This window comes from Xanthomonas sp. NCPPB 901 (genome assembly GCF_056725085.1).
The window spans coordinates 515,001-745,686 of the sequence record NZ_CM161511.1 but is presented as its reverse complement, the minus strand read 5'-3'; the positions used below and the strand labels follow the sequence as shown (position 1 = coordinate 745,686).

Genomic DNA, 230,686 nt, shown 5'->3' with positions numbered 1-230,686 from the left:
ATGGTCTGCATGCACTGACCCTGGATCGCGCCGCCCCCCCAAAAAAAACGGCCCATGCGGGCCGTTTTTTTGTCTCCCGGCACGATCGTCCGGGCGCTTGCGGGGAACGGGCATCACGCCACGAACAACGCCTTCATCTTCTTCAGCGCATTGGCCTCGATCTGGCGGATGCGCTCGGCCGAGACGCCGTACTCGTCGGCCAGCTCCTGCAGGGTGATCTTGCTGTCGGCATCCAGCCAGCGGCGCTTGATGATGTCGCGCGAGCGCGCATCCAGTTCCGCCAGGCCTTCGCGCAGCAGCTGCAGCTGGTTGTCCTCGCTGTCGGCGCGCTCGTAGGCCTGCGAGGGATCTTCCTCGTTGGCCATCAGATACGCGGCCGGCGACGGCGGCGCGTGGTCGTCGTCCTCGTCGGACGGCGCGTCGAAGCCGATGTCGCGGCCGGACAGGCGCGACTCCATCTCCAGCACCTCGCGCTCGGACACGTTGAGGTCCTTGGCCACCGCGGTGACCTCGGCCGCGTTCATCCAGCCCAGGCGGGTCTTGGACTTGCGCAGGTTGAAGAACAGCTTGCGCTGCGCCTTGGTCGTGGCGACCTTGACGATGCGCCAGTTCTTCAGGATGTACTCGTGCATCTCGGCACGGATCCAGTGCACCGCGAAGCTGACCAGGCGCACGCCCATGTCCGGGTCGAAGCGCTTGACCGCCTTCATCAGGCCGATGTTGCCTTCCTGGATCAGGTCGCCCAGCGGCAGGCCGTAGCCGTTGTAGCCGCGGGCCACGTGCACCACGAAGCGCAGGTGGGAATGGACCAGTTCGCGTGCCGCGTCCAGGTCTGCCTGGTCGCGATACCGCACCGCCAGTGCGTGTTCCTCGTCGGACGTCAGCACCGGGATCTGGTGCACGGCGCCGATGTAGGCATCCAGCGAACCGAGCGGACTGGGGATCGGGAGGTTGTTGGCAACCAATGCGTTGGAAGTGAGAGTCTGGCTCATAGGGCTCATCTTAGCAGTCTACTAATTGGACTGCTGGGTACAGTAAAAAGTTCCTGTGTTCTGTTTATGCAACATTCGAATCAGGAATGACACTGCATCACAAGCCATCGGAACAATCAGGATCCGCAGCGATCCCGAGATTTGACCCCCAACATAGCACCCGGTTCGCCAAAATGGCGTCCATGCCGGGTGACACCGCCGCCCGTCCAACCGGCGTTCAGGCGCCGCGCAGCGCCGCCTCCAGCTCCGCGCGCGGCGGCAGGCTCCAGTCGATCGGGGTGGCGCCGCGCCGCCGCAGGTACTCGTTGGCCGCGGAGAAATGCTTGCAGCCGAGGAAACCGCGGTGCGCCGACAGCGGCGAGGGGTGCGGGGCCTTGAGCACGCGGTGGCGGCGGGTGTCGATGACCTTGCCCTTGGCCTGGGCGTAGCTGCCCCAGAGCAGGAACACCAGGCCCTCGCGCTCGCGGTTGAGGGTCTCCACGACGTGGTCGGTGAAGCCCTCCCAGCCCTTGCCCTGGTGCGCGCCGGCGCGGCCTTCCTCCACCGTCAGCACCGCGTTGAGCAGCAGCACCCCGCGCTGCGCCCACGGCAGCAGGCAGCCGTGGTCGGGACGGCGGATGCCCAGGTCGTCCTCGATCTCCTTGTAGATGTTTAGCAGCGACGGCGGCACCGGCACCCCGGGCAGCACCGAGAAGCACAGCCCGTGCGCCTGGCCGTAGCCGTGGTACGGGTCCTGGCCGAGGATCACCACCTCCACCCGTTCGAACGGGGTGGCATCGAAGGCGGCGAAGATCTGTCGCCCGGGCGGGAACACGCGGGCGCCGGCGGCCTTGCGCTGGCGCAGGAACGCCGCCAGCTCGCGCATCTCCGGGCGCAGCAGCCAGTCGCCGACCCGCGCCTTCCACGACGGTTCCAGCTGGATCCGGTTCTCTTCTTCGTTGTTGCTCATTGCGTCCAGGCTCGGTGCATCGGGTTCAGAAGGTCACGGCGATCTCGTCGAGCCGGGCCAGGCGCAACTGGAACAGCACCTTGGTGACCAGCAGGCGCTCTTCGATCGGTTTCTGCACCAGATCGTTGGCGCCGGCGCGCAGCAGCTCGGACTGGGTGTGCGGGTTGCTGTCGCCGGTCATCACCAGCACCGGCATGCGCCGCTTGCCGTAGGCGAAGTCCACGCGGATGCGCTGGACCACGTCGCGGCCGTTGAGTTCGCCCTTGAGGGTGACGTCGGTCAGCACCAGGTCGATGCGGCGGGTGGTGCGGCCCAGCGACTCGGCGGTGAGCAGCGCGAACGCGTCCTCGGCGCTGAGCACGTGCACCACGTGCAGCTGCTGGCGTTCGAGCATGCGCTTGGTCGCCTCGGCCACCACCCGGCTGTCCTCGACATAGAGGACGGTGGCGCCGGCCACCGGCTGCGGCTGCACGTAGCCGCGGATGAACGTGGCCAGCGCCTCGTGGCCGAGCGCCTTGTCGAAGTAGTCGGTGACGTACTCGGTGAAACGGCGCTCGACCAGGTGCTGCTGGGCGTCGCCGGAAACCACGATCACCGGCACATAGACCTGGCCAACGGCGTCGCGCACGCTGCGCGCCAGGGTCAGGCCGTCGCCGTCGGGCAGCCCCAGCGAGGTGGTGACCAGGTCGACCGGGCCGGCCTCCAGCGCGGCGCGCGCCTCGGCGATGCTGGCACAGCCAACCACGGTCACGTCGGGCAGTTCGCGGTGCAGCACGTCGGCGATCAGCTTGCGCACCAGCTTGGAGCCATCGACCACCATCACCCGCGGGGCGGCGCTGATCAGATGCTTGAGCTCGTGCCCGGCCATGCGCGCCTCAGGTGTCGGTGGGCCGCGTCTGGCGCAGGAAGTGGCCGGTCACCAGCCAGGCGCCGAGCCAGCCCAGCAGCAGGGTGCCGAGCAGCACCAGCCCGGCGTGCAGCGCGTCCAGCCCGTGCAGCACGAAATGGCTGCCGTAGCTGTCGGCCAGCGCCGCCAGCGGCTGGCCCAGGGCCATCCCGGAGGCGGCGAGCAGGCCCAGCGCCAGCACCCCGGCGCCGAAGCCGTACCAGGCGCCCAGGTACAGGAACGGGCGGCGGATGAAGCCGTCGCTGGCGCCGAGCAGTTGCAGCACGCCGATCTCCTCGCGCCGCGACTGGATGTCCAGGCGCACGGTGTTGCCGACCACCAGCACCGCACCGGCGCCGAGCAGCAGCGACAGCACCTGCACCAGGCGTTCGCCGAAATGCAGCCAGCCGTCCAGGCGCTTGCGCCACAGCGCGTCGTGCTGGACCAGGTCGGCCTGCGGCAGCGCGGTCAGCGCGATCGCCAGCGGGGTGTCGTCGGCCGCGGCCGGGGTGACGATCAGCAGCGTCGGCAGCGGATTGTCCTGCAGCGCATCCAGCGCCTCGCCTAGGCCGGCGCTGTCGCGCAGCTCGGCCATGCCCTCGGCGGGCGTGCGCAGCGTCACCGCGGCCACGTCGCCACGGCCGCGCAGGGTCTGCGCCAGCGCCTGCGCCGCGGCGGCGTCGACGTCGGCCTTCAGGAACACGTTGATGTCGCGCGACTGCTGCACGCTGCCGGCGAACTGCTTGAGGTTGTCCAGGGCGATCGACAGGCCCAGCGGCAGGGTCAGCGCCAGCGCCATCACCGCCATGGTCAGCAGCGTCGCCCACGGCTTGCGCATGGCGCGGCCGAGGCTGTAGACGATGCTGTGCAGGTGGTGGTCCCACCACACGCCCAGCCGCGAGGGCGCCGCGGCGCCGGCATTGCGCGCGCTCATTCGGCCAGGTCCTGCGGCGAGATGTCGTCGACCAGGCGGCCGTGGTCCAGGATCAGCACGCGCTTGCGCATCTGCTTGAGCAACGCCAGGTCGTGGCTGACCACCAGCACGCTGGTGCCGCGCGCCGGCAGTTCGGCGAACAGTTGCATGATCTCGGCGGCCAGGGTCGGGTCGAGGTTGCCGGTGGGTTCGTCGGCGACCAGCAGCCGCGGCTCGCCGACCATCGCCCGGGCGATGCCGACGCGCTGCTGCTCGCCGGCCGACAGCTGCGAGGGCAATGCCTTCTCGCGGTGGCCCAGGCCCATGCGCTCGAGCACCGAGCGCACGCGCTTGCCGATCTCGGCACGGCGGGTGCCGCGCAGGATCAGCGGCAACGCCACGTTCTCGGCGATGCTGCGGTCGGTGAGCAGGCGGTGGTCCTGGTAGACCACGCCGACCTCGCGCCGGTGCAGCGGCACGCGGCGGCCGCGCACCTTCAGCAGGTTGCGCTCGCCGAACAGCACGGCGCCGCGCGAGGGCCGCTCGCTCAGGTGGATCAGCTTGAGCAGGGTGCTCTTGCCGGCACCGGAGTGGCCGGTGACGAACAGCATCTCGCCCTCCTCGACCTCGAAGCTGACGTCCACCAGCGCCGCGTGGCCACCGGCGTACTGTTTGCTGACATTGTCGAACCGCAGAACGCTCATCCGGCGATTATGCCGGAGCGGCCCGGGTATTCGTCCACCGCGCGCGTCGCACGCGGCGGACGGCCGGCCCGGATCAGGAGCTGGAGACCAGCGAGCGCAGCTTGCGGCCCAGGCGGGTCAGGAACGAATCGTTGGTCGCCGCCGCACCGCGCTCGGCCTGGCGCGCGGCCTTGACCGGGGTGGCCACGACCTGCACCGGCCGGGCCGGGGCCGCGGTCGCCGGCGCGGCGCTGCCGTTGCCGGCCTGCACGCCCTCGGCGCCTTCCAGCGGACGCCCGCCGCGACGGCGGCGGCGCTTGCGCGGCGCACGCTCGCCCTCGACCGCAGGCGCGGCGCCCTCGGCCGGCGCAGCACGCGGCGGCTTGGGGGCCGGCGCTGGCGCAGCGGCGGCCGGCGCGGTGCCGTCCGCGGCAACAGCCGCGGCGTCGGCCGGGCGCGGCGTGCGCGGACGCCGCGGCTTGCCGTCGGCGCTGCGCGACTCGCCACGGCCGCCCGGGCCGCTGCGGCCGCCGCCGGGCTTGCCGCGGCCACCGCCGCGACGCTGCTCGTCGGCCTCGCGCTGGGCGCGGGCCTCGCGGAAGATCTCGCCGATGCTCTCCTCGCCGTCGGCCTCGGCGGCCTCGCCCTCCACCGCCGCGCGCGGGGTGCGCGGCAACGCCACCAGCAATTCGGCGGTGACCGGCTCGACCGGGATCTTCTGTTCGATGTAGGCCTCGATGTCCGGCAGGCTCATCGCGTAGCGCTCGCAGGCGAAGCTGATCGCGTCGCCCTCCTCGCCCAGCCGCGCGGTGCGGCCGATGCGGTGCACGTAGTCCTCGGCGTCGAACGGCAGGTCGTAGTTGTAGACGTACTTGACCCCGTCGATGTGCAGGCCGCGCGCGGCCACGTCGGTGGCCACCAGGATCTCCAGCTGGCCCTTCTGGAAGCGGTTGAGCAGGGTCTCGCGCTTCTTCTGCGGCACGTCGCCGGACAGCACGCCGACCCGGTAGCCGTTGCGCTCCAGCGCCCGCGCCACCCGCTCGACGAATGCCTTGGTGTTGACGAACACCATGGTGCGCGCGCCCTCGCTGCGCGAGAGCAGGCCCAGCAGCAGGGTCAGCTTCTCCTCGTCGGAGGGGAAGTAGATGCGCTGGCGCACGCGCGCGGCGGTGATGCTCTCGGTCTCGACCACGAGCTTTTCCGGCTCGTTCATGTGCTCGTAGGCCAGCTCCAGCACGCGGTGGCTGAGGGTGGCCGAGAACAGCAGGGTCTGCCGGGTGCCGCGCTCGGGCATGCGCCGCAGCAGGAAGCGGATGTCCTTGATGAAGCCCAGGTCGAACATGCGGTCGGCTTCGTCGAGCACGCAGATCTCGCAGGCGTGCAACGACACCACCTTGTGCTGCTTGACGTAGTCGATCAGGCGACCGGGGGTGGCGATGATCACGTCCACGCCCTGCTGCAGCAGTTCGCGCTGCTTGTCGTAGTCCACGCCGCCGTAGACCAGGGCGAAGCGCAGGCCCAGCTCGGAGCCGAACTTGACCGCGTCCTTATGGATCTGGATCGCCAGTTCGCGGGTCGGCGCCAGGATCAGCGCGCGCGGATCCTCCGGCTTGCGGTCGGCCAGCGCCGGGCGGCTGAGCAGGCGGTTCATCACCGCCACCAGGAACGCCAGGGTCTTGCCGGTGCCGGTCTGGGCCTGGCCGGCCACGTCGCGGCCCGGCAGGGCCACCGGCAGGGTCAGCGCCTGGATCGGGGTGCAGCGGGTGAAGCCGGCGCCCTCGAGCCCTGCGAGCAGCGCAGGATGCAGGTCGAACGCGGAAAAAGTCACATCGGTCAGCGGTTTGTCGCTCATCATTCCATCTTCGTGAGGCCACCCCGCCCGAAGCGTAAGGTCGCGGCTTGCATCGGTCCCGGCAGCGTCGCACACTGGCGTCTTCCATACCGGGTCGCGCGACAGGGGGAATCCCTTGAGTTCGCCGCGCAATGCCCCAGTTTACCGCAATGCGGCGGCCACCCGGTCCGGTCGGTCGCATTGGCCCAGGAGAACCCCCAAAGTGAGCGACAAGGTGCTTTACGTCGGCGACGCCGATTTCGATGCCACGGTGCTGCAGTCCGACGAGCCGGTCCTGGTGGACTTCTGGGCCGAGTGGTGCGGCCCGTGCAAGATGATCGCGCCGGTGCTGGACGACCTCGCCGACACCTACGACGGCCGCCTCAAGGTCGCCAAGGTCAACGTGGACGAGAACCGCGCCACCGCGATCAAGTACCACGTGCGCTCGATCCCGATGCTGCTGCTGTTCAAGAACGGCAAGATCCAGGCCACCCAGATCGGCGCGGTCGGCAAGGGCCAGCTGACCCAGATGATCGACAAGACCCTGGGCGGCAGCGCCGCCTGACGTCCGCTGCCGGCGCCCGCTCCGCAACCGGAGCGGCGCCGCGGCATCCCGGCCGGGCTTGCGCCGCCGCCGGCTGAATCGCCCGCAAACGCCCGCTTGCCGTGCTTGCGTGGCGGTGATAGTGTCGATGCATCCGGTGGCATTCGCGCACCGCACCCCCTCTGGAAGATTCTCTCCCAGACCTCCTCCCAACCCCGTATGCCCCCACGCTGGGCGCTCGCACTCTTAGCGAGGAACACCACTTGTCCGATCACACCATGTCCGAACCCGGGAGCGCCGACGCCCCCGCCGAGAAGCGCGTGCGCAAGCCGCGCGTCAGCAAGGCCGCGAGCGGCGCGGAGGGCGCCGCCGAGCACGGCGCGCCGGCGCAGCCGACCCTGCCGCTGAATCCCGCGCCCGTCCAGGCCGAGGCGCCCCGCGCCGCGGCGCCGGACGCGCCCCCGGCCCCGGCCGCGAACGGCGGCCAGAGCCACGGCGGCGGCGACGCGCCGGCCCATCAGGGCGGCGGCGGCCAGGCGTCCGACGGCGGCGAGCCGCGCGAAGGCCGCGAGCCGCGCGACGGCGGCAACCGCTTCAACAACCAGAATCAGAACCAGAACAACCAGAACAACCAGCAGGGCAACCGCCGCGATCGCTTCCGCAATCGCCGCGACCGCGACCGCAACCAGCGCGGCGGCGACCGCTTCCAGGACAGCGGCCTGCCCAGCGACAACGGCGGCAACGAGCCGTTCGTGCCGCGCCCGCACGCCAGCGTGCCGGAAGGCTTCCCGATCTACTCGCTGAGCGACCTGAAGAAGATGCCGGCGCAGAAGCTGCTGGACATCGCCGAGCAGCTCAACATCCAGGACGGCGTGGCCCGCGCGCGCAAGCAGGACGTGATCTTCGCCCTGCTGAAGGTGCTGACCCGCCACGGCGAAGGCGTCGCCGCCGACGGCGTGCTGGAAATCCTGCCGGACGGCTTCGGCTTCCTGCGCGCGGCCGAGGCCAGCTACCTGGCCGGCCCGGACGACACCTACATCTCGCCCAGCCAGATCCGCCGCTTCAACCTGCGCACCGGCGACCACCTGTCCGGGCGCATCCGCTTCCCGAAGGACGGCGAGCGCTACTTCGCGCTGTCGATCGTCGACACCATCAACGGCGAGCCGCTGGAAGCGAGCAAGAACAAGGTCCTGTTCGAGAACCTGACCGCGCTGTTCCCGCGCAAGCGCTTCACCCTGGAGCGCGGCAACGGTTCCTCGGAAGACATCTCCGGCCGCATCCTCGACCTGATGGCGCCGCAGGGCAAGGGCCAGCGCGCGCTGATCGTGTCCCCGCCCAAGGCCGGCAAGACCATGCTGATGCAGCAGGTGGCCACGGCGATCACCACCAACCACCCGGACGTGCACCTGATCGTGCTGCTGATCGACGAGCGCCCGGAAGAAGTGACCGAAATGCAGCGCACCGTGCGCGGCGAGGTCATCTCCTCGACCTTCGACGAGCCGGCCGCGCGCCACGTGCAGGTCGCCGAGATGGTGATCGAGCGCGCCAAGCGCCTGGTCGAACACAAGAAGGACGTGGTGATCCTGCTCGACTCGATCACCCGCCTGGCCCGCGCCTACAACAACGTGGTGCCGTCCTCCGGCAAGGTGCTCAGCGGCGGCGTCGACGCCAACGCCCTGCACCGCCCGAAGCGCTTCTTCGGCGCGGCGCGCAACGTCGAGGAAGGCGGCTCGCTGACCATCATCGCCACCGCGCTGGTGGAGACCGGCAGCAAGATGGACGAGGTGATCTACGAAGAGTTCAAGGGCACCGGCAACAGCGAAGTGCACCTGAACCGCCGTATCGCCGAGAAGCGCGTGTACCCGGCGATCGACATCAACCGCTCCGGCACCCGCCGCGAGGACCTGCTGATCGAGCCGGAACTGCTGCAGAAGATCTGGATCCTGCGCAAGCTGCTGCACCCGATGGACGAGATCGCGGCGATGGAGTTCCTGCTGGACAAGATGAAGAACACCAAGTCCAACGACGAGTTCTTCGGTTCGATGAAGCGCTGAGTCCATCGGAAATAGCTTGAAAACAGGGCCTTCGGACAACCGGAGGCCCTGTTCGTATCGGGATAGTGATGAGCCGGGATTGGCGGTCTTACCACCGGGCTTGACCACCAACCTAGACCACCAGACAGCTCAAGAACCCCTTGACCGCGAGAACAGGGGATTGAACAAGAGACATTACCTACAGCAGCCAGGCCAGTCTTGGTACATCCGTATCAAGGTACCTGCCGCGCTACGTGGCAGGGTCGGGAACACACACATCCGAAGCGCCCTGTATCCGCGCGACCTTGACGAAGCGAACCGACGAAAGTGGCTGGCCCTCGCTCAAGTCCGCGCCTACCTCGATTCGCTTGAGAGCGGGACACCAGCCTCTCTCTCCCTTCCTATGCCAAGCGGGATTCGTGGAGTGTCCGCCATAGTTCCACAGACGGCGGCACACTTCGGCCTGAGGCCAACTACTAGCCCAGATGCTCTGTCCGAGGACTGGGCCATAACCAGTCCCCTCAAGACTGTCCAGTTCCAGCGCGGGCAAACCTACCAGGAACTGAGCAGCTATCTTGGCGGAGACCTCGACCCAAACAGCGTCACAGCTGCTGTGGCGGTTGCCTACGTCGACGAGCGGCCACTTACGTCCACTGATAGACCAAGTACCCGGAGGCGGAAGCTGAGTGCTCTAGGCGCGTTCTGGGACTGGATGGCTTTACGCTGCTACACACCAAAGGGGGATGAATCCTTGAAAGGGATTTCGTCTAGGCAGGAACGCCAAGGAGAAGGGTGTCAAGTTTAGTCGCCGTAAGCGCTCAACAGCGAGCGGGAAGCCCGCATCGTCCGGACGCATAGGGAGGATGGCCTCAGCTCGCAGAATGCTTTGCAATCAGCCGTAGCAGCGTCTATCGGGCGTTGAAGACTTCCGTCAGCGACGTAGACGGCTAATTTCTTGTTCTGCTAGGAACACCCTCGAACCGCTCCTTTCGCAATTCCCTTGGGCAGTGGGATTCGAGCACCGAGAGATGATCTCAGTGCCCTTGTACGCTACTCCTAAGACCCTAGGGCGCTATGAGTTGGCTTCTACCTCATCACTCATAGCTAGGTGCTGAAGTACGACAATCTCAGGATAAGTATCGGCAAGATAGCTGATCATCCTTGTTTGCCATTGATCCCGCTCTGCCCCGTAGTGAGCCATCCGATGATCATTCGGGCAGATGGCAACGATGTTCCAAACCACATCAGGACCAGACTCAGACAAGGGGACAACGTGGTGTGTCTCCAAGTAGATCTGCCCTGCTGCAGTTTTGAACCCCAACTGCCCACAGGCTTCGCAGACACCTGACGCACGTGTAAGCACTTCCTGCCTGACCAGACTAGATCTAACGAACTGTTGCCCACTGACCTCACGTGTCTCAGGCACGTCTAGTGCATCAAACTGATCGATATACTTCTTGGAGGAATGCTTCTGCTCTTGGGCCTGCTCTTGGGCCTGCTCTTGGCCTTGATTTGTCATGTCCTGCTGAGTAACGACCTGCCTAGAATTGAGTCCACGAACAAGGACAAAATCACCTGACATCTTGTCGTATGACTCGAAGTCCCATACTTCTGAGTCAAGCAGCCGGTACTCAACCGATGAGGTATCGCGCCCCAGTGTGTCGCGGTCTGCACGCTCTCCCTTCAGAAGAACTACCCGGATAGGCAGATCCCCATTGGTGGCTTGCTGGCAGCGGTAATCGAAGAGTCGAGCACGACGCGCCTGACTCTTCGCCCTTGAGCGATCTTTAGGTAACTCACGACGGCCTGTCGCACGATCCTCTAGCCGGAGAGCAAGCTGACGAAGGTTGTCCTGATAGATGATCCTCCCGTATTCCAGCTTCAGTGACTCATGCCAGATACAGAGGACCACAGGTTCGTCGACACCATCTCCAAACGCCCATTCGTAGCAAAAGGCTGGATTGGCAGACGGATTGGTTACAGGTTCACCACCTTGCTTGTAAGCCCAAGGCGATACATCCACTCCCGCTTGTTCTACGAGATCCATCACACGTGACCGTTGTTGCGGCTCCAAGCTCTTCAGATCCTGATCCATGCTCTATCGATCCACAGTGGCAATGTCTTTCCGTCACTGTATCGAAACTACCTCCCACTGTGCTTGGTCACAAAAACCGTTCTGATCGGTCTTTCATCGCTCTCAAGCCAGTCCGCCTGATCGTAGGTGGACCGTGCCAAGACCCCCACTCCACAAGGGTTTTGGACTGTCAGATGAAGATCGGCATCCTCCTTTAAGCTCAAGGCTGCACCCGATCGCTGTAGGCGTTTATGGCGCATGCTGGACAAGATGAAGAACACCAAGTCCAACGACGAGTTCTTCGGCTCGATGAAGCGCTGAGGTCCGGCGCCGGTTCGACCGCAACGCCCCGCTTCGGCGGGGCGTTCGCGTTTGTGGCCATCTGTCATGCCCGGCGACGTGCCGGTACGGGGTCCGACGGTCTTTCGACGTGGGCGCAGGCGAGATGTGCGGCATTCGCCCCGCCGCGTCCACCGCCATGCCCGCCTCCACCAACACCGCCGTCAGCAAGGTCGCCCCGGTCACCCTCGGCTTCTGGGTGATGAAGATCTGCGCCACCACCCTGGGCGAGACCGGCGGCGACCTGCTGTCGATGACCCTGGACGTAGGCTATGCGCTGAGCAGCGTGCTGCTGCTCGCGGTGTTCCTGGTCTCGCTGGGGGCGCAACTGCGCGCACGCCGGTTCCAGCCGTGGCGGTACTGGTGGGTGATCCTGACCACCAGCACCGCCGGCACCACGCTGTCGGACTACATGGACCGCAGCCTGGGCCTGGGCTATGCGCAAGGCGCGCTGCTGCTGGTCAGCCTGCTGGCCGCGGTGCTGGCCACGTGGTGGCTGTGCGAACGCAGCCTGTCGGTCGAACGGATCGGCAGCGGCCGCGCCGAGGTCTTCTACTGGCTGGCGATCCTGGTCTCCAACACGCTGGGCACCGCGCTGGGCGATTACCTGGCCGACAGTTCAGGGCTGGGCTTCGCTGGCGGCGCGCTGCTGATCGCGGCGTTGCTGGCGGCGATCGCCCTGGCCTATGCGTTCACCCGCGTCTCGCGAACGGCGCTGTTCTGGGCGGCGTTCGTGCTGACCCGCCCGTTCGGCGCCACCCTTGGCGATCTGCTGAGCAAGCCGGCCGGCAAGGGTGGCCTGGACCTGGGTACGGTCGGCGCGTCGCTGCTGCTGGCCGCGCTGTTGCTGGCGGTGCTGGTCGTCTCGACGCGACGCCGCGACGACGAGCGCCGCGCGGCGCGCTAGCGGCGGCGCGTCGCCCCGGCGAACCGCTCGACCCCGCAAGGCCAGGCGAACACCATTGCCGCTCAGCCGCCCCGCAGCGGCGTCAGCAGGCGAGGGCCGGCGCCATCGGCCATGTACACGCCGCCGGCCGGCAGCAGGTCCGGCGAGAAGCCGGTCGCGTCTTCGCCGGTGATCCACGGCGCGCGCTGGCGCGGGCCGGGGATGTAGCTCGTCCAGCGGCCATAGGAGGACGGCGCGCCCTGGGGAATGTCGTCGCGCAGCGCGTAGTCGACCGGCACGCGCACGGTCCAGTAAGGCGCCTCCACGTCCTTGCCTTCGCTCGGCGGGCGGAAGGTCCATTTGCGCGCCGCGCCCACCGCGCTCTTGCCCAGCACGTCGCGCAGTTGCTGCATCTGCCGCTCGGACGCCACCACGCGCAGGTTGACCTGCTCCACCGCGGCATCGGCGACGTGGCCATCGCGGCCCACCTTGAGCACCAGGTACGCCGACCCCGCGGCACCGACGCTGTAGGCCGCTTCCGGATAGGCCGGCGGCTTCATCTGGATCGCGGTCACCACGCTGCGGTCGTTGGGATCGTAGTGGCTGAAATCGGCGCCGCGGATCTCGACCTGGTAGTCGTCGCCCTGCTGGCGCTTGGCGACCAGGCGCAGGGTCATCGGCGCACGCGCCGGCACGGGTTTGCCATCGCGCATGCCCGGCGCGAACGTCCACTGCATCACGCTGTTGCGGACGAAGTCGACCACGCCCTTGGGCAGGCGCTCCTGCTGGTCCAGCGCCAGCGCCGACACCTTGCCGCTGGGTTCGATGTCGATGGTGCCGCTCACCAGCATGCTGCTTTCGATCTGCTTGCGCACCGCGCCGGGGCCGACCCCGTCGGCAGCCGCGGCGACGGCAGCGAAGGCCAGCAGCAGCGACACCACGGCGCTCCAGCGCCACCACGAACGGACGGATCGACGGTGCATCGCGCATTCCTTTGCCTGAGATGAGGCGCCGATTACACCGCAGTGGCGCCTGGCCGGCAACTCAGGCCAGGCGCAGCGCGTCCGGATAGGGCGGCGCGTCCGGGTAGTCGTCCTCGCGCAGCCGCGCCTGCAGGTCGCGCCACCACTGCGGGTCGAACAGTTCGCCGTGCGCATGCCGCACCGCTTCCAGCGAGGCGGCGGGCAGGCCCATGAACAGCGCGAAGCGCTCCGGGAACACGTCGCGCGGGGCGACGTGGAACCACGGCTCGGCGGCCATCGCCTCTTCCTCGTTGCGCGGCTGCGGCCAGTCGCGGAAGTTGCAGTCGGTGACCAGGCACAGTTCGTCGTAGTCGTAGAACACCGCCCGGCCCTGCCGCGACACGCCGAAGTTCTTCAGCAGCATGTCGCCGGGGAAGATGTTGTTGCGGGCCATGTCCTTGATCGCCTGCGCATAGTCCAGCGCGGCCTCGCGCGCGGCCTCGGCGCCCTGCTCGCGCAGGTACAGGTTCAACGGGCGCAGGCGCCGCTGCACGTAGCACAGTTCGACGATCAGGTCGTCGCCATCCTCGCGCAGGCTGCGCGCACAGCCCTCCATCAACTCTTTCAGCAGCCCCGGCGCGAAGCGCGCGCGCGGGAAACGCAGCGAGCGGTACGGCTGCGCGTCGAGCAGGCGGCCGACGCGATCGAGGTTGAACACCAGTGCGTACTTCTCTTCCACTTCCTCGCGGCTCATCGTCTTCGGATAGGCGAAGCGGTCGCGGATCAGCTTGAACACCAGCGGGTAGCTGGGCAGGGTGAACACCGCCATGACCATGCCCGGCGTGCCCTCGGCATGCACCAGTTGTTCGTTGGGATGCGCCTGGAAATGCCGGAAGAAGGTGCGGAAGCGCTCGGTCTTGCCCTGCTTGGCGCGGCCGAGCATGGTGTACAGCTCGTCGATCGGCTTGTGCGGCAGCAGGCTGCGCAGGAACACCACCGCATCGCCGACGGTGGGCAGGTCGGCCTGGAAGTAGCTGCGCGAGATGCCGAACAGCTGCGCCACGTCGTTGCGCTTGGTCAGCACCGCCTCGGCGCGCAGGCCCTGTTCGTCGTTGACCAGGGCGATCACGCACGGCGAGAAACGGTGTTCGCCGAACACGCGGCCGACCAGGTAGGCGCGGCGCTCGCGGTAGAACACCGTCTCCAGCAGCTCGATGCCGCGCACCGGGTTCTCGCCCCAGTGCGCCAGATCGTCCTGCAGCCGCACCGCGATGGCCGCCGCGCAGCGCGTGCGGTGCGCGTACGGCACGTCGAACGGATAGTCGCCGAGCACGCGCACGAACGCGTCCACCGGCCGCGTCTCGGACACCACGTAGTTGTGCCGCGCCACCGGATGGGTGATGGCATCGGTGGGTTCGATGTCCAGCGCCACGAATTCGATCTGCGCATCCACGCCCTGGGTGCGGAAGAAGCGCCGGGTCAGGGTGTTGTAGAAGGTCTTGTACAGCTCCTGGTCGATCAGCGCGGCGATCAACTCGGCGTAGTGGTCGCGCGCGCGGATCCACAAGGCGCGGTCGTGCGCCTGGCCGAGCAGCACCGCGCGCAGGCGCAGCATGCACTCGGCGATGCACTGGTCGTACAGGGCGATGCGTTCGATCGCGTCCTCGCGCGCGGCGCTCCAGTCGCGCGCCTCGAAGCGCTGGCGCGCGCGCGCGGAGATCTGCGCGAAGCGCGCGTGGTAGTCCTCGAACGCCTCGAAGACGATACGGCCGATGACCTGGGCACGGCGTTCGGACGGCAGCGGCAGCGGCGTGGAGGGCATGCCCGCAGTGTAGAGCGTGCGATGCGGGTTGAGGCGGTGCGACGCCCCGATATACCCGCTACGCCCTAGCCCTGCGCGCGGCGGCGCTTGAGGGCGGCCGGCGCGGCCATGGGCTGCAGGTGCTCGTCGGCCTGCCTGCGCAGCCAGTCGCGGAACGCCAGGAACCCGCCGTGGGCGGCCGAGCGCGGCGGATACACCAGGTAGTGCGACCAGCTCGCCTTGACCCGGTGCGGCGACAGCGGCACCAACTGGCCGGCGTCGAGCAGCAGCCGCGTGCGGGTCACACGGCCCAGGGCGACGCCGACACCGTCGAGCGCGGCGCGGTGCTGCGACTCGGAATCGTCGAACACCGCCACGTAGCGCGCCGGCGCTTCTTCGCCGGCGGCCGCGAACCAGCGGTCCCATTCTCCGTCCGGGTCGCCGATCAGCGGCCACTGCGCCAGCGGCGCTGGTCGCGCGCCCATCCGCGCGATCAGCGCCGGGCTGGCCATCGGCACCAGCCATTCGTCGAACAGCATCTCGACCGCCAGGCCCGGCCACTGTCCATTGCCAATGCGCAACCCGGCATCGACCTGCGGCTGACGCTCGAAGTCGACCAGATGCTTGTCGGACAGCAGATTGATCTCGATCTGCGGGTGCCGTGCGAGGAAATCGCCCAGGCGCGGCACCAGCCAGGCCGAGGCCATCGACGGGGTCAGGCTGATCGTGAGCACATGGTCGCGGCGCGCGGCGAACGGCTGCAGCGCTTCGCCGATCGCATCCAGGTGCGGGCCGATGCGCTCGAGCAGGCGCCGCCCGTCCGCGGTCAGGGTCACGCCGCGCGGGTGCCGGTCGAACAAGCGATGGCCCAGGCGCTCTTCCAGCGCGTGCATCTGGTGACTCAGCGCGCTGACGGTGAGATGCATCGCGGCCGCCGCACGCGACAGGTTGCCGAGTCGGGCGACGCTGACGAAGCCCTGCAAGGCATGCAGCGGCGGACGCGCCATATTGAATCCTATTCAAGTCTGTCTTGCGGAATGCGAGATTTTTCCAGTTCCAGCTTGCGCCTATTGTGGATTCCACTCAAGCCAGGAGCACGACGATGGGCATCTACAGCGATCTGTTGTTCCACCACGGGCATATCGCCAACGTCGCGCTGGCGCAGTCGCTGGCCGCCCCCGGGAAGGCGCCGCCAGCATCGGCCGATGCGCGACCCGAGGCACCTGAGGCCACGGCGCCACGCACGGGCAGCGGACAGCGACCGTCCCCCGCCTGCGCCGCGGTGCCCCTCGAGAACGCCTATCGCCCTTCCGCTGAGGCGCCGGCCGGGACACGCGCATAAAAAACCCGGCCAGCGCATGCGCGCCGGCCGGGTTCGGTTGCGAGCACCGCGGCAGCGGACTACTGCGCGTTCAACGTCGCCAGGGCGTCGTTGAGCGTCTTGCTCGGCCGCATCGCCTTGCCGACCAGCTCCAGGTTCGGACGGTAGTAGCCCTGGATGTCGACCGGCTGGCCCTGCACGCCGTTGAGCTCGGCGACGATGGTCGCTTCCTGCTCGGCCAGCTGCTTGGCCAGCGGGGCGAAGCGCGCCTTCAGCGCGGCGTCCTCGTCCTGCGCGGCCAGCGCCTGCGCCCAGTACAGGGCCAGGTAGAAGTGGCTACCGCGGTTGTCCAGACCGCCGACCTTGCGCGAGGGCGACTTGTCGTTGTCCAGGAACTGGCCGTTGGCCTGGTCCAGGGTGCGCGCCAGCACGCCGATGGCGGCATCGTGGTGGCGCTGGCCCAGGTGCTCCAGCGACGCGGCCAGGGCCAGGAACTCGCCCAGCGAATCCCAGCGCAGGTAGTTCTCCTCGACGAACTGCTGCACGTGCTTGGGCGCCGAACCGCCGGCGCCGGTCTCGAACAGGCCGCCGCCGGCCATCAGCGGCACGATCGACAGCATCTTGGCGCTGGTGCCCAGCTCCATGATCGGGAACAGGTCGGTGAGGTAGTCGCGCAGCACGTTGCCGGTGACCGAGATGGTGTCCTCGCCCTTGCGGATGCGCTGCAGCGAGAACGCCGTGGCCTCCACCGGCGGCAGGATGCGGATGTCCAGGCCGTTGAGATCGTGGTCCTGCAGGTAGCGCTCCACCTTCTGGATCATCAGCGCGTCGTGTGCGCGCTGCGGATCCAGCCAGAACACCGCCGGGGTGGCGCTCAGGCGCGCGCGCTCGACCGCCAGCTTGACCCAGTCCTGGATCGGCGCGTCCTTGGTCTGGCACATGCGCCAGATGTCGCCGGCCTCCACCGCGTGCTCCAGCAGCACCGCGCCGCCGGCGTCGGTGACGCGCACCGTGCCGTCGACCGGGACCTGGAAGGTCTTGTCGTGGGAACCGTATTCCTCGGCCTTCTGCGCCATCAGGCCGACGTTGGGCACGCTGCCCATGGTCGCCGGGTCGAACGCGCCGTGCCGCTTGCAGTCCTCGATCACCGCCTGGTACACGCCGGCGTAACAGCGGTCCGGGATCACCGCCTTGGTATCCTGCAGCTTGCCTTCGGCGTTCCACATCTTGCCGGAGTCGCGGATCATCGCCGGCATCGACGCATCGACGATCACGTCGCTGGGCACGTGCAGGTTGGTGATGCCCTTGTCGGAGTTGACCATCGCCAGGGCCGGACGCTGCGCGTACAGCGCCTGCAGATCGGCCTCGATCGGCGCGCGCTGCGCCTCCGGCAGGCTGGCGATGCGCGCGTACAGGTCGCCGATGCCGTTGTTGGGGTCGAAGCCCACCTGCTTGAGGGTGGCGGCGTGCTTGTCCAGCACGTCGCGATAGAACGCCTCGACCACCACGCCGAACATGATCGGGTCGGAGACCTTCATCATCGTCGCCTTCAGGTGCAGCGAGAACAGCACGCCCTGCTGCTTGGCATCGGCGATCTGCGCCTGCACGAAGGCGGCCAGCGCGCGCTTGCTCATCACCGCCGCGTCGATCAGCTCGCCGGCCTGCACCGCGGTCTTTTCCTTCAGCACCGTCACCGCGCCGTCCTGGCCGACCAGCTCGATCTTGACGCTACCGGCCTGCGCGATCAGCGCCGAGCGCTCGCTGCCGTAGAAATCGCCGGCGTCCATGTGCGCCACGTGCGACTTGGAATCGGCGCTCCACGCGCCCATGCGGTGCGGGTGCTTGCGTGCGTAGTTCTTCACCGACGCCGGCGCGCGGCGGTCGGAATTGCCCTCGCGCAACACCGGATTGACCGCGCTGCCCTTGACCTTGTCGTAGCGCGCCTTGGCGTCCTTCTCTTTTTCGTCCTTCGGCTCGTCCACGTAGTCCGGCAGCGCATAGCCCTGCTGCTGCAGTTCCTTGATCGCGGCCTTGAGCTGCGGCACCGAGGCGCTGATGTTGGGCAGCTTGATGATGTTGGCTTCCGGCGTGGTCGCCAGCTGGCCCAGCTCGGCCAGGTCGTCGGCGATGCGCTGGTCCTCGCGCAGGTACTCGGGGAACTGCGAGATCAGGCGGCCGGCCAGCGAAATGTCGCGGGTCTCCACGGCGATGCCGGCGGTGCCGGCGAACGCGGCGACGATCGGAAGCAGCGACTGCGTCGCCAGGTACGGGGCTTCATCGGTGAGCGTGTACAGGATCTTGGGCGTATTCGACATGACGCGACGGATGACCTCTGGCAGGGGAAATAAAGCAGCACCGACAGTACGGCGGCGTATGTTTTCTTGTAGGTTTCGCGATGCCGCCAACTGCCGGACATCGGCCGTCCATTGTCGCGTGTCTGCCGGCTGGGGGCAAAGCGCGGGGTGCCGCATGCGATTGAGCGTCTGCGCCGCAGCGCAGACGCGACCTGCGAAGCGCGACGGGTTCGGCGCACATCACCGCGGCAGGCGCTGCCGTCACCCGCTCGCCACACCGCAAGCGCCAAGCCTCGCGGCCCATGCCGGCATCTCTTTGGCACGCGCGAGGACGAGCCCCTGTGTGCCTGGATTGAAACGATGCCCAAGCGCGCCGCGGCGTACATCTCGCTGCACCCTCACGGATGCGTGGATTGAAACGGGCTCGCTATCGCACAGGATGACCAGTTCCACGTCGTCGCGGCGCAGCAGCTCGGTCAGCAGCACCTGGCCGCGCATGCTGGTGCCGATCATGGCCAGCACAGGGTGCGCTCTCGCGCCCAGGCCGGTGCCTGCGGCAGCAAGCTGCTAGCGGCGATGGCGGCGCCGGCGTCGAGGAAGTCGCGTCGTTCCACGCCATGCGTTCCCCGGTCGCATGCGCGCCGGCAACTGCCGGCGCGCATGCTGCCGCGGAGCGATCACTTGAACCGGTAGCCGATGGTCACGCTGTAGCCGCGGCCGAAGATGGTGGCGTAGTCGCTGGAATCGCCCAGGAAGCTGTTGGGGTCGTAGAACGGCAGGCGGTCGAACAGGTTCTTGACGGTGAAGCCCAGGTTCCAGGCATCGTCCGGACGCCAGGTGACGCTGAGGTTGGCGGTCCACCACGACGGCGCGCCGTCGCACTTGCTCGGCTGCAGCTTGAGGTAGCCGGCGGTGCAGGTCTGCTTGTTGTTGTCCTCGGCGTCGATCCGGTCGGTGGCCCACTTGGTGCCGCCGACATAGTTGACGAACAGGCTGGTGGTGACCTGCCGGTAGGTCCAGTCGGCGTTGAGCGTGGCGCGCAGGCGCGGGTTGTTGTAGTAGCCGACCACGTCGCCGTAGTACCAGCCGCTGTCCTGGTCCATGTAGAAGCGGTTGCGGTTGGCGATGGTCGCGGCCAGGCCGATGTTCAGCCCGCCCCACTGGCCGAGCGAGAAGCGGCTGCGCGCGTCGATGTCGAAGCCGTCGACCAGGGTCTTGCCGCGGTTGCGGTACTGGCCGACCACGCTGGCGACATTGCCGACGCTGTAGCCGGGCAACGTGCCCGGGCAGGCCACGCCGCTGGCGGGGTCGGCACACATCGCGGCGAGTTGGGCGAGGTTGGCGCGGTCGCTGTCGGTGATCGGCGAACGGGTCATGGCGGTGATGTCGCCGGCGCGGCGGTAGTCGGGGGCGACGATCTCGTTGTCGCGGTAGATGAACCAGTAGTCGGCCGACACCGACAGCCAGTTGGCCGGCTCGTAGACGAAGCCGAGCGTGGCGATCTTGGCCTTCTCCGGCTTCAGGTCCGGGTTCGGCTGGGTCATGCGCGCCACGGTACGGCTGCAGTCGGCATTGAGCAGGCTCTTGCCCAGGTCCACGTCGCCGCTGCGGCGCGACTGCAGCAGCAGGTTGGCGATGGCGTTGGTCTCGGCGCAGCGCACTTCGTCGCGGTAGCCGCCCAGCTGCGCGTAGACGCCGCCGCTGCCGGACTCGGCCAGGCTCGGCGCACGGAAGCCGGTGGAATAGGTGCCGCGCAGCAGCAGTTGCTCGAAGGCCTGGTATTTGAAGCCGACCTTGGGCGCCAGGTTGGTGCTGAAGTTCGGGTACTTGTCGGCACGCAGCGCGGCATCGAGTTCCAGCGTGTCGGTGATCGGCGCGACGGTCTCGGCGAACAGCGCATAGGTGTTGCGCTTGCCGTCGAACCAGGAGCCGCCCTGCTGGGTGATCAGACCGTTGGCCGCGTCCGGGTTGCCGGGGGTGTAGAAGGTCTCGCGGCTGGCGTTGAAGCCGAAGGCGGCGCGCATTTCGCCGGCCGGCAGTTGCAACAGCGGACCTTCGATCTTGCCGTCGAGGGTGTGCAGGCGCGTCCACGATTCGATGTCGAAGGTCGGGAACGCCTCGCGGATCAGCGCGGCGTTGGCGGCGCTGATCTCGCCGAACCTGTACGCGGGGTGGTCGGAGATGATCACCCGGCCGGTGCCCGGGTCGATGGTGAACGGACCGAACGCCTTCTCGAAGCCCTTCACGTTGACGTTGACGGTCTGGTAGGTGACCGAGTGGGTGCCGGCGGTGGCGAAGGCGGTTTCCCAGTTCCAGTCGCCGAGGCTGCCGCGCGCGCCGCCGAGCACGCGGTAGCTCTTGTCGGTGTTGCGCTGGCCGAAGTAGTCGGGACCGGCGTCCTGCAGCAGGTACTGCAGGCCGACCACGCCGCCCATCATCGCCCTCAGCTGCGGACTGGCGTGGTTGTACTCGTTGTTCGGCCCGAGGAACGGATACAGGAACTGGTTGACGGTGTTGCCGGTGTTGCGCGAGAACCAGCTGGTCGGATTGCCGGTGGTGGTGTTGAACGCGCGCGGGGTGCCGCCGTTGGCGCGCAGGTCGATGTCGGTGTAGGTGGCCTCGGCGAACAGTTCGGTGCTGGCGCCGACCAGGAACGTGCCGTTGAGGTAGGCGGTGTTGCGTTCGGATTTGGCGCCGGCGTCGATCTCGTTGTTCAGCCACGTCTCCCACACGCAGCGCGGGCCGGCGGCTTCGCTGGTCAGCACGTTCTGGCAGCCCGGCGCGGCTTCCTGCACGCGGCGCCCGGTGGCCGGGTCGAAGGCGAAGTAGCTGCCCGGATTGAACTGGCCCGGCTTGCTGCCCACGCCCAGGCGCAGGTTGCTCAGGTAGCTCGGGTTGTTGACGTAGTACTGCGCCGGCCGCTTGTCGTAGAAGTCGCGCAGCGGGATCGCGTCGCGGCGGTACACGTTGACCGCGCCGTAGACGTTGAAGCGGTTCTCGGCGAGGTCGCCGAAGCCGGCGGTGATGCTGGCCTGGTGTTCGCCGTAGGCGTCGATGCGGGTGGAGGTGTCGTTGCTGAAGTTGATCTCCGCGCCCTGGAAGTTGCGCTTGGTGATCACGTTGATGACGCCGGCCACGGCGTCGGTGCCGTACACCGCCGAGGCGCCGTCGGTCAGCACTTCCATGCGCTCGATCGCCGCGGCCGGGATCGCGTCGATGTTGACGAACTGGGTCTGGAAGCCGGCCGGCGCGCCGTAGTACGACAGGCGGCGGCCGTTCAGCAGCACCAGCGTGCCCTGCGCGCCGAGGCCGCGCAGATTGGCCTGCGAGGCGCCATCGGAGCCGGTGAACAGCGAGCGCGCGTCCTGTTGCGCCGGCCGCGCCGCCGGCAGGTTGTCGAGCACCTGCAGCAGGGTACGCGCGCCCATCGCCTGAATGTCCTGCTTGCTGATCACCTGCACCGGCGAGGCGGTCTCCACGTCGGTGCGGCGGATGTTGGAGCCGGTGACTTCGACCCGGGCCAGGTCGGTGGCGGCGGCCTGGCTGTCCTGGGCGGCGGCGGGTTGCAGGGCGGCGAGCAGGACACCGGCGATGGCCAGGGTCAGCGGAGCGAGCGGGCGACAGCGGGGATGGCGGTGACGGGCGGGCAACATCGGGGGTCTCTCCTGGCAGGGGGCGGCGCGAACGCGGAATCGGCGGGCAAAACGCTCCCGGGCCGCGGCCAGGCGGCCGCAGTCGGGAAAGGCGGGGAAAGCGCGGTGTTACGGGGCGGTCATGGGGCGACGAAGCTGGCGGTGTCGCCCTCCTGGCCGATCAGCACGGGGTTGGCCCAGTTGGCGCAGACCTGGGCGGGATGCGGGCCCTGCGCGCCCAGCGTGCGCAGGCTCAAGGTGGACAGGCCGCGGATGTCCAGCTCCGGCTTGACCACAGCCGGCGCGCTGACCAGGCCGCTGTCGTAGAGCAGGCGGCCGTCGCCCCAGACCTGGAACTGCAGGCCGCCGGCGCTGCGGCAGGCATCGTCGATGCCCAGGTCGGCGCGCAGCAGGCGCCAGTCGCCGTGCAAGCGCAGGTCGAGGCGGCTGTCGGCGCCCACGCCCAGGCCGCGGCGGAACTGCAGGCCGTTCATGCGCATGCCGGCATCGCCGCGGAAGGCACGGTCGGCGCGCACGCGGCCGTCCAGCGCGGCGGGCAGCGCCAGTTCGGACAGGACGCGCTGCTGCGGCGGCCGCTCCGGCGCCGGGTGCTCGAGGATGTGGAAGGTGGACAGCGCGATCGGGCCGACGTCGCGCGGCTGCAGCGCGTCGAAGGCGCGCGGCCGGCGCTGCGCGGCGATGACCATCGGGTCGTTGCTGTCGGCGCCGTCGCCGTCGGGGTTCTGCACGCTCAGCACGCGGAAGCGCAGCAGGCGGCCGGCGTGCGCCGGGAAGTCGATGCGCTGCACGCCCTCCTGCAGGCGCAGCTGGCCGCGCGCCACCGGCGCGCCCCACTCGCCGTTGCTGTCGCCCAGGTAGACCTCGTAGTCGCGCACCTGGCCGTGCTTCCAGTTCTTGTCGTTGCGCGGCGCCAGCTCGATGCCGTCGATCATCTTGCGCTCGCCGAAGCCGATCACCCATTCGTGCGCGCCGGTGCGCACGGCCTGGTTGCGCACGCTGCGGAACCAGGTGGTCGGGTCGTCGTCGAAGGCGTTCTCCAGCGGGTGCCCCGGCTCCTCGGCCGGGCGGTTGACCACCAGCAGGCTGTCGGCCGGCAGCGCGCGGCCCAGCACCGGTGCGGCCGGATAGGCGTCGTCGGCCGCGGCGGCGGCCACCGCGAAGTCCAGTTGCAGGTGCAGCGGCTGGCGGATGTCCTGCACGGCGGTGCGCACGTGCAGGGTGCCGCGGCGCTCCTTGGCGTCGAAGTACCAGCCTTCGCCGGCGCTGGCGAAGGCGGTGGCGTCGGCCAGCACCGGCAGCGCGCGGTCGCCTGCCTGCACCGACCGCGGCGCCTGCCGCGCGAGCACGCGCAGCGCGTAGCGGCGCTGCGGCAACTGTCCTTCGTAGCGGCCCTGCACCGGGTCGATCCACACCTGCACCGGGCCGCTGCCCTGCGCCGGCGCCTGCACGCGCACCACCTGCGTGCTGGACTCGCCCTGCTGGTAGCGGCGGGTGTTGCCGTCGTCCTCGTACAGCGTGTACTGCGAGACGCCCTGCGGATACAGGTCGAAGGTGACCTCGTCCAGCGGCTTCTCGCCGTCGAACAGCATCGCCGGGTACATCGGCAGGATCGCGCCGGCGCGCACGAACACCGGCAGCGTGGCCAGGTCGACCTGGCGGTCGAGTTGCCGGCCCTGCGCACCGGCCTGCACGCGGCGGCCGTCCCAGTAGTCGATCCAGCCGCCGGCCGGCAGGTGGATGTCGCGGCGCCAGCCGCGGCTGGCGGCCTGGCTGCGGTACACCGGCGCCACCAGCAGGTCGCGGCCGAGCAGGAATTGGGTCTTGTAGGTCTCGTCCTGCGCGTGCGGATCCTGCGGGTCTTCCCACATCAATCCGCGCACCGGCGGCGCGCCGGTCTGCGCGGCGTCGTGCACCAGGCCGTACATGTACGGGGTCAGGCGCATCTTCAACTTCAGGTAGTCGCGGTTGATGCTGCGGTACGGCTCGTCGTACCACCACGGATGCTTGCGCGCGTTCGACGACCAGCCGCTCATGCCCATCAGCACCGGGGTGAAGGCCTTCCACTGCAGGTCGCGGGTGAAGGTCTCGGCGCTGCCGCCGAAGATCGCATCGACGTCGCCGGCGGCATAGGCCATGCCCGACAGGCCGGAGCCGATCAGGGTCGGCACATGCCAGCGGATGTAGTCCCAGCTGCTGCTCTGGTCGCCGGTCCAGGCCACCGCGTAGCGCTGGATGCCGGCCCAGCCCATCACCGTCCACAGGAACGGGCGCGCATCGGAATTGTCGAGGATGCCGTCGTAGGCCTGGTGGTTGGCGTCCATCGCGAACTGGTAGCCCTTGCCGGTCCAGGCCACGTCCAGCTTCTGCACGCGGCTGCCGGCCTTGCCGACTTCCCAGGCGATCTTGTCCACGCCGTCCTCGGTCCACAGGCCGGTGCGGAAACCGTACCGGGCCAGGCCCTGCACGGTCTCCGGCAAGCGCGTGTAGCCGCAGCCGTAGCCGTCGTTGGGCAGGATCCAGCCGCCGGGCATGTCGTAGGCGCGGTACTGCCTGGCCACGCTGTCGACCACGTCCGGGGTGGTCCCGGTAGGGCCGTCGTGCCAGCCCTCGGGCACGGTGCCGGGCTTCTTCGCGTTGTCGCCGTCGTTGTAGCAATCGGCATCGCCGTAGGACAGCGACCAGCGCGCCAGCATGGTCGGACGGCCGGTCAGCCGGGTGTAGCGCTCGATCAGCGCCGGCAGGTCGGCGCCGACGAAGTAGTAGGCGTCGAAGCGGTCTTCGCGATGCAGCAGCGTGGCCTGGTCGGGCTGGCGCAGGTCGTAGCTGCCGTCGCTCCAGGTGTTGCGCAGCATGCCCCAGCCGCGGCTGCTGAGCAGCATCGGTGCCGGGCTCGGGCGATCGCCCTCTTCCCAGCCCCCGGAATACGACACCTCCAGCTCGCGGCCCTTGAACTGGTAGCGGCCGTTCTGCTGGCCGCCGCCGTAATAGGCTTCGTCGGCCTGCGAGGACAGCACCTGCACGCTCTGCGCGGCATCCAGGTCCAGCGGCTGCAGTTCCTGCCACAGCGCGATCGCGCGGCCCTGCTCCACGCGCTCCAGGCGCAGCCGCAGCGGCTGCCGTTGCACGTGCAGCAGCAGCGCGTCGGTGCGCACGCGCAGTTCCTGCGCGTCCTCTTCCAACTGCGCCTGCACCTGGGCCTTGGGCTGCGGCAGCACGATCGGGGTGGCCTTGTCGCCGGCGCCGGTCAGCGTGCCGCGCCGGCCCGCCTGCACGCGGACGATGTCGGCCGCCGGCAGTTCGATGCGCAGGCGCGCGCCGGTGTCGGTCTGCAGGTCCCAGCCGCGCACGCCGTCGCGGCTGTCGCTGGCGGCGACCGCGCGCAGGTTGCCGATCGGCTCGGCAGCGGCAGTGACGGCCGCCAGCAGCAAGGCCGGCAGGGCGGCCGCCGGCAGCAGCGGCGAGCGACGAACGCGATGCTCCACACGACCCCCAAACCCGTTTCCCCGGGCGTTTCGAAAGCGTTGCACCGACTCTAGGCCAGGGATTTGAAAGATGTCAATAAATTGAAAGCAAAAAACAAGATTTATTTTATAGAAACGAAAGATATGGCATCGTATCGCTTTGGTTTTCGCTTCCAAGGCCAGCGAATTCCGCTTGCGACAGCTTGCTCTCGCCGCATCTTTCGTTTCGTTCGCGCCATCAGCGGGAAACGGACACCCGGATAATTTCTTTCTTTTTTCTTTCGATGTTTGACATTTCGAAAGAAAAGCCGGATGGTGCGCTGGCCCAACAGGAACCACCGCATGGACCTCCTTCCGCTTTCTGCTGCATCCGCCTGGCAACGCCTGGGCGGCGCCGACACCGCCCGCGAGATCGCCCAGCAGCCGATGCTGTGGCAGACCCTGGCGCAGGACCTGGCACGGGCCGGCGAGCGCCTGCAGGCCTTCCTCGGCGACCGCCTCGACGATCCGAACCAGCGCGTGCTGTTCACCGGCGCCGGCAGTTCCGGCTTCATCGCCGAGATGGTGGCCGATGCGATCAATGCGCAGTGGCCGGCCGAGGCGCGCGCGGTGCATACCACCAGCCTGCTGACCCACCCGGCGCTGTACCTGCAGCGCACGCGGCCGACCCTGCTGGTGTCGTTCGGGCGCAGCGGCTCCAGCCCGGAAAGCGTGGCCGCGGTGGAACGCGTGCGCAGCGACGTGGACCAGGCGCGCTTCCTCGACATCACCTGCAACGCCGACGGCGAACTGGCCCGCCGCGGCGCCGGCCGCGCCGACACCTGCACCCTGCTGATGCCGGCGGCCAGCTGCGACCGCGCCTTCGCCATGACCAGCAGCCTGACCTGCATGCTGCTGGCGGCGCTGAGCGTGTTCGACCGCGCGCCATGGGAAGCGCGCAGCGCGCGTTTGCAGCGGCTGGCCGAGCTGGCCGGCCGCGGCCTGGCGCAGTGGGACGCACCGGTGGCGGCGCTGGCGCAGCGGCCGTTCGCGCGGGTGATCTATCTCGGCAGCGGCCCGTTGGAAGCGCTGGCGCGCGAGGCCGCGCTGAAGGTGCTGGAACTCACCGCCGGCCGCGTGCTGGCGCTGGCCAATACGCCGCTGGGCTTCCGCCACGGCCCCAAGTCCACGCTCGACCGCAGCACCCTGGTGGTGATGCTGCGCAGCGTGCAGCCGCTGGCGCGCCGCTACGAACAGGACCTGCTGGACGAACTGCGCCGCGACGGCGTGGCCGGGCAGGTGCTGGCGATCGGCCCGCATGCGGACATCGGCGCCGGCGACGACCACACCCTCGCCGTCGCCGGCCTGGACGATCCGTGGCTGGCGCCGCTGTGGCTGGGCTTTGCGCAGTTGTTCGCGCTGCAGCGTTCGGCCGCGCTCGGCCTGACGCCGGACAATCCATTCCCCGACGGCACCGTCAACCGCGTGGTCCAGGGCGTCACCATCCACCATGGCTGAGCCGGGCGCGCCCACCTGCTACGGCCTCGACGTCGGCGGCACCAAGATCGAACTGGTGGCCTGCGACGCCGCGCTGCAGGTGGTGTGGCGGCGCCGCGTGGCCACGCCGCAGGGCGACTACGCCGGTTTCCTGCAGGCGGTGGTGGCGCTGGTGGCCGAGGCCGATGCCGCGCTCGGCCGCCGCGACAGCGCCCTCGGCATCGCCCTGCCCGGGGTGCGCGACCGCCGCAGCGGCCGCCAGCTGAGCGCGAACGTGCCGGCGCTGACCGGCCAGTGCGTGGCGCAGGACCTGCAGGCGCGGCTGTCGCGCCCGCTGCATATCGGCAACGACCTGCAATGCTTCGCGCTGTCCGAAGCGCACGGCGGCGCCGCCGACGGCTATCCCAGCATGTTCGGCGCCATCCTCGGCACCGGTGCCGGCGGCGGCTTCTGCGTGCACGGCCGCCTGCTCGCCGGCTGCAACGGCATCGCCGGCGAATGGGGCCACTGGAGCGTGCCCGGGCACCTGCTGCAGCGCCATCGCCTGCCGCTGCTGGACTGCGGCTGTGGCATGCAGGGTTGCGTGGAGCGCTACGTGTCCGGCAGCGGCGTGGCGGCGATCGCGCGCCATCTCGGCAGCGACGCCGCCGACGCCAGCGCGGTGATCGCCCAGGCCGAAGCCGGCGACGCGCGCGCGCGGCAGGCGCTGGACATCCACCGCGACCTGCTCGGCCACAGCCTGGCCGCAGTGGTGCTGGCGCTGGACCCGCACGTGATCGTGCTCGGCGGCGGGCTGTCGCAATACCGGCCGCTGTACCGGCAGCTGCCCGACGCCGTCGCCGCGCACCTGTTCGCCGGCGTGCAGGTGCCGCCGATCGTGCCGCCGCGCTTCGGCGATGCCGGTGGCGCCCGCGGCGCCGCGCTGCTGGCCTGCCATCCCGCCTATTCCTGAGCCGTCGGAGTTCCCATGTCGCCCTTGCAGACCCTGCTCGCCTCCCACCGCGCCGGCGCCAACGTCGGCCTGTACAGCGTCTGCTGCAGCAACGCGCAGGTGCTGCGCGCGGCGATGCAGGTGGCGCTGGCCCACGACACGCTGCTGCTGGTGGAAGCCACCTCCAACCAGGTCGACCAGTTCGGCGGCTACACCGGCATGACCCCGGCGCAGTACCGCGACTACGTCGGCGCCCTGGCCGAGGCCGAAGGCGTTCCGCGCGCGCGGCTGATCCTGGGCGGCGACCACCTCGGCCCCAATGCCTGGCAGAAGGGGCCGGCCGCCGAGGCCATGGCGCATGCGCGCGTGCTGATCGCGGACTACGTCGCCGCGGGGTTCCACAAGATCCACCTGGACTGCAGCATGGCCTGCGCCGACGACCCGGTGCCGCTGCCCGATGCCATCGTCGCCGCGCGCTCGGCCGAGCTGGCCGAGATCGCCGAGCGCACCGCCGCCGCACACGGCCTGCCGCCGCCGGTGTACGTGATCGGCACCGAAGTGCCGGTGCCCGGCGGCGAAGCCTCGCTGGCCGGTGGCCTGCAGGTGACCACGCCGGCCGCGGCCGCGCAGACCCTGGCGATCCACCGGCAGGCGTTCGACACGCCGGCGTTGCGGGCGGCCTGGCAGCGGGTGATCGCGCTGGTGGTGCAGCCGGGCGTGGATTTCGACCACAGCGCCGTGCACGACTACGACCCGGCCGCCGCCGCCGCGCTGGCCGATTTCCTCGAGCGGCAGCCGCGCATCGTGTTCGAGGCGCACTCCACCGACTACCAGCGCGAGGACGCGCTGCACGCGCTGGTGCGCGACCACTTCGCGATCCTCAAGGTCGGCCCGGCCGCCACCTTCGCCTACCGCGAGGCGCTGTGCGCACTGGCGGCGATCGAGGCCGAACTGCTGCCGGCCGCGCAGTGCTCGTGGCTGCCGCAGGCGCTGGACGCGGCGATGCTGGCGCAACCGGGGGCATGGCAACCCTACTATCAGGGCGACGCGAGCGAGCAGCGCCTGCTGCGCCGCTACTCCTTCAGCGACCGCTGCCGCTACTACTGGGGTGAGCCGGCGGTGCGCGAGGCGGTGGACAGCTTGTTCGCCAACCTGGAACGGCACCCGCCGCCGCTGGTGCTGCTCAGCCAGTTCCTGCCCGAGCAGTACCGTGCGGTGCGCGCCGGCCGCCTCGCCAACACCCCGGCCGCGCTGGTCCAGCACCGCATCGGCCAGTGCCTGGGCGAATACGCCCGCGCCTGCAGCGCCAACCGCGCCGGCGCGCGCCGGCCGCATACGGATGCGGCTGCCGGCGTCGCGGCGAACGGCTAATCTTCCCGGTCGCCCGCGAATCCGAGAATGGCCATGCGCAACACCCGCTCCCGCCGCCAGCAGATCCTGCAGTCGCTGCTCGAACACGGCGCGGTGCAGGTCGCCGACCTGGTCGAACGCTTCGGCGTGTCGGCGGTGACCATCCGCGCCGACCTCAACCAGTTCGAGGCGCAGGGCCTGGCCACGCGCACCCACGGCGGCGCCACGTTGATGCGCACGCCGCCGCAGGAACAGGACATCCACGAGAAGGACGCGCTGAACCTGCCGCTGAAGGACTCCATCGGCGCCTGCGCCGCGCGCATGGTGCAGCCCGGCGCCAACATCATCATCGACTCCGGCTCGACCACGATGACGCTGGCCCGGCACCTGCGCGGGCACCGCGACGTCACGGTGATGACCAACGGCCTCAACATCGCCTGGGAACTGGCCAACGCGCCGGGCATCAACGTGCTGCTCACCGGCGGCCAGCTGCGCCAGCAATCGCTGTCGCTGCAGGGCAGCCAGGCCGAGGCCAGCCTCAACGCCTACGGGTTCGACACGCTGTTCCTGGGCGTGGACGGGCTGGACCTGCAGTTCGGCCTGACCACCCACGACGAGGCCGAGGCGCGCCTCAACCACCGCATGGTCGAGCGCGCGCGGCGCATCGTGGTACTGACCGACGCCTCCAAGTTCGGCCGGGTCAGCCTGCACCGCATCGCCCGCCTGGACCAGATCCACGCCATCATCACCGACGCCGGCATCGACGAGGCCACCCGCGAGGGGCTGCAGCGGCTGGGCATCGAGGTGATCATCGCCGAGCCATCGCCATGACCGATACCCGCTCCCTGCACGGGCGCCTGCTGACCCCGCTGGGCTGGCGTCGCGGCCACGTCCACTTCGACAGCCACGTGCGCCGACTGCAGGTGGACGACCACAGCGGCGGCGACGATCCGCAGCTGCCGCTGATCCTGCCCGGCTTCGTCGACCTGCACGTGCACGGCGCCGCCGGCGTGGACCTGATGCAGGGCGGCGAGGCGGCGCGGCGCATCGCCCGCGCCCACCTGCGCTTCGGCACCACCACCCTGCTGGCGACCACCATGACCGCCGGCGTCGACGAGATCGCGCACGCGCTGCGCGGCGTCGCCGCGACCATGGCCGCGCCCGATGCCGACGCGGCCAGCATCGCCGGCGTGCACCTGGAAGGGCCCTTCATCAGCCCGCAGCGGCTCGGCGCGCAGCCCGACCGCACGGTCGAGGCCAGCCTTGCCCTGGTCCAGCAGTGGCACGCGCTGGCGCCGATCCGGGTGCTGACCCTGGCCCCGGAGATCGGCGCACACACCGCGCTGATTCCGGCACTGACCGCGCTGGGCATCCGCGTGCAGCTCGGCCACAGCGCCGGCAGCTACGAGGACGGGGTGGCCGCGCTGCAGGCCGGCGCGGCCGGCTTCACCCACCTGTTCAACGGCATGACCGGCGTGGACCACTACCGCCCCGGCATCGCCGCCGCGGCGCTGGCGCATGCGCAGTACGCCGAACTCATTCCCGACCTGCAGCACGTCCACCCCGGGGTGATCCGCCTGGCCGCGCGCGCGATTCCGCGCCTGTACGCGGTGACCGACGCCACCGCCGCCACCGGCATGCCCGACGGCGAGTACGCGCTGGGCGAGCAGCGCGTGCACAAGTGCGGCGGCTGCGTGCGCCTGGCCAGCGGCTCGCTGGCCGGCAGCGCGCTGACCATGGACCAGGCGCTGCGCAACCTGGTGCAGGCCGGCCTGGACCTGGCCGATGCCGCGCAGCGCGTGTCCACCTTCCCGGCCGACTACCTGGGCCTGGGCGACCGCGGCCGCATCGCGCCCGAGGCCCGCGCCGACCTGGTGGTGCTGGACAGCGCCCTGCGCCTGCAGCAGGTGGTGATGGGTGGGCGCGTGTTGGATCTGCACGCGCCGCACTGATCGCCGGGCGCTATCTGCCATGCGCAGCAGCGCGCAGGCGTCGCTGGCCGACGGGGTTGCGCGCGGACCGTGCTGCGGACCAGTGCGTGGCAGGCGTCTTCCAGGAAGTGCGCCGGGACGGAAGGGCACCTGCAATCGCCTGCCTTCGCCGCAATCAAGCCGGATGCAGCGTGCACCGCCGCAGGTCGCAGGTCGTAGGAACGGCTTCAGCCGCGACGGGGCATTCCCGGTAACGCCCGTCGCGGCTGAAGCCGCTCCTACAGGAGGCGTTGCGTCGTAGTGGAGGCGCCCTGAACGCCGTCGTGAGCGACCACGCCGGGCATGCTGCCGACGCCATCGGATCGCGCATAAAAAAGGCGCAGCCTCGCGGCTGCGCCAGCGTTCCGCCCCTGCCGGGAGAGAGACGGCAGGGGCGGCCCGTGATCGGGCGACGTGCGCCCCGGATCACTTCACCTCGAACTCCTGCGGCGTACCCGCCGGCTGCCCATTGACGGTGACTTCGGCCTTGTACTTGCCGACCGGCCAGCCCTTGGGATTGGTGAACTGGAAATTGGTGGTCTCGGCGCCACTGGTGTTCAGCGCCTGGCTGAGATCGCCGGCGGTCTGTCCGTCCTGGAACAGCAGCTTGGCGCCGACATTGGCGTTGGTGGCCGAGCCCTCGGTCTTCACCGACACGATGATCGTGTCCTTGCTGCCCAGCGTGGTCAGCGGCGCGACCGACTTGTCGGCGGCGGCGGTGTTGCCGACCGCGATCGCGGCGACGGTCACCACCGTGGCGGCCGGCGCCGACGGCTCGGGGGCGGTCGCGGCCGGGCCCGGCATCTGCTCGGTGGGCGCGGACGAGGTGGGATCGGGCGAGACCTGCTGTTCCTGGTCCTGCTTCTTGCAGCCGGCTAGCGCCAGGGTGCCGACCATGGCGATCAGCAACGGCGAAAACGGGGACATCGAACGGGTTTTCATTGGAACGGGACTCCTGTCGGGGTGGCGAAGGAAACGCAGGGTGGACGGGCGTCAGGTGCCGGCGGGCAGCTTGAGCGTCTGTCCCGGATAGATCTTGTCGGGGTCGGCGAGGACATCGCGGTTGGCCTCGAAGATGCGGGTCCAGGCATTGCCGTCGCCGTAGTGCAGCTTGGCGATCTTGGACAACGAATCGCCGGGCTTGACCACGTAAACCTGCTGCACCTGCTCGGCGGTGCTGTCGACCGTGCCCTGCACGGCGGAGAAGTCCGCCTTCTGCACGACGTCGGCGGTGGTGTCCACCTTGGCGGTGACCGCCGAGAAATCGGCGCGCTTGTCACTGTTCATCGCGTAGCTCCATGCGGGATGGGACGGTGCCACGGTGTCACAGCGTTTGTTAAAAAAGGATCGCGCGGCCGTGAATCGCAGGGACGCGGTTCAGGCGTGGCGCGACGTCGCGGACGTCGTCGCGCCTGGGCTTTGTCCGCTACAGCGCGATAGCGGCCGACCGCACGCCTGCAGCGGCGCGTGGCTCTGACATGTTGGCATCGGCGCACCGCGCGCGCCGCGGCAACGGCTACTGGCGCAGATCGCGCAGGAAGCTCAGCGGCTCGGCCACGTCCGCGGTGGCCCGCCAGGGATTGATGTCCAGGCCGCCGCGGCGGGTATAGCGTGCCTCCACCTGCAGCGACTGCGGGCGGCAGCGCGTCATCAGGTCGTGGAAGATGCGCTCCACGCACTGCTCGTGGAAGCCGGCATGCTCGCGGAAGCTGATCAGGTAGCGCAGCAGCCCTTCGCGGTCGATGCGTCCGCCGCGGTAGCGCACATGCAGCGAAGCCCAGTCCGGCTGGCCGGTGACCGGGCAGTTGGACTTGAGCAATTCGCTGGTCAGGGTTTCCTCGACCACGTCGCCCTCGGCGGCGGAGAGGAAGTCCGGGCGAGGCGGGCCGTAGCAGTCGATGGCGATGTCCAGCACGTCCAGCGATTCGCCCTCGCCCAGCGTGTCGATCGGCGGCAGGCCGAACTCCATCGCCACGTCGGCGCCGGCGCGCGTGGACAGATCGGTGACGATGCAACTGCGCAGCGCCTCGGCGCTGTTGAAGCGCATCGCGTTGAGCGAGTTGAGATAGAGCTTGAGCGACTTGGATTCGATCAGGTTCGGCGAGGCGCACGGCACCTGCAGGGTCGCGGTGGCGACGCAGGGCTTGCCCTGCGCATCGAGCCAGCTCAGTTCGTAGGCGTGCCAGCGATCCACGCCGAAGAACGGCAACGCTCCCGCATCGAGGCCGATCTCGGTCCGCGCAGCAGCGCGCGGGATGGGAAACAGCAGTGCCGGATCGTACTGCGACGGGTAAGCGACCTCGCGACCGAGGCTGGAATCCTGGGGGGTGTTCATGCGGGGCAGTGTAGCGGGCGCGTTCTGGCTGGCAGGTGTATGGGTGGGGATTCGGGAGGGGGGATTCGGGATTGGCAAAAGCGAAGCGGCGCGCGCTTGCGTCGAGGTGCTTGCGTCGCGTCGAGGCGTCATGCGTCGCGACTGAAGTCGCTCCCACAAGAGGCGATCGAGTGCCGCTGTGCAGGAGCGGCTCGGCCGCGACAGCCTTCCCGGTAATGCCCGCCGCGGCTGAAGCCGCTCCTACGGATCCACTCGCGCCACGCTCACGGCACTGCAGCACCGCCGCTTCTACGAATCCCCACCCCCGACTCCCCAATCCCGGCCCATCAGGCCTGCGGCTTCGCCCCCAGATAATCCAACGACACCTGCAGCAAGGCACGCAGACCCACGTCCAGGGCGGTTTCGTCGAGCAGGAACTGCGGCGAGTGGTTGCTGGGCGCGGTCGCCGGGTCGATGCCGGGGCCGGTGGCGCCGACGAAGAAGAACATCGCCGGCGCCTGCTGCGCGTAGTACGAGAAATCCTCCGCGCCCATCTGCAGCGGCGGTTCGTAGACGTTGCCGGCGCCGACCACGGCCTGCAGGCTGGGCAGCATGCGCGCGGTCAGCGCCGGGTCGTTGACCGTGGCCGGGTTGCCGTCCTGGTCGGGCACGTGCGCCTCGGCCTTGGCGCCGTGCGCGGCGGCGGTGTGCTCGGCCACGGTTTTGAGGTCGGCGAAGATCTGCTGGCGCATGCCCTCGTCGAAGGTGCGGATGGTGCCGACCATCTCCACGTCGTCGGGAATGATGTTGTAGCGGATGCCGCCCTTGATCGCGCCGAAGCTGAGCACCGCCGGCTGCTTGGACAGGTTGGCGCGGCGGCTGATCACGCTCTGCGCGGCGCCGATCAGGTCGGCGCTGGCGACGATCGGGTCGATGCCGTTCCACGGCGCCGAGCCGTGGGTCTGGCGGCCGATCACCTTGATGCTGAAGCGGTCCGACGCGGCCATCAGCGGGCCGCCGCGCACGGCGATCTTGCCGGCCTGGACGCTGGAGAACACGTGCAGTCCGAACACCGCCTGCGGCTTGAAGTCGCGGAACAGGCCTTCCTTGAGCATCAGCGAAGCGCCGCCCTCCTCGTTGCCGGGCGCGCCCTCCTCCGACGGCTGGAACACCAGCATGACCTCGCCCGGCAACTGCGCGCGCATCGCCACCAGGGCCTCGGCCACGCCGAGCAGGATGGCGGTGTGGGCGTCGTGGCCGCAGGCGTGCATCACCCCCACGGTCTCGCCGCGGTACTCGCCGGTGGCCTTGGAGGCGAACGGCAGGCCGGTCTGCTCGGTCACCGGCAGCGCGTCCATGTCCGCGCGCAGGGCGATCCTCGGCCCCGGCAGCGCGCCTTTGACGATCGCCACCACGCCGTGGTGGGCGATGCCGGTCTGCGGTTTCAGGCCCAGCGCGCGCAGCCGCTCGGCGACCTTGGCGGCGGTGCGCTCCTCGCGGTTGGACAGCTCCGGGTGCTGGTGGAAGTCGCGCCGCCACTCCACCACCTTGGCCTGCAACTTGGCCGCGGCGGCCGTCACCTCCGGGCGCTCGGCGCTCTGCGCACAGGCCAGGGCGGGGACGGCGAACAGCATCGCGGACAGCAGGCGGGACAGGCGCGGCATGACAGGACTCCAGGTGGGGACGGAACGGGCGTTCAGTCAATGTAGTGCATCGGCGGCCGGCCCGGGGCGGCCGTGGATCCCGCTGCGGGGAAAAAACCCTTGCGAATCCGTGTCAACCGATGCGCCACGGGTGCGTTGCCAGAGCGGACGACCGGCCCTGCCCGCCCGCGGGGTCTGCCCCTTCAGTCATGGTCCAATCGCAACGCGCCGGCGATATGCTTCCTCGCTCGTCACCAGCCACTGCGGGAGGGCCCTCCACCCCGCCTCGCCACAGGAGTTTCCCCGGATGTCGCGTTTCTGGAAGATTGCACTGCTGATCCTCGCAGCGGTGGCCGTGGTGGTGGTGGGGATGCGCGTCATGCGCGGCGGCGGCCACAGGGGCGCCGGCACGGGCGAGGACGGCGATGCCACCCCGGTCCCGGTGACGGTGGTGGCCGCGAGCAGCCAGACCGTGCCGATCTACGCCACCGCCACCGGCACGGCGACCGCGCTGAACACCGTCACCGTCAGCCCGCAGGTCGGCGGCCAGCTGATGAGCCTGAACTTCCGCGAGGGCCAGGAAGTCAAGAAGGGCGAGCTGCTGGCGCAGATCGATCCGCGTTCGCTGCAGGCCAGCTACGACCAGGCCGCGGCGAGCAAGCGCCAGAACCAGGCGCTGCTGGCCACCGCGCGCTCCACCTTCCAGCGCTCCGACTCGCCGGCCTACCGCCAGTACGTGGCCAAGACCGACCTGGATACCCAGCGCAACCAGGTGGCGCAGTACGAAGCGGCGGTCGCCGCCAACGACGCGCAGATGCGCGCGGCGCAGGTGCAGCTGCAGTACACCCGCATCCTCGCCCCCAACGACGGCATCGCCGGCATCCGCGGGGTGGACGTGGGCAACATCGTCAGCACCAGCACCACCATCGTCACCATCACCCAGGTGCACCCGATCTACGTGACCTTCAACCTGCCCGAGATCCAGCTGCAGGACGTGCGCCAGGCGCAGGCGGCGGCGCCGCTGCCGGTGGCGGCGCTGGACCGCACCGATGCGCATCCGATCGCCAGCGACGGCCAGGTCGACGTGATCGACAATCAGATCAGCGCCGACTCCGGCACCTTCAAGGTCCGCGCGGTGTTCCCGAACGGCGACCGGGCGCTGTGGCCGGGCCAGTTCGTCAACGTGCGCCTGACCCTGCGCACCGTGCCCGACGGGGTGGTGGTGCCGACCCAGGCGGTGCAGCGCGGCCCCGATGGCGACTACGTGTACGTGGTGCAGGCCGACAATACGGTCAAGATGCAGACGGTGAAGCAGGGCGCGGAAGTGGGCGACAGCCATGTGCAACTGACCGAGGGCCTGAAGGCCGGCGAGCGGGTGGTCACCGAAGGCCAGTTCCGGCTCAAGCCCGGCATCAAGGTGACCCCGCTGAAGCCGGGCGAGGCGCCGCCGGAGCCGACCGAGGCCGAGCTGAAGGCGGCCGAGGGCAAGCAGCAGCGCGGCGGCGGACGCCGCGGCGGCGGCGGGCCGCGCTGAGCGCGCCGCGCACGCCGGCGACGGCCGTGCCGCGCACGCGCGGCCGGCACGCGCCGGGTCGCCCGCAAGCGACGTTCCCGTCCGGCGCCGCGATCGCGGCGCCGGGCCACGACCGCCGCTGATTCCGCCGTAACTCCCGGCGCCGGCGCGGCCGCGCCGGACTCTCACCAGCAAGGATCCTCCCCGTGGGCTTTTCGACGATCTTCATCCGCCGCCCGATCGCCACCACCTTGCTGATGGCAGGCGTGCTGCTGCTCGGCATCCTCGGCTACCGGCAGTTGCCGGTGTCGGCGCTGCCGGAAATCGACGCGCCCAGCCTGGTGGTGACCACGCAGTACCCCGGCGCCAACGCCAGCACCATGGCCTCGCTGGTGACCACGCCGCTGGAACGCCAGCTCGGGCAGATCTCCGGGCTGCAGATGATGACCTCCGACTCGTCGGCCGGCCTGTCCACGATCGTGCTGCAGTTCGCGATGGACCGCGACATCGACATCGCCGCGCAGGACGTGCAGGCGGCGATCCGCCAGTCCACCCTGCCCTCCTCGCTGCCCTACCAGCCGGTCTACAACCGGGTGAACCCGGCCGACGCGGCGATCCTCACCCTCAAGCTCAGCTCCGACACGCTGCCGCTGCGCGAGGTCAACAACTACGCCGACTCGATCCTGGCCCAGCGCCTGTCGCAGGTGCCGGGCGTGGGCCTGGTGTCGATCGCCGGCAACGTGCGCCCGGCGGTGCGCATCCAGGTCAATCCGGCGCAGCTGTCGAACATGGGCCTGACCCTGGAGGCGCTGCGCAGCGCGCTGACCCAGACCAACGTCAACGCGCCGAAGGGCTCGCTGAACGGCAAGACCCAGTCCTACAGCATCGGCACCAACGACCAACTGTCCAGCGCCGCCGAGTACCGCGACACCGTCATCAGCTACAGAAACGGCGCGCCGGTGCGGCTGTCGGACGTGGCCAAGGTGGTGGACGGGGTGGAGAACGACCAGCTCGCCGCCTGGGCCGACGGCAAGCCGGCGGTGCTGCTGGAAGTGCGCCGCCAGCCCGGCGCCAACATCGTGCAGACCGTGGAGCAGATCCGCGCGATCCTGCCGCAGCTGCAAGGGGTGCTGCCGGCCGGCGTGCACCTGGACGTGTTCTCCGACCGCACCGAGACCATCCGCGCCTCGGTGCACGAGGTCAAGTTCACCCTGATCCTGACCATCGGCCTGGTGGTGGCGGTGATCTTCGTGTTCCTGCGCCGGCTGTGGGCCACGGTGATCCCGTCGGTGGCGGTGCCGCTGTCGCTGGCCGGCACCTTCGCGGTGATGGCCTTCGCCGGCATGTCGCTGGACAACCTGTCGCTGATGGCGCTGGTGGTGGCCACCGGCTTCGTGGTCGACGATGCGATCGTGATGATCGAGAACATCGTGCGCTACATCGAACAGGGCAAGAGCGGCCGCGAGGCCGCGGAGATCGGCGCGCGCCAGATCGGCTTCACCGTGCTGTCGCTGACCGTGTCGCTGGTGGCGGTGTTCCTGCCGCTGATCCTGATGCCCGGCGTCACCGGCCGCCTGTTCCACGAGTTCGCCTGGGTGCTGAGCATCGCGGTGGTGATCTCGATGCTGGTGTCGCTGACGCTCACGCCGATGATGTGCGCCTACCTGCTCAAGCCCGACGCCCTGCCCGAGGGCGAGGACGCGCACGAGCGCGCGGCGGCGGCCGGCAAGACCACGCTGTGGTCGCGCACCGTGGGGCTGTACGAGCGCAGCCTGGACTGGGTGCTGGGGCACCAGAAGCTGACCTTGCTGGTGGCGCTGGCGACCATGGTGCTGACCGTGCTGCTGTACGTGGTGATCCCCAAGGGCCTGCTGCCCGAGCAGGACACCGGGCTGATCACCGGCGTGGTCCAGGCCGACCAGAATGTGGCGTTCCCGCAGATGGAGCAGCGCACCCAGGCGGTGGCCGAAGCGCTGCGGCGCGACCCGGCGGTGACCGGCGTGGCCGCCTTCATCGGCGCCGGCTCGATGAACCCGACGCTCAACCAGGGCCAGCTCAGCATCGTGCTGAAGCCGCGCAGCGACCGCGACAGCCTGGAAGACCTGCTGCCGCGGCTGCAGAAGGCGGTGGCCGGGCTGCCCGGCGTGGCGCTGTACCTGAAGCCGGTGCAGGACGTGACCCTGGACACCCGCGTGGCCGCCACCGAGTACCAGTACTCGCTGTCGGACGTGGACAGCACCGAACTGGCGACCCAGGCCACGCGCCTGACCGAGGCGCTGCGCAAGCGCCCGGAGCTGGCCGACGTGGACAACAACCTGGCCAACCAGGGCCGCGCGCTGGAACTGCACGTGGACCGCGACAAGGCCAGCACCCTGGGCGTGCCGATGCAGACCATCGACGACACCCTGTACGACGCCTTCGGCCAGCGCCAGATCTCCACCATCTTCACCCAGCTCAACCAGTACCGCGTGGTGCTGGAAGTGGCGCCGGAGTTCCGCACCAGCACCGCGCTGCTGAACCAGCTGGCGGTGGCCAGCAACGGCAGCGGCGCGCTGACCGCCAGCAACGCCACCAGCTTCGGCCAGACCACCTCCAGCAACTCCTCCACCGCCACCGGCATCGGCGCGCAGAACACCGGCATCACCGTCGGCAGCGGCGGCACCGTGCCGCTGGCGGCGGTGGCCGAGGCCAAGCAGTCGACCACGCCGCTGGTGGTCAGCCACCAGCAGCAGCTGCCGGCGGTGACCGTCTCGTTCAACCTGGCGCCGGGCTACTCGCTGTCGCAGGCGGTGGCGGCGATCGAACAGACCCGCGCGCAGCTGCAGCTGCCGCCGCAGCTGCATGCCGAGTTCATCGGCAAGGCCGCCGAGTTCACCGGCAGCCAGACCGACGTGGTGTGGCTGCTGCTGGCCTCGGTGGTGCTGATCTACATCGTGCTGGGCGTGCTCTACGAGAGCTACATCCACCCGCTGACGATCATCTCCACGCTGCCGCCGGCCGGCGTCGGCGCGCTGCTGGCGCTGATGCTGTGCGGGCTGAGCCTGTCGGTGGACGGCATCGTCGGCATCGTGCTGCTGATCGGCATCGTCAAGAAGAACGCGATCATGATGATCGACTTCGCGATCGACGCGCGCCGCGAGGGCGCCAGTGCCCACGATGCGATCCGCCGCGCCTGCCTGCTGCGCTTCCGCCCGATCATGATGACCACCGCCGCGGCGATGCTCGGCGCGCTGCCGCTGGCGCTGGGCGACGGCATCGGTTCGGAACTGCGCCGGCCGCTGGGCATCGCCATCGTCGGCGGCCTGCTGCTGTCGCAGCTGGTCACCCTGTACACCACGCCGGTGATCTACCTGTACATGGAACGCGTCTCCGAGCGCGTGCGCGCCTGGCGCGAGCGCCACGCGGCGCGGCATGCGACGGCGGCGGAGGGGCGGGCGTGAGGCGCCGGGAATGGGGAGTCGGGAATCGGGAATCGGAAAGCGGCGTGTCCGCGCGCTGCCGGCTCGTTCACTCCCTGCCGGATCCTCGGAAGACTGACGCCGGGCGCGTGCTGCGATTCCCGATTCCCCATTCCCCATTCCCGGCCCCATGAACATCTCCGCGCCCTTCATCCGCCGCCCCATCGGCACCGCGCTGCTGGCCATCGGCCTGTTCGTGATCGGCATGATGTGCTACCTGCGCCTGGGCGTGGCGGCGCTGCCGAACATCTCGATCCCGGTGATCTTCGTGCAGGCCAGCCAGGCCGGCGCCGACGCCGCGACCATGGCCGCTACGGTCACCGCGCCGCTGGAACGGCACCTGGGCCAGGTGCCCGGCATCGACACCATGCGGTCCTCCAGTTCGGAGGGGAACAGCCAGGTGTTCATGGTGTTCCAGAGCAACCGCAACATCGACTCGGCGGCGCAGGACGTGGAGAGCGCGATCAATGCCGCGCAGGCCGACCTGCCCTCCGGCCTGGCCACGCCGCGCTACCAGAAGGCCAATCCCAACGACGACCCGGTCATCGCCATCGCCCTGACCTCGGACACGCAGTCGGCCGACGAGCTGTACAACGTCGCCGATTCGCTGCTGGCGCAGCGCCTGCGCCAGATCAGCGGCGTGTCCTCGGTGGACATCGGCGGCGCCTCCACGCCGGCGGTGCGGGTGGACGTGAACCTGCGCGCGCTCAACGCCATGGGCCTGACCCCGGACGACCTGCGCAACGCGGTGCGCGCGGCCAACGTCACCTCGCCCACCGGCTTCCTCAGCGACGGCGCCACCACCACCGCCATCGTCGCCAACGACGCGGTGGCCAAGGCCGCCGACTTCGGCCAGGTGGTGATCAGCCAGCAGCAGGGCCGCGCGGTGCGCCTGCGCGACATCGCCAACGTCTACGACGGCCAGCAGGACGCCTACCAGGCGGCCTGGTTCGACGGCAAGCCGGCGGTGGTGATGTACGTGTTCACCCGCGCCGGCGCCAACATCGTGGAGACGGTGGACCGGGTCAAGGCCGAGATCCCGATGCTGCGCACCTACCTGCAGCCGGGCACCAAGATGACGGCGTACTTCGACCGCACCCCGACCATCCGCGCCTCGCTCAACGAGGTGCAGGCCACGCTGATGATCAGCCTGGCGATGGTGGTGCTGACCATGGCGCTGTTCCTGCGCCGCCTGGCGCCGACCCTGATCGCCGCGGCCACCGTGCCGCTGTCGCTGGCCGGCGCGGCGCTGGCGATGTACGTCATGGGCTTCACCCTCAACAACCTGAGCCTGCTGGCGCTGGTGATCGCGATCGGCTTCGTGGTCGACGATGCGATCGTGGTGATCGAGAACATCATGCGCCACCTCGACGAGGGCATGTCGCGGCTGGAGGCGGCGCTGGCCGGCGCGCGCGAGATCGGTTTCACCATCGTCTCGATCACCGCCTCGCTGGTGGCGGTGTTCATCCCGATCCTGTTCGCCAGCGGCATGATCGGGGTGTTCTTCCGCGAGTTCACCGTCACCCTGGTCGCGGCGATCTGCGTCTCGGCGGTGGTGTCGCTGACGCTCACCCCGGCGCTGTGCAGCCGCTTCCTGTCCGCGCACGCCGAGCCGGAACAGCCCGGCCGCGTCGGCGCCTGGCTGGAACGCATGCACGAACGCATGCTGCGCGTGTACACCGTGGCCCTGGACTTCGCGCTGCGCCACGCGCTGTTGCTGGCGCTGACCCCACTGCTGCTGATCGTGGCCACGGTATTCCTGGCCGGTGCGGTCAAGAAGGGTTCGTTCCCGGCGCAGGACACCGGCCTGATCTGGGGCCGCGCCACCTCCAGCGCCACCGTGTCCTTCGCCGACATGGTCAACCGCCAGCGCCGCATCACCGACATGCTGATGTCCGACCCGGCGGTGAAGATCGTCGGCGCGCGCCTGGGCAGCAGCCGGCAGGGCTCCAGCGCCAGCTTCAACATCGAACTCAAGCGCCGCGACGAAGGCCGTACCGAGACCACCGCCGAGGTGCTGGCGCGGCTCAGCGCCAAGGCCGACCGCTACCCGGACCTGCAGCTGCGCCTGCGCGCGATCCAGGACCTGCCCAGCGACGGCGGCGGCGGCACCAGCCAGGGCGCGCAGTACCGCGTCTCGCTGCAGGGCAACGACAACGCCCAGTTGCAGGAGTGGTTGCCCAAGCTGCAGGCCGCGCTGAAGAAGAACCCCAAGCTGCGCGATGTCGGCACCGACGTGGACAACGCCGGCCTGCGCCAGAACATCGTCATCGACCGTGCCCTGGCCGCGCGCCTGGGCGTGTCGATCGGCGCCATCGACGGCGCGCTGTACGGCGCGTTCGGCCAGCGCCAGATCTCCACCATCTACTCCGACCTCAACCAGTACAGCGTGGTGGTCAACGCGCTGCCGGACCAGACCGCCACGCCGGCGGCACTGAACCGCATCTACGTGCCCACCCGCAACGGCACGATGATCCCGCTGACCGCGGTGGCGCACCAGGTACCCGGCCTGGCGCCGTCGCAGATCACCCACATGAACCAGTACACGACCATGGACCTGAGCTACAACCTGGCCCCAGGCGTGAGCACCGGCGAGGGCGATGCGATCATCGCCGCCACCGTGGCCGGGCTGCGCATGCCCGGCGACATCCGCATCGCCGACGGCGGCGGCTTCGGCGTGCAACTGCAGCCGAACTCGATGCTGGTGCTGGTGCTGGCCGCGATCGTGGTGGTCTACATCGTGCTGGGCATGCTCTACGAGAGCCTGGTGCACCCGGTGACCATCCTCTCCACCCTGCCGGCCGCCGGCATGGGCGCGCTGCTGGCGCTGTGGGCGACCGGCACCGAGCTGTCGGTGATCTCGATGATCGCGCTGGTGCTGCTGATCGGCATCGTCAAGAAGAACGCGATCATGATGATCGACTTCGCCCTGGTCGCCGAGCGCGAGCACGGCAAGACTCCGCTGGAGGCCGCGCGCGAGGCCTGCATCGTGCGCTTCCGCCCGATCATGATGACCACGATGGTGGCGATCCTGGCCGCGGTGCCGCTGGCGGTGGGCCTGGGCGAAGGCTCGGAACTGCGCCGCCCGCTCGGCATCGCGATGATCGGCGGCCTGCTGATCTCGCAGAGCCTGACCCTGCTCAGCACCCCGGCGCTGTATGTGATCTTCTCCTGCCTGCGCGAACGCTGGTACGCGCGCCGTGCGCGGCGGCGCGAGCGCCGCCAGCTTGCGGCCGGGATTCGGAATTAGGGATTGGGGAGATGAGTCGGGATTAGAGAGTCGGGATTGGGGATTCGTAAAAGCGGGAGGCAGGCAGCGTTATGGCTGATGTAAGCCCATGTCTTTCAGCCGCTCGGTAAAGCCGCTTTTACGAATCCCCATTCCCGATTCCCTAATCCCGGCCCCTCAGCCACAACCCTCCACATAATCCACCTGCGGCGGCAGGCCCACGCGCCAGGCGACGGCCTTGCCGGCCGCGTCGGTCTCGAACACCAGCACCCCACGCTGGCCGGCATCGCCGCGCACGCGCAGCACCTTGGCGCCTTCGACGTACTTGTGCGGCTGCTCTTCCAGGCGGCCGGCGTACAGCGCGCGCAGCTGCGCCAGGTCCATGCCGACCTTGCCGCCGCCCGGCGCGGTTTCCTTGGCGGTGCGCACGTCGTAGCGCACCAGCGTGTCGTCTTCGACCATCAGGCCGAACTGGTGGTTGCCCTTGGCCCAGCGCGGACGCAGCACGTAGCAACTGCTGCCGGCGCTGGGTTGGCCGTCGAGTTCGCCGCCCCAGGCCGCGCGCGCCTGCGCCGCCGGCATGCCCAGGCGCAGGTCGCCATAGCCGTCGATACGCGCCAGTTGCCGGTCGCCCGCGGCCAGCTCCGGCGGCAGCGCCGAGGCCGGGGCCTGTGCCGGCGGCACGTCGCCGTCGGGCTGGTCGATCTCCGGCGGCGGCAAGGCGCCGTCGTCGGTCGCGGTGGGTGCGGGAGCCGGCGCGGACGGTGCTGGAGGCGCGGGGGGCGGCGCTGGCGGCTGCCGGTCGCAGGCGGCGAGCGCGAGCAGCAAAACCGCCACGCCTGGTTGAATCGGCTTCATCGCAGTTCCTCGCTGGACCAGCGTATAGGCTAGCGTGCATGCCCTCGCCCTGCACGGCACGGCGGCGACACGCTGCCGAACAAGCGCGGCGGCGCACAGCGCCCCGGACCAGGGGGTCGACCATGCCGATGGCAGTGTGGCTGCCGACACCGACACGCCAGCGCATCGCACCTGTCATCGGCATTTCACCGCGCTGCGCCACGCTGCGCGCCTACCGACGCCGCCGCCATGCATCCGCGCAAGACCGCCCTCGCCCTTGCGGCACTGCAATCGCACGATGCGCCGCTGGACATGCGCCAGCGACGCGTGCTGATCCTGGCCGACGGCCAGCGCAGCGTCGAGGAACTGACCACGCTGGGCGGCCGCGGCGCCGAGGCGATCGTGCAGGGACTGCTGCAGCAGGGCTACCTGGACGACGGCCGCACCAGCACCGCCGCGGCGACGGTGGCGGCCGCACCTGCACCGGCGGACCCGCGGCGTGCGCTGCTCAATGCACGCATGTATCTGCTGGACCTGCTGCAACTGCAGCGGCATCCCGCTTCGCCGGCGCTGCAGCAGCAGTTGCGCGCCGCGCGCGAGGAACAGGACACCCTGCGCGCGATCGCGCTGGCGCTGCGCGCGATGCCGGAGATGACCTCCGAGCGCTACGCGCAGCGCATCCGCGAGCGCGTGCTGGAAGTGCTGCCGGCGCCGCTGCACGCCGCCCTGGCGGCCGCGGCGGAGGCCGCCTGAACCCAGCGACCGCATCCGCGGCAGCGGCAGCCTCGGCGGTGGCCTGAGCAGCGCGGCCGCGCCTGCGCGCGCTCAGGGCGCGCGGAAGTGCCGGCGCAGGCCCTGCCAGCACTGCTGGTAGTCGCGCTGGCGATGCGCGGCGTCCAGCGCCTGTGCGGTCGGGCGCAGCACCGCGCGGGTCTCGAACATGAAGGCCATGGTGTCGGCGACGACGTCCGGCCGCGACAGATCGGCCTGCGAGGCCTTGTCGAAGGTGGCCGCGTCCGGGCCGTGCCCGCTCATGCAGTTGTGCAGCGATGCCCCGCCCGGGGCGAAGCCGTCGGCCTTGGCATCGTAGACGCCATGCACCAGGCCCATGAACTCGCTGGCCACGTTGCGGTGGAACCACGGCGGCCGGAAGGTGTGCTGCGCCACCAGCCAGCGCGGCGGGAAGATCGCCAAATCCATGTTGGCGGTGCCGGGCGTGTCGCTGGGCGCGGTCAGCACGGTGAAGATGCTCGGGTCCGGATGGTCGAAGCTGATCGAGCCGATGGTGTTGAAGCGGCGCAGGTCGTACTTGTACGGGGCGTAGTTGCCGTGCCAGGCGACCACGTCCAGCGGCGAATGCCCGATCGGCGCGCGCCACAGATGGCCCTGGAACTTGGCGATCAGCTCGAACGCGCCCTCGTCCTCCTCGTAGGCGGCCACCGGGGTGAGGAAGTCGCGCGGATTGGCCAGGCCGTTGGCGCCGATCGGCCCCAGGTCCGGCAGCCGCAGCAGGCCGCCGAAGTTCTCGCACACGTAGCCGCGCGCGGGGCCGTCGGGCAGCTCCACGCGGAAGCGCACGCCGCGCGGGATCACCGCGATCTCCTGCGGCGCCAGCTCCAGCGTGCCCAGCTCGGTACACAGGCGCAGCCGGCCGAGCTGCGGCACGATCAGCAACTCCGCGTCCGCATCGTAGAAATAGCGGCCCTGCATCGAGGCGTTGGCCGCGTACAGATGCACCGCCACGCCATGCTGGGCCTCGGCCGAGCCGTTGCCGGCCATCGTGTACAGGCCATCGACGAAGTCCACCGGCGTTTCCGGCAGCGGCAACGGGCTCCAGCGCAATTGGTCCGGCGGCACCGGGCCGCGCTGGAAGTCGTTGTGGAACGCCGCGGCACCGGCGTAGGCGGCGAAGCCGCCATGCAGTACCGCCGGGCGGATGCGATAGAGCCAGCTGCGCCGGTTGACGCCGCGCGGGGCGGTGAACGCGGTGCCGGACAATTGCTCGGCATACAGGCCATGGGCCACGCGCTGCGGCGAGTTCTGCCCGACCGGCAAGGCGCCGGGGACTGCCTCGGTGGCGAACTCGTTGCCGAAGCCGGACATGTAGCGATGATGGTCATGCATATGCTTGAGCCTTGGGTATCAAGCCCCTCTCCCGCCAGGAGAGGGGTTGGGGTGAGGGGACGGCGCCTCAGTCGCGTCGCAGATCGCCTGGATCATGGCGTCGCTCGCAATCAGCACGTCGTTGTTCCAGAAGCGAACGATCCGCCAGCCCTGCGATTCGAGCCAGCGTGTCCTTGCCGCGTCGCCCGACGCACTGTGTTGCGCGCCATCGATTTCGACAATCAGCTTTGCCGCCACACAGCAGAAATCTGCGGCATACGGCGGGATCGGGTACTGGCGCCGGAACTTGAAACCTTGCAACTGGCCGCTTCTCAGGTAGCTCCATAGTGTGCGCTCGGCGTCGGTCATGGTGCGACGTAGCTGACGTGCGTGCGCCAGCGTGGTGGTGGGTAAGGGCGGCTTGATCGTCATGATCCCACCGTACCCTCCCCCCCTCTCCCGGTGGGAGAGGGACTACACCGGCGGTCGGAACTCTCCGCGATGGGCTGTCAGCGTCCGCTGGTTGTGGGCGTGCGCTGGCTGTCAGCCTGCGCACGCCGCCCGCGCGCCGCCGTCAGAGCACGCCGCGCTTCATCTGGTCGCGCTCGATGCTCTCGAACAGCGCCTGGAAGTTGCCTTCGCCGAAGCCCTCGTTGCCCTTGCGCTGGATGATCTCGAAGAAGATCGGGCCGATGCAGTTCTGGGTGAAGATCTGCAGCAGCTTGCGCTGCTTGGTCTCCGGGTCGGCGTCGATCAGGATCTTGTTGCGCGCCAGCCGCGCCACGTCCTCGCCGTGGTTGGGAATGCGCCGGTCGATCACCTCGAAATAGGTCTCCGGCGTGTCCAGGAACGCGACGCCGGCCGCGCGCATGCGCTCGACCGTTTCGTAGATGTCGTCGGTGAAGCAGGCGATGTGCTGGATGCCTTCGCCGCGATACGCGTCCAGGTACTCGTTGATCTGGCTCTTCGGGTCCGACGACTCGTTGAGCGGGATACGCACCACGCCGTCCGGCGCGGTCATCGCCTTGGACACCAGCCCGGTCTTGGCGCCCTTGATGTCGAAGTAACGGATCTCGCGGAAGTTGAACAGGCGCTCGTAGTAATCAGACCAGCGCTGCATGTTGCCGAAGTACAGGTTGTGGGTCAGGTGGTCGATGAAGGTCAGGCCGAAGCCGGCCGGCTGCTGGTCGGCGCCGGGCACCGGCTCGAACTCGGTGTACACCGAGCCCTTCTCGCCGTACTGGTCGACCAGGTACAGCATGCAGTCGCCGATACCCTTGACCACCGGCGCCGGCACCGCGCGGGTATCGGCCTTGTCGGCGATGGCTTCGCCGCCGTTCTCCAGCACCTTGGCGAAGACCTCGTCGGCCGGGTGCCGGAAGCGGATCGCGAAGCCGCAGGCGCTGGGGCCGTGCGCGGCGGCGAAATCGGCGGCGAAGGAATCCGGTTCCTCGTTGACCAGGAAGTTGACCCCGCCCTGGCGGTACACGGTGATGGCGCGCTGGCGATGGCGCAGCACCGCGGTGAAGCCCATGCTGCGGAAGTACGCGTGCAACTGCTCGCCCTGCCCGGCCGGCGCGGCGAATTCCACGAACTCGAAACCGTCGATGCCCATCGGGTTCTCGAAGGTGGTGACCTGCATGCCGAGGTTGGCCGGCTGCGACGGATGTTGCGGTTGTGCACTCATGACGCGTCTCCTGGAGGACGGGGTCGCGGCGGCCGGGCCGAAATTTCGGGTGCGGACGGACGCCAGACTCGCGAGAATGGCCGTAGTATCCTCCGTTGTAGTTACAAGTGAAACCACCAGCAAGGTGCAATGCAGCATGACGATCGCCACGCCCGCCCCGACGCCCGACCCGCCCTCCCTGGATCTGGAACGGTTCCTGCCGTACCGGATCAGCGTGCTGTCCAACCGGATCAGCAGCAACATCGCCCGCGTCTACGGCGAGCGCTACGGCATGGCGGTGACCGAGTGGCGGGTGATGGCGGTGCTGGCGCTGTATCCGGGGCTGTCGGCCGGCGAGGTGTCCGAGCGCACCGCGATGGACAAGGTGGCGGTGAGCCGGGCGGTGGCGCGGCTGCTGGAGCGCGGCTTCATCCAGCGCGAGACCCATGGCGACGACCGCCGCCGCTCGGTGCTGCACCTGACCCCGGCCGGGGTGGAGGTGTACCAGGTGGTGGCGCCGATGGTGCTGGAGTGCGAACGGCGCCTGCTGGCCCCGTTCAGCAAGGACGAGCAGCGGCTGCTGAACCGGCTGATCGACCGCCTGGCGGCCGAAGGCCTGCCGAGCATGACCGGGCGCTGAGGCGCCGGCGCCCGCGAGGCGGGCGTTAAATGAGCTGGGGCCTCAAATACCGTAGGAGCGGCTTCAGCCGCTCCTACGAAAACCGGGCGTCGCCGCCGCTCAGGCCTTCGGCGGCGCCCACTCCTTGAGGAAGTCCGAGAACTTCCTGCGGTCGTAACCCTTGCCCTTCTGCAGGTCGCCGACCACCTGCGAGTGCAGCAGCTTGCCGTCGGCGTCGAGCACCAGCAGGTGCGGGAAGTCGACGAGCTTCGGGTACTGCGCCAGGAACGCCTCGTTCTTGTTGGCGTCGCTGACGTTGACCTTGACCCAGACGAAGTTGGCGTCGCGGAAGCTGCGCAGTTCCGCATCGCCTTCGATGAAGGTGTCCAGGGTGTGGCACCAGTCGCAGGCCTCGTTGCCCACGTCGAGCAGGATGCGCTTGCCGCCGCGCTTGGCCTCGACCATGGCGGTGTCCAGGTCGTCGGCCGGATTGCGCTGGGGATCGAACTGCGCGCCCAGCGCCTTGGCCGCGGCGACGTCGGCGGCCGCCGGGGTATTGCCCGAGGCCACCGGCTGGTTGGGGTCGGCCACCGGCGGCTTCTGCACCGAGGTGTCCAACGGCTTGGCCGGGGCCTGCTGTTCGGGCGGCGCCGTCTGGCTGCAGCCGCCCAGGGCCAGCACCGCCGCCAGGGCGGCGCAGATCGTCTTGTTCATCGCCATTGCTTGGTCCTCACGTTACTTCACACCGTGCATCAGCTTGCTGATCAGCGGTGCGATCAGGAACAGCACCACGCCGGCGCCCAGCAATGCCCAGAAGCCGAAGGTATACCCGCCCAGCGCGGACGACACGGTCATGCCGCCTTCGCCGCTGACATGGCTGGCGAAGATGCCCGACAGGTTGTTGCCGATGCCGGTGGACAGGAACCAGCCGCCCATGCCGAAGCCGACCAACCGCACCGGCGCCAGCTTGGTCACCATCGACAGGCCGATCGGCGACAGGCACAGCTCGCCCACCGACTGGATGACGTAGACCATGAACAGGGTCCAGAACGGGATCTTGCCGGCGTCGTTGACCAGGCTCGACAGCGCGAACATCAGCAGCAGGAAGGCCAGGCCGTTGAACACCAGGCCGAGCGCGAACTTGCGCGAGATCGATGGGTTGAAGCGTCCGGCCTTGACCCAGATCCAGGCGATGACCGGCGCCAGGGTGATGATCGCCAGCGAGTTGACCGACTGGAACCACGCGGTCGGGAAGGTCCAGTCGCCGAACTGGCGGTTGACGATCTCGTCGGCGAGGAAGGTGAAGGAGCTGCCGGCCTGCTCGAAGAACATCCAGAACAGCACGTTGAAGGCGAAGATGATCAGCATCGCGATGACCTTGTCGCGCGCCACCTTGCCGTTGCGGATGCCTTCCACCAGCAGCATGATCGCCAGCGCCACGAACATGGTGCTGAGAATCCACTGCAGCACCTCGGCGCCGGCGGCCAGCGCCAGGTACACCGCCGGGACCGCCACCAGCATGCCCAGCAGCACGTAGACCACGCGCATGCCGCCGGCACCGCCCGGCAACGGCGCGCCGATGCCCTTGAGCTGGCGACGGCCGAACCAGAACCACACCAGGCTGATCAGCATGCCGATGCCCGAGGCGATGAACACCATCTTGTAGGACGGCATCGTCTCGGTGCCGAACACCTTCTCGGCCAACTGCTGGGTCAGCCACGGGGCGATCATCGCGCCCAGGTTGATGCCCATGTAGAAGATGGTGAACCCGCTGTCGCGGCGCGGGTCGGCGGCGCCGTACAGCTTGCCGACCATGGTCGAGATGTTCGGCTTGAACAGGCCGTTGCCGACCACCACGGTGGCCAGGCCCAGTTCGAAGACCTGCGGGTTGGGAACGGAGATCAGGAACAGGCCGGTGGCCATGACCGCGGCGCCGACCAGGATCGAGCGCTGGTAGCCGAGCACCCGGTCGGCGATGTAGCCGCCGAAGATCGCCGCCGCGTACACCAGCGCCAGATAGGCGCCGTAGGTGGCGCTGGCCGGCGCCTGGCCTGTTCCCTGGCCATCATAGAACTGCGCCACGATGTACAGCACCAGCGCCCAGCGAATGCCGTAGAACGCGAAGCGCTCCCAGAACTCGGTCATGAACAGCATCCACAGGGGACGCGGATGCCCCAGCAGGGTTTTGAATTCGGGCGGTTGCGCTGACGGCGGTTGCGGTGAGGCGGGGTGGTTCGACGCGACGACGTCAACGCTCATGCGGTGTTCCCTTGCGTATTCAGAATGGGCTGGGCGAAGCATCCGGCCAGGCCGGGCAACGGGCGAGGATCACCGAGGGACGGCGTGGCGTCAAATGTAGCGGAAGCGCCGGGACCCGGGACCGGGGGAGCGGGACCCGGAAAAGACCGGAACGGCCAGCCGCCTGGATTCCAGACGAGGGACTGGGAAAGCCGGCGCGCCCGCATCGCTGATCTCGGCACGCCCGGCCACGAAACGTGGCGCGGCAGCGCGCCCGCAGCACTCGACCGCCACCGTCGGCACGACGTGCCGCACGCGCATGGCACCGCCAAGCGGCGCCACCCCCGCGCGCCCGGCTACTGCTCCGGCGACGCCCCGCCCGCGTCCCGGGCCCCAAGTCCCGGGTCCCGGCCTTCCAACCCCACCGACGTCCGCACCTCGAACAGTTCCGGGAAGAAGGTCAGCGCCAGCGCCTGCTGCAGGAAGCCGACGCCGCTGGAGCCGCCGGTGCCGCGCTTGAAGCCGATCACCCGCATCACCGTGCGCATGTGGCGGAAGCGCCACAGCTGGAACTGGGTCTCCAGGTCCACCAGGTCCTCGCACAGCGCGTACTCGCGCCAGTAGCGGTCGGTGTTCTCGTAGATGCGCTCGAACACCGGGCGCAGCAGCGGGTCGCTGACGTGCGGCTGGCGCCAGTCGCGGGCGTGGTACGGCGCCGGCACCGCATGGCCGAAGCGGGCCAGGTAGCGCAGGAACTCCTCGTACAGGCTGGGCGCCTCCAGCACCGCCTGCAGCGCCGCCTGGCCCTGCGGGTCGTGGTCGAACACCGGCAGCATCTGCGCGTTCTTGTTGCCGAGCATGAACTCGATGGTGCGGTACTGCAGCGACTGGAAGCCGGAGGACGGGCCGAGCACGTCGCGAAAGCCCATGTACTCGGACGGGGTCAGGGTCTCCAGCACCGACCACTGCTCGGTCAGCAGGCGCAGCACCTGCTTGCTGCGCGCCAGCACCTTGCGGCACTGCCACACCGCGTCGCGCTGCAGGTGCGCGATCGCCGCGCCCAGTTCGTGCGCCAGCAGCTTCAGCCACAGCTCGGAGGTCTGGTGCTGGACGATGAACAGCAGTTCGTCGTGGTGCGGCGGGTTCGACAGCGGCTGCTGCGCCGACAGCAGCCGGTCCAGGCGCAGGTAGCCGCCGTAGGTCAGGCGGCCTTCCAGGTCGGTATGGATGCCGGCTTCGAGCGGGCGCTGGTTCTGTTCGACGGGCATGGGCGGCAGGGGCGTTCCGGGCTGGCAAGGGTACCGCAGCGATGGATGTCACACATTGGTCAGCACGCGCTGACAAACTCCGGCACAATCGTCGGCGGCGCCGGGGGGCGCCGTCGGTTCATCTGCGTTAGTCCACGTCTTCAAGGATTGGGGAGATCTTGTTCATGCGAACCATGCTGCTTCGAGCTGCAGTGTTGTCGTGCGCGCTGGGCGGTGCCGGGTACGCCCAGGCCCAGGTGGTCATCAGCCAGGTCTATGGCGGTGGCGGCAACAGCGGCGCCACCTACAAGAGCGATTTCGTCGAATTGCACAACAACGGCAGCGAGGCGGTGAGCCTGGCCGGCTGGTCGGTGCAGTACGCCTCGGCCGCCGGCAGCAGCTGGCAGGTCACCCCGCTGAGCGGCAGCATCGCGCCGGGCGGCTACTACCTGGTCAAGCAGGCCGACGGCAACGGCGGCAGCACCGCGCTACCTACGCCCGACGCCACCGGCACCATCGCCATGAGCGGCAGCGCCGGCAAGATCGCGCTGAGCAAGGCCAGCGCCGCGCTGAGCGGCGCCTGCCCGGCCGGCAACGCCGACTTCGTCGGCTACGGCAGCAGCGCCAGCTGCGCCGAAGGCAGCGCCCCGACCGCCGCGCCCAGCAACACCCTGGCGGTGCTGCGCGGCAACGGCGGCTGCACCGACAGCGACAACAACAACGCCGACTTCGCCACCGGCGCACCGACCCCGCGCAACAGCGCCGCGCCGGTCAGCCTGTGCGGCGGCGGCAACCTGCCGGTGGCCAGCGTGGCCAACGTCAGCCGCGCCGAGGGCGACAGCGGCAGCAGCGCGTTCGTGTTCACGGTGACGCTGAGCCAGCCGGCCGGCAGCGCCGGCGTCAGCTTCACCGTCGCCACCCGCGACGGCACCGCCAGCGCCGGCAGCGACTACCAGGCGCTGGCCGCGACCCAGGTGACCATCCCGGCCGGCGAAAGCAGCGCCGAGGTGCGCGTGCTGGTCAACGGCGACACCAGCAACGAACCCGACGAGACCTTCTACCTGGACATCAGCGGGGTCAGCGGCGCGTTGCCGTCCACGCTGACCGCCAGCGGCGTGATCCTCAACGACGACTTCAACCTGGTGCCGATCCACAGCATCCAGGGCAGCGGCGCGCGCTCGCCGCTGGTCGGCCAGGTGGTCGCCACCAGCGGCATCGTCACCGCGCGGCGCAGCGCCGGCTTCTTCCTGCAGACGCCCGACGCCCAGGCCGATGCCGACCCGCTCACCTCCGAGGGCATCTACGTCTACACCGGCAGCGCGCCGCCGGCCGAGGCCGCGGTGGGCAATGCGGTGCGGGTGCAGGCCACGGTGGTCGAATACGTGCCCAGCACCGACCCCAGCCAGCCGCCGCTGACCGAACTGACCTCGCCGACGGTACTGCTGCAGTCCACCGGCAATGCGCTGCCGGCGGCGGTCGAGCTGACCACCCGCTTCCCCGACCCGAACGGCGCCTACGACCAGCTCGAGCGCCTGGAAGGCATGCGCGTCACCGTGCCCAGCCTGACCGTCAACACCCCGACCCTGGGCAACGTCAACGAGACCAACGCCAGCGCGACCAGCAACGGCGTGTTCCATGCCGTGGTCACCGGCCTGCCGCGCGCCTGGCGCACGGCCGGCGTGCAGCAGCCCGACGCGCTGCCGGCCGGTTCCCCGGCCGACGTGCCGCGCTGGAACACCAGCCCGCAGGTGATCGCGGTCGGCAGCGCCGGCCTCGGCGGCCAGCGCATCGACGTGGCCGCCGGCTGCACCGTGCTCGGGGTCAGCGGCCCGCTGGACTACAGCTTCCGCCGCTACACGATCTACCCGGAAAGCGCGCCCAGCGTGCAGTGCGACGGCGCCGACCAGCCCAAGCCGGCCCCGGCGCCGCAGGCCGACGACGTCAACATCGCCACCTACAACATGGAGCGCTTCTTCGACGACCAGAACGATCCGGCGATCGGCGAACCGGTGCTGACCGCGGCCGCCTACCAGGCGCGCCTCAACAAGGCCTCGCTGGCGATCCGCAACTACCTCAACACCCCCGACATCCTCGGCACGGTGGAGATCGAGAACCTGAGCGTGCTGCAGACCCTGGCCGACCGCGTCAACCGCGACGCGGTGGCCGCCGGCCAGCCCGATCCGCAGTACGTGGCCTACCTGCAGGAAGGCAACGACGTCGGCGGCATCGATGTCGGCTTCCTGGTCAAGACCGCGCAGGTCGGGGCCGGCATCGCCCGCGTCGAGGTGGTCTCGGTGAGCCAGGAAGGCAAGGCCGCCACCTGGACCGAGCCCAGCGGCACCGTCAGCCTGCTCAACGACCGCCCGCCGCTATTGCTGAAGGCGGTGGTGCATTTCGCCGACGGCCGTGCGCTGCCGCTGACCGTGGTCGAGGTGCACCAGCGTTCGCTCAACGGCGCCGAGACCGACGACGCCAGCGGCCAGCGCATCCGCGCCAAGCGCCAGGCACAGGCCGAGTTCCTGGCCAACCTGCTGCAGGCGCGCCAGGTCGCCGATCCCACCGAGCAGCTGCTGGTGATGGGCGACTTCAACGCCTTCGAGTTCAACGACGGCTACGTCGATGCGATGGGCACCATCACCGGCCTGCCGGCGCCCGACGCGCAGACCGTGGTCGCCGGCGACGGCGCCACCCTGGTCGATCCGGCGCTGTACAACCTGACCCTGCTGTCGACGCCGGACCAGAGCTACTCCTACGCCTACGACGGCAACATACAGTCGCTGGATCACATCCTGGCCAACCGCGCGCTGATGCGCTCGGCGCAGATCGCCGGGCTCAGCGAAGCGCATGCGCGGCTCAACGCCGACTTCCCGGCCGTGGCCCGCAACGACGCCAACTCGCCGGCGCGGCTGTCCGACCACGACCCGGCGGTGGTGCTGATCAAGCTCAAGCCGCTGGAGCGCGCCGACCTGAGCCTGCGCGTGAGCGCCGCCAACGCGTCGGTCTATGCCGGCGACACCATCCGCTACAGCGTGGAACTGGCCAATGCCGGTCCGGATGCGGCGCGCGCGGCCGCGGTCGCCTTCGCCCTGGACGCGGCGGTGGCCCCGAGCGTGACCGCCGCCCCCGGCTGGGACTGCGCCGCGCCGGAGGTCGCCGCACAGACCGTGGTCACCTGCAGCACGGCGCAGTTCGCCGCCGGCGCCACGCCGCGCTTCGAACTGGCGGTGCCGGCCGGCGCCGCCCTGGTCGGGCGCAGCCTGACCCTGGCCGCGTCGGTGGCCTCGCAGACCGAGGAAACCAACCCCGGCGACAACGGCGGCAGCGCCACGGTGGCGGTGCAGGCGCGTCCGGCCGGCGACCTGGCAGTGTCGATCGACGGCCCGGCCACCCTGCCGTTCCTGGCCTTCTTCGCCGACTACCGCATCGACGTGCGCAACCACGGCAATGCGCCGGTGCAGGGCGCCAGCCTGGAGATCGACGGCAGCACCCTGTCGGCGCTGACCGCGCTGGTGCCGCAGCGTGGCTGGCAGTGCGTGCGGCAGAGCCACGGCCTGCGCAGCGCGCGCTTCCAGTGCCGCAGCGGCGCCGACCTGGCGCCGGGCGCCAGCGCCGCATTCGGCCTGCGCCTGGCGACGCGGCCGCTGCCGGCCGACCGCCAGATCGTGATCGGCGCCAGCGCCGCATCCACCTCGGCCGATGCCGACCCCAGCGACAACAGCGCGCGCTTGAGCACGCGTGTGGAGGGGCTGCGCCTGTTCGGCCGCTGATCGCGGCGACCGGCGCAACCGGAAGGGCGTGGCCGCGAGGCCACGCCCTTTTTGCTTGGGGCATGCCAGCCCAGCACTGATCGCTGGCCCTTGCCGAGGCTCAGCCGCCCCGTTGCCCTCGCGTGGGAGCGGCTTCAGCCGCGACCGGCCCAGCCTGGAAAGCTCGCCGCAGCCACAGGGCACCGCTGCTACTCCGGGAGGTGTCCTGCGGGAGGGGCTTCAGCCGCGACGGGCGTTATCGGGAATGCCCTGTCGCGGCGGAAGCCGCTCCTACGGACAGCGTCCATGCGGCTCGATGGTGGCGTCGCAGGAAACGCCCTCGCGCCGCCCCTGCACGTGCGCGCCCTCCGTCCTTGTCCGAGGCTCCCGCCCTCCGACACGCGCACCGCACCGCCGGCATCGGCCGCCGTCACCGGTGGACACCCACGCGCACATGAACAGCCGGCATCGCGGTGCAACATCGCTGGCACCCAACGCCATCAATCCGCAACGCCGGGCGACCAGGCTTTTCTTGTGCGGTACGGCATCGGCACGTGCTGCGGTGCAGGACGGCTTTTGTACACGGCTTCCTTAACATGCCGACTCATATCATTTGAAACTTGTTGTCGAGAGTGCCGCCGCCATGAGCATCGCCGCCCAGTTTGAAATTGAGTTCCTGCAGTACCTCGACGCGGGCGGCCAGCCGGTCCGCGACGCGCTTCCGGCCGATTCGGCCAACCCACAGACGCTGCTGGCGCTGTTCAAGCAGATGCTGTACGTGCGCACCTTCGACAGCAAGGCGGTGGCGCTGCAGCGCACTGGCAAGCTGGGCACCTATGCGTCCTGCCTGGGCCACGAGGCCACCCACATCGGCATCGGCGCGTCGATGCGCCGCGGCGACGTGCTGGCGCCCAGCTACCGCGAGTATGGCGCCATGTTCATGCGCGGCGTGCGCCCGCGCGAGGTGCTGCTGTACTGGGGCGGCGACGAGCGCGGCAGCGATTTCCAGCGCGATTCCGACGCCGCCCGCGACTTCCCGATCTGCGTGCCGATCTCCACCCAGTGCCTGCACGCCGCCGGCGCCGCGCTGGCGTTCAAGCTGCGCGGCGAACCCCAGGTGGCGGTGGCCACCTGCGGCGACGGCGGCTCGTCCAAGACCGACTTCTACGCCGCGCTCAACTCCGCCGGCGCCTACCAGCTGCCGCTGATCCTGTGCGTGATCAACAACGGCTGGGCGATCTCGGTGCCGCGCAACGCCCAGACCGGCGCGCAGACCCTGGCGCAGAAAGGCCTGGCCGGCGGCCTGCACTGCCTGCAGGTGGACGGCAACGACCTGATCGCAGTGCTGGAGGCGATGCGCCAGGCGCGCGAGCGCGCGCTGGCCGGCCACGGCGGCACGGTGATCGAGTTCATGACCTACCGCCTGTCCGACCACACCACCGCCGACGACGCGCGCCGCTACCGCGACGACGCCGAGGTCAAGCAGGCCTGGGAGCGCGAGCCGCTGCTGCGCCTGCGCGCCTGGCTGAGCGCGCAGGGGCTGTGGAGCGAGGACGAGGAAGCGGCGTGGAAGCAGGAATGCGCACGCCTGGCCGACATCGAACTCAACGCCTACCTGGAGACCCCGGTGCAGCCGGTGGAAGCCATGTTCGATTACCTGTACGCCGACCCGCCGCCGGACCTGCTCGCGCAGCGTGCCGAGGCCATCGCCCTGGAGCAGCGCCATGGATGAGCTCAGCCCTCGCCTCGCCGACCACGCGGCCGCCTCTGCGGCCGGCACCGCCCACAGCGCGGCGACGTCGCGCGGAGACAGCCCGATGACCAGCACGCCCATTACCCTGATCGAAGCGGTGACCCAGGCGCTGGCCTGGGAACTGCAGCACGACCCTTCGGTGCTGGTGCTGGGCGAAGACGTGGGCGTCAACGGCGGCGTGTTCCGCGCCACCGCCGGCCTGCAGCAGCGCTTCGGCGCGCAGCGCGTGCTCGACACCCCGCTGGACGAGACCACCATCGCCGGGCTCAGCGTCGGCCTCGCCGCGCAGGGCATGAAACCGGTGGCCGAGGCGCAGTTCGACGGCTTCGTTTACCCGATGGTCGACCACCTGATCTGCCACGCCGCGCGCCTGCGCACCCGCACCCGCGGCCGCCTGCACTGCCCGATGGTGCTGCGGGTGCCGTGGGGCGGCGGCATCCGCGCGCCGGAGCACCACAGCGAAGCCAACGAGGCGATCTTCACCAACGTGCCGGGCCTGCGCGTGGTGCTGCCGTCCTCGCCGCAGCGCGCCTACGGCCTGCTGCTGGCGGCGATCCGCGAGCCGGATCCGGTGATCTACATGGAGCCCAAGCGCATCTACCGCCAGTACAAGGAAGTAGTGGCCGACGACGGCGAGGCGCTGCCGCTGGACGTGTGCTTCGTGCTGCGCGACGGCACCGACGTGACCCTGGTCGCCTGGGGCGCGCAGGTCAAGGAAGCGCTGGAGGCCGCCGACCGGCTCGCCGCCGACGGCATCAGCGCCGAGGTCATCGACGTAGCCACGCTGCGCCCGCTGGACTTCGCCACCATCGCCGAATCGGTGGCGCGCACCGGCCGCTGCGTGATCGTGCAGGAGGCCCCGCGCAGCGCCGGCTTCGGCGCCGAGATCGCCGCGCGCCTGGCCGAGCAATCGATGTACGACCTGGTCGCACCGGTGCAGCGCGTGACCGGCTACGACACCCACATCCCGCTGTTCCGGCTGGAGATGAAATACCTGCCGAGCACCGACAAGATCGTCGCGGCGGCCAAGCGGGCGATGGCCGCGGGTTGACATGCACGCACGTCTGATCAGCGACTACCGCGCCGCCTATCCGCATCCGATCCGCATCGCCACCGGCGAGCGGGTCGTGCTGGGCGTGCGCGACGAGGAGTGGCCGGCATTCGTCTGGATCACCGGCGCCGCCGGCAGCGCCGGCTGGGCGCCGCTGACGTGGCTGCAGCCGACCGGCGACGGCCATGCCGTGGCGCTGCGCGACTACGATGCGCGCGAACTCGATGCCGCGCAGGGCGACACTGTCATCCTGCATCACGAATACGGCGACTGGTGGTGGGCCGAGCGCGCCGACGGCACGCAGGGCTGGCTGCCGGCGCGCGACCTGGAACTGCTGGAAGAGACCACATGAGCGAAACCAAGAGCTTCAACCTGCCCGACCTGGGCGAAGGCCTGCCCGACGCCACCATCGTCGAGTGGTTCGTCAAGGAAGGCGACACCATCCGGCTGGACGAGCCGCTGGTGGCGATGGAGACCGCCAAGGCGGTGGTCGAAGTGCCCTCGCCGGTATCCGGCAAGGTGCTGAAGCTGGCCGGCGCACCGGGCGACATCGTCGTCACCGGCAGCATGCTGGCGCAGTTCTCGCCCGACCCCAATCTGCCGCAGCGCGCCGAAGGCCAGGACACCGGCCATCACCACGGCGGCGCGGCCCCGGCCGCGTCCGGCACAGGCGCCGGCAGCGACACCACGGCGGCCGACGACGGCGGCGCACGGCACGACGCCGACAACGCGCAGGCCGCGGGCGAACGCGACGATGCCGGCACCGTGGTCGGCGCGATGCAGAGCTCCAACACCGTGCACAGCGAGCGAGCCGTGTCGGTCGGCGGCGTGCGCGCGATGCCGGCGGTGCGCGCCCTGGCCAGGAAGTTGGGCGTGGACCTCAGCCGCGTGCGCGCCAGCGGCGCCGATGGCGCGGTGACCCTGGCCGACGTCAAGCAGGCCGCGGCCGATGGCTCGGCGAAGGCGGGCACGACTGCAGGAGCGGCTGCAGCCGCGCCCCCACGCAGTCCCGCCGTCGCGGCTGAAGCCGCGCCTACGAGCCCCCCCACGCCACCTGCCACGTCCGCGCGCACCCCGCTCTCCGCCGCCGGCAAGCCGATGCGCACGCAGCCGCCGGGCGTGGTCGTGCAGGGCCAGCCCGAGCCGCTGAAGGGCGTGCGCCGCAACATGGCGCGGGTGATGGCCGAGGCGCAGCGCCAGGTGGTGCTGACCACGCTCAACGACGATGCCGACCTGCACGCGTGGACGCCGGGCAACGACACCACCGGGCGCCTGGTGCGCGCGATCGTCGCCGCCTGCCAGGCGGTGCCGGCGCTCAATGCCTGGTTCGACGGCGAGGCGCTGACCCGCACCCTGCACGCGCACGTGGACATCGGCATCGCCGTGGACACCGACGACGGCCTGTTCGTGCCCGCGCTGCGCAATGCCGACATGCTCGATGCGCGCGGCGTGCGCGAGGGCATCAACCGCCTGCGCCAGCAGGTGGAGGCGCGCAGCATTCCGGCCTCGGAACTGAGCGGCTACACCATTTCGCTGTCCAACTTCGGCATGTTCGCCGGCCGCTACGCCACCCCGATCGTGGTGCCGCCCTGCGTGGCCATCGTCGCCGCCGGCCGCGCCCGCCACCAGCTGGTGCCGGTGATGGGCGGCGTGGAAACGCACAAGGTCCTGCCGCTGTCGCTGAGCTTCGACCACCGCGCCTGCACCGGCGGCGAGGCGGCGCGCTTCCTGCGCGCGATGATCGACGACCTGGCACTGCCGGCCTGAGTGCCGGCCGCCTTGCGTAGCCGCCGACCTGCCTGACACCAGGCGGTGCGTCTGTGTGCATCGGCTGCGCCCGACGCAGCCGATGCACCGCCATTGTGGGAGGGACTTCAGTCCCGACGCGACGCACAAAAAGCGTCGGGACTTACGCCCTTTTGCAGCGGATGCCTCGGAGGCGACGTAGAGGCACGCGTGTTTTCTGCGGTCTTCTCCACATCGCGGGATGATCGCCGAGCAAGTCCGGCACAGCGCGTCGGGGCTGAAGCCCCTCCCACAGTGCAGCGACCAGACGCTACGGAGCGTCCTTGGATTAACGCTGCCGATCGCATCGGCGTGCATCCGTTGCACCTCAGCCAACCTGCCTGACACCAGGCGCTACATCTGCTGCGCCCGACGCAGCAGATGCACCGCCACTGTGGGAGGGACTTCAGTCCCGACGCGACGAACAAAACGGCGTCGGGACTCACACCCTTCCGCAGCGGATGCCTCGGAGGCGACGTAGAGGCGCGTGTGTTTTCTGCGGTCTTCTCCACCTCGCGGGATGCCCGCCGAGCAAGTCCGGCACAGCGCGTCGGGGCTGAAGCCCCTCCCACAGTGCAGCGACCAGACGCTACAGGGCGTTCTCGGATCGGTGCTGCCGATCTGCCGATCGCATCGGCGTGCGGTCGTTGCACATACCACCCGACCTGCGTGACACCAGACGGTGCATCTGCTGCGCCCGACGCAGCCGATGCACCGCCACTGTGGGAGGGACTTCAGTCCCGACGCGACGAACAAAACGGCGTCGGGACTCACGCCCTTCTGCAGCGGATGCCTCTGAGGCGACGTAAAGGCGCGTGTGTTTTCTGCGGTCTTCTCCACCTCGCGGGATGATCCCCAAGCAAGTCCGGCACAGCGCGTCGGGGCTGAAGCCCCTCCCACAGTGCAGCGACCAGACGCTACGGGGCGTTCTTGGATCGGTGCTGCCGATCTGCCGATCGCATCGGTGTGCGGTCGTTGCACATATCGCCCGACCTGCGTGACACCAGACGGTACATCTGCTGCGCCCGACGCAGCAGATGCACCGCCACTGTGGGAGGGACTTCAGTCCCGACGCGACGAACAAAACGGCGTCGGGACTCACGCCCTTCTGCGGCGGATGCCTCGGAGATGACGTAGAGGCACGCGTGTGTTCTGCGGTCTTCCGCACGACTGCCCGGCGCTGCACGCATCGCGCTGCAGACGTCGCGTGTCGGTCTTGCACGTCACACCGCGATGGCGCGCCAACCCGCCTCGACCGTACATCCCACATCGCGGTACTGGCGCACGTCGTCTCCGCACGACGCAAATTTCTGAACAAAACCTGTCTACCACGCGGCGCGGCGGCGCCGTTATGGTCGCTGCACAGGGGGAGGCAGCGCGCCCGATCGGCCGCACTGCCGCAGACGTCATGCCACGCACCGCGCCACGGCCGCTTCGCTGCCGCGCCGGCGCGTCCTTTCTTCCCACGTTCGAGGATTCCATCCATGCTCCTGCCGCTTCGTCATCGCCCGTTGGCGCTGCTCCCGTCCCTGCTGCTCGCGCTCGCCGCCACCTCCGCCAGCGCCGCGCAACGCGTGGACCTGCATGCCAAGAACCCGGACACGCTCGGCACCCAGTACCGCAGCGCCGCCGCCCGCGTCGGCGGCATTCCGGCCGCGGCCGCGGTGCGCCATGCCGAACTGATCGGGCTGGACGCAGAATCCGCGCTCACCCTGCTCGGCAGCAGCGAGGATCCCGACGGCACCGTACACCGCCGCTACCAGCAGACCTTCCGCGGCATTCCGGTGTGGGGCGAACAGGTGATCGTCAGCGAACGCGCCGACGGCAGCGTGCGCAGCCTGTTCGGCCGCTCGGTGGCCGGGCTGGCCAGCGAACTGCCGGCCACCGCCGCCAATGCCGCCAGCGCATCGCTGTCGGCCGATGCCGCACTGACGCTGGCCCGCCGCGCCGCGCTCGGCGCCACGCTGGCCAACCGCCGCCTCGAACGCGCACAGGCACCGCAGATGATCTATCTGGACGACAGCGACCGCGCGCACCTGGCCTACGTGGTGTCGTTCTTCGCCGATGCGCCGCAGGGCGGTGAGCCGAGCCGGCCGTTCGTGATCGTGGACGCGCGCAGCGGCGCCATCCTGAAGCAGTGGGACGGCCTGACCACGCGCGACGCCACCGGCCCCGGCGGCAACGCCAAGACCGGCCAGTACGAGTACGGCAGCGACAGCATCCACGGCTTCCTGGACGTGGACAACAACTGCCGCATGCAGAACACCAACGTCAAGTCGGTGAACCTCAACGGCGGCAGCTCCGGCACCACCGCCTTCCAGTTCACCTGCTCGCGCAACACCTACAAGGCCATCAACGGCGCCTACTCGCCGATCAACGACGCGCACTACTTCGGCGGCGTCATCGAGAAGATGTACCGCAGCTACGTCGGCGTGGCGCCGCTGACCTTCCAGCTGGTGATGCGCGTGCATTACGGGACGCGCTACGAGAACGCGTTCTGGGACGGCTCGACGATGAGCTTCGGCGACGGCAACACCCGCTTCTATCCGCTGGTCAGCGCCGACGTCGCCGGCCACGAGGTCTCGCACGGCTTCACCGAGCAGCATTCCAACCTCACCTACTCCAACCAGTCCGGCGGCATCAACGAGGCATTCTCGGACATGGCCGGCGAGGCCACCGAGTACTACCTCAAGGGCACGAACGACTTCAAGGTCGGCACCGAGATCTTCAAGTCCAACGGCGCGCTGCGCTACATGGCCAACCCGACGCAGGACGGCAGCTCGATCGACAACGCCGCCAACTACCGCAGCGGCATGGACGTGCATTACTCCTCGGGCGTCTACAACAAGGCGTTCTACACCCTGGCCACCACGTCCGGCTGGAATACGCGCAGCGCCTTCGAAGTGTTCGCCCGCGCCAACCAGCTGTACTGGACGCCCAGCACCACCTTCAACAGCGGTGCCTGCGGCGTGCAGACCGCCGCCAGCGACCTCAATCGCTCGGTGACCGCGGTGCGCAACGCCTTCGCCGCCGTCGGCGTGAGCTGCACGCAGTAACGTCCGGCGCAGCGCGCACGGCCATCGGCGATGGATGGCCGTGCGTTGCAGTTCGGGAATGGGGAATGGGGAATGGGGAGTGGGGAACAGACGATCTCGCTGTTCCCTCGTAGGAGCGGCTTCAGCCGCGACAGGCATTGCCGATAACGCCCGTCGCGGCTGAAGCCGCTCCCGCAGCGCGACCTGCACCCTGGTAGAGAACGCGTTGGGCAGCGTCCTTCGGCCGCGCCACCGTTGGCGGCGCCACGTCGCAACGGACGCCGCGTTTCCATCGGGTCGGCGATACTGTGCGGTCTCTCCCGCGCCCTGCCCGCCCCCCGATGCCGTTCGCCTCCCTCGGGCTGTCGCCCGCGCTGTATCCCGCCTTCGCCGCCGCGCTCGCGCGTGCCGGCTGGCAGACGCCCACGCCGATCCAGCAGCAGGCGGTGCCGCTGATCGTCGCCGGCCACGACCTGCTGGCCATGGCGCAGACCGGTTCCGGCAAGACCGCGGCATTCGCGCTGCCGCTGCTGCAGGCCTGCGCGCAGGCCGCCAGACCAGCGCGTTCCGCCCGCGTGCTGGTGCTAGTGCCGACCCGCGAGTTGGCGGTGCAGGTCGCCGACACCTTCGTCGCGCTGGGCCTGGAGCTGCCGCGGCGGCCACGGGTGGTGGTGGCGGTCGGTGGCGTCTCGATCAATCCGCAGATGCTGGCGCTGCGCGGCGGCGCCGACGTGGTGGTGGCCACGCCCGGTCGCCTGCTCGACCTGCTGGAGCAGCGCGCGCTGCAACTGGACGCGGTGGCGCACCTGGTGCTCGACGAGGCCGACCGCCTGCTCGACCTGGGCTTCGGCGCCGAACTGGAGCGGCTGCTGCGCCTGCTGCCGCCGATGCGGCAGACCCTGCTGTTCTCGGCCACCATGCCGGCACCGATCGCGGCGCTGGCTGCGCGCCTGCTGCGCGCGCCGCGGCGGATCGGCGACGCCGCCGACGCCGCGCCGATTCCGGCGACGCTGCGCCAGCGCGCGATCGAGGTCGACAGCGGACGGCGTCTGGCGCTGTTGCAGCATCTGCTGGAACACGAGGCCTGGCCGCGGGCGCTGGTGTTCGTGGCCAGCCGGCGCAGCGCCGAGCAGGTCGCCGCCGCCCTGGCCAAGGCCGGCATCGCCGCGCAGCCGCTGCATGGCGAACTGGCCCAGGGCCGGCGCCAGCGCACCCTGGACGCGTTCCGCCAACAGCAGCTGCGGGTGCTGGTGACCACCGACCTGGCCGCACGCGGCATCGACATCGCCGCGCTGCCGGTGGTGGTGAACTACGATCTGCCGCGCTCCACCGCCGACTACACCCACCGCATCGGCCGCAGCGCGCGCGCCGGCGCCGATGGCCAGGCGCTGAGCTTCGTCGACGCGGCCAGCGCGGCGCATCTGCGCCTGATCGAGAAACGCCAGGGCGTGCGCGTGCCGCGGGAACGCATTCCCGGTTTCGAGCCGGTGCCGGCACCGGCCGCAGCGCCGGCCACGGAAGCGGCCCCCTCCACCGGCGGCATCAAGGGCAAGCGGCCGAGCAAGAAGGACAGGCTGCGCGCGGCGCGTGCGCAGGGCGGCGAGCCACCGACAGACGGCTGAACGGCACCGCGTCGGCCTTGCCGCGGATCAGCGCGGATCCGTCGCCACGCCAACGCGTGCCGCGCCGGGAAAAGTTTCCGGCCAGACACATCCGGGCGCCTTGCGTCATCGCACGAACGCGACCGTTTCCGGCAAGAGACGTCTCAAGGAAACCCCAAGTCACCTGCTTTCGCCACACGCAAGTCGAATCCAGGCTGTCCTGTAGGAGCGGCTTCAGCCGCGACGGGCGTTACCGGGAACGCCCCCGTCGCGGTTGAAGCCGCTCCTACACATACGTCCCGTGATTGTCAGCATCCCGCGACCGCGCAACGCGGGCTGCGGCAACGCCACAGGGGCGATGGGCGGTGGGACCGCAGGCCGCGGCACGGCGCCGACGCGGCCTGCGCGCCGGATCGGGCTCAGTCCTCGAAAGGATCGTGCTCGCGCTCGTCCTGGCCGCCCTTGGCCCGCGGCGGCCGCGTGCAGGCCCGGCTGCGGATCTCCACGTAGAACTGATCGCCGCCGGCGGCGACCAGCGCGTCGACCGCACGCAGCAGCTCGGCCGGCGGCAGCACCGCGGCGGTGGCCTCCTCGGTGCCGAACAGCGTGTCGAAGTCCCAGTAGTCGGCGCCGGCGGGCAGGGTCTTGCGGCGCTCGCGGCGGATGTATTTGCGGATGTCGTGCTTGGCGGCGTCGAGCAGGCGGTCGGGATGCTTGCCTTCGATGCGGAGCCGGTAGGTCTTCTTCACTGCGGGAAATCCTGGAAAGGGGATGCGGCGGCCATCGCACCGCGGCGGGCGCACCGGCACGCGGCGCGTGCGACGGGCCGCCATGGTGCCAGAAGCGGCCACGCGCTGCGGAATGCGCGGATAATCGACGCACGCCCCACGGCCACGCAGGAGGAACCACCGATGACCGATCCGTCCGCCTTCGCGGGATACCGCGTGCTCGTCGCCGGCGCCAGCCGCGGGATTGGCCTGGCCATCGCCGACGCCTTCGCCGGCCACGGCGCGGCGGTGGCGATCTGCGCGCGCAGCCCCGCGCCGCTGGCCGACGCCGCCACGCAACTGCAGCGCCACGGCCACCCGGTCGTGTCGCAGTGCTGCGACCTGGGCGACGCCGCCCAGATCGAAGCCTGGGTGGCGCAGGCCGCAGACGCGTTGGGCGGCATCGATGTGATGATCAACAACGCCTCCGGCTACGGCCATGGCGACGACGATGCGAGCTGGCAGGCCGGCTTCGACATCGACCTGATGGCCGCGGTGCGCTGCAATCGCGCCGCGCTGCCGCGGCTGCGCGCCAGCGGCCGCGGCTGCATCCTCAACATCAGCTCGATCAACGGCCTGCGGCCGACACCGCGGGTACCGGCGTACTCGGCGGCGAAGGCGGCGCTGAACTACTACACGACCACGCTGGCGACGCAGCTGGCGCGCGAGCGGATCCGGGTCAACGCGATCGCGCCCGGCTCCATCGAGTTCCCCGGCGGCCTGTGGGAGCAGCGCCGCCAGCAGCAGCCGGAGCTGTACCGGCAGATCCGCGCCAGCATCCCGTTCGGTGCCTTCGGCGCGCTGGACGACATCGCCAACGCGGCGCTGTTCCTGGCTTCGCCGCAGGCGCGCTGGATCACCGGCCAGGTGCTGGCGGTCGACGGCGGCCAGTCGCTGGGCGCCTGAGGCTGGTCGTGCGCACGCGCACGGCTGGAGCGTGTTATTGCACGGTGAGGCGAGCACGAAGCGGACTGTGCCGCGTTGAGACACGGCGTGCGCCGCGGCCCAAGCCGGTCGCCTCGGTGGGCGCGCAACGCCGTGTCAGCTGCAGCTTGCCTGCGCCTTGGCTGGCGGCAGCGCGCAGCTTCGACTTTCCCGGCGCAGTGGCGGTGTCGCCTGACGTCGCGCCGCAAGGAGGCGATCCACGGCGAAGCGTCTCAACATGCATCAACACACGTAGTGCTACCGACTCGCGAATCCCCTCCAATCCCGAATCCCCACTCCCCAATCCCAGCCCCTAGACCAACTGCGCCGCGTCGATCACCTGCACACCCGGACGCGGCTGTAGCGCGCCCGCGACCAGCGCCGCGGCGATGCGTTCGGCCGGATTGATCCGGTAGCGTCGCGGCAGCAGCGGCCCGAGCGCCCGCAGCACCACGCTGGCGGCATGTTCGCCGGGACGGCGTTGCGCGCGCTCGCCGCCGATCAGGCCCGGCCGCACCAGGGTCAGCGACGGGTAGGCCAGCGCGCGCAGGTCGTTCTCCAGATCGCCCTTGACCCGGTTGTAGAACGCCCACGAATGCGGATCCGCCCCCAGCGCGGAGTTGAGCGCGAATGCCTCGGCGCCGTGCTGGCGCAGCAGGCGCGCGATCGCCAGCGGATAGGCGTGATCGACCCGACGGAACGCCTCGCGCGAGCCGGCCTGGCGCATCGTGGTGCCGAGTGCGCAGATCCCCGCATCCACCTGCCACCACGGCGCCTGCACCGGCAACGCATCGAAGTCGAGTAGTGGGTTGTGCAGCTTGGGATGGGCCAGGCCCAGCGCGCGCCGGGTCGGCGCGATCACCGCGCTGCAGGCCGGCTCGGCCAGCAACTGGGTCAGCACGTGGCCACCGACCAGGCCGGTGGCGCCGGCGAGCAGGATCTTCATGGGGATGTCCTTGGAGACTGGCGAGGAGCGGCGACTATCGCAGGGGCGGCGGAAAGGCGCCGTGGGTGGTCTGTTTGCAGCGGGTGCCAGTCCATGAGGCGCTACGCGCCCCGACCCTCACCCCAACCCCTCTCCCGGGGAGAGAGGGGCTAGGCATGCGCGGCCCCTCCCTTCTCCCCTCGGGGGAAGGTGCCCCGAAGGGGCGGATGAGGGTACGGCCGCCAGCCAGGCATCCGTCCTGCACGCCAGCGTGCAACCAAGCCCACTAGCACGCTGCCGGACGACTGGCGCCCGGCATCCATGAGGCGCTGCGCGCCCCGACCCTCACCCCAACCCCTCTCCCGGGGGGGAGAGGGGCTAGGCATGCGCGGCCCCTCCCTTCTCCCCTCGGGGGAAGGTGCCCCGCAGGGGCGGATGAGGGTACGGCCGCCAGCCAGGCGTCCCTCCTACACCCCCCTGCCCACGACACCCCACCCGGTCGCCGCGCCGCAGCAGGTACGCCACAATAGCCGCCCCATCGCGCCGGCCGGCGCGCTGCAATCTGACGAGGAGCGGTTCGATGTTCGTGGTGTGCGGAGAGGCCTTGTACGACATCTTCATCGACGGCTACGCCGGCACCTCGGTCGGGATGACCGCGCGCCAGGGCGGTTCGCCGTTCAACGTGGCCATCGGCCTGGCCCGCCTGGGCGCGCCGTCGGCGCTGTTCACCGGCCTGTCCACCGATCCGCTGGGCCGCCAGCTGCGCGCCACCCTCGAAGGCGAAGGCGTGGCCCTGGACTACTGCATCGACAAGCGCGAGGCGACCACCCTGGTGATGGTCGCGCTCGACGCCGGCGGCGTGCCCAACTACGCCTTCTACGGCACCGGCTGCGCCGACCGCGCGCTGACCGAGGCCGACCTGCCGGTGCTGGACGCGCGCGTCGGCGGCCTGCATTTCGGCTCCTACACCCTGGTCGCCGAGACCACCGCCAGCACCTTCCAGGCCCTGGCCGAACGCGAGCGCGGGCAGCGGCTGATCTCGCTGGACCCGAACGTGCGGCCGACCGTGGAGCCGGACATGGCGGTGTGGCGCGCGCGGCTGGCGCGCTGGATCGCGCTGGCGCATGTGGTCAAGGTCAGCCAGGAGGACATCGAGCTGCTGTATCCGCAGCAGGATCCGTTCGCGGTCGCCCGCAGCTGGCTGCAGCAGGGGCCGTCGCTGGTGGTGATGACCCTGGGCGGCGACGGCGCGGTGGCCTGGCGCGGCGACAGCGAAGCGCGCGTGCCCGGCCGGGTGGTGCAGGTGGCCGATACGGTCGGCGCCGGCGACAGCTTCCAGGCGGCGCTGCTGCAACAGTTGCCCGACCCCGCCGCGCTGGCGGCGCTGGGCAGCGAGCCGGCCGCGCTGGAGCGCCTGCTGCAGTTCTGCGTGGCCGCCGCGGCGATCAACTGCACCCGCGCCGGCGCCAATCCGCCCAGCCTGGACGAGGTCCGCGCCGCGCTCTGAGGCCGGCCGACGGCCTGCACGGAACGCCCGCCGCCGGTTTCCCTATGATGGGCCGGCCGCCCACGGCGCGACATCCACCGGGAGACCTGCCTTGATCGACCTGTCCGACATCGCCGTGCGCCTGGGCATCGCCGCCCTCGCCGGTGCGGCGATCGGGTTGAACCGCGACCTGCACGGCAAGCCGATCGGGATCCGCACGCTGGGGCTGGTGGGCCTGGCCACCGCGATGGTGGTGCTGCTGGCCGACCCGCTCGGCAGGGGCGGTTTCACCGACGCCGGCAGCCGCGTCATCCAGGGCATCCTCACCGGCATCGGCTTCCTCGGCGCCGGCGTTATCTATCACACCCGGAAGCATGTGCGGGTGCACGGCCTGACCAGCGCCGCCTGCGTCTGGCTCACCGCCTGCATCGGGATCCTGTGCGGCGCCGGCCAGTGGCAGATCGTGGCGGTGTCCCTGGGCATCGCATTCGTCATCCTGCTGTTCGGCGGCCGCGTCGAACGCGCCCTGCACACGGCGCTGGGCGGCAAGCCGGCGCGTGCCCCGACGCCCGATCAATCGTCGGACGACGGCCCGCACCAGCCCGGCAGGTAGCTCGCGTCCCGGCTCTTGGCGAGCGCGAGCGCCATCTCCACCGCGCGGGAAAAGTCCTCCTTGATGTCGCGGCGCCGCAGCCGGCGGCGGAACAGGTCGGCCCACAGGAATTCGCTGAACGGCGTGGTGTCCTTGGCGTAGCCACCCGCGCGCCGGACCTCGCCGGCGAGGCTGCGATAGGGATCGTCCTTCATGTCCGCGATCGACGTCGGCATGTCCTTGAAGGCGCGGCGCTCGCCCTTGGCGTCGTAGGGATAGGCCCAGCGGCGATGATCCAGCACGCGCCACAGCGCGTCCTTGTCGACGACGCTGAGGTCGGCGATCACCGTGACCAGGATGTCCTTCACCCCTTCGTCGTGCAGCGCCCGCGCCAGGTGGTGGTGGTCGACCACGTAGTAGCGCCCGTCCGGCCCCAGCACCACCGGAATCGTGTGCGTGCCGAGCAACTCGGCCTGCTTGTGCCTGGACGCCTGCGCGCGCCAGCGCTTGCGCTTCTCCTTCACCTCGCGCATGCCCACGGTCATCTGCGTCGGGCGCAAGGACAGGATCGGCACGGGATGCAGCAGCGGTTCGCGGGGATCGGCCATGCTCAGTCTCCGTGGCGGTGGGGGGCGCGGCACGGCCGGCGCCGCGGCAGGCCTGCCGCCAGAGTGCCAGCGTCGTGCGCGTCGTGCACAGCGCCAGGACACGCCCGATTTTCTCGGTGCTCCCCTCTCCTCCCGGGAGAGGGGCCGGGGGTGAGGGTGCGACGGCCAGGAAGCCATCTTTCCAGACGCCGCAATAGCGCCCCCGACCCTCATCCGCCCCTTCGGGGCACCTTCTCCCGGAGGGAGAAGGAAACGGGCGGCCGCTCCGTCGAATTCCGCCGCCTGCCCGCGGTGCTCCCCTCTCCCCCCCGGAAGAGGGGCCGGGGGTGAGGGTGCGACGGCAATGGAGTGCGCTTCACAGACACGCCGCCCGCCGGCTCAAGCGCGCGGCGCCAGCGCCGATATCCAGGTCCTGAGCGCCACCATCGGCGGCGCATTGACCTGGGAGGAACCGGCTGGCATGGCCGACCAACGCGACGAGCCGCCGATCAGCGGACTGCGCAAGCTGCTGTCGCCGCGCCGGCGCGATCCGGCGCCGACGCCGGCTGCGGCGCTGCCGGCGCGCGCGCATGGGCACGGCCATGGGCACAAGCACGCCCCTGCGGCAACGCCTGCGCTGGCCGCCACCGACCCGGCCGCCGCCACCGCCGCGCTGATCCGCCTGTTCCAGCAGGCGCACGCGCCGCTGGACCTGCTCGGCGCCTTCGCCGACGGCATGGCCACGCTGCACGGCGAGCTGGGCGACATGGGCCGGCGCCTGCAATCGGCGGCCAGCAGCGGCGACTGGCCCAGCTACGGCCGCGCGCTGCGCCAGCTGATCGACAAGTACATCCGCACCATCGACGTCGAAGACCCGCTGGCCGGCCCCAGCGACAGCGAGCGCCTGCGCGACCTGCTGCGGCAGACCGTGGCCGGCGCGCTGGCGGCGCTGCTGCACACCCTGCCCGAACTCGCCAACGAGGCCGAGGCCAGCGGCGAGGCGCTGCGCCAGTGGCGTCCCGGGCAACCGCTGGACCCGGTGGCGCAGCAGGTCCGCGAGCTGTGCCACCAGATCGCGCTGCGCGCCAGCGACGGCCAGGAGCAGCAGGCCCTGTTGCTGAGCCTGTTCGACCTGCTGCTGGAGAACGTCGGCGAACTGCTCGACGACACCAGCTGGCTGCAGGGCCAGATCGCGGTGGTGCGCGACCTGATCGCCGGGCCGCTGGACCGCTACTCGATCGAGGAGGCGCGCGGCAGCCTGCGCGAGGTGATCTACAAGCAAGGCCTGCTCAAGCAGGGCATCGCCGAATCCAAGCAGGCGATGAAGGAGCTGATGCTGACCTTCGTCGAGGACCTGGACGGCATGGCGGTCAGCACCGGCGAATTCCACGACCGCATCGCCGACTACTCGCAGACCATCCGCGACGCGCGCAGCATCGCCGACCTCAACCGCCTGCTGCAGGAAGTGCTGCAGGACACCGGCCACGTGCAGGAGCAGGCGCTGCGCGCGCGCGACCACCTGATCACCGCACGCCAGGAGGTGGAGGCGGCCGAACAACGCATCCTGCGCCTGGAACAGGAACTGCAGGACGTCAGCGGCCTGGTCCGGGTCGACCAGCTGACCGGCGCGCTCAACCGCCGCGGCCTGGACGACCTGTTCGCGCGCGAACTGGTGCGCACCGAGCGCAGCGCGCAACCGCTGTGCGTGGCGATGCTGGACCTGGACGATTTCCGCCAGCTCAACGCCACCTACGGCCATCCCGGCGGCGACAGCGCGCTGCGCCACCTGGTGGAGGTGGCGCGCACCACCTTGCGCGCCAGCGATGCCATCGCCCGCTTCGGCGGCGAGGAATTCGTGCTGCTGATGCCGGACTGCACGATCTTCGAGGCCAGCGCGGCGGTGACCCGGGTGCAGCGCGCCCTGGCCCAGCGCGCAGTGGTACACGAGGACCAGCGCGTGTTCGTCAGCTTCAGCGCCGGCGTGGCCCTGCGCCAGCCCGGCGAAGCGCAGGACGCGCTGATCCGCCGCGCCGACCTCGCCCTGTACGAGGCGAAGAAGGCGGGCAAGAACCGGGTGATTTCAGCGGAGTAGCTGGGAATCGGGAATGGTGTCTGAGCACACCCGCTGTCAAGCGATCTGCCGGGAAAAGTTCCGATCCCTCCGAAGAAGGTACGCACGTACATGGACGGCAAATCGCGATCTGCCGTAGGAGCGGCTTCAGCCGCGACGGGCGGTCCCGGATACCCGATCGCGGCTGAAGCCGCTCCTAGCAATCAAAGCAAGAAATCCAGGAAGGCGGCGCCCCCGCAAAACATCCCGCCGGTGTCCAGCCGTTACGATTCGCGACTGCCGCGCAGCTTCTGGAACGCCAACACGGCGCCCAGCACCAGGGCCCCGGCCACGATACCCACCACCGCATTGCCCGCCGCCAGCACCAGGCTGCCCAGGCCGCCGGTCGGGGCGAGGCCGGCGATGGCGTGGTGCAGCGGGCCGATGCTGTGCACCAGGATGCCGCCGCCGACCAGGAACATCGCCGCGGTGCCGGCGATCGACAGGGTGCGCATCAGCCACGGCGCCAGCCACAGGATGCCGCGGCCGATCGAAGCGGCGGCGGCGCCCTTGCGGCTCAAGTACAGGCCCAGGTCGTCGAGCTTGACGATGCCGGCGACCAGGCCGTAGACGCCGGCGGTCATCGCCAGCGCGATCGCCACCAGCACCGCAAGCTGCTGCACGAACGGCACGCCGGCGACCACGCCCAGCGACAGCACGATGATCTCCGCCGAGAGGATGAAGTCGGTGCGGATCGCACCCTTGACCTTGTCCTTCTCCAGCGCCACCACGTCCATCTGCTGGTCGGCCAGCGCCTGCACCTGCTGCGCGCGCCGCTGCGCGTCCTCTTCCTGCGAATGCAGGAAACGGTGCGCCAGCTTCTCCACCCCTTCGAAGCACAGGAAGGCACCGCCGATCATCATCAGCGGGGTGATCGCCCACGGCAGCCAGGCACTGATCGCCAGCGCCGCCGGTACCAGGATCGCCTTGTTGAGCAGCGAGCCCTTGGCCACCGCCCACACCACCGGCAGTTCGCGGTCGGCGTTCACCCCGGTCACCTGCTGCGCGTTCAGCGCCAGGTCGTCGCCGAGCACGCCGGCGGTCTTCTTGGCCGCGACCTTGGTCAGGATCGACACGTCGTCGAGCAGGGTGGCGATGTCGTCGAGCAGGGTGAACAGGCTGGCGCCGGCCATGCGGGGATTCCATTCGGGATGAGCGACGATTCTCGCCGATTCCGCCGCGCGGTGGGCTGCCGCCCGCACAAACGCTTGCCGCCGCGTGTTTCCCCATCGCCGTGCGCGGGCGCTGCACGGTCGGCGTGACGCGACGTGATGCCCCCTTCGGACGGGGGGCGGGAAAAGAGGCGCGTGCCCCGCGTCGATCGCCGACGCCGCGCCGACCACCAGCACCGCGTGCGCCGGCACCCGGCGCGCGGCCTCGTCCAAGGCGGACGCCAGCACACCGGGCAAGGTGAACAGGCCGGGACGGGCCATGTGGGTGCCCGTCGGCGAGGTCGGCGAGGTCGGCGCGATTCTCGCCGAGACCGTTCGCCGCGGCCGCGCGCCGCCGCCTCACCCGCACTCGGCTACGCTGCGGCGCAGTCCCGCCACGCACCGCCAAGGAGATGCCATGGACCAGTTCCTCACCGCCCCCCGCGCCATCGTCGACGACGTGCTCGCGGCCGCGGCCATGCTGCAACCGCTGCTGCTCTCCGAGGCCGGCAGCGGCACCCGCATCGTGCTGCAGGCTGCGCGCGATCCGCGCCAGGTCGCGGTGCTGTCCGGCGGCGGCGCCGGGCACGAACCGGCGCATGCCGGCTTCGTCGGCCCGGGCATGCTCAGCGGCGCCATCGCCGGCGACCTGTTCGCCTCGCCCGGCGTGGAGGCGGTGCTGGCGGCGATCCGCGCCTGCGCCGACGCCCCCGGCGTGCTGCTGGTGATCAAGAACTACACCGGCGACCGGCTCAACTTCGGCCTGGCCGCCGAGCGCGCCCGCGCCGAGGGCATCGACGTGGCCAGCGTGCTGGTCGCCGACGACATCGCCCTGCCCGACGCCGTGCAGCCGCGCGGCATCGCCGGCACGGTGCTGGTGCACAAGTACCTGGGCCACCTGGCGCGCGAAGGCGTGGCGCTGGCCGAACTGGCGCAGCGCGGCCAGGCCTTCGCCGACCGCCTGCTGTCGCTGGGCATGGCGCTGTCCAGTTGCAGCGTGCCTGGCCAGCACGTCGGCCGCCGCGCGCCGGAACTGGGCCTGGGCATCCACAACGAGCCGGGCGCGCGCCCGGTGCAGCCGGCCTCGGTGGAGGAGGCGCTGGCGCTGGTGCTGGATCCGTTGCTGGCGCAGGCCGATGCCCGCTTCGGCACCGACGCGCCGCTGGTGCTGATGCTCAACGACCTCGGCGGCTGCTCCACGCAGGAACTGGGCGTGCTGACGCGGCTGGCGCTGCAGCGCATCGGCGTCGAGCGGGTGGCACTGATGCCGTTGCCGGCGGCGCTGATGACCTCGATGGACATGCACGGGTTCTCGATCACCCTCGCGCCGGCCGATGCCGACGTGCTCGCCGCGCTGCAGGCGCCGGTGCAGACCCTGGGCTGGCCGGGCGTGCGCGTGCCGCATGCACCGCAGTGCTTCGCACCGGCGCTGCGGCGCGACACCGGCCATCGCGAGGGCGCGCGCGATGCGCAGTGCGCGGCGGCGCTGGCGCGGGTGGCACAGGCGCTGATCGCCGCACAGGCGGAACTGGACGCGCTGGACGCACGCAGCGGCGACGGCGATGCCGGCAGCACCTTCGCCGCCGGCGCGCGCGCCCTGCAGCAGGCGCTGGACGACGACGCACTGGCCACCGGCGACGCCACCGCGCTGGCGCGCGGCCTGGCGGCGACGATCGAGCACAGCATGGGCGGCTCCAGCGGCGTGCTGCTGTCGATCCTGTTCACCACCGCCGCCGCCGCATTGGCCGACGGACACGACTGGATGCAGGCGCTGCAGGCGGGCGTGGCGCGGATGCAGCATTACGGTGGCGCGCAACGCGGCGACCGCACCCTGCTCGATGCGCTGCTGCCGGCGCTGGAGGCGCTGGCGCAGGGCGCCGGCGTGGACGCCGCCGCGCACGCCGCCCGCACTGGCGCCGATGCCACCGCACGGCTCACCCGCGCCGGTGCCGGCCGCGCCGCCGCGGTGCCGGCGGAGGCGCTACGCGGCGTGATCGACCCCGGCGCCGAAGCGGTGGCGCGGGCGTTCGCAGCGTGGCGGTGAATCGGCCGCTCAGGTCGGCAAACGCGGCGCACGGCAGGCGTGGGGCCGGCGTTCTCGGGAACGTCTGTCGCGGCCGAAGCCGCTCCTACCGATACGTGTCCGTGCCCAGAGGTTTCCGGAGGCCGCCCCACCGGGCCTGCCATGCGCTGGCCGCGTGCCCTGTGGGAGGGACTTCAGTCCCGACTGCTGCCCGGTCGGATCGCGCCACAGCCCGCTACTCCGCCGACGCGGCCTCCAGCACCTGCGCCACCGCCTGCAGCGAGCCGCGCGCCGAGCCGGGCTGCAGCGCCAACGCCTGGGTCTTGCCGCGCACCACCACCTCCATGCGCTGCGGCACGCCGTGCGCATCGCCGACGATGCGGTAGGTGGTGTCGCCACGCGCGAAGCGGAGCACGTGCCGGTCGGCGGCGTAGTCCATCGCCTCGCCCTGCGCGTCCGGATACAGCAGGTCCACCCGCTGCTGCGCGCCGAGCGCCGCATAGAACGGCTGGCTGCTGGCGCCGTCGCCGACATTGGCGAACACCACGATGCGCTTGCCGGCGGGCGCCAGGCGGAACTCGAGCAGGATCCTGCGCTCGCCTGTGGTGGTGCCGCCCTGCTCGTCCCACAGGTAGTGCGTGTCGGCCACGCGCTTGCCGGCACGGTCGCGGTACACCGTCTCCTGCGCCAGGCCCGGCCCCTCGCTGCGCGCATCCTCCACCACTTCGCGCTCCAGCAGCGGCGCGTCACCGCGGACCGAATAGGTCGCGTACTGGTGCCAGCAGCAGCTGTCCTTGGTCATGGTGTGGAGCTTGCGCGCCTGCGCATCCACCTCGAACAGGCCGCAGTTGCTCTGCGCCAGTTCGGTGAAGCCGGGACTGGCCTCGAAGCCGTCGGCGGTGCCCAGGTACACCTGGTAGGACGGGCCGTGATAGCAGCTGTTCTGCCCGTCCATCACCGCCAGGTCCTTGATCCCGTCGAAATTGAAATCGTCGTAGATCAGCACGCTCTGCTCGCCGTACGGCAGCTCGTGCACGTTGGCCTTGACCTTGCCGCTCTTGCCATCGGTGTCCAGCACCAGCTCCGAGGAGGCCACCTCGAGCAGCGGCGTGGCGTTGCCGCGGGCGAACACGCGCACGATCCCGGGCCGGAACACCCCGTCGCTGTCCTCGATTTCCAGCGTCGCGCGGTAGCGCTCGGAAAAGTCCTGCAGGTCGTAGCTGCGACGCTTGCCGGCGGCGAAGGCCTTGGCGTCGAAATCCTCGCCGACAGAGCGCTGGGTCGCGGTCGCGGCGGTCGCAGTCGCCGACAGCAGCACCGCCAGCAACGCGCACGCGAAAACGAGGGCGGCACGGCGGACGGCAGGCGAAACGACGACGGACATGGCGGCGCATCCTGGCAGGCGACAGCGGATGCCCAGGGTAAGCCCGGTCGCGGCATCGGAACAGGGGCTGCCGACCGCCGGCGCGTCAGAACAGCGCACGTGCGAAGGCGCGTAGGGCGCTGCGCACCTCGGTGGCGATGCCGGCGCCGGCGTCGCCCAGCCAGGCCATGAGCAGCAGCGCCAGGACCGCCACCGCCGCCAGCAACGTGAGCCGGCGCCTGCTCATCGGGCGACAGCCGCGCCGACAGCGCGTGCCTGTGCGCGCATCGCGCCGTCCGATGGCGCGCTCTCTGGTGCAGCGCGCCGAGGGCCGCGCCACGAGGAATGGCGCTGATGCCCCCCGATCGACATCGCCCGTTCGCTCCGCCGCACTCCGCACCTTCCGCACGCGCCATCGCAACGCGGCAGGATACGCCGCCCGACCATGCCGAGGACGCCATCGCCAGCGCCCCCGGGGGGGCGCGCCGATAACGGCGGACCACCTGCACGGCGACCGGCGCGGGATCGCGCCTGTCGCATGGGCAACGCCCATCGGCCCTCCCGCCCCGTCAGCGACGAACAGGCGAAGCACGACGCGGGATTCACCGCGCGACGACCCGGCCGTCGCCACACTCGTGGCTGCCTTTCGCCTGCCCGGAGCCCACCTTGAGCGCGACGCCCGACGCTGCGGACGCACCGCACGTGATCGGCGGCCTCAGCCGCCGCACCCAGATCCTGCGCCTGCTGCTGCGCTACCGCAGCTCCGGGGTGTTTTCCGGCATGGACATGGAGACCGCCCAGGGCGAGCACGCGCTGCCGCCGGAAGGCACGCCGGAACAGTTCGTCACCGACCTGGAGGCGCTGGGCCCGACCTTCGTCAAGCTCGGGCAGATGCTGTCCACGCGCCCGGACGTGGTGCCGCCGGAGTTCGCCACCGCGCTGGAGCGGATGCAGGAGAACACCGCGCCGATTCCGAGCGAGCGCATCCGCGAGATCGTCGAGGCCGAGCTGGGCGTCGGCATCAACAAGGCCTTCTCCGCCTTCGACGACACCCCGCTGGGCAGCGCCTCGCTGGCGCAGGTGCACCGCGCCGCGCTGCGCGACGGCACGCCGGTGGCGATCAAGGTGCAAAAGCCCGAGGTCGCCGCGCAGGTGCGCTCGGACCTGGAGGTGCTGCGCAGCTTCGCCAGCGCCGCCGACAAGCTGACCGGGCTGGGCCGGCGCATCCGCTTCGCCGACTGGCTGGCCGAGTTCGGCAAGGCGCTGCTGGCCGAACTGAACTACGAGGCCGAGGCCGAGAACCTGGCGCGCTTCGGCGAGCACCTGCGCCCGTTCCCGCAGCTGTGGGTGCCGCAGCCGGTGTGGGACCTGTGCAGCCGCCGGGTGCTGACCATGCAGTTGGCCGAAGGCGTGCGCGTTGACAAGATTTCCGGACTGCGCCGCACCGAGCAGCCGATGGACGAGCTGGCCGCGGCGCTGGTGCGCGGCTACCTGGACCAGATGTTCGTGCACGGCGAGATCCACGCCGACCCGCATCCGGGCAACCTGCGCGTGCTCGCCGACGGGCGCCTGGCGATCTTCGACCTGGGCATGGTCGCGCACGTGCCGCCGAAACTGCGCGAGCGCCTGCTCAAGCTGCTGTTCGCGGCGGTGGACGGCCGCGGCGAGGAAGTGGCCGAGGAGACCATCGCGCTGAGCACGCGCCTGGAGGATTTCGACGAAGAGCGCTACCAGCGCGAGACCGGGCAGATGATCGCCCGCTATGCGGCGCACGACGCCATGTCCGAAGGCAGGGTGGTGCTGGACCTGGTGCGCATCGCCACCGCCTACGGGCTGCGCACGCCGCCCGAACTGAGCCTGCTCGGCAAGACCCTGCTGAACCTGGAAGCGGTGTGCCGCGCGCTGTCGCCGCACCTGGACACCCGCGTGGTGGTCGAGGACCAGTTGCAGCACGTGATGCGCGCGCGGCTGAAGAAGTCGCTGTCGGCGGCCAACCTGGCCAGCGAGGCGATGGAACTGCAGGCGCTGCTGCGCGAGGGCCCGCGCCGCATCTCCGACATCCTCACCCTGGCCGCGGAAAACCGCCTGCAGGTGCGCGTGGCCGGGCTGGAGGAATCGCGGCTGATGGAAAGCCTGCAGAAGATCGCCAACCGCGTCGCCGCCGGCATCGTCACCGCCGCGCTGATCCTGGCCTCCACGCAGATGATGCGCATCGACACCGGCAGCAAGCTGTTCGGCTACCCGGCGATTGCGATGGTGCTGTTCCTGCTGGGCGTGGTGCTGGGGCTGGGCATCATCGCCAGCGCGGTGCTGTTCGACCGGCGCGCGCACGCCCGCGAGGAGCGCGGTAGGCGCTGAAAGCCGGGATTGGGGAATCGGGATTGGGGAATCGTAGGAGCGGCTTCAGCCGCGACCTGCCGCGCCGGCAGCTGGCGGCCAACGCCGCTTCGCGCACCACCAATCCCGAATCCCCAGTCCCGGCTACTCCTGCGGATCGCGTAGAAGCTTCACTTCCTGCGGCGATTCCAGCGCGATGCCCTCCTCGGCCAGGCGCTGCAGCAGGGAGAAAAACAGTTCGCTGCGGGTGCCGTAGGTGAGCCGCGGCGAGGCCACATAGGCGAAGCTGTTGAGGGTGACGTGGCCGTTGGCGATGGAGTCGATGAACACCGACGGCGCCGGGTCGTCCAGCACGCCCGGGTGCGCCGCGTACAGCTCCAGCAGCAGCGCGCGCAACCTGGTCACGTCGGTGCCCAGCGACACCGCGAACTGGATCTGCACCCGGCCCAGCGGCCCGGCCAGGGTCATGTTGCGCAGGGTCTTGGTGATCAGTTCGGAGTTGGGGACGATCAGGGTGGAGCGATCGCCGACCTGGATCTCGGTGGCGCGCACGCTGATCCGGCGCACGTCGCCCTCCTGGTCGCCGATCTTGATCCAGTCGCCGATCTTGACCGGGCGCTCGGCAAGCAGGATCAGGCCGGACACGAAGTTCTGGGTGATCGACTGCAGGCCGAAGCCGATGCCGACCGACAGCGCGCTGACCACCAGCGCGATCCGCTCCAGGCCGATGCCCAGCGCGGCCAGCGCCCACAACGCCGCCAGGATGATGCCGACATAGCGCGCCACCGTGCTGATCGAGTTGCGCGAGCCGTCGTCCAGTTCGGTCTTGGGCAGGTAGGTCTGGGTCAGCCAGCGATGCAGGTACTGCATGACGCCCAGGCCCAGCAGCAGTACCAGCACCGCGCGGACGATCGCGCCCGGGTACAGCACCACCTTGTCGCTGACGCGGATGCCGTCGGACAGCAGCGAGAACCAGTCCGAGACGATCGAGACGTTGGTGCCGAACGGCATTAGCAAGGCGCCGATGCCGATCAGCAGCAAGACCACCCGGACCAGCGCCGAGGTCAGCACCCCGGCCTGCTCCAGGCTGCTCGAGCGCACCCCGAAGGCGCCGTTAGCGGCGCGCCCGATGCGGCCTTCGCTGGCGAACAGCCACAGCGCGAAGTCGTCGGCGAAGGTCATCAGCAGGCGCACCGCGCCGACGATCATGGTGATCCAGATGATCTGCCGGGTAATGAACAGGCCCAGATGCAGATAGCCCAGCAGCGCCGCCAGCAGCGCCACCACCACCGCGACCTTGATCAGCACGCCGATCAGCGCCAGCGCCCCGCCATGCTGCCCGGGCGGCGGCGGCTGTTCGTTGGCCAGCGCCTGCGCCGCGGCCTCGGCGTACTGGCGCCGGCGCAGCCGCGACAGGCTGGTCAGGGTGGCCAGGATCAGCACACCGTAGACCAGGGCGATCACCCCGTCGGCGGCCACGGTGGCCGAGTCGCTGGTGCGGGCGGCCTGGTTGACCACCAGCAGCATGCTGCTGAGCCAGGCCAGCGCCGCGGTGGCCCAGGTGTATTTGCGCAGGCGCCGCGCGGTGGCGTCGTCGATCGGGAACAGGCGCCAGCTGGGCTGGTTCGGCAGTAGCACGCTGGCGCCGAGCGAGCCCATGAACGCGGCGGCGAAGCTGACCACCACGAAGCCGTTGAGCACCGCGTCCAGCCGCTCCGGCACCGCATCGATGCTGCGCAGGCTCTCGGCCAGGGCCAACGCGGCCAGGCCCGGGGTCAGCGTGCCCAGCAGCAGGAACCAGATCGCCAGGCCGGAGCGGCGCAGGCGGCTGCCGGGCGCGCGCGACATCGCGTAGCGCTTGCCCAGCCAGCGCAGCAGGTAGCGCAGCGGGAACAGCAGGATCAACGCGATGGCGATGCCGACGCCGAGCGCGCCGGCGCCGTGCTCGGCGATCGCGGCCTGCAGCGACTGCGCGCCCAGGGTGTACAGGGCCAGCAGCTTGGCCTGGTCGTCGGGGAAGTCGTCGGCAATCTGCTTCCACAGCGCCGGCGACAGCGGCGAGGGCGAGCGCAGCGACAGTTCCTGGCTGAAATGCTCGGCGCGTGCGCGTTCGATGTCGTCGGCTAGTTGCCGCGCCTCCACCACCATCAGCTTGCCGCGCTTGACCCCCGAGTCCAGGCTGTCGCGCTGCTTGGTCAGCGCCTTGCGCTGCGCGGCGATGTCGGGAGAGTCGCCGGCGGCGGCCGGGCCGAGCTGCTGCAGGCGCGCATTGACCTGCGCCAGTTGCTGCGACAGGGCCTCGGCGGCGTTCTGCGCATCGCTGGCGGCATTGGAGACCTGGGCGACCAGATCCTGGAAGGCGGCCTGGTTGCCCACGTCCACTTCCTGGCCGCGCGCGTCCTTCAGCGCCTTTGCGGCGTTGTCCAGCAGGGTCTGCGGGTCCGGCGGCGCGTCGTCGACGTCCTGCGGCTGGGCGGAGGCCACGGCCGCGCACAGCCACAACAGCAGCAGGACGCAACGCAACAGGGACGACGAGGAGGCGGAACGGGGCAGCAGGCGCACGCAGGGACCGGCACGGGCAAGCGCGGACCACCGCGCGTGCGGCACTATACGGCGCGGCGCTTGAACCGGGCCAGCGGCGGGTGCGGCGGGTGCCGGGACGCGTGGTGCGAGGGGCGCGGGACACCAGCGCGCGCACGGTGGCGACCAAGTGTTGCCCCCATCACGACCGGAATCGCCTGTAGGAGCGGGTCCAGCCGCGACGGGCTTTACCGGGAATGCCCGTCGCGGCTGAAGCCGCTCCTACGACGGCACCGGGTAGCCGCGACCGACCCCCGTGTCACTGCGCTGCTGTCGTCAGCACGATCTTGCCGATGTGCGCGCTGGATTCCATCAGCGCATGCGCCTGCGCCGCCTCCTGCAGCGGGAAGCAGCGGTCCACCTGCGGCTTGATCCGGCCCTGTGCCAGCAGCGGCCACACATGCTGCTCCAGTTCGCGCGCGATCGCCGCCTTCTCCATCACCGAACGCGGCCGCAGGGTCGAGCCGGTGTGGGTCAGGCGCTTGGCCAGCAGCGGCATCAGGTCCAGTTCGCGCACCTTGCCCTGCTGGATGCCGATCTGCACGATGCGCCCGTCCAGCGCCGCCGCCTGGTAGTTGCGCGCCAGGTAGTCGCCGCCGATCAGGTCCACGATCACGTCGGCGCCGCGGCCGCCGGTCAGGCGCTGGGTCTCGGCGACGAAGTCCTCGTCGCGGTACAGGATGGCCGCCTCCGCGCCCAGCGCCAGGCTGGCGGCGCGCTTGTCGGCCGAGCCCACGGTGGTGATCACCCGCGCGCCGAAGGCCCGCCCGAGCAGGGTGGCGACGCTGCCGATGCCGGAAGTGCCGCCGTGCACCAGCAACGTCTCGCCGGACTGCAGGCGGCCGCGCTGGAACACGTTGGTCCACACGGTGAAGAAGGTTTCCGGCACCGCCGCCGCCTCGGTCAGGCTCAGCGCCGCCGGCACCGGCAAGGCGTTGCGCTCGTGCACCACCGCGTACTCGGCATAGCCGCCGCCGGCGACCAGCGCGCAGACCTGGTCGCCCAGTCGATAGCGCTCCACGCCCTCGCCCAGGCCGACCACCTCGCCGGCGAACTCCAGCCCCGGCAGCGGCGAAGCGCCCGGCGGCGGCGGATAGAGGCCCTGGCGCTGCATCACGTCGGGCCGGTTGACGCCGGCCGCGGCCACCCGCACCAGCAGTTCGCCGCGCCCCGGATGCGGCAGCGGCACGCGCACCGGCACCAGCACCTCGGGCGCACCGGGCTGGCGGATCTCGATCGCGGTCATGGTGTCGGGCAACGCGGCGGCGTGGGTCGGGGACATGGCGGGGTCCTGGCAGAGCGCGCGGCGCACACAGGCGCAGGCGCGTGGGGAAACCACGATGATCGACCTTCCGCGCTGAGTGGTCCGTGACGATCGGCGATGTTTGCCGCAACAGCAGATCCCGGCATTGCGTCGGAGCGGCTTCAGCCGCGACAGGCATTGCCGGGAACGCCCGGTCGCGGCCGAAGCCGCTCCGACGGTGCAACCACCCCGGAGAACCGCATGACAATCGCCACGCGGTGAACCCTGTGGGAACGACGTCAGTCGCGACGCGCGGGACCATGAACACCCGTCGCCTCACTCCCAACGCCCCAAGCGCCACGCTCCACGCACTCAAGCGCCCACGACAGGCGCCGCTTAATCGCCCACCGGCGCCACCTGCGCCGGCCATGGCGTCATCGGCGGCACCTCGGCCTGGACCCGCTGCGGATCCAGCCGCGCCTGCAGCGCCGGTAGCGCGATCGCCAGCGGGCAGCGCAGGCGGCCGCCGCAGCCGGGCAACGGCCAGCCCCGCGCGCGCAGGCCGCGGCCGTCGAAGCGGTTGCCGCGCAGCGCCGGCAGCGTCGGCACCACGCTGCGCAGCTGCAGGAAGTCCTGGCCGTGCAGCCGCACCAGCTCCAGCACCAGCGCGCCGCCGGGCGGATAGGCGTCCGGCTGTCCCGGCACGATGGGGTCGATGCCGAACAGCCCGGCCAGGTGCGCCAGGTTGGTGTCGTGGCCCAGCAGCACCAGCGCGCGCGTGTCGGCCGGCGCCAGCGGCGCCACCGTCGGCGCCTGCCCGGCCGCTGCCTGCAGTGTCGCCAGCAGGTGCGCGAGCAGGTTGGAGCCGCCGGCGCGCGCCGCCGGCAGCGCCCGCTTGCTGTAGCCGAAGGAGGCGTTGTGCAGGCCGATCAGGCGCTGCAGCGCCGCGGCGTCGGCCCGCCCCCACGCCACCTGCGGCAACGGCAGGCCCTGCGCGTATTCCAGCATCAGGTTCTCGGCCAGGCTGCCGGCGGTCTTCAACGCCTTGGCTGCCTGCGCCGGATCGCGCAGCCGCTGCGGCTCGTCCAGGCGCTGCGCGACCTGCGTGGCGCAGGCCGGTGCGGCGCAGCCGGACAGCACCCGCTGCAGCGCGCGCAGCCGCGTGCGGGTGGCCGCGTCCAGGTGCGGCGGCGGCGCGGGTGCGTCGTCGTCCTTGTCCTCGTCCTTGCCGAAGTGGAACAGCGGATTGTTCTGCGTCGTCGGCAAGGCCAGGTAGTGCGCCTGACACCCCGGCAGCAGCCCCTCGGCAAACGCCGCCGCGCTGGCGTGGTTGCGCGGCGTGCTGTCGGCGATCACCACCGCACCGGACGCGGCGCAGTCCGGCGCCAGCACCGCCGCATCCAGCCAGCGCTGCCGGTAGCGCGCGCCCAGCGCCTGCATGCCGGCCGCCCCGTGCGCGGTGAGCTGGCCGGGAGCCACCGGCCATTGCGGCCACGGCTGCGCGGCGTACTTGGCCAGCTCCTCGGGCGATTGCGTCGGCGCGCGCACGCCGTGACGCATCACCACGATCGCCAGGCGGACCTCCGCCGCGTCCGCGTCCGCGGCAGCGGAAGCGGAAGCGGACGGTTTGGGCGACGCGGCCGCCGGCCAGGCGACGATGGCGACGCACAGCAACGCGGCCAGGCGCCAGCCGGCGCGCACGCATACGAATCGGGAAGCGGACATGGCGGGCCTCAGAACTTCAGCGACAGGTCGAGGAACACGCCACGCCCGGCCAGGCCGAAATACAGCGGCTGGTTGTCGGAGGAGCGCGTGCCGGCGTAGCCGATCAGCGCATGCCGGTTCAGCAGGTTGTTGACGTCCATGCTGATCGAATAGCCCTTCAGGCCATAGGGCCCGTGCGTGCTGCGGTAGCCCAGCGCCGCGTCCAGGCTGGCGTAGCCGCCCAGGCGCTGGTCGTTGCCGAACACGGTGGCGCCGCTGGCGGTGGTGCGGTTGTCCACGCCGTACTGCGCGCCCACCACCTTCTCCATCAGCGAGCCGAAGTAGCCGGTGCCGCTGTTGTACAGCAGGCCCAGCGCCGCGGTCACCCGCGGCGTGCCGGCGACCTGGGTGCTGCTGTGCTTGTAGGTGGCCTCGTTGTAGCTGGCGTTGGCGTACAGGCTCAGCACCGGGGTCAGCGCATAGGTGGCCTCGGCCTCGGCGCCGCGGTACACCGCGCCGCCGCCGTTGACGTAGGCGCTCTCGGTGCCGCTGTCGGTATTGATCAGGGTCTGGCTGATGTAGTTGCTGAAGTCGATGTAGTAGACGTCGGCGCCGAAGGTCAGGCCGCGCGCGGCGTAGCTGGTGCCGAGCTGGTAGTTGCTGGTCAGCTCCGGGCGCAGGCCGCGCGCGCCGTTGAGTTCGATCACGTCGATCGGCGGCGCCAGGAAGCCGCGCGCGGCCTGCACGTAGCCGCTCCAGTGCTCGCTGAAGGCCTGGTGCAGGCTCAGCGACGGCAGCGTGGCGTCGTAGCTGGCGGTGCTGTGCGCCGGCGCCGGCGGCGTGCTCTTGTTGAGTTCGGCATCGAGCTGGCGCTGCACCCGCGCGTAGCGCAGGCCCGGGCTGAGGGTGAGGCTGTCGCTGAGCTTCCAGTCGTACTGCAGATACGGCTGCAGCGTGTCGGTGCGGTCATGCAGGGTGTAGTTGTACAGCGGCCCGTACTTGGTGCCGGTGGCCGCGCCGGTGCTCATGTCCACCGGCAACTGCTGGCGCTCGTCGAGGTTGCGCTCCACCCACACGCCGGTCTGCAGCTGGCCCGGGCCCAGGTCGCGCGCCAGCCGCAGCACGTCGCCGAAGGCGCGGAAGTCGTTGTCCGAGAGCTTGCCCGGCACGTCCTTGGCGGCCTTGGACAGCTTCTTGCCGGTCGCGCCGTAGAAGGTCACGCCGTTGTCGGCGGCGCTCTCGCTGGTCGGGTTGCTGGTCTTGGAGGCGGTGTGGTCGAAGCTGTTGTAGTAGACCTTGTTGTCCAGGTCCCAGTCGCCCAGGCGCGTGCTCAGGCCCAGGTAGGTGAAGCTGGAGTAGTAGGCGGCGGCGTTGTAGCCGGTGTAGTTCTGCAGGGTCGGATCGTTGCCAAGGCCATAGCGCCAGCCATGCTGCGCGATCTGCGCGCGGGTGGCGCCCTGCACGGTGTTCTGGTGCTCCTGGTTGTAGCTGCTGACGAAGGTCAGCGTGGTCGCCTCGCCCAGGTCGGTGACGGTCTTGAGGAAGGCGTGCTCGCGGCGGTCGTCGGTGCCCTTGAGGTAAGTGTCGCTGGCTTCCTTGGACAGGTCGGCGAACAGACGCGTGTTGCCGATGTGCTCGTCGGCGCTGACGCCGCCGGCCCAGGTGTTCCAGCTGCCGCCGGTGCCGTAGACGGTGACCCCGTCCACCTCGCTGGGATTGCGCGTGCGCAGCGCCAGGGTGCCGCCGAAGGTGGCGTTGCCGATGGTGGCGCCGCCGCCGGGGCCGCGGTCGATCTCGGCCTGGCCGAGCACGTGGTTGTTGAAGTAGGCCGACGTGGTGTGGTGCAGATCGCTGGCATCGCCGAACGGGATGCCGTCGAAGGTGATGTTGAACTGGCCGTCCTGGAAGCCGCGGATGCTGATGCCTTCGTTCTTGCCCAGGCCCGGGCCTTCCGGCGAGGTGGTGACCACGCTGGGGGCGTACTTGATGATGTCGTCGTAGTTGGAATTCAGACGCAGGCCGTCGCGGATGAAGCGCTCGTCGATCACCGAGGTCGGCTGGCTCGCTTCCAGCGGCGCGGCGCTGGGCGCCAGCGTGTCGACGCTGTTGGCGGTGACGTTGATCGGCGCCAGTTCGCGCGGGCCGTCGTGCTCGCCGTCGGCCTCGGCGCGGGCCGGGGCGGCACTGCGCGGGGCGCGGGGCGCGGCGGCCGGGGCGGCGGCGACGCGGCTGCGCACGATCGCGACCGAGCCCGGGGTCAGCATGCGGTAGTCCAGGCCGGTACCGGCGAGCAGGGCATGCAGTTGCTGCGGCGGTGCCAGCCCGGCTGGGGCGCCGCTGCTGCGCAGACCCTCGGCCAGTGCCGGGTCGTACATCAGTTGCAGGCCGCTGCTGCGCGCGAACTGCTCCAGCGCCTGCGCCAGCGGCATGGGCGCGATGGCCGACGCGGTGACGGCGGGCGCCGACCAGGCCGGCAGCGAGGACGCACTGCCGAGCAGCAGGGCGATGGAGACGACGAGAGGCTTGCGCATGACGATCACACCGGAGGGGAGGAAGGGCGGGCCTACGCGTGCTGCGCGACGGCCATGCTTCCTAGGAGTGCCCCGGTGCGCCGTGCGGCTACCGTCGATTGCGTGAATTTTTTCTTACAGCGGCGCCGCTGCGCGGCGGAGGGTCACCGCCTGCGCATCGCGCTGCACCTGCACGCCGGGCAGGCTGCCGACGTAGGCGACGAAGGCCTCCGGATCGCGCAGGTGGAACACGCCGCTGACCCGCCGCGCCGCCAGCGCCGGGTCGGCGATGCGCAGCGGCTGCGTGGTGTAGGCGTTGAACAGCCGCGCCACCTCGCCGAGGCTGCGATCGTGCACGCCGACCTGCGCCGGCAGCCAGGCGGTGGCGTCGGCGATGTCGGCATGATCGCGCAGCGCCAGCACGCGGCCCTGCGCATCCACCCGCGCCTGCTGGCCGCCGCCCAGATCGGCCAGCGTCGCCCCGTCCGACGGCAGGTCGCCGCGGCGCCACCATGCCGGCGTGTCGCGCGACACCTGCACCCGCCCCTGCAGCACGGTGACGCGCGCGCCGCCGGCCTGCGGGTCGACCCCGAACACGGTGCCGACGTCGCGCAGCACCAAGGTGCCGACGCTGACCCGCAGCGGCCGTGCCGGATCGTGACCGAGATCGAACACCGCCTTACCGCGCAGCAAGGCGATGTCGCGACGCTGCGCGCCGTAGCGCACCGCGATCGCGCCGCCGCGCTCCAGCTGCACCACGCTGCCGTCGTCCAGCGCGATGCTGCGCGGCGCGTCCGCCGGCGCTGCGTACACCGTCGCCGGCACCGGGTCCGGCGCGCTCAGGCGCAGCGCCACGCCGGCGGCGGCCAGCGCGAGCACGGCGGCCGCCGCCAGCGGCCAGCGCCTGCGTCGTGGCACGGTGCGCCGCGGATACGGCGCCGCTGCCGGTGGCTCCACGTCCGGCCGCAATGGCACCACCACCGCCCCGCTGCGCAAGGCGTGCGCGCGCAGCTGCGCACTGCTGGCCTGCTGCGCCTGCGCCGCGGACGGCAGGTCGCCGTGCATCCGCGCGATGTCGAGGTAGGCGGCCACGTGCGCGGGCGACTGCCGTAGCCAGGCCAGGAATTCGGCCTGCCGCGCCGGCGGCTGCGCGGTCTCGCGCTGCGCCAGGTACCAGTCCGCGGCGGCCTCGGCGACGCGCTGCGGATCATCACGCATAGCGCGCCATGCCCTGCCGGCACACCGCCAGGCCCTTGATGATGTATTTCTTGACCATGTGGCTGGAGATCTGCAGTTGCTCGGCGATCTCCTGGTAGCCCAGTTCGTCGCGGTAGCGCAGCGTCATCGCCGCGCGGCACTTCGGCGGCAGCCGCGCCATCAGTTCGGCCAGGCGCTGCCGGCGCTGCGCGCGGTGCACCTGCGCATCGGCCTCGCAGGGCACCGCCAGCCGGTCCAGCACGTCGTCCAGGCAGGTGTCGCGCTGACTGCTGCGCTGGTGCAGCAGCGCGTGCTCGCGCATCAGGTTGGCGGCAATGGTGAACAGGTAGGCTTCGGGATTGGCGATGTCCGGCGCGTGCGCCTCGCTGCGCTGCAGGCGCAACCACACTTCCTGCAGCAGGTCGTCGGTATCCCAGGCCGCGGCGCGGCGCTTGCGGAAATAGCGGCTCAGCGACGGCCGCCATTGCAGGAACAGCCGCGACAACGCCGGCAGGGGTTCGGAACGCACCAGCCACTCGCAGTGCCGGCGCCATCGGCGGCCAGCGGATTCGGAAAGGCTGCGATGCTGGGTGCGGCAGATGACAATCCAATGACGGGTAGTGCGGGCACAGATGCGCGGTTGCGCCCCAGCAAGCATGCAGTGCACGCCGCTGAAGGCCGGGTTCGCTCCATCGGCGCAGGCAACGCGGCCATTCACCGCGCCTGCGCCATCGCCATGGACGCGGCGGCGGCGCATCCCAGCGTTTCCCGTGCAGGACAGGATGTCCTCCGGACCGGCCTTCCGTTCCGTCGGCATCGCCCCATATCGTGAAGATTGCCGCATCCAACCTCGGGCGGCGTTCGCACGAAGGATCTCTCCATGACCGACCCCATCGTCCAGATCAAGCCGCTTGGCTTCCCTTGGGACACGATCGACCCGTTCCTGTTCTGCGTCTACCACGACGATGCCTACCCCGCCGGCAACGGCGCGATGGGGCCGGCGGCGTCCCTGCACGGCCGCGCCATCGGCCAGGACTTCAGCCGCAAGGACGGCTGGAGCATGTATCACGGCGAGGAGATTCCCGGCTTTCCCGGTCATCCGCACCGCGGCTTCGAGACCGTGACCATCGTGCGCAAGGGCCTGATCGACCATGCCGACTCGCTCGGTGCGGCGGCGCGCTTCGGCGCCGGCGACGTGCAATGGGTCACGGCCGGCGCGGGCATCGTCCATTCGGAGATGTTCCCGCTGCTGGACACGGCGGCGCCCAACCCGCTGGAACTGTTCCAGATCTGGCTCAACCTGCCGGCGCGCAACAAGCTGGCCGCGCCGCACTTCACCATGTTCTGGTCGGAAGACCTGCCGCGCTTCACTGCCACCGACGACGCCGGCCGCACCACCGAGGTGACCTGCGTGGCCGGCCGCATCGGCCCGGTCGACGCCGCCCCCGGCAGCGCCGGCGGCCCGCTCGCGCCGCCACCGGATTCGTGGGCCGCGCAGGACGATGCCGATGTGGCCATCTGGACGATCCGCATGGCACCCGGCGCACGCTGGACCCTGCCCGCCGCGCAAGGCCGCGGCACCCGCCGCAGCCTGTACTTCTTCAAGGGCGCAGCGGTGACGGTGGGCGGGCGCCCGGTGACCCGCCACGCGGCGATCGAGTTGCGCGCCGATCAGGCGGTCGAGTTGGTCAGTGGCGAAGGAGAGGCGAGCGAGTTCCTGGTGCTGCAAGGCCGACCGATCGCCGAACCGGTGGCCCAACACGGTCCGTTCGTGATGAACACCCAGGCCGAGATCGCCCAGGCCATGGCCGACTATCGCCGCACCCAGTTCGGCGGCTGGCCATGGCAGGACGAGGCGCCGGTGCACGGCAGCGACCCGACCCGCTTCGCGCGACATCCGGATGGGCGCGAGGAGCGGCCGGCGCCGCACGCGGTCGCCGCCAACGACTAGGGGCGCATCACCGATGCCCGAGGATGTCGCGTTGGGCCTGCGCGTGCCCCCATGGCCGCGTCATCGCCCGGGCGTGGACGGACGTCCACGTCCTCACGCTTCCTTGCCACAGGCGCACGCCATCGCGGCGCGGCATGCGCGGGGATGGATGGCACGCCCTAGCGGCTGTTTCTTTCCCCCCTCGGGAGCATGGTCCTCATGTTCGTTCGGGGGAGGTACCCCGCAGGGGCGGCTGAGGCTACTGCCGCAGCCTCGTGCGCCGCAAACGCTGCGAGTCGCTTCGCGCCGTCCCCTCACCCCAACCCCTCTCCCGACGGGAGAGGGGCTACGCGCTCAGTAGCGCGCCGAGGCCAGCGCCTGCGCGCGCTCCAGCTGCTCGGCGATGCGCTTGCGCGCCTGCTGCAGTTCCTGGCGGGTGGCGTCTTCCTTGGCCGCCGGTACCAGCTCTGCGTCGATCACCGACAGCGCGTCGGAGTACTGCCGCACCACCGCCGCCGCGTAAGCGTTCATGTAGGCGGAGTCGTCCTTCTCGTCGCCCAGCGCCTGCAACTGCGCGCGGCCCTTGGCCACCTGCGCGGCGATCTTCTCCGCATCGCCGGGGCCGCCCTTGCCGGCGGTGGCCGGATCGGCATCGTGGTGCACGGCGATGGTCTCGCGGGCGAAATCGGCGACGGTCTTGCTGACGTTGCGCGACAGCGCCTGCTTCGACAGCGCCACGACGTTGCCCTCCAGCACCTGCAGCATGGCCTTGGCCGAGGCGTCGCCGCCGATCGGCGCACGTCCGCTTTCGCCACCGACAGGCGCGGCGGTGGGCGTGGGCGAGGTGGCCGGTGCGGTCCGCGAGGCCTGATCGCCAGGCTTGCCACAACCGCTCAGCGCCACGGCGGTGAGCGCCGCAAGCAGGGACAGGCGGACGGGATGAAAGGGTGAGGTCATGGAACGCTCCTGGTTGGTCTGCGTTCCACCATGCCCAGCCGCCGCGCAAACCTGCGTGAATCGACGGCGGCGGGACAGGATTCGATCCAGGGTACCGAGGACGCGGGCGTGGCGATGCCCGCATCGCCGAAGCGCGACGCACCCGCGCGTGCGGATGTCATCGCACCCCATTGCGCTGCGTCCCCGGAGCCGGCCAGGTGCGACCGGCCCCGGGCGCGACTCAACCGCAGCAGTAGCAGGTCAGCGGCTGTCCGGGCCCGCCCGGGCCCAGCTCACCGCCGAACGGCGCGCACTCCTGCTGGCAGGCCCAGGCGCTGCAGGCCGCCTCCTTTTCGATGCCGTCGCCGGCGGTCGCCTGCACCGCGCCGAAGCCCATGCTGGCCAGGAACACGGCCGCGAGCATCCCGTTGCGTAACGCTGTCCAACGCTGTTTCATGGCTTACTCCTCGATGGTTGCCAAGGCCGGCGGCACCTCCGTGCTGCGCACTGCGGCCATCAGGTCCTGCATCCGCTCCGTGGTGTCGAAGACGCCGACGCGCGCATAGCGCACGCGTCCCTCGCGGTCCAGCGCCAGTAGCGTCGGCACGTTGCGCGCGCGGAACAGCATCAGCGCGCGGCGATCGGTCAGCGTGGTCACCGGAAAGGTGAAGCCGTGCTCGGCCGCGTAGCGCTGCGCCTGCGCGGGACTGCAGTGGCACACGCCCAGCACCTGCACGCCGGGCTGCTGCGCGGCCAGGCGCTGCGCCGCCTGCACCACGTGCGGCGCCGAGCGCTGGCAGTACGGGCAGGTGGTGGTGAAGAAGAACAGCACCTGGCGCTCGGCCGTCGGTTCGCCGAGCGTCAGTGGCGCACCGTCCAACGTGGTGGCGGCGATACGCGGCACGTACATGCCCAGATACGGCTCGGTGGTGCGGGTGACGAACCAGCGCCGCTCTTCGCGCAGGCCGCGGTTCTGCCAGGCCAGCACCAGCACCAGCGCGCAGGCGACCAGCAGCGCCAGCCAACTCCAGGGAAACCGCCGTGCCATGCCGTGCGCCCGAGTCACCGTGTTCCCTGCAGGCTGCGCAGCCTGGACACGGCGGTCAACGTTTTGCGCGCAGCTACAGCGAATGGGTGATCAAGCTGGGGAGCGAGTCACGTGCACCATGGATGCGCATTCCAGCGGTGCGCTGCACGCATCGCGGCGCAACGCGTGTGCAGCGTAGACATGCGCAGAATGCCGCCTCACGACGCGACAACGCCGCCTCACCCCACACTGCGCGCGGCCGCGATGCCGCTACATCGCAGGAAGTGAATCAGGCAGCGAAGCGTCGACGCACGCACGACTTGTTGCATCGGCATCGCATCGGCCTTCGCCCCGCCGCTTGGTCGGTCACATCGCTCAAGCTGCGTCCCGCTCACCGAATGCGCGCTGGCAGGCCTTGCGGTCGAACTGCAGGACGGCGCGCACGCGCTGCTCGGTGAGTGGGCGTACGACCCAACTCACGTCGTACACGCGGTCGTTGCACTCCACCGTTGGAATCGCCAGGAACCAGCGAGCGTCGGGACCACGGCAATACCAGAACGTTTCGCCCTGGGCCATGGCGGCGCTCTTGGGCATGAGCGTCCATCGCCGGCTTGCGCGCAGCAGCGATCGCACCTTCTTTACCACCTGCAGATCCGCACCACGCACGATGACGCCATCACTGCTCAAGACAAGTTCGCGAAACGATTCCGCCAGTCGGTTGTCGACACGGCGTCTGTTCTGCCAATAGACCCATGTCGACAGGAGCACGAACGCCGCCAGCGCCAGAAGGAAGAACGCATCAACCATCGCACGCTGCCATGTTGAAGAATTTCAGGATCCAATCGTGGCGATAAGTGCAGCCGCCGCGTGGCGCGCCAGCCCTGGCACGCACTGGCACCTACGCCAGCGCCGCACTGATCTGCGCCGCCGCATCGCACACCGCGCGCATCGCCGCCTGCGCGTCGATCGGTTGCGGGCGGCGTTCGATGAAGGGCACGGTCAGGGTGTAGCGGGCGATGCCGTGCTGCAGAATCGGCGCGGTCAGGTCGATCACGCCGACCACCGCCTCGCTGGGATGGATGCTGTAGCCCAACGCGCGTACCTGCTGCGCCGCGGCCAGGAAGCCGGCGCGGTCGTACGCCACCTCGCTGGCGTCCAGGCGCTGCAGCAACTGCGCCTGCGCGTCGGCCGGCTGGAACGCGAACAGCACCAGGCCGGAGGTGGAGTGCGCGAACGGGCGGCGGTGGCCGGGGCGCACCACCAGCCCCAGGTCGCTGGGCACGTCCATCTGCGCGATGACCACGATCTGGTCGTCCGACGGCGCCACCAGATGGCAGGGCTGGCGGATCGCGTCGGCCAGCGCGCGCATCACCGGCAGCGCCACTTCGGTGACGTTCTGCACCCGCGGTTGCTGCATGCCGAGCATGAACAGGCGGTTGGTCAGCGTATAGCCGCCCTCGCCTGGGGCCCGGGTCAGGTAGCCGCGCTCTTCCAGCACCTGCAGCATGCGGAAAATTTCGCCGCGCGAGCGGCCGATGCCCTGCGAAATCTCGCCCATGGTCATCGGCCGCCCGTCGCGCGCCAGCAGCTCCAGGATGTCCAGCCCCTTGTCCAGGGCGGGTGCGCGGTACTTGGGCAAAGGGGTGGTCATTCCGTCGAGGACCCGGCAGCAGGTGAAGAGGACTAGGGTACAGGGAGGCCGCACCGAACCGCATCGCGACAGCCTGCGATGCTTGGGTCGGCGCCCGCCACTTCATCCAAATATGAACTCAAATTTTATATTTGCATGGCACTCGCTGGCGCAGTACGCTCCGCCGACAATCCGAACGCGACGCGGCACACCTTGGGAGGGGTAGGCGGCAATGCACTACAGCAGCGAACGCGCCACGCCGGCGCCCGCCAGTCTCACCCGGACCGCGCTCGCGCCGCTGGTCCTGATCGTCAGCCTGTTCTTTCTCTGGGGCATGGCGAACAACCTCAACGACATCCTGATCAAGCAGTTCAAGAAGGCCTTCGCGCTGACCGACCTGCAGGCCGGGCTGGTGCAGAGCGCGTTCTACCTGGGCTACTTCGTGTTCGCGATTCCGGCGGCGATGTTCATGCGCCGCTACAGCTACAAGGCCGCGGTGGTGCTGGGCCTGTTGCTGTACGCGATCGGCGCGTTCCTGTTCTACCCCGCCGCACAGGTGCACACCTACTGGCTGTTCCTGCTGGCGCTGTTCGTCATCGCCAGCGGCCTGGCATTCCTGGAAACCACCGCCAACCCGCTGGTCACCGTGCTCGGCCCCGCCGAGGGCGCGGCGCGGCGGCTGAACCTGGCGCAGGCGTTCAATCCGCTGGGCTCGATCACCGGCATCCTGGTCGGCCAGCACTTCATCCTGTCCGGCGTGGAGCACACGCCGCAGGCGCTGGCGGCGATGGCGCCGGCCGCGCGCGAGGCCTTCTTCGCCACCGAATCGCTGGCGGTGCAGACGCCGTACCTGATCATCGGCGCGGTGGTGTTGCTGTGGGCGTTGCTGATCGGGCTGACCCGCTTCCCCACCACCCGCGCCGGTGGCGACAGCGCCGGCGCCGGCGGCTTCGGCCAGTTGCGGCGCAACCGCCGCTTCGTGTTCGCGGTGATCGCGCAGTTCTTCTACGTCGGCGCGCAGGTCGGCATCTGGAGTTACCTGATCCGCTACCTGCAGGACGGCGTGCCCGGCACGCCGGAGAAGACCGCCGCCGATTTCCTCACCGTCTCGCTGGTGCTGTTCATGGCCGGCCGCTTCATCGGCACTGCGCTGCTGCGTTTCCTGGCGCCGGCGCGGCTGCTGGGCGTGTTCGCCTTGCTCAACCTGCTGCTGTGCGCGGTGGCGGTGGCGCTGCCGGGCTGGATCGGCCTGTACGCGCTGGTCGCCAGCAGCCTGTTCATGTCGGTGATGTTCCCGACCATCTTCGCCCTGGGCCTGGACGGGCTGGACGACGACGCGCGCAAGCTGGGCGCCTCGCTGATCGTGATGGCGATCATCGGCGGCGCCGCACTGACCGCGGTGATGGGTGCGGTGTCCGACCATGCCGGCATTCACTGGGCGATCGTGGTGCCCGCCGTCGGCTTCGCGGTGATCCTCGGCTTCGCGCTGCACGCGTCGCGCCACGGCACGACGTCCCTCCCCTCTGCCCGCGGAGCCTGAGCCATGCCGCGCCATTGCTACCTGCTGGACCTGCACGACGACCCGGTGCTGATCGCCGAATACGAGCGCTGGCACCGTCCCGACACCGTTTGGCCGGAGATCGTCGCCTCGCTGCGCGCGGCCGGCATCCGCGAGCTGGACATCCACCGCTGCGGCGACCGCCTGGTGATGCTGATGGACGTGGACGAGGACTATTCGCCCGCGGCCAAGGCCGCCGCCGACGCGGCGGACCCACGCGTGCAGGCCTGGGAAGAGTTGATGTGGCGCTTCCAGAAGCCGCTGCCCGGTTCGGCGCCCGGCGAGAAATGGCGCAAGGCGCTGCAGATCTTTTCACTGCAGGCGGCGCTGGCCGCGCAGGAGCGCAAGGGCGCAGGCTGAGGTATTGCGTGCGCGTTTGCGTATGTTGGAATGCCGGTGCCGAGTGCGCGCGAGACCGGCTGGTTTGTCGCTTCGCTCGTCGCGGCTGAAGCCGCTCCTACGGTTCCAGAGCGTGCGGCACGTACGATTGCAGAAAGTACGGCAGGCGCGACGGATGCTCTGTGATTTTTGTGGGAGGGACTTCAGTCCCGACTGCTGCCGAAGCCGGTGCCTTCACAGGTTCATGCGTCGCGACTGAAGTCGCTCCCACAAGGAGCGATCCAGGATCGCTAGCGCCGCCGTTGCAGGAGCGGCTTCAGCCGCGACCGGTGCGCCGCAACCGGCATGCACCGCAACCGGTGCGCTTCCTTCGGCGGAAGCGCACCAATGCCGTTGGCGTCAGGCGCCCTGCACCGCCAGGTCCGCACTCCAGAACGGGCCATCCGGATACAGGAATTCGCTGACCGAGGTCGGATGCATCTCGGCCGAGAAGCCCGGCGCCGTCGGTGCCAGGTAGCGGCCGTGCGCGATCCGCACCGGATCGACGAAGTGCTGGTGCAGGTGGTCGACGAATTCGATCGCGCGGTCTTCCATCTTGCCGGTGATGGCGACGAAATCGGCCATCGCCAGGTGCTGCACCAGTTCGCACAGGCCCACGCCGCCGGCATGCGGGAACACGCGCACGCCGAACTTGGCCGCCAGCAGCAGGATCGCCAGGTTCTCGTTGACGCCGCCCACGCGCGCGGCATCGATCTGGATCAGGTCCACCGCGCCGGCCTGCAGCAACTGCTTGAACACCACCCGGTTCTGGGTGTGCTCGCCGGTGGACACCGGCACCGGCGCGATGCCGCGGCGGATCGCGGCGTGGCCGAGCACGTCGTCGGGGCTGGTCGGCTCCTCGATCCAGGCGATGTCGAACTCGGCCAGTTGGCGCATCCAGGCGATCGCCGGGGCCACGTCCCAGCGCTGGTTGGCGTCCACCGCCATGGCGATGTCCGGGCCGATCGCCGCGCGCGCCAGGCGACAGCGGCGGATGTCGTCCTCCACGTTGGCGCCGACCTTGAGCTTGATCGTGCGGAAGCCGTCGGCCACCGCTTCCTTGGCCAGGCGCACCAGTTTCTCGTCGGAATAGCCGAGCCAGCCCGGCGAGGTGGTGTAGGCCGGATAGCCCTGTGCGAGCAGGGTCTGGATGCGCTCGGCGCGCAGCGGTTCGGCGTCACGCAGCATGGCCAGCGCCTCGTCCGGGGTCAGCGCGTCGCTGAGGTAGCGGAAGTCGATCGCGGCCACCAGCTGTTCCGGCGACAGCTCGGCGATGAAACGCCACAGCGGCTTGCCGGCGCGGCGCGCGGCCATGTCCCAGGCGGCGTTGACCACCGCGCCGATGGCCATGTGCATCACGCCCTTCTCCGGCCCCAGCCAGCGCAGTTGCGAGTCGTCGGTGAGGCTGCGCGCGAAACCGCCCAGGTCGCCGATCACCGCGTCCACGTCGCGGCCCACCACATGGTGCGCCAGCGCCGCCACCGCCGCGCTCTGCACGTCGTTGCCGCGGCCGATGGTGAACGCCAGCCCGTAGCCGGCGAGGCCGTCGTCGGCGTCGGTGCGCAGGCGCAGATAGGCGGCCGAATAATCCGGATCCGGATTCATCGCATCGGAACCGTCCAGTTCGCGCGAGGTGGGGAAACGGACGTCGAAGGTCTCGAGCGCGACGATTTTGCTCATGGGGATCCTGGTCGGTGAAGCGGTAGGAAAGTCAAAAAAAAGCGGTGATACAGCCCCTCTCCCCCCGGGAGAGGGGTTGGGGTGAGGGTGCGGGAGTGCACGACGGCTGCCGACCCTGCAAAAACAAGAACGAAGCAAGAGCACGCGGGCGTTTCGCTCCTGCGCTGGCGAACGCCACCTCCGGGTGGATCGCGAGGTGGCTTCGCCCCGTACCCTCACCCCCACCCCTCTCCCGAGGGGAGAGGGGCTTTACGCCGCGTCGCGCGGATGCGCGACGACGGCCTGGCGTTGCTCGCCCAGCCCTTCGATGCCCAGCGCCATCGCGTCGCCCGGCTTCAGGTACACCGGCGGCTTCTGCCCCAGGCCCACGCCCGGCGGCGTGCCGGTGCTGATCACATCGCCCGGGAGCAGCGTCATGTAGCGGCTGATATGGCTGACCAGCTCGGCCACGCCGAACACCATCGTGCGGGTGCTGCCGTTCTGGTAGCGGTGGCCGTTGACCTCCAGCCACATCGACAGGTTCTGCGGATCCGGCACCTCGTCGGCGGTGACCAGCCACGGGCCGATCGGGCCGAAGCCGTCGCAGCTCTTGCCCTTCACCCACTGCCCGCCATGCTCGAGCTGGAACGCGCGCTCGGACAGGTCGTTGATCACCGCATAGCCGGCGACGTGCGACAGCGCCTCCTCCACCGACACGTCGCGCGCGGTATCGCCGATCACCACGCCCAGTTCCACTTCCCAGTCGGTCTTGAGCGAGCCGCGCGGGATCGTCACCGTGTCGTTGGGGCCGCTGATCGCGCTGGTGGCCTTCATGAACAGCACCGGCATCTCCGGCACCGCCATGCCCGATTCGGCGGCGTGGTCGGCGTAGTTCAGCCCGACGCAGATGAACTTGCCGACGCGGCCCACGGCAGCGCCGTAGCGCACCGCGCCGTCCACCCGCGGCAGCGTGGCCGGGTCGAGCGCGCGCAATTTGGCCAGGCCGGCGGCGGTGAGATGCTCGCCGGCGACGTCGTCGATCACCGCCGAGAGATCGCGCAGATGGCCCTCGGCATCGAGCATCGCCGGGCGTTCGTGGCCGGGTTCGCCGTAACGCAACAGTTTCATGGGGAAATCCTCTGTCGTAGTGGGAAGGCGCGGTCAGTTCGACCAGCCGCCGTCGATGATGTGGGTCTGGCCGGTGGTGAACGAGGATTCGTCGGAGGCCAGGTACACCACCAGCTGCGCGATCTCGCGCGGGTCGCCCAGGCGGCCCATCGGCTGGCGGTCGGTGAAGCTCTTCCATACCGCCTGCTCGTCGCCGCCCAGTGCCTTGACCCGCTCGCCCAGCGACGGCGTCTTGATCGTGCCGGGGCAGATCGCGTTGCAGCGGATGCCCTTGGCCACGTAGTCGGCAGCGATGGCCTTGCTCAGGCCGATCACCGCCGCCTTGGTCACGCCGTAGGCGAAGCGGTTCGGCACGCCCTTGATGCTGGACGCCACCGAGGACATGTTGACGATGCTGCCACGGCCCTGCGCGAGCATGCCCGGCAGCACCGCCTGGCACAGGTAGTACATCGCATCGACGTTGATCGCGAACGAGCGCTTCCAGGCCGCCGTATCGCAGTCGAGGATGCTGCCCTGGTGCACGTAGCCGGCGCAGTTGAACAGCACGTCGAAGGTCGGCTGCGCCGCCACCAGCGCCTGGATCGCGGCGGCGTCGGTGACGTCCAGCGTCTGCGTGACGATGCCATCGGCCTCGGCGGCCAGGGCCTGCAGCGCGGCGGCGTCGATGTCGGTGGCCAGTACCTGCGCGCCCTCGCGCGCGCAGGCCAGTGCGCTCTCGCGGCCGATGCCAGCGCCGGCGGCGGTGATCAGGCAGCGCTTGCCTTGCAGACGGCCGCTCATGCGCGGCTCCCGGAAGTGGACGCGAACGTGGTCATGGGGGGGGACTCCTGGTTGGGGGGGAAGGAATCGGATCGGACAGGCGATACACGCGCCGCGCATTGCCGGCGAACACCGCTTCGGCCGCGCCGGCGGCATGCTGCGCGACCCAGCCCTGCGCCAGCGCCATCCAGGCGGCGTAGTCGGCGCGCTGGGTCAGCACCGGCCAGTCGCTGCCCCACAGCAGCCGCTGCGCGCCGAAGCAGGCGAACAGCTGCGCCACGTAGGGCGCCAGCACGGCATCGTCGATGCCGGCCGCGGCCGGCAGTTCGGTGAGCAGGCCGGACAGCTTGCACACCACGTTGGGGTGCTGCGCCAGCTGTGCCACGCCATCGGCCCAGGCCTGGAAACCGGCACCGCCGATGGCCGGCTTGGCGGCGTGGTCCAGCACCACGCGCAGCTGCGGGTGGCGCTGCAAGCGCGCCAGCAACGCCGGCAGGTGCAGCGGGCGTACCAACGCGTCGAAGGCCAGGTCGTGCTGCAGCAGCGCGTCGAAGGCCGCATCCAGCTGCGGCCGCGCCAGCCACTGCGGATCGGCCAGATCCTGCACCATCGGCCGCAGGCCCTTGAGCAGGCCCGCGCCGTCGACGCACAGCGCGGCGATGCGCGCGGCGACGTCGGCGGCCGCGAAATCCACCCAGCCGACCACGCCGGCAATGCGCGGCTCGGTCCGCGCCAACTGCAGCAGGTAGCGCGTTTCCGCTTCGCTCTGCGCCGCCTGCACCGCCACCAACGCGGTCACGCCCTGCGCGTCCAGCGTCGCGGCCAGGTCCTCGGGCAGGTAATCACGGTACAGCACGCCCAGCGCCGGCGTCAGCCAGGCATAGTCGCCACGCGCCAGGCGCCAGAAATGCACATGGGCGTCGATCGTGTTCACGGCGTCGGCACCGGTGCGCGCAGCAGCCCGTCGTCGCGCAACTGGCGCCACAGCGCCGCGGGAATCGACGCGCGCAGGCGCGTGGCGGCGCTGGCCACTTCCGCCGGCGTACGCATGCCGGCGACCACCGCGCTCACCGCCGGATGGGCCAGCGGGAACTGCAGCGCCGCCGCGCCCACGTCCACGCCGTGCGCCGCGCAGGCCGCGAACAGGGCTTGCGCGTGCTGCAGCGTGGCCGGATCCACCGGCGCGTAGTTGTAGGTGTCGCCCGGCCCGCGCGCATCGCTGAGCAGGCCGGAGCTGTACGGCCCGGCGACCAGGATGCCGATCTGCCGCTGCAGCGCCTGCGCCATGATCCGCTGCGCAGCGTGCTGTTCGAGCAGGGTGTAGCGGCCGGCCAGCATCACGCAGTCGAGCGGGAACAGCGGCATCAGTTCCACCGCCACGCCCTCCTCGTTGACGCCGATACCGATCGCCCGGCATGCGCCCTGCGCCTTCAGCGCGGCCATCGTCGGCAAGGCCTCGTCCAGCGCCTGCCGCAGCAGCGCCGGATGGCGCTCGCCGTGGGTCAGGCGGCCGATATCGTGCAGCAGCAACACGTCGATGTGATCGGTGCCGAGCCGTTGCAGGCTGGACTCGAACGCGCGCAGCACGCCGTCGCGGCTGTAGTCGAACTCGGCGCGGCGCCCGGCGACGGCAAAGCCCTCGCGCCCTGGCGCCGCCGCGGCATCGTCGTAGACGCAGCGCCCGACCTTGGTCGAGAGCGTGTAGCTGGCGCGCGGCAGCCCGCGCAGGCCCTGCCCCAGGCGTTGCTCGCTCAGCCCATAGCCGTAGTACGGCGCGGTGTCGAAATGGCGGATGCCGGCGGCATGGGCGTCGGCCACTGCGGCCAGCGCCACCGCGTCGTCCACCTCGGCGTACAGATTGCCGATCGGCGCGGCGCCGAAGCCCAGCGCGGACAGGGACACACCGCTGGCACCCAGCGCACGTGAAGCGGTGGCGGCATCGGTGGCCGGGCTCAACGCCATGCGCGAATTCCCAGGATGGGCCGCACCGCAGGTCGCCCGCGGACGCGCGAGGGACGGTGGCGACTGGGATTGCACATGGCACGCCTCTGCCCGGGATCGGGCGCGATGGGTTATGGCCGCAGCATGCACGCCCAGGATGGCAACGGGCGCCGCGACTGTTCGCCTATGAATATAGCAATCACAAGTGAACAATCAACCTGCAGCGCAGCAATCGCCTGCTCGGCGTTCGGGCGGCAGCACCAGCGCCAACAGCGCGGCCGGCCGCTGCAGCAACGGCAGCGGCGTCTGCGGCTGCAGCGCGGCCGGCAAGGTATAGCCCCAGGCGACGCCAGCGAAGGCGATGCCGGCCTGGCGCGCGGCCTCGGCATCGCGGATCTCGTCGCCCACGCACAGCGCCCGCGCGGCAGGGATGCCGCAGGCGCGCAGGCTGGCGCGCAGCTTGCGCCGCTTGCCCAGCAGCGCCGCGCCGCAGCGCACGTCGCGGAACTGCGCGAGCAGCGCGGGGCCGAGCACGCGCTCGACGTTGGCGCGGCTGTTGGACGTGACCAGGGCCAAGTGCACGCCGGCCTGCGCCAGGTGCGCCAGCAGCTCGGCGACGCCATCGAACAGCGCAATGCGCTCGATCTGCGCGCTCATCAGCGCGCGCATGCGTTGCGCCACCGCCGGCACCCGCCACCAGCGCAGGCCGCTGCGCGCCATCAGCGCGCGTGCGCTTAGGCTGCGGATTTCGTCCAGCCGCTCGACGTCGAAGCGGCGAAAACCGAATTCGTCGGCCACGCCATTGATGGTGTCCAGGAACCAGGGGAACGAATCGGCCAGGGTGCCGTCGAAATCGAAGATGACCAGATCGTAGCGGTGCATGCGGCGCCAGCATGCCGGAGCGCCGGCATCCGCACCAGCGGCTTCCATCGGGCCGGTTCGGGCAGCGCGCGCAGGTTGTGCTCGATCATCTCCCGCGCCGCCAGCCCGGTGTTGCCGGCCGGATCGTTGCAAGCCGCGTGCGCGGATCGGAACGCCTTTCATCCGCCGTTGGCGTGCGCTTCACCCGCAACCACCGGCCCAACGCGCACGCTGGACCCTCATCGCACGGAGACGCCCATGCACATGCAATCCCCCAATCCCGGCCAGGATCCGCAGCAGCCACCGAACGAGGTGCCGGGCCAGGTGCCGAACCCGGGCGTGGATCCGACCCCGGACCGCCCGATCGACCCGATCCCCGACCAGCCGACCGATCCGACCATCCCGCCGATCCAGGACCCGGTCGGCGGCGTCGACGCCCCGGTGCCGGGGCCGCGCGGACCGACGCAGTACGTCTGAATCCTTCGCCGTTGCCGGGAGTGCGCGCAGGCTCGGCCGCAGCGGCGTTGGAACGACGGCGAGCGGCCTTTCGCGAAAGCGCCCGGCGCGGCCGAAGCCGCTCGCACAGGGAAGGGGCGGGACACCCTTGTGGGAAAGGCGCCCTTGTGGGAGGGACTTCAGTCCCGACGACGGAAGGCATCCGTCGGCTTTCGGTTTCGCTTGTCGCGGCTGCTTCACCGTTGACGCCCACCAGGTTCGGTGCGGCGACTGCCGCCTTCGGCAGTCGCAGCGACGAACAACGCCTCGGCCGGCAGATGCAAAGGAGCAGACGCAGCCCCCGACTGCACAGCGCGATCGCCTCAGCGAATCCGGAACCCCATCGTCGCCTCCACCGCCTGCTGCCAGCCGGCGTACAGCGATTCGCGACGCTCTGCCGGCATGTCCGGCTCGAAGCGGCGGTCCACCGCCCATTGCTGGGCGATCTCGGCGCGATTCTTCCAGAACCCGGTGGCCAGGCCAGCCAGATAGGCCGCCCCCAGTGCGGTGGTCTCGGCCACCTCCGGGCGCAGCACCGGCACGTCCAGGATGTCGCTCTGGAACTGCGCCATGAAGTCGTTGGCGATGGCACCGCCGTCGGCGCGCAGTTCCTTCAGTTCGATGCCCGAATCGACCTGCATCGCGGTCAGCACGTCGCGCGTCTGGTATGCCATCGACTCGATCGCGGCGCGGATGAAGTGTTCCTTGGTGGTGCCGCGGGTCAGGCCGAACACCGCGCCGCGGATGTCGCTGCGCCAGTACGGTGCGCCCAGGCCGACGAAGGCCGGCACGAAGTACACGCCGTCGTTGTCGCCGGCGCGCTCGGCATAGGCCTGCGAGTCGCTGGCCTTGCCGAGCATGCGCAGCCCGTCGCGCAGCCATTGCACCACCGAGCCGGCGACGAAGATCGCGCCTTCCAGCGCGTACTCGACCTTGCCGTCCACGCCCCAGGCGATGGTGGTGAGCAGGCCGTTCTTCGAGGCCACCGCCTTCTCGCCGGTGTTCATCAGCATGAAACAGCCGGTGCCGTAGGTGTTCTTGGCCATGCCCGGTTCGAAGCAGGCCTGGCCGAACAGCGCCGCCTGCTGGTCGCCGGCGATGCCGGCGATCGGCACGGCGTGGCCGTAGAAATACTGGCCCTGGGTGTTGCCGTAGATCTCGCTGGACGAGCGCACCTCCGGCAGCATCGAGGCGGGGATGTCCAGCAGCTGCAGCAACTCCTCGTCCCAGCGCAGTTCATGGATGTTGTAGAGCAGCGTGCGCGAGGCATTGGTGTAGTCGGTGACGTGGACCTTGCCGCCGGTGAGGTTCCAGATCAGCCAGCTGTCGATGGTGCCGAAGGCCAGTTCGCCGCGCTGTGCGCGTTCGCGCGCCCCCTCGACGTGGTCGAGGATCCATTTCACCTTGGTGCCGGAGAAGTACGCATCGATCAGCAGGCCGGTCTTGGCCCGCACCAGGTCCTCGTGGCCGTCGGCCTTGAGCTGGTCGCAGATGTCCTTGGTCTGCCGCGACTGCCAGACGATGGCGTTGTAGATCGGCTGGCCGGTGGCGCGGTCCCACACCACCGCGGTCTCGCGCTGGTTGGTGATGCCGATGCCGGCGATCGCGCTGGCGTCCACCTGGTGGTTGTTGAGCAGCTCGGTGATCGTGGTGTAGACGCTGGTCATGATCTCGCGCGGGTTGTGCTCGACCCAGCCCGGCTGCGGGAAGATCTGCGAGAACTCGCGCTGGGCCATGCCGACGATGCGGCCCTGGCGGTCGAACAGGATCGCGCGCGAACTGGTGGTGCCCTGGTCGATCGCCAGGATGAACTGCTTTTCCATCGAAGACTCCTGCGGGATGCACGCCGCGCGCGACCGCGCGGCGCCAACGGGGAATGGGAACGCGCGCACGCCGCGCGCGGGGACGCGCAGGCGGCCGGCGCTAGGCGCGGCGCGCGGCGGCCTGCTCTTCCTCCAGCGCCTTCACCCGCGCCGGCAGGAACGGATAGATCAGCCACTGGTAGGCGGCGCCGCCGATCACGCCGCCGATCAGCGGGCCGACGATCGGGATCCACCAGTAGTGGTCGGCCGACGGCAGCGCCGAGGGCCCCCAGCCGGCGACGTAGGCGAACAGGCGCGGGCCGAAATCGCGGGCGGGATTGATCGCCCAGGCTTCCAGGTAGCCCATCGACGCGCCGATGGTCGCCACCAGCAGGCCGATGATCAGCGCACCGGAATTGGCGGTGGGCGCGGCCTCGTTGTAGCGCTCGGTGATGGCGAAGATGCCGAAGATCAGGAACGCGGTCAGGATCACCTGGTCGCGCAACGCGTGCATCGGGGTGATCGCCAGGCCCGGCGCGGTGAAGAACACCCCGGCCGCGCCGCCGCCGGCGCGGGTCAGCTGCTGGGCCTGGTTGTAGTGGTCGATCACCGGCGCGAACAGCAGGTAGACGATCCAGGCGCCGAGGAACGCGCCGATCACCTGGGCGACCCAGTACGGCAGCACCTTGGGCCAGGGAAAGCCGCGGTACAGCGCCAGCGCCAGGGTCACCGCCGGGTTGGCATGGGTACCGGACACCGAGCCGGTGACGTAGATGGCGATGGTCACCGCCAGGCCCCAGGCGATGCACACGCCCCAATAGGCGTGCTGGTAGGGGCTGGGGTCGTAGAGCACGTACATGCACGCCACCGAGCAGCCGAAGGCGATGATGATCAGCATCGCGATCGCCTCGGAAATCAGTTCGCCCACCAGTTGCCGGCTCATGCCCGTGCCTCCCGGCCCGCCGTCGTTGCCGCTGTCGATCCACCCATGCCTGCCACCCTCCACGGTTGCGTCCAGGTTGTTCCTGCGCCGCGGCGAGGGCCGGGCGCAGCGCGATTGTGCACGCGCCGCCGCCGCCCGAACCGGGCCGGCGGCAGCGTTTTGCTCATGCAGGTGCCGCGGCCAGGGTGGCCGGCGCCTGCTGCAGGTAGGCGACCAGGCGCTCGCGGCCGGCGGCGTCCACGCGCAGGCCGAGCTTGCTGCGGCGCCACAGCAGGTCGTCGGCCTCCACCACCCACTCGTGCTGGCGCAGGTAGTCGACCTCGGCCTGGTACAGGTCGGCGCCGAAGTGCTGGCCCAGGTCCTGCAGCGCGGCCGCATCGCCCAGCAGCGTCTGCGCGCGGGTGCCGTAGTTGCGCGCCAGCCGCTGCGCGGTGGCCTCGGCCAGCCACGGCCGCGTCGCGCGCAGTTCGCGCGCCAGCGCGGCGATGTCGCTGCGCTCGCCGCCGGGCAGCGGTGCGCCATGCGCGGTCCATGCCGGCGCCTTGCGCCCGGCATGCGCGGTCAGCCGGTTCACGGCCTCCTCGGCCAGCTTGCGGTAGGTGGTGAGCTTGCCGCCGAACACGTTGAGCAGGGCGGCGCCGTCGCGCGCATCCAGCTCCAGCAGATAGTCGCGGGTGACCTCGGCGGCGTTGTCCTCCTCGTCGTCGAGCAGCGGGCGCACGCCGCTGTAGCTCCACACCACGTCGTCCGGCGCGATCTGCTTGCGGAAGTAGCGGTTGGCCGCCTCGCACAGATAGCGCGTCTCCTCGCCGTCGATGCGCGGCGCGGCCGGGTCGGCGCGGTAGTCGACGTCGGTGGTGCCGATCAGGGTGTAGTCCTGCTCGTAGGGAATGGCGAAGACGATGCGCCGGTCCGGCTGCTGGAAGATGTAGGCGTGGTCGTGCTCGAACAGCCGCGGCACCACGATGTGGCTGCCCTTGACCAGGCGCAGCGCGTGGTCGTGGCCGACGTGCGCCACCTCGTCCAGGAACTGCACCGCCCACGGCCCGGCGGCATTGACCAGCGACCGCGCGCGCAGTTCCTCGCGGCGGCCGTCGGCGTGCTGCAGCTGCACCTGCCACAGGCCATCGACGCGGCGCGCGCCGACGCAGCGGGTGCGGGTGAGGATGCGCGCACCGCGCTGCGCGGCGTCCATCGCGTTGAGCACCACCAGCCGCGCGTCCTGCACCCAGGCATCGGAATAGACGAAGCCGGTGCGGAACTCCTCGCGCAGCGGCGCGCCCACCGGATGCGTGCGCAGCGCCAGGCGCCGCGACCCCGGCAGGGTGCGGCGGCCGCGGCCGAGGTGGTCGTACAGGAACAGGCCGGTGCGGATCATCCACGCCGGGCGCAGGTGCGGCTGGTGCGGCAGCAGGAAGCGCAGCGGCCAGATGATGTGCGGGGCCAGCCGCAGCAACACCTCGCGCTCGGCCAGCGCCTTGCCGACCAGGGCGAATTCGTACTGCTCCAGGTAGCGCAGGCCGCCGTGGATCAGCTTGGTGCTGGCACTGGAGGTATGCGCGGCCAGGTCGTCGCGCTCGCACAGGCACACCGACAGGCCGCGGCCCACCGCGTCGCGGGCGATGCCCACGCCGTTGATGCCGCCACCGACCACCAGCACATCGTAGGTCTCACGCATAGCCGACTCCGGAAGTGTCGTGTCCCGGACCCGGCAACCGGCCGGGCCCAGGACTGGGGACGAAAAGATCGTAAACGAACATTTCCGAACATAGCACGCTGCACTGCAGCGTAGCGTCGACAGCGACTGGGAAACGGCGTGAAACGCCCGCATTTCTTAGGCCAGAGGCAGCCTGGCGAGCACAGGGCACCGCCGCGAGGTGGCGAACCCGCCTTATCACGCAACATTAACGAAACAATTCGAACACAAGCGCCGGCTCGCTGCCCAGGCATCGGAGCCGGGCCGGCACGGTTCAGTCGGCCGGCCCGTCCAGCTCCGGCGCGGCCGGATCGGCGGCATCGCCCTCGGCCACGAACACGCGGGTACCGGCCGCGTCCAGCACCGCAGCCAGGTCGGGCGGCGGCGCGCGGTCGGTGAACCAGGCCTGCACCCGTCCGATCGGCCCCAGCCGGACCATCGCGTTACGGCCGAGCTTGCTGTGGTCGGCGGCCAGGAACACCTGCCGCGAGTGCTCGATGATCGCCTGCGCCACCCGCACCTCGTGGAAATCGAAATCCAGCAAGGTGCCGTCGGGGTCGATGCCGGAAATGCCGATCACGCCGAAGTCCACCTTGAACTGGCGGATCAGCTCGATGGTCGCCTCGCCGGTGACGCCCTGGTCGCGGCCGCGCACGCGCCCGCCGGCCACCATCACCTCGAAGCTGGGATTGGCGCTCATCATCACCGCGACGTTGAGGTTGTTGGTGATCACGCGCAGGCCGCTGTGGCCCATCAGCGCGCGCGCCACGTCCTCGTTGGTGGTGCCGATGTTGATGAACAGCGAGGCGTCGTCGGGAATGTGCTGCGCCAGCAGCGTGGCGATGCGCCGCTTCTCCCGCGCCTGCAGCGACTTGCGCGCCGCGTAGGCCAGGTTCTCCACGCTCGACGGCAGGCTCACTCCGCCGTGGTAGCGGCGCAGCACGCCGGCCTCGCACAGCAGGGTCAGGTCGCGGCGGATAGTCTGCGGCGTCACCTCGAAACGCGCCGCCAGCCCTTCCACTTCGGCATAGCCCTGCTGGCGCACCAGCGCCACCAGTTGCTCCTGGCGCGGATTGAGCGCGGACACTGCGCTCGGCTTGGGAATCGGATGGTCCATGCGCCGATGATGGCGCATGCGCCGGCGGATGCAACCGCGCCGCGCCGCGACATGGCGCCATGCCGCGTGCACACCGTCGGTGAACCGCAGCCATGGCCTGCGCCGGCGTGGTCTACGCGCCGGTGCGGGCCAGCGCCTAGACTAGCGCCCCTCCCCGGGCCTCCCGGCACTCCCGCACCGATCATGCTCAACAACGACATCCTGCGCTCCATCCGCTACATGCTCGACCTGAGCGACCAGAAGATCGTCGATCTGGCCCACCTCGCCGATCCGGCGTTCGCGATCGACAAGACGCAGATCCCGGCCTGGCTGAAGAAAGAGGACGAGGACGGCTTCGTCGAGTGCAGCGACGCGGTGCTGGCGCACGTGCTGGACGGGCTGGTGTTCCACTACCGCGGCCGCGACGACAGCCTGCCGCCGCGCCCGGTGGAAGCGCGCATCACCAACAACGTGGTGCTGAAGAAGCTGCGCGTGGCGTTCCAGCTCAAGGACGTGGACATGCACCAGATCTTCGACGCCGCCGGTTTCCCGGTGTCCAAGCCGGAGCTGTCGGCGCTGTTCCGGCAGCCGGAGCACAAGAATTTCCGCCTGTGCGGCGACCAGTTGCTGCGCAACTTCCTCAAGGGCCTGACCCTGCGCGTGCGCGCCGCCGGCTGAGCCGCGCGCCCCGCCGCAGCAGGGCGCGGCCGTGGCCGCGAGGCGGGCGATCCGCACGCCGGCCATCGCGAATCGGTAGGATGCGCCCAGTCCGCCACCACCGCGGGCGCGGCCGGCTGTCGGCCCTGCCCGCCTCCCGTTCCGCTCGAGGGTCCCCATGAAGCTAGAGGCGCTGTTCGACCAGTTGCACACCCTGCCGACCATTCCCCAGGTGGCGCAGGACCTGATCCTGCAGTTCGATGCGCCGGGCACCAGCCTGGACGCGGTGGCGCGCAACATCGAGCGGGACCCGGTGATCGCGGCCAAGGTGCTGCGGCTGGCCAATTCGGCGCGCTTCCGCGGCGCGCGCGATTCCACCACCGTGGAAGACGCGGCGTTGCGCCTGGGCTTCAACACCTTGCGCACCCTGGTGCTGGCGTCCTCGGTGACCGGCGCGTTCCATGCGCCGGCGCATTTCGACCTGCGCGCGTTCTGGCTGCACAGCTTCGAAGTGGCCGGCGTGTGCCGGCTGCTGGCGCGGCAGAAGGGCCTGGACGCGGAGACCGCTTTCACCTGCGGCATGATGCACAACATCGGCGAACTGCTGATCCAGACCGGCGCGCCCGACTATGCCGCGCAACTGCACCCGGACGCCTCCTCCAGCGGCCGCGCCGCCGACGAGACCGTGCAACTGGGCTTCGGCTACCCGGAAGTGGGCGCCGAACTGGCGCGGCGCTGGCACCTGCCGCAGGTGATCCAGACCGCCATCGCCTTCCAGGCGCGGCCGCTGCAGGCCGCGGAAGACGAGCCGATGCCGAAGGTGGTCGCCCAGGCCGCCCTGGTCGCCGACGCGCTGGAGCGCCACGGCGGCGCCAACGCGCAGGCGCGGCAGGCGGTGACCGGCCCGCTGATGGACGACGTGGACCTGGACGCGCTGTTCGCCGCGCTGCCCGCCGTGATCGAGGCCGATCGCGCCTTCACCGAGATGCTGAAGTAAGGGAAGACGTGCTGCCGCGTCGGCCACGCCGCGCGGCAACCGCCACGGAATCTGCGCCTCCCCCGCTTCGCCGTACCCTCATCCGGCGCTACGCGCCCCCTTCTCCCGGTGGGAGAAGGGATGGTTTCCGGCCGGCGCGCGCGGTCGTCGTCGGCACCGCGGCCGCATCGCGCGGTTTGCGCGCTTTCTGCGTCTTTGCAGTTGTCGCCTTCGCACGTGTCTTCTTCGCGGCCTGCGTTGACGTCGTCGATTTCGCCGCGGTCCTGGCCGTGGTCTTGCCCTTGATCCGCGCGGCGCTCTTCTTCGCCAGCGACGTCGCGCCAGAGGCGGATGTGCGTGGGGTCTTGTTCGCCTTGCCGCCCTGGGTCTTGCTCCCAGCGTCACCGCGCCGCGGCTTGGCCGACGCCGCAGCCGCAGCGCGGGCCGGCGATGCACGCAGCGCGACCCAGGTCGGCGCGTGGTCGCTGGCATGCGGCAGGTCGCGCACCCAGCGGTCCACGCCGGCGTCGTGCAGGCGCGCGGCCAGCGGCGGATTCAGCAGCAGGTGGTCGATGCGCAGCCCGGCATCGCGCTGCCAGTGCTGGCGGAAATAGTCCCAGAACGTGTACACGCGGCGCGCGCCGTGCACCTGGCGCAGGCTGTCGGTCCAGCCCTGCGCCAGCAGTCCGGCATAGGCCTGGCGGCTCTCCGGCTGCAGCAGCGCATCGCGCCGCCACGAGGCCGTGTTGTAGATGTCCGCATCGGTGGGCACCACGTTGAAGTCGCCGATCAGGGCCACCGGATGCGGCAACGCCACCAACTGCTGCGCATGCCGCTGCAGCCGTGCGAACCAGTCCAGCTTGTAGTCGAACTTCGGCCCTGGGCGCGGATTGCCGTTGGGCAGGTACAGGCAGCCGACCAGCACGCCGTGCGCCATCGCCTCGATGTAGCGGCTCTGGGTGTCGCGCGGATCGCCGGGCAGGCCGCGCCGGCTCTCGACCGGATCGCAGCCCTTGGCCAGCAGTGCCACGCCGTTCCAGCCGGACTGGCCCATCCACACCGCGCCGTAGCCGGCGGCATGCAGCGCGGCGAGCGGGAAGCCGGCGTCCACGCTTTTGAGTTCCTGCAGCCCGACGATGTCCGGCGCCTCGCGCTGCAGCCATTGCAGCAGGTGCGGCAAGCGGCTGCGGATGCCGTTGACGTTGTAGGTGGCGATCTTGAGCGTCTTCATCCGGCGCACCTGCAGAACCTGCCGTCACCTTCGCCCCGCTACCCTCGCCGCATCGTGAAAACCGGAGCCGGCGCATGACCCCGCTCGACAAGCCCTTGCGCCGCGAACTGGACATCGACGGCACGCGCTTCACCCTGACCGTGGACCCGGACGGCCTGAAGCTCACCGAAAAGGGCCGGCGCAAAGGCCTGGAACTGCGCTGGAGCGCGCTGGTCAGCGGCGACGCCGCCTTGGCCACCGCCTTGCAGGCCTCATTGGCCGATCGCCCCGGCAAGCGCTGAGCGCAAGCGAGGCAAGCGCTACGCCCGCACCATGCGGGCAGGCGTGGCCACCGATGGTGCTATCGTCGCGCCTTCGGCAACCAGCAGGGAGCGGGCGGATGCGCAGGCGCGACGGGAATGCTGTCGGAAACCGGCAGACGCGTGCCCACCAGGCACCACGGGTCATGCGACCGCTGCTGCTCGCCCTGCTGCCGCTGGCCGCGCACGCCGCGCCGGACGTGCCGGAGCGCTTGCACGTGTCCAGCACCAGCGAATACGCCGCAGGCACGCCCGAATGGCGACAGGTGCGCGACTGGCTGGCGCAGCACCGGCCGTCGCAAGCCGGCCCCGCCCAGGCCCAGAACCTGCAGCGGCTCGGCCCCCTGGTGCTGACCTACGCACGGGCGCTGCACGGCGTTCCGACCCAGGCGCCCGAAGCCCTGCCACTGCCCGACCAGGGCACCACAGGCGACAGCATCGCCATCGCCAGTTGCCTCGACGGCCTGCGGCAATCGTGGGTCTACGCCGTCGAGGAACCGTCCGCGCGTGCATGGACGCTGACCTCGTTCACCGCCGCGCAGAGGACGGACTGCACGCAGGCCAACGGCGCGCCCTGACCCTGCAAAGCGCTCCCACCGGCACTGCTTCAGGTCGCCTCGCTTCGCTCGCTGTTGCCACGCTGCGACAAGGGCGCGTCTTGCCTGAGACGAGCGGTTTCAGCCACGACGGGCGTTATCGGCAACGCCTCCTCGCGGCTCACGCAGCGCGTGTCAGATCGCACGCGCGTCGCTGGGTTGCGTATTGGAGCTGGGGCCGTAGGACAGCCGGTAGTGCTGCGGGTTGTTATCGTTCGTTTCCGTCGCGGCCGCGGCGACGATGTCGACCTTGAATTGGTTTCGGCCGCAGGGTTGTGCAGGTAGCGGGTGTACGTCCGCTCCCAGTTGGTCGGATCGTCGAGGTGTTCGGCACGGATCTTCTTCCAGACGGGATACGACATGGCATGGACTCCTTGGGTTGGTGGACGGACCTGCACCTGCCAGCGCGATGCCGGCGTGCGATGCCATGTTTGTGCTGACCGCAACCAAGACCAATCGGCATACGCCTGATCTTCGCGCGCCGCGATGCGACCTGTCGGCACATGCCCAGCGCATCTGCAACAGAGCCGGTTGCGCTGCGAACAATGGCAGCGCCGTCGCCGGGAGTCGCGGACGGCCGCTTGCATCGCTGCCGAAGCAGGCAGGTCTCGGCTACCATCGCCCCGCGCGCGCCGCGCGTGCCCACTGTCTCCTCGCTCGCCCCCGCCCATGCCCGCCGCCGCTTCGTCCCGCCCCGCTGCAACTCCCCTCGTCGGCCGCCTGCGCACCATCGTCCGCGTCGCCATCTGCCTGGTCGCCAGCGTGCTGCTGATCCCGCCGCAGTGGCTGCTGATGCGCTTCACCCGCGGCCGCGGCGCGTTCGTACTGCCGCGACTGTGGTTCGGCTGCCTGCGGCGCGCCCTGGGCATCCGCGTCGAGGTCGTGGGCACGCCACGCGACACCGGCGGGACGCTGTTCGTCGGCAACCACATCTCCCACTTCGACATCGTGGTGCTGGGCAGCCTGCTGCGCGCACGCTTCATCGCCAAGAACGACATGGAGCGCTGGCCCGGCATGCGCCACATCGGCGCGCTGGCGCAGACCGTGTTCATCAGCCGGCGCCGCCAGGACGCCGCGGCAGTGGCCGCCGCCGTAGCCGCGCAACTGCGTCCGGAACATGACGTGGTGCTGTTCGCCGAAGGCACCACGTCCTCCGGCGCACGGGTGGCGCCGTTCAAGTCCAGCCTGTTCTCGCTGTTCCTCGGCACCGAGCCGGGCGCGCGGCACTGGAGCCTGCAACCGTTCACGCTGGAGGTGCGCAGCGTCGATGGGCAGCCGCTGGCGCAGGGCGGCGATCGCGACGCGTATGCCTTCTACGGCGAGATGCAGGCCGGCGCGCACGTCGCGCATTTCCTGCGCCTGTCCGGTGCCGTGGTCAGGGTGACCTTCCACGCACCGATCGCGGTGGCGCCGGGCAGCGACCGCAAGGCGCTGGCCGCGCAGTTGCACGGCATCGTGGCCTCTGCGCTGCCGGTCGCGCCGACGGATGCCGCTGCGGCCTAGGACGGCGGCACGCGCCGGCGCGCACCGGCAAGGCCCGACGGCGCATCAGGGCGTGGTGTCCGGCGCCAGCGGCTCCGACAAGCGCACCACCGCGTCCTGCTTGCGTCACTCCATCGCGCCCAGCGCCGGCCAGGTCTCGGCATCGCGGCGCAGGCAGGCGACGCCACGCGCGTCACGGCCACCGACGGACCGCCCGGTGGGCGCCAGCGCGGCGGCGCCCGTTGCGCGCCTCATGCCGGTCGCTGGTTCGGCAAAGACCATCGCGCCGCGTCGCGCTCCGCCTGCCGCGCGGCGGCAGAAGGAGCAACGCGTGCATGCCGCCCCCGTGGCGACGCCCGCTCAGTGCCTGGCCGCCTCGCACAGCTTGCGGTTGAACCAGGTGGACTTGGCGATGGGCAGGTAGGCGTCCCAGTCGCTGGGCGGCAGCATGGCGCTCTGCGTGTCCAGTTGCGCCTGGAACGAGGCCTCGTCGCGGCTGCGGCCGGCCATGGTGCCGTCCAGCGCCGCCAGGCACTCCTGCGGCCGGCCCAGGCGCAGCAAGGTGATGGCGCGGTCGTTGGCGAAGCGATCCCGGTCCAGCCAGTTGAGGAAACCGCCGCACTCGCCTTCGAACGCCTGCATGCCGGCCAGCGCCTGCGCGTAGCGCTTGCCGCGATAGTCCTGCAGATACGCCTCGCGCCGCCGGCTGCTGGCCGCGGCGGTGCAGCCGGCCGGCAGCCGCAGGTAGTCGCCCTCGAAACTGGCGCGCATGCCGCAGTAGTCGCGGCAGCTCTCCTCGGTCAGCGCGGCCACGTTGAACCCGCCTTGCACCGGCTTGAACGCGAGCCTGCACGGCACGTCGCCGGCGTCGTTCAGCTCCGCCTTGTCGCCCTGCAGCGTGCCCGACAGCGAACAGGTGTGGCCGTTGGCGCCGACCGACAACAGGTCGAACTGGCGCGCCCCGCCCTGCTCGGTGACCCGCATGCTGCCCCAGCCTTCCTTGGTGGCGTACTCGCCGGGCGTCGGGCCGGCCGCCGCCGCACCGAACGTCACCAGCCACACCAGCATCGCGCTCCATCCGTCTCGCCGTGTCATCGCCTGTTCCTGCTTCGATCAGAACCGGCAAGTGTGCGGCATCGCCTCGCTGGCAGACCAGTCCCGCCACATGCGCTGGCGGATGCAGCGCGCTGCGCCGCATCACGCCTGCGCGCGTGTTCCGCGCGACAATCCGCGCATGACCCGCCTTCTGCTCTCGCTCGCCGGCATGCTCGCCGGCATCGCCGCCGCCGCGCCGCTGCCCGAGCGCATGCTGGTCTTCAGCAAGACCGCCGGCTACCGCCACGACTCCATCCCCACCGCGGTGGCGACCTTGCGCCAGCTTGGCGAGGCCGAGGGGCTGGCCGTGGACCACAGCGAGGACGCCGGCGTGTTCACCGCCGACAACCTGGCGCGCTATCGCGTGGTCGCCTTCGCCAGCACCACCGGCGAGATCCTCGATGCCGACCAGCAGCGCGCGTTCGAAGGCTTCGTGCGCAACGGCGGCGGCTTCCTCGGCGTGCATGCCGCGGCCGACACCGGCTACCAATGGCCGTGGTACGGACGCCTGGTCGGCGCCTGGTTCCAGAGCCATCCGCCCGGCCTGCAGTCCACCCGGGTGCAACCCGAACGCGACGGTCGCCCGTACGGCGCGGCGTGGCCGATCCGCGACGAGCTCTACAACTTCCGCCACAACCCGCGCGGCCAGGTGCAGGTCGTCGCCACCGTGGACGAACGCCTGTACGCCGGCGGCAGCATGGGCGCCGACCATCCCATCGCCTGGCGCCATGCCTTCGACGGCGGCCGCGCCTGGTACACCGGCCTGGGCCACGACGCGGCGGTGTACGCCGATGCGAACTTCCTGGCGCAGCTGCGCCAGGGCGTGCGCTACGCCGCGGGACGCGACGACGCGGACTGAAGCGTCCCGGCGGGCTGCGCGACAGGCGCGGCCGGCCTGACTGGCGCGAGCGCCACGCACGCCGTCGCACGGACCGTGGCACGTCCCCGCATTCGCCCGGGTTGGCTGCGCCCGCCACCGCCCCTACCGATCAGCGCAGCGGCATCCGGCTGCGGAACTCGGCCAGCACCAGGGCACGAAGCCAGCGGTGCGCCACGTCGTGCTCCAGCCGCGGATGCCACAACATCGACACGGTGATGGCCTCGGTGAGTACCGGCAGCGCGAACACGTGTGCGGGCTCGCGCAGCGTGTCGGGCTGCCCCGCCATGAACGAGGCCGGCACCAGTGCGATCAGGTCCGAGCCGCGCGCGACCGCCAACGCGGCGGAAAAGCTGGGCACCACGGTCGCGACATGGCGAACCAGGCCCATCTGCTGCAGCGCGTCGTCCACCGGTCCCTGCGCCCGCCCGCGCCGCGAGGCCACCACGTGGCCGAACGCCACGTAACGCTGCGCACTCACCTGCGCCTCGCGCGCCAGCGGATGGCCGCCGCGCACCGCGCCGACGAAGCGATCGCGGAACAGGCCCTGCACGCGCAGTTCCGGCCCCATTTCGCTCAGCACCCCGATCTCCAGATCGGCCAAGCCCTCGCGCAGCGGCCCGGCGGTCTTCTGCGCCTTGGCGACGAACCGCAGGCGCACCTGCGGCGCCGACGCGGCCACCGCGGCGACCAGCATCGCCGCGAACGCCTCCACGAAGGCATCGTTGGCGCGCACGGTGAAGGTGCGCTGCAACGTCCCCGGATCCAGCGCGGCCGGCGCCGGGCGCAGCACCGCGCGTGCGGCCTCCACCGCGTCGCGGGCGCGCTCGCGCAGTTGAAGCGCATGCGGTGTCGCCACCATCGCACCGCCGGCGCGGACCAGCAGCGCATCGCCGGTCGCCTCGCGCAGCCGGGTCAGCGTCCGGCTCATCGCCGACGCGCTCAGCCCGAGCCGCCGCGCGGCGCCGGCGACGCTGGCTTCCGCCAGCAGCGCGTCGAGGGCGATCAACAGATTCAGATCCGGTTCCGGCATACGCGCTTTCCCACGGTGGCGAATGGACACAGGCGTCCCACGCAAGGCGTCAATGCATCCGACGCGCGTTCCGCTGGGCGACCCGCGCGCCTAGAGTGCGCAGACCGCCAGCGGACCCCGCGTGCCGAGGCCGCGCCGGCCACGAGGAGACCCACCATGATCCACGCCCCTGCACAAAATACCGTCCTGCTGATCGGCGCCTCGCGCGGCCTGGGCCTGGCGATGGCCGAAGGCTACCTGAGACGCGGCTGGCGCGTCATCGCCACCGAGCGCGCCGGCGCGCCCAGTGCACTGCACCGCCTTGCCGCGGCGCATCCGCAGGCGCTGCGCATCGAATGCGTCGACATCACCGTCCCGGCGCAGCTGGCCGCGCTGCGCGCGCGCCTGCAGGGCGAGGTCGTGGATCTTCTGTTCGTCAACGCCGGCGTCAAGAACGACGACCGCGAGACCGTCGCCGATGTCGCCACCGACGAATTCGTCCGGGTCATGGTCACCAACACGCTGAGCCCCATGCGCACCATCGAGACCTTGCGCGACCTGGTGCGCGACACCGGCAGCATCGGCGTGATGTCGTCCGGGCAAGGCAGCATCGCCAACAACACGAACGGCCAGCACGAGATCTACCGCAGCAGCAAGGCGGCGCTGAACATGCTGATGCGCAGCTTCGCCGCCCGCCAGCGCGACAGCGCGCGCACCCTGCTGCTGATGGCGCCCGGCTGGGTGCGCACTGACCTGGGCGGACCGGACGCGCGCCTGTCCATCGACGACAGCATCCCGCGCCTGCTCGACACCATCGACGCCGCCCACGGCCGCGGCGGCCTGCACTACCTGGACTACCTGGGCCGCGTGGTGCCCTGGTAAACGCCGCCGCAGGCCAGTGACGCGCCGGCGCGCTACGCTCGCTTACGCCCCTTCGGCCTGCACCAAGGCCAGCGCGTCCTGCTCCGGCAGCGGCCGCGACAGGAAATAGCCCTGCACGAAATCGACGCCGAGCGCGCGCAGGGTGTCCAGTTCCTCGGCCGTCTCCACGCCCTCGGCCACGACATGCGAGCCGATCTCGTGCGCGAAGTTGGTCAGCCCCTTGGCCAGCGCGCGGCACGTGCGGTCGCTGTCGATACAGTGGGTGATGCTCATGTCGAGCTTGATCACGTCCGGCTGCAGCCGCAGGATGTGGCGCATGCTGGCATAACCGGCGCCGGCGTCGTCCACCGCCAGGCGCGCGCCGCGCGCGCGCAGCGGCGCCAGCGCATCGGCCAGTTCCTGGTAGTCGCGCACGATGGCGTGCTCGGTGATCTCCAGGGTCAGGCGCGCCACGTCGATGTCCTCCCCCAGCAGCAGCGCCAGCGCCTCGGACGTCAGCAGCTCCGGCGACAGATTGAGATTGAGCCGGTAGGTCGGCGGGAACCGCCGCAGATAGGCCAGCGTCTTGGCCACCACGTGCAGCTCCAGGCGGATGCCGACGCCGGCCAGCTCGGCCTGCTGGAACCACTGGTCGGGGCCGCGCTGCGGGGCGATGTCGAAACGCGACAGGCACTCGAATCCGTGCAGGCGCATGCCGTCCAGCGCGAACAACGGCTGGAACACGATGCGCGGCGCGCCCGCGGCCATTGCGCCGTCGATCTCGTCGATCATCGCCTGCCGCTCCAGCTTGTGCGCCTCCACTTCTTGCAGGCGCAGCGCAAGAATCTCGGCGAATGCGCGCAGCATGCCGATGTCGCGCGGGCCCAGGTCGTGCCTGGGCAGAAAGCTGAAACAGCACAGCGTGCCGTACACCCGGCCACTGACCTGGATCGGCACGCTCATGTGCGCGCCGATCGGGATCGAGAAGGTCGCCGGGATGCATTGCGCGGCCGGCTCCAGCGAGGTATCCGGAATGAGCTGTGGCAGATCGCCTCGGACCACGCCCATGCAGTAGCCGTCGGCCAACGGCAGGATCTGGCCTTCGTGGATCGGGCAACCGGGCGGCGCGTCCACGTGGTCGAGCACGCGATCGGTCTCGCGGAAGCGCGACAGGAACGCCACGTCCATGCCCAGGTGCCGGCGCACCACGCGCAGGCAGCGGCGCAGTTCGCGATCGCTGATCTCGCCGGACAGCAGCTCGAACAACGGATGAGATCCCACTCCTTCCCCGGTCCACGGCATCCTGCGTCTCCCCTGAAAGCGTTGCGGCGACCGCAGCCTCCCCGACCGCGGCGCGGGCCCGCGCACACGTCGCTGGATCCCAGGACATCTGTCCTGTTGCCCAGCGAGCGACATGTTCATGCCACCCGACTGTACGGCGTGTCACACAACAGCGAAAGCGCCCGTCGTTCAGATAGCTGAGGTGTCTACGGCGGCTGCCCCGCGTCGGACATCGCCACCGCGCGTTCGCAGGAGCTGCCCCCCCCCCCCTGCGGCGGGCAAGCCAGGCGTGGAACGCCGGCCGCCGCTCGCCAGCGGGGGCAGCCGCTCCGGTTGAGCGGCCTCGGAGCGCGCGATCGAGGCAACGCGTGCCGGCCGGTCGCGGGTGCGGCGAGCACGTCAGACGTAGACCGCCAGCCCCAACAGATCCAGCGCGCCATGCGCCATGATCGCCGGCCACAGCCGCCTGGTCCTGGCCACCCACCAGCCCAGGATCAGCCCCACCAGCAGGATGCAGATGGCACCGGTGGCCCCCTGGTACAGGTGATACGCCCCGCGGATCGCCACGCTGACATTGACCGCGAACGCCTGGCTGTGCCGCCGCTCGAGCGCCCGGATGACGTAACCGCAGACGAACACTTCCTCGAAGACCGGATTGAGCAGCGAGACCGCCAGCACCGCCGCGATCGACAGCCGCCCGGCGACCATCCCGTCGATCGCAGGCGCGTCGGCCGCTGCCCCCGCACTCAGCAGACGCCACGTGTAGGTCGCCAGCACGCAGGCGGCCAGCAATCCCAGCCCCGCGCGGAGATCGCGCACCTGCCACTGCAGCCCCAGGGTCTGCGGCGTCCAGCCGCGGAACCACAGCAGCGGCAGCAACACCGCCAGCAGCAGCAGTTCGTGGCACACCATCCACCACAGACTCGCGTCGGAAAACGACGGCTCGACCGTCGGCGCCAACACCGCCATCGTGCTGGAGTAGATCGGCAACCCGAACGCCACCGCCACCACCAGCAACAGCTCGCCCCATCCGCATGATGGCTCCCCACGTCCCGCATTCACGCTCCCTGTCTCGCTCCATCCAATTAAGAATTGCTTCGTAGCAGGCTATATATGCACGCAATGGAACGCGCGAAAATATATCGAAATTAAAATTGAAAATCATCCCTCATCGACAGAAATCTTCCAGCGAAACCATCAGATCAAAAATATCCTCTGGCACCTCCCCTATTTGCATAGACGAAATTATTGCTTTTGGAGACAGGGCAACAGAATACTTTCTCTGAATTATTTCATTTAACTTGGCAAGAACCTTTTTCCCCGGAGCCATTGCCAATCTAGAGTCAAATTCTTTCCATCGCTCTTCAAACAAGGCATGCGCCTGAGCATGAAGAGTAGAAGAATCATAAGATTTATTACTTTCTCGAAGCTGATCAATAACTCTTGAACTAAACTGCCCAAATATTTCAGGCTTCATATTTTCAATTACAATATTTAAAATTCCTGCAACGTCCTCATCGAATTTTCTCGCTGTAGCTCCGCGCCGCTCTCTATCTTTTAGCTTGGCATGGATACAACGTGAAATCGCATCAGGCACAAGCAAATAATTTTCTATCTCTTTCCTTTTGTGGACGTAACAGAGAGAGCAGAACTTTAAAACCCCGTCTTTAATTTTTTCAACTTCCGAAAAAATTCTATAATCACGGTCAAATATCACCGCCTTCTTAACCTCAAAACCTAGAGACTGCTCCATCCCTTCTGAGAAATCCTTCACGCGCGCAGGATTGAACCCATATGCAGGAACAATAGCAAAACCAGACTGGTTAGCCAAAGAATTTTTCCCTAGCCTTCTTGCAAAAGCACCCAACAAGTCAAAATCACCCCCTTCCACAAATAGCACACGCCGAGTTTTAGAGAGCTGAGTAAGTATCGGATTCAAACCTGACCCAAGCGCTGTAAAAACCCCAGCAAGATCTAAAGGGCGAGATATCTTCCTTGATCGCTTCACCTTTCTATCTATTATTATAATTTCACCAGACTCAGCCTCACTAAGCATCTCAGTTGAGTGAGTGGCAATAAGCGAATCACCTTTCCTATCTCGCAACACCTGGATCAGCTGCCGCTGTATATCAGAATGAAGATATACATCTGGCTCATCAATCACAAGAAAAGAGCCGTCACCTGCCTTGGTGATGAAGGTAATCATCTGACACCAAGCCTGAAACCCAAAACCCGACCAGAAAATCTCCCTAGAAAATCTTTTCTCCTCATAAAACATGTGAAGCCGCGCACCACTTTCGCCATGCGTGAGCTCGGGTTTCCTTATAGTTGTATCGGGCCACGTTTGCTTAATAAGCTCAGAAAATTCAAAAAACTTTTCCGGGTAGTGAAACCAGATATTCCTAAAATTTCGCGACGCTCTGTGCGTTTGTAAAGCCCTACGAGCCGCTTCTTCCCGGAATAATTGCTCATCGTGCTCAACTGGACCAAGAACAGGAACAAAACTCAATGAGAAATCGAAGCATCTTTTGAATTCGCTAGGCGTTTGAGGTATTTTACCCCCATTGTCAACCACAAAAATACAAGTATCGGACTCCGGGAATATGAGCCTCATAGTCCCTCCCGGCGATATTACAAACTCAACTATTGCGGGCTCCGCATCATCGTAGTCTGTAAATATATTCTCGGTGGATATGGATAGACCCTCCAAATCAACACGATACCCATATCCTCTATATACTGGCGAATCAAGATACTCAGCTTTCCTAGAATGTGCACGGCGCAGCCCCTCTCCCAGTATACGCAACGCGCCTATCACTGTAGATTTCCCTGCGTTATTTGGCCCAACCAGGATGTTGAACCCGCCCAAGGAAATCGTGTAGTCACGAAAAGTTTTGTAGTTTGAAAATTTAATTGAAGTAAGATGTGAGGGCATAGATTTTCAACCGCACTTCGAATACCCACAATTCAAACAAGTAGCACACCCATCCATGATCACCAGCGCCTTGGTATTGCACTTGTGACACATCGTGGCCGACGGCGGGAAACTCGCGCCGTCGCCGGTGACGGCGATGTCCTCTTCGTGGTCGGCGGTGGAGTCCCCGGAGGCCGTACCCTCATCCGCCCTTCGGGCACCTTCTCCCGCAGGAGAAGGAACTGCCTTGCTTACTTCACTGTTTTTTTTTGAGCGCTCTTCGTACTGCTTGCGCTTCTCGGCGATCAGCGCGCGCTGGTGGTCGCTCATTTCCGGGTCGTGCAGCAGGCCGATCGACTTCATGTGCTCTTCGACGATGCTGCCCAGTTCGGCCACCAGCGACGGCATGTACACGCCGCCGGCCTTGAAGTAGCCGCCCTTGGGGTCGAACACGGCCTTCATCTCGTCGACCAGGAAGGTGACGTCGCCGCCCTTGCGGAACACGGCGGACATGATGCGGGTCAGCGCCACGATCCACTGGAAGTGCTCCATGGACTTGGAGTTGACGAAGATTTCGAACGGGCGGCGCAGTTCGTGCTCGGTGCCGGCGTTGAGCACGATGTCGTTGAGGGTCACATACATGGCGTGTTCCACCAACGGCGACTTGATCTTGTAGGTGCTGCCGATCAGCACGTCCGGGCGCTCGATGCGCTCGTGCATGTGGATGATGTTGTCCGCCGGCGCTTCGGCCTCGGCGGTGGCACGGTCGATCGACGAGGCGGGCACCGCGGCGGCGTCGCGCGCCTTGTCCTCGGGGATGACGACGGCGTAGCCCTTGATTTTCTGGTCGATCTTGATGGCCATGAGGCGTGCGTTCCTGGAAGGCGGAGCGGGACGGGCGCGGGCCCGGCCTCTCTCCCGCGCGCGGGAGAGAGGGTGCGACGGGACGGCTTACTTCTTGGCGCGGGTAGCCGCGGCCTTCTTGCCGGCGGCCTTGCGCACGGCGGTCTTCTTCACCGCAGCGCTCTTCTTGGCGACCTTGGCGGTGCTCTTCTTGACCGCCTTGGCGGCCTTGCCCACGGCCTTCTTGGCCACGGCCTTGCGCGCGCCCACGGCCTTCTTCACCGCGCTCTTCTTGGCGACCACCGACTTCTTGGTCACGGCCTTCTTGGCGGCGACCTTCTTGACCGCCTTCTTCGGCGCGGCCTTCTTGGCGGTCACTTTCTTGGCCGGGGCCTTCTTGGCGACGGCCTTCTTCGCGACAGTTTTCTTGGCGGCGGCCTTCTTCGCCGGCGCCTTCTTCGCCGCCGCCTTCTTGGCGGTCTTCTTGCCGCTCTTGGTCAGCGAGGCCGCTTCGGCCTGGGCGCTGGCCTTGGCCGCTTCCAGCTTCTTGCGCGCGCTGGCGACGGTCTTCTTGACCGCCTTGCCGGCCTTCTCGGCGCGTTTGGCGACGGCCTTCTCGGCCTGCTTCACCACCTTGCGGGTCTTGGCGACCTGGTCCTGCACGCGCTTCTGCACGTTCTCGGCGGTCTGCTTGACGCTGGCCACGGCCTCGCTGGCGGTGGCGGCGATGGTCTCGCCCACGTTGGTGGCGGTTTCTTTCATGTTCTCGGCGACCTGCGTCAGCGTCGCCGTGACGCCATTTCCATTGCTCATAAAACCCTCCTCAGGGTGTCAGTGTTTATGTAACGCAGGCGATGCTATACCGATTGCGGCGAAGCGGGGAGCCGGTAAAAGCGACAACCGGCGGACGGTGGGGAAGCGTTGGGGAAGGGCGGCGCGCCGCGCTCCGTGGCTCCCACCGCCGCCCTCCCCTCCGCCGGCGCGAAAGGGGAGACGGGACGGCGTCAGAACTTGCCGTAATACCCTTCTTTCAGCGCATCGAACAGGTTGGCGGCGGTGTGCATCTCGCCGTCGTATTCGATCTGTTCGTTGCCCTTGGCCTCGACCACGCTGCCGTCCTCCAGCTCGAAGCGGTAGGTGGTGTTCTCCAGGTCCGCTTCCTTGACCAGCACGCCCTGGAAGGCGGCCGGGTTGAAGCGGAACGTGGTGCAGCCCTTCAGCCCCTGCTGGTGGGCGTAGCGGTAGATGTCCTTGAACTGCGCGTAGGGATAGTCGGTGGGGACGTTGGCGGTCTTGGAGATGGAGCTGTCCACCCACTTCTGCGCGGCGGCCTGCACGTCCACGTGTTCCTTGGGGTGGATGTCGTCGGCGGCGATGAAGTAGTCCGGCAGGCGCGCGGCGGCGTCCTCGGCGAACGGCATCGCCTTGGGGTTGACCAGGTGGCGGTAGGCCAGCAGCTCGAAGGAGAACACGTCCACTTTCTCCTTGCTCTTCTTGCCCTCGCGGATCACGTTGCGGCTGTAGTGGTGGGCGAAGCTGGGCTCGATGCCGTTGGAGGCGTTGTTGGCCAGGCTCAGCGAGATGGTGCCGGTGGGGGCGATGGAGCTGTGATGGGTGAAGCGCGCGCCCACTTCGGCCAGTTCCTCGACCAGCGCCGGCGCCACCTCGGCGATGCGCTGCATGTAGCGGCTGTATTTGGCGTGCAGCAGCCGGCCCTCGATGCGCTCACCGACGCGCCAGCCGTCGCGGGCCATTTCCGGGCGCTGCCGCAGCATCGCCGCGGTGACCTCGAAGGTCTCCTGCATGATCGGCGCCGGGCCCTTCTCCTTGGCCAGCGACAGCGCGGTCTCCCAGCCGGCCACCGCCATCTCGCGGGCGATGGCTTCGGTGAACTCGCAGGACGCGGCGCTGCCGTACTTCATCCGCAGCATGGTCATGGTCGAGCCCAGGCCGAGGAAGCCCATGCCGTGGCGGCGCTTGCGCAGGATCTCGTCGCGCTGCTGCTGCAGCGGCAGGCCGTTGACCTCGACCACGTTGTCGAGCATGCGGGTGAACACCCGCACCACTTCCTTGTATTCCTCCCAGTCGAAGCGCGCGCGCTCGGTGAACGGGTCGCGCACGAAGGTGGTGAGGTTGATCGAGCCGAGCAGGCAGGCGCCGTACGGCGGCAGCGGTTGCTCGCCGCAATTGTGGGCGTGCAGACCGTTGCCGTCGAAGGTGTTGATGCCAGGGACCTGCACGTCGTAGACGTCTTCGATGCCATCGGCGGCCACCGACCGCACGGTCGCCACGAAACGCTCGCGGTTCAACTGGCGACGGTAGCCGGACAGCAGCGCCTTGAGGCGGTTGGCCTTGGCGGTGTCGGCAAAGCCCACCCGCTGGGCGAAGGCATCGAGGTTGTCGCCGCTGACCACCAGTTCGTGCTGCGCCTTGGTGGGGTAGGCACGCGTGCCGCCGTGCCCGTCGGGGAGCAACGCCGTGCCGGCGGGACGCCGGTCGCGGTAGATCTGCGAGGCGATGCCCAGCCGCAACAGCATGCGCTGCGCTGCCTCCAGCCGCGCCAGGTCTGATTGCGCCAGGCGCACGCTGACGCCCTTCTCCTGGCTGCCCTGCACCGACCCATCGGTGTCGAACAGGCCACGCAGGAAGCCGCGATGAAAATCGCTGGAGGTCTTCTCGACGGCCGGCGTGATCGCCTTGTCGCCCGGACGCAGGCCCAGCTCCAGCGCCAGATCGCGCAATGCGGCCGACTTCAGGCGGTACTCGCCACGGTCGCGCACCTCGCTCCAGCCCGCGAAGTCGGCGCGGTGAGGCAGGCTGCGCGCGCAGCGCAGGGCTTCGTCCATCAGCGCCACCGGTGCCTGCGGCGCCGCATTGACCGCGGCTGCCTGCGACCAGACCGACAACACGGCGGCTTCCTGCTTGAGCGTGCCGTCGCCCACCAGCATGCCGAGGAGGACACCTTCCTCATAGCTGCGCGCGCCGCCCCACTCCGCACCGGCACGGTGGTTGTTGAGCAGCACCCGGTCGCCTGCGACCAGTTGGTCCGCCTGGCACCATTGGGTGTCCAGCGACCAACGGGTCTGGCGCACCACGCGCCGTACGCGGTGGTCCCCGGTCAGGCGCAGCGCGTAACCTTCCTCCGTCTGCAGTCGCACCACCTGCTTGTGCGCGGTCTTGAAGAAACCCTCCGCACCGGTGGCATGGTCGCCGCCATCGACCCGCGCCAGGAACTGCGTTCCCAGCAGATCGGCGACCTGACGCGGCCCCTCCGCGGTCTGCACCCAGGTATCGGCGGTCACGCAAGGATTGGTCGCGCGGATGGTCTCGCACCACCAGTTGTTGTTCATTTCGTTGACGCGGTCGATCAGGATGAAGCCCGGCTCGGCGTAGTCGTAGGTGGAGACCATGATCATGTCCCACAGGTGGCGGGCGCGGATGTGCCCGTACACCTTGCACGCGACCAGGCCATCGTCGCGCACGATGTAGTCGGTGTGCGTGGGCCAGTCGCGCCAGACCACGGCGCTGGCGTCGGCCAGGTCGATGTCGGCCTCTTCCTTGCGGTTCACCGGGAACACCAGCGGCCAGTCGGTGTCCTGTTCCACCGCCTGCATGAAGCCGTCGGTGATCAGCAGCGACAGGTTGAACTGGCGCAGGCGCCCGTCCTCGCGCTTGGCGCGGATGAAGTCCTTCACATCCGGGTGGGACACGTCGAAGGTGCCCATCTGCGCGCCGCGACGGCCGCCGGCCGAGGACACGGTGAAGCACATCTTGTCGAAGATATCCATGAACGACATCGGCCCGGAGGTGTAGGCGCCGGCGCCGGCCACGAACGCGCCGCGCGGGCGCAGCGTGCTGAACTCGTAGCCGATGCCGCAGCCGGCCTTGAGGGTCAGCCCGGCCTCGTGGACCTTCTCCAGGATGCCGTCCATCGAGTCGGTGATGGTGCCCGAGACGGTGCAGTTGATCGTGCTGGTGGCCGGCTTGTGTTCCTGCGCGCCGGCATTGGAGGTGATGCGCCCGGCCGGGATCGCGCCGCGGCGCAGCGCCCAGGCGAAACGCTCGAACCAGTAGGCGCGCTGCTCCTCGCCGGCCTCGGCGTCGGCCAGCGCGCGGGCCACGCGCAGGTAGGTGCCGTCGATGTCGGCATCCAGCGGTTCGCCCTGCTTGGTCTTGAGCCGATACTTCTTGTCCCAGATGTCCTGCGACGCCGGCTGCATCGGGATGGGGTCGTGCTTGGATCCGGTCTGGACGACTTCCAGGCGCACCGTGCTCATTCTGCTGTGTTCTCCTCGAACCTGTCCCGATGGGGCGGATGGGTGGTCATCCGCCGTGTGTCTTGTGTGTACCGCACTTGCGCTGCACGGCAGAGACGGCCGCGGCAGCGCGCGCGGCGCCTGCCCTCGACCGTTCGATAGCCCCGAATCCGCGACCTTCCCTGTCACCGTCCCGTCATGCACCGCCCAGCGCGCCAGTGGATGTGAAATCCTGGTGAAGAAAACCCCAGTTCTAGTGCCGCACAGATGCGTTACCGCTACATGTAGTGGCTGCGGCACGCATGAACGCTAACCCCGGGCAGGCCGACTGTCAACGCCGCCGCGCGGCGCTCGGACGCGGTCGCCGCGCTGCGCACGCGGGGCGCCTGCGCGGCCTTGCGACGGTGGTGCCGGACCGCTTTCACTGGCGGTTAAACGGCGCGCGTTCATCTTGATTTACGCGCACGCGCGCCCACATGCCCCACGTCTCCCGCGTTCCCCGGAAAACCACCCATGCGACCGCTGCCCACGCTGCTGACCCTGACCGCCGCCGCTGCCTTCGGCGGTTTCGCCGCCACCGCGATCAATGCGCAACTGGACAACCGGGCCGAGGCCGCGCCGGCGGCGGCACCGCCCCTGTCCGGCGCCGCGCGCCTGCCGTCGTCGGTGGCCGGCGAGCCGCTGCCGTCGCTGGCGCCGATGCTGCAGAAGGTGATGCCGGCGGTGGTGAGCATCAACACCAAGCAGGTGGTGCGGGTGCGCAATCCGTTCTTCAACGACCCGATCCTGCGCCGGCTGTTCCCGGACATCCCGCAGGAACGGATCAACGAGTCGCTGGGCTCGGGCGTGATCATCGACGCCAAGAACGGCTATGTGCTGACCAACCACCACGTGGTGGAGAACGCCGACGACGTGCAGGTGACCCTGGCCGACGGGCGCAGCTTCAAGGCCGAGTTCATGGGCTCGGATGCGGACACCGACATCGCGCTGATCCGGATCAAGGCCGACAACCTCACCGAGATCCGCCTGGGCGACAGCGACAAGCTGCGCGTGGGCGATTTCGTCGCCGCCATCGGCAACCCGTTCGGCTTCACCCAGACCGTCACCTCCGGCATCGTCTCGGCGATGGGCCGCAACGGCATCCGCGGCCTGGGCTACCAGAACTTCATCCAGACCGACGCCTCGATCAACCCGGGCAACTCCGGCGGCGCGCTGGTGGACCTGCGCGGCGAACTGGTCGGCATCAACACCGCCAGCTTCAACCCGCAGGGCAGCATGGCCGGCAACATCGGCCTGGGCCTGGCGATCCCGTCGAACCTGGCGCGCGCGGTGGTCGACCAGTTGATCAAGAACAACGGGGTGATGATCCGCGGCACCTTCGGCATCGAGACGCAGAACCTGACCACGCAGATGGCGCAGGGCCTGGGCCTGTCGGCACCGCGCGGGGCGCTGGTGACGCGGGTGCTGGACGGGTCGGCGGCCGCGGCCGCCGGGCTGCAGCCGGGCGACGTGATCACCGGCGCCAACGGCGAGCGCCTGGACAGCGCCGAGGCGCTGCACAACTACGAGGGCCTGCAGCCGGTGGGCAGCACCGTGACCCTGGACGTGCGCCGCGACGGCAAGCCGCTGCAGCTCAAGACCACGCTCAAGGAACAGCCGCGCGCGATCAGCGGCGAGTCGCTGGACCCGCGGCTGAGCGGCGCCACCTTCACCGACCTGCCCGAATCGCTGCGCCAGTCCGGCATCTCCGGCGTGCTGATCAGCAACGTGGCGCGCGGCAGCCGCGCGGCCCGCAACGGCCTGGCCGGCGGCGACATCGTGGTGGCCGCCTCGGTCGGCGAGTTCGCCGACCTGGCCAGCTACCGCGCCAACTTCGCGCGCAAGCCGGCGCAGTTGGTGTTGCGCGTGGTGCGCGGCGGCGCGCAGGCCGACCTGGTCATGCAGTGAGCCCGGGCGCTCAGGCCAGGCGCGCGGCATAGTCGTCGCGCACGTGCTGGTTGAGATAGGTGGTAAGGCCGCGCCCGGCCGCGGCCAGGCGCTGCATCTCCAGCACCTGCAGCAAGCCCGGATGGTGGCGGTCGTAGCGGTACGTGGCGCCGTCGGCGAAGCGCAGCACGATCCAGTCCGGGCCGCTGTCGTAGGCCACCACTCCGGCGTGGCCGCCGCGGTTGCCGTAGGCATGCATCGCGATTCCTCCGGGACTTGGCCGATCGCCGGCGAGCGCCGACACTATGGCGCATCGTCCGCGGCCACGAGCTAACACCCCGTACACCCCGCCGATGGTATTGGTGTCGCCCCGTTCTGCGCAGCGTCCGCCACGGCGGACGGCAGGCCCCCAAACCCCAAAGGAGACATGCCCATGAATGCCAGCCCGACCAATACCGAGAACCTCAAGGACAACCTCAGCGAAGCCAGCGCGCACCTGAAGTCCGCGGCCAGCTATGCCGGCGAGGCGATCAAGGGCGCTGCCGGCGCCGCCGGCGAGGAACTGAAGCTGGGCAAGGCCAACGTCAAGGCCGAGCTGTCCGACAGCGCCCTGTCCGGGCTGGCGGCGGCCGAGTTCGGCGGCGCCGCGGCCAAGGAGCAGGTGGACGTGCTGCTGGACAAGGGCCGCGACCTGATCGACAGCGCCGCCGAACTGATCCGCGAGCGTCCGCTGGCCTCGTTCGGCGTGGCCTTCGCCACCGGCTGGATCATCGCCAAGCTGGCGCGCAGCGGCGGCGACAAGTAAGCCGCGCGTGAGCGAGGAGCAGGCCCGCGCCGACGGCGCCGCGGCGGACGCCGCGGCCGCACCGTCGCTGGAGGAGTCCTTCCGCGCGCTCGGCACGGCCGGCCGCGAAGGACTCAACGCCACCCTGGACACCGGTCGCGCGCTGCGCAAGCTGGTGGCCGCGGACCTGGCGCTGGCCCGCGCCGCGCTGGCGCGGGCACTGGTGTGGCTGACCGTGTCGGTGGCGTTCGGCGCCTCGGCGTGGATGCTGCTGATGGGTGCGATGATCGCCCTGCTGCAGCGCATGGGCTGGTCGTGGCTGGCGTCGATCTCGGCGACCGCGGCGTTCAGCCTGGTGGTCACCGCACTCGGCGCCTGGCAGGCGCTGCGCTACTTCGACATGAGCAAGCTCGACGCCACCCGCCGCCAACTGGCCAAGCTGGGCATCGGCGGCGACGACGAGGACGGCGACGAGGCCGTCGCCAAGCGCGAGGGCACATCATGACCCTACGACAACTGCAGCACCGCATCGCCCGCGCCGAATCGCTGCTGGAAGGACGCCAGGAGCAGGCGCGCACGCATTGGGCGACCCTGCAGCAGGTCTGGCGCGAAGGCTGGACGCCGTGGCGGATCGTGGTGGTCGGCCTGGGCACCGGCTTCCTGGTCGGGCGCGCCGAGCCGGTGGCGGTGGTCGGCAAGCTCGGCGGCGCGCGCTGGTTGCAGATGCTCAGCGCGGTGTCCAGCCTGATCACCGCCACCACGGCCAAGAGCGCGTCCAACGACGCCGAGCGCGCCTCCGACAATGCCGAGCAGGCCGCGGACAGCGCGCAGAACGCGGCCGTGGACGCCACGACTGCGCCCGCGCCGCAGTCCACCGCGACGCCCTCCGCCGGCCCCCAGCCCTGGCCGCCGACGGCCTCGCGCCCCGGGCACCCGGCCGCCGCGGAAGCGGCGACCGACCTGTCCGAGCGCTAGGGCGCCTCCGACCAGCACCCAAAGCACCCGTAGGAGCGGCTTCAGCCGCGACGGGCGTTGCCGGTAAAGCCCGTCGCGGCTGAAGCCGCTCCTACGATGGGCTCCGCGCATCCGGTTCCATTGCGGCGCCGCCGGATTGCACGCCGTGCCATGCGACTGCCGGCGCCACGCCACGCGCACGCGCCGGCCACGCGGTCTTGATACCGCCCCGGCCACGATCGGCCTACACTTCGCTTCCTTTCCGACGCCGTTCGGCGCGCGCACTGCGGCGCGCGCCGCGGCCACCGTATCGCAGGTTCGATGAGCACAGTTCCCGATCCCGCGGCCGTCGCCGACGACGCGCCGCATGGCCCCCTGCCGCCACCGCCGGCACCGCGCCCGCGCGGACCGGTCTCGCTGGTGGTGCTGGCGACGCTGGCGGTCTGCTACACGCTGTGGGCCGCGCAGGACGTGATCCTGCCGATCCTGCTCTCGGCCTTCTTCGCCCTGGTCGGCAACCCGATCCTGCGCATGCTGCAACGCCTGTACCTGCCGCGCTTTTTGGCCGCGCTGCTGGTGCTGCTGTCGGGCATGGCGGTGGCGACGACGCTGACCGTGCAACTGGCCGGGCCCGCCGCCGAGTGGGCGCAGCAGGCGCCGGCGCAGTTGCGCCACCTCGCCACCCAGGTGCGCGACCTGACCAAGCCGATGCAGCAGGCCAACCAGGCCGCGGAGAACTTCGCCCGTGCCGCCGGCGGCGAGAGCGGGCGCCGCGTACAGGTGATCCGCACGCAGATGGACGACCCGTACAGGGCGCTGGTGCGGACCCCGCGGCTGGCCGCCTCGGCGCTGGCGGTGGTGCTGCTGACGTTCTTCTTCATGGTGTTCGGCGAGAACCTGCAGCGTCATGCGATCGCGTTGCTGCCCAGCCGCCAGCAACAGAAGTTCACCACCGAGATCCTGCGCTCGATCGAACGCGAGGTCTCGCGCTACGTCCTGACCATCACCGTGATCAATACGCTGGTCGGCCTGGTCTTCGCCGGCATCCTGATCCTGCTGAAGATCGCGCCGCAGGAAGCGCTGCTGTGGGGCACGGTGGTGGCGCTGCTGAACTTCGCGCCATACGTGGGGCCGTTGATCGGCGCGGTGCTGATGCTGCTGATGGGCTTCGTCGCCTTCCGCGACCCGCTGAGCGCGGCGCTGCCGGCGATCCTGTACCTGGGGCTGCACACCCTGGAAGGCCAGGTGGTGACGCCGATCGTGCTCGGCCGGCGCATGGCGATCTCGCCGCTGATGCTGATCCTGGCGCTGATGCTGTTCGGCTGGCTGTGGGGCATGATCGGCCTGCTGCTGGCGGTACCGCTGCTGGTGTGCATCAAGATGGTGCTGGCGCGGGTGGAGGGCATGCAGCGCTGGGCGCGGTTGCTGGAGTGAGGCGGGGATTGGGGATTGGGGATTGGGGAGTCGGGATTGGAGGCGCGTCTACCGGGCCTGGCCCGCGGCAGCATCGGCGCTTGGCGTAAAATGCGCCGGTGACTTCCATGCCTTCCTTCCCCGTCCGCGCGATCACGCTGGATCTGGACGACACCTTGTGGCCGTTCGCGCCGATCGGCGCGCGCATCGAGCAGGTGCTGCACGACTGGCTGCTGCAACACAGCCCGGCCACCGCCGCGCGCTTCCCGGTCGCGGCGATGCGGCAGCTGCGCGAAGAAGTGTTCGCCGCGCATCCGCACCTGCATCACGACCTCAGCGAACTGCGCCGGCTGACCCTGCGCCGCGCGCTGCACGAGAGCGGCGCCGACCCGGCGTTGCTGGAGCCGGCGTATGCGGTATTCCATGCCGCGCGCAACCAGGTGCAGTGCTATCCGGACAGCATCGCCGCGCTGGAGCGCATCGCCGCGCGCGTGCCGGTGGTGGCGCTGAGCAACGGCAACGCCGACCTGGCCACGATCGGCTTGGACCGGCATTTCGTTTTCCAGCTCAGCGCCCGCGAACACGGCGCGGCCAAGCCGGACCCGGGCATCTTCCGTGCCGCCTGCGCGCGCCTGGGCCTGCCCTGCGCGCAGGTGCTGCACGTGGGCGACCACATCGAGATCGACGTGGTCGGCGCGATGCAGGCCGGCCTGCGCGGCTGCTGGATCAACCGCGACGCGCAGGCCTGGCATCCGCCGACCCCGCCCGACCTGCACTTCGACACCCTCACCGGCCTGGCCGACTGGCTGGACGCGACCCAGCCGGCCGCGGCGGCGCGCGCCTGATCCGCGCCCCCTCGCCCGCCGGCCTTCTCCCTCTTCCAAGGATCCGCTGATGTCCCTGCCGACCGGCTTCACCGACGCCTCCCCCCACGCGTTGCCGCTGTACGTGCTCGACCGCGAGCACCTGGCCGACTGGCGCGCGGCGCACTCGCCGGCGTGGGCGGCGTGGATGGACGCCCAGCAGTTCGTGGCCGCACCGGGCAGCGTGCTGCTGCTGCCGGGCGCCGACGGCGTGGCCGCGGCGGTCCTGGGCGTCGGCGATCGCGGCGATGCGTATGCCTACACGCATGCGCCGTTCGCGCTGCCGGCCGGCACTACCTGGCGGCTGGAGACGGCGCTGGACGCCGACGCGCTGGCGGCGCTGCACCTGGGCTGGGGCCTGGGCAGCTACCGCTTCGCCCGCTACAAGCAACCGCCGCGGCTGCCGGCGCAGTTGCTGGCCACGCCGCAGGCCGAAGTGCGCGACCTGATCGCCGCCTGCGTGCGCGTGCGCGACTGGGTCAACACGCCGACCGAGCACATGGGGCCGGAGCAACTGGAAGAGGCCGCGCGGGCGATCGCGCAGGAACACGGCGCGCAGTTCGAGAGCATCGTCGGCGACGCGCTGCTGGCGCAGAACTTCCCGGCGATCCACGCGGTCGGCCGCGCCTCGCACCGCGCGCCGCGGCTGCTGGTGCTGCGCTGGGGCGAGGAGGCGCATCCGCACGTGGCCCTGGTCGGCAAGGGCGTGTGCTTCGACACCGGTGGCCTGGACCTGAAGCCGGCCGACGGCATGCGCCACATGAAGAAGGACATGGGCGGTGCCGCGCACGCGCTGGCGCTGGCCGGGCTGGTGATGGCGCAGCGCCTGCCGCTGCGGCTGACCGTGCTGCTGCCGGCGGTGGAGAACGCGGTCGGCCCGAACGCGTTCCGCCCCGGCGAGGTCATCGCCACCCGCCAGGGCACCAGCGTGGAGATCGACAACACCGACGCCGAAGGCCGCCTGGTGCTGTGCGATGCGCTGGCCTACGCCGGCGAGCAGCGCCCCGACGCGATCCTGGATTTCGCCACCCTGACCGGCGCCGCGCGCATCGCCCTGGGCCCGGACCTGCCGGCGTTGTTCAGCAACGACGACACCCTGGCGCAGGCCTGGATCGCCGCCGGCGAGCGCACCCGCGACCCGGTCTGGCGCATGCCGCTGTGGCGCCCTTACCTGCGCTACCTCACCAGCTCGGTCGCCGACCTGGCCAACGCCGGCTCGCGCATGGCTGGGGCGGTGACCGCGGCGCTGTACCTGGAGCGCTTCGTGCCGGCGCGGCAGGCGTGGGCGCACCTGGACGTGTACGCCTGGAACGACAGCGACCGCCCCGGCCGCCCGGCGGGTGGCGAAGCGCTGGCGCTGCGCTCGGCGTATGCGATGCTCAAGGCGCGTTACGCGGGGTAAGGCGCGTTCGATGTGGCTGCGCGGCCAAGGTCGCCTAGGCTGGCGCTGGGTCGGTGGCTAGGCGATAGCCTGCGGTTCACTGCCGCGCATGCGTCTCTTGCAGGCGCCGCTTCGGCTGCGATGCCGCGGTGTGCGGGTTGGTCGGCTTCGGATGCAGTCGGGACTGAAGTCCCTCCCACAGTGCACCCGCCACGCCGATCGTGCCCTTGTGGGAATGGCTCAGCCGCGACGCATGGTGCTGTGAGCATTGGTCAACTTCGGATGCCATCGGGACTGAAGTCCCTTCCACAGTGCATCCGCCATGCCGATCGTACCCTTGTGGGAACGCCTCAGCCGCGATGCGAGGTGGCGTAGACATTGGTCGGCTTCGGACGCCGTCGGGACTGAAGTCCCTCCCACAGTGCACCCGCCATGCCGATCGTGCCCTTGTGGGAACGGCTTCAGCCGCGATGCGTGGTGCTGTGAGCATTGGTCAACTCCGGGCGCAGTCGAGACTGAAGTCCCTTCCACAGTGCGCCCGCCACGCCGATCGTGCCCTTGTGGGAACGCCTCAGCCGCGACGCGCGTTACTGTGAGCCTTGGTCGACTTCGGACGCCGTCGGGACTGAAGTCCCTCCCACAGTGCTTCCGTCGCGCAGACCTCGCCCTTGTGGGAGCGGCTTCAGCCGCGACGCGCGGTAGTGGGAGTACTGCTGTCTTCGGACACCGTCGGGACTGAAGTCGCCCTCACGCAGCACCGCCACATCGGTCGTGGGCGTGTGGGGACACGACGAGGGGAAACCGCTGTTGCGATTCCCCAATCCCCATTCCCCAATCCCCGCTTCACCCCGCCAGTGCCTGCAGCGAATCGCGTTCGATGCCGGCGTAGATGGCGAATTCGTCGTGCACCGTCGCGCCCAGCGCCTGCTCGAACGCGGCGCGGTTGGCATGGGCGGCGTAGGCGCGCTGTTCGCCGCCGCCGAGGTTGGACTGGAAGATGCCCGCGGCGCTGACCGGGAGGAAATCCTCGTAGACGATCGGGTCGGCACTGGCCAGGCCGTCGGCGATCAGCGCTTCGGCCGGCTTGCCGGCCAGGGCGGCGGCGCCGGCGGCGCGGCCGGCGTCGGTCAGCGCGTAGCGGAAATAGCCCAGGCCCTCGCGGCGCAGGGTGGCGTAGTCGTCGGGGAAATCGGCGAACACGGCTTGCAGGCGGGTGCCGTAGTCGGCGCCGGCGCTGCCCTCGGCCGCGCGTGCGCGCTCCAGCAGCGCGTCGTACAGCGCGCGGCCCTTCGGCGTCAGGGCCAGGCCGCGCTGTTCGATCTCGCCGAACCGGGCGGTGTGGGTGCCGGCCTCGGCGCCGTCCGCGCCCGCGGGGAAGCGCACGGTTTCTTCCAGCGCCTTGAAGCTGGTCTGGCGCAACAGGATCGGGCAGGCGCGGCGCGGCGGGCCTTCGATCACCGCCTTGGCGTCGATCCCACGGCGCAGCATCTCCGCCTGCGCCGCGTCGATGTCCAGGGTGCGCGGAGTCAGGTGGTTGATGTGCGGGCCATGGAAGCTGACCACGTCGGCGATCAGCTTGTGCGCCGCGCTCAGCGCGCGGTAGGTCGGCAGGCTCACGGTGGCGTCGCTGTGCCAGCGGAAGGTCTCCAACGCCTCGGCGACGAAGCGCTGCGCATCGGCATCGCCCAGGCCGCCGTCGCGTTCGCATTGCGCGATCAGTGCGAGCGCGCCGTCGGTGAAGATGCGGCGCTTGGCGAGGATCTGCGCGGCCTGCTCGCGCAGCGCCGGGTCCTCGATCAGCTCCAGCCGCAGCAGCGAGGTGAACACGCGGAACGGATTGCGCGCCAGCGCCGCCGCATCCAGCGGGCGGAACGCGGTGGAATGCACCGGCACGCCGGCCACCGACAGGTCGTAATAGCCCACCGGCGCCATGCCCATCACCGCGAACAGGCGGCGCAGGGTCGCCAGTTCCTCGGCGGTGCCGACGCGGATCGCGCCATGCCGCTCCTGGTCCAGCCGCGCGCGTTCGTCGTTGCGCTGCAGTTGCGCGTCCAACGCCGGGTCCGCGGCCAGGGTCTGCGCGTTGACCTGCGCCACCAGTTCCATCAGCGTGCCGTACAGCGGCACCTCGGTGCGGTACATGTCGGACATGGCCTGCGCGAACAGGCTGCGGATAGCGTCGGGCGAAACGAAGGCGTTGGTCATCGGGCGGTCCGGAGCGGCAGTGGCGCCGGCGGCAGGACCGGCAGAACGCCTATTCTCGCGCCGCGGCGGCGGCGCGGCCAGTGCGTGGAAATGGCGGCAGCGCGTGCCGGTGCGGTGGGGAGAGTTAGGCCGCCGGTGTTTGTGTCGGCGCAGTTCGTCGGACGGGCGAAAGGCAATTTGGGAATGAGGATTGCGAGTGCGCTGCGCGCCCCGACCCTCACCCCACCCCCTCTCCCGGGGGGAGAGGGGCTAGGTGCCTACTGCGGGCGCGCGGTTCCGTCCTGCGGTTGGGCCGCGGCCCGGTCGCGTGCGGCGCGGTCGCCCAGTTGCCGGCGCAGCAGGGCGTCCAGCACGATCGGCCGATCCCAGTGGTCGTAGCTGGCGACGATGGCATGGCGCAGCGCACGGTAGGCCAGCGAGCCGGGCGGCGCATCCAGTTCCTTCGCCACCGTCGCCCAGCCGGCCGACACGCCGGCGGCCGTGCGGGCACGCACCACGTCGCGGTAGGACCGCCCCGCCGCCTTGGCCAGGAATGCGGCGACATACACGTCGCGCGGCGGCCAATGCCGCTCGCGCAGCAGGACTTCGGCATAGCCGCGCGGCATCTGCGCGTAGCGCACGACCTCGTCGAGGAAGCTGTCGGGGTAGCGCGCGGCGTAGCGGTCGATGTCGAGCAACTGACGATCGATCCAGGCATCGTCGGTGCCAGGGTCCTCGACCGGTGCCGCGTCCACCGCCTCGGCGGCAGGTGCACGTGCGGGCGTCACGGCGCCCTGCGCGCCAGCCGGGCCGGCAGCGCACAGCGCGGCGGACAGAAACAGACCGGCAGAAGACGGATGCAGGCGCATGGGGCGATTCTGCCGGAGGCGACGGGCGCTGTCAGCGCGCGTGGGAGCAGACCTGCCGGTGGATGCGCACCGCTGCCGGGCGCGGCAGTCGCTCAGCCGTGCTGCAGGCGCGCCGCATGCCGGTTGAGATCCGCCACCGCCTGCGGCCAATCCGCCGCCGCGGCCACTTCGCGCAGGCGCGGTTCGTCGGCCGACAGCCCATGCTCGGCCTCGTGCGCCCAGGTGGTGGTGTACGGGGTGTGGATGCCCCAGCCGCCGAGCGCGATCACCGGCTCCACGTCGGAGCGTAGCGAGTTGCCGATCATCACGAAGCGCTCGGCGCCGATGCCGAATTCGGACAGCACCCTGGCGTAGGTCTTCGGATCCTTTTCCGAGACCACCTCGATGCGCGGGAACAGATCGCCCAGGCCCGACAGTTCGATCTTGGCTTCCTGGTGGAACAGGTCGCCCTTGGTGATCAGCACGACCTCGAACTCGGCGGCGATCGCCGCCACCGCCTCGCGCACGCCGGCGATCACTTCCACCGGATGCTGCAGCGTGCTGCGGCCGATCTCGACGATGCGCCCGATGTCGCGCGCGGAAATGCGCGCCTCGGTCAGCTCGATCGCCGCCTCGATCATCGACAGGGTCATGCCCTTCACGCCGTAGCCGAACACCGCCAGGTTGCGGCGTTCGACCGCCAGCAGATGCTGCAGGGTGCGGGCGTCGTGCAGGTCCAGGTACTGGCCGAGGATGGCTTCGAACGCGGCCTCGGCATCGCGGTAGTAGTCCTCGCTCTTCCAGAGCGTGTCGTCGCCGTCGAAGCCGACCAGGGCGATGGGAGAGGGGCGCAGCGCAGTGGGTGTTGGCATCGGCCAAGCATAGCAGCGGGCCCCTGCGGGCTGACGACACGTGGCGTCGCCACCTTAGAACGCACGACGGCAGCCAAAGGCCGCCGTCGTGGTGAAGCGTCTGCCCGCACCCGCGCCGCGGCGGGTGCGCATGGGATTCGGTCCCGGCGAGGCGGCACGCGGCCTCGCCGCCGCGCGGCCGCCGATGCCGGAACCGCTCCCGTTACTGGTCGCCGTTGCTGTCGCTGCCGGTCGCCGCGCCGCCCTGCTGCTTGGCGACGTAGGCCTTGTACTCGTCCGGGGTCAGCTTGCCGTTATGGTCGGCATCGGCCTGGGCAAAGATCTGGCTGAGGCCGGCGTTGACCTGCGCCTCCTGCTTGCTGATGGCGCCGTCCTTGTCGGCGTCCACATCGGCCCAGGTCTGGCCGCCGCCCGACGCCGCGCCAGCCTGTCCGCTCTGGCCGGTGGCGCTGGTGGACGACTGCGTCTGCGCCTGCGCGGCGGCGTCGGCCTGCGCGTCCTGGGCGAACGCCGGCAGGGCCAGCGCGGCGGCGAGCAGGGCGGCGGTACCGATCAGCGGGGTGCGGTTGCGAATGTTCATGGGTGGATTCTCCTTGGCTCTCTCGGTGTGGCATGTCCGGTCGATTCCGGAACACAGCGCTACCGTGCCGGTCTCAGACTGAATCCATTCCCTGTCGAAAAAAGCCGCAAAACGGATCGTTAACCACCGCGTCGGCGCAGCACGCTACCGCGCTGGTTAGGGATCGGTGAGGGCGCGGTAAGGCGTCCATTCGAGACGTTTGGATTGCAGAAAGAAAACGTCTGTTTCAGCGTGTTTCGTGACCGCCGTCGCCAGCGTTTTCGCTTGAACGCCCCCTGAATACGACCCAGGCCAGGGCCACGCCGCACAGCGCGCCGGCCACTTCCAGCACCACCCGGGAGCCCAGTTCGTCCGGATCGTGGATGCTGGCCAGCGCGATGCGTGCGTACAGCGGCGACTCCAGGCGCACGATGCTGGTGTAGAACAGGTTCCAGCAGTCGATGCCGGCCGACGCCGCCACCGCGATCAGGCACGCGCCGCCCAGTTGCTGGCCCTCCGTCCAGCCCAGCCGCCGGCCCAGCCACTGCCACAGCGCATACACCAGGAAACCGACCGCCAATGCGATCAGCCCGGCTTCCAGCGAGCCCAGCAGGCCGAAGTGCAGCGGCAGGTTCATCGGGTGTCCTCGGTCGGCAAGGCCGCAAGTCTAGAGGGTGTCGCGCATCGGCGTACGACGCGGCGCGCGCAGCGGCATCCGAACGCGCCGCGCCGGCGCGCGGATCAACTGGCGTTTTCGGCGATCGCGCTCACCACCGGCGCGCCGTCCTCGTCCCAGCGCACCGTCATCAGCATCGGCTTGCAGCACACCTGGCAGTCCTCCACGTACTGCTGCACGTCCACCGACGGATCCAGCGCGACATCGATCCATTCGCCGCAGTAAGGACATGGCAGGTCGACGAACTGGTGGGTACCGGTCATGCGGGTTCCGTGGCGGTGATCGCGAACCGCTAGCGCACCGGCACGTCGAAGGCGACGTCGGGGCTGGGCTCGGGCTGGAAGGTGTAGTGCCACCATTCCATCGGGTAGTTGACGAAGCCGCGCGCGGCCATCGCCTTCAGCAGTTGCTGGCGGTGCGCGCGCTGGGTGGCGTCGATGCCCGGGGTGTCGGTGTGCGCGCTCGGGTCGAAGAAGTCGAAGCCGGTGCCCATGTCCAGCGCACGGCAGGGGCCCTGGCGGCAGTCCAGCACGCCCAGGTCGACAGTGGCGCCGCGGCTGTGGCCGGAGCGTTCGGCGATGTAGTCGCCGAGCAGCACGCCTTTGTCCAGGTTCGGGTAATAGCGCGCCTTGGCCAGCTGATCCTGCGGATCGCGCGCCCAGGCGACGAAAGCGCGGACCGAACGCTGCGGCCGGTAGCAGTCGAACACCTGCAGGCGGTAGCCCTTGGCCTGCAGGTCGCGCTGCACCTGCGCCAAGGCCTTAGCAGCCGGCGCCAGCAGATAGCACTTGGGCGCGTCGTAGCCCGGCACCGGACGTCCGGTGAAGTTGTCGTGGCCGGCGTAACGGATGTCCATCGCGATGTCCGGCGCCAGCGCATGCACGTCGACCAGTCCCGCCTGCGCCGGCGTGGTGGCCGGCGAGGTGGTCGGTTCCCCAGCGAACGTGGCGGGCGCGACGGCGAACGCGAACGCCAGGCCCAGCGCCCGCAGCGCGCCGTGCCGGCGCCAGGGGCGCGACGGACAGCGGCAGCGGAAGCGGTGGGCATGCGGCATCTGCGCAGCATAGGCCATGGCCGCCGCCGCTGTCCTGCACCACCGCCCCGCCTGTGCTGCGCGATCTGCGGAGCGCGCCGCACGGTGGCCACCGGCGCGCGCCGATGGCCGCCCTGCGCGGCGCGCGTCAGCGCCCGGGCACCTGCGCCTGGGTTTGAGTGCGCTGCGGGTCCTGCACCTGCCGTTCCTGGGCCTGGCGCTGGGTCTCGGCCGCCAGTTGCTGCTGGCTCTGCTCCAGCGGCACGGTCGCCGCCTGCTGGCGATCGACATAGGCGCGATGCACGTCGTGCGCGTTCTCCGGATTGCGCTGCACCGCGATCATGCCGCGGCCATCGGTGCTGGCGACCAGGTCGTCGATGCGCGACATGCCGCTGACCTTGGCCTCGAACGCCAACTGCCCGGCCGCGCGCTGCATGGCCTCGCGGTCGCCGTAGCCACCGTGGCGCCCCTGCTTTTCCAGCTGCGCGACCGCCTGGTCGAACAGCGGGTTGTCGCGCCGCAGCTGCTCCACGCCCTGCTGCCGCTGCACGCTGCGCTCGATCGCGGCCAGCGTCTCCGGGCCGGCCTTGCCGTCCACGCCCTTCAGGTGCTGGTCGCGCTGGTACTTCTCCACCGCCGCTTCGGTCTTGGGGCCGTAGGTGCCGATCGCATCCTTGGCGTCCAGGTAGCCGAGCGTGGCCAGCTTCTCCTGCAGGCCCTGCACCGCCTCGCCCTGCGCATTGCGCGCCAGCACGCCGCCGTGCGCGGCCGGCGCGCGATGGCCGTCGTGCGGCTTCGGTGCCGTGTGCGCGTCGCGCGACTCGCCCGGCTTGGCGACGGTCTTGCCGAGGTCGGCCAGCTTGAGCAGGTCGGCCTTCTCGTTCTCGGCGCGGTGCTGCAGCGAATCCAGGGTCTTCTGCTGGTGCACGCGCGGGAACAGCTCCTTGACGTGCTCGGCCTTGTAGTCCTGCACCGCGCTGACGATCTCCTTGTCGGAAATCTTCGACAGGTCGGCCTGCTTGCCGAACTTCTCTTCCATCGCGCGCAGGAACACGCCGGACCCGCCCGGCTTCCTGTCGCTGCCGGGGCCGTACTGGACCGCGGTGCTCCACATCGCATCCTGCACCGCCGGGCCGCGGTCGGACAGGTCCAGGCCCTTGTCCTTGAGCCGGTCGACCAGTTTGTCGAAGTGGGTGCGCTTGATGTAGTCGTGCTGTTCCTGGCCGAAGCCGGGGTCGGTCCTGGCCAGCTCCTTCCACTTGGCGCTGAACGCGTCCGAGCCCGGCTTGAGGCCGGCGAAGTCGTCGCTGTACTTGCTGTCCCGGACGAACGCGGCGACGGTGCCGCCGTTGATGACCTTGCCCTCACGGGTGGTCGTCTGCGAGGTCATCTGATACGAGCCGTAGGACACGCCGCCCGGGTCGTCGACGCCGGAGGACACGGTCGACGCGCCGCGGCCGCCGGTCTCGTAGTGCTTGGAGGTCTGGCCCAGTTCCCAATCCTTGTCGCTCATCGCAATCTCCTTGGCTGGACGCGCGGCGTGGAAGGCGCCGTGCGTCGGGGTTCACTGCACAGGTGCAATCAGTGCGCTTCGAGTTCGTCGGCGCGGCGTGCGGTCATTTCCAGCCTGCATTCGGCCGCATCCACACGCTCGGCCTGGCCGCCGTCCGGATCGGCGACGCACTTCTCGTCGCGCTCGGCGATCCACTGCCGCTGCCGCTCGCGCAACGCGTGCTGCTCGCTCTCGCCGAGCTTGGCCATCGCCGCCTTGTAGGCGGTGTTGAGGCGCTGGTCCTGGTAGGCGTGTTCGTCGGAAATGCAGTCCAGCATCGCCGGGGTGGCGCCGCCGGCGGCGGTGATGCAGGTGTCGTAGGACGGTCGCAGCACGGGGGAATCTCCTGAAGCGGGGGAAGGGCTGGGCGTCGCTGGCGCGGCGGCCGGCGTGGCGGCGCCCGCATCGGCCTGGGTGCCGGCAGCGGGCGTGGCGGCGGGCGCCGCGGCGGCCGAAGCCGGAGCGGCCGGTGCCTGGGCCTGGCTGGGCGTGGAAGACGGCGCACTGCACGCGGCAGTGGCCACGCACAACAGCAGCAGGGAAGAGCCTTGGAAAGCCTTGGCGATGGCCATGGTCGGGTTGCGTCCTTGTCGTTTGCGCAAGCGGAAGAGCGAGGTTCTAAGCGATCGTTGCGTTCGCTGTCCATCGCGCGCCGCGATGGCGGGTGATCGTGTTTGGCCGGCGTTGGGCAATGTCGCGTCGGCGCATACGTGGCAATGGCCGCCGCCATCGCCACGCACGACCGCCACCGCGCGACATGCACGATGGCGGCCGTTGCCGGAAACACCGATCAGCGCGGCGACGGGGTCCTTTCGCGCTGCGGGTCCGGCTGCTGCGGTTGTTCCTGCGCCTGCCGCTGGGTTTCGGCGGCCAGTTGCTGCTGGCTGCGCTCCAGCGGCACCGACGCGGCCTGCTGCCGGTCCACGTAGGCACGATTGACGTCGTGCGGATTGTCGGGATTGCGCTGCACCGCGATCAGGCCGCGACGGTCGCCGCTGAGCACCAGATCGTCGATGCGCTGCATGCCGCTCACCTTGGCCTCGAACGCGATCTGGCCGGCGGCGCGCTGCATCTCCTCGGCGCTCTTGAAGCCGCCGTTGGGCCCCTGCTTCTGCAGGTGGTCCATGGCCTGCTTGTACAGCGGGTTGTCGGCCGGCGCCGGTTGCCTGGCGATCGCCTCGAGCGTGGCCTTGTCGGCGATGCCGGTCGGCGCCAGGCCCTTCTCGCGCTGCAGGTTGGCGACCACCTGCTGGGTGCGCTCGCCGTAGTAGCCGGTGCCGCTGAGCAGCTTGCCCTGGTCATCCTTGACGCCCAGTTCGATCAGCCGTTGCTGCATCGCCTTGACGTCGGCGCCCTGCTCGCCCGGCTTCAGCGCCGTGCGCGGCTCCTGCGTGCCCTGGCTCTGCGCCTGGGTCTGCTGGCGGTCCTGCAGCAGGTCGCGGGCCTTGGCCAGCGGATCGGAGGCGAACAGCTTGGCGTTCTGGTGCGTGGCCAGGTAGTCGTCCAGCGGCATGGTGTTGACGCCCTTACTGCCGGTGGACTGGCTGACCAGCAGCTCGCCGCTCTTGGGATCGCGCACGACCATCATGATGTGGTCGATGCCCTTCCAGTGCTCGTGCGCGGTCTTGCCCGAATCCACGCCGATGACCATGCCTTCCTTCAGCGCGCCGGGCTTGAACACGTCCTTGCCCTGCAGCAGCACGCCGGAGCTGTCGAAGGCCTTCTTGACGATCTCGCCGGAGCCGACCATGCCCTGCGCCAACATGTCCTTCTGGGTGAACACGTCGCGACCGGCCTTGCGGTTGATCTCGTTCATCGTCGCGTTCTGCAGCTCGGTCACCCAGCCGGAACAGTCGATGTAGCCCTGCGACAGGTGCTTGCCGTCGACCCCGGGGTGGTAGTACTTGCTGCTCCTGACGTTGATCGCGTACTTCACGTCGTCGTGTTTGATGCCCAGGTCATACGCGGCGGTCAGCGCGATGCCGTCGTGGCCGCCCTGCCTGCCGCCTGCGTGCGTCGGCGCGCGCGCCGGCGCGGCCTGGCCCTCGGCGCGCGGCTTGATGCCCTTTTCCGGGATCGCGATGTGGTCGTACTTGGCGTCCCAGTACTTCACGAAGGCCTTGGCCATGTCGTGGTCGGACAGCGTCTTGAAGTCGCCCAGCGAGGTGCCGGTATAGGCCTGGAACTGGCGCGCGCCCTGCGCGTCCTTTTCGCCGGGGACGTTGTTGAGAATGTTGGCGCGAGTGCCCTTCAGCACGAAGTGGCCGGTGGCGATGGCGGCCTGGATGGAGCGGTAGCCGCCGGCGCCCTGCTGGTGCGCCATGTACATGTCCAGGCCGTCGGGCTGCGCCTTGCCGGACAGGTAGCCGCGGCCATCGCGCTCGTGCTGGCGGGTCAGGCTGTTGCGGTTGTCCTGGTACATGCGCGCGGCGGCATCGGTGTTGGCCACCGCGTCGAGTTCGCGGCCGCGGATGCCGTAGGCGCTGGCGGCGCCGGGGGTGAACTGGAACAGCCCCTTGGCGCTGTTGGGACCACGGCTGGCCTGCTCGTCGAAGCGGCCGCCGGTTTCGATGTAGGCGAAGCGCAGGAAATCGTCGACCGGAATCTGCCGCTGCCTGGCTTCCCGCTCGATGATGTCGAGATTCTCTGCCTTGGTGGTATCACGTGCCATCTCGTGTAACTCCTTGAGGTTGAGGTACGGCCATCGCGGCCGCCTGGGTCAACCGAGCTCGTCCATGAGCTTGTTAGTGCGCGGTCAACAGAACGATTGCGTACTGCGGAACATCCGGTGCTGCGTCCAGCGGCGCGCCGCCGCGCGCCACGGGGGTCATGCGTTGGGGACCGGCTGGTACTGCGCGCTGTCCGGGTCGTAGGCGTACTGCAGCACGTCGCCGGCATCGAGCAGGCGCGCGCGGCCGGGACCGGCGATCGCGGTGCCGTGCAGCGCCACCCGCAGCGCCGGCATGCGCTGGCCGGGCACCGCCTGGAATTCCAGCGTGCCGCTGCTGGACACATGCGGCACCACCCCGTCCGGGTCGCTGGCCGCCTCGTTGTCCTCGCCGGCCGCCACCGTGCCGCAATACACACAGCTGCGGTAATCGCCGAGGTCGTGCCGGTTCGGATCGAACACGAACAGCGCGAAGCCGGCTTCGGTGATGCCGTTGCCGAAACGGGTGGTGGGCACGGCCAGCAGCAACCGGCCGTCGCCGAGCGCATGCTGCTGCGGCGCGCGGGTGGGATCGACGGTATCGGCCCGCGCATAGGCGCCGAAGCTGCCGACGTAGCGCTGCGCGTGCAGCACCATCCATGGCCGCTCGCCGCCCGGCGTGGTCAGCAGGAAGGTGGCGGCGCCGAGCGAGACGCCTTCGCCCGGGTGCGGGAAGGTTTCCGCATCGTCGATGCCGTACCGGCCCGGCGTGGCGTAGCTGAAACCGGTGTAGTAGTGCTTGCCGTCCAGTTCGAAATGCTGGCCGCCCCAGAAATTCACCACCGCGCCGTTGTCGATCTCGTAGGACACGGCGCCATCGCCGTCCCAGCCGTAGATCAGGTACAGCACGCTGCCGGCATCGGGTGGCGCTTCGGGAGCGGCGGCGCGCTTGTTGTCGTTGGACATGTCCAGAACATCCTGTAGTCGGAGAAGAAGCCGGAAGAACCCACCTGCGCGTTCCGATGCGCCCGACCGCCGCCGGCGCGACGCGCGCGGCGCACGCCGCGGACGCGGCACCCGGCACAGAGCGGACGCTCCCCGCAGGCGCGGTTTCGGACGGAACAAGGTGACGTGCACGCCGGCCCCGAGCAGGGGCGGTGATGGCGGTCGCGCATGGCGAACCGCACGCCGGCAATCCACGCCGGCATTTCGGGCGAGTGCAGCATCCCATGCCGCTCGCGAATGACTCGCCTGATCATCAGGCCCCGTGGGGCGCATCTTAAACCAGGTTCAACGCCCGACACCACCGCGGCCGTGCGCGCCACCGCGCCGTGCCCCCGCGCGGTCCGCTCAGCGGTCCAGCGGCGGGGTGTACTGCTGCTTGGCGGGGTCGTAGGTGTAGGTGACGGCGTCGGCCGGGCCCAGCGTGCGGACCTTGCCCGGCCCCTCCACCACCGTGCCCTGCAGGGCGATCCGCAGCGACGGCACGTTGCCGCTGGCGGGCGGCACGAAGCTCAGCGTGCCGGTGCTGGTGGCGCACTTCATCGTGCCCTGGTCGTCGCAGGCGGCGCTGTTGTCCTCGCCGGCGGCGACCGTGCCCAGGTAGACCCAGCCCTTGTAGTCGCCCAGGTCGTTCTTGTTCGGGTCGAAGGTGAACACCGCGAAGCCGGTACTGGTGATGCCGTCGGCGAAGCGGGTGGTCGGCAGCGCCAGCAGCAGGTGGCCGTCCTTGGTGGTGGTGCTCTGCGGCTTGCGCTGTTCGTCCAGCGTGTCGGCCTTGCCGTCGGCACCGAAGTCGCCGGCCCAGCGCTGCGCGTGGAACAGGGTCCAGCTGGGCTTGCCGCCGGCGCTGTCGAGCACGTAGGTGGCCTGGCTGATGCTGACGCCGGCCGCAGGGTCGGGCAGGTCCTGGTCGCCGGCCGTGTCCCCGGGCTTGTCGTACTTGCCGCCGGTGGCGTTGGCGAACCCGGTGTAGTACTGCTTGCCGCCGAGGTCGAAGCGGTCGCCGTACCAGAAGCTGGCCACCGCACCGTTGTCGATGGCGTAGGACGCCGAGCCGTCGCCCTTGGTGCCGTAGATGTCGGCCAGCACCTGGCCCGGTGCCGGCACTTCGGCGGCGGCGGGCTGTGCCGCCGTGCTCGCGTCGGCGGGGGCTGCGGGCGCGGTCGCCGTAGCCGGAGTTTGCGCCGCGGCCGGCGCATCGGCGGCCTTGTCCTTGCATCCGCCCAACAGCAGGAAGGTTGCCGCCCAGAGGGCCGTGGTTCCTCGCCTCATCGCACTGCGTCCTTTGGAGTCCATTGGCGCGCGATGCTACCAAGAACCGCGGTGGCGCCAGGTGACAGGCACGCACACCGCCGGCACGGCAGTGCCGACGCCGCACTGCACCGGCTCAGGGCGCGTCTGGCTCCATCGCCGGCACCGGCTGCGGGCGCGCCAGCAGCGGCTGGGTCAGCGCGTACAGGATGCGCAGGTCTTCGGCATCGAAGGCGGTGGCCTCGTTGCCGCGGTAGTGGTGGTGGAAGGCGCGCAGGGTCGCGGCGCGGTCGTCGACCGGGTAGCCGATCAGCGCCAGCGCCTGCCACGGATCGAAGCCGGGTGGGGCCGGCGGCGTGTCGGCGGCCGGCCAGCGGCCGAAGCCAGCCTCGGCCAGTTGCTTCCACGGGAACAGCGGGCCCGGGTCGACCTTGCGCGAGGGCGCGAAGTCCTCGTGCCCGACCACCTGGGTGCGCGGGATGCGTAACCGCGTGCACAGGTCCTCGAGCAGCACCAGCAGGCTGGCGATCTGTTCCTGCGCGAACGGGGTCTTGCCGTCGTTGTCCAGCTCGATGCCGATCGAGGCGGAGTTGATGTCGGTGATGGTGCCCCAGCGCCCGGCGCCGCCATGCCAGGCGCGGTCCTGGTCGGCGACCAGCTGGTAGCGCGTGCCGTCGCGGCCGATCAGGTAGTGCGCGCTGACCTTGCCCTTGCTGTTGTGCGAGCGCAGCGTGTCCAGGCTCTGCTGCACCGAGTGCTGGTCGGTGTAGTGGATGACGATCAGGATCGGCCGGCGTGCGTCGTAGTTCGGCGACGGCACCCAGGTGGCCAGCGGATTGCGCTGCGGTGCGTGCGCGCAGGCCCCGAGCAACGCCAGCGTGCCCAGCAGCAGCAGGCGGCGCGCGGCGGACAGGGAGGGCACGGGAACGCGGGTCATGGACACTTCCTGGTCGGGGTCGCGCAAGCGTACGCAATCGGCGCGGCGGCGGCGTGCAAGCGCGCGTCGATGCTTACCGGCGCGCTCAGAAGCGGTAGTTGAAGTTGACGTACCACTGCCGGCCGATCGCGCTGTACACCCGCGGGAAGTACGGCCAGGCGGTGTAGGTGTCGTCGCGCGGGTGCAGCGCATCGAACACGTTGAGCACGCTCAGGCCGACGCTGGCCTTGTCGGTGATCTGCTTGGCGATGTCGGCGTTCCACACCAGGTAGGGCGCGACCCGGCCGCGTTCGGCGTAGTCGGGCCGCGAACCATAGCGATAGCCGTACACGCTGGCCGACCAGTCGCCGCGGCTCCAGTTCGCGCGCCAGTTGCTGCGCGTGCGGAACGCCAGGTAGTCGACGTCGTTCATCACGTCTACCGGCCGCGCGCCGGCGAACTGCGCCACCTCCATCCGCAGCACCCGGGTCAGGCCACCCTGCAGGCCGAGCGTGCCCCAGGCGCCGAGGTCGAGGTCGTAGCGCAGGCTGGCGTCGACGCCGTCGGTGCGCATCAGCGACTGGTTGATCGGGAAGGTCCTGAACGCGGTGATCTGGCCTTCGCTGGTCAGGTCGGTGCCGGGACTGCGCGTGACCGCGTCCAGGTAGAAGCGGCAGGCCGCCGAGGCGGTGTCCACCGCGGCGCCGGCGCGGTCGCGGCCGAGCAGGCAGTTGGCGTTGTTCTCCAGCAGGGTTTCGCTGGAAATGGCTTCGACCCGGCCCTTGAGTTCGATGCGGTAGTAATCCAGGCTCAGCGACAGCGCCGGCAGCACGTCCCACACCGCGCCGAAGGTCGTCGACTTGCCGGTCTCCTCGCGCAGCAGCGGATTGGAGGCCTGGGTGGAGAAGGTCTGGTACTCGTGCGCGCTCGCGCAGGCCGCCGACAGTGGATCCAGGCCGTCGCGGCGGCACAGGTATTCGTCGACCACGGTGGGGTTGTTGGCGCTGGTGCCGGCGTAGATCCACAGCAGGTCCGGCGCGCGGAAGCTGGTGGCATGGCTGCCGCGCAGCAGCAGGCTGTCGAACGGACGCCATTCCAGCCCGGCCTGCCACGTCGCCGCGCCATCGACCGCGGTGATGTCGTCGTAGGCGTCGTAGCGCGCGGCCAGGGTCGCGCTGAGCCGGCTGGCGATCGGCACGCGCAGTTCCAGGCCGGCGGCATAGCGCTTGCGCGGTCCGCCGCCGGGGGTCTGGGTGAGGTTGTAGATGCGCTCGCTGCCGGTGTAGTCGACGGTGGTGCGCGGATCGGGCTGCAGGTCGTAGGTCTGCCGCGCCGCTTCCAGCACGGTGGCGATCTGCACCATGCCCGCCGGGACCGCGAACAGGTCGCCGCTGACCACGAACTGGGCCTGGTCGGTAGCCGATTCGCCGCGGCTGACCACCTCGGTGGTGAGCTGCTGGTACAGCGCCGGGCTGCCGGGCGCGAACAGGCGGTCCGGGCGCACGCGGCGGATCTCGGTGCCGTCCGGCCGATAGCCCAGTACAGGCCCGAAGTAGTAATCGCGCACCGCGTTGGTGAGGAAGCGCGGGCGCCGCGTGGTGATGTCGTAGCGCGACAGCGACACGCTGGCATCCCAGTCGAAGCGTCCACCCAGCGCCTTGCCGCGCACGCCGGCGTTGAGGTTCCAGCTGCGCTCGTCGTAGTCGATGGTCTTGATGCCGCCGACCTCGTCCGGCAGGAAGATGCGCTGCGCGGTGACCAACCCCAGGTCCGGATCGTAGGTGGTGAACGCGCCTTCGCCGATGTAGTAGTGGGTCTGGCTGGAGCTCTTGTCCTGCGCACGATTGGCCAGCAGTTGCGCGTAGGCGACCACGTCGTGGCCGAGCTCGGCATCGCCGGCTAGGTAGGCCGAGGTCTTGCCGTAGCCGTTCTGCACCGAGCGCCCGGCGTAGTAGTCGAACGCGCCGCAGCGGTTGGGCGCGGGCAGGCTGTCGCTGGTGCGGTACGGACGGAACGCGGGATTGGTCGCGACGCAGGCCGCCGCCAGCGCCTGCGGCGAGGTCGACAACGTGCCCGCCTGCGGCCACAGATAGGTGGTGCCGCGGCGTAGGTACACGCCGGAAATGGACACGTTGGGCGAGCTCGGGTCGGCCTTGTTGGCCGGATGGTCGTCGTAGGAATCCATGAAATCGCGCTGGCGGGCGACGATGGGTTCGCGGTCCAGCCGCTCGAACGCGTAGGTGAAACTCCAGCCATCGCCGCGGCGCCCACCGGTCCACTGCAGTTGGCCGGTGTCGCCGCCGCCGCGGGTGGTGGTGCCGGCGCGCACGCGCAGGCTGTCGCCCTGGAAATCGCGCTTGGTGATGATGTTGACCACGCCGGCGACCGCGTCGGAGCCGTAGATGGCCGAGGCGCCGCCGCTCATCACCTCGATGCGCTCCACCGCCGCAGCCGGAATGCTGCCCAGGCTGACCGCGGTGCCGTTGGCGCCGTAGGACTGCGGGTAGTCGGCCATGCGCTTGCCGTTGAGCAGGATCAGCTGGTAGCCCGGCCCCAGCCCGCGCAGATTGAGGTACTGGCCGTTGGGCGAACTGCCGGTCTGGTCGCTCTCGTTGAAGGTGCTGCCGCTGAACTGGGTCAGCGTGCCCAGCGATTCCCACACCGTGCCGAAGCCCTGCTTGCGGATGTCCTCGGCGGTGATGACGGTGACCGGCGCCGGGCCTTCCACCTGCGCGCGGGCGATGCGCGAGCCGGTCACCAGCACGGCGTCGAGATCGCGCGGCGTCGCCGCCTGTTCCTGCGCCAACGCCGGCAAGGCCACAGCCAACGCCGTCAACGACGCCAGCGCCACGCGCACGGGCCGCAAGGAAACGGGACGACGAACGATTCGAATGGGCACGCGGCTCTCCTGCTTGGCGCGGGTGGATGGCGCGAACGCCGCGGGCGCGGCCATGGCCGCGCGCCTGTCCCTGGCGTCCACGCACACGGCGATGACGCGTGTGCGGCACGCGGCCATCGTGTTGCGGGATCCTGCATCTTGCCGAGCGGACGCGGCGCTGCCGTGCGGTACGTGCACGTCCCCCAGCGCCATCGCCACGCGCCCCCTGCGCGTTCGGATGTAACACGCGCTCGCAAAACCTGTCAACGCAGCGCCTTGACAGGAAAAAACCGGGACTCGAAGATCCTGGCGTCGGCGCGCAGCACGCGCCGGCCTTCTTTCCAGACAGCGGGATTCCATGATCACGATGCGCGGCCTGTGCCTGTTGCTCGCCGCGGCGGCGAGCGGGGCCATCGCGACGGCACGTGCCGCCGATGCGCTGCCGCTGCAGGCACAGCCGGCGCAGTTGCAGGCCGCGCACTGGATCGCACGGCTACCGGCCACGTCGCCACCGCTGCTGCAGGCGGCGCAGCGCGACGCGTTCAACGTCCGGCTGTTGCGCGAGGATCCGTCGATGCACGACCTCGCCGCACTGCCGGCGCAGCTGCCCGGCGCGCAGGTCCGCACGCAGATCCTGGCGCTGTCGGCGCCGCCGACGCGCACGCTCTACGATGCGCAGGGCACCGTCCTCGACCCCGCGCGATTGCAGGCGCTGCAACGCGCGCTGGCGCTGGACGCGCTGCCGGCGCAGGTGCAGCCGCGCTATGCGCTGGTGGTGCAACGCGCCGACCTGCGGCGCTTCCCGACCGCCGAGCGCGTGTTCAGCGACCGCGACGATCGCGACATCGACCGCTTCCAGGAATCGGCGCTGTATCCAGGCAGCGCGGTGGCGATCCTGCACGCCAGCGCCGACGGGCAGTGGCTGTTCGTGCTGGCGAACAACTACGCCGCCTGGATCGCCCGCAACCGCATCGCCGAGGCCGATCGCGCCAGCGTGCTGGCGTACGCGCAGCGCACGCCGCGGCTGCTGGTCACCGGCGCGCGCGTATCCACCGTGTTCACCCCGGAGCTGCCGGCGGCCTCGCAGGTGGCGCTGGACATGGGCAGCGCGCTGCCGCTGCTGCGCGACTGGCCGCCGCTGCGGGCGGTCAACGGCCAGTCGCCGCTGGCCGCCTACGTGGTGCAGTTGCCGCTGCGCGACCGCGACGGGCGGCTGCAGTTGGTGCCCGCGCTGGTGCCACGCAGCGCCGACGTCGCCGAGGCGCCGCTGCCGGCCACGCCGCAGTCCCTGCTGCGGCAGGCGTTCAAGTTCCTCGGCGAGCGCTACGGCTGGGGCAACAGTTACGACGCACGCGACTGCAGCGGCTTCGTGCTCGACCTCCATCGCAGCCTCGGCATCGACCTGCCGCGCAACACCGGCGACCAGGCGCGCAGTCCGGCGCTGGCCTCGGTGCCCTACACCGCCACCGACCCGCTGCCGCAGCGCCGGCAGGCGCTGGCGCGGCTGCGCGTCGGCGACCTGGTCTACATCCCCGGCCACGTGATGCTGGTGATCGGCCACGAAGACGGCCAGACCTGGGTGATCCACGACGTGGCCGGCGCCAGTTACCGCGACGCCAGCGGCCAGCTGCAGCGCGTGCGCCTCAACGGCGTCTCGGTGACCCCGCTGGAACCGCTGCTGCTCGGCGACGGCACGCCGTTCATCGACCGCATCACCCGCATCCAGCGCCTGCGCGCACCGACCACCGAATGAAGATCACCGAGATCCGCCTGGGCATGCTGCGCGTGCCGCTGAAGACCCCGTTCAAGACCGCACTGCGCACCGTGCAGGCGATCGAGGACGTGGTGGTCCTGGTCCACACCGACGATGGCCGGATCGGCCATGGCAGCGCCCCGGCCACCCCGCCGATCACCGGCGACACCCACGGGTCGATCATCGCGGCGATCGAACGCTGCCTGGCGCCGCGCCTGATCGGCGAGGACATCGCCGACCTGCAGCGCCTGCGCGGCCTGATCCAGGGCGCGCTGGAACACAACAGCAGCGCCAAGGCGGCGCTGGAGATCGCCGTGCACGACCTGTGGGCGCAGCAGCATGGCGCACCGCTGTACCGCCTGCTCGGCGGCGGCACGCCGCACCTGAGCACCGACCTCACCATCAGCGTGAATGCCGTGGACACGATGGTGGCCGACGCGCTGTCGGCGCTGGCGCGCGGCTTCGTGGCACTGAAGATCAAGATCGGCATCGATCTGGCCGAGGACATCGCACGGGTCAAGGCGATCCACGCCGCGGTCGACGGCCGCGCGCAGCTGCGCCTGGACGCCAACCAGGGCTGGACGCCGAAGCAGGCGGTGCAGGCGATGCATGCGCTGGAGCGCGCCGGGGTGAGGCTGGAACTGCTGGAGCAGCCGGTCAAGGCCGGCGACGTGGACGGCCTGCAGTACGTGACCGAGCGCGTGCAGACCCCGGTGATGGCCGACGAGAGCGTGTTCTCGCCGGCGCAGGCGATCGCGCTGCTGCAGCGGCGCGCGGCGGACATCGTCAACATCAAGCTGATCAAGGCCGGCGGCCTGTCCAACGCGCTGCGCATCGCCGACATCGCCGCGGTGTACGGGGTGCCGTGCATGATCGGCTGCATGCTCGAATCGAGCATCGGCGTAGCGGCGGCGGCGCACCTGGCGGTGGCCCGCGCGGACGTCATCACCAAGGTGGACCTGGACGGGCCGTCGCTGGGGGCCTTCGACCCGGTGGTGGGCGGGGTGCAGTTCGACGAAGCGCAGATCCGGATTGGCGAAGCGCCAGGGTTGGGGATTCGCGAGATCCAGGGCTTGGAGCTGTTGCCGCGGTCGGATTAAAGGCGCCGCGGCTGGCGCAATTGTGGGAGGGACTCAGTCCCGACCGCTGCAGCAATCGGTCATTGGATGGCTTCACTCGTCGCGACTGAAGTCGCTCCCACAGGGGTTTACGGCACGCCCAACGGGGCACTGTGGTAGAGACTTCGGTCCCGACCGCTGTTGCCATCGGTCATTGGATGGTTTCACTCGTCGCGACTGAAGTCGCTCCCACAGGGGCTTACGGCGAGACCGCCAGGTGCACTGTGGGAGGGACTTCAGTCCCGACCGCTGCAGCAATCGGTCGTTGGATGGTTTCACTCGTCGCGACTGAAGTCGCTCCCACAGGGGCTTGCGGCGAGACCGCCAGGTGCACTGTGGGAGGGACTTCGGCCCCGACTGCTGTCGCCAGCGGTCGTTGGATGGTTTCACTCGTCGCGACTGAAGTCGCTCCCACAGGGGCTTACGGCGAGACCGCCAGGTGCACTGTGGGAGGGACTTCGGCCCCGACTGCTGTCGCCAGCGGTCGTTGGATGGTTTCACTCGTCGCGACTGAAGTCGCTCCCACAGGGGCTTACGACGCGCCCGCCAGGTGCACTGTGGGAGGGACTTCAGTCCCGACTGCTGCAGCAATCGGTCGTTGGATGGTTTCACTCGTCGCCACTGAAGTCGCTCCCACAGGGGCTTGCGGCGAGACCGCCGGGGGTACTGTGGGAGGGACTTCAGTCCCGACGCATTGCGCCATCGGAAAGCGCATCGCTTCGCGCTTCCCGGCTGCATGACGGCTGACTCCAACAGGCGATCCCTATGACGACCTCTCAGCCGCCATAGGGATCGACAGTACCAATGCTCCCATCCGGCTCGACGTGCAGCGGCGTGCACTTGACCGAGCGCAGGTGGGTCACGCCGCCGGACAACAGGGCATCGTGATAGAACAGGTACCACCGGCCTTCAAACCTGCAGATGGAGTGGTGCGTGGTCCAGCCCACCACCGGCTTCAGCAACACGCCGCGATAGGTGAACGGGCCATACGGGCTGTCGCCCGTGGCGTAACACAGCAGATGCGTATCGCCGGTGGAGTACGACAGGTAGTAGCGGCCCTGGTCCTTGTGCAGCCACGGCCCCTCGAAGAAGCGGCGCGCGTGGTCGTCGGCGCGCAGCGGTTGCCCATGCTCGTCGAGGATCACGAGTTCCCGCGTGCGCTCCGCCAGTTGGGTCATGCCCGGGTCCAGCCGGGCGATGCGCGGGCCCAGTGCCGGCGCATCGCCCTCGGGCTCGGCGTGCGCCGCATCAAAGCGGTCGTCGCGGTACTTCTGCAACTGGCCGCCCCAGATGCCGCCGAAGCAGAGGTAGTGCGCGCCGTCGTCGTCCTCGAAGACGGCCGGGTCGATCGAGTAGGTGCCGGCGATCGGCTCTGGCTCGGCGGCGAACGGGCCTTCCGGGCGATCGGCCACCGCCACGCCGATGCGGAACCGGCCCTGCGCGTCCTTGGCCGGGAAATACAGGTAGTAGCGACCGTCGCGACTGGCCGCGTCCGGCGCCCACATCTGCCGGCTGGCCCAGGGCACGTCGCGCACATGCAGGGCGACGCCGCAGTCGGTGGCCGTGCCTTCGGGCGAGTCCATGCGCAGCACGTGGTAGTCCTCCATGCCGAAGTGACCGCCGTCGTCGTCGAATGGCGCGCCGCTGTCGATGTCGTGCGATGGATAGATGTACAGGCGCCCCTCGAACACATGGGCCGACGGATCGGCCGTGTAGATGTGGGTGACCAGCGGTTGCGCGATGGCGCGTGCCGCGAGATGGTCGAGGTCACTGAGGTCGGTTGGCTCGTTTCCCTGCCGACGCGCCTGCAGGTCGTGTTCGATGCGCAGCTCCATGCGCTTGTCGATCCGGTAGAAGAACAGCAACGCCACCGCGAGCAGGAACGGGATGGCGCTGTAGACGCTGACGGTCAGGCGGATGCCGTCCACCACGGCCTGCGGCTGCTGGTCCGCGCCCGCCTGGTAGCCGTGGTGCGCGAGGATGCCGGCGACCAGCGCGCCGCCGATGCTGAGCCCGATCTTCAGCCCGCACAACATCGCCGAGAAGATGATCGCGGTGGCGCGGCGATGGTTCGTCCACTCGGAATAGTCGGCGACGTCGGCGATCATCGCCCACAGCAGCGGGATGGTGATGCCATAGCAGAACCCGTGCAGCATGAAGGCACCGAAGGCCACCCCGATCGCGGTGGGCGGCAGGACGTAGAACACCAGCAGGAACACGGTGGACAGCAGCAGCGCGCCGCCGAAGGCATCGCGCTTGCCGAAGCGGTCGGCCAGGCGCCGGGAGCCCCCGATGCCCAGGATCATGCACAGGATGCCGCAGGCGTTGAACAGGCTGAATGCCGAGGTCGCCGGGTCCTGCGGCCAGGTGAAGCCGGACAGGCCCCATCCGCTGAGCAGCGCGTTCACTCCGCCGATGAACCCGTTGAAGCCGGAGGCATCGAGAAAGCCGGCCAGCGCGGCCTCGCTCAGGTAATACTGGAAATAGTAGATGTAGGTGCCGCCCTTCAGCGCCAGGTTGACGAAGACCAGCACCGTCAAGGCCAGCATCACCTTCCACGGCCGGTTGTGCAGCAGGTCGGACAGGTCCTGCAGCACGCCGGCAGACTGTTCCTTGGCCGGAACGATGCGCTCGCGGGTGGTGGCGAAGGTGATCAGGAAGAACAGCGTGCCTACCACCGCGAACACCGTCATCAAGCGCTCGAAGCCGCGCACGTTGTCGCCCTCGCCCAGGATCAGCACCAGCGGCAACAGCAGCACCTGGATGATGAACTGCGCGATCATCACCGCCACGAAGCGGTAGGCCGATAGGCTGTTGCGCTGATCCATGTTGCCGGTGAGCACGCCGCTGAGCGCGGAGTACGGCAGGTTGTTGGCCGCGTACACCAGCATCAGCAGGCCATAGGTGGTCACGGCATAGACGACCTTGCCGCGCGCGCCCAGGTCCGGGGTGCTGAAGGCCAGCAGCGACAGCACGCCGAACGGGATCGCCGTCCACAGGATCCAGGGCCGGAACTTGCCCCAGCGGGTCGCCGTGCGGTCGGCGGCAATGCCGATCAGCGGGGTGAACACGAACGCGCCCAGCAGGCCGATCGCGAAGATGATCGTCGCCGCCGTGGCCGGCGGCAATCGGTACACATCGGTGTAGAAGAAGGCCAGGTAGGTGATCAGCGTCTGGAAGATCAGGTTCGCCGCCAGGTCGCCCAGGCTGTAGCCCAGCTTCTCCCGCACCGACAACGTGTGCAAGGCGACCTCCATGCGCGGGGAATCACTCACGGGCCGCCTCCACGGTGAAGCGGGCGCGCACGCGGGCATCGGCGCTGGAGCCGCCGATGCGCACTTCGTAGTCCCCCGCCGGCACGACATAGGTGTCGCGCGCGTCGTCGTACTGACGCAGCGCCTGTTGCGCGTCCAGCTCGAAGCTCACGGTCCGCCGCTCGCCAGGGGCCAGGCGAACGCGCTGGAACCCACGCAGCGCCTGCTGCGCATCGCCAGGCGCGGCCGCCAGCCGCCGCACGTACAGCTGCGCGACTTCGTCGCCGGCGCGCTTGCCGGTGTTGGCCACCTCCACCTGCAGCTTGAGGCGTCCGTCGTCGGCGATGCGCGGCGCATCCAGGCGCAGCTTGCCGTAGTCGAAGCGGGTATACGACAGCCCGTGGCCGAACGGGTACAGCGGCGTGCCGCGGAAGTAGCGGTAGGTGCGGCCTTGCATCGCGTAGTCGTCGAACGCGGGCAGCGCCTGGTCCGCCTTGTAGAACGTCACCGGCAGGCGTCCCGCGGGATTGACCTCGCCGAACAGCGCCTGGCCCACCGCGGTGCCGCCGCGCTGCCCTGGATACCAGCTCATCAGGATCGCCGACAGATGCGCCTGGGCCCAGTCCACCGCCAGCGCCGAGCCGCCGGTCAGCACCATCACCACCGGCTTGCCGGTGGCGTGCAGCGCTTCCAGCAGGGCACGCTGCGGCGCGGGCAGGCGCAGGTCGGTGCGGTCGCCGCCGGCGAAGCCCGGGTAGTCGACCTTCATCTCTTCGCCCTCGACATCGCCGGTCAGGCCGCCGACGAACACCACCACGTCCGCGTTGCGCGCGGCATCCAGCGCCTCCTCGAACGGCGGCTTCGCGCCGGGCATGCGCCAGCCCAGGCGCACGCCGGCGTCGCGCTCGGCGTCGTAGTACTCCAGCTTCACCGCATAGGCGCGGCCGGCCTGCAGGTCCAGGTCCACGCCGTCGGCGCGCATGCGGTCGCTGTCGGTCCAGTGATCCAGCACCAGCTTGCCGTCGACATAGAGGCGGAAGCCATCATCGGCGGCCGCCTCGATCCGGTAGCGACCCGAGACCGGCGGCAGCAGCTGGCCGCTCCAGCGGATGCTGAAGTGATCGTTGGGAATGCCCTGCCCCGGCCCCGCTTCGCCACGGGCCAGCAGGTTGTCGGTCGGCGAGCCGCGGTCCCAGCGGAAGCCGACCTGCGCGTCGGTGCGCACCAGCGCCGGCGTCCCCGACAGATCCGGCGTGCGGAAGTACTCGCCGCGCAGGCCGCGTTCCGGGGAGTCGGCCGAAGGCCGCAGATACGCCGCCTCGATCAGCGGCGTGGCGCCGGGATCCTCGCGCCCTTCGACCAGATCCACGCCGCGCGCATAGCGCACCTCGATGCCCTTGGCTGCGTCGCGGATGCCCTGCAGGATCGTCACCGGTGCCGCCGGCGTGCCGAAGTAGTTGCCGAGCAGGGCCATGGTGTCGTCGGCGGTCGGGCCGACCACGGCGATGCGCTTGAGGTCGCGCGACAGCGGCAGCACGCCATCGTTCTTCAGCAGCACCAGCGATTCCTGTGCGGCCTGCAAGGCCAGCGCATCGTGCGCGGGCGCCTGGTTCACCGAGGCGGGGATCCGCGCCCAGCGCACGCGCTCGGGCGGATCGAACATGCCCAGGCGCATCCGCGCGGTGAACAGGCGTGTCACCGCGTCGTCGATCTCCGCTTCGTCGATCAGGCCCTGGCGCACTGCCGCCGGCAGCGTGGCGTACTCCTGGCCGCACTCCAGTTCGGTGCCGTTCCTGACCGCCAGCGCGGCGGCGGCCTCGCGGCTGGGCACCAGGTGGTGGTGCTTCCAGATGTCGACGATGGCCCAGCAGTCCGACACCACATACCCCTTGAAGCCCCAGTCGCGGCGCAGCACATCGCGCAACAGGAACCGGCTGGCGCTGGCGGACTCGCCATACACCCGGTTGTAGGCGCCCATCACCGCATCCACCTTGCCCTCCTTCACCAGCGCCTCAAACGCCGGCAGGTAGGTGTCGTAGAGGTCGCGCTTGCTCGGGCGCGCATCGAAGTGGTGGCGGTCGGCTTCCGGGCCGCTGTGCACGGCGAAGTGTTTGGCGGTAGCGTCGAGCTTGCGGTACACCGGATCGTCGCCCTGCAATCCCTGCACGAAGGCCACGCCCATGCGCGCGGTGAGGTAGGGATCCTCGCCGTAGGTTTCCTGGCCGCGCCCCCAGCGCGGGTCGCGGAAGATGTTGATGTTCGGCGACCAGAAGGTCAGCCCCTGGTAGCGGCCATGCGCGCCCTCGCGGAGGAACTGGTGGTGCTTGGCGCGCGCCTCGTCGCTGATGGTGGTGGCCACCTGCCCCATCAACGGCACGTCGAAGGTGGCGGCCAACCCGATGGCCTGCGGAAACACCGTGGCCTGCCCGGCCCGCGCCACGCCGTGCAGCGCTTCGTTCCACCAGTCGTAGGCCGGCACCCCCAGGCGTTCGATCGCCGGCGCGGCGTTCTGCATCTGCGCCGCTTTTTCCTCCAGCGTCATCTGCGCGACCAGCGCCGCCGCCCGGTCCTCGAAGCTGGCCGAGGTGTCTTGCCACGGCTTGGTATCCGCGGCATGGCCGACGCCGGCCAGCGTGGTGGCGGCGCACAGCGCCAGCGTGCGGAACAGGCGGCCGCGAACGCCGCTGCGAAAGGAAGATCTGCGCGTCATCATTGTTTGCTCCTCGAGGCACGCTCGTCGCGCGCGAAAGGACCCAGCAGGGCGCCCACGAAGCCGCCTGCCCGATCCGTACTCAACACGGTCCCGTCGACGTCGTCGGCGAGGGTCTGCCAGCCCTGCCCCGCGCCGGTGTCGAACGCGAAGGCATACGTCCCTTCGTCACCCGATATCTTCAGGCGCAGCGCGCTGGACACGTCCAGTTCGCGGCTGGCCAGCGTTTTGGTCGCGCCCTTGCCCTCCCTCGCTTCGAGGAAGACCACCACGCGATCGCGGCCCACACGGCGCACGCCAAGGAAGTACCACCAGGTCTCGTTCTGGAACGCCGCAAGCCCTGCCGCCACGCCCGCCGCCGGGCGCGTCAGTGCGGTGCTGGCCTCGAACCGCAGGTGCTGCTGGCGGCGCCCCAGGAACGCGGGGTTGCGTAGGGTGTCCAGGTTTTCCGGCAGCGGATGCACGGCCAAGTACCCCGGCCGCGCGCGCAGGTCCGCCCAGTCCTGCTTGGGCACGCGCACGCGGAACCAGCCGCGGCCGAGCGTCGACGCGTCGAACTCGTCGCGCTCGACGAAGTTGCCGGTGGACGGGGCCTGCGACACCTCGCCCCGCATCCACGACGGCGCCTTGACCGCATACGGGATGGCCTGCCCGGCCGGCAGGATCACCGGCCAGCCGTCGCGCCACTGCACCGGCAGCAGGTAGGTCTCGCGCCCGGTGTTGTAGTGGCGCACGTCGTAGGTGCGGCTGGCCAGGAACACCGCCCACCAGGAACCGTCCGGCCCTTCGACCATGTCTGCGTGACCGGCATTGGCGATCGGCAGCGGCCGGTCGTCGGGCAGGTCGCGCTGGGTGAGGATCGGATTGCCCGCGTACGGCAGGTAAGGCCCCCACACGTCGCGGCTGCGCAGCACCACCTGCGAATGCTGCGGCCCGGTCCCGCCTTCGGCATCGGAGAGGTAGTACCAGCCATCGCGGCGATACAGATGCGGCCCCTCGATCCAGATCGGATTCTTCGCCGGCTCCACGCCGCCGTCGATCAGGACCTTGCGCGGCCCCACCGGCGTGAAACTGGTCAGGTCGAGCTGCTGCATCCAGATCGCGCGATGGCCTGGGTAGCGCGCCGGGCCGGGCGGCTCATCGTTGTTGAGCAGGTAGACGCGGCCGTCTTCATCGAAGAACAGCGACGGATCGATGCCACCGATGCCCGGCAGCCAGTGCGGGTCCGACCAGGGGCCGGCGGGATCGCGCGCGGTGGCGATGAAGTTGCCGCCGCTGTCCACGGCGGTGGTGACCACGTAGAACACGCCGTCGTAGTGTGAGATGGCCGGCGCGAAGATGCCGCGCGATACGCCCAGGCCATCGAAGTCCAGTTGCGTCGGGCGGTCGATCACGTTGCCGATCTGTTTCCAGTGCACCAGGTCCACGCTCTCGAACACCGGGATGCCGGGGAAGTAGGTGAAGCTGGAATTGACCAAGTAGAACCGCCCGTTCGCGCCGACGATGCTCGGGTCCGCGTGGAAGCCGGCCAGGATCGGGTTGCGGTAGTGCCCGGCCGGCAACGGCGCCTCGAAGGCCGCATCGCGCCCGGCGTATTCGAACCAGTCGAAGTGGACCGGCGGTGCCGGCGCGGCCCGCAGCGGCTGCAGCGCGGCGGACAGCAACAGGAGGGCAGTGGCGAGCAGCGAACGCATCAGGGCACCTCTGCAGCGGGGAGGGAGAGTTCGAACGGCCCCGCCGGCGCGCCGGAACCGTCGCGCAACGTGCAGACCGGGCCGTCGGCCCAGCAGTAGCGGACGCGGGCGGCGGTTGCGGCCTGCGGGCTGTGCAGGAGCACGTCGCGCCCGTCCAGCGCGGCATCGGCATAACGACACTGCTGCGCCTGCGCGTCGCAGAGTTCGAAGCCGATGGGGCCGTTCGCACCGGTCGTGACCAGCGTCCCGACGACGTCGTCGAACGCGATCCGCACCGCGCCCGGCGTGCGCGATGCCGTGCGTGGCGTCGGGCCGGACGGCGCCAGTGCGCGTTCGCCGTAGACCACATGGCGCGCCGCCTGGGCCAGGCGCCGCCCCAGTTCCTGCTTGTTCGGCGGATGGATGTCGTAGGCGTCGCCGATGTCGATGGCCACCGCGAGTCCGCTGTGCGGGTCGTCCGCCGCCACGCGCCGCTGCGCCTCGCGTACCTGCGCCCAGCCGCTCTCCACCGGCGCCTGCGGCGGACGACCGTAGCCGGCCAGCTGCACCACCAGTAGCGGCGTCGCCGCGCCGAAGCGGCGGCGCCAGTCGTCGCGCAAGCCACGCAGCCGCGTCGCGTAGGCGGCGCCGTCGCCGGTGTTGGATTCGCCCTGGTACCACAGCATTCCCCGCAGCCCGTACGCCCCGAGCGGCGCGATCATGCCGTTGTACAGCGTCGCCATGCCCGAGGCGGCGTGCCACGGCGCCAGCGGCGGCGACTGTGGATCGGGCGCGACCCGGTACTGCCAAGGCGAATCCAGGGCGATCCGCGTGCCATCGTCCAACTGCACGGCCTGGGCGCTCGCGGGGCCTGCCAGTCCACCCTCGCCGTAGGTATCCAGCACGTTGACCACCACCGTGTTGAGCCCTGCCTTCAACAGGCCGGGTGGAAGCGCATACCGGCGCGGATCGCTCGGCGCGTTCTGGCTGCCCACGGCCACGCCGTTGACCCAGGTCATGTCCGTCTCGTCGACCGGCCCCAACACCAGCCGTGCGCCCTGCGCCGCCTGCGCGGCGGTCAGGCGGACCTGCGTGCGGTACCAGACCATGCCGTTGTAGTCGGCGAGCGCGGGCACGCCCCAGCGCTCCCATGCGCCGAGCGCGGCCGGTGCGTCCTGCCACCCCTTGCCGTCGGCGCCGGGCTGCCACGGCGTCTCGCCCGGCTCGGCACCGGCGCGCGTGGTCCACCACTGCTGCCAGTGCCGGCCCCAGCGCGCGCTCGCCGCGACGGGATCGGTGGCAGACTGCGCCAGCACGTCGAGCGCAGCGTCCATGCCGCCCTGCGCGCGCAGGGCCTCGGCGCTGGTCCAGGCCTCGATCCGCGATCCGCCCCAGGCCGCCTGGATCAGCCCCATCGGCACCTTGACCGTCTTCTGCAGTTCGCGGGCGAAGTAGAAGCAGGCGGCGGAAAACTCCCGTACCGTCTCGGGCGATGCAGGTCGCCACGCGACGGCAGCCGGAAACGCGTCCTGCGGCGTGACCGCCGCGGCCTTGGGGACGGTGAACAGGCGGATGCTCGGCTGGGTGGCCGCGGCCAGTTCGCGGCCCGCATCCAGCGCGCGCCACACCGGCAGTTCCATGTTCGATTGCCCGGAACACAGCCAGACATCGCCCATCAGCACATCGCGCACGACCTGGCGCTCCTGTCCCGCCCGGACCGTCATGGCGTAGGGGCCGCCAGCGGCGATGGGCTTGAGCGTGGCACGCCAATGGCCGCCGGCATCGGCACGTGCGCCGACGGACTGCCGCGCGAATGTCACCGTCACCGTGGCACCCGGCGCGGCGCGGCCCCACACCGAAATCGGCCGGTCGCGCTGCAGCACGGCGTGGTCCTGGAACAGCGGATGCAACAGCGGCGGCGCCGCTTGCTGCGCCATGCAGGGCGCGGCGCAGCAGCCCAGGGCCGCTGCCAGCAGCCGGCCTCTCCACGTTGTCGGCTTCATCGTCCATCTCCGGGTGCGGAGGGAAACTGCAGGGCCTGGTACCAGGCCAGCGGGTGCGGCGGCGCGGCTTCGCCCGCGGGCAACGGCCGCCCGCTCACCGACTGGAAATACGCCACGCTGGCATCGCGCCACCACTGCGCTTCGCGCAACTGGATGCGCAGGAAGGCCGCCACCTGCGCATGCCGCTCGGCATCCACCTTGCCGCGCAGGCCGTCCCAGGTCGCCTGCATGGCCCGCACCTGGCGCACGCCCAGCGCATAGCGCCCGACCAGTTCGTCCCACAGCGGTCGCCCGGAGGCCATGCGGTGCTCCCACGGCACGTGGTGGAACCACAACAGCAACGGCTCGGGCACCCGCGCCAGGTCGCCGTACACGGCCGCCACCGCGGGCGCGTACTGGCCCACCGCATTGCTGCCGCGGGCGGTGCGGTCGAAGCCGATGCCATCGCGATCGGCACGGTGGTAGTACACCGAGGTCCAGTCCGCACGCGGGCCGCCGTCCACCCAGGGGCCGGGGCCGTAGTGGTGGCCGCGCGCCATCAGGTGGTGCAGGCCCAGCGGGGTCATGTAGTTCACCGCGGCCTCGCGCGAGCCCATCATCATCGCGACGATGGGCTGCACCACCTCCGGCGCCGGCGAGAACGTCATCGCCGCCCATTCCGCCGCGATGCCACGGGCGGATTGATGCGGATTCCAGGCCAGACGGCCGAAGGCGTACCAGTTGGCCTGGTCGAAGTGCGAACCGCTCCAGGTGCGGTCGTTGCCGATATTGGCGACGCCGGCGATGCCGGTCAGGGCATGGCCCTCCAATGAACCCTCCACCACGTCCGCCACCGTGGAGCCCGCGCCGCGGGCGTGGGTGTCGGACTGCAGGACTTCCTCGTACAGCGGCCCCAGGTACACCAGGTGCGTGGCGAAGCCGAGATATTCCTTGGTGATCTGGAATTCCAGCATCAGCGGCGTGCGCGGCATCGCGCCGAACAGCGGATGGAAGGGCTCGCGCGGCTGGAAGTCGATGGGGCCGTTCTTGACCTGCACGATCACGTTCGGGCGGAACGCGCCGTCGAGGCCGACGAACTCGGTGTACGCCTGCGTGGCGCGGTCCGCCGGCACCTCGTGGGCATAGACGAACGCCCGCCACATCACCACGCCGCCGTGCGGGGCCAGCGCATCGGCCAGCAGGTTGGCGCCGTCGGCATGCGAGCGGCCATAGTCCTGCGGGCCGGGCTGGCCTTCCGAATTGGCCTTGACCAGAAAACCGCCGAAATCCGGAATGCGCGCATAGATCTCGTCGGCCTTGTCGCGCCACCAGCGCTGCACGGCCGGATCGCGCGGATCGGCGGTCTTCAACCCACCCAGTTCGATGGGCGCGCTGAAGCGTGCGCTCAGGTACACGCGGATGCCGTAGGGCCGGAACACGTCGGCCAGCGCCGCCGCCTTTTCCAGATAATCCGGCGCCAGGCTCTGCGCGTTGGCGTTGACGTTGTTCAGCACGGTGCCGTTGATGCCCAGCGAGGCATTGGCGCGCGCGTAGTCGGTGTAGCGCGGGTCGCGCCACTCCGGCAGGCTCTGCCAGTCCCACAGCGAGCGGCCCGCATAGCCACGCTCGACATGGCCGTCCAGGTCGTCCCAATGGTCGAGCACGCGCAGCCGGATCCGCGGCGACTCCTGCACCTCGAGCGTGTCCAGCGACGCGCCGGTCTGCAGCAGTCGCAGCAGATGGAACACGCCGTACAGCACGCCGATGTCCCGGCGTGCGGCCACCAGCAACACCGCGCGCCCATCGAGGCGGACGCGCTTGAGCAGGTAACCCTCCTCGCCCAGCGCCGCGATCTGCGCGCGGAACGGCGCAAGCGAAGGCGACGACTGCGGCGTGCCCAGCACCACCGCGTGGTCGCCGCTCGCCACCGCCGGCGTCGCCGGCGCGCGGCCCAGCAGGCCGCTCAGGCCACGCACCAGTTCGTCGCGCGCGACACGCTGCGTCGGCGTCCGCGCCGGCGCCACCACCTCGTCCAGGCGCATGCGGCCGTCCATCGCGCGCACGGCGCTTTGGGAGGGGACGTAGCGCATCCACAGCGCGGCGCCATCCTCGGCGTGCGCGCTGCCCGCGCAGGCCATCAAGGCCATCGCAGCACCCAGCATCCAGTGACACCGAATGACATCCGAACGATGCAAAAGCACCGCCAGCAAACCTTGTAAGCTGACGGCGTGCCCGCGGCGCGGCAGCGTCAAGCAGAACAAAGGGAACGCGTTTTGGAGAAGCCGAAGAAAGCGGTGCGCCGCAAGACCAGCGGGGTGACGATCGACGAGGTGGCGGCCCTGGCCGGGGTCTCGCCGATGACCGTCTCGCGCGCGATCAACCACGGCAAGGTGCGCGATGCCACCCGCGAGCGCGTGATGCGCGCGGTGCGCGAGCTGGGCTACACGCCCAACCTGGCCGCCAGTTCGCTGGCCGCCGCGCAGCACACGCGCATCGCCCTGATCTACACCAATCCCAGCGGTGCCTACCTGCGCGAGCTGCTGGTCGGCCTGCTGCGCGTCGCCTCCAACGCTGCCATCCAGTTGGTCATCCACTATTGGGAGGACCTGGACGCCGACGCCGAGCGCAAGGCCGCGCGCGCCCTGGGCGGACGCGTGGATGGCGTCATCCTGCCGCCGCCGTTGTGCGAATCGCAGGCGGCGGTGACCGAGCTGGTCAAGGCCGGCATCCCGGTGGTCGCGATCGCCTCCGGCCGCCTCAGCGACGCGATCTCCTGCGTGCGCATCGACGACTTCCACGCCGGCAAGGAGATGGCCGACCACCTGATCCGGCACGGCCACCGGCGCATCGGCTTCATCCGCGGCCGTCAGGACCTCAGCGCCAGCGCGCGGCGCTACGAAGGCTTCGTCACCGCCCTGCAGGAGGCCGGGCTGAAGGTCGAACCCGGCCTGGTCCAGCAAGGGGACTACACCTACCGCTCGGGCCTGGCCGCCGCCGAGAAGCTGCTGTCGCAGCGGCGGCCGCCGACCGCGATCTTCGCCAGCAACGACGACATGGGCGCGGCGGCGATCTCGGTCGCGCACCGGCGCGGCCTGGAGGTGCCCCGCGACCTGTCGGTAGTGGGCTTCGACGACACCTCGGCCGCCACGACCGTCTGGCCGGAGCTCACCACCATCCATCAACCGATCGCCTCGATGGCCGATGCCGCCATCGACATCCTGCTGCGCAGCATCCGCCACAGGCGCGACGACGCGCGCGTGTCCAGCGACCACGTGGTCCCGCACCGGCTGGTGACGCGCGGTTCGGTCGCCAGCCCGCCCAAGGGGCGCTAGCGCAGGACGCCGGCTCACGCGCTCGGGCATGCGACGGTGGTCTCCGCTTCGTTCAGCGCGCCGAGCGCGACCCGCGACACCGAGAGCGTCATCGTGCCCGCGGTCGCCAACGCCCAGGGGCGATCCAGCTTGCTCAGGTCCGCGCCGGCCGCCGCCAGGCACTTGAGCGGCACGCCGACGCGCCTCCACTGGCCCACCGGCAGCGCCGCCAGCGTCGGCCCGATCGCCACCCGCGCCGCGCAGCCGCTGCCGCAGCCGACCGCCAGCCAGGCCTCGCCCTGCGCGGCGACGTCGACCCGCAGCGTGGTCACCAGCATCAGGTCGCCGTTGCTCTCGCGCTGCAGGTCCAGCGGCGTATGCGACTGCAGCGCGACCACCGCCTCGCGCCCGCCCGACCAGGCGAGACGGCGGCCATCCTCCTGCGCCAGGTGGTCCACGCCGGTGACCTTCAGCAGTGCGCCATCGAGCGATTCCGGCACCCGGGTGACGGTCACGCCCTGCCCATTGGCCCCTTCCAGGCGCAGCGCCAGGCCCGGGCCGGCCGCACCGCGGACGAAGAACACCCCGGCCGCGCCTTCGTTGCCGGTGAGGCCGGAGACTTCGGGCAACTTGGGCAGATCGCCGTTGTCGGCATAGCGCAAGCCGTAGCCGAAGGCGAACAGCGGGTCGTAGTGCGTCTGCCCCACGTTGTTGGCGTATTGCGTGGCCGTGCGCGGCCAACTGAAGCTCAGCGTGCCCTTGAAGTCGTGCTGCACGCCGCCCTGCGGGTTGCGCAGCAGCACATCGGCCACGCCCGCGCCTTCCGACCCGGGCAGCCATGCCGCCACGAAGGCATCGGCGGCATTGAGTTCCCGGTTGACCCACAGCGGGCGTCCGCTGAGGAACACCGCGACCACGGGGATGCCGTCGGCCTTGAGCCGCTTGATCAACGCCAGGTCGGTGTCGTCGCCCGGCTTGTAGGCCAGGGTCGGCCGATCGCCCTGGAACTCCGCGTAGGGATTCTCGCCGAACACCACCACGGCCACGTCCGGCTTCGTCGTGTACTTGCCGTCGACCGCCAGCACGGCCTCGCCGCCGGCGGCCTTGGCCTGCTGCGCGAAGCCCTCGTAGATGGTGTCCGCGTTCGGGAAGTCCTTGCGGGTGGTGCCGGTGCCCTGCCAGTTCAGCGTCCAGCCGCCGGCTTGCTTGCCGACGTCGTTGGCGCCGTCGCCGGCCACCAGGATGCGCTGCTTCGGCGACAGCGGCAGCACGCCGCCCTGGTTCTTCAGCAGCACCAGCGACTCACGCACCGCCTGCCGCGCCACTGCGCGATGCGCCGGCGCACCGATCAGCGCGAACTGCCCGCCGACCGCGCGCGCCGATGGCTTACCCGCTTCGAACAGGCCCAGCCGCATCTTGACCCGCAAGATGCGGCGCACCGCATCGTCCAGGCGCTGTTGCGAAATGGTGCCGTTCTTCACCGCCGCCAGCGTGGTGGTGTAGAAGCCTTTCCAGCTGTCCGAGGCCATGGCCATGTCCAGGCCGGCGTTGATGGTGGCGGGGCAGTCGGTGGGCGTGCAGCCCTTGACCTGTCCGTGGCCGTTCCAGTCGCCCACCACGAAGCCGCCGAAGTGCATGCGCCCTTTCAGCGCATCGGTCAGATAGCCCTTGTGGCCATGCATCTTTTCGCCGTTGACGCTGTTGAACGAGGCCATCGCGGTCTGCGCGCCCGCGGCGATGGCCGGGGGATAGCCGGCGGCATGGATGCGCACCAGCTCGGCTTCGCCGATTTTGGTGTCGCCCTGGTCCCTGCCGTCGGTGGTGCCGCCATCGCCCAGGAAGTGCTTGACCGAGGCGATCACATGGCGGCCATCGAGGAACGCCGGCGTGCCCACCTTGCCCTGCAGTCCCTCGACCATCGCGCCGGCATAGCTGGCCACCACCTCGGGCGACTCCGAGTAGCCCTCGTAGGTACGCCCCCAGCGATCGTCCTGCGGCACCGCCACGGTCGGCGCGAAGGTCCACTCCATGCCGGTCGCGCGGGTCTCCAGCGCGGTGATTTCGCCGATGCGGCGCAGCAGCGCCGGGTTGCGGGTCGCGCCCAGGCCGATGTTGTGCGGGAACAGGGTCGCGCCGACGATGTTGCTCTGCCCGTGCACGGCGTCGATGCCGAACAGCACCGGAATCGCCTTGCCGCCATGCGCGGTGTCCATCGACGCCGCATAGAACGCATCGGCCAGCGCCAGCCATTCGGCGGGCGTGGCATCGTAGCGGCCGCCGGGATCGGAGTTGCCGCCGGCCAGGATCGACCCCAGCCGATACGTGCGCAGATCCTCCGGGGTGAGGCTGCCGATATCGCCCTGCACCAGCTGGCCGACTTTTTCTTCCACCGTCATGGTGGCGATCAGGTCGCTGAGACGCTGTTCCAGCACCGGATCCTCCGGCAGCGGCCAGGTCACGTTGGGCCAGGGGCTGGCCTCCGCCGGGGCAGGCGTCGCGGCCTGCACAGCGCCCTTGCAGGCGATGAGCGCGAGCAGCAGCGCGGCCAGCACAGCGCCGCTGTTGCGGGTGGAAGGGTGGTCGGTCACGGCGCTCCTCCTTGCCGCCGCGCTCAGCGCAGCAGGTACTGGTTGATCAGGTTCTCGTAGCGCTCCTGCCGGCCGCTGATCTGCCGCGGCTCGCCCCCCTTCGCCCCAAGCGCCGCCAGCTCGGCGAGACCGAGCACGCCGCGCGCGAATTCCTTGCCGGCACCGCTGTCGAAGCTGGCATAGCGCTCCTGGCGCCATTGTTCCCAAGGCGAGTCGTTGAGCAGCGCATGGGCCACTTCCAGCCCGCGGGCGAAGGCATCCATGCCGCCGATGTGGGCGATGAACAGATCCTCCAGGTCGGTGGACTCGCGGCGCACCTTGGCGTCGAAGTTCAGCCCGCCCTCCAGCCCGCCCTGGCGCAGCACCACCAGCATGGCGCCGACGGTGTCGTACAGATCGGTGGGGAACTGATCGGTATCCCAGCCGTTCTGCGCGTTGCCGCGGTTGGCGTCGATGCTGCCGAGCAGGCCGTGATCGGCGGCGACCTGCAGATCGTGCTCGAAGGTGTGGCCGGAGAGCGTGGCGTGGTTGGCCTCGATGTTGAGCTTGAAGTCCTTGTCCAGGCCGTGCTCTTTGAGGAAACCCACCACCGTCGCGCTGTCGAAGTCGTACTGGTGCTTCATCGGCTCCATCGGCTTGGGCTCGATCAGGAAGTTCCCTTTCAGGCCGATGCTGCGGCCGTAGTCGCGCGCCATCGTGAGGAAGCGCGCGAAGTGCTCGAGTTCGCGCTTCATCTGTGTGTTCACCAGCGAGGCGTAGCCTTCGCGGCCGCCCCAGAACACGTAGTGTTCGCCGCCCAGTTCCACCGTCGCCTCCAGCGCCGCCTTCACCTGTACCGCAGCGCGCGCCACCACCGCGAAATCGGGATTGGTCGCGGCACCGTTCATGTAGCGCGGATGCGAGAACAGATTCGCCGTGCCCCACAGCAGTTTGATCCCGGTCGCGTGCTGGCGCGCCTTGGCCAGGCCGACCATGTGCTTGAGGTTCTTCTCGTACTGCCCGGCATCGTCGGCGTCCGGCGCCAGGTCGATGTCGTGGAAGCACCAGTACGGCACGCCGAGCTTGGTGAAGAACTCGAACGCCGCATCCACCTTCGCCTCGGCGCTGGCCATCGGTGCGCCGACCTCCCAGGGGAAGTGGCGCGTGCCCGGGCCGAACGGATCCTGCCCGGCGTTGCAGAAGGTGTGCCAGTAGCAGACCGCAAAGCGCAGATGTTCCTGCAGGGTCTTGCCGCCGACGACCTTGTTGGCGTCGTAGACCTTGAAGGCGAGCGGATTGTCCGAGCCGCGGCCTTCGAAGGGGATGCGGCCGATGCCGGGGAAGTATTCCTTGGAGCCGATGAAGGGTTGGGTGTGCATGGTGCGTGGTCCTGTCGTGATGGGAGGGGAGCGAAGCGGAGGATCAGCCGCGCAACAGCGGCGTCATGGCGTCGAGATGACGCAGGAAACGCGCATAGGCCGCGGCGTAGGCCTGGGTGCGCGCCGGATCCGGGCGCGCGGACAGTCGCGGATCCAGCGCCACGTGCCGTTGCGCGATGTCGGCGATCGAGGCGGCATTGCCGCGTGCCCGGCCCAGCGCCCACAGCGCCTGCAGGGCCGCACCGAACGCCGCGCCCTCCGCCTGTTTCGGCACGTCCACCGGCAGGCCGAACACATCGGCCACCAGTTGCCGCCACGCGCCGCTGTTGCTGCCGCCGCCGGTCAGCACGATGCGCTCGAAGCGCATGCCGGCGCGCACGAACGCGTCGAAGCCGTACTTCAGGCTGTAGGTCGCCCCTTCCATCGCCGCGCGATAGAGGTGGGCCGGGGTCATGTTGCTCGTGTCCAGGCCCGCCAGCATGCCCTTGCCCAGCGGCAGGTCGGGCGTGCGCTCGCCGTTGAGGAACGGCAGCATCACCAGTCCGTCGGCACCGGGCGCGGTGGCGTGCAGATGCGTATCGCCGTCGCGGGTGCTGAAGCCGAAGGCGGCGGCGACCTGTTCGGTCGCCACGGTGCAATTCATCGTGCAGATCAGCGGCAACCAGCCGCCGGTGGACGAGCAGAACGCGGCCCACGCGCCGTCCGGGTCGACCACCGGCGTGTCGGAATAGGCGAACAAGGTGCCCGAGGTACCGAGGCTCATCGCCAGGCGACCGGGGACGACGCAGCCGGTGCCGATCGCCGCCATCATGTTGTCGCCGCCGCCGACGGCGACCTTCAGCGTCGCCGGCACGCCGAGCAGGCTGGCGGCGGCCGGGGCGATGTCGAACACCGCATCGGGCGCGGCGAAGCGCGGCAGGCACTCCGCCAGGTCGCGCTGCGGATCGGTGGCGCGCAGCAGCTCGGTCGACCAGGTGCGGGTGCGCACGTCCAGCCAGCCCGTGCCCGACGCGTCGCCGTATTCGCAGAAGCGCTGGCCGGTCAGCACGAAGTTGAGGTAGTCGTGCGGCAGCAGGATCGTGGCGAGCCGCGCATAGGCGTCGGGCCGGTGCGTCTTGGTCCACGGCAGCTTGGAGGCGGTGTAGCCGGCCAGGATCGGATTGCCCGCCAGTGCGATGGTGCGTGCCGCGCCACCGACCGCGTCCATGATCTGCGTGCACTCGGCCGAGGTGCTGGTGTCGCACCACAGCTTGGCCGGGGCCAGCACCTCGCCCGCCGCATCGACCGGAACGAAGCCGTGCTGCTGGCCCGAGACCGCCAGCGCGCCGAGGCGCGATCGCAGCGAAGGATCGATCGCCTGGAAGCAGGCCTGCATGGCCGCGACCCAGTCGGCCGGGTTTTGTTCACGGCTGCCATCGGCGGCGGAATGCAGATCCAGCGGCGCACTGCTGCTGGCCACGACGCTGCGCCCGACCGGGTCGTAGACCACGACCTTCAGGCTCTGCGTCCCCGCATCGATTCCGGCCACCAGTTCCATGTCGTCCACTTCGTACCCGCCTCAAGTTAGCGCTATCATTTTTGGGTGACGGCATGCATGCCACTACGCCAGGGAAACGCTCCGCTGCCACAGGTCCGGCGCCGCCTTGCAATAGCGTGCGATGAACTCGGCCTGCGACGGCATCGCCGCGCTGGCCTGCTGCAGCGGCTGCCGGATCCGCGTCAACAGCGTGCGCAAGTCGGCGTCGTCGATGGCCGCTGCCAGCGGATGCGGCGGTCCCGGCTGGACGCCCTGCCCCACGAACACGCTGGTCCAGGAGTCCACGCGGAACAACTCGCCGGGGTCCTGCCAGGCATGCGCCCGCTCGCGCCAGGCGCGTAGCCGCAGCGCCAGCGACTCGGGCAGCGCCATCGCGCGACATGCCTTCCACATCGGCTCGTCGCGCTGGGTGGCGTGGTAGTGCAGGATGATGAAGTCGCGCACGTGCTCCATCTCCTGGCGGCTGACCGTGTTGTACAGCTCCACCAGCGCCGGGCTGATGGCGTCGGATGGGAACAGCTGGATCAGGCGCACCACGGCGCTGATGGTCAGGTGGATGCTGGTCGATTCCAGCGGCTCGATGAAGCCGCTGGCCAGGCCCAGGGCCACCACGTTCTTGTTCCACGCCTGCAACCTGCGCCCGCTGCGGAACGGCACCAGCCACGGATCCCGCAACGGCGGGCCGTCGACGTCGCGCAGCAGCTTGGCGTGCGCCTCGTCGTCGGACATGTGGCGGCTGGAGAACACCAGCCCGCAGCCGACCCGGTGCTGCAGCGGGATATGCCAGCGCCACCCGGCCGCGTGCGCGATGGCGCGGGTATACGGCACCGGCGGCGCGACCGCCTCGGTCTGCACCGCGACGGCGCGGTCGCCGGGCAACCATTCGTGCCAGTCCTCGTAGCCGGTATGCAGCGTCTGCTCGGTCAGCAGGCCGCGGAAGCCGGTGCAGTCGATGAACAGGTCGCCCTCGATGACCTGCCCGTCGTGCAGCAGCAGCGACGCGACGGACCCGTCGTGCGCATGCTGCCGCACCTCGCGGATCTGTCCTTCGACCCGGCGCAGGCCGTACCCTTCGGCCTTCTTGCGCAGGAACTTCGCATAGAGCGCTGCATCGAAGTGGTAGGCGTAATTGACCTGCGGCTGGGTCTCCAGCGAGAACCTGTCCCCGCGCGAGGCGACGCTTTCCAGGCAGAAATCGCCCAGGTCCGACGGCATGCCGCGGCGCAGGCTGTCCAGCCAGAAATGATGGAACGGCGTGGCCCAGGTGCCCTGCCCGATCGTGCCGAACGGATGGATGAAACGATCGCCGGGGCGACGCCAGTTTTCGAAGGAAATGGAGAGCTTGAACGTGCCGGCCACGGCGCGCAGGAACTCCTGCTCGTCGATCTGCAGAAAGCGGTGGAAGGTGCGGATCGGCGGCACGGTCGATTCGCCGACGCCCACGGTGCCGATCTGCTCGGACTCCACCAAGGTGATGTCCAGGCGATCGCGGAACTGGTGGGCCAGCGCGCAGCCGGCCAGCCAGCCTGCGGTGCCGCCGCCGGCGATGACGACCTTGCGGATGCGTCCGTCTGGTGTGGTGGCGAGGGTCAAGGCGATGCTCCCATCAGCGGTTGAGCCGCGCCAGCAATTGCGCGCGCGTGCGGCGCGCCCGTGCCTCGTCGAACGGCGCCAATTCGCCCCGGGCCGCCTCGGGCAGGTGTTGGCCCGCGCGTTCGCCTGGACCGAACACGTAGTAGTCGAAGAGCGTCGCCCAGGCCTGCTTCTCGCGCGCCGGCAGATCGCGCAGCGCCCACATCGCGTGCTGCAGTGCCGGCAGCGGCGACGGCAGGAAGGCCGGCGCACTGCGCCACCAGTAGTTCACCAGCACGTTGAACGGCGCCAGGCTGCGCACGTGGTGCCACCACATGCTGGGGATGAAGAGAGCATCGCCGGGCTCCAGCTCGGCATGCCGTGCGCTGGCAAGTGCATCGCGGAAACGCGGATGACGCGCGAAGTCGGGGCGGTCGATGTCCACCACGCTGACCACCTGCCCACCCGGCGTGGGTTCCAGCGGCCCCGGATACAGGTTGTCGATCTGCTCCGGCGGAAACAGGGTGACGTGGCGCCGGCCCACCGCACAGCAGGCGAGGTTGTCCGGGGTATCGAAATGGCAGGACGCCGTCACCCGGTTGCCGATCCAGATGCTCGGCGGCGCGTCGATCCCCAACGCCGCCAGGCCGGCGTCGTTGGCCTGCGCGAAGCCGGGCAGCGCCCGCTCGGTCCGCAGCGACGCGACATAGTAGGTGGGCGGCCGCGGATCCTCGAAGGTGTCGGCGATCGCGTCCAGCACCTGGCTCAGCGTTGCGCGCCGGACCTCGAAGTTCAACTCGGTGAAATCGGCGTTGTAGAACGGACGCCCTTCGATCTCGGGCCCGCCGAAGGAATACGGCACCGGCGTGCCGGCATCGAAGCCGCGCAGGTAGGCCAACGCCTCCTGGGTGGAGCGCACCCCGGCCTGGACCAGTCCCCAGTCGCGCGCGATGCCACGCAGCACCACCGGCTCCCCGGCCGCCACCAGCGCCTGCAGCGGCAGCGCCGTGGGCTGCACGCCCTCGAGGATCCGCATGGCCCCGCCGTCCGGCATGGTCAGTTCCTGCCCGCCGCGACCGCGGCATCCTGCAGGCGCAGGCGGCGCTGCTTCTCGGCGATCAGGCGCCGCATGTTGTGCAGCGAGGCCAGCATCAGGTACGCCCCTTCCAGATACCCGGCGCGGTTGAGCTCGGCCAGCGCGGCGCCGTCCAGCTGCGCCAGCCGTTCGCGGTCGATCGCGTGCAGGCCCTCGACGCCGACCCGGTGCTGCGCATCGAGTTGCACGTCCAGCGCCACCGGCTGGATCAGCCCGCGCGCATCGAGCGCGGCGAACATATACGCGCCGAAGGCATGGCCCTCATGAAGGCCGCGCAGCACACCGGCGATGTGGTCGAGATAGGCCGTATTGCCCCCTTGCGGCAGGAACACCGGCTCGCCTTGCATCGCGGTCACCCGCGGATGCTCCATGTCCACGTGCAGGACCGCCTCCCGGGTCGGCACGCCGTCGACCCACTGCTCCTGGAATCCGATCAGGAACGGCCCCTTGGCCGCCGCCCCCGGCAGATACGAGGCCGTCCAGCGCCGCTCCTGCAGGAACAGGTTCTCGTGCTGCTCGAAGCCCAGCAGCGCCACCGACTGCCACGCCCCCGTCGCCGGGTCCTTGCGCAGGAAGATCGGATACTCCCGCTGCAGCTCGGCGAACTCGCTCGGATAGGCCGGCACCATGCACACCGCGTCGCCGTACTCGGGCCCGAAGTCAGTGGCCACGCGCAGGTCGCGGTGCGCGATGTTGTTGAGCAGTTCGTAACGCGGCATCGTGTTGCGCACTCCCGGTGGGCGCCTTGCACAGGCACCGCCGCGACAACGGCGGCACCCGTGGCGACATGCGAAGAAGAACTCCCCGCTCCTTCAGAACCTGTAACGCACACCCAGCATGTAACGCGGACTCTGGTCGGCCAGCTTCACGATCATCTGCGAGGTGCGCGAGCGCCAGCGCACGTCCTCGCCGGTCAGGTTGATCGCCTCCAGCCCGAACGACCAGTTGTCGTTCAACGTGTAGTTCACGCTGAGATCCCACTGTTCGTACGGTTCCACATAGTACGGATTGCGGCTGGTGCCCTGGTTGGCCAGGATCAGGTACTGGTCGCGCCAGTTCCAGGCCAGGCGTACCGACCAACCGTACTTCTCGTACATCAGCACCGCATTGGCGGTATCGCTCAGGCCGGTCAGCGCGAACTGGTCCACGCCCGGATCGCCGCCGTTGTCGTAGCCCACGTCACCCTTGACGATGGTGTAGTTGGCCAGGACGCCGAACCCGGTGTCGCCGAAGAAGTACTGCCCGCCGAGTTCCCAGCCGTGCAGTTTGGCCTGGTTCTGGTTGATCGGACGGTTGACGTTGAACTCGTACAGCGGGTCGTCGGCCTCGCCGTACAGATCGTAGGCCGCTTCGGTCGCCAGCACCTGCGCGCCGCTGCCGTTGTAGGCGGCCAGGCCGGCCGGGTTGTTGCGCAGCAGGGCCAGCGCGGTGAACAGCGAGGTATCGTTGGCCGAGCAGGCCGCCGCATTGGCCGGGCCGACCTGGGCCAGGCAGGCGCCGCTGGTGAGGAATGCCAGCGCCGTCCTCGCGTCCGGACCGGAGGTCGGATCGCGCAGGCCGTACAGATTCTCCTGCACCACGGTGTTGCCGATGAAGTTGTTGACCGACTTGTTCCAGTACGTCACCGACAGGTAGCTCGCGTCGGCGAAGTACCACTCCAGCGCCAGGTCGAGGTTGTCGGACTCCAGCGGCTTCAGCGCGGGATTCTGCGCGGTGCCGCTGGCCCGCGAGGACGGATCGATCAGCACCGATCCGAACGGCTGCTGTGCGCCGGGACCGGCATAGAGGTTGCCGATCGGCGCGCGCGCGATGCTCTTGCCGAACGAGACGCGGCCCTTCAGCGTGTCGGTGAGATCGATGCTGAAATCGAGGTTGGGCAGGATGTAGCTGTAGGTGGTCTTTTCGCTGAAGGGCTGCTGCTCGTTGGACAGCACCACGCGGAAGTCGTTGTTGGACTGCCATTCGATCGCTTCGGGCGTGGCGATGACCGAGGTCGACACCACGTCGGTGGTTTCGTAGCGCACGCCCAGCCGGGTATTGGTGCGCCTACCGGCCAACTCGCCATCCAGCTCGACCTGGAAATAGGCCGAGCGGGTTTTCTCTTCCACGAAGTTGTCGGCGGCACGCTGCGGACTCACGCCCAGGCCGACGCCGTACTGGCCAGCCGCCCATTCCGCGAGCCGGCCCGCATCGCCGCGCCATGCCGGCCAACTCGTGCCGCCGTAGTCGTCGAACAGGCCGATGATGTTGACCGGCTGCATCAGGTTCATCAGGCCGCCGGCGGTGTCCCGGTCGACATTGGCCACGCCCCAGTCGCCCAGGGTGGAATACGCCTCGGCGGCCTGGATGCGATGGGTGGTCGACTTGCTGCTGTCCACGCCGAACTGGAAGCGGCCCTGGTCGAAGCTCCACTCGCCGTCGACGCGGGCCTGCTTGATCTGGCTGATCTGGCTCTGCGAGTTGACGCGCAGCACCTGCGTGCCGATCTCGCCAGGCACGAAGCCCGGGTTGACCACGCCGTTGGTGTTGGCCGCGGCATCTGCGTCGCTCGGATACCAGACCTGGGTGCCGATCGGCAGGCCGTTGTTGAAGTTCAGCTCCTGCACCCAGGACCCGCCGCAGTGCGGACCGGTGGTGCAGTTGTTGGTGCCGGCGATGCTCATGAAGAGGGAGCCGCCGCCGGTCAGCGGATCGTTCGGCCGGCTCTCGTTTTTCGAGTCGTGCGCGTCGAAGCTGAGCTTGAGCCGGTCGGTCACGTTCCAGACCGCATTCAGGCCGAGCGAGCCCAGCTTGTACTTCTGCATGCTGCGCTGCTGCTCGAGGCCGAAATCCTTGGTGCCGGCGATCTCGCGGATGTACAGCGGCGTGGCTACCGCGCCGCTGGTATCGAAGGTCACGTCGGTGTAGTTGCTGTTCTGCAACCACATGCCCTGCTCGCCACGATTCTCGGTGATCTCGTTGGTCGAATAGGTGTAGTCCAGGGTCAGCGTCAGGCTGTCGGTGGGCGCGAACTGCAGTACCGCCTGGCCGTTGACGCGCTCGCGTTCGAACTCGGAGAACGCATAGCGCAGGTCGTTCGGGCGGGCGTACAGCGCACCGACCTGCGGCGCATTGACCACGGTCGGATTGCCGGGCATCGAGCCGGTCCAGGGCTGCACGTTCCAGTAGTTCTCGGTGGCCTGCACCGAGCCGCCCTTGCGCTTCTGGTAGCTCGCGCTCACGCCGACGCCGAAGGTCTTGTCCGGGTTGCTGTAGCTGAAGATGCCGGACAGCTCCGGCGTCAACGCGTTGTCGAACGGCTGGCTGCGGTCGGAGACGGCTTTGGCGCCGGCACTGGCGACGATGCCCTGATGGTCGAACGGGCGCGAGGTCAGGATGTTGATGGTGGCGCCGATGCCGCCACTGGGCACGTTGGCCTGGCTGGTCTTGTAGACCTCGATGCCGTTGATCGCTTCGGCGGCAAGCTGGGCGAAGTTGAAGGCGCGAGTGCCGCCGTCGACACCGCCGATGGCGACCTGCCCGGCCGCGCCGAACGCATCGGCGCCGGGCATCTGCCGCCCGTTGAGCGTGACCATGTTGAACTGCGGGCCGAAGCCGCGCGCGGTGACCTGCGCGCCTTCGCCATCGCGCCGCTCGATGGAGATGCCGGTGATGCGTTGCAGGGATTCGGCCAGGTTGGTGTCGGGGAACTTGCCGATGTCCTCGGCACTGATGGCATCCACCACGCCGGCGGAATCGCGCTTGATGTCCATCGCCTGGCTGAGGCTGTTGCGCAGGCCGGTGACCTGCACGGTGTCCAGCTGCGTCGGGCTGCTCTCGGCCTGCTGCGGGGCGGGCGGCGCCGGCGTCGGCGCGTCCTGGGCGAATGCGGGATTGATGACCAGGACGCCGCCGACGAACGTGAACATGGCCCTGGACGTGAACTTCGCCAGCGTGCGGCTCATGAACGAGCCCCCAGGTCTGGCCTACGACGAAACATAGAAGCGTTCATGACTCTCCCCTCTGACATGCGATCGATGGATGTACCGCCCCTCCCCCAAGAGGCACGCACGGGCCAAGCCCGTCTTCCACGCCGAACATCGCAGAGCGCGCTGCGCTCGCTGCGACTCAAACTCCGTTTCAGGATTGCCAGACGACGCGGGTAAAGGCCCCCTAGGCCTGACTGCCGCTGATTGATAGCGCTACCATCACGTCGAGGCGCAGACTACGCACCCGAGCCGGCGCTTGTCATCATGCGGCGCAACAAGGACTCCGTTTTTTGAAGAGCACCACCAAAACGACGCGTCGAAAAGGCAGCGCCATCACCATCGAAGCCGTCGCGGCGCACGCAGGCGTCTCGCCCATGACCGTCTCGCGCGTCATCCATGGCCACGCCGGCGTGCGCGAGCACACGCGCGAGCAGGTAATGCGCAGCGTGCACGCGTTGGACTACCGGCCCAACCCGGCCGCAAGCGCGCTCGCCGCGGCGCAGCACACCTGCATCGCGTTGATCTACACCAATCCCAGCTCCAGCTATCTGCGCGAACTGCTGGTGGGCGCACTGCGCGGCTCCACCCGCGTGGCGGCGCAGCTGGTGATCGCCACCTGGGATGGACTGGGTCCTCGCGCGCGTCGCGAGGCCGCGCGAGCACTCTGCGCCAGCGTGGCGGGGGTGATTCTCCCTGCACCGCTGTGCGACTCGAAGGCCATCGTTGCCGCGTTCGTGGAGGCCGGAATTCCCGTCGTCTCCATCGCGTCCAGCCGGTTCAGCGACAGGATCTCCTGCGTGCGCATCGACGACCGTCGTGCCAGCCATGACATGGTCTCGCACCTGATCGCGCACGGGCATACCCGCATCGGCTACATCACTGGCGACCGGAACCAGAGCGCCAGTGCGCACCGCTGGCAGGGCTACCGCGATGCCCTGGCCGATGCGGGCATCGACTATGACGACGCACTCGTGCAGCGCGGCGACTTCACTTATCGCGCCGGACTCGAGGCCGCCGAACGGCTGTTGGCGCTGCAGCCACGCCCCAGCGCGATTTTCGCGAGCAACGACGACATGGCCTCGGCGGTGGTGTCGGTGGCGCATCGTCGCCGCCTGAAGGTGCCGGAGGATCTGTCGGTGGTGGGGTTCGACGACACGTCGGCGTCGACGATGGTGTGGCCGGAGCTGACCACGATCCATCAGCCGGTGGCGGACATGACCGACACGGCCATCGATCTGCTGCTGCGCGAGATCCGGCAGGCTGCTGGCGTGGAGCGCGTCCGCGTCAATCACGTGGTGCCGCACCGCCTGATCACGCGCGATTCCGTCTCGGGGCCGTGGGTGGTTCGCGTGCCATCGGGCGAACCGTGAGGCCGGCGCACTGGCGGTGCTGTCGCAGGTGTCGCTTTGGCTTTGGCTTTGGCTGTTGCTGTTGCCGTTGCTCCTGATGTTGCTGTTGCTGTTGCTTTTGCTGTTGCTGTTGCCCTTGCTTCTGCTGTTGCCGTTGTTCTGGCTTTTGACTTACCGGGTTCCCTTCCGAAGCGGCGGCCAGCCCGGGGAAAAACCCCGAAGGGGCGGCGCACAGGGATGTGCGCCGTCCGCGGCAGGGGCAGGATGCCCCTTCCGCGGATCCCCGGGCTGGACGCGGACCCGGAGCGCGTTAGCGCGGAGGGCGCGAGGCAGGGTGTGCTTTCTTTTGGTTACTTTTCTTTGCACAAGCAAAGAAAAGTAACTCGCCGCAAGGCGAAAGCTTTGCTCTTGCTCTTGCTCTTGCTGCTGCTAGATGTAGGAGCGACTTGAGCGGCGACAGGCACTACCGATTACGTCGGTCGCGGGTGAAGCCGCTCCTACAGAACTTCTCGTCTGACACGCAAAATTCAAACAACAGCAAAGGCTTTCGCCCTAACGGGCGAGTTACTTTGATCAGCCTTCGGCTGCTGAGAAGCACTTCTTTGCTCGCGCAAAGAAAAGGTAACCAAAAGAAAGCGCGCCCTGCCTACGCGCCCTCCGCGCTGCGCGCTCCGGGTCCGCGAACCAGACGGGATCCGCGGAAGGGGCATCCTGCCCCTGCCGCGGACGGCGCACATCCCTGTGCGCCGCCCTTCGGGTTTTTCCCGCCTGGTTCGCCGCTTCGGAAGGGAACCCGGTAAGTCAAAAGCCAAAACGACAGCAACGGCAACGGCAACGGCAACGGCATGGATCAGCTTGCCCAGGTGCAGCACAGGCACTCACAACACAACACCGATACCACCGCCCGCACGTCGCCAGCACAGACACCACCCGCCATCCACTGCATCGGCCGAGTTGCCGGCAAGCTAGCGGCACCAGCGCACGCCATCCGCCTCGCAACTGCGCTACCGTTCACCCATTGCGCGCCCCACGCGCCCATGCCGCCACCGGAGATGCCCATGCCCCTGCTCCATCGGTCCCCTGCCACGCCACTGCATGCCGGCCACCATCGCGCCTGGCGCATCGGCCTGGCCCTGCTGTGCGCCCTGATCGCCGCGCCCGGCATGGCCGCCGACACCGGTACCGTGCCCGCCTTGCAGCGCGCGCAGCAGCTGATCCTGGTGCTGGCGCCGGACTGGGACAGCCCGCAGGGGCAGTTGCAGGCGTTCGAGCGCGATGCGCAGGGGTGGCGCGCGCATGGGCAGGCCTTCGACGTGAGCCTCGGCCGCCACGGCAGCGCCTGGGGCCTGGGCCTGCATCCGGCGCAAGACGACGGCCCGCAGAAACGCGAAGGCGACGGCCGTAGCCCGGCCGGGGTGTTCACCATCGGTGAAGCCTTCGGCTACGCGTCGCGCATCGACAGCGCCATGCCCTACCAGGCGATGCGGCAGAGCAACTACTGCATCGACGTGCCCGGCTCGCCGCTGTACAACCAGATCGTCGATGCCGACAAGGTCGGCAGCGCCGCCGTCGCCGGATCCACCGAACCGATGCGCCTGGACCTCCAGCACGACGGCGATCAGCGTTACCGCCAAGGCTTCGTGATCCAGCACAACGCGCAGGCCACGCCGGGCGCCGGCAGCTGCATCTTCGCCCACCTGTGGCGCGCACCCGGCGCGCCCACCGCCGGCTGCACCGCGATGCAACCGGCCGACATGCAGGGCCTGCTGGCGTGGCTGCGGCCGTCGGCGGCGCCGCTGTTCGTGCTGCTGCCGCGCGACGCCTACCGTCGCCTGCAGGCCGACTGGTCGCTGCCCGCCGTGGAGCCGGCACCATGAGCCAGGTGCCCGCACCCGGGCTGGTCCGTGCGGTCAGCCGCTGGCAGATCGTCGGGCTGTCGATCAACGACGTGATCGGCAGCGGCATCTATCTGCTGCCGGCGGCCACCGCCGCCCTGCTCGGCCCGCTGAGCCTGTGGGCAGTGCTGCTGGCCGGCGTGGCGGTGGCCCTGCTGGTGCTGTGCTACGCGCAGGCGGCCAGCTACTTCGACGAGCCCGGCGGCAGCTACCTGTACGCACGCGAGGCGTTCGGCCGCTTCGCCGGCTTCGAGATCGGCTGGATGATCTGGCTGACCCGGATCAGTTCGGCGGCGGCGCTGAGCAACGGCCTGGCCGATGCGGTGGTGCGCTTCTGGCCGGCCGCGGCCGGCGGCGGCGTGCGCCTGGGCATCGTGGTCGGCTCGCTCGGCCTGCTCACCGCGATCAACGTGATCGGGGTGAAGTCGGCCGCACGCACCGGCGTGGCGCTGGTGATCGGCAAGCTGGTGCCGCTGCTGCTGTTCGTGGCCATCGGCGCGTTCTACGTGGACTGGTCGTGGGCGTTCTCGGGCAAGACCCCGGACCCGCGCGATGTCGGCAACCTCGGCGAGGCGGCGTTGCTGCTGCTGTTCGCCTACGCCGGGTTCGAGAACATCCCCGCCGCCGCCGGCGAGTACCGCAACCCGCGCCGCGACGTGCCGTTCGCGCTGATCACCATGATCGTCACCGTCACCCTGATCTATGCCGCGGTGCAGGTGGTGGCGCAGGGCACCTTGCCCAACGTGGCGCAGTCGGCGACGCCGCTGGCCGATGCCGCCAGCGGTTTCGGCGGCGAAGCCCTGGCACTGATCCTCACCGTCGGCGCCACCATCTCCATCCTCGGCACCACCAGCAACACGGTGATGCTCGGGCCGCGTTTCCTGTTCGCGCTGGCCAAGGACGGCTATGGCCCGGCGTTCCTGGCGCGGGTGCACCCGCGCTTCCGCACGCCGGCCGCGGCGATCCTGCTGCAGGGCGTGCTGTCGCTGGCATTGGCCGTGTCCGGCTCGTTCGTGCAGTTGGCGCTGCTGTCGATGGTCACCCGCCTGTTCGCCTACATCGGCACCGCCGCGGCGGTGCTGGTGCTGGCCCGGCGCTATCGCGACCGGCCGGGCGCGCTGCGCCTGCCGGGCGGGCCGCTGATCCCGCTGGCGGCGCTGCTGCTGGCGCTGGCCTTGCTGCTCAGCGCCAGTTGGCAGAACCTGGCCGCGGCGGCAGTGGCGCTGCTGATCGGCGCGCTGTTCTATCGGTTCCCGCGCAAGGACGCGGCGTGAACGCCTTCACGCCGCCTTGCGCGCAGGTCACGCGCGGATAACCGCGGCGCCCCGACGCTGGACGCCCGCCAGCACGAGCCGCCCGCCATGAAACGACGCCGCGTCTACAGCGCTCCGGATCTGCCCACCGCCACCCGTGCGCTGCAGGCCGCGCGCGGCGCCGGCCTCGACAACGACGACCTGTCGCTGGTCGCACGCGGCGACATCGAACTGGAGGCCATCCCCGACGACCGCAAGGAAGGCAAGACCGACACTGTGCCGGCCGCCGCACGCGGCGCGCTGGGCGGCGGCGCCGCCGGGCTGCTGGCCGGGCTGGCGGCGATCGCGGTGCCGCCGCTGGGCATCACCCTGGCCGGCGCCGGGGTGATGGCCATCGCCGGTGCGCTGGTCGGCAGTTGGTCCTCGGCGCTGGTCGGGTCCACCGTGCCGGACCCGGTGCGGCGCAACTTCGAAGAGGAAATCGAGGCCGGCCGCATCCTGGTGGTGGTCGAAGGCGAACCGGACCAGTTGGACGCGGCCGATGCGCCGCTGCGCGCGGCCGGCACCACGGTCTTACCCTACGAAGCGGCAGCTGCCGCGCACTGAGGCCACAGCACGGAGCGAACCGCGCCATGCGCGAGTGCTCCGCGGCGCACGGCGTCGTGCTCGACGGTCCGCGCGGCCCGAGGATCCACCGAGACGATCGCCCTGGCGTCGTCATCGGCGCGGGTATGCCGGCGATCAGGCCGGGGGCAACGCGCGCATGCGCACGAACAGGCCCGCGGCGTACACCAGCCCGTAGGCGATCAGCGCCGCGGCGATGCTCATGGTCAGCGGACTGGCGTTCTGCAGGGTCTGCGCGCTGCCACCGGCAAAGGCGCCGCTGGCCCAGCGCCAGGCCAGGCGCCCGAGCAACAGCACGCTCAGCGCGGCGCCGATCCACGGATTGGGCGTGTACCAGCGCGCGCCGTCCTGCAGTTCGATGCGGGTGTGGTGCAGGGCGAAGGCGCCCAGCGCGGCACCGGCTACGGCGCCCAGCGCCATGCCCACGCGCACACCAGGCAGATGCGCGGCCAACCAGGTCAGCAGAACCGCGACCACCACCAGGAACCCCAGCCGCACGCCGGTGCGCCGCGGCTGCCACGGCTGGCGGCCGAAGTAGCGGCGGATGCGCCGGTAGTACAGCCAGCCGACGCCGGCGGTGGCCAGGTACGGGGTCAACGAGGCGATGCCGGTGGCGGCCATGGGGTCTGCCGGGAAGAGGAAGGAAGTAGCGCGGATCGTAAGCCAGCGCGCGCGCCGGCGCAGCCTGCCGGAAGGCATGAATGTTTCATACCGCGATCACGCCACGCAGGGACCGCATTAACGCCCGTTTGGCTAGCGTGACCCACCGTCACACCAACGGAGACCTACGATGAGCGTTCCGTATCAGATTCCCGGCCGCGCGCCCAACGACGAGGATCGCAACAGCGTCTCGCAGTACTGGCGCGATCGTTTCGCCGACGAGCCCTACTACAGCGAAGGCGAGCGGTTCGAGGACTACGAGCCCGCCTATCACGCCGGCCACGAGGCGCGTATCCGCGACTTCAACCGCGCCTACGAGCAGGTGGAAGCGGAACTGCACCGCGACTGGGACCAGAACAAGGGGTCGCAGACGCTGAGCTGGAGCAAGGCCCGCCACGCGGTGCGCCGCGCCTGGGAGCGCGCTGGCAACGGGGAGTAAGGCGAGCGCGCCACGTTGCCCGATGGCATCGTGACGCCACCGTAGGAGCGGCTTCAGCCGCGACCGGCAGGTGTGATCCACCAGCACGCCGTCGCGGCTAAAGCCGCTCTTACGAACGTTGCGGGCGACGCGGCAGCAACGTTGCGGCGGCCTCGGCTTGAGCAGCAGCCAATGTCGTAAAGCGTGTCGACCGCGCGAACGACGCGGCCCTGAAACGACGGGTTCACCGCCATCCGGCACGCACTCGCGGCTATCTCGAAATGGCGTGTCGAAATGGCGTAGGAGCGACTTCAGGGCACCTCGAAAAACGCCAGGACGCGTCCCATAGAAGCGGCTTCAGCCGCGACCGGGCGTTCCCGGTAAGCCCGTGGCGGTAACAGGGCAAACTGCATGCAGTTTGATTGTCGCGGAAGCAGGTTATTCGAGGTGCTCTTCAGTTGCGACGAACGAAGAGAAAAGGATTGCCATGTCACATGTCGTCGGGACTGAAGTCCCTCCCACAACGCGCCTGCGTGCATCTTCGTCCGCTTGGGTGCGGCCACGGCGCCGGATGGACTCGGACCATCGGCGATGATGGGCATTCCCGGGAACACCTGTCGCGGCTGAAGCCGCTCGTATAGGACAAGCTGCATCCGGCTTGCCCGGCTTGATTGTCGCGAAAGCAGGTTAATCGAGGTGCCGTTAAGCCACGACGGGCTTCCTGGGAACACCTGTCGCGGCTGAAGCCGCGCCTACGAGAAATGCATGCGGTCTTGCGGCCGGGAAGTCCGTCTTGCTTTCAGCACGACCGCCAATCGCGGATGGTTGTCGCCGCGTCATCGACGACGCGAGGTGGATCACTCGCGGTGCATCGCGGTGGGATCACCCACGTCCAGCCGCGCGGAATAAAGCCACGGCACCGACGACCGCGTACACCAGCATGCCGCTCGCCCGGCAGCGGCGGAACAGCCGCTGCCGGGTGCTTCCCTCAGCTTTCCAGCGGCTGCAACTTCAGCAAGCGCCCACCGGCGCCGTCTTCCAGCAGCCACAGCGCGCCGTCCGGTCCCTGCTCCACTTCGCGGATGCGCTTGCCCATGTCGTAACGCGCCGCGTCGCGTGCGGTCTCGCCGTTGAACTCGATCCGCACCAGCGACTGCGAAGACAGCCCGCCGATAAAACCGTTGCCGCGCCATTGCGGGAAGCGGCTGCCGTTGTAGATGACGAAGCCGGCCGGCGAGATCACCGGCGTCCAGCTCACCTTCGGCGCGGCGAATTCCGGGCGCGTGCTGTGGTCGGGGATCGGGCGGCCGTCGTAATGGTCGCCGTTGGACACGATCGGATAACCGTAGTTGGCGCCGCGCTGGATCAGGTTCAGTTCGTCGCCGCCGGCCGGGCCCATCTCGTGCTCCCACAGCCGACCGTTGGCGTCGAAGGCCAGGCCGAGCACGTTGCGGTGGCCGAGCGACCAGACCTGGGCCGCGACGCCGCCGCGGTTGGCGAACGGGTTGTCGGCCGGCACGCTGCCGTCGTCGTTGAGGCGCACGATCTTGCCCAGGTTGCCGCTCATGTCCTGCGCCGGATCGAACTTCTGCCGCTCGCTGGAGCTGATCCACAGCTTGCCGTCCGGGCCGAACGCCAGCCGGTGGCCGAAGTGGCCGTTGCCGGACACCTTGGGCTGCTGCCGCCAGATCACCTGCTGCTGCGACAGGCTGCCGCTGCCGTTGCTGTCCAGGGTCAGCTTGGCGCGCATCACCGCCGCGCCGCGGGTGTCGCCGCTGCCGGGTTCGGCATAGCTCAAATAGACCCAGCCGTTCTTGGCGAAGCCCGGATGCGGCAGCACGTCGCCCAGGCCGCCCTGGCCGCCGTAGGCCACCGTCGGCACGCCGCTGACCGTGCCGGTGTGACCGCTGACCGGGTCGATGCGCTTGAGCGTGCCGCCCTTCTCGCTGATCAGCGCGCTGCCGTCGGGCAGGAAACTCATCGCCCACGGTTCGTCGAAGGTGGCGACCGGCGTCGCCGAAAACGGCCAGTCGCTGCGCCGTTCGGCCGTCTTCTCGGCGGGCGCGGCATGGGCTGCCGAGATCGCCAGGCTCATGGCCAGCGCGCAAGCCAAACCCAGGGGAGTCCGTTGCATGACGTGCACCTATCGGTTGGGGTCGAAGCCCGAACCTAGCAGACCCCGCGTGCACGACAAGCATGACGCGGCCAGGGCGTGGCCGCGATCACGTCACCGCGACGGCTCCGGTAGACACGTCGCGTCGTCAAGAAGCTCGCCGCGGCGGCGGCAGGCGCTGCCACCGCGCACGGCGCCGCACCGCCGCGATCAGCCCTGCGGCAGCAGCTCGAAGGCGACCGGCTCGCCGCTGGCCGCCGACGCGCACACCCACAGGTCGAACATGCCCGGCTCGGCCGCACACTGCCCGTCGCGGCCGGTGAAGGCCAGCGCGTGGCGGTCGAGGGTGAAGCTGACCTCCATGCCCTCGCCCGCCGCCAGCCGCACCTTGCGGAACGCCTTCAGCTCGCGCACCGGGCGCACCCGGCTGGCGACGCGGTCGTGGATGTACAGCTGCACCACTTCCTCGCCCTCGCGCGCGCCGACGTTGTCGATGCGCGTGGTCACGGTCAGGGTGTCGTCCCAGCCGACCCGGGTGCGGTCCAGCTGCGGTGCGCCGTAGGCGAACTGCGTGTAGCTGAGGCCATGGCCGAACGGATACAGCGGCGCGTTCGGCACCTCGCGCCAGCGCGCCTTGAACTCGCTCATCGTCGGCAGTTCCGGGCGGCCGGTGCGCGGATGGTTGTAGAAGTACGGCTGCTGCCCGGCATCCAGCGGGAAGCTCACCGGCAGGCGCGCGGACGGGTTGTAGTCGCCGAACAGCACGTCGGCCACCGCCGGGCCGGTCTGCGTGCCCAGGTACCAGGTCACCGCGATCGCCGCGGCGTCGCGCACCGCGCCCTGCAGCGCCAGCGCGCGGCCGTTGCGCAGCAGCACCACCAGCGGCGTGCCGGTGGCGGCGACCGCCTCGGCCAACGCCTGCTGCGCCGGCGGCAGCACGATCTGCGTGCGCGACTGCGCCTCGCCGCTGTAGCGCTGCGGCTCGCCCAGCGCCAGCACCACCACGTCGGCGGCGCGCGCGGCGGCCACCGCCGCGGCGATGCCACCGTCCAGCGGCGCTTCCAGCGCGCAGCCGGGCACCACGGTCAGCGCCTGCGCGTCGTCCAGCGCCGCGCGCACACCGGCTTCCAGGGTCACGTAGCGGCTCTTGTCGCCGAACAGGGTCCAGCACCCCTCGATGTTGTCGCGGTCCTGCACGAACGGGCCGATCAGCGCGATCTTCTGCCCCTGCTTGCGCAGCGGCAGCACCGGGCCGTCGTTCTTCAGCAGCACGATCGAACGCCGCGCCGCGTCGCGCGCCAGCGCATCGTGCGCAGCGATGTGCGACGGGTCGGCCTCGCGCGCCGGGTCCAGCGAGCGGTACGGATCGTCGAGCAGGCCGATCGCCTCCTTCAGTTCCAGCACGCGGCGCACCGACGCATCCAGCAGCGCCATCGGCACCTCGCCGTCCTCCACCAGCGACGGCAGGTGCGCGGCGTAGAAGCCGCTCTGCATGCTCATGTCCATGCCGGCCAGGAACGCCTTCTTGGTCGCGTCGCGCTCGTCGGCGGCATAGCCGTGCGCGATCAGCTCCATGTCGGCGGTGTAGTCGGAGATCACCACGCCGGGAAACTTCCACTCGCCGCGCAGGATCTCGGTCAGCAGCTCGTGGTTGGCGCTGGCCGGCACACCGTTGATGTCGTTGAAGGAGGTCATCACGCTCAGCGCGCCAGCGCCGAAGGCGGCCTGGAACGGCGGCAGGTGCACGTCGCGCAGGGTCTGCGGGGCGATGTCGACGCTGGCGTACTCCATGCCCGCGGCGACCGCGCCGTAGGCGGCGAAGTGCTTGGGCGTGGCCAGCAGCGCATCGGCGGCGCGCAGGTCCGGCCCATGGAAGCCGCGCACCCGCGCGGCGGCGAACGCGCAGCCCAGCACCACGTCCTCGCCGGCGCCCTCGGCGCCGCGGCCCCAGCGCTGGTCGCGGGCGATGTCCACCGCCGGCGCGTAGGTCCAGTGGATGCCGGCGGCGGTGGCCTCGATCGCGGTGGCGCGCGCGGTGCGCTCGGCCAGTTCCGGCTCGAAGCTGGCGGCCTCGCCCAGCGGGATCGGGAACACCGTGCGCATCCCGTGGATCACGTCCGCGGCCAGGATCACTGGGATGCCCAGCCGGCTTTCCTCCAGCGCCACCTGCTGGATGCGCCGCCCCAGCTCGGCGCCCACGCCGTTGAACAGCGAGCCGACCCGGCCGGCGCGCACCTGCTGCAGCACCTCGTCGGCATTGCGGACGTTGGCTTCCGGATTCACGTCGGGGGCGAACGGGCGCACCATGTCGGCGAAAACGCCGAGCTGGCCGACCTTCTCCTCGACGGTCATGCGGGCGATGAGCGATTCGATACGATCCGAAGCCATGGGGTCCTTTGAGAAAACGTTTACATAGCCGTCAATTCTAGCTCTGCGGCCAGACGATGGGGCAAGTTCCGGCGTCGGAATCGCCTATTCAGAAAACTGTCTACCGCCCGGATCCGGCGCGGTCGCCGCGCGACCATACGCCGACGCACGTGCGCCGCCTAGAGGGGCGCGATGATGGGCCCGGCGCGGCGTGCCGCAGGCAGCGGCAGGGGGCCGGGGCCCGGCCTGGTCCCGGCCTTCGGCTCAGGAGCTGAAGTAGGCCTCGGCGATGGCGTTGTGCAGGTGGCCGAGGTGGGTCTGGATCTCGTCCATGAACCCGGCCGGGTTGTGCGCGGCCAGGTAGGCCGGGTCGGCGTTGCGCACCAGCCCGCTGATGCGCATCAGCGCGCGCTCCACCGGCGGCCGCGGCGGCATGGTCGGCAGGATGTGCTGGGCGCGGACCAGGCAGAACTGCACGCTGCGCGGGAAATCGTTGTTCTGCAGCAGGAAGCGCAGCGCCTGCTCACCGGTGACGCGTTGCCGCACGTGCCGCCGGTACATCTGGTAGGCGGCCTGGGCGCGCAGCACGCTCATCCACTGCATGGCCTGGTAGGCCTCGCGGTCGTCGGCCTGGCGCGGGGTGATCAGGCCCGAGGCGCCGGCGTCGATGATGCGCGTGGTCATGTCGGCCTGCTCGATCGCCGTGCCCAGGCGCAGGAACTGGAAGCCGATGTCGCGGCTGACGTTGGCGGTCAGCAGCCCGGACACCTTCAGGCAGGCGTCGGTGACGTGGGCCAGGAATTCCATGCGGTAACGGCGGCCGACGCTGCGCTCGCCGTTGGCGTCGATGTGCAGGTGCAGGTCGTTGACCGCTTCCCAGATCTCCTGCGGCAGGGTGTCGCGGATGCTGCGCAGCAGTTCGCGGGCGTAGCGCACCGAGCTGCGCAGCGAGGACGGGTTGCGCTCGTCCAGCAGCAGGAAGCGCACCACGTCGGCGTCGCCGACGTCGTCGCCGGCGTTGGGGAACCACAGCGCGAAGATCTCGCCGGCGCCGACCGTGTCGATCATCGGCCGCCAGGCGAAGCGCACCGAGCGCGGCAGGTCCAGCTGCAGCAGGCTGCCCACCCCGACCAGCCGCGCGGTGGTCTCGGCGCGGCGCACGTAGCGGCTGAACCAGTAGAGGTTGTCGGCGACACGCGAGAGCATCAGTCCGGCTCCTCGTCCAGGTCCACCACCCAGGTGTCCTTGGCGCCGCCGCCCTGCGAGGAATTGACCACCAGCGAGCCCTCCTCCATCGCCACCCGGGTCAGTCCGCCGGTGGTCACGTAGACGTCCTCGCGGGAGAGGATGAACGGGCGCAGGTCCAGGTGCCGCGCTGCCGGCCCGGCCTCGGTGACGATCGGCGCGGTGGACAGGCCCAGGGTCGGCTGCGCCATGTAGTTGCGCGGGTCGGCCAGGATCAGCTTGCGGAACTGCTCGCGCTGGCGCGTGGTCGAGCGCGGGCCGATCAGCATGCCGTAGCCGCCGGACTCGTTGGCCGGCTTCACCACCAGCTCATCCAGGTGCTCGAGCACGTACTGGCGGTCCTTGTCGTCGTGGCACAGGTAGCTGGGCACGTTGGGCAGGATCGGCTCCTCGTCCAGGTAGTAGCGGATCATCTTCGGCACGTAGGCGAACACCACCTTGTCGTCGGCCACGCCGGCGCCCGGCGCATTGGCCAGGGCCACCTTGCCGGCGCGCCAGCTGCGGATCAGCCCGGCCACGCCCAGCACCGAATCGGCACGGAACGCTTCCGGATCCAGGAACAGGTCGTCGACCCGGCGGTAGATCACGTCGACCCGGCGCGGCCCATACACGGTGCGCATGTAGGTGCAGTCGTCGTCGGCCACGAACAGGTCGTCGCCCTCGACCAGCTCGATGCCCATCGCCTGCGCCAGGTAGGCGTGTTCGAAGTAGGCGCTGTTGAAGATGCCCGGGGTCAACAACGCGATCACCGGCTGGTCGCCCGGGCGCGGCGACAGCGCCGCCAGGGTGTCGTAGAGCTGCGCCGGGTAGTCGTCCACCGGCAGGATCGCGCTGGTCTCGAACAGCTCCGGGAACACCCGCTTGGCGACCATGCGGTTCTCGAGCATGTACGACACGCCGCTGGGGATGCGCAGGTTGTCCTCCAGCGCGTACAGGGTGCCGTCGGCGTCGCGCACCAGGTCCGAGCCGCACACGTGCGCCCACACCCCCAGCGCCGGCGTGATGCCCACGCACTGCGGGCGGAAGTTGACCGAATGCTCCAGCAGCATCGCCGGGAACACCTTGTCCTTGACGATGCGCTGGGCGCCGTAGATGTCGCCGATGAACAGGTTGAGCGCGCGCATGCGCTGCTTCAGCCCGGCCTCGGTGCGCTGCCATTCGTGCAGCGGGATCACCCGCGGGATCAGGTCGAAGGGCAGCGTGCGGTCGACGTTGCGGCCGTCGGAGTAGACGGTGAAGGTGATGCCCATGACCCGCGCGGCGACGTCGGCGGCGAGCTGGCGTTCGGACAATTCGCGTCCGCTGAGGCTGGACAGGTACTCGATGACCCGGCGTGCGGCCGGACGTGGCTGACCGTCGGACTGGATCAGCTCGTCGAAGGTGGCCGTGCGGTACTTGCTCCAGTCCATCGCGCCCCTGGTTCCGGTGGGCCGGCAGCGAGAGGCGCCGGCATGTTGTTCCGCAACATGCCCGCAGTCGTGACAGCCGTCAAGCCACCCGCGGCGGCGGCGCATCCGGGGCGCGGCGGATCCGGGCGCTGTCCATGAACATCGCGTCGCTGGATGCCTGGAACACGCGCAGGTCGAAATTGGGCAGGATCGCCAGCAGGTGATCGAACAGATCCGACTGGATCTGCTCGTACACCGCCCAGCGGGTGTCGTTGGCGAAGCAGTAGACCTCCAGCGGCAGGCCGTTGGCGCCGGGCTCCAGTTGCCGCACCAGCAGGGTCATGTCCTGGCGCACGTGCGGGCTGGCGCGCAGGTAGTGCTCGACGTAGGCGCGGAAGGTGCCGAGGTTGGTGATGCGGCGGCCGTTGATCGGCGCCACCCCGCGCTCGGCCAGCGCCCCGTTCCAGGCGCCGAGCTCGGCGCGCTTGCGGTCGATGTACTCGCGCAGCACGGTCAGATGCCGCATCTGCTCGATCTCGGCGTCGTCGAGGAAGCGCACGCTGTGCTGGTCCAGGTACAGCGCGCGCTTGATGCGGCGGCCGCCGGCCTCGCTCATCCCGCGCCAGTTCTTGAACGAGTCGCTGATCAGCTTCTTGGTCGGGATGGTGGTGATGGTCTTGTCCCAGTTCTGCACCTTGACCGTGTGCAGGGCGATGTCGATCACGTCGCCGTCGGCGTTCTGCTGCGGCATCTCGATCCAGTCGCCGACGCGGACCATGTCGTTGGAACTGATGGTGACGCTGGCCACCAGCGACAGCAGGGTGTCCTGGAACACCAGGATCAGCACCGCCATCATCGCGCCCACGCCCGAGAGCAGGATCACCGGCGACTTGTCGACCAGCACCGACACCATCAGCACCGCCGCGACCACGCCGAGCACGATCTTGAGCAACTGCATGTAGCCCTTGATCGGCTTGTTGTGCGCGTCGGGGCGCCGCTCGTACACGCGGTTGAGCAGGTCCAGCGCGCGCGACAAGGCCAGCGCCACGGTCAGCACGATGAAGGCGGCGCAGACGTTGCGCACCACGCTGACCATCGCCGCCGGCAGGTGCGGCACCGCGCCGATGCCCAGCGACAGCACCAGCGCCGGGATCACGTTGGCCAGGCGCGGGATCACGCTCAGCTTCACTTCGTGGTCGCTGAGCACGGTGGCGCGCAGCGCCCGCCGCAACCCGCGCAGCAGGATCCGTTTGGTCACCCAGTTGGCCAGCCACGCCGCCAGCAGCAGCGCCGCGATCACCATCGCGTCGTAGGCCCAGGGATACGGCGCCAGGTCCCGCTGCAGCTCCGCGAAGAAACGCGCGCCGGGCACCGCCGCCGACGCGGCGCTGGCGCACGGCGGCCACGCCCACGCGCTCATGCGCGGCTGCGCTCGATGATGACCCCCACCGCCTGCGCCCCGCGCACCGCGCCCGGCTTGCTCAGCTTCAGCCGCAGCCAGCGCACGTCGAACTCGTCCAGCACCGCCGCCGCGCAGCGCTCGGCCAGCGTTTCCACCAACCCGTAGCCGGACTGCTCGACCAGCTCCACCAGGCGCTTGCTGACCGCCTTGTAGTTGAGCGTGTCGGCGATGTCGTCGCTGGCGGCGGGCTTGCGGTTGTCGAAGCCCATTTCCAGATCGAAGCGCAGCGTCTGCCGGATCCGCCGCTCCCAATCGTAGATGCCGATCAGCGCGTCGATTTCCAGACCTTCGATGAAGACTTTATCCATGAGGAGCCGGGATTGGGGAATGGGGATTCGGGAATGGTAAGAGCAAAGGCAAAAGCTGATGCAACCGCGGAGCCGCTTTACGAATCCCCAATCCCGACTCCCGACTCCCGCGTTGCCGCCGCCAGCGGCGGCAACGTCGCCATGTCCCAGCGCGGCGTCACCTGCACCGCAGACGCGGCGTCGTGCAGGCCGGCCTGCAGGCGCAGGGCGCCGGCGAAGGCGATCATCGCGCCGTTGTCGGTGCACAGCGCCGGGCGCGGGAAGCAGGCGCGGCCGCCGCGCGCCTGCGCCATCGCCTGCAGCTTGGCGCGCAAGCGCAGATTGGCGCCGACGCCGCCGGCGACCACGATGGTGTCGCTGCCGGCCGCCTCCAGCGCGCGCTCGCACTTGATCGCCAGCGTGTCCACCACCGCATCCTCGAAGCCGCGGGCGATGTCCGCGCGCACCGCCTCGGACTGGTCGCTGTCGCGCCAGGCCAGCAGCACCTGGGTCTTGAGCCCGGAGAAGCTGAAGTCCAGGCCGGGCCGGTCGGTCATCGGCCGGGCGAAGCGGAACCGCCCCGGGGTGCCCTGGGTCGCCAGCGCCGCCAGCTGCGGACCGCCCGGATACGGCAGCCCCATCAGCTTGGCGGTCTTGTCGAAGGCCTCGCCGGCGGCGTCGTCCAGGGTCTCGCCGAGCAGGCGGTAGCGGCCGATGGCCTCCACCGCGATCAGCTGGGTATGGCCGCCGGAGACCAGCAACGCCACGAACGGCGGCGCCGGCACCCCGTGCACCGGGTCCGGATCCTCCATCAGCGGCGCCAGCAGGTGGCCTTCCATGTGGTGCACGCCGATCGCCGGCACCTCCAGCGCCCAGGCCAGGGCGCGGGCCACACCGGCGCCGACCAGCAGCGCGCCGACCAGACCCGGGCCGGCGGTGTAGGCCACCCCGTCCAGATCGCGCACCCGCAGGCCGGCCTCGGCCAGGGTCTGGCGGATCAGCGGCAGCAGCTTGCGCACGTGGTCGCGGCTGGCCAGCTCCGGCACCACCCCGCCGTACTCGGCGTGCAGGGCGATCTGGCTGTACAGCGCATGCGCGCGCAGCGCGGCAGCCCCGGAACGCGTGGTGTCGTAGACGGCGACGCCGGTTTCGTCGCAACTGGATTCGATGCCGAGAACGTTCATGGGTGCATTGTGCGGCCGAATCGGCGGCAGGCCAAACGCGGCGCTTGCAGCCGCGAAATCTGTCGCTATAATGTGCGGCTCGCCGGGCCTGACCCGGTCACCATTGTGTCCCGGAGATTCCATGCCCAGCGTTAAAGTCCGCGAGAACGAGCCCTTCGAGTTTGCGCTCCGTCGCTTCAAGCGCACCTGCGAAAAGGCCGGCGTGCTGGCCGAAACCCGCAAGCGCGAGTTCTACGAAAAGCCGACCCAGGAACGCAAGCGCAAGGCCGCTGCCGCGGTGAAGCGCCAGCTGCGTCGCACCTCGCGCGACGTCACCAAGCGCCAGCGTCTGTACTGAGGATCGCGGCCTGCGGTAGCGGAGTGTGCCGGTTTCGGCATCCGCTACGGTAAGCCCAGGGAGCCGGCACGCGCAAGCGTCGCCGGCTTTTTGCGTGTCCGGCCGCTGGGGCCAGGTACGCCGTTCGCACGATCTCGGTCCCCTCTCTTTCCCCTCGGCAGCCCCGTGCCGCCTCGGCCCCAGGCCCGCGCAGGCGCGGTTGCCTAGAATGCCGATCCCCTTCCTTATCTTCCCAGTGGAGCCCCTCATGACCCTCAAGCAGCAGCTCACCGACGACATGAAGGCCGCGATGAAGTCCGGCGACAAGCACAGCCTGGGCGTGATCCGGCTGATCAACGCCGCGATCAAGCAGAAGGAAGTGGACGAGCGCGTGGAGATGGACGACGCCGCGGTGATCGCGGTGATGGACAAGATGGTCAAGCAGCGCAAGGACTCGGTCAGCCAGTACGAGGCCGCCGGCCGCGACGACCTGGCCCAGGTGGAGCGCGAGGAGATCGTGGTGATCGAGCGCTACCTGCCGAGCAAGATGGGCGAGGCCGAGATCGTCGCCGCGATCCAGGCGGCGATCGCGCAGACCGGCGCCAGCGGCCCGGCCGACATGGGCAAGCTGATGGGCGTGCTCAAGCCGATGCTGGCCGGCAAGGCCGACATGGGCCAGGTCTCGGTGCTGGTCAAGCAACAGCTGGCCGGCTGAGCACAGCGGCGGAGCCGGCGGCGGGCTTCACCCGCCTTTCGGCGCCGGGCTGCTACAACCCCCGGCAAGCCCGCGCCCCCTTCAAGCGCGCAGTGCGGGACCGGCGTTGCGACGCCGCGCGCCGAAGGTCCGCGCCCATGTCCCTGCCCCTGTCGTCCGATCGCCTGCACAAACATCTCGACCGCCTGCAGCAGAGCCTGCCGGCCGCACTGGTGCGGCGCTTCGTCGAGATCGACGTGATGACCCAGGCGGCCTCGCTGTCGTTCTATGCGCTGCTGTCGCTGGCGCCGCTGCTGGTGCTGCTGCTGTGGCTGACCGCCTCGCTGTACCCGCAGGCGCAGGAGACGCTGATCGCGCAGATCGGGCAACTGGCCGGACACGGCGCCCGCGAGGTCGCGCAGACCGTGATCGACAACGCCAAGAACCAGCCCAACATCGGCTCGCTGGCCGGGCTGTGGAGCACCCTGCTGCTGTTCGTCGGCGCCACCGCGGTGTTCGCGCAGTTGCAGAACGCGCTGAACCTGATCTTCCGCACCGACAAGCAGCACCTCGACGGCATCCTGGCGTGGCTGAAGAAACGCGTGTTCTCCTTCGGCGTGGTGTTCGCGCTGGGCTTCCTGCTGCTGATCTCGATGATCCTGACCACGGTGCTGCAGGTGGTGTTCGCGCGGATGCCCTCGCTGCTGCCGGCGGTCGGCTACGTCTCGACCCTGGCGATCTACGTGCTGGCCTTCGCCGTGCTCTACCACTACCTGCCCGACCGCCGCGTGGAATGGCGGCAGGCGGTCATCGGCGGCGCCATCACCGCCTGCCTGTTCGTGGCCGGGCGCTACGCGATCGGCCTGTACATCGCCACCGCCGCCCCGGGCAGCGCCTACGGCTCGATGGGCGCGCTGGTGATCCTGCTGGTGTGGATCTACTACGCCACCGTGGTGTTCTTCGTCGGCGCGCTGATCACCGCGGTGATCGACGAGCGCCTGCACGCGCGGCGCACCCTGGACGCTGCAGGCATCGACGCCCGCAGCGCCGCGCCCGCGCCGCCGGCGCCCTGATCGCACCGCGCTGAACCGCGGACGCGGCGCCCGGCCAGCGTGGCGGCGCACGCGCGTGGCATCCTATACGGATGGCCCGCATCCCCGACGCATTCATCGACGACCTGCTCGCCCGCACCGACATCGTCGAGGTGATCGGCACGCGCGTGCCGCTGAAGCGCCAGGGCAAGGAATACGCGGCGCGCTGCCCGTTCCACGACGAGCGCTCGGCCTCGTTCACGGTGTCCCCGACCAAGCAGTTCTACCACTGCTTCGGCTGCGGCGCGCACGGCACCGCGATCAGCTTCCTGATGAACTACGACCGCCTCGAGTTCCTCGACGCGGTCGACGAACTGGCCAAGCGCGCCGGCATGGAAGTCCCGCGCGACGCCCAGCAGCGCGGCGCCGCGCAGGCCGCCGGCGACGACCACCGCGACCTGTACTCGGCGCTGGACGCGGCCGCCAAGTTCTTCCAGCGCCAGCTCGAAGGCAGCAACAAGGCCCGCGCCTACCTGGACGGGCGCGGCGTGGACGCGGAGAACCGCGCGCGTTTCCAGATCGGCTATGCGCCGGACGGCTACGGCGCGCTCAAGGATGCACTGGGCACCGAGGAGCGCCGGCTCAAGCTGCTGGACCGCGCCGGGCTGTTCTCCAAGAACGACCGCGGCCACGTCTACGACAAGTTCCGCGACCGGGTGATGTTCCCGATCTTCGACCGCCGCGGCCGGGTCATCGCCTTCGGCGGCCGCGTGCTCGACAAGGACGACGGCCCCAAGTACCTGAACTCGCCGGAGACCGCGCTGTTCCACAAGGGCCGCGAACTGTACGGCCTGTGGCAGGTGCGCCAGGCCAACCAGAAGATCGAGCGGCTGATCGTGGTCGAGGGCTACATGGACGTGGTCTCGCTGTTCCAGTTCGGCGTCACCCAGGCGGTGGCGACGCTGGGCACCGCGACCACGCCGGACCACGCCGAATTGCTGTTCCGCAATGCGCCGGACGTGTTCTTCTGCTTCGACGGCGACGCCGCCGGCCGTCGCGCCGGCTGGAAGGCGCTGGAATCGGTGCTGCCGCGGATGAAGGACGGGCGCCAGGCGTTCTTCCTGTTCCTGCCCGACGGCGAGGACCCGGACACCATCGTGCGCAAGGAAGGCGCCGCGGCCTTCGACGCGCGGCTGGTCCAGGCCACGCCGCTGTCGCAGTTCTTCTTCGACGAACTCTCGCGCGAGATCAACCTGGGCACGCTCGACGGCAAGGCACGCCTGGCCGAGCGCGCGCGGCCGATGCTGGCGCAGATTCCCGACGGCGCCTTCGGCGACCTGATGCGCCAGCGCCTGGCCGAACTCACCGGCATCGGCGCCGCCGCACCAGCCGCGTCCGCGGCGGCGGCGAATCGGCCACCGCCGCGGATGCCGCGCCCAGCGCACAAGCGCAGCCTGGTGCGCGAGGCGATCGTGCGCCTGCTGCAGGCACCGTCGCTGGCGCTGGATCTGCCGCCGCCCTACCCGTTCGCCGGCCTGCGCCTGCCCGGCATCGAGTTGATGATCGAGCTGCTGCAGATCGTGCATGCGCGCCCGGAAATCACCACCGGCGCGCTGCTCGAACACTTCCACGAACGCGAGGAACTGGCCGCCCTGCAGAAGCTGGCGGTGCAGGAGATCGCCGGCGAGACCGCCAGCTGGCGCCAGGAGCTGCACGACGTGGTCGTGCAGTTGGAAAGGCAGACGCTGCAGCAGCGCCTCGAAGAACTGACCGCCAAGCAGCGCGCGCATGGGTTGGACGAGACCGACAAGTACGAGCAGCGCGAACTGCTCAAGGTGCTGGCGTCGTTGCGCTGAGTCCGGCCCCGCGTGACCGCTAGCTCAATGGCATGTACCGAAACCTGGGAAACAGGTGGTCCTGCAAGTGCGCAGGAGAAAAGAATTCGTAGATCCATGTCCGCGATGCCGCCAGCGCACATTCGGTGGCGAACATAAGGATGTGCAGCGCGTCGTCGCTGGCCGGAAGCCAGCGCCATCCGCAGTCCACGCCCTCCCGGCACGGGAACGGATAGGGCAGCTTGCGCGGCTCACCATCGTCGCCGGGACCGGAGGTGTAGTACGAAAGCAGGCCGTCCTGCAGGCTCAGCAACAGATTGTGGCGCAGGTAGGAATCGGGCGAGCAGGGATAGAGCTTGGCAAGCGCCTTGTGAAAGCCGGGACTGTTCGGATCTTCGCCGCTGGGCCACTCGATCTTCTCGCAGACCAGAAACGTCATCAGATTCTGTTGCTCGATCCGCTGCGGTTGGAACAGACATAGCCGATGCATATCCAACTGGTCCCGCGTCGCGCTCTCCTGCCCGATCTGGCCCCACAAGCTGAACACCGCATCGGTCGGCGCCACCGGCAGGCTGGGCGGGCAATGCGCCGCCCGCAAGCGTTTGGTCTCGGCGAGTTTATGCAAGGCTTCGCAAAGCGCGGAGAAGGTCAATGTCGACTTCACTTCGCCGACTGCCGCGCAGGTTTCCGTCGGGAAGAACACCCGTCCGCCCGCCACATCGAGGCTGGGCGTGGCATCGCGATCGTAGAGGACGACATCGCACTGCGTACTGCTGGGTTGCTGCGCCGTACTCAGGAAGCCGCTGCCGATGGCCAGGCGCGCCGGCAGATGCGATACCAGCAGCGTGCGCAGCAGTTGTTCGCGATAGACGCCAAACTCCCCGGAATGGAGAAGACCATTGCGCTTCTCCTGGTCGCGAAAAATATGCCGACTCATCGCCAGATAGTCGTCGCGAAACTTCCTTGCGGTGTTCAAGGCCAGCGCCTGCATGGCGAGAGAAGCATTCGTCTCCATCGAACAACCTGCCGGCGCCAGTGTGTATGTGTGTGAGAATATCTGCTTGACTTACAGCCTTTTCCCCCGTCATCACATCATGAAACATCTTCTCGCGCGCCTGCGCATCGAACCGTTCACCCTGGCGCTGCTGTGCACGGTGCTGCTGGCCTCGCTGCTGCCGGTGCAGGGGCGCGCGGCATCGGTGATGGACGTGGTCACCGATCTGGCGATCGCCGCGCTGTTCTTCCTGCACGGCGCGCGGCTGTCGCGCGAGGCCATCGTCGCCGGCGCACTGCACTGGCGCCTGCACCTGACCATCCTCGCCTCCACCTTCATCCTGTTCCCGCTGCTGGGCCTGCTGTTCAAGCCGCTGTCGCACTGGCTGCTGACCCCGGACCTGTACATCGGCGTGCTGTTCCTGTGCACGCTGCCATCCACCGTGCAGTCGTCGATCGCCTTCACCTCGATGGCCGGCGGCAACGTGCCGGCGGCGGTGTGCAGCGCCTCGCTGTCGAGCCTGCTCGGCGTGTTTCTGACCCCGCTGCTGATGGGCCTGCTGGCCGGCGCGCAGAGCGCCATGGCCAATCCACTGGAGGCGATGGGCAAGATCATGCTGCAACTGCTGGTGCCGTTCGTCGCCGGGCACCTGCTGCAGCGCTGGATCGGCGGTTGGGTCGAGCGTCGCCGTGCGGTGCTGCGCTACACCGACCAGAGCACCATCCTGCTGGTGGTGTACACCGCATTCAGTGCGGCGGTGGTCGAAGGGCTGTGGCGCAAGACGCCGCTGCCGGCGCTGCTCGGCGTCGCCGTGGTCGGCGCGGTGCTGCTGGCGCTGGCGATGACGCTGATCACCTTCGGCGCGCGACGCCTGGGCTTTTCCCGCGAGGACGAGATCCCGATCGTGTTCTGCGGCTCCAAGAAGAGCCTTGCCACCGGCGTGCCGATGGCGAAGGTGCTGTTCGCCAGCGGCAGCCTCGGCGCCATCGTGTTGCCGGTGATGATCTACCACCAGATCCAGCTGATCGTCTGCGCCGTGATCGCCCAACGCTACGCGCGCGCTGCGAAGGCGGAAGCGAAGCGCTAGCGGCCGAACGGCAGGGGGCGGTGGAACCGGCCCGCAGGCATCCCGCGCCGGCATGGCCCCGAACGCGCCGGTCTGCGCCGCGTGGCGCAGGTCGGGGCGGCATATGCAGATGCGCAACCGGCATGTACGGCCACGACGACGGCTGGGTACAGTAGGCGGCCGGCACGGCCGGCGCCACGCCTCCTCCCCATCCGGTGCCCCCATGAGCCGCATGTCCCGCCGTTCCGCGACGATCTCCGCCAGCCTGGCCACCCTGCTGGCGCTGAGCGCCTGCCAGAAACCGCCCGCGCCCGCCGCGCCCAAGCCCGCCGCGGCGGCGCCTGCCGCCGACAGCGCCGGCATCGCCTGGCGCGAGGGCGACGTCGACGACGCCTTCGCCGAAGCGCGCGAACACAACAAGCCGGTGCTGCTATACTGGGGCGCGGTCTGGTGCCCGCCGTGCAACCGGCTCAAGGCCACCCTGTTCAAGGACCCGGCCTTCATCGCCCGCACCCGCGCCTTCGTCGCGGTGCACCTGGATGGCGATTCGGAAGGCGCGCAGGCCTGGGGCGAACGCTTCGGCATCAAGGGCTACCCGACCATCATCGTGCTGCGCCCGGACCGCAGCGAGATCACCCGCCTGGCCGGCGACAGCGATACCGCGCGCCTGGCCGAGGCGCTGCGCGTGGCCGCGACCCGCACCACCACCTCGGCGCAGTTGCTGCAGCAGGCGCTCAAGGCGCCGGCCACACTCGGCGCCGACGACTGGACCCTGCTCGGCGAGTATGGCTGGGACGTGGATGCGGCCCAGTTGATCAAGCCGGGGCAGGCGGCCGACGTGCTCGCGCGGCTGGCCGCGGCCGCGCCGCAGCCGGCATTGCGGCGCCGTTTCGCGCTGCTGGCGCTGGCCGAGCAGGATCCGGCCCAGGCCACCGCCACGGACGCCAAGCGCCGTGCCGCCGAGCGCGACCTGCTGCAGGCAGTGCTCGCCGATCCGGCCGAGGTGCGCGCCAACCGCAGCACGCTGACCTATACGGCGCGCGAACTGGTGCAGGCCGCGGCCGCCGACGCCGCCGAGCGCACCACGCTGTCGAACGCGCTGACCCATGCGCTGGATCAGGTCTATGCCGACAGCAGCCTGCCGATCAGCGATCGCCTCGAGACCGTCGAGGCGGACATCGCCCTGGCGCGGTTGGCCCAAGGCCAGCCGGCCAAGGCCGGCGACGGGCCGCAGCCGCCGCTGCCGCCGGCGGTGGTCGCCAAGGTGCGGCAGCGCGTGCAGTGGGCCGAGCAGGCCGCCAAGACCGACTACGAGCGCCAGTCCACGATCAGCTCCGCCGCCAGCCTGCTCGACGAAGCCGGCGACAGTGCCGGCGCCGAACAATTGCTGCTGGCCGAACTGCAGCGCAGCAAGACGCCGTACTACTACATGCCGGAACTGGCCGGCCTGGCGCAGGCGCGCGGCGACAAGCAGACCGCGCTGTACTGGCTGAAGAAGGCCTACGAGAGCGCCGAAGGCCCCGCCACCCGGGTGCAGTGGGGCGTGATCTACGTCAATGGCCTGGTCCAGCTGCAGCCGGACAATGCCGCCGCGATCGAGGCCGCCGCCAGCCAGGTCATCGGCGAACTGGCCGGGCAGCCCGACGGCTACCACCAGCGCACCCGGCAACGCTTCGACACCCTGGCCAAGACCCTGCAGGACTGGAGCAAGGCCCATGACGGCAGCGCGGTGCTCGCGCGGCTGCAGCAAAAGATGCAGCAAAGCTGCGGCAGCCAGGCGCGCGACAGCTGCCAGCACTGGCTGGGCTGAGGCCGCCAGGGAGGCGCGACCGCGACGACAGCGCCAGGCATTATCGGCATTCGCCGACCGCAGCACCAAGGCGCCGCCAGCCACGACGCCAGCCGCGACGCCGGCATCGGCTCGCCGAGGTCGCCGCGGCGCGGTTGTCCCGCGCCGTCTTACGCCACCGGCGCGCAAGACGCGCCGGTGCGTCGAGCGCTCCCGATCAGGCCGCCACGCGGACCGGCGCCGCCGGCTGGCCGGCGCCCTGGCTGCCGGGGCGGCGGCCGCTGCCGGTATGCGCGTTCAGGCCCTGCGCCTGCCCTTCCAGCGCGCGCGGCCTCGGCCATTTTTTCGACCAGCGCCGCGTTCTGCTGCGTGGCCGTGTCCATCTGCACCACGATCTGATTGACCTGGCCGATGCCGGCGCTCTGCTCGCGGCTGGCGCCGGCGATGTCGGTCATGATCCGCTGCACTTCGCGCACCGAGCCGAGCAGTTCTTCCATGGTGGCGCCGGCGCGCGCGACCAGCGCCGAGCCGCGATCGACCTGCTCGCTGGACCCGGCGATCAGGCCGCGCACTTCCTTGGCCGCGTCGGCGCAGCGCTGGGCCAGGCTGCGCACTTCGGTGGCGACCACGGCGAAGCCGCGGCCCTGCTCACCGGCACGCGCAGCTTCCACCGCCGCGTTCAGGGCCAGGATGTTGGTCTGGAAGGCGATGCCGTCGATGACGCTGATGATGTCGGCGATCTTGCGCGACGCGCTCTCGATGCCGGCCATGGTCTGGACCACGTCGCGCACCACCTCGCCGCCGCGCTGGGCGACGTCGCTGGCGCCGTCCACCAGCCGGTTGGCGTGGCCGACGTGCTCGACGTTGCGCTGCACGGTGCCGGTGATCTCCTCCATCGAGCTGGCCGCCTCTTCCAGGGCCGCCGCCTGCTGCTCGGTGCGCCGGGCCAGGTCGCTGTTGTCGTCGACCATTTCCGCGGCCGCCGTCTGCAGGGTATGCGCGGCCTCGCCGAGCTGGCGCGCGGCGTGGATGTCCAGCAACGCGCCGACCGCGCGCAGCGGGGTGCCGTCGGCGGCGCGCTTGGTCAGGCCACGCGCGCGGAACCAGCGGTACTCGCCGCTCTTCAGGCGCAGCCGGTACTCGACGTCGAAGCCGGTGCGGCCAGTGCGGTCGTTGAGGTGCGCGGCGAACGCGTTGAGCGCGAGCTGCGCGTCTTCCGGGTGCAGGCGCGAGGACCAGCTGTCGAGCACGTTGGGGAACTCGGCCTCGGAGGCGAAGCCCAGCAGCGAACGGAACTGCGGCGACCACCAGAACTCGTTGGACGGGTTGATCGGATCGCCCGCGATCACGCTCATGTCCCACAGGCCGTCGTTGAGCATGTCCGCGCCCAGTTCGAAGCGGGTCAGGACCACGTCCAGGAACGCCTCGCGCTCGCGCCGCTCGGTGATATCGGTGAGCGCGCCGGCCACGCGCAGCGGCGTGCCCTGGGGATCGCGCTGGGTGGTGCCGAGCGCGCGGAACCAGCGGTACTGGCCGTTCTTCAGCTGCAGCCGATACTCCACGTCGTACGGGGTCTGGCCGCTGCGGTCGGCCAGGTGCGCGGCGAACGCGTCCAGCGTGGCCTGCTTGTCCTCCGGGTGCAGCCGCGAGGCCCAGCTATCGAGCACGTTGGGGAAGTCCAGCTCGGAGGAGAAGCCCAGCATCGCGCGGAACTGCGAGGACCACCAGAATTCGTTGGACGGATTGATCGGATCGCCGGCGATCACGCTCATCTCCCACAGGCCGTCGGTGGTCGCGGAGGTGACCAAGTCGAAACGGCCGCGCAGATAGTCCAGATCGGCGCGGGCGCTGTCGGCCTGTGCACGGGCGCGGTCACGTTCGGCCTCGGCCTCGCGCAGGCGCTCCAGGGTTGCCTGCAGCTTCATCGCGTCTTGCTTGCTCTTGCCCCACATACCTGCCTCCCGCGGCTTTGCCGATTTTGGTCGTTCGCTCGATAGCGACCGCGACTGGCAACACTTGAACGGGGAACCTGAACGACTCAGGCGATCCAGTGGTCGACCAGCAGGAAGGCGAACAGCGCCATCAGGTACACGATGGAATAGCCGAACATGCGCATCGAGAACATCTCGTCCGGCGGGTCGAGCATGCGCCAGGCGTACCAGAGGAACACCGCGTCCAGCACCAGGGTGCCGCCGAGGTAGAACACTCCGCTCATGCCCACCGCCACCGGCAGCAGCGTCACCACCACCAGCAGCACCGTGTACACCAGGATCTGCCGGCGGGTGTGCGCCACGCCGTGGGTGACCGGCAGCATCGGGATCGAGGCCTTGGCGTAGTCGGCGCGGCGGAAGATCGCCAGCGCCCAGAAGTGCGGCGGCGTCCACACGAAGATGATCAGCACCAGCAACGAGGCGTAGGCCCAGTCCCACTGGCCCTGCATGCCGGTGATCGCGGCCCAGCCCAGCAGCGGCGGCGCCGCCCCGGCCAGGCCGCCGATGACGATGTTCTGCGGCGTGGTGCGCTTGAGGAACACCGTATAGATCACCGCATAGCCGATCAGCGAGGCGAAGGTCAGCACCGCGGTGATCCAGTTGACCCACACCACCAGCACGGTCATCGACAGCGCGGTCAGCAAGGCCGCGAACAGCAGCACCTGCCACGGCAGCACCTTGCCCACCACCAGCGGGCGCCAGGAGGTGCGCGCCATCTGCGCGTCGATGCGCGCGTCCAGCAGTTGGTTGATCGCCGCCGCCGCCGAGGCCGCCAGCCAGATGCCGAAGAAGCCGAGCAGACCGGTGCGCACCTGCGCCCAGGTCGGCAACCCCGGGATCGCCAGGCACATCCCGACCAGGGCGGTGAACACGATCAGCGCCACCACCTTGGGCTTGGTCAGGTCCCAGTAGTCGCGCCAATGGACGCCGCGCGCGCTCATTGCGGCGCCCGCAAGCGCGCCAGCAGCGACACCAGCACGAACAGCAGCGCCACCGCGCCGGCGTTGTGCAGCACCGCCACCGGCAAGGGCAGCGCCAGCTTGACGTTGAGGATGCCCAGGCACACCTGCGCGACCAGCAGCAGCGCCAGCGCCGCCGCCCAACCGCGCATGCCCGGCGTGCGGCTCAGGCGCCAGCTCAGCCACAGCAGGTAGGCCGCCACCACCAGCGCCATCATCCGGTGCGCCATCTGGATGGCGATGCGCGCCGCGCCGTCGAGCACGCCGCCTTCGTAGTCCACGCCGATGCCGCGCCACAGGGTGAAGCCCTCGCGGAAATCGTGCGGCGGCCACCACTGGCTGACGCAGCGCGGGAAGTTGTCGGCCGACCAGCTGCCGCCGCCGCAGGCCAGCGCCGCGTAGTTGGCGCTGACCCAGCCGCCCAGCGCGATCTGCAGCACCAGCACCGCCACGCCCAGGCGCAGCAGCCACTTCAGGCGCGGCGCATCGGCCAGGGTGATCGGCAGGTGGGTGGCGCGCCAGGCCATCCACACCAGCAGCGAGAACATCAGCAGGCCGCCCAGCAGGTGCCCCATCACCACGATCGGCTTGAGCAGCAGGGTCACCGTCCACATGCCCAGCAAGGCCTGGAAGATCACCACCGACAGGGTCAGCACCGCCGCCCGGGCCAGATCGTCGTTGGACCAGCGCAGCGCCGCCAGCAGCAGGATCGCCTCGCCGCCGACCGCCACCAGCATCGCCAGCCCCGGCCAGCCGGACATGTACAGCGGGATCGACAGCGCCACCAGCACCGCCGCCGTCACGATCTGGGCGATGCCGAGCCGGCGCCGGCGCGCCGCCAGCAGCGACAGCACCAGCACCTCCACGCCCAGCGCGCCGGCCAGGAAGCGGTGGATCTGCTCGCGCCAGGCCTTGTGCGTCTCCAGCGGCCGGATCTTGCTGGCGGCATGGGTGTCGGCTTCGGCGCTGGTCTGCGGCCAGGTGATGCGCCCGTAGCAGGTCGGCCAGTCCGGGCAGCTCATGCCCGCATCGGACAGGCGCACGAACGAACCGAACATGATGGTGCTGGCGGTGAACAGCGCCGCCAGCCAGGCCATGCGGTGGAAATGCCGGAACAGCGCCGGGCGCGCGAACAAGGTCATAGGGAGCGGCTCACAGGAGTTTCAGCAGTTTCGCCAGGTCCGCTCGCAGCCCGGCCGGGTCGAACCCGGGGGCATAGCGCAGCACCACGAAACCGTTCGGATCAATGACATAGACCGGCACCCCGGCCGCATCGCGCACCCGCGGCAGCGCCGCCAGCAGCGCCGGGTCCGGGCGCAGCGCCCGCACCTGCGGCAGCGCCTGCGCCGCCGCCGGCGGCGTGCCGATCCACAGGATCTGCACGTGGTCGGCATCGTGGCCGAACAGTTGCCAGACCTTGTCCAGATCGCGCGCCAGCGCATCGCAGGCGCTGCCGCACTCGGCCGGCGGCGCCAGCGCGATGCGCCACAGCCGCCGCTGCGGTTCCCAGGCGTAGCCGCGGCCATCGGCCAGCCGCGGCTGCAGCGCGCGCAAGTCGGCCGGCGGCTGCAGCAGTTCGCCGTGGTTGCGGCTGGCGGCCGGCTGCCAGCCGGAGAAACGCAAGGCGCCGGCGACCAGCATCGAGCCGAAGAACAGCACGAACAACGCGATCAGCGGCCAACGGCCGCGTGCGGCCGCCGGGCGCGGGGCCGGGATGGGAGCATTCATGCCGGGGATTTTCTCATGCGCGCGCGCTCAGCGCCCGCCCCGTCCCCTGCGCGCGCGCCAACTGAGCAGCGCCGCGGTGACCAGCACCGCCAGCGCCAGGCCGAACCATTGCACCGCGTAACCCAAGTGGCGCTCGGGCGGCAGCGTGTTCGGCAGCAGATCCAGGTCGCGCGGATAGCCCAGCGGCAGGGCCGGATCCAGGCGCAGCACCTGCGACAAAATGTCGCGGCGTCCCAGCGCCTCGCCGATCGCCGCCGGCTCGATGCGCATCGCCAGCCAGCGCTGCGGCGACGGCGCCGCGACCAGGGCCGGCCCCAGCGCCAGGCCGTGCGACGGTGCCGGCCCGAGCAGGCCGACCAGCGTGTAGCGGCCCTGCAGCGCGGTCGGCGCCGGCAGCGCGCGGTCGGCCGGCAGCGGCAGCCAGCCCAGTTCCACCAGCAACGGCGCCGCGGCGCCGTCAGGCAGGAACGGCTGGTACACCTTCACCCCGCTGCGGCCCTGCCGCAGCTGGTTGTCGAGCAGGATCTGCCCGGGCAGGAAGCGGCCGGCGCCATGCACCCAGCGCAGTTGCCCCGGCGGCGTCGCGCGCAGCGCATCGGCCAGCGCCTGCGGGCGATCGCGCACATGCGCCGCCTGCGCCAGCAGCGCCTGCTTCTCGTGCATGCGCTGCAACTGCCAGCGGCCCAGCGCGCAGAAACCCAGCGCCACTGCCAACGCCACGCTCCACCCCAGCCACAACGGCATGCGCCGGCGCACGCCCACGCGCGGGGCAGCGGCGAGGGTCATAATGCGGACACACCATGTGCCGAGACGCCCATGAACGACTCGCTGAAGACCTTGCTGATCGTCGCGTTCCTGCTGCTCATCCTGTGGAACCTGGGCGCCGGCCTGTACTACCTGTTGGTGGACCGCGGCCAGAGCAAGCGCACGGTGAACGCATTGACCTGGCGCATCGGCCTGTCGGTGTGCCTGATCCTGTTGGTCATCCTGGGCATCTATACCGGCACGATCAAGCCACACGGGCTCGGGCGCTGAGAAGCCGGGAATGGGGAATCGGGAAAAGAGAATCGGCAAATCAGAAGCGCAAGCGAAAGCCGCTCTTGCGATTCCCCATTCCCGATTCCCTATTCCCTATTCCCAGCCCTCAAAGCACATAGACGAACAGGAACAACGCCAGCCACACCACGTCGACGAAGTGCCAGTACCACGCCGCCGCTTCGAAGGCGAAGTGGTTGTCGCGGCTGAAGTGCCCGCGGGTGATCCGCAGCAGCATCACCAGCAGCATGATCGTGCCCAGCAGCACGTGCGCACCGTGGAAGCCGGTGAGCATGAAGAAGGTGGAGCCGTAGATGCCCGACCCCAGGGTCAGGTTGAGCTCCTTGTAGGCATGCGTGTACTCCTCGGCCTGGAAGTACAGGAAGGTGCAGCCGAGCACCACGGTCAGCGCCTGGAACACCATCAGCCGGGTGCGATGGCCGGCCTTGAGCGCGTGGTGGGCGATGGTCAGGGTCACGCCGGAACTGAGCAGGATCAGCGTGTTGATCAACGGCAGGCCCCACGCCGGGATGGTCTGGAACTGGCCGCCGATGCCGCCCGGGCCGTTGGTCGGCCAGGCCGCCGAGTAGCCGTCCCACAGCAGCGCATTGGTCATCACCCCGTCGCCCTCGCCGCCCAGCCACGGCAGGATGAAGCTGCGGGTGTAGAACAGCGCGCCGAAGAAGGCGCCGAAGAACATCACCTCGGAGAAGATGAACCACACCATGCCCATGCGGAACGACACGTCGACCTGGCGGTTGTAGTGCCCGGCGATCGATTCGCGGATCACATCGCCGAACCACATGAACAGCGTCGCCACCAGCATCGCGATGCCGGTGAAGAAGGTCCACTTGCCCCAGGACGCGTCGTTGAGCCAACTGGCCACGCCGATCATGGTCACGAACATCGCGATCGAGCCGATGAACGGCCAGCGGCTCTGGCTGGGCACGTAATAGGCGTTGGCGGTGGCGTCGGTGCTGGGCTGGGCCATGGCAGGCATTCCGGTCGGGTCAGGGAGCCGAGCGCGCGGAACCGGCCAGTTTCGGCGATCCCAGTTCCGCGCTCAGCGCATCGTTCTTGTAGAAGGTGTAGGACAGGGTGATGGTGCTGATGTCGCTGGGCAGATTGGGGTCGACGATGAAGCGCACCGGCATGTCGCGTTTCTCGCCGGCCTGCAGGGTCTGCGCGGTGAAGCAGAAACACTCGGTCTTGGTGAAGTAGCCGGAGGCGCGCGCCGGCGCCACCGACGGCACCGCGCTGCCGACGATGGCATGCGCGCCGTCGTTGTGCGCGTAGTACAGCGCCTCGTTGAGCTCGCCCGGCACCACCTGCATGGTCAGTTGCTCCGGATGGAACGACCACGGCAGCTTGGAGTTCACCCCGCCATCGAACTGCACCGTGACCGTGCGCTTGCCGGCCAGCGACTTGCCGGCCTGCGGGCCTTCGCCCGGGCCGCGCTCCAGGCGCACGCCGAACACCTTCTCGCAGGCGATGCGGTACAGCGGCACCAGCGAGAAGGTCAGCAGGAACACCGCCAGCGCCACGCCGACCAGCTTGAACAGCCCGGCGCTGCTGTGCACCTGCGGCGCCGGCGCGTTCATCGGCCCAGCACCCCCGACAGGATGAAGCCGACGTAGATCGCCAGCGCCACCGCGCCGACCACCAGCGCGGTGCGCGCCGCACGCTTGCGGCGCAGGACCAGGTCGTCGAGCGGCGGTTGCGCGGTCATCAGTGGCTGATGTCGTCGTGGGCCAGGTCGCCGGGCTTGATCACCGGCGGCAGGGTGAACGTATGCGCCGGCGCCGGCGACGGCACCGTCCACTCCAGGCCGCGCGCGCCTTCCCACGCGCGCGCCTTGGCGCGCGCGCCGTTGCGCAGCGACGCCAGCAGGATGCCGGCCATCAGGAACGGGGTGACGAACATGCCGAACGCGCCGATCGAGCTGACCAGGTTCCAGTCGGCGAACACCACGTTGTAGTCGGGGATGCGCCGCGGCATGCCGGCCAGGCCGAGGAAGTGCTGCGGGAAGAACAACAGGTTGACGAACAGCATCGTCCACCAGAAATGGAACTTGGCCCAGCGCTCGCTGTACATGCGCCCGGTCCACTTCGGCCACCAGTAGTACACCGCCGCGATCAGCGCGAACACCGCGCCGGTGACCAGCACGTAGTGGAAGTGCGCGACCACGAAGTAGGTGTCGTGGTACTGGAAGTCGGCCGGCACGATCGCCAGCATCAGGCCCGAGAAGCCGCCGATGGTGAACAGGATGACGAAGGCGATCGCCCACAGCATCGGCGCCTCGAAGGTCATCGAGCCCTGCCACATGGTGCTGACCCAGTTGAACACCTTCACCCCGGTGGGGATGGAGATCAGCATCGTGGCGAACATGAAATAGATCTCGCCGCCCAACGGCATGCCCACGGTGAACATGTGATGCGCCCAGACGATGAAGCTCAGGAACGCGATCGCCGCGATCGCGTAGACCATCGCCTGGTAGCCGAACAGCGGCTTGCGGCTGAAGGTCGGGATGATTTCGCTGATCACGCCGAACGCCGGCAGGATCATGATGTAGACCTCGGGATGCCCGAAGAACCAGAAGATGTGCTGGTACATCACCGGGTCGCCGCCGCCGGCGGCGTTGAAGAACGAGGTGCCGAAGAACTTGTCGGTGAGCAGCATGGTCACCGCGCCGGCCAGCACCGGCATCACCGCGATCAACAGGAACGCGGTGATCAGCCAGGCCCAGCAGAAGATCGGCATCTTCAGCAGGTCGATGCCCGGCGCGCGCATGTTGAGCACGGTGGCGATGATGTTGATCGCGCCCATGATCGAGCTGATGCCGGCGACGTGGATGGCGAACACCGAGAAGGCGACGTTGTAGCCGCCCTGCAGCATCAGCGGCGGATACATGGTCCAGCCGCCGGCCGGCGCGCCGCCCGGGAGAAAGAAGGTCAGCAGCAACAGGCTGAACGCCACCGGCAGCAGCCAGAACGACCAGTTGTTCATGCGCGGCAGCGCCATGTCCGGCGCGCCGATCTGCAGCGGAATCATCCAGTTGGCCAGGCCGACGAAGGCCGGCATCACCCCGCCGAAGATCATCACCAGCGCGTGCACGGTGGTCATCTGATTGAACTGCTCGGGCTTGATGTATTGCAGGCCCGGTTGCGCAAGTTCGAGGCGGATCATCACGCTCATCGCGGCACCGACGATGAACATGATGAAGCTGAAGAGCAGGTACAGCGTGCCGATGTCCTTGTGGTTGGTGGAGAACAACCAACGCTCGACGAAGCTCTGCTGATGCCCGTGCTCGTCGTGGTGATCGACTGCCGAATGGGCCATGGCGGCTACCTCAGGAAAGGAGTGCGGGAGATCAGGCGGCTTGCACGGTCAGGTGCGAGTCGGGACGAGGACGCGACAGCCGCGCCTGCGGCGGCGCCGCCGGCGCCTGAGCGTCCGCGGGCGCCGCAGCGGGGTCGGACGTGGCCGGCGCGGCGGCCGGGGCCGCCGGCGTGGCCGGCGCGGGCGCGGCGGCGGGTGCCGGCTTGCGCGATGCCAGCCACTTCTGGAAGTCCTGCTTGCTCACCGCCTCGACCACGATCGGCATGAAGCCGTGGTCCTTGCCGCACAGCTCGGCGCACTGGCCGCGGTATACCCCGGGGGTGTCGATGCTGGTCCAGGCCTCGTTGATGATCCCGGGGATGGCGTCCTGCTTCCACCCCAGCGCCGGCACCCACCAGGCGTGGATGACGTCGTCGGCGGTGATGACGAAACGCACCTTGGTGTTCACCGGCAGCACCAGCCGGTTGTCCACGTCCAGCAGGTAGTGCGGATCCTGCTCGATCGTGGGCACGGCGCCGCTCTGCCGCAGGCGGTCGGAACTGCGCGCCAGGCGGCTGGTGAACGCCACGTTCTCGCCCAGGTATTCGTAGCGCCACATCCACTGGTAGCCGGTGACCTTCACCGTCATCTCGGCATCGCGGGTGTCGTACATCGCGATCAGCTTGGCCGTGGCCGGCCAGGCCATCACGATCAGGATCAGCACCGGGATCACCGTCCACACGATCTCGGCCTTGGTGTTGTGGGTGAACTGCGCCGGCACCGCGCCCTTGGACTTGCGGAACTTGAAGATCGCATAGGCCATCGCGCCGAACACCAGCACGCCGATGACCACGCAGACCCACAGCGCGACCATGTGCGCGTCGTAGGCGTTGCGCGCGCTCTGGGTCACGCCCCGTCCCATGTTGAGTTGCCACGGCTTGGGATCGGCCGACTGCGCCCATGCCAGCGGTGCGGCCATCGCCGCCGCCAACGCCATCCCGCCCCTGACCGCCTGTTGCACCCACCCGCCGCGTTGCTTCATTGCCTAGACCCCTTGGAGCGTCATCGGTTGCGGCCGGTCGCGGCCGCCAGCAAGCCTTCCAGGGTCTGCGCCAGTTGCCGGCGTTCGTCGGGGCCGAGGAACTCGCCGACCCGGACCTGCTTGCCGCTGGATGCCAGCACCACCCTGTCGTCGCCTTCGATCCGCAACCGCACCCAGTGCGGATGGGCGCGGAACGCCGGCGTTCCTGCATTCGGATGGGTCACTTCCACGCACGCCGGACCCACCCGGATCTCCTCTTCGCGCTCGCCGCCGCGCCACGACCAATGCAGCGCGAGCGCCACCACCATGCTGTGCAACAGCGCGAACGCAGGCGCGAACACATTGCCGGCGAGCCAGCCCAGCCCGGCCACGGCCAACATCGCCCCGGCCAGTGCGACGAACAACAGAACGAATTGCCGGGCATTCAACGCCCGCGGCGGCCGCAGCAGCAACTGCGTACCCGACCCCTCCGGAGAAAACGGAAACATTTCGATCATGTCGAACCGCGCTTCCGAACCGCTCGCGCCCGAGCCGCGAGCACGCCTGGATGGTAGCCCCGGGCCTGCGCGGCGGCAAGCGCGCGTTCACCACAAAAAATGCTGCAGCGCAACTAGATTCGTGTTCAGCCTGGGCACGCGCAGCATCGCCGCGGCGATGCCGGTAACGCCCTGCGCGTGCAGGCGCTGACATAAAATAGCGGGCTCTGTCCCTGGCCTTTCCTGCATGAACGCTCTGCCTGGCGCCGGCTCTGTTCCGGCGATGCCGTCCGCGTCTCCTTCGCCGTTGCTGTCCCCCGAACTCCCGCCCGCGCCGCAGGCCCTGCGCGCGGCGATCACCGCCGCCTGGCTCAAGGACGAAGCCGAACACGTGCGCGAACTGCTCGAGCAGGCGCGCCTGCCCGCGGCCGACCAGGCCAAGGTGCAGGCGCTGGCCGCCGACCTGGTCACCCGGGTACGCGCTCGCGCCCAGGACCAGGGTGCGATCGAGGCCTTCATGCGCCAGTACGATCTCGGCAGCGAGGAAGGCGTACTGCTGATGTGCGTGGCCGAAGCGCTGCTGCGCATCCCCGACCAGGACACCGCCGACAAACTGATCCGCGACAAGCTCGGCGATGCGGACTGGAAGAAGCACATGGGCGAGAGCGACTCGCTGCTGGTCAACGCTTCGACCTGGGGCCTGATGCTCACCGGCAAGCTGGTGCAGATCAACGACCTCACCCGCGCCGACGTGGCCGGCGCGTTCAAGCGCCTGATCGGCCGCGTCGGCGAGCCGGTGATCCGCCTGGCGGTGCGCCAGGCGATGAAGATCATGGGCCACCAGTTCGTGATGGGCCGGACCATCGGCGAAGCGCTGACCCGCTCGAAGAAGGGCGACAACGCCCACTACCGCTATTCGTTCGACATGCTCGGCGAAGGCGCGCTGACGATGAAGGACGCGCAGCGCTATCTCGATGCCTACCGCCAGGCGATCCACGCCATCGGCAAGCACTTCGCCGCGCAGCGCCCGCAGGGCGGCGGCAAGGACGCGGTGTTCGCCGCGCCCAGCATCTCGATCAAGCTCTCGGCGCTGTACCCGCGCTACGAGCACGCCAAGCGCGCGCGGGTGATGGCCGAGCTGGTGCCGGGCGTGCTGGAGTTGGCGCAACTGGCCAAGTCCTACGGCATCGGCTACACGGTCGATGCCGAGGAAGCCGACCGCCTGGAACTGTCGCTGGACATCATCGAGGCCACCTTCTCCGATCCCTCGCTGGACGGCTGGGAAGGCTACGGTCTGGCGGTGCAGGCGTACCAGAAGCGCACCCCGTACACCATCGACTTCCTCGCCGACCTGGCGCGCCGCGTCGGCCGCCGCATCCCGGTACGCCTGGTCAAGGGCGCCTACTGGGACGCGGAGATCAAGCGCGCGCAGGTCGAAGGCCATCCGGGCTATCCGGTGTTCACCCGCAAGCAGAACACCGACGTGTCCTACCTGGCCTGCGCCAAGCGCCTGTTCGCGCACAGCGACGCGCTGTATCCGATGTTCGCCACCCACAACGCGCAGACCATCGCCGCGGTGCGCGCCATCGCCGGCGGCCGCGACTACGAGCACCAGAAGCTGCACGGCATGGGCGACGACCTCTACGCCGAGGTGATCCCCGCCGACCGCCTCGGCGTGCCCTGCCGCGTGTACGCGCCGGTGGGCTCGCATGAGGACCTGCTGCCGTACCTGGTGCGGCGCCTGCTGGAGAACGGCGCCAACTCCAGCTTCGTCAACCGCATCACCGACGAGAACGTGGCCATCGAAGACCTGATCCGCGATCCGGTCGAAGCGGTGTCCGCGTTCGCCTCCATCCCGCATCCGAAGATTCCGCTGCCGGTCGATCTGCTGCGCAGCCAGAACCACAACAGGAAGAACTCCATGGGCGCCAACCTCGCCAACGACAATGACCTGCGCGCGCTGGCCGACCAGCTCAACGCCGCGCTCAAGCCCTGGCAGGCCGCGCCGCTGGTGCCCGGCGCGGTGATCGCCGGCGATGCGCTGCCGGTCGCCAACCCGGCCGACCGCCGCCAGGTCGTCGGCCACTGGAAGCCGGCCGATGCCGCCACCGTGGAAAAGGCGCTGAGCAATGCCGCGGCCGCCTACCCGGCCTGGAACCGCACCCCGGCCGCCAGCCGCGCCACCATCCTCGAACACGCCGCCGACCTGCTGGAAGCGCGCATGCCCGAGTTCATGGCGCTGTGCGTCAAGGAAGCCGGCAAGACCCTGCCCGACGGCGTCGCCGAAGTGCGCGAGGCGGTGGATTTCCTGCGCTACTACGCCGGCCAGGCACGCGCGCAGTTCGGTGCGCCCGAGCGCCTGCCCGGGCCGACCGGCGAATCCAACGAACTGCAGCTGCACGGCCGTGGCGTGTTCGTGTGCATCAGCCCGTGGAATTTCCCGCTGGCGATCTTCCTCGGCCAGGTCGCCGCGGCGCTGGCCGCCGGCAACAGCGTCATCGCCAAGCCAGCCGAGCAGACCAACCTGGTCGGCCATGCCGCGGTGAAGCTGCTGCACGAAGCCGGCGTGCCGGAGGCGGTGGTGCAGTTCCTGCCCGGCGACGGCGCCACCGTCGGCGCCGCGCTGACCCGCGATCCGCGCGTGGCCGGCGTCGCCTTCACCGGCTCCACCGAGACCGCGCGCGCGATCAACCGCGCGCTGGCCGCGCGCGATGCCGCCATCGGCGTGCTGATCGCCGAGACCGGCGGCCAGAACGCCTTCATCGCCGACTCCTCGTCGCTGCCCGAAGCGGTGGTCAAGGACGCGATCTCCAGCGCCTTCATCTCCGCCGGCCAGCGCTGCTCGGCCGCGCGCGTGCTGTTCGTGCAGGACGACATCGCCGACAAGGTGATGACCATGCTGGCCGGCGCGATGGCCGAACTGAAGGTCGGCGCCCCGGGCCTGCTGTCCACCGACGTCGGCCCGGTGATCGACGCCGATGCGCTGCAGATCCTCACCGATCACGCCGCGCGCATGGACCGCGAAGCGCGCGCCATCGCCGTCGCCGCCACCGACGCGGCCACCGCGCACGGCAGCTTCTTCGCCCCGCGCGCCTACGAGCTGCAGTCGCTGGCGCAGTTGCAGCGCGAGATCTTCGGCCCGGTGCTGCACGTGATCCGCTGGAAGGCCGACCAGCTCGACGCGGTGATCGACCAGATCAACGCCACCGGCTACGGCCTGACCCTGGGCGTGCATTCGCGCATCGACGAGACCATCGAGCGCATCGCCTCGCGGGTGGCGGTGGGCAACGTCTACGTCAACCGCAACCAGATCGGCGCGGTGGTCGGCGTGCAGCCGTTCGGCGGCCAGGGCCTGTCCGGCACCGGCCCCAAGGCCGGCGGCCCGCACTACCTGCTGCGCTTCGCCACCGAGAAGGTGGTGACGGTCAACACCACCGCCGCCGGCGGCAACGCCTCGCTGCTGACCCTGGGCGACTGAGCCGCCCCGCTGGCGCAGCGTTCCGCCCGGAACCTGCGCCGAGCGCGGCCTGCCGCAGCGTGCACCGCACGCCGCGGACAGGCACAAAAAAAGCCCCGCCGAAGCGGGGCTTTTTCGTGAGCTGCGAAGCGCCTGCGATCAGAACTTGTAGTTGACCGAGGCCGCCAGCACGTTGCCGCTCACGTCGTAGTCGCCGACCAGGCGGTTGCCGGTGGCGCTGGTGGTGGCGATGCTCGGATCGCTGGTGAACAGGTGGGTGTAGCCGAAGCTGTACTCGGCCTGCTCGGACGGCTTCCAGGTCAGACCCAGCGAGACCCACTTGCGGCTCGCGTCCGGCACGCGCACGTCGCGGTGCTGGTCGGTGGTCGGGGTCTGGTCGTAGGCCAGGCCGCCACGCAGGGTCAGCGTGTCGCTCATGCGGTAGTCGGCACCCAGCGAGACGAAGGTGGTGTCGCGGTACGAGAAGTCCAGCACGCTGTCGGGCTGGTTGGAGGCGAAGTCGACGGTGACCTTGTCGAACTTGCTCCAGGCGGTGCGGGTGACGTCGGCCATCACCGTCCACTGCTCGTTGATGTCATGGGTGAAGCTGGCGGTGGCGCTGGCCGGCAGCTTGACCGTGGCGCGGCCCTTGGTGTCGACGAAGGTGCCCGGCGCGGCGACGGCCAGCACGGTGGCCGCACTGCCCGGCACGGTGAAGTCGGCGTCGCCGTCGGTGATCTTGTGCTCGACCTGCGAGCGGTAGCTGAAGCCGATGTGGGTGTGCTCGTCGACGCTGAACAGGCCGCCCAGGGTGAAGCCGACCGCGGTGTTGTCGCCCTTGATGCGCGAGAAACCGTCGGCGCTGCCCGGCGCGAAGCCCGGCACGCGGCGCGAGGCCAGGATGGTGCCGAAGTCGACGGCGTTGCTCAGGTCGATGTCCAGGCGCTCGGCGAACACCGACGCGCCGAACGACACGTACGGGTTGACGTCGTAGGAGAAGGCGAAGTTCAGGTCGATCGCCTGCAGCTCGGTCTTGACGCCGTTGTAGCGGCCGACCCAGTCGCGGTCGTATTCGGTCTTGAAGCCGAACGGCACGGTCAGTGAGGAGCCGAAGTGCATGTTGTTGTTCTCGCCGAACGGCAGGTGGAAGTACACCGCCGGGACCGGCGCGATCATGCCGGCGTCGCCGCCGCGGCCGCCGGAGATCGGCGCGCCGGTGGCGTAGGTGCCGCCGTCGCCCTGGTACTTGGCCGAGAACTGGATGGCGCTGACGTCGGCCTGGAACTGGCGGCCGTCGAGCTGGCGCATGCCGGCCGGGTTGGTGGCGATGATGGAGGCGTCGCCGGGGGCGCTGCCGGAGCCGGCAAAGGCGCGGCCCAGGCCCTTGGCGCTGTTCTCCTTGAGCTGGAACGCGGCGCCGTGCGCCTGGCCCATGGCCAGCGCGCCGACGATGCCGACGGCCAGAGCGGTGAAACGGACGAACTGGGTTGCGTTTTGCATGGCTAGTTTTTCTCCGGAAGACGAATTGTCTGTGTTCGCGCCTGCGCATTCCCGGGCCGAAAAGGTCCGGAAAGGCGCGCCGGAGTCCCCTCCCGACATACGACGCCGTATGCGAGTATACGCCTCCGCGTTAACTCAACAATAACGACATGATACGTTCAGGTTCGTGTGGAGTGGGCGTGTGTTCAGCCGGATGAAGCCGTTATCGTGGCGTCCCTAGCAGTTTCCGGTTCCCCTCCTTCGCATGTTCGTCTCCATCCCATCCCGCGAACGCACCACGCTGCGCTGGGCCACCCCGCTGCTGTTCGCGGCGATGTGGCTGGCCTTCCTGTGGTCGATCAGCCGCCCCGACGAGGCGCGCGCGACGCTGTGGCTGGACTGGGGTGCGCTCTCGGCCGGGGTCGGCAGCCCGCGCGACTGGCTGGCCACGGTGCAGGACGGCAGCGTGCTGCGCCTGTTCACCGCGCTGTTCCTGCACGCCGACTGGTCGCACCTGCTCGGCAACCTGGTGTTCCTGTTGATCTTCGGCCTGCCCGCCGAGCGCGTGCTGGGGCCGTGGCGGTTCCTGCTGCTGTTCCTGGGCGGCGGGGCGATCTCCAACCTGGCTGCGGTGTTCGCGATCGGCACCCCGGACCGGGTGATCATCGGCGCCAGCGGCGCGGTCTCGGCGCTGATCGGCACCTACCTAGCGCTGTTCCCGCGGGCCAAGCTCGGCGTGGTGCTGCCGCTGGGGCTGTTCCTGGAATTCGTGCGCGCCCCTGCCTCGCTGCTGATCGGCACCTGGGCGGCGCTGCAGGTGGTGTTCGCCTACATCGGCCCGGCGTTCGGCATGGTGGCGTGGTCGGCGCACCTGGCCGGGTTCGCCTTCGGCATGGTCTACGGCCTGTACGTGCGCGCGGCGATCGCACGGCGGCTGCGCAAGCGCAAGGGCTTCTGAGCCGCGTGCGGGGACAGGCGCGCCTTATACTGCGGGCATGTTCAAGCACCTGTACAAAGTGACCTTCCTCAACCACGGCAAGGTCTACGAGCTGTACTGCCAGCACGTCGGCAGCAGCCACCTGTGGGGCTTCACCGAGATCGGCACGCTGGTGTTCGACGTGCACGACGGGCTGGTGATCGATCCCACCGAAGAGCGCCTGCGCGAGGAGTTCGGCGCCACCAAGACCCTGCACCTGCCGATGCAGAGCATCGTGCGCATCGAAGAGGTGGAGAAGAAGGGGCCGTCGGCGATCCGCGACGCGGCCACCGGCGAAAAAGTGGTCACGCCGTTCCCGATGCCCGGCAAGCCACGCTGAGCCGATGCGCATCCTGGTCGCCGACGACTATCAGGATGCGGTGCGCCACCTGCCCTGCTTCGCGCGGCTGCAGGCGCACCACGTCGAGGTGCTGACCGCGCTGGCGCCCGACCGCGCGACCCTGGTCCGCCACGCCGCCGAGGCCGAGGCGCTGGTGCTGATCCGCGAGCGCACCCGCATCGACGACGCCCTGCTGGCGCAACTGCCGAAGCTGCGCCTGATCAGCCAGACCGGGCGGATCGGCGAGCACATCGACCTGGCCGCCTGCACCGCCCGCGGCGTGGCCGTGGCCGAAGGCGTCGGCTCGCCGGTGGCGCCGGCGGAACTGACCTGGGCGCTGCTGATGGCGGCCAGCCGGCGCCTGCCGGCCTACCGCGATGCGCTGCTGGCCGGGCGCTGGCAGGCCACCGGCGATGCGCAGCTGGGCCGCAGCCTGGATGGCCTGACGCTGGGCATCTGGAGCTACGGCAAGATCGGCCGCCGCGTCGCCGCCTACGGCCGCGCCTTCGGCATGCAGGTGCAGGTGTGGGGCAGCGAAGACAGCTGCGCGCAGGCGCGGGCCGACGGCTTCGCGGTCGCCACCAGCCGCGCGGCGCTGTTCGCCGAGAGCGACGTCCTCAGCTTGCATCGCCGCCTGGTCGCGGCCACCCGCCACCAGATCGGATTGGACGACCTGCTGCGGATGAAACCGGACGCCTTGCTGGTCAATACCAGCCGCGCCGAACTGCTCGCCCCCGGCGCGCTGCTGGCGGCGCTGGAAGCCGGCCGCCCCGGGCAGGCGGCACTGGACGTGTTCGAGCAGGAACCGCTGCTGGATCCGCAGCATCCGCTGCTGCGGCACCCGCGCGTGCTGGCGACGCCGCATTTGGGCTACGTCGAACGGGCCAGCTACGCGCTCTACCTCGGGACCGCCTTCGACAACGTACTGGCCTTCGCCGCCGGCGCGCCGCAGCACCTGGCCAATCCCGAGGTGCTGACCGCGCGCGGCTGACGCCCTCGCGCAGCGCCTGCGGCGCGCCCGGGCTATTGCGCGCCGCGACCGGCTCAGGAACCGGAGGCAGGCGCCGGTTCGGCGGCGCTGGACGCCGGCTTGGCCGCTTCAGGCTTGGCCGGTTCCACCACCGGCGGCTTCGCCGGCGCCGCCTTCGGCGCCACGCCCGTCGGCTTGTGCGCCGGCTTGGCCTTGCCCTTGCCGGCCGGTGCCGCCGCGGCCGCCCGTGCCACCGCGCCGGGCTGCTTCAGTTCGGCCAGCGCCTGCGCGATCGGGCCATCGCCCGGCAGCACGTCGCCGGCGGTGTAGCCCTCGGCGCCCTCGTCGTCGCCATGCAGGTGGCCCGGCAGGGTCGCTTCGCTGTAGTCGGCGATCGCGGCCGGCTTGTCGGCATCGTCCGCGCTGGCCTCCGGGTGCAGCACCACGTCGGGCACGATGCCGCTGGCCTGGATCGACTTGCCGCTGGGGGTGTAGTAGCGCGCCGTGGTCAGCTTGACCGAGTCGCCGTTGTCCAGCGGCAGCACGGTCTGCACCGAGCCCTTGCCGAAGGTGCGGCTGCCGACGATGCGCGCGCGCTTGTTGTCGCGCAGCGCGCCGGCCAGCACTTCCGAAGCGCTGGCCGAGCCGGCATCCACCAGCACCACCATCGGCGCGCCGTTGAGCAGGTCGCCGGGCGTGGCGTCGAACTTGGAATCGCTGACCGAGATGCGCCCGCGGGTGCTGACGATGGTGCCCTTGTCGAGCACGTCGTCGGCCACCTGCACCGCCGCGGTCAGCAGGCCGCCCGGATTGCTGCGCAGGTCCAGCACCAGCCCGCGCAGCTTGCCGCCGGCCTGCGCCTGCAACTGCTGCAGCTGCTTGTGGAAATCGGCGCCGGTATCGGCCTGGAAGGTGCTGATGCGGATGTAGCCGTAGCCCGGTTCGAGCATGCGGCTGCGCACGCTGGCCACGCGGATGGTCTGCCGGGTCAGGGTGACGTCGAACGGCTTGTCGACCTTGTCGCGGGCGATGGTCAGCACGACCTTGCTGCCCGCCTCGCCGCGCAGCGGCTCCATCGCCTTGACTGCGCTGATCGGCTTGCCGTCGATGGCGATGATGATGTCGCCCGAGCGCAGGCCGGCGCGCGCGGCGGGCGTGTCGTCGATCGGCGACACCACCTTGAGCGTGTTGTCCGGCAACTGCAGCAGCTCCACGCCGATGCCGTCGTAGGCGCCGCTGGTCTGCTCGTCGAAGGCTTCGGCGTCTTCCTTGCTGAAATAGGTGCTGTGCGGATCCAGGTCCAGCAGCAGGCCACGGATCGCGGACTGCATCAGCTTCTTGTCGTCGACCGGATCGACGTAGGCTTCCTTCACCGCGTTGTAGACCGCGACGTAGCGGCGGATCTCGTCCAGCGGCACCTTGGCGCTGGCCGATTCGGTGCTATCCGGATCGTCGGCGCTGGCCGCCGGGGCCGTGGGCGTCTGCGTCTCGGCGCGTTGCGCCATCGACGGCAGCGGCGCCAGAGCGAGCAACAGGGCTGCGGACAGGACTACGCGCATGAAGCACTCCGATTGGGGAAGACCCGCACCGTGCACGGCGCGGTTGTCCGGATTATGCGCGAAGCCGAGCTAAATTCGCGTTGAACGCGCCGCAGCGGCGTGGCTCAGCGGCGCTGCAGCCACGACGATGGATCCACCGGCTGGCCATTGCGGCGCAATTCGAAGTACAGCGCCGGGCGGCCCTGGCCGCCGGAATTGCCGACCTTGGCCACCGCATCGCCGCGCTTGACCTTGGCGCCGGCGTCGCGCAGCAGGGTGTCGTTGTGCGCGTACAGGCTCATGTAGCCGTTGCCGTGATCCACGATCAGGATCATGCCGTAGCCGGTCATCCAGTCGGAGAACACCACGGTGCCGTCGGCGACCGCGGTGACGGTGCTGCCGGCGGGCGCAGCGATCAGCACGCCGCTGCTGGTGCGCCCGTCGGGCAACCGGCCGCCGTAGCGCGCGATCAGGTCGCCCGACAGCGGCCAGCCCAGGCCACCGACCTTCAACGGCGGCGCCGAGGCGACCACCCTGGGCGGCACCTTGCCACCGCCACGCCCGGCCTTCGCCGCGGCCTTGGCCTGCGCCGCCTGCTCGGCCGCTTCGCGCCTGGCCGCGGCACGGCGCTCGGCCTCGGCGCGCGCCGCGGCGGCACGCAGGTTGGCGAGCAGGGTTTCCAGCGCCTTGGCGTCCTGGCCCAGCGCCTTCTCGCGTTCGCTGCGGTCCTGGTAGCGCTGGTCCAGTTCCGAGACCACGCTGGCGCGCTGCTTGCGGTCGCGTTGCAGGGCCTGCGCTTGTTCCTGTTGGCGGCGCTGGGCCTCGCTCAGTTGCTGCTTCTGTTCGACGACCTCGCGCTGCACCTGTTCCAGCGCCTGCAGTTCGTGGGTCAGCGTGGCGATGCGCTGCGCGCGCTCGCGCTGCAGATAGCGGTGATAGGCCAGCAGGCGGTTGGCATCGGCCACGCGGTCCTGCGCCAGCAGCAGCTTCAGCGGCGCATTGCTGCCGATGGCGTAGGCCGCGCGCAGCAGCTGCGCCAGTTCGGCGCGCTGGCGCGCCAAGCCGCTGCGCAGGCCATCGCGCTTGCGTTCGAGCTCGGCCAGGGTCTGCTGGTGCCGCTGCAGCGCCTGTTGCGTCTGCGCCAGACTGCGGCCGGTGGCGGCGACCTTTTCGTCGGCCTCGCGCAACTGGCGCGCAGCGTCGCCGCGCTTGCCTTCCAGTTGCCGGCGCTCCTCGGCCACGCTCTTCAGCTCGCCGCGCACCTTCTCCAGGCGCTTTTCCGCCTCGCGCGGATTCTGCGCCACGGCCAACCCGGCAGTCAGCAGCCACGCCACCGCCAGCAGGCTGCACAACAGCCGGCGCCCATGCCCGGGCGCACACCGCTCGACCGCGCGAGATGCGGTGGAACGCAACGGGACAGGAGCGGTTGCGGGCAAGGGGAGGTCCAGTGACTTCAGGCAGGTGTGGATTGTAGCGAAGCGTGTTGTGATCGCCCCACGATTGATTGCCGCCGCGGTGTCGGCGCCCGGGAGGTGAGGGATGAAACGCATGCATCTGGCGGTTGTGCTGGCTCTGGCCCTGATGGCCGGCCCGGCATTCGCGGGCGAGGGCATCAGCAAGGTCAACGGCAGCATCACCGCCGACGCCGGCCAGCAGTACGGGGACCTGGAAACCATCAACGGCAGCATCAAGGTCCAGTCCGGCGCCCAGGTGGGCAGCGTGGAAACGGTCAACGGCAGCGTCAAGGTCGCCGACGGCGCGCAGACCAAGGGGCTGTCCACGGTCAACGGCGGCATCACCATCGCCGAGCGCGCACAGGTCGCCGGTTCCATCGAAACCGTCAACGGCGGCATCTTCGTCGACCGCGGCAGCCGTGTCGGCGGCGGCATCGAGAGCGTCAACGGCAGCATCGGCCTGGTCGCCACGCAGCTGGACCATGGCATCGAGACGGTCAACGGCGACATCACCGTCGGCCACGATTCGCATGTGGGCGGCGGCATCTCGATCAACAAGCCCAGCTTCAGCATGTCGTTCAAGCCGGCGCGCAAGCCGCGGGTCATCGTCGGCCCGCGTGCGGTGATCGACGGTCCGCTGCGCTTCGAGCGCGAAGTCACCCTCTACGTGCACCGCAGCGCCAAGACCGGACCGATCACCGGCGCCACCGCGCTGCCCTTCGACGGCGACACCGCGCCGAACAACTGAGCCGTGCCGCGTCGCCGCGCCTGCCCGGGCGGGCGCGGCTTGCCTATAGAATCCAGGGGTCCTTCGCCACCAGGAGCCCTCATGTCCCGCAAGCTCGTGCTGTGCCTGGCCGCGGCGGCGGCGCTGACCGCGTGCAAACGCGAAGCGCCCGCCCCGGCCGCCGACGCCGCGCCACCGGCCGCGACGCCCGCGCCCGCTGCGCCGCCCACGCATGCGTTTTCGACCGGGATCGCGCCGGCGGACTTCGCCGAACTGGTCAAGACGCTGTCCTCCGACGCCTTCGAAGGCCGCGGTCCCGGCACGCCGGGCGAAGACAAGACGGTCGCCTACATCCGCGACCAGATGCAGCGCATCGGCCTGCAACCGGGCAACGGCGACAGCTGGTTCCAGGACGTGGCGATGACCGAGACCACCGCCGCCCCCGGCACCACGCTCACCATCGCGCACGACGGCACGGCGCGCCAGCTCGCCTTCGGTACCGACATGGTGGTGGGCACGCGCACCGGCCAGCCCGAGGTCAAGCTCGACGGCAGCGACATGGTCTTCGTCGGCTACGGCGTCGACGCGCCGGAGCAGAAGTGGAACGACTACGCCGGCCAGGACTGGAAGGGCAAGACCGTGGTGATGTTCGTCAACGACCCCGGCTTCCACACCGGCGACGGCAGCCTGTTCGAAGGCAAGCGCATGACCTACTACGGGCGCTGGACCTACAAGTTCGAGGAAGCCGCGCGCAAGGGCGCCGCCGCCGCGCTGATCGTGCACGACACGCCCGGCGCCAGCTACGGCTGGGACGTGGTCAAGAATTCCTGGTCCGGCGCGCAGTACGACCTGCCGGCGAAGGACGATCCGGAGCCGCGCATCCCAGTGCAGGGCTGGATCACCGCCGCGGCGGCCAAGCAGCTGTTCGCCGATGCCGGCCTGGATCTGGCGCAGGCGTACAAGGACGCCAGCAAGCGCGGCTTCAAGCCGGTCCCGCTGAAGGCCAAGCTCTCGGTGGACCTGAAGAGCACCATCGCCGAGAAGACCTCGCGCAACGTGGTCGGCGTGCTGCCCGGCAGCAGCCGCGCCGACGAAGCGGTGCTGTACATGGCGCACTGGGATCACCTGGGCAAGCACGACGGCGAACCCGGCGACAACATCTACAACGGCGCGGTCGACAACGCCACCGGCGTGGCCGGCATCCTGGAAATCGCCGATGCATTCGTGCACCAGCAGCCCAAGCCCGAGCGCTCGGTGGTATTCCTGGCGGTGACCCTGGAAGAGTCGGGGCTGCTCGGTTCCAAGTACTACGTGGCGCATCCGACCTTCCCGTTGAACAAGATCGCCGGCGTCATCAACCTGGACGCGATGCCGGTGGCCGGGCGCGCCAAGGACCTGGTGGTCAACGGGTTCGGTAGCTCCCAACTGGAAGACATGCTCAAGCCCATCGCCGCCGCGCAAGGCCGCGTGCTGCACGCCGAGGACGCGCCGCAGAGCGGGTTCTACTTCCGTTCCGATCACTTCAACTTCGCCAAGGCCGGCGTGCCCGCGCTGTACATCGACGGCGGCGAGGACTTGGTCGACGGCGGCATCGAGGCCGGACGCCGTGCCGCGGCGGACTACGCCAAGCGCTACCACACGCCGGCCGACGAGTACGACCCGGCGACCTGGAAGCTCGATGGCGTGATGGACGACCTGCAGGCGGTCTACGGCCTCGGCAAGGAACTGGCGGCAGGCGACAGCTGGCCGAACTGGTACCCGGACAATCCGTTCAAGGCCGCACGCGACAAGATGATGGGCCGGCCGACGTCGCTGCCGGCAGCGGCGCCTGCCTCCGCCAAGTAGGCGGCTGCGTTCTGCGGTGTCATGGCAACGGCGCTTCGGCGCCGTTGTCATTTGTGGGCGTCGGTCATGCGACGGGCGGCATGGGGCGCGCGGAATACGACGGCATGCGTTGCCATCATCGCGGTGCCAGCTTCCATCCGATCATGTTCAACGGCGCGTTGCGGGTGCACTGTTCTGGGGGCCTCTTCGAGATGCCTCGAATCACGACAGAAAGCGCACCTGTAGGAGCGGCTTCAGCCGCGACGGACGCTCCCGTCACTCTGGTCGCGGCTGAAGCCGCTCCTACACCGGCGGATCGCGCACCGGTCGCTTGGATGTCCGCGCCCCATTGGCGTACAACGCGCAGTCGTAGGCAGTCGGTCGGTATGCCGGTATGCCGGTCTGCCGGTCTGCCGGTCTGCCGTAGCGACTCGAACTGGCGTTTTTAACGGTCTTCTTCGACCGCGGCAACCCGCATTCGCTGCCGTCACTGAGCATTGTCCCTAACCCGGGTAGCTCGCTCTGCGCCCATGCACTGCTCTGCGCATCGGTCGGCTCGATCATCCGGTGCATAGTGACTGCGTCCCTCAGATGCCGCGATCCGTCGCCTGGAGGCGATGGATCCGTTGCCCTTGCGGCACACTAAGCGGCACGCTCTCCAAAAGAAAAGCCCGGGCATGCTCCTGCCCGGGCTTCCATGGTCGCGCGGTGACGCGTGATGTGTCCGTGGTAACCGGCCGCTACCGCGGACAACCGCCTCAGGCCGCCTGCTTAGTCTGTGCCAGGCTGGCCATGTCGATGACGAAGCGGTACTTCACGTCGCCCTTGAGCATGCGTTCGTAGGCCTCGTTGATCTGCGCCATCTCGATCGTCTCGATGTCGGACACGATGCCGTGCTTGGCGCAGAAATCCAGCATTTCCTGGGTCTCGCGGATGCCGCCGATCAGCGAGCCAGCCAACTGGCGCCGCTTCATGATCAGGTTGAACACCGTCGGCGACGGATGCGGCTCGGCCGGCGCGCCGACCAGGGTCATGGTGCCGTCGCGCTTGAGCAAGGCCAGGAACGCATCCAGATCGTGCGGTGCCGCCACGGTATTGAGGATGAAGTCGAAGCTATTGGTGTGCGCCGCCATTTCGTCGGCGTTCTTCGACACCACCACTTCGTTCGCGCCCAGGCGCAGCGCATCCTCGCGCTTGCCAGCCGAGGTGGTGAACAGCACCACGTGCGCGCCCATGGCGTGAGCGATCTTCACGCCCATGTGCCCGAGGCCGCCCAGGCCGACGATGCCAACCTTCTTGCCCGGGCCGACCTTCCAGTGGTTGAGCGGCGAATAGGTGGTGATGCCGGCGCACAGCAGCGGCGCCACCGCGGCCAGTTGCGAAACATCGTGGCGGATATGCAGCGCGTACTTCTCGTCGACCACGATGTGATCGGAGTAGCCGCCGTAGGTGTTCTCGCCACCGAACATCGGGCCGTTGTAGGTGCCGACGAAGCCGTTCTCGCAGTACTGCTCCTCGCCATCGGCGCAGGAGGCGCAATGCCGACAGCTATCGACCATGCAGCCGACGCCGGCCAGGTCGCCGACCTTGAAGGCGCCGACCTGGTCGCCCACCGCGGTGATGCGGCCGACGATTTCATGGCCCGGGACCGACGGGTACTGGGTGTTCTGCCACTCGTTGCGGGCGGTGTGCAGATCCGAGTGGCAGACGCCACAGTAGAGGATCTCGATGCTGATGTCGTGCGCGCCGAGCGCGCGGCGCTCGAAGGTGAAGGGGGTCAGCGGCTGATTGGACGCCTGGGCGGCATATCCATGGGCTTGGCTCATGACAAAGACCTCATCGTGGGTGGAGGAGCCGAAAGACGATGCGCGAAGCAGGCAATAGATGCCCACGCGGTCGCCAGAATCGGGAAAAAGTCTAAGCGGCGTGACTTGAAAGAGACGCATCACAGGATGGAACAGTGCGATGCGCCCATCCAAAACTTGCTGTGCGGACGGATAGTTGTGGACTGGCGCACGCGTATAGCTGAACGCAGACCCACCTCATCGATCACGTGGAGGACGGCGATGAGGGGCATCGCTGACGTGGGGCTGCGAATGAGCTGCAGCGATCAACGCGCAGCACGATGTGGACGACGCCGGAGCCTGGACAGCGAACGCGATGGCAGTTGCATGTGCAGGCCCTCCGCACGTGCACGACTCCGACGGCACGGCGTCCTTGCGGCTGTCGATCAGCACATTGCCGGATTCGCCGCGCTAGCGCCGTCGTCCCCACGGGCATTGGAACGCCAGCATCCAGCGGCGGCTTCACGGAGGGACTGCAACGCGACTACAGCGGCACGCGCCATTGCGCATCTTCAATGCAGTGGTGTCGGGGCATCGCAGATCGGTCTGGGGCGCGATGCCTCGGTCCGTTTCCTGATCTGACCATGCAAGCACGCCGCGCGGCGGAGCGGCGCATGTCCTGTCCGCACCACCAATGACGCCTTCAGGACACCTCGATGCACCTGCTTCCGCCCCCCTGGGGCGGGCCCCTGATTGAGCTGTGGGAGCGGCTTCAGCCGCGATGGGCTTTACCGGTGAGGGCAGGCGCCGCTGCCAATGGGTCCATTTCAGCCTGACGATGCGCCCACGCGCGGCAGTGCGCTTTTCCCAGGCGCAATAAAAAATCCCCGTCCTTGTGGGACGGGGATTTGGGGTAAAGCCCCTGGCGATGACCTACTCTCGCATGGCTTGAGCCACACTACCATCGGCGCAGCTGCGTTTCACTTCCGAGTTCGGGATGGGATCGGGTGGTTCCACAGCGCTAATTTCACCAGGGAGACGGTTGGAGTGTCGCCGCGTGCGGTACTCGGTCGATGGACCGAGGACGGCATGGGCGCCAGCCTCTCATAGGGTGTGATGTAGCGAGCGAGTGAGAGCGATCGACGTGTGTCGCGCTAAGGGATGCTTATGAGGAAGCATCTTGAGGTTATATGGTCAAGCCGCACGGATCATTAGTATCAGTTAGCTCAATGCATTGCTGCACTTACACACCTGACCTATCAACCACGTAGTCTACATGGTTCCTTAAGGGGACTTGTGTCCCGGGAGATCTCATCTTGAGGCGCGCTTCCCGCTTAGATGCTTTCAGCGGTTATCGCTTCCGAACATAGCTACCCGGCAATGCCACTGGCGTGACAACCGGAACACCAGAGGTTCGTCCACTCCGGTCCTCTCGTACTAGGAGCAGCCCCTCTCAAATCTCCAACGCCCATGGCAGATAGGGACCGAACTGTCTCACGACGTTCTGAACCCAGCTCGCGTACCACTTTAAATGGCGAACAGCCATACCCTTGGGACCGACTACAGCCCCAGGATGTGATGAGCCGACATCGAGGTGCCAAACACCGCCGTCGATATGAACTCTTGGGCGGTATCAGCCTGTTATCCCCGGAGTACCTTTTATCCGTTGAGCGATGGCCCTTCCATACAGAACCACCGGATCACTAAGACCTACTTTCGTACCTGCTTGATCCGTCGATCTTGCAGTCAAGCACGCTTATGCCTTTGCACACAGTGCGCGATGTCCGACCGCGCTGAGCGTACCTTCGTGCTCCTCCGTTACTCTTTAGGAGGAGACCGCCCCAGTCAAACTACCCACCATACACGGTCCCCGATCCGGATAACGGACCTAGGTTAGAACGTCAAGCACGACAGGGTGGTATTTCAAGGATGGCTCCACCACAGCTAGCGCCATGGTTTCATAGCCTCCCACCTATCCTACACAGACGAACTCAACGTTCAGTGTAAAGCTATAGTAAAGGTTCACGGGGTCTTTCCGTCTTGCCACGGGAACGCTGCATCTTCACAGCGATTTCAATTTCACTGAGTCTCGGGTGGAGACAGCGCCGCTGTCGTTACGCCATTCGTGCAGGTCGGAACTTACCCGACAAGGAATTTCGCTACCTTAGGACCGTTATAGTTACGGCCGCCGTTTACTGGGGCTTCGATCAAGAGCTTCGCCTTGCGGCTGACCCCATCAATTAACCTTCCAGCACCGGGCAGGCGTCACACCCTATACGTCCACTTTCGTGTTTGCAGAGTGCTGTGTTTTTGATAAACAGTCGCAGCGGCCTGGTTTCTGCGACCCTCTTCAGCTATAGCTCGCACGAGCCACCAAAAAGGGTGCACCTTCTCCCGAAGTTACGGTGCCATGTTGCCTAGTTCCTTCACCCGAGTTCTCTCAAGCGCCTGAGAATTCTCATCCTACCCACCTGTGTCGGTTTACGGTACGGTCTGCGTAAGCTGAAGCTTAGGAGCTTTTCCTGGAAGCGTGGTATCAGTGACTTTGTCTAAAAGACTCGTCTCGGTGCTCGGTCTTAAAGGATCCCGGATTTGCCAAAGATCCAAACCTACCGCCTTTCCCCGGGACAACCAACGCCCGGTACACCTAACCTTCTCCGTCCCTCCATCGCACTTACGCGAGGTGCAGGAATATTAACCTGCTTCCCATCGACTACGGCTTTCGCCCTCGCCTTAGGGGCCGACTCACCCTGCGCCGATTAACGTTGCGCAAGGAAACCTTGGGCTTTCGGCGTGCGGGTTTTTCACCCGCATTGTCGTTACTCATGTCAGCATTCGCACTTCCGATACCTCCAGCAGACTTCTCAATCCACCTTCACAGGCTTACGGAACGCTCCTCTACCGCGCATCGCTTATCGCGATGCACCCCAAGCTTCGGTTCACTGCTTAGCCCCGTTAAATCTTCCGCGCAGACCGACTCGACCAGTGAGCTATTACGCTTTCTTTAAAGGGTGGCTGCTTCTAAGCCAACCTCCTGGCTGTCTATGCCTTTCC

180 protein-coding genes, 2 rRNA genes and 2 pseudogenes (2 of these 184 only partly in view) are annotated in these 230,686 nt (G+C 69.6%); 67 read left to right on the top strand and 117 right to left on the bottom strand.

Annotated elements, in window-relative coordinates; translation table 11 throughout:
* The 7 genes from AC1PME_RS03130 to rhlB all read right to left on the bottom strand — a co-directional run.
* Window positions 1–11 carry the beginning of a hypothetical protein gene (locus AC1PME_RS03130; RefSeq protein ID WP_481097267.1) on the bottom strand. 502 nt of this gene lie to the left of the window's left edge, so 11 of the gene's 513 nt are visible here — the first part of the coding sequence; the start codon lies at window positions 9–11; its stop codon lies off the left edge, out of view.
* A gap of 102 nt (window positions 12–113) precedes the next feature.
* Window positions 114–992 carry an RNA polymerase sigma factor RpoH gene (gene rpoH / locus AC1PME_RS03125; protein WP_254460242.1) on the bottom strand — a complete coding sequence of 293 codons (879 nt, stop codon included), beginning with the start codon at window positions 990–992 and terminating at the stop codon, window positions 114–116.
* 217 nt (window positions 993–1,209) lie between these two features.
* Window positions 1,210–1,941, bottom strand: a complete 732-nt coding sequence (gene ung / locus AC1PME_RS03120) for a uracil-DNA glycosylase (protein ID WP_254460241.1) — start codon at window positions 1,939–1,941, stop codon at window positions 1,210–1,212.
* Window positions 1,942–1,966: 25 nt separating this feature from the next.
* A complete protein-coding gene (locus AC1PME_RS03115) occupies window positions 1,967–2,809 on the bottom strand; it encodes a response regulator (RefSeq protein WP_481097266.1) in 843 nt (280 codons plus the stop codon).
* A 7-nt stretch (window positions 2,810–2,816) separates the two neighbouring features.
* Window positions 2,817–3,761 (bottom strand): permease-like cell division protein FtsX, encoded by a 945-nt coding sequence (gene ftsX, locus AC1PME_RS03110; protein WP_481097265.1) that lies wholly within the window; start codon window positions 3,759–3,761, stop codon window positions 2,817–2,819.
* Window positions 3,758–4,444 carry a cell division ATP-binding protein FtsE gene (gene ftsE, locus AC1PME_RS03105; RefSeq protein WP_242159999.1) on the bottom strand — a complete coding sequence of 229 codons (687 nt, stop codon included), beginning with the start codon at window positions 4,442–4,444 and terminating at the stop codon, window positions 3,758–3,760. The genes ftsX and ftsE overlap by 4 nt, the downstream gene beginning before the upstream one ends.
* A gap of 73 nt (window positions 4,445–4,517) precedes the next feature.
* Complete coding sequence (gene rhlB / locus AC1PME_RS03100) at window positions 4,518–6,275, bottom strand: ATP-dependent RNA helicase RhlB (RefSeq protein WP_481097264.1); 1,758 nt, start codon at window positions 6,273–6,275, stop codon at window positions 4,518–4,520.
* 202 nt (window positions 6,276–6,477) lie between these two features.
* On the opposite strand from rhlB, the gene trxA reads away from it, so the two are divergent.
* The 3 genes from trxA to AC1PME_RS03085 all read left to right on the top strand — a co-directional run bounded on the left by trxA (window position 6,478) and on the right by AC1PME_RS03085 (window position 9,636).
* Window positions 6,478–6,819, top strand: coding sequence for a thioredoxin TrxA (gene trxA, locus AC1PME_RS03095; protein ID WP_254460237.1), 342 nt, complete (start codon window positions 6,478–6,480; stop codon window positions 6,817–6,819).
* Window positions 6,820–7,061: 242 nt separating this feature from the next.
* The gene (gene rho / locus AC1PME_RS03090; protein WP_254460236.1) at window positions 7,062–8,852 is read left to right on the top strand and encodes a transcription termination factor Rho; all 1,791 of its coding nucleotides are present in this window, start codon (window positions 7,062–7,064) and stop codon (window positions 8,850–8,852) included.
* A gap of 16 nt (window positions 8,853–8,868) precedes the next feature.
* Complete coding sequence (locus AC1PME_RS03085) at window positions 8,869–9,636, top strand: DUF6538 domain-containing protein (RefSeq protein WP_481097263.1); 768 nt, start codon at window positions 8,869–8,871, stop codon at window positions 9,634–9,636.
* A gap of 267 nt (window positions 9,637–9,903) precedes the next feature.
* Here AC1PME_RS03085 and AC1PME_RS03080 read toward each other — a convergent pair whose 3' ends face one another.
* Window positions 9,904–10,926: an HNH endonuclease gene (locus AC1PME_RS03080; protein ID WP_481097262.1), complete on the bottom strand. Its 1,023-nt coding sequence runs from the start codon at window positions 10,924–10,926 to the stop codon at window positions 9,904–9,906.
* A gap of 424 nt (window positions 10,927–11,350) precedes the next feature.
* Here AC1PME_RS03080 and AC1PME_RS03075 point away from each other — a divergent pair, with 424 nt between their 5' ends.
* Complete coding sequence (locus AC1PME_RS03075; protein ID WP_481097261.1) at window positions 11,351–12,151, top strand: COG4705 family protein; 801 nt, start codon at window positions 11,351–11,353, stop codon at window positions 12,149–12,151.
* 62 nt (window positions 12,152–12,213) lie between these two features.
* Here AC1PME_RS03075 and AC1PME_RS03070 read toward each other — a convergent pair whose 3' ends face one another.
* The 3 genes from AC1PME_RS03070 to AC1PME_RS03060 all read right to left on the bottom strand — a co-directional run bounded on the left by AC1PME_RS03070 (window position 12,214) and on the right by AC1PME_RS03060 (window position 15,900).
* Window positions 12,214–13,113, bottom strand: a complete 900-nt coding sequence (locus AC1PME_RS03070; RefSeq protein WP_481097260.1) for an energy transducer TonB — start codon at window positions 13,111–13,113, stop codon at window positions 12,214–12,216.
* A gap of 61 nt (window positions 13,114–13,174) precedes the next feature.
* Window positions 13,175–14,914: a bifunctional isocitrate dehydrogenase kinase/phosphatase gene (gene aceK / locus AC1PME_RS03065; RefSeq protein WP_254460233.1), complete on the bottom strand. Its 1,740-nt coding sequence runs from the start codon at window positions 14,912–14,914 to the stop codon at window positions 13,175–13,177.
* Between the two features lie 65 nt (window positions 14,915–14,979).
* The gene (locus AC1PME_RS03060; RefSeq protein ID WP_481097259.1) at window positions 14,980–15,900 is read right to left on the bottom strand and encodes a LysR substrate-binding domain-containing protein; all 921 of its coding nucleotides are present in this window, start codon (window positions 15,898–15,900) and stop codon (window positions 14,980–14,982) included.
* A gap of 95 nt (window positions 15,901–15,995) precedes the next feature.
* On the opposite strand from AC1PME_RS03060, the gene AC1PME_RS03055 reads away from it, so the two are divergent.
* Window positions 15,996–16,235, top strand: a complete 240-nt coding sequence (locus AC1PME_RS03055; RefSeq protein WP_481097258.1) for a hypothetical protein — start codon at window positions 15,996–15,998, stop codon at window positions 16,233–16,235.
* Window positions 16,236–16,294: 59 nt separating this feature from the next.
* Here AC1PME_RS03055 and AC1PME_RS03050 read toward each other — a convergent pair whose 3' ends face one another.
* From AC1PME_RS03050 to AC1PME_RS03035, 4 genes and pseudogenes are all read right to left on the bottom strand, one after another.
* The gene (locus tag AC1PME_RS03050; protein WP_481097257.1) at window positions 16,295–18,529 is read right to left on the bottom strand and encodes an NADP-dependent isocitrate dehydrogenase; all 2,235 of its coding nucleotides are present in this window, start codon (window positions 18,527–18,529) and stop codon (window positions 16,295–16,297) included.
* A gap of 390 nt (window positions 18,530–18,919) precedes the next feature.
* A pseudogene (locus tag AC1PME_RS03045) lies at window positions 18,920–19,122 on the bottom strand (gfo/Idh/MocA family oxidoreductase); the annotation flags it as partial.
* A gap of 63 nt (window positions 19,123–19,185) precedes the next feature.
* Complete coding sequence (locus AC1PME_RS03040) at window positions 19,186–22,161, bottom strand: TonB-dependent receptor domain-containing protein (protein WP_481097256.1); 2,976 nt, start codon at window positions 22,159–22,161, stop codon at window positions 19,186–19,188.
* Between the two features lie 119 nt (window positions 22,162–22,280).
* Window positions 22,281–25,643, bottom strand: coding sequence for a TIM-barrel domain-containing protein (locus tag AC1PME_RS03035; protein WP_254460224.1), 3,363 nt, complete (start codon window positions 25,641–25,643; stop codon window positions 22,281–22,283).
* Window positions 25,644–25,964: 321 nt separating this feature from the next.
* Between AC1PME_RS03035 and AC1PME_RS03030 the strand changes: the two genes are divergently transcribed.
* From AC1PME_RS03030 to AC1PME_RS03010, 5 genes are read left to right on the top strand one after another with little or no spacing between them, the layout of a single operon-like run.
* On the top strand, window positions 25,965–27,119 hold the full coding sequence (locus AC1PME_RS03030) for an SIS domain-containing protein (RefSeq protein ID WP_481097255.1): 1,155 nt from the start codon (window positions 25,965–25,967) through the stop codon (window positions 27,117–27,119).
* The gene (locus AC1PME_RS03025) at window positions 27,112–28,050 is read left to right on the top strand and encodes an ROK family protein (RefSeq protein WP_481097254.1); all 939 of its coding nucleotides are present in this window, start codon (window positions 27,112–27,114) and stop codon (window positions 28,048–28,050) included. Before AC1PME_RS03030 ends, AC1PME_RS03025 begins: the two co-directional genes overlap by 8 nt.
* Window positions 28,051–28,065: 15 nt before the next feature.
* Window positions 28,066–29,400: a D-tagatose-bisphosphate aldolase, class II, non-catalytic subunit gene (locus AC1PME_RS03020; RefSeq protein ID WP_481097253.1), complete on the top strand. Its 1,335-nt coding sequence runs from the start codon at window positions 28,066–28,068 to the stop codon at window positions 29,398–29,400.
* Window positions 29,401–29,433: 33 nt separating this feature from the next.
* Window positions 29,434–30,210 carry a DeoR family transcriptional regulator gene (locus AC1PME_RS03015; RefSeq protein ID WP_254460220.1) on the top strand — a complete coding sequence of 259 codons (777 nt, stop codon included), beginning with the start codon at window positions 29,434–29,436 and terminating at the stop codon, window positions 30,208–30,210.
* Entirely contained in the window at window positions 30,207–31,331 is a 1,125-nt protein-coding gene (locus tag AC1PME_RS03010) for an N-acetylglucosamine-6-phosphate deacetylase (protein ID WP_481097252.1), read from the top strand. Before AC1PME_RS03015 ends, AC1PME_RS03010 begins: the two co-directional genes overlap by 4 nt.
* A 444-nt stretch (window positions 31,332–31,775) precedes the next feature.
* Here the strand turns inward: AC1PME_RS03010 and AC1PME_RS03005 are convergent, their stop codons facing one another.
* From AC1PME_RS03005 to AC1PME_RS02990, 4 genes are all read right to left on the bottom strand, one after another.
* Window positions 31,776–32,291 carry a hypothetical protein gene (locus AC1PME_RS03005; RefSeq protein ID WP_481097251.1) on the bottom strand — a complete coding sequence of 172 codons (516 nt, stop codon included), beginning with the start codon at window positions 32,289–32,291 and terminating at the stop codon, window positions 31,776–31,778.
* 51 nt (window positions 32,292–32,342) lie between these two features.
* Window positions 32,343–32,636, bottom strand: coding sequence for a LysM peptidoglycan-binding domain-containing protein (locus AC1PME_RS03000; RefSeq protein ID WP_254460217.1), 294 nt, complete (start codon window positions 32,634–32,636; stop codon window positions 32,343–32,345).
* 229 nt (window positions 32,637–32,865) lie between these two features.
* A complete protein-coding gene (gene queF, locus AC1PME_RS02995; RefSeq protein WP_254460216.1) occupies window positions 32,866–33,684 on the bottom strand; it encodes an NADPH-dependent 7-cyano-7-deazaguanine reductase QueF in 819 nt (272 codons plus the stop codon).
* A 326-nt stretch (window positions 33,685–34,010) separates the two neighbouring features.
* Window positions 34,011–35,327 carry a M20 family metallopeptidase gene (locus AC1PME_RS02990; RefSeq protein WP_307548344.1) on the bottom strand — a complete coding sequence of 439 codons (1,317 nt, stop codon included), beginning with the start codon at window positions 35,325–35,327 and terminating at the stop codon, window positions 34,011–34,013.
* A gap of 286 nt (window positions 35,328–35,613) precedes the next feature.
* Between AC1PME_RS02990 and AC1PME_RS02985 the strand changes: the two genes are divergently transcribed.
* From AC1PME_RS02985 to AC1PME_RS02975, 3 genes are all read left to right on the top strand, one after another.
* Complete coding sequence (locus tag AC1PME_RS02985; RefSeq protein WP_254460214.1) at window positions 35,614–36,840, top strand: efflux RND transporter periplasmic adaptor subunit; 1,227 nt, start codon at window positions 35,614–35,616, stop codon at window positions 36,838–36,840.
* Window positions 36,841–37,025: 185 nt separating this feature from the next.
* Window positions 37,026–40,259: an efflux RND transporter permease subunit gene (locus tag AC1PME_RS02980; protein ID WP_254460213.1), complete on the top strand. Its 3,234-nt coding sequence runs from the start codon at window positions 37,026–37,028 to the stop codon at window positions 40,257–40,259.
* Window positions 40,260–40,407: 148 nt separating this feature from the next.
* Window positions 40,408–43,527: an efflux RND transporter permease subunit gene (locus AC1PME_RS02975; protein ID WP_481097250.1), complete on the top strand. Its 3,120-nt coding sequence runs from the start codon at window positions 40,408–40,410 to the stop codon at window positions 43,525–43,527.
* A gap of 156 nt (window positions 43,528–43,683) precedes the next feature.
* Here AC1PME_RS02975 and AC1PME_RS02970 read toward each other — a convergent pair whose 3' ends face one another.
* Window positions 43,684–44,364, bottom strand: coding sequence for a lectin (locus tag AC1PME_RS02970; RefSeq protein ID WP_481097249.1), 681 nt, complete (start codon window positions 44,362–44,364; stop codon window positions 43,684–43,686).
* Between the two features lie 228 nt (window positions 44,365–44,592).
* Here AC1PME_RS02970 and AC1PME_RS02965 point away from each other — a divergent pair, with 228 nt between their 5' ends.
* Entirely contained in the window at window positions 44,593–45,096 is a 504-nt protein-coding gene (locus AC1PME_RS02965; protein ID WP_481097248.1) for a hypothetical protein, read from the top strand.
* Between the two features lie 72 nt (window positions 45,097–45,168).
* Here the strand turns inward: AC1PME_RS02965 and hmgA are convergent, their stop codons facing one another.
* The 3 genes from hmgA to hppD all read right to left on the bottom strand — a co-directional run bounded on the left by hmgA (window position 45,169) and on the right by hppD (window position 48,133).
* A complete protein-coding gene (hmgA, locus tag AC1PME_RS02960; protein WP_481097247.1) occupies window positions 45,169–46,467 on the bottom strand; it encodes a homogentisate 1,2-dioxygenase in 1,299 nt (432 codons plus the stop codon).
* A gap of 18 nt (window positions 46,468–46,485) precedes the next feature.
* Window positions 46,486–46,878, bottom strand: coding sequence for an endonuclease domain-containing protein (locus tag AC1PME_RS02955; protein WP_481097246.1), 393 nt, complete (start codon window positions 46,876–46,878; stop codon window positions 46,486–46,488).
* A 142-nt stretch (window positions 46,879–47,020) separates the two neighbouring features.
* The gene (hppD, locus tag AC1PME_RS02950; protein WP_481097245.1) at window positions 47,021–48,133 is read right to left on the bottom strand and encodes a 4-hydroxyphenylpyruvate dioxygenase; all 1,113 of its coding nucleotides are present in this window, start codon (window positions 48,131–48,133) and stop codon (window positions 47,021–47,023) included.
* Window positions 48,134–48,269: 136 nt separating this feature from the next.
* On the opposite strand from hppD, the gene AC1PME_RS02945 reads away from it, so the two are divergent.
* Window positions 48,270–48,752: a MarR family winged helix-turn-helix transcriptional regulator gene (locus AC1PME_RS02945; protein WP_481097244.1), complete on the top strand. Its 483-nt coding sequence runs from the start codon at window positions 48,270–48,272 to the stop codon at window positions 48,750–48,752.
* 99 nt (window positions 48,753–48,851) lie between these two features.
* On the opposite strand, the gene AC1PME_RS02940 is transcribed toward AC1PME_RS02945, so the two are convergent.
* The 3 genes from AC1PME_RS02940 to AC1PME_RS02930 form a co-directional block, all read right to left on the bottom strand.
* Entirely contained in the window at window positions 48,852–49,451 is a 600-nt protein-coding gene (locus AC1PME_RS02940; protein ID WP_307548330.1) for a thioredoxin family protein, read from the bottom strand.
* A gap of 15 nt (window positions 49,452–49,466) precedes the next feature.
* Window positions 49,467–50,990 (bottom strand): peptide MFS transporter, encoded by a 1,524-nt coding sequence (locus tag AC1PME_RS02935; protein ID WP_481097243.1) that lies wholly within the window; start codon window positions 50,988–50,990, stop codon window positions 49,467–49,469.
* Between the two features lie 335 nt (window positions 50,991–51,325).
* Window positions 51,326–52,237: a tryptophan 2,3-dioxygenase gene (locus AC1PME_RS02930; RefSeq protein ID WP_307548326.1), complete on the bottom strand. Its 912-nt coding sequence runs from the start codon at window positions 52,235–52,237 to the stop codon at window positions 51,326–51,328.
* Between the two features lie 164 nt (window positions 52,238–52,401).
* Between AC1PME_RS02930 and AC1PME_RS02925 the strand changes: the two genes are divergently transcribed.
* The 7 genes from AC1PME_RS02925 to AC1PME_RS02895 all read left to right on the top strand — a co-directional run bounded on the left by AC1PME_RS02925 (window position 52,402) and on the right by AC1PME_RS02895 (window position 65,208).
* A complete protein-coding gene (locus AC1PME_RS02925) occupies window positions 52,402–55,983 on the top strand; it encodes a lamin tail domain-containing protein (RefSeq protein ID WP_481098059.1) in 3,582 nt (1,193 codons plus the stop codon).
* A gap of 622 nt (window positions 55,984–56,605) precedes the next feature.
* Window positions 56,606–57,694, top strand: coding sequence for a pyruvate dehydrogenase (acetyl-transferring) E1 component subunit alpha (pdhA, locus tag AC1PME_RS02920; RefSeq protein ID WP_254460202.1), 1,089 nt, complete (start codon window positions 56,606–56,608; stop codon window positions 57,692–57,694).
* A complete protein-coding gene (locus AC1PME_RS02915; protein ID WP_254460201.1) occupies window positions 57,687–58,766 on the top strand; it encodes an alpha-ketoacid dehydrogenase subunit beta in 1,080 nt (359 codons plus the stop codon). The genes pdhA and AC1PME_RS02915 overlap by 8 nt, the downstream gene beginning before the upstream one ends.
* A gap of 1 nt (window position 58,767) precedes the next feature.
* Complete coding sequence (locus tag AC1PME_RS02910; protein ID WP_481097242.1) at window positions 58,768–59,118, top strand: SH3 domain-containing protein; 351 nt, start codon at window positions 58,768–58,770, stop codon at window positions 59,116–59,118.
* A complete protein-coding gene (locus tag AC1PME_RS02905; protein ID WP_481097241.1) occupies window positions 59,115–60,533 on the top strand; it encodes a dihydrolipoamide acetyltransferase family protein in 1,419 nt (472 codons plus the stop codon). Before AC1PME_RS02910 ends, AC1PME_RS02905 begins: the two co-directional genes overlap by 4 nt.
* Before the next feature lie 1,502 nt (window positions 60,534–62,035).
* Window positions 62,036–63,607: a M4 family metallopeptidase gene (locus tag AC1PME_RS02900; protein ID WP_481097240.1), complete on the top strand. Its 1,572-nt coding sequence runs from the start codon at window positions 62,036–62,038 to the stop codon at window positions 63,605–63,607.
* 320 nt (window positions 63,608–63,927) lie between these two features.
* On the top strand, window positions 63,928–65,208 hold the full coding sequence (locus AC1PME_RS02895) for a DEAD/DEAH box helicase (protein ID WP_481097239.1): 1,281 nt from the start codon (window positions 63,928–63,930) through the stop codon (window positions 65,206–65,208).
* Window positions 65,209–65,606: 398 nt separating this feature from the next.
* On the opposite strand, the gene AC1PME_RS02890 is transcribed toward AC1PME_RS02895, so the two are convergent.
* A complete protein-coding gene (locus AC1PME_RS02890) occupies window positions 65,607–65,936 on the bottom strand; it encodes a DUF6172 family protein (protein WP_254460196.1) in 330 nt (109 codons plus the stop codon).
* Window positions 65,937–66,098: 162 nt separating this feature from the next.
* Here AC1PME_RS02890 and AC1PME_RS02885 point away from each other — a divergent pair, with 162 nt between their 5' ends.
* Complete coding sequence (locus AC1PME_RS02885) at window positions 66,099–66,860, top strand: SDR family NAD(P)-dependent oxidoreductase (protein WP_481097238.1); 762 nt, start codon at window positions 66,099–66,101, stop codon at window positions 66,858–66,860.
* Between the two features lie 331 nt (window positions 66,861–67,191).
* On the opposite strand, the gene AC1PME_RS02880 is transcribed toward AC1PME_RS02885, so the two are convergent.
* Window positions 67,192–67,824: a Rossmann-fold NAD(P)-binding domain-containing protein gene (locus tag AC1PME_RS02880; protein WP_481097237.1), complete on the bottom strand. Its 633-nt coding sequence runs from the start codon at window positions 67,822–67,824 to the stop codon at window positions 67,192–67,194.
* Between the two features lie 559 nt (window positions 67,825–68,383).
* On the opposite strand from AC1PME_RS02880, the gene AC1PME_RS02875 reads away from it, so the two are divergent.
* Both AC1PME_RS02875 and AC1PME_RS02870 read left to right on the top strand, forming a co-directional pair.
* Window positions 68,384–69,310 (top strand): carbohydrate kinase family protein, encoded by a 927-nt coding sequence (locus AC1PME_RS02875; protein ID WP_254460193.1) that lies wholly within the window; start codon window positions 68,384–68,386, stop codon window positions 69,308–69,310.
* Window positions 69,311–69,401: 91 nt separating this feature from the next.
* Window positions 69,402–69,902 (top strand): MgtC/SapB family protein, encoded by a 501-nt coding sequence (locus AC1PME_RS02870; RefSeq protein WP_481097236.1) that lies wholly within the window; start codon window positions 69,402–69,404, stop codon window positions 69,900–69,902.
* On the opposite strand, the gene AC1PME_RS02865 is transcribed toward AC1PME_RS02870, so the two are convergent.
* On the bottom strand, window positions 69,863–70,489 hold the full coding sequence (locus tag AC1PME_RS02865) for a ParB-like protein (protein ID WP_481097235.1): 627 nt from the start codon (window positions 70,487–70,489) through the stop codon (window positions 69,863–69,865). The two genes, AC1PME_RS02870 and AC1PME_RS02865, sit on opposite strands and share 40 nt — an antisense overlap.
* Before the next feature lie 460 nt (window positions 70,490–70,949).
* Between AC1PME_RS02865 and AC1PME_RS02860 the strand changes: the two genes are divergently transcribed.
* Entirely contained in the window at window positions 70,950–72,560 is a 1,611-nt protein-coding gene (locus AC1PME_RS02860; RefSeq protein WP_307548309.1) for a GGDEF domain-containing protein, read from the top strand.
* A 242-nt stretch (window positions 72,561–72,802) separates the two neighbouring features.
* On the opposite strand, the gene AC1PME_RS02855 is transcribed toward AC1PME_RS02860, so the two are convergent.
* Window positions 72,803–73,711: a DUF808 domain-containing protein gene (locus tag AC1PME_RS02855; RefSeq protein ID WP_481097234.1), complete on the bottom strand. Its 909-nt coding sequence runs from the start codon at window positions 73,709–73,711 to the stop codon at window positions 72,803–72,805.
* 436 nt (window positions 73,712–74,147) lie between these two features.
* On the opposite strand from AC1PME_RS02855, the gene AC1PME_RS02850 reads away from it, so the two are divergent.
* Window positions 74,148–75,773, top strand: coding sequence for a dihydroxyacetone kinase subunit DhaK (locus tag AC1PME_RS02850; RefSeq protein ID WP_481097233.1), 1,626 nt, complete (start codon window positions 74,148–74,150; stop codon window positions 75,771–75,773).
* A gap of 214 nt (window positions 75,774–75,987) precedes the next feature.
* On the opposite strand, the gene AC1PME_RS02845 is transcribed toward AC1PME_RS02850, so the two are convergent.
* On the bottom strand, window positions 75,988–77,136 hold the full coding sequence (locus AC1PME_RS02845) for an XAC2610-related protein (RefSeq protein WP_481097232.1): 1,149 nt from the start codon (window positions 77,134–77,136) through the stop codon (window positions 75,988–75,990).
* An 85-nt stretch (window positions 77,137–77,221) separates the two neighbouring features.
* Complete coding sequence (locus tag AC1PME_RS02840) at window positions 77,222–77,362, bottom strand: hypothetical protein (protein WP_481097231.1); 141 nt, start codon at window positions 77,360–77,362, stop codon at window positions 77,222–77,224.
* Window positions 77,363–77,781: 419 nt separating this feature from the next.
* Between AC1PME_RS02840 and AC1PME_RS02835 the strand changes: the two genes are divergently transcribed.
* Window positions 77,782–79,473 (top strand): ABC1 kinase family protein, encoded by a 1,692-nt coding sequence (locus AC1PME_RS02835; RefSeq protein WP_254460184.1) that lies wholly within the window; start codon window positions 77,782–77,784, stop codon window positions 79,471–79,473.
* A gap of 123 nt (window positions 79,474–79,596) precedes the next feature.
* On the opposite strand, the gene AC1PME_RS02830 is transcribed toward AC1PME_RS02835, so the two are convergent.
* From AC1PME_RS02830 to AC1PME_RS02805, 6 genes are all read right to left on the bottom strand, one after another.
* Window positions 79,597–81,975 (bottom strand): DUF3772 domain-containing protein, encoded by a 2,379-nt coding sequence (locus tag AC1PME_RS02830; RefSeq protein WP_481098058.1) that lies wholly within the window; start codon window positions 81,973–81,975, stop codon window positions 79,597–79,599.
* Window positions 81,976–82,291: 316 nt separating this feature from the next.
* Complete coding sequence (locus AC1PME_RS02825) at window positions 82,292–83,314, bottom strand: NAD(P)H-quinone oxidoreductase (protein ID WP_254460182.1); 1,023 nt, start codon at window positions 83,312–83,314, stop codon at window positions 82,292–82,294.
* 357 nt (window positions 83,315–83,671) lie between these two features.
* A complete protein-coding gene (locus AC1PME_RS02820) occupies window positions 83,672–85,000 on the bottom strand; it encodes a histidine-type phosphatase (protein ID WP_481097230.1) in 1,329 nt (442 codons plus the stop codon).
* 8 nt (window positions 85,001–85,008) lie between these two features.
* Complete coding sequence (locus AC1PME_RS02815; RefSeq protein ID WP_481097229.1) at window positions 85,009–87,510, bottom strand: TonB-dependent receptor; 2,502 nt, start codon at window positions 87,508–87,510, stop codon at window positions 85,009–85,011.
* Between the two features lie 114 nt (window positions 87,511–87,624).
* A complete protein-coding gene (locus AC1PME_RS02810; RefSeq protein WP_481097228.1) occupies window positions 87,625–88,707 on the bottom strand; it encodes a FecR family protein in 1,083 nt (360 codons plus the stop codon).
* Window positions 88,700–89,215 (bottom strand): RNA polymerase sigma factor, encoded by a 516-nt coding sequence (locus AC1PME_RS02805; RefSeq protein WP_481097227.1) that lies wholly within the window; start codon window positions 89,213–89,215, stop codon window positions 88,700–88,702. Before AC1PME_RS02805 ends, AC1PME_RS02810 begins: the two co-directional genes overlap by 8 nt.
* Window positions 89,216–89,566: 351 nt before the next feature.
* Between AC1PME_RS02805 and AC1PME_RS02800 the strand changes: the two genes are divergently transcribed.
* Window positions 89,567–90,637: a pirin family protein gene (locus AC1PME_RS02800; protein ID WP_481097226.1), complete on the top strand. Its 1,071-nt coding sequence runs from the start codon at window positions 89,567–89,569 to the stop codon at window positions 90,635–90,637.
* 333 nt (window positions 90,638–90,970) lie between these two features.
* Here AC1PME_RS02800 and AC1PME_RS02795 read toward each other — a convergent pair whose 3' ends face one another.
* From AC1PME_RS02795 to AC1PME_RS02775, 5 genes are all read right to left on the bottom strand, one after another.
* Window positions 90,971–91,573, bottom strand: coding sequence for a DUF4142 domain-containing protein (locus AC1PME_RS02795; protein WP_254460176.1), 603 nt, complete (start codon window positions 91,571–91,573; stop codon window positions 90,971–90,973).
* A gap of 220 nt (window positions 91,574–91,793) precedes the next feature.
* Complete coding sequence (locus AC1PME_RS02790; protein WP_254460175.1) at window positions 91,794–92,009, bottom strand: hypothetical protein; 216 nt, start codon at window positions 92,007–92,009, stop codon at window positions 91,794–91,796.
* A 3-nt stretch (window positions 92,010–92,012) separates the two neighbouring features.
* A complete protein-coding gene (locus tag AC1PME_RS02785; protein WP_481098057.1) occupies window positions 92,013–92,573 on the bottom strand; it encodes a peroxiredoxin family protein in 561 nt (186 codons plus the stop codon).
* A gap of 381 nt (window positions 92,574–92,954) precedes the next feature.
* Entirely contained in the window at window positions 92,955–93,386 is a 432-nt protein-coding gene (locus AC1PME_RS02780) for a hypothetical protein (RefSeq protein WP_481097225.1), read from the bottom strand.
* A 91-nt stretch (window positions 93,387–93,477) separates the two neighbouring features.
* Window positions 93,478–94,230, bottom strand: coding sequence for an IclR family transcriptional regulator (locus tag AC1PME_RS02775; protein WP_254460171.1), 753 nt, complete (start codon window positions 94,228–94,230; stop codon window positions 93,478–93,480).
* A 211-nt stretch (window positions 94,231–94,441) separates the two neighbouring features.
* Here AC1PME_RS02775 and fucP point away from each other — a divergent pair, with 211 nt between their 5' ends.
* Window positions 94,442–95,749, top strand: a complete 1,308-nt coding sequence (gene fucP / locus AC1PME_RS02770; protein WP_481097224.1) for an L-fucose:H+ symporter permease — start codon at window positions 94,442–94,444, stop codon at window positions 95,747–95,749.
* 3 nt (window positions 95,750–95,752) lie between these two features.
* Window positions 95,753–96,127 (top strand): L-rhamnose mutarotase, encoded by a 375-nt coding sequence (locus AC1PME_RS02765; RefSeq protein WP_481097223.1) that lies wholly within the window; start codon window positions 95,753–95,755, stop codon window positions 96,125–96,127.
* A 378-nt stretch (window positions 96,128–96,505) separates the two neighbouring features.
* Here the strand turns inward: AC1PME_RS02765 and AC1PME_RS02760 are convergent, their stop codons facing one another.
* The 6 genes from AC1PME_RS02760 to AC1PME_RS02735 all read right to left on the bottom strand — a co-directional run bounded on the left by AC1PME_RS02760 (window position 96,506) and on the right by AC1PME_RS02735 (window position 102,514).
* The gene (locus AC1PME_RS02760; protein ID WP_481097222.1) at window positions 96,506–97,825 is read right to left on the bottom strand and encodes an L-fuconate dehydratase; all 1,320 of its coding nucleotides are present in this window, start codon (window positions 97,823–97,825) and stop codon (window positions 96,506–96,508) included.
* A 249-nt stretch (window positions 97,826–98,074) separates the two neighbouring features.
* Window positions 98,075–98,932: a fumarylacetoacetate hydrolase family protein gene (locus AC1PME_RS02755; RefSeq protein WP_307548279.1), complete on the bottom strand. Its 858-nt coding sequence runs from the start codon at window positions 98,930–98,932 to the stop codon at window positions 98,075–98,077.
* Window positions 98,933–98,965: 33 nt separating this feature from the next.
* Window positions 98,966–99,712: an SDR family oxidoreductase gene (locus tag AC1PME_RS02750; protein WP_254461329.1), complete on the bottom strand. Its 747-nt coding sequence runs from the start codon at window positions 99,710–99,712 to the stop codon at window positions 98,966–98,968.
* Window positions 99,713–99,743: 31 nt separating this feature from the next.
* Window positions 99,744–100,625 (bottom strand): amidohydrolase family protein, encoded by an 882-nt coding sequence (locus tag AC1PME_RS02745; RefSeq protein ID WP_481097221.1) that lies wholly within the window; start codon window positions 100,623–100,625, stop codon window positions 99,744–99,746.
* Window positions 100,622–101,653, bottom strand: a complete 1,032-nt coding sequence (locus tag AC1PME_RS02740; protein WP_481097220.1) for an aldo/keto reductase — start codon at window positions 101,651–101,653, stop codon at window positions 100,622–100,624. Before AC1PME_RS02740 ends, AC1PME_RS02745 begins: the two co-directional genes overlap by 4 nt.
* A gap of 192 nt (window positions 101,654–101,845) precedes the next feature.
* Window positions 101,846–102,514 carry an HAD hydrolase-like protein gene (locus AC1PME_RS02735; RefSeq protein ID WP_481097219.1) on the bottom strand — a complete coding sequence of 223 codons (669 nt, stop codon included), beginning with the start codon at window positions 102,512–102,514 and terminating at the stop codon, window positions 101,846–101,848.
* A 237-nt stretch (window positions 102,515–102,751) separates the two neighbouring features.
* On the opposite strand from AC1PME_RS02735, the gene AC1PME_RS02730 reads away from it, so the two are divergent.
* Window positions 102,752–102,970, top strand: a complete 219-nt coding sequence (locus tag AC1PME_RS02730; RefSeq protein ID WP_242161229.1) for a hypothetical protein — start codon at window positions 102,752–102,754, stop codon at window positions 102,968–102,970.
* Window positions 102,971–103,311: 341 nt separating this feature from the next.
* Here AC1PME_RS02730 and glpK read toward each other — a convergent pair whose 3' ends face one another.
* The 4 genes from glpK to AC1PME_RS02710 all read right to left on the bottom strand — a co-directional run bounded on the left by glpK (window position 103,312) and on the right by AC1PME_RS02710 (window position 108,564).
* Window positions 103,312–104,811 (bottom strand): glycerol kinase GlpK, encoded by a 1,500-nt coding sequence (gene glpK / locus AC1PME_RS02725; RefSeq protein ID WP_481097218.1) that lies wholly within the window; start codon window positions 104,809–104,811, stop codon window positions 103,312–103,314.
* 100 nt (window positions 104,812–104,911) lie between these two features.
* A complete protein-coding gene (locus AC1PME_RS02720) occupies window positions 104,912–105,733 on the bottom strand; it encodes an MIP/aquaporin family protein (RefSeq protein ID WP_254460163.1) in 822 nt (273 codons plus the stop codon).
* 163 nt (window positions 105,734–105,896) lie between these two features.
* Complete coding sequence (gene glpD / locus AC1PME_RS02715) at window positions 105,897–107,411, bottom strand: glycerol-3-phosphate dehydrogenase (protein ID WP_481097217.1); 1,515 nt, start codon at window positions 107,409–107,411, stop codon at window positions 105,897–105,899.
* A 292-nt stretch (window positions 107,412–107,703) separates the two neighbouring features.
* Window positions 107,704–108,564: a DeoR/GlpR family DNA-binding transcription regulator gene (locus AC1PME_RS02710; protein ID WP_343237525.1), complete on the bottom strand. Its 861-nt coding sequence runs from the start codon at window positions 108,562–108,564 to the stop codon at window positions 107,704–107,706.
* 165 nt (window positions 108,565–108,729) lie between these two features.
* On the opposite strand from AC1PME_RS02710, the gene AC1PME_RS02705 reads away from it, so the two are divergent.
* Both AC1PME_RS02705 and AC1PME_RS02700 read left to right on the top strand, forming a co-directional pair.
* Window positions 108,730–109,203, top strand: a complete 474-nt coding sequence (locus AC1PME_RS02705) for a YehS family protein (protein WP_254460160.1) — start codon at window positions 108,730–108,732, stop codon at window positions 109,201–109,203.
* Window positions 109,204–109,360: 157 nt separating this feature from the next.
* Window positions 109,361–110,179 (top strand): HDOD domain-containing protein, encoded by an 819-nt coding sequence (locus AC1PME_RS02700; RefSeq protein WP_254460159.1) that lies wholly within the window; start codon window positions 109,361–109,363, stop codon window positions 110,177–110,179.
* Between the two features lie 88 nt (window positions 110,180–110,267).
* On the opposite strand, the gene AC1PME_RS02695 is transcribed toward AC1PME_RS02700, so the two are convergent.
* Window positions 110,268–111,389 carry an exodeoxyribonuclease III gene (locus AC1PME_RS02695; protein WP_481097216.1) on the bottom strand — a complete coding sequence of 374 codons (1,122 nt, stop codon included), beginning with the start codon at window positions 111,387–111,389 and terminating at the stop codon, window positions 110,268–110,270.
* A 74-nt stretch (window positions 111,390–111,463) separates the two neighbouring features.
* Here AC1PME_RS02695 and AC1PME_RS02690 point away from each other — a divergent pair, with 74 nt between their 5' ends.
* From AC1PME_RS02690 to AC1PME_RS02680, 3 genes are all read left to right on the top strand, one after another.
* Complete coding sequence (locus AC1PME_RS02690) at window positions 111,464–111,670, top strand: hypothetical protein (protein ID WP_481097215.1); 207 nt, start codon at window positions 111,464–111,466, stop codon at window positions 111,668–111,670.
* 164 nt (window positions 111,671–111,834) lie between these two features.
* A complete protein-coding gene (locus AC1PME_RS02685; RefSeq protein ID WP_254460156.1) occupies window positions 111,835–112,266 on the top strand; it encodes a hypothetical protein in 432 nt (143 codons plus the stop codon).
* A gap of 687 nt (window positions 112,267–112,953) precedes the next feature.
* Window positions 112,954–113,787 carry a lysophospholipid acyltransferase family protein gene (locus tag AC1PME_RS02680; protein ID WP_481097214.1) on the top strand — a complete coding sequence of 278 codons (834 nt, stop codon included), beginning with the start codon at window positions 112,954–112,956 and terminating at the stop codon, window positions 113,785–113,787.
* Between the two features lie 105 nt (window positions 113,788–113,892).
* On the opposite strand, the gene AC1PME_RS02675 is transcribed toward AC1PME_RS02680, so the two are convergent.
* Both AC1PME_RS02675 and AC1PME_RS02670 read right to left on the bottom strand, forming a co-directional pair.
* Entirely contained in the window at window positions 113,893–114,021 is a 129-nt protein-coding gene (locus AC1PME_RS02675; RefSeq protein WP_307548246.1) for a hypothetical protein, read from the bottom strand.
* A 105-nt stretch (window positions 114,022–114,126) separates the two neighbouring features.
* A complete protein-coding gene (locus tag AC1PME_RS02670) occupies window positions 114,127–114,861 on the bottom strand; it encodes a hypothetical protein (RefSeq protein WP_481097213.1) in 735 nt (244 codons plus the stop codon).
* Between the two features lie 139 nt (window positions 114,862–115,000).
* Here AC1PME_RS02670 and AC1PME_RS02665 point away from each other — a divergent pair, with 139 nt between their 5' ends.
* Window positions 115,001–115,720, top strand: a complete 720-nt coding sequence (locus AC1PME_RS02665) for a ThuA domain-containing protein (protein ID WP_254460152.1) — start codon at window positions 115,001–115,003, stop codon at window positions 115,718–115,720.
* Window positions 115,721–115,850: 130 nt separating this feature from the next.
* Here AC1PME_RS02665 and AC1PME_RS02660 read toward each other — a convergent pair whose 3' ends face one another.
* Window positions 115,851–116,747 (bottom strand): LysR family transcriptional regulator, encoded by an 897-nt coding sequence (locus AC1PME_RS02660; RefSeq protein ID WP_307548242.1) that lies wholly within the window; start codon window positions 116,745–116,747, stop codon window positions 115,851–115,853.
* A gap of 180 nt (window positions 116,748–116,927) precedes the next feature.
* Here AC1PME_RS02660 and AC1PME_RS02655 point away from each other — a divergent pair, with 180 nt between their 5' ends.
* Entirely contained in the window at window positions 116,928–117,632 is a 705-nt protein-coding gene (locus tag AC1PME_RS02655) for an SDR family NAD(P)-dependent oxidoreductase (protein ID WP_254460150.1), read from the top strand.
* A 42-nt stretch (window positions 117,633–117,674) separates the two neighbouring features.
* Here the strand turns inward: AC1PME_RS02655 and AC1PME_RS02650 are convergent, their stop codons facing one another.
* The 6 genes from AC1PME_RS02650 to AC1PME_RS02625 all read right to left on the bottom strand — a co-directional run bounded on the left by AC1PME_RS02650 (window position 117,675) and on the right by AC1PME_RS02625 (window position 126,926).
* Window positions 117,675–118,877: a sensor domain-containing phosphodiesterase gene (locus tag AC1PME_RS02650; RefSeq protein ID WP_481097212.1), complete on the bottom strand. Its 1,203-nt coding sequence runs from the start codon at window positions 118,875–118,877 to the stop codon at window positions 117,675–117,677.
* 414 nt (window positions 118,878–119,291) lie between these two features.
* Window positions 119,292–119,954, bottom strand: a complete 663-nt coding sequence (locus tag AC1PME_RS02645; RefSeq protein ID WP_481097211.1) for a CPBP family intramembrane glutamic endopeptidase — start codon at window positions 119,952–119,954, stop codon at window positions 119,292–119,294.
* A gap of 106 nt (window positions 119,955–120,060) precedes the next feature.
* Window positions 120,061–121,827, bottom strand: coding sequence for an ATP-dependent nuclease (locus AC1PME_RS02640; RefSeq protein ID WP_254460147.1), 1,767 nt, complete (start codon window positions 121,825–121,827; stop codon window positions 120,061–120,063).
* A 6-nt stretch (window positions 121,828–121,833) separates the two neighbouring features.
* A complete protein-coding gene (locus AC1PME_RS02635; protein WP_481097210.1) occupies window positions 121,834–122,670 on the bottom strand; it encodes a TSCPD domain-containing protein in 837 nt (278 codons plus the stop codon).
* Between the two features lie 87 nt (window positions 122,671–122,757).
* Window positions 122,758–123,462, bottom strand: coding sequence for a hypothetical protein (locus AC1PME_RS02630; RefSeq protein WP_481097209.1), 705 nt, complete (start codon window positions 123,460–123,462; stop codon window positions 122,758–122,760).
* Between the two features lie 191 nt (window positions 123,463–123,653).
* Complete coding sequence (locus AC1PME_RS02625; protein WP_481097208.1) at window positions 123,654–126,926, bottom strand: LAGLIDADG family homing endonuclease; 3,273 nt, start codon at window positions 126,924–126,926, stop codon at window positions 123,654–123,656.
* Between the two features lie 492 nt (window positions 126,927–127,418).
* On the opposite strand from AC1PME_RS02625, the gene AC1PME_RS02620 reads away from it, so the two are divergent.
* Complete coding sequence (locus AC1PME_RS02620; protein ID WP_307548225.1) at window positions 127,419–128,852, top strand: Do family serine endopeptidase; 1,434 nt, start codon at window positions 127,419–127,421, stop codon at window positions 128,850–128,852.
* A 10-nt stretch (window positions 128,853–128,862) separates the two neighbouring features.
* Here AC1PME_RS02620 and AC1PME_RS02615 read toward each other — a convergent pair whose 3' ends face one another.
* A complete protein-coding gene (locus AC1PME_RS02615) occupies window positions 128,863–129,090 on the bottom strand; it encodes a hypothetical protein (RefSeq protein ID WP_254460142.1) in 228 nt (75 codons plus the stop codon).
* A gap of 174 nt (window positions 129,091–129,264) precedes the next feature.
* On the opposite strand from AC1PME_RS02615, the gene AC1PME_RS02610 reads away from it, so the two are divergent.
* From AC1PME_RS02610 to AC1PME_RS02585, 6 genes are all read left to right on the top strand, one after another.
* Entirely contained in the window at window positions 129,265–129,636 is a 372-nt protein-coding gene (locus AC1PME_RS02610) for a hypothetical protein (RefSeq protein ID WP_481097207.1), read from the top strand.
* Window positions 129,637–129,643: 7 nt separating this feature from the next.
* Complete coding sequence (locus AC1PME_RS02605) at window positions 129,644–130,120, top strand: phage holin family protein (protein WP_254460141.1); 477 nt, start codon at window positions 129,644–129,646, stop codon at window positions 130,118–130,120.
* Window positions 130,117–130,590: a hypothetical protein gene (locus AC1PME_RS02600; RefSeq protein WP_481097206.1), complete on the top strand. Its 474-nt coding sequence runs from the start codon at window positions 130,117–130,119 to the stop codon at window positions 130,588–130,590. The genes AC1PME_RS02605 and AC1PME_RS02600 overlap by 4 nt, the downstream gene beginning before the upstream one ends.
* Window positions 130,591–130,890: 300 nt before the next feature.
* Complete coding sequence (locus AC1PME_RS02595) at window positions 130,891–132,003, top strand: AI-2E family transporter (RefSeq protein ID WP_307548218.1); 1,113 nt, start codon at window positions 130,891–130,893, stop codon at window positions 132,001–132,003.
* 107 nt (window positions 132,004–132,110) lie between these two features.
* On the top strand, window positions 132,111–132,827 hold the full coding sequence (locus AC1PME_RS02590) for an HAD family hydrolase (RefSeq protein WP_254460138.1): 717 nt from the start codon (window positions 132,111–132,113) through the stop codon (window positions 132,825–132,827).
* A gap of 49 nt (window positions 132,828–132,876) precedes the next feature.
* Window positions 132,877–134,247: a leucyl aminopeptidase family protein gene (locus AC1PME_RS02585; protein WP_481097205.1), complete on the top strand. Its 1,371-nt coding sequence runs from the start codon at window positions 132,877–132,879 to the stop codon at window positions 134,245–134,247.
* Window positions 134,248–135,069: 822 nt separating this feature from the next.
* On the opposite strand, the gene hglS is transcribed toward AC1PME_RS02585, so the two are convergent.
* The 14 genes from hglS to AC1PME_RS02515 form a co-directional block, all read right to left on the bottom strand.
* Window positions 135,070–136,431: a 2-oxoadipate dioxygenase/decarboxylase HglS gene (hglS, locus tag AC1PME_RS02580; protein WP_481097204.1), complete on the bottom strand. Its 1,362-nt coding sequence runs from the start codon at window positions 136,429–136,431 to the stop codon at window positions 135,070–135,072.
* A 257-nt stretch (window positions 136,432–136,688) separates the two neighbouring features.
* Complete coding sequence (locus AC1PME_RS02575; protein WP_481097203.1) at window positions 136,689–137,279, bottom strand: hypothetical protein; 591 nt, start codon at window positions 137,277–137,279, stop codon at window positions 136,689–136,691.
* Window positions 137,280–137,371: 92 nt separating this feature from the next.
* The gene (locus tag AC1PME_RS02570) at window positions 137,372–138,130 is read right to left on the bottom strand and encodes an HAD family hydrolase (protein ID WP_254460133.1); all 759 of its coding nucleotides are present in this window, start codon (window positions 138,128–138,130) and stop codon (window positions 137,372–137,374) included.
* 202 nt (window positions 138,131–138,332) lie between these two features.
* Complete coding sequence (locus tag AC1PME_RS02565; protein WP_254460132.1) at window positions 138,333–138,710, bottom strand: EF-hand domain-containing protein; 378 nt, start codon at window positions 138,708–138,710, stop codon at window positions 138,333–138,335.
* A 226-nt stretch (window positions 138,711–138,936) separates the two neighbouring features.
* Window positions 138,937–139,326 (bottom strand): hypothetical protein, encoded by a 390-nt coding sequence (locus tag AC1PME_RS02560; protein WP_307548206.1) that lies wholly within the window; start codon window positions 139,324–139,326, stop codon window positions 138,937–138,939.
* Window positions 139,327–139,430: 104 nt separating this feature from the next.
* Window positions 139,431–139,628, bottom strand: coding sequence for a CPXCG motif-containing cysteine-rich protein (locus AC1PME_RS02555; protein WP_254460130.1), 198 nt, complete (start codon window positions 139,626–139,628; stop codon window positions 139,431–139,433).
* 29 nt (window positions 139,629–139,657) lie between these two features.
* Complete coding sequence (locus tag AC1PME_RS02550) at window positions 139,658–140,347, bottom strand: M15 family metallopeptidase (RefSeq protein ID WP_481098056.1); 690 nt, start codon at window positions 140,345–140,347, stop codon at window positions 139,658–139,660.
* Between the two features lie 199 nt (window positions 140,348–140,546).
* A complete protein-coding gene (locus AC1PME_RS02545; RefSeq protein WP_481097202.1) occupies window positions 140,547–141,911 on the bottom strand; it encodes a VgrG-related protein in 1,365 nt (454 codons plus the stop codon).
* 68 nt (window positions 141,912–141,979) lie between these two features.
* Window positions 141,980–142,522 carry a lysozyme inhibitor LprI family protein gene (locus AC1PME_RS02540; protein WP_481097201.1) on the bottom strand — a complete coding sequence of 181 codons (543 nt, stop codon included), beginning with the start codon at window positions 142,520–142,522 and terminating at the stop codon, window positions 141,980–141,982.
* 218 nt (window positions 142,523–142,740) lie between these two features.
* A complete protein-coding gene (locus AC1PME_RS02535) occupies window positions 142,741–144,621 on the bottom strand; it encodes an XVIPCD domain-containing protein (RefSeq protein WP_481097200.1) in 1,881 nt (626 codons plus the stop codon).
* Between the two features lie 156 nt (window positions 144,622–144,777).
* On the bottom strand, window positions 144,778–145,563 hold the full coding sequence (locus AC1PME_RS02530; protein WP_481097199.1) for a hypothetical protein: 786 nt from the start codon (window positions 145,561–145,563) through the stop codon (window positions 144,778–144,780).
* A gap of 384 nt (window positions 145,564–145,947) precedes the next feature.
* Complete coding sequence (locus AC1PME_RS02525; protein WP_307548192.1) at window positions 145,948–146,871, bottom strand: hypothetical protein; 924 nt, start codon at window positions 146,869–146,871, stop codon at window positions 145,948–145,950.
* Between the two features lie 115 nt (window positions 146,872–146,986).
* Window positions 146,987–147,787 carry an N-acetylmuramoyl-L-alanine amidase gene (locus tag AC1PME_RS02520; RefSeq protein WP_481097198.1) on the bottom strand — a complete coding sequence of 267 codons (801 nt, stop codon included), beginning with the start codon at window positions 147,785–147,787 and terminating at the stop codon, window positions 146,987–146,989.
* An 85-nt stretch (window positions 147,788–147,872) separates the two neighbouring features.
* On the bottom strand, window positions 147,873–150,665 hold the full coding sequence (locus tag AC1PME_RS02515) for a TonB-dependent receptor plug domain-containing protein (RefSeq protein ID WP_481097197.1): 2,793 nt from the start codon (window positions 150,663–150,665) through the stop codon (window positions 147,873–147,875).
* Between the two features lie 337 nt (window positions 150,666–151,002).
* Here AC1PME_RS02515 and AC1PME_RS02510 point away from each other — a divergent pair, with 337 nt between their 5' ends.
* Both AC1PME_RS02510 and AC1PME_RS02505 read left to right on the top strand, forming a co-directional pair.
* A complete protein-coding gene (locus AC1PME_RS02510) occupies window positions 151,003–152,397 on the top strand; it encodes an SH3 domain-containing protein (RefSeq protein WP_481097196.1) in 1,395 nt (464 codons plus the stop codon).
* A complete protein-coding gene (locus tag AC1PME_RS02505; protein ID WP_481097195.1) occupies window positions 152,394–153,497 on the top strand; it encodes a dipeptide epimerase in 1,104 nt (367 codons plus the stop codon). The genes AC1PME_RS02510 and AC1PME_RS02505 overlap by 4 nt, the downstream gene beginning before the upstream one ends.
* 794 nt (window positions 153,498–154,291) lie before the next feature.
* On the opposite strand, the gene AC1PME_RS02500 is transcribed toward AC1PME_RS02505, so the two are convergent.
* The 6 genes and pseudogenes from AC1PME_RS02500 to AC1PME_RS02475 all read right to left on the bottom strand — a co-directional run bounded on the left by AC1PME_RS02500 (window position 154,292) and on the right by AC1PME_RS02475 (window position 165,296).
* Window positions 154,292–155,257 (bottom strand): glycoside hydrolase family 43 protein, encoded by a 966-nt coding sequence (locus AC1PME_RS02500; protein WP_481098055.1) that lies wholly within the window; start codon window positions 155,255–155,257, stop codon window positions 154,292–154,294.
* Window positions 155,258–155,308: 51 nt separating this feature from the next.
* Window positions 155,309–156,772: pseudogene (locus tag AC1PME_RS02495) on the bottom strand (MFS transporter); the annotation flags it as partial.
* 10 nt (window positions 156,773–156,782) lie between these two features.
* The gene (locus AC1PME_RS02490; RefSeq protein ID WP_481097194.1) at window positions 156,783–159,482 is read right to left on the bottom strand and encodes a glycoside hydrolase family 3 protein; all 2,700 of its coding nucleotides are present in this window, start codon (window positions 159,480–159,482) and stop codon (window positions 156,783–156,785) included.
* On the bottom strand, window positions 159,479–161,173 hold the full coding sequence (locus AC1PME_RS02485) for a glycoside hydrolase family 43 protein (RefSeq protein WP_481097193.1): 1,695 nt from the start codon (window positions 161,171–161,173) through the stop codon (window positions 159,479–159,481). The genes AC1PME_RS02490 and AC1PME_RS02485 overlap by 4 nt, the downstream gene beginning before the upstream one ends.
* Window positions 161,173–163,155, bottom strand: a complete 1,983-nt coding sequence (locus tag AC1PME_RS02480) for a sialate O-acetylesterase (RefSeq protein WP_481097192.1) — start codon at window positions 163,153–163,155, stop codon at window positions 161,173–161,175. The genes AC1PME_RS02485 and AC1PME_RS02480 overlap by 1 nt, the downstream gene beginning before the upstream one ends.
* The gene (locus tag AC1PME_RS02475; protein WP_481097191.1) at window positions 163,152–165,296 is read right to left on the bottom strand and encodes an alpha-glucuronidase family glycosyl hydrolase; all 2,145 of its coding nucleotides are present in this window, start codon (window positions 165,294–165,296) and stop codon (window positions 163,152–163,154) included. The genes AC1PME_RS02480 and AC1PME_RS02475 overlap by 4 nt, the downstream gene beginning before the upstream one ends.
* A gap of 111 nt (window positions 165,297–165,407) precedes the next feature.
* On the opposite strand from AC1PME_RS02475, the gene AC1PME_RS02470 reads away from it, so the two are divergent.
* Entirely contained in the window at window positions 165,408–166,466 is a 1,059-nt protein-coding gene (locus AC1PME_RS02470) for a LacI family DNA-binding transcriptional regulator (RefSeq protein ID WP_307548176.1), read from the top strand.
* 14 nt (window positions 166,467–166,480) lie between these two features.
* On the opposite strand, the gene AC1PME_RS02465 is transcribed toward AC1PME_RS02470, so the two are convergent.
* The 7 genes from AC1PME_RS02465 to AC1PME_RS02435 all read right to left on the bottom strand — a co-directional run bounded on the left by AC1PME_RS02465 (window position 166,481) and on the right by AC1PME_RS02435 (window position 178,540).
* Complete coding sequence (locus tag AC1PME_RS02465; protein ID WP_481097190.1) at window positions 166,481–169,033, bottom strand: glycoside hydrolase family 3 protein; 2,553 nt, start codon at window positions 169,031–169,033, stop codon at window positions 166,481–166,483.
* Window positions 169,034–169,056: 23 nt separating this feature from the next.
* Window positions 169,057–170,391, bottom strand: a complete 1,335-nt coding sequence (xylA, locus tag AC1PME_RS02460) for a xylose isomerase (RefSeq protein WP_481097189.1) — start codon at window positions 170,389–170,391, stop codon at window positions 169,057–169,059.
* Window positions 170,392–170,434: 43 nt separating this feature from the next.
* The gene (gene xylB / locus AC1PME_RS02455; protein ID WP_481097188.1) at window positions 170,435–171,928 is read right to left on the bottom strand and encodes a xylulokinase; all 1,494 of its coding nucleotides are present in this window, start codon (window positions 171,926–171,928) and stop codon (window positions 170,435–170,437) included.
* A gap of 63 nt (window positions 171,929–171,991) precedes the next feature.
* A complete protein-coding gene (locus AC1PME_RS02450) occupies window positions 171,992–173,521 on the bottom strand; it encodes a tryptophan halogenase family protein (protein WP_481097187.1) in 1,530 nt (509 codons plus the stop codon).
* Between the two features lie 13 nt (window positions 173,522–173,534).
* A complete protein-coding gene (locus AC1PME_RS02445; RefSeq protein WP_481097186.1) occupies window positions 173,535–174,536 on the bottom strand; it encodes a cupin-like domain-containing protein in 1,002 nt (333 codons plus the stop codon).
* Between the two features lie 20 nt (window positions 174,537–174,556).
* Window positions 174,557–175,315 carry a SapC family protein gene (locus AC1PME_RS02440; RefSeq protein WP_481097185.1) on the bottom strand — a complete coding sequence of 253 codons (759 nt, stop codon included), beginning with the start codon at window positions 175,313–175,315 and terminating at the stop codon, window positions 174,557–174,559.
* Between the two features lie 93 nt (window positions 175,316–175,408).
* On the bottom strand, window positions 175,409–178,540 hold the full coding sequence (locus tag AC1PME_RS02435; protein ID WP_481097184.1) for a TonB-dependent receptor: 3,132 nt from the start codon (window positions 178,538–178,540) through the stop codon (window positions 175,409–175,411).
* A 398-nt stretch (window positions 178,541–178,938) separates the two neighbouring features.
* On the opposite strand from AC1PME_RS02435, the gene AC1PME_RS02430 reads away from it, so the two are divergent.
* The 4 genes from AC1PME_RS02430 to AC1PME_RS02415 all read left to right on the top strand — a co-directional run bounded on the left by AC1PME_RS02430 (window position 178,939) and on the right by AC1PME_RS02415 (window position 183,667).
* Window positions 178,939–179,934, top strand: coding sequence for a LacI family DNA-binding transcriptional regulator (locus AC1PME_RS02430; protein WP_481098054.1), 996 nt, complete (start codon window positions 178,939–178,941; stop codon window positions 179,932–179,934).
* 1,142 nt (window positions 179,935–181,076) lie between these two features.
* On the top strand, window positions 181,077–181,790 hold the full coding sequence (locus AC1PME_RS02425; RefSeq protein ID WP_481098053.1) for a L,D-transpeptidase family protein: 714 nt from the start codon (window positions 181,077–181,079) through the stop codon (window positions 181,788–181,790).
* Window positions 181,787–183,082 (top strand): APC family permease, encoded by a 1,296-nt coding sequence (locus tag AC1PME_RS02420; protein ID WP_481097183.1) that lies wholly within the window; start codon window positions 181,787–181,789, stop codon window positions 183,080–183,082. The genes AC1PME_RS02425 and AC1PME_RS02420 overlap by 4 nt, the downstream gene beginning before the upstream one ends.
* Before the next feature lie 87 nt (window positions 183,083–183,169).
* Entirely contained in the window at window positions 183,170–183,667 is a 498-nt protein-coding gene (locus tag AC1PME_RS02415; protein ID WP_254460109.1) for a hypothetical protein, read from the top strand.
* 135 nt (window positions 183,668–183,802) lie between these two features.
* On the opposite strand, the gene AC1PME_RS02410 is transcribed toward AC1PME_RS02415, so the two are convergent.
* Window positions 183,803–184,306: a CcdC protein domain-containing protein gene (locus AC1PME_RS02410; RefSeq protein ID WP_481097182.1), complete on the bottom strand. Its 504-nt coding sequence runs from the start codon at window positions 184,304–184,306 to the stop codon at window positions 183,803–183,805.
* 169 nt (window positions 184,307–184,475) lie between these two features.
* Between AC1PME_RS02410 and AC1PME_RS02405 the strand changes: the two genes are divergently transcribed.
* On the top strand, window positions 184,476–184,784 hold the full coding sequence (locus AC1PME_RS02405; RefSeq protein ID WP_307548154.1) for a hypothetical protein: 309 nt from the start codon (window positions 184,476–184,478) through the stop codon (window positions 184,782–184,784).
* 967 nt (window positions 184,785–185,751) lie between these two features.
* Here the strand turns inward: AC1PME_RS02405 and AC1PME_RS02400 are convergent.
* From AC1PME_RS02400 to tsaD, 7 genes are all read right to left on the bottom strand, one after another.
* Complete coding sequence (locus tag AC1PME_RS02400; RefSeq protein WP_481097181.1) at window positions 185,752–186,897, bottom strand: PQQ-dependent sugar dehydrogenase; 1,146 nt, start codon at window positions 186,895–186,897, stop codon at window positions 185,752–185,754.
* A 189-nt stretch (window positions 186,898–187,086) separates the two neighbouring features.
* Complete coding sequence (locus AC1PME_RS02395; RefSeq protein ID WP_481097180.1) at window positions 187,087–189,264, bottom strand: glycoside hydrolase family 3 N-terminal domain-containing protein; 2,178 nt, start codon at window positions 189,262–189,264, stop codon at window positions 187,087–187,089.
* Between the two features lie 243 nt (window positions 189,265–189,507).
* Complete coding sequence (locus AC1PME_RS02390) at window positions 189,508–190,449, bottom strand: alpha-E domain-containing protein (protein ID WP_209247453.1); 942 nt, start codon at window positions 190,447–190,449, stop codon at window positions 189,508–189,510.
* Window positions 190,449–191,897, bottom strand: coding sequence for a circularly permuted type 2 ATP-grasp protein (locus AC1PME_RS02385; protein WP_254460103.1), 1,449 nt, complete (start codon window positions 191,895–191,897; stop codon window positions 190,449–190,451). Before AC1PME_RS02385 ends, AC1PME_RS02390 begins: the two co-directional genes overlap by 1 nt.
* 79 nt (window positions 191,898–191,976) lie before the next feature.
* Entirely contained in the window at window positions 191,977–193,296 is a 1,320-nt protein-coding gene (locus tag AC1PME_RS02380; protein ID WP_430543925.1) for a mechanosensitive ion channel family protein, read from the bottom strand.
* Complete coding sequence (folB, locus tag AC1PME_RS02375) at window positions 193,293–193,646, bottom strand: dihydroneopterin aldolase (protein WP_254460102.1); 354 nt, start codon at window positions 193,644–193,646, stop codon at window positions 193,293–193,295. Before folB ends, AC1PME_RS02380 begins: the two co-directional genes overlap by 4 nt.
* A 77-nt stretch (window positions 193,647–193,723) precedes the next feature.
* Entirely contained in the window at window positions 193,724–194,809 is a 1,086-nt protein-coding gene (gene tsaD / locus AC1PME_RS02370; RefSeq protein ID WP_481097179.1) for a tRNA (adenosine(37)-N6)-threonylcarbamoyltransferase complex transferase subunit TsaD, read from the bottom strand.
* 121 nt (window positions 194,810–194,930) lie between these two features.
* On the opposite strand from tsaD, the gene rpsU reads away from it, so the two are divergent.
* The 4 genes from rpsU (at window position 194,931) to dnaG (ending at window position 198,706) form a co-directional block, all read left to right on the top strand.
* Window positions 194,931–195,146 carry a 30S ribosomal protein S21 gene (rpsU, locus tag AC1PME_RS02365; protein WP_003465342.1) on the top strand — a complete coding sequence of 72 codons (216 nt, stop codon included), beginning with the start codon at window positions 194,931–194,933 and terminating at the stop codon, window positions 195,144–195,146.
* A gap of 247 nt (window positions 195,147–195,393) precedes the next feature.
* Window positions 195,394–195,840: a GatB/YqeY domain-containing protein gene (locus AC1PME_RS02360; protein ID WP_254460100.1), complete on the top strand. Its 447-nt coding sequence runs from the start codon at window positions 195,394–195,396 to the stop codon at window positions 195,838–195,840.
* Window positions 195,841–195,977: 137 nt separating this feature from the next.
* A complete protein-coding gene (locus AC1PME_RS02355; RefSeq protein WP_254460099.1) occupies window positions 195,978–196,892 on the top strand; it encodes a YihY/virulence factor BrkB family protein in 915 nt (304 codons plus the stop codon).
* A 71-nt stretch (window positions 196,893–196,963) separates the two neighbouring features.
* The gene (gene dnaG, locus AC1PME_RS02350) at window positions 196,964–198,706 is read left to right on the top strand and encodes a DNA primase (protein WP_481097178.1); all 1,743 of its coding nucleotides are present in this window, start codon (window positions 196,964–196,966) and stop codon (window positions 198,704–198,706) included.
* Window positions 198,707–198,725: 19 nt separating this feature from the next.
* Here the strand turns inward: dnaG and AC1PME_RS02345 are convergent, their stop codons facing one another.
* Window positions 198,726–199,700: a DUF6602 domain-containing protein gene (locus AC1PME_RS02345; RefSeq protein ID WP_254460097.1), complete on the bottom strand. Its 975-nt coding sequence runs from the start codon at window positions 199,698–199,700 to the stop codon at window positions 198,726–198,728.
* Window positions 199,701–199,779: 79 nt separating this feature from the next.
* On the opposite strand from AC1PME_RS02345, the gene AC1PME_RS02340 reads away from it, so the two are divergent.
* Both AC1PME_RS02340 and AC1PME_RS02335 read left to right on the top strand, forming a co-directional pair.
* On the top strand, window positions 199,780–200,766 hold the full coding sequence (locus AC1PME_RS02340) for a bile acid:sodium symporter family protein (protein ID WP_254460096.1): 987 nt from the start codon (window positions 199,780–199,782) through the stop codon (window positions 200,764–200,766).
* Window positions 200,767–200,968: 202 nt separating this feature from the next.
* Window positions 200,969–202,555, top strand: coding sequence for a thioredoxin family protein (locus AC1PME_RS02335; RefSeq protein ID WP_481097177.1), 1,587 nt, complete (start codon window positions 200,969–200,971; stop codon window positions 202,553–202,555).
* Between the two features lie 149 nt (window positions 202,556–202,704).
* Here AC1PME_RS02335 and AC1PME_RS02330 read toward each other — a convergent pair whose 3' ends face one another.
* From AC1PME_RS02330 to AC1PME_RS02310, 5 genes are all read right to left on the bottom strand, one after another.
* Window positions 202,705–204,459: a methyl-accepting chemotaxis protein gene (locus AC1PME_RS02330; RefSeq protein ID WP_481097176.1), complete on the bottom strand. Its 1,755-nt coding sequence runs from the start codon at window positions 204,457–204,459 to the stop codon at window positions 202,705–202,707.
* Between the two features lie 113 nt (window positions 204,460–204,572).
* Entirely contained in the window at window positions 204,573–205,466 is an 894-nt protein-coding gene (cyoE, locus tag AC1PME_RS02325; protein ID WP_242161167.1) for a heme o synthase, read from the bottom strand.
* Window positions 205,463–206,626, bottom strand: a complete 1,164-nt coding sequence (locus AC1PME_RS02320) for a COX15/CtaA family protein (protein ID WP_254460093.1) — start codon at window positions 206,624–206,626, stop codon at window positions 205,463–205,465. Before AC1PME_RS02320 ends, cyoE begins: the two co-directional genes overlap by 4 nt.
* A 10-nt stretch (window positions 206,627–206,636) precedes the next feature.
* Window positions 206,637–207,212 (bottom strand): hypothetical protein, encoded by a 576-nt coding sequence (locus AC1PME_RS02315; protein ID WP_254460092.1) that lies wholly within the window; start codon window positions 207,210–207,212, stop codon window positions 206,637–206,639.
* Between the two features lie 27 nt (window positions 207,213–207,239).
* Window positions 207,240–207,998 carry an SURF1 family protein gene (locus tag AC1PME_RS02310; protein WP_481097175.1) on the bottom strand — a complete coding sequence of 253 codons (759 nt, stop codon included), beginning with the start codon at window positions 207,996–207,998 and terminating at the stop codon, window positions 207,240–207,242.
* A 30-nt stretch (window positions 207,999–208,028) separates the two neighbouring features.
* Here AC1PME_RS02310 and AC1PME_RS02305 point away from each other — a divergent pair, with 30 nt between their 5' ends.
* Window positions 208,029–208,247, top strand: a complete 219-nt coding sequence (locus tag AC1PME_RS02305) for a twin transmembrane helix small protein (RefSeq protein WP_160968816.1) — start codon at window positions 208,029–208,031, stop codon at window positions 208,245–208,247.
* Window positions 208,248–208,356: 109 nt separating this feature from the next.
* On the opposite strand, the gene AC1PME_RS02300 is transcribed toward AC1PME_RS02305, so the two are convergent.
* Genes AC1PME_RS02300 through AC1PME_RS02275 form a run of 6 tightly spaced genes read right to left on the bottom strand, consistent with a single transcriptional unit; the run spans window position 208,357 to window position 213,104 of the window.
* The gene (locus AC1PME_RS02300; protein WP_254460090.1) at window positions 208,357–209,238 is read right to left on the bottom strand and encodes a cytochrome c oxidase subunit 3; all 882 of its coding nucleotides are present in this window, start codon (window positions 209,236–209,238) and stop codon (window positions 208,357–208,359) included.
* A 19-nt stretch (window positions 209,239–209,257) separates the two neighbouring features.
* Window positions 209,258–209,848, bottom strand: coding sequence for a cytochrome c oxidase assembly protein (locus AC1PME_RS02295; RefSeq protein WP_307548095.1), 591 nt, complete (start codon window positions 209,846–209,848; stop codon window positions 209,258–209,260).
* Window positions 209,845–209,976, bottom strand: a complete 132-nt coding sequence (locus AC1PME_RS02290) for a hypothetical protein (RefSeq protein WP_010341609.1) — start codon at window positions 209,974–209,976, stop codon at window positions 209,845–209,847. Before AC1PME_RS02290 ends, AC1PME_RS02295 begins: the two co-directional genes overlap by 4 nt.
* Complete coding sequence (ctaD, locus tag AC1PME_RS02285) at window positions 209,976–211,586, bottom strand: cytochrome c oxidase subunit I (protein ID WP_254460088.1); 1,611 nt, start codon at window positions 211,584–211,586, stop codon at window positions 209,976–209,978. Before ctaD ends, AC1PME_RS02290 begins: the two co-directional genes overlap by 1 nt.
* A gap of 31 nt (window positions 211,587–211,617) precedes the next feature.
* Window positions 211,618–212,607: a cytochrome c oxidase subunit II gene (gene coxB / locus AC1PME_RS02280; RefSeq protein ID WP_254460087.1), complete on the bottom strand. Its 990-nt coding sequence runs from the start codon at window positions 212,605–212,607 to the stop codon at window positions 211,618–211,620.
* Between the two features lie 20 nt (window positions 212,608–212,627).
* Entirely contained in the window at window positions 212,628–213,104 is a 477-nt protein-coding gene (locus AC1PME_RS02275; RefSeq protein ID WP_481097174.1) for a DUF2244 domain-containing protein, read from the bottom strand.
* 262 nt (window positions 213,105–213,366) lie between these two features.
* Between AC1PME_RS02275 and putA the strand changes: the two genes are divergently transcribed.
* On the top strand, window positions 213,367–216,561 hold the full coding sequence (putA, locus tag AC1PME_RS02270) for a bifunctional proline dehydrogenase/L-glutamate gamma-semialdehyde dehydrogenase PutA (RefSeq protein WP_481098052.1): 3,195 nt from the start codon (window positions 213,367–213,369) through the stop codon (window positions 216,559–216,561).
* A gap of 138 nt (window positions 216,562–216,699) precedes the next feature.
* Here putA and AC1PME_RS02265 read toward each other — a convergent pair whose 3' ends face one another.
* On the bottom strand, window positions 216,700–218,040 hold the full coding sequence (locus AC1PME_RS02265) for an outer membrane protein transport protein (RefSeq protein WP_254460085.1): 1,341 nt from the start codon (window positions 218,038–218,040) through the stop codon (window positions 216,700–216,702).
* 244 nt (window positions 218,041–218,284) lie between these two features.
* Here AC1PME_RS02265 and AC1PME_RS02260 point away from each other — a divergent pair, with 244 nt between their 5' ends.
* The 3 genes from AC1PME_RS02260 to AC1PME_RS02250 are packed head-to-tail and all read left to right on the top strand — an operon-like array spanning window position 218,285 to window position 220,326.
* Complete coding sequence (locus tag AC1PME_RS02260; protein WP_010340917.1) at window positions 218,285–218,977, top strand: rhomboid family intramembrane serine protease; 693 nt, start codon at window positions 218,285–218,287, stop codon at window positions 218,975–218,977.
* A gap of 37 nt (window positions 218,978–219,014) precedes the next feature.
* The gene (locus AC1PME_RS02255) at window positions 219,015–219,335 is read left to right on the top strand and encodes a DUF1820 family protein (protein WP_209032314.1); all 321 of its coding nucleotides are present in this window, start codon (window positions 219,015–219,017) and stop codon (window positions 219,333–219,335) included.
* Window positions 219,336–219,339: 4 nt separating this feature from the next.
* The gene (locus AC1PME_RS02250; RefSeq protein ID WP_481097173.1) at window positions 219,340–220,326 is read left to right on the top strand and encodes a D-2-hydroxyacid dehydrogenase family protein; all 987 of its coding nucleotides are present in this window, start codon (window positions 219,340–219,342) and stop codon (window positions 220,324–220,326) included.
* A 53-nt stretch (window positions 220,327–220,379) separates the two neighbouring features.
* Here the strand turns inward: AC1PME_RS02250 and AC1PME_RS02245 are convergent, their stop codons facing one another.
* Together AC1PME_RS02245 and AC1PME_RS02240 are read right to left on the bottom strand one after the other, a co-directional pair.
* Entirely contained in the window at window positions 220,380–221,864 is a 1,485-nt protein-coding gene (locus AC1PME_RS02245; RefSeq protein ID WP_481097172.1) for a S41 family peptidase, read from the bottom strand.
* Between the two features lie 104 nt (window positions 221,865–221,968).
* Window positions 221,969–223,279 (bottom strand): murein hydrolase activator EnvC family protein, encoded by a 1,311-nt coding sequence (locus AC1PME_RS02240; protein ID WP_481098051.1) that lies wholly within the window; start codon window positions 223,277–223,279, stop codon window positions 221,969–221,971.
* A gap of 103 nt (window positions 223,280–223,382) precedes the next feature.
* Between AC1PME_RS02240 and AC1PME_RS02235 the strand changes: the two genes are divergently transcribed.
* Window positions 223,383–224,045, top strand: a complete 663-nt coding sequence (locus tag AC1PME_RS02235; protein ID WP_481097171.1) for a hypothetical protein — start codon at window positions 223,383–223,385, stop codon at window positions 224,043–224,045.
* 81 nt (window positions 224,046–224,126) lie between these two features.
* Complete coding sequence (locus AC1PME_RS02230; protein ID WP_481097170.1) at window positions 224,127–225,869, top strand: M28 family metallopeptidase; 1,743 nt, start codon at window positions 224,127–224,129, stop codon at window positions 225,867–225,869.
* A gap of 737 nt (window positions 225,870–226,606) precedes the next feature.
* Here AC1PME_RS02230 and AC1PME_RS02225 read toward each other — a convergent pair.
* The 3 genes from AC1PME_RS02225 to AC1PME_RS02215 all read right to left on the bottom strand — a co-directional run.
* A complete protein-coding gene (locus AC1PME_RS02225; protein WP_481097169.1) occupies window positions 226,607–227,674 on the bottom strand; it encodes an NAD(P)-dependent alcohol dehydrogenase in 1,068 nt (355 codons plus the stop codon).
* Between the two features lie 878 nt (window positions 227,675–228,552).
* Window positions 228,553–228,667: ribosomal RNA gene (gene rrf, locus AC1PME_RS02220) — 5S ribosomal RNA — on the bottom strand.
* 155 nt (window positions 228,668–228,822) lie between these two features.
* Window positions 228,823–230,686, bottom strand: a 23S ribosomal RNA gene (locus tag AC1PME_RS02215) (it continues 1,016 nt past the right edge of the window).

Bases quoted from the DNA above. Each gene is read 5' to 3' on its own strand.
- rpoH (WP_254460242.1), bottom strand. From the start codon at position 992: ATGAGCCAGACTCTCACTTCCAACGCATTGGTTGCCAACAACCTCCCG.
- ung (WP_254460241.1), bottom strand. From the start codon at position 1,941: ATGAGCAACAACGAAGAAGAGAACCGGATCCAGCTGGAACCGTCGTGG.
- AC1PME_RS03115 (WP_481097266.1), bottom strand. From the start codon at position 2,809: ATGGCCGGGCACGAGCTCAAGCATCTGATCAGCGCCGCCCCGCGGGTG.
- ftsX (WP_481097265.1), bottom strand. From the start codon at position 3,761: ATGAGCGCGCGCAATGCCGGCGCCGCGGCGCCCTCGCGGCTGGGCGTG.
- ftsE (WP_242159999.1), bottom strand. From the start codon at position 4,444: ATGAGCGTTCTGCGGTTCGACAATGTCAGCAAACAGTACGCCGGTGGC.
- rhlB (WP_481097264.1), bottom strand. From the start codon at position 6,275: ATGAGCGACAAACCGCTGACCGATGTGACTTTTTCCGCGTTCGACCTG.
- AC1PME_RS03080 (WP_481097262.1), bottom strand. From the start codon at position 10,926: ATGGATCAGGATCTGAAGAGCTTGGAGCCGCAACAACGGTCACGTGTG.
- AC1PME_RS03075 (WP_481097261.1), top strand. From the start codon at position 11,351: ATGTGCGGCATTCGCCCCGCCGCGTCCACCGCCATGCCCGCCTCCACC.
- AC1PME_RS03070 (WP_481097260.1), bottom strand. From the start codon at position 13,113: ATGCACCGTCGATCCGTCCGTTCGTGGTGGCGCTGGAGCGCCGTGGTG.
- aceK (WP_254460233.1), bottom strand. From the start codon at position 14,914: ATGCCCTCCACGCCGCTGCCGCTGCCGTCCGAACGCCGTGCCCAGGTC.
- AC1PME_RS03060 (WP_481097259.1), bottom strand. From the start codon at position 15,900: ATGGCGCGTCCGCCGCTGCATGCCTTGCAGGGCTTCGTCAGCGTCGCC.
- AC1PME_RS03055 (WP_481097258.1), top strand. From the start codon at position 15,996: ATGGGCATCTACAGCGATCTGTTGTTCCACCACGGGCATATCGCCAAC.
- AC1PME_RS03050 (WP_481097257.1), bottom strand. From the start codon at position 18,529: ATGTCGAATACGCCCAAGATCCTGTACACGCTCACCGATGAAGCCCCG.
- AC1PME_RS03040 (WP_481097256.1), bottom strand. From the start codon at position 22,161: ATGTTGCCCGCCCGTCACCGCCATCCCCGCTGTCGCCCGCTCGCTCCG.
- AC1PME_RS03030 (WP_481097255.1), top strand. From the start codon at position 25,965: ATGGACCTCCTTCCGCTTTCTGCTGCATCCGCCTGGCAACGCCTGGGC.
- AC1PME_RS03025 (WP_481097254.1), top strand. From the start codon at position 27,112: ATGGCTGAGCCGGGCGCGCCCACCTGCTACGGCCTCGACGTCGGCGGC.
- AC1PME_RS03020 (WP_481097253.1), top strand. From the start codon at position 28,066: ATGTCGCCCTTGCAGACCCTGCTCGCCTCCCACCGCGCCGGCGCCAAC.
- AC1PME_RS03015 (WP_254460220.1), top strand. From the start codon at position 29,434: ATGCGCAACACCCGCTCCCGCCGCCAGCAGATCCTGCAGTCGCTGCTC.
- AC1PME_RS03010 (WP_481097252.1), top strand. From the start codon at position 30,207: ATGACCGATACCCGCTCCCTGCACGGGCGCCTGCTGACCCCGCTGGGC.
- AC1PME_RS03005 (WP_481097251.1), bottom strand. From the start codon at position 32,291: ATGAAAACCCGTTCGATGTCCCCGTTTTCGCCGTTGCTGATCGCCATG.
- AC1PME_RS03000 (WP_254460217.1), bottom strand. From the start codon at position 32,636: ATGAACAGTGACAAGCGCGCCGATTTCTCGGCGGTCACCGCCAAGGTG.
- queF (WP_254460216.1), bottom strand. From the start codon at position 33,684: ATGAACACCCCCCAGGATTCCAGCCTCGGTCGCGAGGTCGCTTACCCG.
- AC1PME_RS02990 (WP_307548344.1), bottom strand. From the start codon at position 35,327: ATGCCGCGCCTGTCCCGCCTGCTGTCCGCGATGCTGTTCGCCGTCCCC.
- AC1PME_RS02985 (WP_254460214.1), top strand. From the start codon at position 35,614: ATGTCGCGTTTCTGGAAGATTGCACTGCTGATCCTCGCAGCGGTGGCC.
- AC1PME_RS02975 (WP_481097250.1), top strand. From the start codon at position 40,408: ATGAACATCTCCGCGCCCTTCATCCGCCGCCCCATCGGCACCGCGCTG.
- AC1PME_RS02970 (WP_481097249.1), bottom strand. From the start codon at position 44,364: ATGAAGCCGATTCAACCAGGCGTGGCGGTTTTGCTGCTCGCGCTCGCC.
- AC1PME_RS02965 (WP_481097248.1), top strand. From the start codon at position 44,593: ATGCATCCGCGCAAGACCGCCCTCGCCCTTGCGGCACTGCAATCGCAC.
- hmgA (WP_481097247.1), bottom strand. From the start codon at position 46,467: ATGCATGACCATCATCGCTACATGTCCGGCTTCGGCAACGAGTTCGCC.
- AC1PME_RS02955 (WP_481097246.1), bottom strand. From the start codon at position 46,878: ATGACGATCAAGCCGCCCTTACCCACCACCACGCTGGCGCACGCACGT.
- hppD (WP_481097245.1), bottom strand. From the start codon at position 48,133: ATGAGTGCACAACCGCAACATCCGTCGCAGCCGGCCAACCTCGGCATG.
- AC1PME_RS02945 (WP_481097244.1), top strand. From the start codon at position 48,270: ATGACGATCGCCACGCCCGCCCCGACGCCCGACCCGCCCTCCCTGGAT.
- AC1PME_RS02940 (WP_307548330.1), bottom strand. From the start codon at position 49,451: ATGGCGATGAACAAGACGATCTGCGCCGCCCTGGCGGCGGTGCTGGCC.
- AC1PME_RS02935 (WP_481097243.1), bottom strand. From the start codon at position 50,990: ATGAGCGTTGACGTCGTCGCGTCGAACCACCCCGCCTCACCGCAACCG.
- AC1PME_RS02930 (WP_307548326.1), bottom strand. From the start codon at position 52,237: ATGCCCGTCGAACAGAACCAGCGCCCGCTCGAAGCCGGCATCCATACC.
- AC1PME_RS02925 (WP_481098059.1), top strand. From the start codon at position 52,402: ATGCGAACCATGCTGCTTCGAGCTGCAGTGTTGTCGTGCGCGCTGGGC.
- pdhA (WP_254460202.1), top strand. From the start codon at position 56,606: ATGAGCATCGCCGCCCAGTTTGAAATTGAGTTCCTGCAGTACCTCGAC.
- AC1PME_RS02915 (WP_254460201.1), top strand. From the start codon at position 57,687: ATGGATGAGCTCAGCCCTCGCCTCGCCGACCACGCGGCCGCCTCTGCG.
- AC1PME_RS02910 (WP_481097242.1), top strand. From the start codon at position 58,768: ATGCACGCACGTCTGATCAGCGACTACCGCGCCGCCTATCCGCATCCG.
- AC1PME_RS02905 (WP_481097241.1), top strand. From the start codon at position 59,115: ATGAGCGAAACCAAGAGCTTCAACCTGCCCGACCTGGGCGAAGGCCTG.
- AC1PME_RS02900 (WP_481097240.1), top strand. From the start codon at position 62,036: ATGCTCCTGCCGCTTCGTCATCGCCCGTTGGCGCTGCTCCCGTCCCTG.
- AC1PME_RS02895 (WP_481097239.1), top strand. From the start codon at position 63,928: ATGCCGTTCGCCTCCCTCGGGCTGTCGCCCGCGCTGTATCCCGCCTTC.
- AC1PME_RS02885 (WP_481097238.1), top strand. From the start codon at position 66,099: ATGACCGATCCGTCCGCCTTCGCGGGATACCGCGTGCTCGTCGCCGGC.
- AC1PME_RS02880 (WP_481097237.1), bottom strand. From the start codon at position 67,824: ATGAAGATCCTGCTCGCCGGCGCCACCGGCCTGGTCGGTGGCCACGTG.
- AC1PME_RS02875 (WP_254460193.1), top strand. From the start codon at position 68,384: ATGTTCGTGGTGTGCGGAGAGGCCTTGTACGACATCTTCATCGACGGC.
- AC1PME_RS02865 (WP_481097235.1), bottom strand. From the start codon at position 70,489: ATGGCCGATCCCCGCGAACCGCTGCTGCATCCCGTGCCGATCCTGTCC.
- AC1PME_RS02860 (WP_307548309.1), top strand. From the start codon at position 70,950: ATGGCCGACCAACGCGACGAGCCGCCGATCAGCGGACTGCGCAAGCTG.
- AC1PME_RS02855 (WP_481097234.1), bottom strand. From the start codon at position 73,711: ATGGCCGGCGCCAGCCTGTTCACCCTGCTCGACGACATCGCCACCCTG.
- AC1PME_RS02850 (WP_481097233.1), top strand. From the start codon at position 74,148: ATGGACCAGTTCCTCACCGCCCCCCGCGCCATCGTCGACGACGTGCTC.
- AC1PME_RS02845 (WP_481097232.1), bottom strand. From the start codon at position 77,136: ATGTCCGTCGTCGTTTCGCCTGCCGTCCGCCGTGCCGCCCTCGTTTTC.
- AC1PME_RS02840 (WP_481097231.1), bottom strand. From the start codon at position 77,362: ATGAGCAGGCGCCGGCTCACGTTGCTGGCGGCGGTGGCGGTCCTGGCG.
- AC1PME_RS02825 (WP_254460182.1), bottom strand. From the start codon at position 83,314: ATGTCCCCGACCCACGCCGCCGCGTTGCCCGACACCATGACCGCGATC.
- AC1PME_RS02820 (WP_481097230.1), bottom strand. From the start codon at position 85,000: ATGTCCGCTTCCCGATTCGTATGCGTGCGCGCCGGCTGGCGCCTGGCC.
- AC1PME_RS02815 (WP_481097229.1), bottom strand. From the start codon at position 87,510: ATGCGCAAGCCTCTCGTCGTCTCCATCGCCCTGCTGCTCGGCAGTGCG.
- AC1PME_RS02810 (WP_481097228.1), bottom strand. From the start codon at position 88,707: ATGCGTGATGATCCGCAGCGCGTCGCCGAGGCCGCCGCGGACTGGTAC.
- AC1PME_RS02800 (WP_481097226.1), top strand. From the start codon at position 89,567: ATGACCGACCCCATCGTCCAGATCAAGCCGCTTGGCTTCCCTTGGGAC.
- AC1PME_RS02795 (WP_254460176.1), bottom strand. From the start codon at position 91,573: ATGACCTCACCCTTTCATCCCGTCCGCCTGTCCCTGCTTGCGGCGCTC.
- AC1PME_RS02790 (WP_254460175.1), bottom strand. From the start codon at position 92,009: ATGAAACAGCGTTGGACAGCGTTACGCAACGGGATGCTCGCGGCCGTG.
- AC1PME_RS02780 (WP_481097225.1), bottom strand. From the start codon at position 93,386: ATGGTTGATGCGTTCTTCCTTCTGGCGCTGGCGGCGTTCGTGCTCCTG.
- AC1PME_RS02775 (WP_254460171.1), bottom strand. From the start codon at position 94,230: ATGACCACCCCTTTGCCCAAGTACCGCGCACCCGCCCTGGACAAGGGG.
- fucP (WP_481097224.1), top strand. From the start codon at position 94,442: ATGCACTACAGCAGCGAACGCGCCACGCCGGCGCCCGCCAGTCTCACC.
- AC1PME_RS02765 (WP_481097223.1), top strand. From the start codon at position 95,753: ATGCCGCGCCATTGCTACCTGCTGGACCTGCACGACGACCCGGTGCTG.
- AC1PME_RS02760 (WP_481097222.1), bottom strand. From the start codon at position 97,825: ATGAGCAAAATCGTCGCGCTCGAGACCTTCGACGTCCGTTTCCCCACC.
- AC1PME_RS02755 (WP_307548279.1), bottom strand. From the start codon at position 98,932: ATGAAACTGTTGCGTTACGGCGAACCCGGCCACGAACGCCCGGCGATG.
- AC1PME_RS02750 (WP_254461329.1), bottom strand. From the start codon at position 99,712: ATGAGCGGCCGTCTGCAAGGCAAGCGCTGCCTGATCACCGCCGCCGGC.
- AC1PME_RS02740 (WP_481097220.1), bottom strand. From the start codon at position 101,653: ATGGCGTTGAGCCCGGCCACCGATGCCGCCACCGCTTCACGTGCGCTG.
- AC1PME_RS02735 (WP_481097219.1), bottom strand. From the start codon at position 102,514: ATGCACCGCTACGATCTGGTCATCTTCGATTTCGACGGCACCCTGGCC.
- AC1PME_RS02730 (WP_242161229.1), top strand. From the start codon at position 102,752: ATGCACATGCAATCCCCCAATCCCGGCCAGGATCCGCAGCAGCCACCG.
- glpK (WP_481097218.1), bottom strand. From the start codon at position 104,811: ATGGAAAAGCAGTTCATCCTGGCGATCGACCAGGGCACCACCAGTTCG.
- AC1PME_RS02720 (WP_254460163.1), bottom strand. From the start codon at position 105,733: ATGAGCCGGCAACTGGTGGGCGAACTGATTTCCGAGGCGATCGCGATG.
- glpD (WP_481097217.1), bottom strand. From the start codon at position 107,411: ATGCGTGAGACCTACGATGTGCTGGTGGTCGGTGGCGGCATCAACGGC.
- AC1PME_RS02710 (WP_343237525.1), bottom strand. From the start codon at position 108,564: ATGCGCCATCATCGGCGCATGGACCATCCGATTCCCAAGCCGAGCGCA.
- AC1PME_RS02705 (WP_254460160.1), top strand. From the start codon at position 108,730: ATGCTCAACAACGACATCCTGCGCTCCATCCGCTACATGCTCGACCTG.
- AC1PME_RS02700 (WP_254460159.1), top strand. From the start codon at position 109,361: ATGAAGCTAGAGGCGCTGTTCGACCAGTTGCACACCCTGCCGACCATT.
- AC1PME_RS02695 (WP_481097216.1), bottom strand. From the start codon at position 111,389: ATGAAGACGCTCAAGATCGCCACCTACAACGTCAACGGCATCCGCAGC.
- AC1PME_RS02690 (WP_481097215.1), top strand. From the start codon at position 111,464: ATGACCCCGCTCGACAAGCCCTTGCGCCGCGAACTGGACATCGACGGC.
- AC1PME_RS02685 (WP_254460156.1), top strand. From the start codon at position 111,835: ATGCGACCGCTGCTGCTCGCCCTGCTGCCGCTGGCCGCGCACGCCGCG.
- AC1PME_RS02680 (WP_481097214.1), top strand. From the start codon at position 112,954: ATGCCCGCCGCCGCTTCGTCCCGCCCCGCTGCAACTCCCCTCGTCGGC.
- AC1PME_RS02675 (WP_307548246.1), bottom strand. From the start codon at position 114,021: ATGAGGCGCGCAACGGGCGCCGCCGCGCTGGCGCCCACCGGGCGGTCC.
- AC1PME_RS02670 (WP_481097213.1), bottom strand. From the start codon at position 114,861: ATGACACGGCGAGACGGATGGAGCGCGATGCTGGTGTGGCTGGTGACG.
- AC1PME_RS02665 (WP_254460152.1), top strand. From the start codon at position 115,001: ATGACCCGCCTTCTGCTCTCGCTCGCCGGCATGCTCGCCGGCATCGCC.
- AC1PME_RS02655 (WP_254460150.1), top strand. From the start codon at position 116,928: ATGATCCACGCCCCTGCACAAAATACCGTCCTGCTGATCGGCGCCTCG.
- AC1PME_RS02640 (WP_254460147.1), bottom strand. From the start codon at position 121,827: ATGCCCTCACATCTTACTTCAATTAAATTTTCAAACTACAAAACTTTT.
- AC1PME_RS02635 (WP_481097210.1), bottom strand. From the start codon at position 122,670: ATGGCCATCAAGATCGACCAGAAAATCAAGGGCTACGCCGTCGTCATC.
- AC1PME_RS02630 (WP_481097209.1), bottom strand. From the start codon at position 123,462: ATGAGCAATGGAAATGGCGTCACGGCGACGCTGACGCAGGTCGCCGAG.
- AC1PME_RS02625 (WP_481097208.1), bottom strand. From the start codon at position 126,926: ATGAGCACGGTGCGCCTGGAAGTCGTCCAGACCGGATCCAAGCACGAC.
- AC1PME_RS02620 (WP_307548225.1), top strand. From the start codon at position 127,419: ATGCGACCGCTGCCCACGCTGCTGACCCTGACCGCCGCCGCTGCCTTC.
- AC1PME_RS02615 (WP_254460142.1), bottom strand. From the start codon at position 129,090: ATGCATGCCTACGGCAACCGCGGCGGCCACGCCGGAGTGGTGGCCTAC.
- AC1PME_RS02610 (WP_481097207.1), top strand. From the start codon at position 129,265: ATGAATGCCAGCCCGACCAATACCGAGAACCTCAAGGACAACCTCAGC.
- AC1PME_RS02600 (WP_481097206.1), top strand. From the start codon at position 130,117: ATGACCCTACGACAACTGCAGCACCGCATCGCCCGCGCCGAATCGCTG.
- AC1PME_RS02595 (WP_307548218.1), top strand. From the start codon at position 130,891: ATGAGCACAGTTCCCGATCCCGCGGCCGTCGCCGACGACGCGCCGCAT.
- AC1PME_RS02590 (WP_254460138.1), top strand. From the start codon at position 132,111: ATGCCTTCCTTCCCCGTCCGCGCGATCACGCTGGATCTGGACGACACC.
- AC1PME_RS02585 (WP_481097205.1), top strand. From the start codon at position 132,877: ATGTCCCTGCCGACCGGCTTCACCGACGCCTCCCCCCACGCGTTGCCG.
- hglS (WP_481097204.1), bottom strand. From the start codon at position 136,431: ATGACCAACGCCTTCGTTTCGCCCGACGCTATCCGCAGCCTGTTCGCG.
- AC1PME_RS02575 (WP_481097203.1), bottom strand. From the start codon at position 137,279: ATGCGCCTGCATCCGTCTTCTGCCGGTCTGTTTCTGTCCGCCGCGCTG.
- AC1PME_RS02570 (WP_254460133.1), bottom strand. From the start codon at position 138,130: ATGCCAACACCCACTGCGCTGCGCCCCTCTCCCATCGCCCTGGTCGGC.
- AC1PME_RS02565 (WP_254460132.1), bottom strand. From the start codon at position 138,710: ATGAACATTCGCAACCGCACCCCGCTGATCGGTACCGCCGCCCTGCTC.
- AC1PME_RS02560 (WP_307548206.1), bottom strand. From the start codon at position 139,326: ATGAACCTGCCGCTGCACTTCGGCCTGCTGGGCTCGCTGGAAGCCGGG.
- AC1PME_RS02555 (WP_254460130.1), bottom strand. From the start codon at position 139,628: ATGACCGGTACCCACCAGTTCGTCGACCTGCCATGTCCTTACTGCGGC.
- AC1PME_RS02545 (WP_481097202.1), bottom strand. From the start codon at position 141,911: ATGAGCGACAAGGATTGGGAACTGGGCCAGACCTCCAAGCACTACGAG.
- AC1PME_RS02540 (WP_481097201.1), bottom strand. From the start codon at position 142,522: ATGGCCATCGCCAAGGCTTTCCAAGGCTCTTCCCTGCTGCTGTTGTGC.
- AC1PME_RS02535 (WP_481097200.1), bottom strand. From the start codon at position 144,621: ATGGCACGTGATACCACCAAGGCAGAGAATCTCGACATCATCGAGCGG.
- AC1PME_RS02530 (WP_481097199.1), bottom strand. From the start codon at position 145,563: ATGTCCAACGACAACAAGCGCGCCGCCGCTCCCGAAGCGCCACCCGAT.
- AC1PME_RS02525 (WP_307548192.1), bottom strand. From the start codon at position 146,871: ATGAGGCGAGGAACCACGGCCCTCTGGGCGGCAACCTTCCTGCTGTTG.
- AC1PME_RS02520 (WP_481097198.1), bottom strand. From the start codon at position 147,787: ATGACCCGCGTTCCCGTGCCCTCCCTGTCCGCCGCGCGCCGCCTGCTG.
- AC1PME_RS02510 (WP_481097196.1), top strand. From the start codon at position 151,003: ATGATCACGATGCGCGGCCTGTGCCTGTTGCTCGCCGCGGCGGCGAGC.
- AC1PME_RS02505 (WP_481097195.1), top strand. From the start codon at position 152,394: ATGAAGATCACCGAGATCCGCCTGGGCATGCTGCGCGTGCCGCTGAAG.
- AC1PME_RS02490 (WP_481097194.1), bottom strand. From the start codon at position 159,482: ATGATGACGCGCAGATCTTCCTTTCGCAGCGGCGTTCGCGGCCGCCTG.
- AC1PME_RS02485 (WP_481097193.1), bottom strand. From the start codon at position 161,173: ATGCGTTCGCTGCTCGCCACTGCCCTCCTGTTGCTGTCCGCCGCGCTG.
- AC1PME_RS02480 (WP_481097192.1), bottom strand. From the start codon at position 163,155: ATGAAGCCGACAACGTGGAGAGGCCGGCTGCTGGCAGCGGCCCTGGGC.
- AC1PME_RS02475 (WP_481097191.1), bottom strand. From the start codon at position 165,296: ATGCTGGGTGCTGCGATGGCCTTGATGGCCTGCGCGGGCAGCGCGCAC.
- xylA (WP_481097189.1), bottom strand. From the start codon at position 170,391: ATGCACACCCAACCCTTCATCGGCTCCAAGGAATACTTCCCCGGCATC.
- xylB (WP_481097188.1), bottom strand. From the start codon at position 171,928: ATGGAACTGGTGGCCGGAATCGATGCGGGGACGCAGAGCCTGAAGGTC.
- AC1PME_RS02445 (WP_481097186.1), bottom strand. From the start codon at position 174,536: ATGCGGATCCTCGAGGGCGTGCAGCCCACGGCGCTGCCGCTGCAGGCG.
- AC1PME_RS02440 (WP_481097185.1), bottom strand. From the start codon at position 175,315: ATGCCGCGTTACGAACTGCTCAACAACATCGCGCACCGCGACCTGCGC.
- AC1PME_RS02435 (WP_481097184.1), bottom strand. From the start codon at position 178,540: ATGAGCCGCACGCTGGCGAAGTTCACGTCCAGGGCCATGTTCACGTTC.
- AC1PME_RS02430 (WP_481098054.1), top strand. From the start codon at position 178,939: ATGACCGTCTCGCGCGTCATCCATGGCCACGCCGGCGTGCGCGAGCAC.
- AC1PME_RS02425 (WP_481098053.1), top strand. From the start codon at position 181,077: ATGGCCGCCGACACCGGTACCGTGCCCGCCTTGCAGCGCGCGCAGCAG.
- AC1PME_RS02420 (WP_481097183.1), top strand. From the start codon at position 181,787: ATGAGCCAGGTGCCCGCACCCGGGCTGGTCCGTGCGGTCAGCCGCTGG.
- AC1PME_RS02415 (WP_254460109.1), top strand. From the start codon at position 183,170: ATGAAACGACGCCGCGTCTACAGCGCTCCGGATCTGCCCACCGCCACC.
- AC1PME_RS02410 (WP_481097182.1), bottom strand. From the start codon at position 184,306: ATGGCCGCCACCGGCATCGCCTCGTTGACCCCGTACCTGGCCACCGCC.
- AC1PME_RS02405 (WP_307548154.1), top strand. From the start codon at position 184,476: ATGAGCGTTCCGTATCAGATTCCCGGCCGCGCGCCCAACGACGAGGAT.
- AC1PME_RS02400 (WP_481097181.1), bottom strand. From the start codon at position 186,897: ATGCAACGGACTCCCCTGGGTTTGGCTTGCGCGCTGGCCATGAGCCTG.
- AC1PME_RS02395 (WP_481097180.1), bottom strand. From the start codon at position 189,264: ATGGCTTCGGATCGTATCGAATCGCTCATCGCCCGCATGACCGTCGAG.
- AC1PME_RS02390 (WP_209247453.1), bottom strand. From the start codon at position 190,449: ATGCTCTCGCGTGTCGCCGACAACCTCTACTGGTTCAGCCGCTACGTG.
- AC1PME_RS02385 (WP_254460103.1), bottom strand. From the start codon at position 191,897: ATGGACTGGAGCAAGTACCGCACGGCCACCTTCGACGAGCTGATCCAG.
- AC1PME_RS02380 (WP_430543925.1), bottom strand. From the start codon at position 193,296: ATGAGCGCGTGGGCGTGGCCGCCGTGCGCCAGCGCCGCGTCGGCGGCG.
- folB (WP_254460102.1), bottom strand. From the start codon at position 193,646: ATGGATAAAGTCTTCATCGAAGGTCTGGAAATCGACGCGCTGATCGGC.
- tsaD (WP_481097179.1), bottom strand. From the start codon at position 194,809: ATGAACGTTCTCGGCATCGAATCCAGTTGCGACGAAACCGGCGTCGCC.
- rpsU (WP_003465342.1), top strand. From the start codon at position 194,931: ATGCCCAGCGTTAAAGTCCGCGAGAACGAGCCCTTCGAGTTTGCGCTC.
- AC1PME_RS02360 (WP_254460100.1), top strand. From the start codon at position 195,394: ATGACCCTCAAGCAGCAGCTCACCGACGACATGAAGGCCGCGATGAAG.
- AC1PME_RS02355 (WP_254460099.1), top strand. From the start codon at position 195,978: ATGTCCCTGCCCCTGTCGTCCGATCGCCTGCACAAACATCTCGACCGC.
- dnaG (WP_481097178.1), top strand. From the start codon at position 196,964: ATGGCCCGCATCCCCGACGCATTCATCGACGACCTGCTCGCCCGCACC.
- AC1PME_RS02345 (WP_254460097.1), bottom strand. From the start codon at position 199,700: ATGGAGACGAATGCTTCTCTCGCCATGCAGGCGCTGGCCTTGAACACC.
- AC1PME_RS02340 (WP_254460096.1), top strand. From the start codon at position 199,780: ATGAAACATCTTCTCGCGCGCCTGCGCATCGAACCGTTCACCCTGGCG.
- AC1PME_RS02335 (WP_481097177.1), top strand. From the start codon at position 200,969: ATGAGCCGCATGTCCCGCCGTTCCGCGACGATCTCCGCCAGCCTGGCC.
- AC1PME_RS02330 (WP_481097176.1), bottom strand. From the start codon at position 204,459: ATGAAGCTGCAGGCAACCCTGGAGCGCCTGCGCGAGGCCGAGGCCGAA.
- cyoE (WP_242161167.1), bottom strand. From the start codon at position 205,466: ATGAGCGCGCGCGGCGTCCATTGGCGCGACTACTGGGACCTGACCAAG.
- AC1PME_RS02320 (WP_254460093.1), bottom strand. From the start codon at position 206,626: ATGACCTTGTTCGCGCGCCCGGCGCTGTTCCGGCATTTCCACCGCATG.
- AC1PME_RS02315 (WP_254460092.1), bottom strand. From the start codon at position 207,212: ATGAATGCTCCCATCCCGGCCCCGCGCCCGGCGGCCGCACGCGGCCGT.
- AC1PME_RS02310 (WP_481097175.1), bottom strand. From the start codon at position 207,998: ATGACCCTCGCCGCTGCCCCGCGCGTGGGCGTGCGCCGGCGCATGCCG.
- AC1PME_RS02305 (WP_160968816.1), top strand. From the start codon at position 208,029: ATGAACGACTCGCTGAAGACCTTGCTGATCGTCGCGTTCCTGCTGCTC.
- AC1PME_RS02300 (WP_254460090.1), bottom strand. From the start codon at position 209,238: ATGGCCCAGCCCAGCACCGACGCCACCGCCAACGCCTATTACGTGCCC.
- AC1PME_RS02295 (WP_307548095.1), bottom strand. From the start codon at position 209,848: ATGAACGCGCCGGCGCCGCAGGTGCACAGCAGCGCCGGGCTGTTCAAG.
- AC1PME_RS02290 (WP_010341609.1), bottom strand. From the start codon at position 209,976: ATGACCGCGCAACCGCCGCTCGACGACCTGGTCCTGCGCCGCAAGCGT.
- ctaD (WP_254460088.1), bottom strand. From the start codon at position 211,586: ATGGCCCATTCGGCAGTCGATCACCACGACGAGCACGGGCATCAGCAG.
- coxB (WP_254460087.1), bottom strand. From the start codon at position 212,607: ATGAAGCAACGCGGCGGGTGGGTGCAACAGGCGGTCAGGGGCGGGATG.
- AC1PME_RS02275 (WP_481097174.1), bottom strand. From the start codon at position 213,104: ATGATCGAAATGTTTCCGTTTTCTCCGGAGGGGTCGGGTACGCAGTTG.
- putA (WP_481098052.1), top strand. From the start codon at position 213,367: ATGCCGTCCGCGTCTCCTTCGCCGTTGCTGTCCCCCGAACTCCCGCCC.
- AC1PME_RS02265 (WP_254460085.1), bottom strand. From the start codon at position 218,040: ATGCAAAACGCAACCCAGTTCGTCCGTTTCACCGCTCTGGCCGTCGGC.
- AC1PME_RS02260 (WP_010340917.1), top strand. From the start codon at position 218,285: ATGTTCGTCTCCATCCCATCCCGCGAACGCACCACGCTGCGCTGGGCC.
- AC1PME_RS02255 (WP_209032314.1), top strand. From the start codon at position 219,015: ATGTTCAAGCACCTGTACAAAGTGACCTTCCTCAACCACGGCAAGGTC.
- AC1PME_RS02250 (WP_481097173.1), top strand. From the start codon at position 219,340: ATGCGCATCCTGGTCGCCGACGACTATCAGGATGCGGTGCGCCACCTG.
- AC1PME_RS02245 (WP_481097172.1), bottom strand. From the start codon at position 221,864: ATGCGCGTAGTCCTGTCCGCAGCCCTGTTGCTCGCTCTGGCGCCGCTG.
- AC1PME_RS02235 (WP_481097171.1), top strand. From the start codon at position 223,383: ATGAAACGCATGCATCTGGCGGTTGTGCTGGCTCTGGCCCTGATGGCC.
- AC1PME_RS02230 (WP_481097170.1), top strand. From the start codon at position 224,127: ATGTCCCGCAAGCTCGTGCTGTGCCTGGCCGCGGCGGCGGCGCTGACC.
- AC1PME_RS02225 (WP_481097169.1), bottom strand. From the start codon at position 227,674: ATGAGCCAAGCCCATGGATATGCCGCCCAGGCGTCCAATCAGCCGCTG.